207 protein-coding genes and 3 tRNA genes (1 of these 210 cut by a window edge) are annotated in these 229,201 nt (G+C 69.9%); 118 read left to right on the forward strand and 92 right to left on the reverse strand.

The genetic code is table 11. From position 1 onward, the window contains the following. Positions 1-237 precede the first annotated feature (237 nt). From dnaA to NF557_RS00045, 9 genes are all read left to right on the forward strand, one after another. Positions 238-1,767 carry a chromosomal replication initiator protein DnaA gene (dnaA, locus tag NF557_RS00005; RefSeq protein WP_252621050.1) on the forward strand — a complete coding sequence of 510 codons (1,530 nt, stop codon included), beginning with the start codon at positions 238-240 and terminating at the stop codon, positions 1,765-1,767. 616 nt (positions 1,768-2,383) lie between these two features. Beyond that, positions 2,384-3,517, forward strand: a complete 1,134-nt coding sequence (dnaN, locus tag NF557_RS00010; protein WP_252621051.1) for a DNA polymerase III subunit beta — start codon at positions 2,384-2,386, stop codon at positions 3,515-3,517. Between the two features lie 27 nt (positions 3,518-3,544). After that, positions 3,545-4,666, forward strand: coding sequence for a phosphogluconate dehydrogenase (NAD(+)-dependent, decarboxylating) (gene gnd / locus NF557_RS00015; RefSeq protein ID WP_252621052.1), 1,122 nt, complete (start codon positions 3,545-3,547; stop codon positions 4,664-4,666). Positions 4,667-4,690: 24 nt separating this feature from the next. After that, positions 4,691-5,965, forward strand: a complete 1,275-nt coding sequence (recF, locus tag NF557_RS00020; RefSeq protein ID WP_252621053.1) for a DNA replication/repair protein RecF — start codon at positions 4,691-4,693, stop codon at positions 5,963-5,965. After that, positions 5,962-6,513: a DciA family protein gene (locus NF557_RS00025; RefSeq protein ID WP_252621054.1), complete on the forward strand. Its 552-nt coding sequence runs from the start codon at positions 5,962-5,964 to the stop codon at positions 6,511-6,513. The genes recF and NF557_RS00025 overlap by 4 nt, the downstream gene beginning before the upstream one ends. 227 nt (positions 6,514-6,740) lie before the next feature. Then, positions 6,741-8,837, forward strand: a complete 2,097-nt coding sequence (gene gyrB, locus NF557_RS00030; protein WP_252624269.1) for a DNA topoisomerase (ATP-hydrolyzing) subunit B — start codon at positions 6,741-6,743, stop codon at positions 8,835-8,837. Positions 8,838-8,997: 160 nt separating this feature from the next. Further along, positions 8,998-11,589 (forward strand): DNA gyrase subunit A, encoded by a 2,592-nt coding sequence (gene gyrA, locus NF557_RS00035; RefSeq protein WP_252624271.1) that lies wholly within the window; start codon positions 8,998-9,000, stop codon positions 11,587-11,589. Continuing rightward, positions 11,586-12,230 carry a DUF3566 domain-containing protein gene (locus NF557_RS00040; RefSeq protein WP_252621055.1) on the forward strand — a complete coding sequence of 215 codons (645 nt, stop codon included), beginning with the start codon at positions 11,586-11,588 and terminating at the stop codon, positions 12,228-12,230. The genes gyrA and NF557_RS00040 overlap by 4 nt, the downstream gene beginning before the upstream one ends. A 174-nt stretch (positions 12,231-12,404) precedes the next feature. Continuing rightward, positions 12,405-13,655, forward strand: coding sequence for a ScyD/ScyE family protein (locus NF557_RS00045; RefSeq protein WP_252621056.1), 1,251 nt, complete (start codon positions 12,405-12,407; stop codon positions 13,653-13,655). Positions 13,656-13,696: 41 nt separating this feature from the next. Here NF557_RS00045 and NF557_RS00050 read toward each other — a convergent pair whose 3' ends face one another. Continuing rightward, positions 13,697-14,536, reverse strand: coding sequence for an ABC transporter permease (locus NF557_RS00050; protein WP_252621057.1), 840 nt, complete (start codon positions 14,534-14,536; stop codon positions 13,697-13,699). A 2-nt stretch (positions 14,537-14,538) separates the two neighbouring features. Then, entirely contained in the window at positions 14,539-15,510 is a 972-nt protein-coding gene (locus NF557_RS00055; protein WP_252621058.1) for an ABC transporter ATP-binding protein, read from the reverse strand. A 143-nt stretch (positions 15,511-15,653) separates the two neighbouring features. Between NF557_RS00055 and NF557_RS00060 the strand changes: the two genes are divergently transcribed. The 8 genes from NF557_RS00060 (at position 15,654) to NF557_RS00095 (ending at position 20,801) form a co-directional block, all read left to right on the forward strand. After that, a tRNA-Ile gene (locus NF557_RS00060) sits at positions 15,654-15,730 on the forward strand. Positions 15,731-15,813: 83 nt separating this feature from the next. After that, a complete protein-coding gene (locus tag NF557_RS00065; RefSeq protein WP_252621059.1) occupies positions 15,814-16,776 on the forward strand; it encodes a hypothetical protein in 963 nt (320 codons plus the stop codon). Positions 16,777-16,877: 101 nt separating this feature from the next. Next, positions 16,878-17,015 (forward strand): DLW-39 family protein, encoded by a 138-nt coding sequence (locus NF557_RS00070; protein ID WP_252621060.1) that lies wholly within the window; start codon positions 16,878-16,880, stop codon positions 17,013-17,015. A 14-nt stretch (positions 17,016-17,029) separates the two neighbouring features. Further along, positions 17,030-17,102 (forward strand) — tRNA-Ala (locus NF557_RS00075). Positions 17,103-17,286: 184 nt separating this feature from the next. Beyond that, positions 17,287-18,240, forward strand: coding sequence for an ABC transporter ATP-binding protein (locus NF557_RS00080; RefSeq protein WP_252621061.1), 954 nt, complete (start codon positions 17,287-17,289; stop codon positions 18,238-18,240). A gap of 20 nt (positions 18,241-18,260) precedes the next feature. Then, positions 18,261-19,052: an ABC transporter permease gene (locus NF557_RS00085; RefSeq protein WP_252621062.1), complete on the forward strand. Its 792-nt coding sequence runs from the start codon at positions 18,261-18,263 to the stop codon at positions 19,050-19,052. Positions 19,053-19,059: 7 nt separating this feature from the next. Continuing rightward, positions 19,060-20,199, forward strand: a complete 1,140-nt coding sequence (locus tag NF557_RS00090; RefSeq protein WP_252621063.1) for a sensor histidine kinase — start codon at positions 19,060-19,062, stop codon at positions 20,197-20,199. Continuing rightward, positions 20,196-20,801 (forward strand): response regulator transcription factor, encoded by a 606-nt coding sequence (locus NF557_RS00095; RefSeq protein WP_252621064.1) that lies wholly within the window; start codon positions 20,196-20,198, stop codon positions 20,799-20,801. Before NF557_RS00090 ends, NF557_RS00095 begins: the two co-directional genes overlap by 4 nt. A 6-nt stretch (positions 20,802-20,807) precedes the next feature. On the opposite strand, the gene NF557_RS00100 is transcribed toward NF557_RS00095, so the two are convergent. From NF557_RS00100 to NF557_RS00125, 6 genes are all read right to left on the reverse strand, one after another. After that, positions 20,808-21,374: an NYN domain-containing protein gene (locus NF557_RS00100; protein WP_252621065.1), complete on the reverse strand. Its 567-nt coding sequence runs from the start codon at positions 21,372-21,374 to the stop codon at positions 20,808-20,810. 27 nt (positions 21,375-21,401) lie between these two features. Then, a complete protein-coding gene (locus NF557_RS00105) occupies positions 21,402-22,586 on the reverse strand; it encodes an alpha/beta hydrolase (RefSeq protein WP_252621066.1) in 1,185 nt (394 codons plus the stop codon). Next, entirely contained in the window at positions 22,583-23,530 is a 948-nt protein-coding gene (locus tag NF557_RS00110; protein WP_252621067.1) for a hypothetical protein, read from the reverse strand. Before NF557_RS00110 ends, NF557_RS00105 begins: the two co-directional genes overlap by 4 nt. After that, positions 23,520-24,740 carry an ATP-grasp domain-containing protein gene (locus NF557_RS00115; RefSeq protein WP_252621068.1) on the reverse strand — a complete coding sequence of 407 codons (1,221 nt, stop codon included), beginning with the start codon at positions 24,738-24,740 and terminating at the stop codon, positions 23,520-23,522. Before NF557_RS00115 ends, NF557_RS00110 begins: the two co-directional genes overlap by 11 nt. Before the next feature lie 75 nt (positions 24,741-24,815). Beyond that, complete coding sequence (locus NF557_RS00120) at positions 24,816-27,131, reverse strand: acyltransferase family protein (protein WP_252621069.1); 2,316 nt, start codon at positions 27,129-27,131, stop codon at positions 24,816-24,818. A gap of 305 nt (positions 27,132-27,436) precedes the next feature. Next, entirely contained in the window at positions 27,437-28,549 is a 1,113-nt protein-coding gene (locus NF557_RS00125) for a hypothetical protein (RefSeq protein ID WP_252621070.1), read from the reverse strand. 171 nt (positions 28,550-28,720) lie between these two features. Between NF557_RS00125 and NF557_RS00130 the strand changes: the two genes are divergently transcribed. Beyond that, complete coding sequence (locus NF557_RS00130; protein ID WP_252621071.1) at positions 28,721-29,236, forward strand: peptidylprolyl isomerase; 516 nt, start codon at positions 28,721-28,723, stop codon at positions 29,234-29,236. A gap of 14 nt (positions 29,237-29,250) precedes the next feature. Further along, entirely contained in the window at positions 29,251-30,150 is a 900-nt protein-coding gene (locus NF557_RS00135; RefSeq protein ID WP_252621072.1) for a rhomboid family intramembrane serine protease, read from the forward strand. Positions 30,151-30,435: 285 nt separating this feature from the next. Here the strand turns inward: NF557_RS00135 and NF557_RS00140 are convergent, their stop codons facing one another. Then, complete coding sequence (locus NF557_RS00140) at positions 30,436-30,687, reverse strand: cell division protein CrgA (RefSeq protein ID WP_252621073.1); 252 nt, start codon at positions 30,685-30,687, stop codon at positions 30,436-30,438. 142 nt (positions 30,688-30,829) lie between these two features. On the opposite strand from NF557_RS00140, the gene NF557_RS00145 reads away from it, so the two are divergent. After that, positions 30,830-31,603 carry a DUF881 domain-containing protein gene (locus tag NF557_RS00145; RefSeq protein WP_252621074.1) on the forward strand — a complete coding sequence of 258 codons (774 nt, stop codon included), beginning with the start codon at positions 30,830-30,832 and terminating at the stop codon, positions 31,601-31,603. Between the two features lie 65 nt (positions 31,604-31,668). Here NF557_RS00145 and pknB read toward each other — a convergent pair whose 3' ends face one another. The 6 genes from pknB to NF557_RS00175 are packed head-to-tail and all read right to left on the reverse strand — an operon-like array spanning position 31,669 to position 39,409. Further along, the gene (gene pknB, locus NF557_RS00150; RefSeq protein WP_252621075.1) at positions 31,669-33,654 is read right to left on the reverse strand and encodes a Stk1 family PASTA domain-containing Ser/Thr kinase; all 1,986 of its coding nucleotides are present in this window, start codon (positions 33,652-33,654) and stop codon (positions 31,669-31,671) included. Beyond that, complete coding sequence (locus NF557_RS00155; RefSeq protein WP_252621076.1) at positions 33,651-35,108, reverse strand: peptidoglycan D,D-transpeptidase FtsI family protein; 1,458 nt, start codon at positions 35,106-35,108, stop codon at positions 33,651-33,653. The genes pknB and NF557_RS00155 overlap by 4 nt, the downstream gene beginning before the upstream one ends. Next, positions 35,105-36,478: an FtsW/RodA/SpoVE family cell cycle protein gene (locus NF557_RS00160; RefSeq protein ID WP_252621077.1), complete on the reverse strand. Its 1,374-nt coding sequence runs from the start codon at positions 36,476-36,478 to the stop codon at positions 35,105-35,107. The genes NF557_RS00155 and NF557_RS00160 overlap by 4 nt, the downstream gene beginning before the upstream one ends. Further along, on the reverse strand, positions 36,475-37,884 hold the full coding sequence (locus NF557_RS00165) for a PP2C family protein-serine/threonine phosphatase (protein WP_252621078.1): 1,410 nt from the start codon (positions 37,882-37,884) through the stop codon (positions 36,475-36,477). Before NF557_RS00165 ends, NF557_RS00160 begins: the two co-directional genes overlap by 4 nt. 6 nt (positions 37,885-37,890) lie before the next feature. Beyond that, on the reverse strand, positions 37,891-38,361 hold the full coding sequence (locus NF557_RS00170; protein ID WP_252621079.1) for an FHA domain-containing protein FhaB/FipA: 471 nt from the start codon (positions 38,359-38,361) through the stop codon (positions 37,891-37,893). A 28-nt stretch (positions 38,362-38,389) separates the two neighbouring features. Further along, on the reverse strand, positions 38,390-39,409 hold the full coding sequence (locus NF557_RS00175; RefSeq protein WP_252621080.1) for an FHA domain-containing protein: 1,020 nt from the start codon (positions 39,407-39,409) through the stop codon (positions 38,390-38,392). 228 nt (positions 39,410-39,637) lie between these two features. On the opposite strand from NF557_RS00175, the gene NF557_RS00180 reads away from it, so the two are divergent. From NF557_RS00180 to purU (NF557_RS00200), 5 genes are all read left to right on the forward strand, one after another. Continuing rightward, positions 39,638-39,724 (forward strand) — tRNA-Leu (locus NF557_RS00180). A 132-nt stretch (positions 39,725-39,856) separates the two neighbouring features. After that, positions 39,857-40,084, forward strand: coding sequence for a FitA-like ribbon-helix-helix domain-containing protein (locus tag NF557_RS00185; RefSeq protein WP_252621081.1), 228 nt, complete (start codon positions 39,857-39,859; stop codon positions 40,082-40,084). A gap of 8 nt (positions 40,085-40,092) precedes the next feature. Next, positions 40,093-40,503, forward strand: a complete 411-nt coding sequence (locus tag NF557_RS00190; RefSeq protein ID WP_252621082.1) for a type II toxin-antitoxin system VapC family toxin — start codon at positions 40,093-40,095, stop codon at positions 40,501-40,503. A 235-nt stretch (positions 40,504-40,738) separates the two neighbouring features. Beyond that, complete coding sequence (locus tag NF557_RS00195) at positions 40,739-41,128, forward strand: DUF2237 family protein (protein WP_252621083.1); 390 nt, start codon at positions 40,739-40,741, stop codon at positions 41,126-41,128. Positions 41,129-41,250: 122 nt separating this feature from the next. Then, entirely contained in the window at positions 41,251-42,195 is a 945-nt protein-coding gene (purU, locus tag NF557_RS00200) for a formyltetrahydrofolate deformylase (RefSeq protein WP_252621084.1), read from the forward strand. A 6-nt stretch (positions 42,196-42,201) separates the two neighbouring features. Here purU (NF557_RS00200) and NF557_RS00205 read toward each other — a convergent pair whose 3' ends face one another. Continuing rightward, positions 42,202-42,765, reverse strand: a complete 564-nt coding sequence (locus NF557_RS00205) for an RDD family protein (RefSeq protein WP_252621085.1) — start codon at positions 42,763-42,765, stop codon at positions 42,202-42,204. An 84-nt stretch (positions 42,766-42,849) separates the two neighbouring features. On the opposite strand from NF557_RS00205, the gene NF557_RS00210 reads away from it, so the two are divergent. From NF557_RS00210 to NF557_RS00230, 5 genes are all read left to right on the forward strand, one after another. After that, positions 42,850-43,611: a helical backbone metal receptor gene (locus NF557_RS00210; RefSeq protein ID WP_252621086.1), complete on the forward strand. Its 762-nt coding sequence runs from the start codon at positions 42,850-42,852 to the stop codon at positions 43,609-43,611. 80 nt (positions 43,612-43,691) lie between these two features. Further along, positions 43,692-44,897, forward strand: a complete 1,206-nt coding sequence (locus tag NF557_RS00215) for a cysteine desulfurase-like protein (protein WP_252621087.1) — start codon at positions 43,692-43,694, stop codon at positions 44,895-44,897. A 180-nt stretch (positions 44,898-45,077) separates the two neighbouring features. Continuing rightward, positions 45,078-46,046, forward strand: a complete 969-nt coding sequence (locus tag NF557_RS00220; RefSeq protein WP_252621088.1) for a hypothetical protein — start codon at positions 45,078-45,080, stop codon at positions 46,044-46,046. A gap of 42 nt (positions 46,047-46,088) precedes the next feature. Next, the gene (locus NF557_RS00225; RefSeq protein WP_252621089.1) at positions 46,089-46,607 is read left to right on the forward strand and encodes a low molecular weight protein-tyrosine-phosphatase; all 519 of its coding nucleotides are present in this window, start codon (positions 46,089-46,091) and stop codon (positions 46,605-46,607) included. A gap of 101 nt (positions 46,608-46,708) precedes the next feature. After that, complete coding sequence (locus NF557_RS00230; RefSeq protein ID WP_252621090.1) at positions 46,709-48,385, forward strand: BCCT family transporter; 1,677 nt, start codon at positions 46,709-46,711, stop codon at positions 48,383-48,385. 80 nt (positions 48,386-48,465) lie between these two features. Here the strand turns inward: NF557_RS00230 and NF557_RS00235 are convergent, their stop codons facing one another. The 7 genes from NF557_RS00235 to NF557_RS00265 form a co-directional block, all read right to left on the reverse strand. Further along, the gene (locus NF557_RS00235) at positions 48,466-50,508 is read right to left on the reverse strand and encodes a M3 family metallopeptidase (protein ID WP_252621091.1); all 2,043 of its coding nucleotides are present in this window, start codon (positions 50,506-50,508) and stop codon (positions 48,466-48,468) included. 162 nt (positions 50,509-50,670) lie between these two features. Further along, complete coding sequence (locus tag NF557_RS00240) at positions 50,671-52,110, reverse strand: ABC transporter substrate-binding protein (protein WP_252621092.1); 1,440 nt, start codon at positions 52,108-52,110, stop codon at positions 50,671-50,673. A 52-nt stretch (positions 52,111-52,162) separates the two neighbouring features. After that, on the reverse strand, positions 52,163-53,431 hold the full coding sequence (locus NF557_RS00245) for a branched-chain amino acid ABC transporter permease (RefSeq protein ID WP_252621093.1): 1,269 nt from the start codon (positions 53,429-53,431) through the stop codon (positions 52,163-52,165). Beyond that, positions 53,428-54,342 carry a branched-chain amino acid ABC transporter permease gene (locus NF557_RS00250; protein ID WP_252621094.1) on the reverse strand — a complete coding sequence of 305 codons (915 nt, stop codon included), beginning with the start codon at positions 54,340-54,342 and terminating at the stop codon, positions 53,428-53,430. The genes NF557_RS00245 and NF557_RS00250 overlap by 4 nt, the downstream gene beginning before the upstream one ends. Continuing rightward, positions 54,342-56,210 carry an AMP-dependent synthetase/ligase gene (locus NF557_RS00255; RefSeq protein WP_252621095.1) on the reverse strand — a complete coding sequence of 623 codons (1,869 nt, stop codon included), beginning with the start codon at positions 56,208-56,210 and terminating at the stop codon, positions 54,342-54,344. Before NF557_RS00255 ends, NF557_RS00250 begins: the two co-directional genes overlap by 1 nt. Beyond that, positions 56,207-57,013 carry an ABC transporter ATP-binding protein gene (locus tag NF557_RS00260; protein ID WP_252621096.1) on the reverse strand — a complete coding sequence of 269 codons (807 nt, stop codon included), beginning with the start codon at positions 57,011-57,013 and terminating at the stop codon, positions 56,207-56,209. The genes NF557_RS00255 and NF557_RS00260 overlap by 4 nt, the downstream gene beginning before the upstream one ends. Further along, on the reverse strand, positions 57,010-57,792 hold the full coding sequence (locus tag NF557_RS00265; RefSeq protein ID WP_252621097.1) for an ABC transporter ATP-binding protein: 783 nt from the start codon (positions 57,790-57,792) through the stop codon (positions 57,010-57,012). Before NF557_RS00265 ends, NF557_RS00260 begins: the two co-directional genes overlap by 4 nt. Before the next feature lie 216 nt (positions 57,793-58,008). Here NF557_RS00265 and NF557_RS00270 point away from each other — a divergent pair, with 216 nt between their 5' ends. The 7 genes from NF557_RS00270 (at position 58,009) to NF557_RS00300 (ending at position 67,163) form a co-directional block, all read left to right on the forward strand. Further along, a complete protein-coding gene (locus tag NF557_RS00270; RefSeq protein ID WP_252621098.1) occupies positions 58,009-58,947 on the forward strand; it encodes a phosphotransferase in 939 nt (312 codons plus the stop codon). Positions 58,948-59,006: 59 nt separating this feature from the next. Further along, on the forward strand, positions 59,007-59,984 hold the full coding sequence (locus NF557_RS00275) for a TIGR03885 family FMN-dependent LLM class oxidoreductase (protein WP_252621099.1): 978 nt from the start codon (positions 59,007-59,009) through the stop codon (positions 59,982-59,984). After that, positions 59,971-61,647: an alpha-amylase family protein gene (locus tag NF557_RS00280; RefSeq protein WP_252621100.1), complete on the forward strand. Its 1,677-nt coding sequence runs from the start codon at positions 59,971-59,973 to the stop codon at positions 61,645-61,647. Before NF557_RS00275 ends, NF557_RS00280 begins: the two co-directional genes overlap by 14 nt. A 32-nt stretch (positions 61,648-61,679) precedes the next feature. Beyond that, positions 61,680-61,937: a DUF7218 family protein gene (locus tag NF557_RS00285; protein ID WP_252621101.1), complete on the forward strand. Its 258-nt coding sequence runs from the start codon at positions 61,680-61,682 to the stop codon at positions 61,935-61,937. Next, complete coding sequence (locus tag NF557_RS00290; protein WP_252621102.1) at positions 61,934-62,458, forward strand: DUF6328 family protein; 525 nt, start codon at positions 61,934-61,936, stop codon at positions 62,456-62,458. Before NF557_RS00285 ends, NF557_RS00290 begins: the two co-directional genes overlap by 4 nt. 241 nt (positions 62,459-62,699) lie before the next feature. Further along, positions 62,700-64,220 (forward strand): DEAD/DEAH box helicase, encoded by a 1,521-nt coding sequence (locus tag NF557_RS00295; RefSeq protein WP_252621103.1) that lies wholly within the window; start codon positions 62,700-62,702, stop codon positions 64,218-64,220. 216 nt (positions 64,221-64,436) lie between these two features. Then, entirely contained in the window at positions 64,437-67,163 is a 2,727-nt protein-coding gene (locus tag NF557_RS00300; RefSeq protein WP_252621104.1) for a cell wall-binding repeat-containing protein, read from the forward strand. Between the two features lie 112 nt (positions 67,164-67,275). Here the strand turns inward: NF557_RS00300 and NF557_RS00305 are convergent, their stop codons facing one another. Continuing rightward, positions 67,276-68,442: a dipeptidase gene (locus tag NF557_RS00305; protein ID WP_252621105.1), complete on the reverse strand. Its 1,167-nt coding sequence runs from the start codon at positions 68,440-68,442 to the stop codon at positions 67,276-67,278. Positions 68,443-68,586: 144 nt separating this feature from the next. Here NF557_RS00305 and NF557_RS00310 point away from each other — a divergent pair, with 144 nt between their 5' ends. Continuing rightward, a complete protein-coding gene (locus tag NF557_RS00310; protein WP_252621106.1) occupies positions 68,587-70,398 on the forward strand; it encodes a cell wall-binding repeat-containing protein in 1,812 nt (603 codons plus the stop codon). A gap of 121 nt (positions 70,399-70,519) precedes the next feature. Further along, a complete protein-coding gene (locus NF557_RS00315) occupies positions 70,520-72,040 on the forward strand; it encodes an ATP-dependent DNA ligase (protein WP_252621107.1) in 1,521 nt (506 codons plus the stop codon). A 21-nt stretch (positions 72,041-72,061) separates the two neighbouring features. Here NF557_RS00315 and pgfA read toward each other — a convergent pair whose 3' ends face one another. Then, entirely contained in the window at positions 72,062-73,177 is a 1,116-nt protein-coding gene (pgfA, locus tag NF557_RS00320) for a cell envelope lipid trafficking protein PgfA (protein ID WP_252621108.1), read from the reverse strand. 75 nt (positions 73,178-73,252) lie between these two features. On the opposite strand from pgfA, the gene NF557_RS00325 reads away from it, so the two are divergent. Then, on the forward strand, positions 73,253-74,473 hold the full coding sequence (locus NF557_RS00325; RefSeq protein ID WP_252621109.1) for an acyltransferase family protein: 1,221 nt from the start codon (positions 73,253-73,255) through the stop codon (positions 74,471-74,473). Here the strand turns inward: NF557_RS00325 and NF557_RS00330 are convergent. Further along, positions 74,436-78,659 carry an alpha-(1->3)-arabinofuranosyltransferase domain-containing protein gene (locus NF557_RS00330; RefSeq protein WP_252621110.1) on the reverse strand — a complete coding sequence of 1,408 codons (4,224 nt, stop codon included), beginning with the start codon at positions 78,657-78,659 and terminating at the stop codon, positions 74,436-74,438. The two genes, NF557_RS00325 and NF557_RS00330, sit on opposite strands and share 38 nt — an antisense overlap. Then, on the reverse strand, positions 78,656-79,432 hold the full coding sequence (locus NF557_RS00335) for a class I SAM-dependent methyltransferase (protein WP_252621111.1): 777 nt from the start codon (positions 79,430-79,432) through the stop codon (positions 78,656-78,658). Before NF557_RS00335 ends, NF557_RS00330 begins: the two co-directional genes overlap by 4 nt. 58 nt (positions 79,433-79,490) lie before the next feature. On the opposite strand from NF557_RS00335, the gene NF557_RS00340 reads away from it, so the two are divergent. Beyond that, positions 79,491-80,687: a glycosyltransferase family 4 protein gene (locus NF557_RS00340; protein WP_252621112.1), complete on the forward strand. Its 1,197-nt coding sequence runs from the start codon at positions 79,491-79,493 to the stop codon at positions 80,685-80,687. 55 nt (positions 80,688-80,742) lie between these two features. Then, entirely contained in the window at positions 80,743-82,623 is a 1,881-nt protein-coding gene (gene nhaA / locus NF557_RS00345) for a Na+/H+ antiporter NhaA (RefSeq protein WP_256855721.1), read from the forward strand. 72 nt (positions 82,624-82,695) lie between these two features. On the opposite strand, the gene NF557_RS00350 is transcribed toward nhaA, so the two are convergent. After that, entirely contained in the window at positions 82,696-84,291 is a 1,596-nt protein-coding gene (locus tag NF557_RS00350) for an acyl-CoA dehydrogenase family protein (RefSeq protein WP_252621113.1), read from the reverse strand. A 110-nt stretch (positions 84,292-84,401) separates the two neighbouring features. Here NF557_RS00350 and NF557_RS00355 point away from each other — a divergent pair, with 110 nt between their 5' ends. Then, positions 84,402-84,599: a hypothetical protein gene (locus NF557_RS00355; RefSeq protein WP_252621114.1), complete on the forward strand. Its 198-nt coding sequence runs from the start codon at positions 84,402-84,404 to the stop codon at positions 84,597-84,599. Here NF557_RS00355 and NF557_RS00360 read toward each other — a convergent pair. From NF557_RS00360 to rfbA, 3 genes are read right to left on the reverse strand one after another with little or no spacing between them, the layout of a single operon-like run. Next, on the reverse strand, positions 84,587-86,305 hold the full coding sequence (locus NF557_RS00360; protein WP_252621115.1) for an MmpA family trehalose lipid delivery protein: 1,719 nt from the start codon (positions 86,303-86,305) through the stop codon (positions 84,587-84,589). The two genes, NF557_RS00355 and NF557_RS00360, sit on opposite strands and share 13 nt — an antisense overlap. Positions 86,306-86,343: 38 nt before the next feature. Then, on the reverse strand, positions 86,344-87,165 hold the full coding sequence (gene nadE, locus NF557_RS00365) for an ammonia-dependent NAD(+) synthetase (protein ID WP_252621116.1): 822 nt from the start codon (positions 87,163-87,165) through the stop codon (positions 86,344-86,346). Positions 87,166-87,195: 30 nt separating this feature from the next. Beyond that, on the reverse strand, positions 87,196-88,059 hold the full coding sequence (gene rfbA, locus NF557_RS00370; RefSeq protein ID WP_252621117.1) for a glucose-1-phosphate thymidylyltransferase RfbA: 864 nt from the start codon (positions 88,057-88,059) through the stop codon (positions 87,196-87,198). Between the two features lie 54 nt (positions 88,060-88,113). On the opposite strand from rfbA, the gene rfbB reads away from it, so the two are divergent. The 5 genes from rfbB (at position 88,114) to NF557_RS00395 (ending at position 94,131) form a co-directional block, all read left to right on the forward strand. Further along, on the forward strand, positions 88,114-89,124 hold the full coding sequence (gene rfbB / locus NF557_RS00375; protein WP_252621118.1) for a dTDP-glucose 4,6-dehydratase: 1,011 nt from the start codon (positions 88,114-88,116) through the stop codon (positions 89,122-89,124). Next, positions 89,121-90,518 carry a sugar nucleotide-binding protein gene (locus NF557_RS00380; protein ID WP_252621119.1) on the forward strand — a complete coding sequence of 466 codons (1,398 nt, stop codon included), beginning with the start codon at positions 89,121-89,123 and terminating at the stop codon, positions 90,516-90,518. Before rfbB ends, NF557_RS00380 begins: the two co-directional genes overlap by 4 nt. A gap of 117 nt (positions 90,519-90,635) precedes the next feature. Then, entirely contained in the window at positions 90,636-91,301 is a 666-nt protein-coding gene (locus NF557_RS00385) for a hypothetical protein (RefSeq protein ID WP_252621120.1), read from the forward strand. A gap of 185 nt (positions 91,302-91,486) precedes the next feature. Continuing rightward, positions 91,487-93,274 carry a peptidoglycan-binding domain-containing protein gene (locus NF557_RS00390; RefSeq protein WP_252621121.1) on the forward strand — a complete coding sequence of 596 codons (1,788 nt, stop codon included), beginning with the start codon at positions 91,487-91,489 and terminating at the stop codon, positions 93,272-93,274. A gap of 59 nt (positions 93,275-93,333) precedes the next feature. Beyond that, positions 93,334-94,131, forward strand: a complete 798-nt coding sequence (locus tag NF557_RS00395) for a dimethylarginine dimethylaminohydrolase family protein (RefSeq protein WP_342454496.1) — start codon at positions 93,334-93,336, stop codon at positions 94,129-94,131. A 16-nt stretch (positions 94,132-94,147) separates the two neighbouring features. Here the strand turns inward: NF557_RS00395 and NF557_RS00400 are convergent, their stop codons facing one another. Continuing rightward, positions 94,148-95,308, reverse strand: coding sequence for an NAD(P)-binding domain-containing protein (locus NF557_RS00400; protein WP_252621123.1), 1,161 nt, complete (start codon positions 95,306-95,308; stop codon positions 94,148-94,150). A gap of 76 nt (positions 95,309-95,384) precedes the next feature. Here NF557_RS00400 and NF557_RS00405 point away from each other — a divergent pair, with 76 nt between their 5' ends. The 4 genes from NF557_RS00405 to NF557_RS00420 are packed head-to-tail and all read left to right on the forward strand — an operon-like array spanning position 95,385 to position 98,101. Beyond that, a complete protein-coding gene (locus NF557_RS00405) occupies positions 95,385-95,732 on the forward strand; it encodes a UBP-type zinc finger domain-containing protein (RefSeq protein WP_252621124.1) in 348 nt (115 codons plus the stop codon). A 26-nt stretch (positions 95,733-95,758) separates the two neighbouring features. Next, positions 95,759-96,862 carry an App1 family protein phosphatidate phosphatase gene (locus NF557_RS00410; protein ID WP_252621125.1) on the forward strand — a complete coding sequence of 368 codons (1,104 nt, stop codon included), beginning with the start codon at positions 95,759-95,761 and terminating at the stop codon, positions 96,860-96,862. Continuing rightward, positions 96,855-97,715, forward strand: a complete 861-nt coding sequence (locus NF557_RS00415) for an Fpg/Nei family DNA glycosylase (RefSeq protein ID WP_252621126.1) — start codon at positions 96,855-96,857, stop codon at positions 97,713-97,715. The genes NF557_RS00410 and NF557_RS00415 overlap by 8 nt, the downstream gene beginning before the upstream one ends. Before the next feature lie 56 nt (positions 97,716-97,771). Next, a complete protein-coding gene (locus NF557_RS00420) occupies positions 97,772-98,101 on the forward strand; it encodes a rhodanese-like domain-containing protein (protein ID WP_252621127.1) in 330 nt (109 codons plus the stop codon). Between the two features lie 349 nt (positions 98,102-98,450). Here the strand turns inward: NF557_RS00420 and NF557_RS00425 are convergent, their stop codons facing one another. After that, positions 98,451-99,011 carry a hypothetical protein gene (locus NF557_RS00425; protein WP_252621128.1) on the reverse strand — a complete coding sequence of 187 codons (561 nt, stop codon included), beginning with the start codon at positions 99,009-99,011 and terminating at the stop codon, positions 98,451-98,453. A 195-nt stretch (positions 99,012-99,206) separates the two neighbouring features. Between NF557_RS00425 and NF557_RS00430 the strand changes: the two genes are divergently transcribed. Then, the gene (locus NF557_RS00430) at positions 99,207-100,418 is read left to right on the forward strand and encodes an ATP-binding protein (protein WP_252621129.1); all 1,212 of its coding nucleotides are present in this window, start codon (positions 99,207-99,209) and stop codon (positions 100,416-100,418) included. A gap of 232 nt (positions 100,419-100,650) precedes the next feature. Here NF557_RS00430 and NF557_RS00435 read toward each other — a convergent pair whose 3' ends face one another. Continuing rightward, positions 100,651-101,034 carry a pyridoxamine 5'-phosphate oxidase family protein gene (locus NF557_RS00435; protein WP_252621130.1) on the reverse strand — a complete coding sequence of 128 codons (384 nt, stop codon included), beginning with the start codon at positions 101,032-101,034 and terminating at the stop codon, positions 100,651-100,653. Between the two features lies 1 nt (position 101,035). After that, positions 101,036-101,494 carry a DUF6069 family protein gene (locus NF557_RS00440; protein ID WP_252621131.1) on the reverse strand — a complete coding sequence of 153 codons (459 nt, stop codon included), beginning with the start codon at positions 101,492-101,494 and terminating at the stop codon, positions 101,036-101,038. A gap of 97 nt (positions 101,495-101,591) precedes the next feature. Here NF557_RS00440 and NF557_RS00445 point away from each other — a divergent pair, with 97 nt between their 5' ends. Next, positions 101,592-102,017: a MarR family winged helix-turn-helix transcriptional regulator gene (locus tag NF557_RS00445; RefSeq protein WP_252621132.1), complete on the forward strand. Its 426-nt coding sequence runs from the start codon at positions 101,592-101,594 to the stop codon at positions 102,015-102,017. 432 nt (positions 102,018-102,449) lie between these two features. Here NF557_RS00445 and NF557_RS00450 read toward each other — a convergent pair whose 3' ends face one another. After that, on the reverse strand, positions 102,450-103,439 hold the full coding sequence (locus tag NF557_RS00450; protein WP_252621134.1) for a helix-turn-helix transcriptional regulator: 990 nt from the start codon (positions 103,437-103,439) through the stop codon (positions 102,450-102,452). Positions 103,440-103,531: 92 nt separating this feature from the next. Here NF557_RS00450 and NF557_RS00455 point away from each other — a divergent pair, with 92 nt between their 5' ends. The 4 genes from NF557_RS00455 to NF557_RS00470 all read left to right on the forward strand — a co-directional run bounded on the left by NF557_RS00455 (position 103,532) and on the right by NF557_RS00470 (position 106,430). After that, positions 103,532-104,527, forward strand: coding sequence for an ATP-binding cassette domain-containing protein (locus NF557_RS00455; RefSeq protein WP_252621135.1), 996 nt, complete (start codon positions 103,532-103,534; stop codon positions 104,525-104,527). Beyond that, positions 104,524-105,345, forward strand: coding sequence for an ABC transporter permease (locus NF557_RS00460; protein WP_252621136.1), 822 nt, complete (start codon positions 104,524-104,526; stop codon positions 105,343-105,345). The genes NF557_RS00455 and NF557_RS00460 overlap by 4 nt, the downstream gene beginning before the upstream one ends. 114 nt (positions 105,346-105,459) lie before the next feature. Further along, entirely contained in the window at positions 105,460-105,906 is a 447-nt protein-coding gene (locus NF557_RS00465; RefSeq protein WP_252621137.1) for a MarR family winged helix-turn-helix transcriptional regulator, read from the forward strand. 14 nt (positions 105,907-105,920) lie between these two features. After that, positions 105,921-106,430, forward strand: coding sequence for a luciferase domain-containing protein (locus NF557_RS00470; RefSeq protein ID WP_252621139.1), 510 nt, complete (start codon positions 105,921-105,923; stop codon positions 106,428-106,430). Between the two features lie 170 nt (positions 106,431-106,600). Here NF557_RS00470 and NF557_RS00475 read toward each other — a convergent pair whose 3' ends face one another. Next, on the reverse strand, positions 106,601-106,972 hold the full coding sequence (locus tag NF557_RS00475) for a DUF4260 family protein (RefSeq protein WP_252621140.1): 372 nt from the start codon (positions 106,970-106,972) through the stop codon (positions 106,601-106,603). 95 nt (positions 106,973-107,067) lie between these two features. Here NF557_RS00475 and NF557_RS00480 point away from each other — a divergent pair, with 95 nt between their 5' ends. Then, positions 107,068-107,820: a DUF3626 domain-containing protein gene (locus NF557_RS00480; RefSeq protein ID WP_370584426.1), complete on the forward strand. Its 753-nt coding sequence runs from the start codon at positions 107,068-107,070 to the stop codon at positions 107,818-107,820. Between the two features lie 13 nt (positions 107,821-107,833). Here the strand turns inward: NF557_RS00480 and NF557_RS00485 are convergent, their stop codons facing one another. Further along, positions 107,834-108,193 carry a type II toxin-antitoxin system death-on-curing family toxin gene (locus NF557_RS00485; protein WP_252621143.1) on the reverse strand — a complete coding sequence of 120 codons (360 nt, stop codon included), beginning with the start codon at positions 108,191-108,193 and terminating at the stop codon, positions 107,834-107,836. Between the two features lie 3 nt (positions 108,194-108,196). Next, positions 108,197-108,331 (reverse strand): hypothetical protein, encoded by a 135-nt coding sequence (locus tag NF557_RS17495; RefSeq protein ID WP_256855723.1) that lies wholly within the window; start codon positions 108,329-108,331, stop codon positions 108,197-108,199. A 149-nt stretch (positions 108,332-108,480) separates the two neighbouring features. Here NF557_RS17495 and NF557_RS00490 point away from each other — a divergent pair, with 149 nt between their 5' ends. Continuing rightward, the gene (locus NF557_RS00490) at positions 108,481-109,260 is read left to right on the forward strand and encodes an endonuclease/exonuclease/phosphatase family protein (RefSeq protein WP_252621144.1); all 780 of its coding nucleotides are present in this window, start codon (positions 108,481-108,483) and stop codon (positions 109,258-109,260) included. 42 nt (positions 109,261-109,302) lie between these two features. On the opposite strand, the gene NF557_RS00495 is transcribed toward NF557_RS00490, so the two are convergent. Next, entirely contained in the window at positions 109,303-109,863 is a 561-nt protein-coding gene (locus NF557_RS00495) for a hypothetical protein (protein ID WP_252621145.1), read from the reverse strand. A gap of 336 nt (positions 109,864-110,199) precedes the next feature. Between NF557_RS00495 and NF557_RS00500 the strand changes: the two genes are divergently transcribed. Both NF557_RS00500 and NF557_RS00505 read left to right on the forward strand, forming a co-directional pair. Continuing rightward, positions 110,200-110,889 (forward strand): response regulator transcription factor, encoded by a 690-nt coding sequence (locus tag NF557_RS00500; RefSeq protein WP_252621147.1) that lies wholly within the window; start codon positions 110,200-110,202, stop codon positions 110,887-110,889. A gap of 4 nt (positions 110,890-110,893) precedes the next feature. Beyond that, positions 110,894-112,357, forward strand: a complete 1,464-nt coding sequence (locus NF557_RS00505) for a sensor histidine kinase (RefSeq protein ID WP_252621148.1) — start codon at positions 110,894-110,896, stop codon at positions 112,355-112,357. On the opposite strand, the gene NF557_RS00510 is transcribed toward NF557_RS00505, so the two are convergent. Beyond that, entirely contained in the window at positions 112,304-112,804 is a 501-nt protein-coding gene (locus tag NF557_RS00510; protein WP_252621149.1) for a response regulator transcription factor, read from the reverse strand. The genes NF557_RS00505 and NF557_RS00510 overlap by 54 nt on opposite strands. Positions 112,805-113,247: 443 nt before the next feature. On the opposite strand from NF557_RS00510, the gene NF557_RS00515 reads away from it, so the two are divergent. Further along, positions 113,248-118,746, forward strand: a complete 5,499-nt coding sequence (locus tag NF557_RS00515) for a peroxidase family protein (protein ID WP_252621150.1) — start codon at positions 113,248-113,250, stop codon at positions 118,744-118,746. Between the two features lie 165 nt (positions 118,747-118,911). After that, entirely contained in the window at positions 118,912-119,079 is a 168-nt protein-coding gene (locus NF557_RS00520; RefSeq protein WP_252621151.1) for a hypothetical protein, read from the forward strand. Here NF557_RS00520 and NF557_RS00525 read toward each other — a convergent pair. Beyond that, positions 119,046-119,750: a FixH family protein gene (locus tag NF557_RS00525; protein WP_252621153.1), complete on the reverse strand. Its 705-nt coding sequence runs from the start codon at positions 119,748-119,750 to the stop codon at positions 119,046-119,048. The genes NF557_RS00520 and NF557_RS00525 overlap by 34 nt on opposite strands. 454 nt (positions 119,751-120,204) lie before the next feature. Between NF557_RS00525 and NF557_RS00530 the strand changes: the two genes are divergently transcribed. Genes NF557_RS00530 through NF557_RS00540 form a run of 3 tightly spaced genes read left to right on the forward strand, consistent with a single transcriptional unit; the run spans position 120,205 to position 129,771 of the window. Next, complete coding sequence (locus NF557_RS00530) at positions 120,205-127,560, forward strand: cell wall-binding repeat-containing protein (protein ID WP_252621154.1); 7,356 nt, start codon at positions 120,205-120,207, stop codon at positions 127,558-127,560. Next, positions 127,557-128,144 carry a hypothetical protein gene (locus tag NF557_RS00535; protein WP_252621155.1) on the forward strand — a complete coding sequence of 196 codons (588 nt, stop codon included), beginning with the start codon at positions 127,557-127,559 and terminating at the stop codon, positions 128,142-128,144. The genes NF557_RS00530 and NF557_RS00535 overlap by 4 nt, the downstream gene beginning before the upstream one ends. 10 nt (positions 128,145-128,154) lie before the next feature. Beyond that, positions 128,155-129,771, forward strand: a complete 1,617-nt coding sequence (locus tag NF557_RS00540) for a copper resistance CopC/CopD family protein (protein WP_252621156.1) — start codon at positions 128,155-128,157, stop codon at positions 129,769-129,771. A 100-nt stretch (positions 129,772-129,871) separates the two neighbouring features. Here NF557_RS00540 and NF557_RS00545 read toward each other — a convergent pair whose 3' ends face one another. From NF557_RS00545 to NF557_RS00555, 3 genes are all read right to left on the reverse strand, one after another. Continuing rightward, complete coding sequence (locus NF557_RS00545; RefSeq protein ID WP_252621157.1) at positions 129,872-130,777, reverse strand: NADP-dependent oxidoreductase; 906 nt, start codon at positions 130,775-130,777, stop codon at positions 129,872-129,874. Positions 130,778-130,856: 79 nt separating this feature from the next. Further along, positions 130,857-132,809: a heavy metal translocating P-type ATPase gene (locus tag NF557_RS00550; RefSeq protein WP_252621158.1), complete on the reverse strand. Its 1,953-nt coding sequence runs from the start codon at positions 132,807-132,809 to the stop codon at positions 130,857-130,859. A gap of 168 nt (positions 132,810-132,977) precedes the next feature. Beyond that, on the reverse strand, positions 132,978-133,214 hold the full coding sequence (locus NF557_RS00555) for a heavy-metal-associated domain-containing protein (protein ID WP_252621159.1): 237 nt from the start codon (positions 133,212-133,214) through the stop codon (positions 132,978-132,980). Positions 133,215-133,389: 175 nt separating this feature from the next. On the opposite strand from NF557_RS00555, the gene NF557_RS00560 reads away from it, so the two are divergent. From NF557_RS00560 to NF557_RS00570, 3 genes are all read left to right on the forward strand, one after another. Then, positions 133,390-134,091 carry a lysoplasmalogenase family protein gene (locus NF557_RS00560; RefSeq protein WP_252621160.1) on the forward strand — a complete coding sequence of 234 codons (702 nt, stop codon included), beginning with the start codon at positions 133,390-133,392 and terminating at the stop codon, positions 134,089-134,091. Between the two features lie 30 nt (positions 134,092-134,121). Continuing rightward, complete coding sequence (locus tag NF557_RS00565; RefSeq protein ID WP_252621161.1) at positions 134,122-135,267, forward strand: aminoglycoside phosphotransferase family protein; 1,146 nt, start codon at positions 134,122-134,124, stop codon at positions 135,265-135,267. 116 nt (positions 135,268-135,383) lie between these two features. Then, entirely contained in the window at positions 135,384-135,560 is a 177-nt protein-coding gene (locus NF557_RS00570; protein ID WP_252621162.1) for a hypothetical protein, read from the forward strand. A 30-nt stretch (positions 135,561-135,590) separates the two neighbouring features. Here NF557_RS00570 and NF557_RS00575 read toward each other — a convergent pair whose 3' ends face one another. Continuing rightward, positions 135,591-136,385 carry an enoyl-CoA hydratase gene (locus NF557_RS00575; RefSeq protein ID WP_252621163.1) on the reverse strand — a complete coding sequence of 265 codons (795 nt, stop codon included), beginning with the start codon at positions 136,383-136,385 and terminating at the stop codon, positions 135,591-135,593. A gap of 93 nt (positions 136,386-136,478) precedes the next feature. On the opposite strand from NF557_RS00575, the gene NF557_RS00580 reads away from it, so the two are divergent. Beyond that, positions 136,479-136,826, forward strand: coding sequence for a PadR family transcriptional regulator (locus NF557_RS00580; RefSeq protein WP_252621164.1), 348 nt, complete (start codon positions 136,479-136,481; stop codon positions 136,824-136,826). Next, positions 136,823-137,464, forward strand: a complete 642-nt coding sequence (locus NF557_RS00585) for an HAAS signaling domain-containing protein (protein ID WP_252621165.1) — start codon at positions 136,823-136,825, stop codon at positions 137,462-137,464. The genes NF557_RS00580 and NF557_RS00585 overlap by 4 nt, the downstream gene beginning before the upstream one ends. Here NF557_RS00585 and NF557_RS00590 read toward each other — a convergent pair. From NF557_RS00590 to NF557_RS00605, 4 genes are read right to left on the reverse strand one after another with little or no spacing between them, the layout of a single operon-like run. Continuing rightward, on the reverse strand, positions 137,454-137,864 hold the full coding sequence (locus tag NF557_RS00590) for a YchJ family protein (RefSeq protein ID WP_252621166.1): 411 nt from the start codon (positions 137,862-137,864) through the stop codon (positions 137,454-137,456). The genes NF557_RS00585 and NF557_RS00590 overlap by 11 nt on opposite strands. 33 nt (positions 137,865-137,897) lie before the next feature. Further along, positions 137,898-138,320, reverse strand: coding sequence for a type II toxin-antitoxin system VapC family toxin (locus tag NF557_RS00595; protein ID WP_252621167.1), 423 nt, complete (start codon positions 138,318-138,320; stop codon positions 137,898-137,900). A gap of 2 nt (positions 138,321-138,322) precedes the next feature. Next, positions 138,323-138,580, reverse strand: coding sequence for an antitoxin (locus NF557_RS00600; protein WP_252621168.1), 258 nt, complete (start codon positions 138,578-138,580; stop codon positions 138,323-138,325). Positions 138,581-138,626: 46 nt separating this feature from the next. Beyond that, a complete protein-coding gene (locus NF557_RS00605) occupies positions 138,627-139,208 on the reverse strand; it encodes a DUF4262 domain-containing protein (RefSeq protein ID WP_252621169.1) in 582 nt (193 codons plus the stop codon). Positions 139,209-139,316: 108 nt separating this feature from the next. On the opposite strand from NF557_RS00605, the gene NF557_RS00610 reads away from it, so the two are divergent. After that, a complete protein-coding gene (locus tag NF557_RS00610; RefSeq protein ID WP_252621171.1) occupies positions 139,317-140,813 on the forward strand; it encodes a UDP-N-acetylmuramoyl-L-alanyl-D-glutamate--2,6-diaminopimelate ligase in 1,497 nt (498 codons plus the stop codon). Between the two features lie 130 nt (positions 140,814-140,943). Here the strand turns inward: NF557_RS00610 and NF557_RS00615 are convergent, their stop codons facing one another. Beyond that, positions 140,944-141,099, reverse strand: a complete 156-nt coding sequence (locus tag NF557_RS00615) for a hypothetical protein (RefSeq protein ID WP_252621173.1) — start codon at positions 141,097-141,099, stop codon at positions 140,944-140,946. A gap of 84 nt (positions 141,100-141,183) precedes the next feature. Then, complete coding sequence (locus NF557_RS00620; RefSeq protein ID WP_252621174.1) at positions 141,184-142,332, reverse strand: enoyl-CoA hydratase/isomerase family protein; 1,149 nt, start codon at positions 142,330-142,332, stop codon at positions 141,184-141,186. 32 nt (positions 142,333-142,364) lie between these two features. Between NF557_RS00620 and NF557_RS00625 the strand changes: the two genes are divergently transcribed. Further along, complete coding sequence (locus NF557_RS00625) at positions 142,365-143,234, forward strand: DUF5926 family protein (RefSeq protein ID WP_252621175.1); 870 nt, start codon at positions 142,365-142,367, stop codon at positions 143,232-143,234. Positions 143,235-143,236: 2 nt separating this feature from the next. Continuing rightward, entirely contained in the window at positions 143,237-144,004 is a 768-nt protein-coding gene (locus NF557_RS00630; protein ID WP_252621176.1) for a glycosyltransferase family 2 protein, read from the forward strand. Between the two features lie 86 nt (positions 144,005-144,090). Here NF557_RS00630 and NF557_RS00635 read toward each other — a convergent pair whose 3' ends face one another. Beyond that, positions 144,091-146,151, reverse strand: a complete 2,061-nt coding sequence (locus tag NF557_RS00635) for an alkaline phosphatase family protein (RefSeq protein WP_252621177.1) — start codon at positions 146,149-146,151, stop codon at positions 144,091-144,093. 117 nt (positions 146,152-146,268) lie between these two features. Between NF557_RS00635 and NF557_RS00640 the strand changes: the two genes are divergently transcribed. Further along, complete coding sequence (locus tag NF557_RS00640; protein WP_252621178.1) at positions 146,269-146,709, forward strand: RpiB/LacA/LacB family sugar-phosphate isomerase; 441 nt, start codon at positions 146,269-146,271, stop codon at positions 146,707-146,709. Between the two features lie 74 nt (positions 146,710-146,783). Here NF557_RS00640 and NF557_RS00645 read toward each other — a convergent pair whose 3' ends face one another. Both NF557_RS00645 and NF557_RS00650 read right to left on the reverse strand, forming a co-directional pair. Beyond that, complete coding sequence (locus NF557_RS00645; RefSeq protein ID WP_252621180.1) at positions 146,784-147,038, reverse strand: hypothetical protein; 255 nt, start codon at positions 147,036-147,038, stop codon at positions 146,784-146,786. Then, a complete protein-coding gene (locus NF557_RS00650) occupies positions 147,038-148,609 on the reverse strand; it encodes a molybdopterin-dependent oxidoreductase (RefSeq protein ID WP_252621181.1) in 1,572 nt (523 codons plus the stop codon). Before NF557_RS00650 ends, NF557_RS00645 begins: the two co-directional genes overlap by 1 nt. A 132-nt stretch (positions 148,610-148,741) precedes the next feature. Between NF557_RS00650 and NF557_RS00655 the strand changes: the two genes are divergently transcribed. Continuing rightward, a complete protein-coding gene (locus NF557_RS00655) occupies positions 148,742-149,236 on the forward strand; it encodes a DUF4446 family protein (protein WP_252621182.1) in 495 nt (164 codons plus the stop codon). Positions 149,237-149,261: 25 nt separating this feature from the next. Here the strand turns inward: NF557_RS00655 and NF557_RS00660 are convergent, their stop codons facing one another. Beyond that, the gene (locus NF557_RS00660; protein WP_252621183.1) at positions 149,262-150,455 is read right to left on the reverse strand and encodes a diacylglycerol/lipid kinase family protein; all 1,194 of its coding nucleotides are present in this window, start codon (positions 150,453-150,455) and stop codon (positions 149,262-149,264) included. 86 nt (positions 150,456-150,541) lie between these two features. Here NF557_RS00660 and serS point away from each other — a divergent pair, with 86 nt between their 5' ends. The 3 genes from serS to NF557_RS00675 all read left to right on the forward strand — a co-directional run bounded on the left by serS (position 150,542) and on the right by NF557_RS00675 (position 153,928). Further along, complete coding sequence (serS, locus tag NF557_RS00665; RefSeq protein WP_252621185.1) at positions 150,542-151,810, forward strand: serine--tRNA ligase; 1,269 nt, start codon at positions 150,542-150,544, stop codon at positions 151,808-151,810. 85 nt (positions 151,811-151,895) lie between these two features. Beyond that, the gene (locus NF557_RS00670) at positions 151,896-153,281 is read left to right on the forward strand and encodes a sensor histidine kinase (RefSeq protein WP_252621186.1); all 1,386 of its coding nucleotides are present in this window, start codon (positions 151,896-151,898) and stop codon (positions 153,279-153,281) included. Further along, positions 153,278-153,928, forward strand: a complete 651-nt coding sequence (locus tag NF557_RS00675; protein WP_252621187.1) for a response regulator — start codon at positions 153,278-153,280, stop codon at positions 153,926-153,928. Before NF557_RS00670 ends, NF557_RS00675 begins: the two co-directional genes overlap by 4 nt. Before the next feature lie 10 nt (positions 153,929-153,938). On the opposite strand, the gene NF557_RS00680 is transcribed toward NF557_RS00675, so the two are convergent. After that, positions 153,939-154,370 carry a pyridoxamine 5'-phosphate oxidase family protein gene (locus NF557_RS00680; RefSeq protein ID WP_252621188.1) on the reverse strand — a complete coding sequence of 144 codons (432 nt, stop codon included), beginning with the start codon at positions 154,368-154,370 and terminating at the stop codon, positions 153,939-153,941. A 222-nt stretch (positions 154,371-154,592) separates the two neighbouring features. Between NF557_RS00680 and NF557_RS00685 the strand changes: the two genes are divergently transcribed. The 3 genes from NF557_RS00685 to NF557_RS00695 all read left to right on the forward strand — a co-directional run bounded on the left by NF557_RS00685 (position 154,593) and on the right by NF557_RS00695 (position 157,159). Beyond that, on the forward strand, positions 154,593-155,477 hold the full coding sequence (locus NF557_RS00685) for an ABC transporter ATP-binding protein (RefSeq protein WP_252624276.1): 885 nt from the start codon (positions 154,593-154,595) through the stop codon (positions 155,475-155,477). After that, positions 155,474-156,700: an ABC transporter permease gene (locus tag NF557_RS00690; protein ID WP_252621189.1), complete on the forward strand. Its 1,227-nt coding sequence runs from the start codon at positions 155,474-155,476 to the stop codon at positions 156,698-156,700. Before NF557_RS00685 ends, NF557_RS00690 begins: the two co-directional genes overlap by 4 nt. Before the next feature lie 189 nt (positions 156,701-156,889). After that, the gene (locus tag NF557_RS00695; RefSeq protein ID WP_252621190.1) at positions 156,890-157,159 is read left to right on the forward strand and encodes a hypothetical protein; all 270 of its coding nucleotides are present in this window, start codon (positions 156,890-156,892) and stop codon (positions 157,157-157,159) included. 39 nt (positions 157,160-157,198) lie between these two features. Here the strand turns inward: NF557_RS00695 and NF557_RS00700 are convergent, their stop codons facing one another. Then, entirely contained in the window at positions 157,199-157,447 is a 249-nt protein-coding gene (locus NF557_RS00700; RefSeq protein WP_252621191.1) for a ribosomal protein L7/L12, read from the reverse strand. Between the two features lies 1 nt (position 157,448). Then, positions 157,449-158,300 carry an HAD family hydrolase gene (locus NF557_RS00705; protein ID WP_252621192.1) on the reverse strand — a complete coding sequence of 284 codons (852 nt, stop codon included), beginning with the start codon at positions 158,298-158,300 and terminating at the stop codon, positions 157,449-157,451. A gap of 64 nt (positions 158,301-158,364) precedes the next feature. Between NF557_RS00705 and NF557_RS00710 the strand changes: the two genes are divergently transcribed. Further along, complete coding sequence (locus NF557_RS00710) at positions 158,365-159,186, forward strand: TrmH family RNA methyltransferase (protein WP_252621193.1); 822 nt, start codon at positions 158,365-158,367, stop codon at positions 159,184-159,186. A gap of 48 nt (positions 159,187-159,234) precedes the next feature. Next, positions 159,235-159,858, forward strand: coding sequence for a VOC family protein (locus NF557_RS00715; RefSeq protein WP_370584427.1), 624 nt, complete (start codon positions 159,235-159,237; stop codon positions 159,856-159,858). A gap of 333 nt (positions 159,859-160,191) precedes the next feature. Here the strand turns inward: NF557_RS00715 and NF557_RS00720 are convergent, their stop codons facing one another. From NF557_RS00720 to NF557_RS00760, 9 genes are all read right to left on the reverse strand, one after another. After that, positions 160,192-162,405: a heavy metal translocating P-type ATPase gene (locus tag NF557_RS00720; RefSeq protein ID WP_252621195.1), complete on the reverse strand. Its 2,214-nt coding sequence runs from the start codon at positions 162,403-162,405 to the stop codon at positions 160,192-160,194. Between the two features lie 86 nt (positions 162,406-162,491). Beyond that, positions 162,492-162,719 (reverse strand): heavy-metal-associated domain-containing protein, encoded by a 228-nt coding sequence (locus NF557_RS00725; RefSeq protein ID WP_252621196.1) that lies wholly within the window; start codon positions 162,717-162,719, stop codon positions 162,492-162,494. A 23-nt stretch (positions 162,720-162,742) separates the two neighbouring features. Further along, positions 162,743-163,024 (reverse strand): metal-sensitive transcriptional regulator, encoded by a 282-nt coding sequence (locus NF557_RS00730; RefSeq protein WP_269762037.1) that lies wholly within the window; start codon positions 163,022-163,024, stop codon positions 162,743-162,745. Positions 163,025-163,166: 142 nt separating this feature from the next. Next, positions 163,167-163,754: a guanyl-specific ribonuclease gene (locus NF557_RS00735; protein WP_252621198.1), complete on the reverse strand. Its 588-nt coding sequence runs from the start codon at positions 163,752-163,754 to the stop codon at positions 163,167-163,169. Further along, complete coding sequence (locus NF557_RS00740) at positions 163,751-164,299, reverse strand: barstar family protein (RefSeq protein ID WP_252621199.1); 549 nt, start codon at positions 164,297-164,299, stop codon at positions 163,751-163,753. Before NF557_RS00740 ends, NF557_RS00735 begins: the two co-directional genes overlap by 4 nt. Next, positions 164,296-165,030 carry a purine-nucleoside phosphorylase gene (gene deoD / locus NF557_RS00745; protein ID WP_252621200.1) on the reverse strand — a complete coding sequence of 245 codons (735 nt, stop codon included), beginning with the start codon at positions 165,028-165,030 and terminating at the stop codon, positions 164,296-164,298. The genes NF557_RS00740 and deoD overlap by 4 nt, the downstream gene beginning before the upstream one ends. Before the next feature lie 156 nt (positions 165,031-165,186). Then, positions 165,187-166,278, reverse strand: a complete 1,092-nt coding sequence (locus NF557_RS00750) for a tartrate dehydrogenase (protein ID WP_252621201.1) — start codon at positions 166,276-166,278, stop codon at positions 165,187-165,189. 377 nt (positions 166,279-166,655) lie between these two features. Then, positions 166,656-168,062 (reverse strand): adenylosuccinate lyase, encoded by a 1,407-nt coding sequence (purB, locus tag NF557_RS00755; protein ID WP_252621202.1) that lies wholly within the window; start codon positions 168,060-168,062, stop codon positions 166,656-166,658. Between the two features lie 56 nt (positions 168,063-168,118). Further along, entirely contained in the window at positions 168,119-168,469 is a 351-nt protein-coding gene (locus NF557_RS00760) for a hypothetical protein (RefSeq protein WP_252621203.1), read from the reverse strand. 106 nt (positions 168,470-168,575) lie between these two features. Between NF557_RS00760 and NF557_RS00765 the strand changes: the two genes are divergently transcribed. Then, positions 168,576-169,046, forward strand: a complete 471-nt coding sequence (locus NF557_RS00765) for a GyrI-like domain-containing protein (protein ID WP_252621204.1) — start codon at positions 168,576-168,578, stop codon at positions 169,044-169,046. 17 nt (positions 169,047-169,063) lie between these two features. Here NF557_RS00765 and NF557_RS00770 read toward each other — a convergent pair whose 3' ends face one another. The 10 genes from NF557_RS00770 to NF557_RS00815 form a co-directional block, all read right to left on the reverse strand. Continuing rightward, complete coding sequence (locus NF557_RS00770) at positions 169,064-169,960, reverse strand: M56 family metallopeptidase (protein WP_252621205.1); 897 nt, start codon at positions 169,958-169,960, stop codon at positions 169,064-169,066. 15 nt (positions 169,961-169,975) lie between these two features. Next, positions 169,976-170,362, reverse strand: a complete 387-nt coding sequence (locus NF557_RS00775; RefSeq protein ID WP_252621206.1) for a BlaI/MecI/CopY family transcriptional regulator — start codon at positions 170,360-170,362, stop codon at positions 169,976-169,978. 111 nt (positions 170,363-170,473) lie between these two features. Next, entirely contained in the window at positions 170,474-171,493 is a 1,020-nt protein-coding gene (gene galE, locus NF557_RS00780; protein WP_252621207.1) for a UDP-glucose 4-epimerase GalE, read from the reverse strand. Between the two features lie 31 nt (positions 171,494-171,524). Continuing rightward, positions 171,525-172,229: an ABC transporter ATP-binding protein gene (locus tag NF557_RS00785; RefSeq protein WP_252621208.1), complete on the reverse strand. Its 705-nt coding sequence runs from the start codon at positions 172,227-172,229 to the stop codon at positions 171,525-171,527. Further along, entirely contained in the window at positions 172,226-173,233 is a 1,008-nt protein-coding gene (locus NF557_RS00790; protein WP_252621209.1) for an ABC transporter ATP-binding protein, read from the reverse strand. Before NF557_RS00790 ends, NF557_RS00785 begins: the two co-directional genes overlap by 4 nt. A gap of 69 nt (positions 173,234-173,302) precedes the next feature. Then, positions 173,303-176,149, reverse strand: a complete 2,847-nt coding sequence (locus tag NF557_RS00795; protein ID WP_252621210.1) for an ABC transporter permease — start codon at positions 176,147-176,149, stop codon at positions 173,303-173,305. A 70-nt stretch (positions 176,150-176,219) separates the two neighbouring features. Further along, entirely contained in the window at positions 176,220-179,654 is a 3,435-nt protein-coding gene (locus tag NF557_RS00800) for an ABC transporter permease (protein WP_252621211.1), read from the reverse strand. Between the two features lie 128 nt (positions 179,655-179,782). Continuing rightward, positions 179,783-180,223, reverse strand: a complete 441-nt coding sequence (paaI, locus tag NF557_RS00805; protein WP_252621212.1) for a hydroxyphenylacetyl-CoA thioesterase PaaI — start codon at positions 180,221-180,223, stop codon at positions 179,783-179,785. Then, a complete protein-coding gene (locus NF557_RS00810) occupies positions 180,220-181,413 on the reverse strand; it encodes a 3-hydroxyacyl-CoA dehydrogenase NAD-binding domain-containing protein (protein WP_252621213.1) in 1,194 nt (397 codons plus the stop codon). The genes paaI and NF557_RS00810 overlap by 4 nt, the downstream gene beginning before the upstream one ends. Positions 181,414-181,434: 21 nt before the next feature. Then, positions 181,435-182,364 (reverse strand): deoxyribonuclease IV, encoded by a 930-nt coding sequence (locus tag NF557_RS00815; RefSeq protein ID WP_252621214.1) that lies wholly within the window; start codon positions 182,362-182,364, stop codon positions 181,435-181,437. Positions 182,365-182,420: 56 nt separating this feature from the next. On the opposite strand from NF557_RS00815, the gene paaN reads away from it, so the two are divergent. From paaN to NF557_RS17745, 5 genes are all read left to right on the forward strand, one after another. Continuing rightward, positions 182,421-184,136 (forward strand): phenylacetic acid degradation protein PaaN, encoded by a 1,716-nt coding sequence (gene paaN / locus NF557_RS00820; protein WP_252621215.1) that lies wholly within the window; start codon positions 182,421-182,423, stop codon positions 184,134-184,136. Further along, on the forward strand, positions 184,129-184,614 hold the full coding sequence (locus NF557_RS00825; protein WP_306239357.1) for a DUF3817 domain-containing protein: 486 nt from the start codon (positions 184,129-184,131) through the stop codon (positions 184,612-184,614). The genes paaN and NF557_RS00825 overlap by 8 nt, the downstream gene beginning before the upstream one ends. 22 nt (positions 184,615-184,636) lie before the next feature. Beyond that, positions 184,637-185,437 (forward strand): NUDIX hydrolase, encoded by an 801-nt coding sequence (locus NF557_RS00830; RefSeq protein ID WP_252621216.1) that lies wholly within the window; start codon positions 184,637-184,639, stop codon positions 185,435-185,437. An 11-nt stretch (positions 185,438-185,448) separates the two neighbouring features. Further along, positions 185,449-187,107, forward strand: coding sequence for a substrate-binding domain-containing protein (locus NF557_RS00835; protein ID WP_252621217.1), 1,659 nt, complete (start codon positions 185,449-185,451; stop codon positions 187,105-187,107). 155 nt (positions 187,108-187,262) lie between these two features. After that, positions 187,263-188,759 (forward strand): IS30 family transposase, encoded by a 1,497-nt coding sequence (locus tag NF557_RS17745; RefSeq protein ID WP_425342940.1) that lies wholly within the window; start codon positions 187,263-187,265, stop codon positions 188,757-188,759. Between the two features lie 131 nt (positions 188,760-188,890). On the opposite strand, the gene NF557_RS00845 is transcribed toward NF557_RS17745, so the two are convergent. From NF557_RS00845 to NF557_RS00855, 3 genes are all read right to left on the reverse strand, one after another. Further along, positions 188,891-189,136: a DUF6458 family protein gene (locus NF557_RS00845; protein ID WP_252621218.1), complete on the reverse strand. Its 246-nt coding sequence runs from the start codon at positions 189,134-189,136 to the stop codon at positions 188,891-188,893. A 111-nt stretch (positions 189,137-189,247) separates the two neighbouring features. Next, on the reverse strand, positions 189,248-189,970 hold the full coding sequence (locus NF557_RS00850) for a dienelactone hydrolase family protein (RefSeq protein WP_252621219.1): 723 nt from the start codon (positions 189,968-189,970) through the stop codon (positions 189,248-189,250). Position 189,971: 1 nt separating this feature from the next. Then, positions 189,972-190,355, reverse strand: a complete 384-nt coding sequence (locus NF557_RS00855) for a phage holin family protein (protein ID WP_252621220.1) — start codon at positions 190,353-190,355, stop codon at positions 189,972-189,974. A 33-nt stretch (positions 190,356-190,388) separates the two neighbouring features. Between NF557_RS00855 and hisC the strand changes: the two genes are divergently transcribed. Next, positions 190,389-191,480 carry a histidinol-phosphate transaminase gene (gene hisC, locus NF557_RS00860; protein WP_252621221.1) on the forward strand — a complete coding sequence of 364 codons (1,092 nt, stop codon included), beginning with the start codon at positions 190,389-190,391 and terminating at the stop codon, positions 191,478-191,480. Here the strand turns inward: hisC and NF557_RS00865 are convergent. After that, positions 191,456-193,003: a gluconokinase gene (locus NF557_RS00865; RefSeq protein ID WP_252621222.1), complete on the reverse strand. Its 1,548-nt coding sequence runs from the start codon at positions 193,001-193,003 to the stop codon at positions 191,456-191,458. The genes hisC and NF557_RS00865 overlap by 25 nt on opposite strands. Before the next feature lie 176 nt (positions 193,004-193,179). Here NF557_RS00865 and NF557_RS00870 point away from each other — a divergent pair, with 176 nt between their 5' ends. The 6 genes from NF557_RS00870 (at position 193,180) to NF557_RS00895 (ending at position 198,940) form a co-directional block, all read left to right on the forward strand. Further along, positions 193,180-194,052 carry a carboxypeptidase-like regulatory domain-containing protein gene (locus NF557_RS00870; protein WP_252621223.1) on the forward strand — a complete coding sequence of 291 codons (873 nt, stop codon included), beginning with the start codon at positions 193,180-193,182 and terminating at the stop codon, positions 194,050-194,052. 151 nt (positions 194,053-194,203) lie between these two features. After that, on the forward strand, positions 194,204-195,394 hold the full coding sequence (gene pdhA, locus NF557_RS00875; RefSeq protein ID WP_252621224.1) for a pyruvate dehydrogenase (acetyl-transferring) E1 component subunit alpha: 1,191 nt from the start codon (positions 194,204-194,206) through the stop codon (positions 195,392-195,394). Beyond that, on the forward strand, positions 195,394-196,395 hold the full coding sequence (locus tag NF557_RS00880; RefSeq protein ID WP_252621225.1) for an alpha-ketoacid dehydrogenase subunit beta: 1,002 nt from the start codon (positions 195,394-195,396) through the stop codon (positions 196,393-196,395). Before pdhA ends, NF557_RS00880 begins: the two co-directional genes overlap by 1 nt. Positions 196,396-196,407: 12 nt before the next feature. Beyond that, complete coding sequence (locus NF557_RS00885; protein WP_252621226.1) at positions 196,408-197,877, forward strand: dihydrolipoamide acetyltransferase family protein; 1,470 nt, start codon at positions 196,408-196,410, stop codon at positions 197,875-197,877. 3 nt (positions 197,878-197,880) lie between these two features. After that, on the forward strand, positions 197,881-198,408 hold the full coding sequence (locus NF557_RS00890) for a hypothetical protein (RefSeq protein ID WP_252621227.1): 528 nt from the start codon (positions 197,881-197,883) through the stop codon (positions 198,406-198,408). Between the two features lie 10 nt (positions 198,409-198,418). Further along, positions 198,419-198,940, forward strand: a complete 522-nt coding sequence (locus NF557_RS00895; RefSeq protein ID WP_252621228.1) for a VOC family protein — start codon at positions 198,419-198,421, stop codon at positions 198,938-198,940. Between the two features lie 68 nt (positions 198,941-199,008). On the opposite strand, the gene NF557_RS00900 is transcribed toward NF557_RS00895, so the two are convergent. Together NF557_RS00900 and NF557_RS00905 are read right to left on the reverse strand one after the other, a co-directional pair. Then, positions 199,009-199,569 (reverse strand): hypothetical protein, encoded by a 561-nt coding sequence (locus NF557_RS00900; protein ID WP_252621229.1) that lies wholly within the window; start codon positions 199,567-199,569, stop codon positions 199,009-199,011. Between the two features lie 265 nt (positions 199,570-199,834). Further along, the gene (locus NF557_RS00905) at positions 199,835-200,707 is read right to left on the reverse strand and encodes a maleylpyruvate isomerase family mycothiol-dependent enzyme (RefSeq protein WP_252621230.1); all 873 of its coding nucleotides are present in this window, start codon (positions 200,705-200,707) and stop codon (positions 199,835-199,837) included. A gap of 26 nt (positions 200,708-200,733) precedes the next feature. On the opposite strand from NF557_RS00905, the gene NF557_RS00910 reads away from it, so the two are divergent. Both NF557_RS00910 and NF557_RS00915 read left to right on the forward strand, forming a co-directional pair. Further along, the gene (locus NF557_RS00910; protein WP_252621231.1) at positions 200,734-202,746 is read left to right on the forward strand and encodes a bifunctional copper resistance protein CopD/cytochrome c oxidase assembly protein; all 2,013 of its coding nucleotides are present in this window, start codon (positions 200,734-200,736) and stop codon (positions 202,744-202,746) included. 9 nt (positions 202,747-202,755) lie between these two features. Next, the gene (locus NF557_RS00915; protein WP_252621232.1) at positions 202,756-203,589 is read left to right on the forward strand and encodes a carbon-nitrogen family hydrolase; all 834 of its coding nucleotides are present in this window, start codon (positions 202,756-202,758) and stop codon (positions 203,587-203,589) included. On the opposite strand, the gene NF557_RS00920 is transcribed toward NF557_RS00915, so the two are convergent. From NF557_RS00920 to NF557_RS00930, 3 genes are all read right to left on the reverse strand, one after another. Continuing rightward, positions 203,586-205,436 (reverse strand): acyl-CoA dehydrogenase, encoded by a 1,851-nt coding sequence (locus NF557_RS00920; RefSeq protein WP_252621233.1) that lies wholly within the window; start codon positions 205,434-205,436, stop codon positions 203,586-203,588. The two genes, NF557_RS00915 and NF557_RS00920, sit on opposite strands and share 4 nt — an antisense overlap. A gap of 251 nt (positions 205,437-205,687) precedes the next feature. After that, complete coding sequence (locus tag NF557_RS00925) at positions 205,688-206,389, reverse strand: response regulator (protein WP_252621234.1); 702 nt, start codon at positions 206,387-206,389, stop codon at positions 205,688-205,690. A gap of 37 nt (positions 206,390-206,426) precedes the next feature. Next, positions 206,427-207,653, reverse strand: coding sequence for a sensor histidine kinase (locus tag NF557_RS00930; RefSeq protein ID WP_252621235.1), 1,227 nt, complete (start codon positions 207,651-207,653; stop codon positions 206,427-206,429). A gap of 105 nt (positions 207,654-207,758) precedes the next feature. On the opposite strand from NF557_RS00930, the gene NF557_RS00935 reads away from it, so the two are divergent. The 14 genes from NF557_RS00935 (at position 207,759) to purU (NF557_RS01000) (ending at position 223,088) form a co-directional block, all read left to right on the forward strand. Further along, on the forward strand, positions 207,759-208,658 hold the full coding sequence (locus NF557_RS00935; protein ID WP_252621236.1) for an ABC transporter ATP-binding protein: 900 nt from the start codon (positions 207,759-207,761) through the stop codon (positions 208,656-208,658). Then, positions 208,655-209,476 (forward strand): ABC transporter permease, encoded by an 822-nt coding sequence (locus NF557_RS00940; protein ID WP_252621237.1) that lies wholly within the window; start codon positions 208,655-208,657, stop codon positions 209,474-209,476. Before NF557_RS00935 ends, NF557_RS00940 begins: the two co-directional genes overlap by 4 nt. A 240-nt stretch (positions 209,477-209,716) precedes the next feature. Further along, the gene (locus NF557_RS00945) at positions 209,717-211,261 is read left to right on the forward strand and encodes an ABC transporter substrate-binding protein (RefSeq protein ID WP_252621238.1); all 1,545 of its coding nucleotides are present in this window, start codon (positions 209,717-209,719) and stop codon (positions 211,259-211,261) included. A 15-nt stretch (positions 211,262-211,276) separates the two neighbouring features. After that, entirely contained in the window at positions 211,277-212,227 is a 951-nt protein-coding gene (locus NF557_RS00950; RefSeq protein ID WP_252621239.1) for an ABC transporter permease, read from the forward strand. After that, complete coding sequence (locus NF557_RS00955; protein ID WP_252621240.1) at positions 212,227-213,045, forward strand: ABC transporter permease; 819 nt, start codon at positions 212,227-212,229, stop codon at positions 213,043-213,045. The genes NF557_RS00950 and NF557_RS00955 overlap by 1 nt, the downstream gene beginning before the upstream one ends. Further along, positions 213,042-214,181 carry an ABC transporter ATP-binding protein gene (locus tag NF557_RS00960; protein ID WP_306254789.1) on the forward strand — a complete coding sequence of 380 codons (1,140 nt, stop codon included), beginning with the start codon at positions 213,042-213,044 and terminating at the stop codon, positions 214,179-214,181. Before NF557_RS00955 ends, NF557_RS00960 begins: the two co-directional genes overlap by 4 nt. Then, positions 214,174-215,118 carry an ATP-binding cassette domain-containing protein gene (locus tag NF557_RS00965; RefSeq protein ID WP_252621241.1) on the forward strand — a complete coding sequence of 315 codons (945 nt, stop codon included), beginning with the start codon at positions 214,174-214,176 and terminating at the stop codon, positions 215,116-215,118. Before NF557_RS00960 ends, NF557_RS00965 begins: the two co-directional genes overlap by 8 nt. Positions 215,119-215,147: 29 nt before the next feature. Further along, positions 215,148-216,377, forward strand: coding sequence for a M20 family metallopeptidase (locus NF557_RS00970; RefSeq protein ID WP_252621242.1), 1,230 nt, complete (start codon positions 215,148-215,150; stop codon positions 216,375-216,377). A 37-nt stretch (positions 216,378-216,414) separates the two neighbouring features. Then, a complete protein-coding gene (locus tag NF557_RS00975; protein WP_252621243.1) occupies positions 216,415-217,362 on the forward strand; it encodes a DsbA family protein in 948 nt (315 codons plus the stop codon). Between the two features lie 71 nt (positions 217,363-217,433). Beyond that, positions 217,434-218,519 (forward strand): P1 family peptidase, encoded by a 1,086-nt coding sequence (locus NF557_RS00980; RefSeq protein WP_252624285.1) that lies wholly within the window; start codon positions 217,434-217,436, stop codon positions 218,517-218,519. Between the two features lie 224 nt (positions 218,520-218,743). Then, a complete protein-coding gene (locus NF557_RS00985) occupies positions 218,744-220,030 on the forward strand; it encodes a quaternary amine ABC transporter ATP-binding protein (RefSeq protein WP_252621244.1) in 1,287 nt (428 codons plus the stop codon). Further along, on the forward strand, positions 220,027-220,980 hold the full coding sequence (locus NF557_RS00990; protein ID WP_306254790.1) for an ABC transporter permease: 954 nt from the start codon (positions 220,027-220,029) through the stop codon (positions 220,978-220,980). The genes NF557_RS00985 and NF557_RS00990 overlap by 4 nt, the downstream gene beginning before the upstream one ends. 85 nt (positions 220,981-221,065) lie before the next feature. Further along, entirely contained in the window at positions 221,066-222,061 is a 996-nt protein-coding gene (locus tag NF557_RS00995; protein WP_252621245.1) for a glycine betaine ABC transporter substrate-binding protein, read from the forward strand. 142 nt (positions 222,062-222,203) lie between these two features. Beyond that, positions 222,204-223,088 carry a formyltetrahydrofolate deformylase gene (purU, locus tag NF557_RS01000; protein WP_252621246.1) on the forward strand — a complete coding sequence of 295 codons (885 nt, stop codon included), beginning with the start codon at positions 222,204-222,206 and terminating at the stop codon, positions 223,086-223,088. A gap of 59 nt (positions 223,089-223,147) precedes the next feature. Here the strand turns inward: purU (NF557_RS01000) and NF557_RS01005 are convergent, their stop codons facing one another. Then, positions 223,148-224,188: an alcohol dehydrogenase catalytic domain-containing protein gene (locus tag NF557_RS01005; protein WP_252621247.1), complete on the reverse strand. Its 1,041-nt coding sequence runs from the start codon at positions 224,186-224,188 to the stop codon at positions 223,148-223,150. 74 nt (positions 224,189-224,262) lie between these two features. Between NF557_RS01005 and NF557_RS01010 the strand changes: the two genes are divergently transcribed. The 4 genes from NF557_RS01010 to NF557_RS01025 all read left to right on the forward strand — a co-directional run bounded on the left by NF557_RS01010 (position 224,263) and on the right by NF557_RS01025 (position 226,858). Beyond that, on the forward strand, positions 224,263-225,039 hold the full coding sequence (locus NF557_RS01010; RefSeq protein WP_252621248.1) for an SDR family NAD(P)-dependent oxidoreductase: 777 nt from the start codon (positions 224,263-224,265) through the stop codon (positions 225,037-225,039). A gap of 71 nt (positions 225,040-225,110) precedes the next feature. Beyond that, positions 225,111-225,380 (forward strand): type II toxin-antitoxin system VapB family antitoxin, encoded by a 270-nt coding sequence (locus tag NF557_RS01015; protein WP_252621249.1) that lies wholly within the window; start codon positions 225,111-225,113, stop codon positions 225,378-225,380. A gap of 20 nt (positions 225,381-225,400) precedes the next feature. Beyond that, positions 225,401-225,772, forward strand: a complete 372-nt coding sequence (locus NF557_RS01020; protein WP_252621250.1) for a type II toxin-antitoxin system VapC family toxin — start codon at positions 225,401-225,403, stop codon at positions 225,770-225,772. Positions 225,773-225,817: 45 nt separating this feature from the next. After that, positions 225,818-226,858 (forward strand): S66 family peptidase, encoded by a 1,041-nt coding sequence (locus NF557_RS01025; protein WP_252621251.1) that lies wholly within the window; start codon positions 225,818-225,820, stop codon positions 226,856-226,858. Here NF557_RS01025 and NF557_RS01030 read toward each other — a convergent pair. The 4 genes in view from NF557_RS01030 to NF557_RS01045 are tightly spaced (at most 12 nt apart) and all read right to left on the reverse strand, a layout consistent with a single transcriptional unit that may run on beyond the window. Further along, positions 226,845-227,705, reverse strand: coding sequence for a 5-oxoprolinase subunit C family protein (locus NF557_RS01030; protein WP_252621252.1), 861 nt, complete (start codon positions 227,703-227,705; stop codon positions 226,845-226,847). The two genes, NF557_RS01025 and NF557_RS01030, sit on opposite strands and share 14 nt — an antisense overlap. After that, the gene (locus NF557_RS01035; RefSeq protein ID WP_252621253.1) at positions 227,702-228,307 is read right to left on the reverse strand and encodes a 5-oxoprolinase subunit B family protein; all 606 of its coding nucleotides are present in this window, start codon (positions 228,305-228,307) and stop codon (positions 227,702-227,704) included. The genes NF557_RS01030 and NF557_RS01035 overlap by 4 nt, the downstream gene beginning before the upstream one ends. 4 nt (positions 228,308-228,311) lie before the next feature. Then, positions 228,312-229,097 carry a LamB/YcsF family protein gene (locus tag NF557_RS01040; protein WP_252621254.1) on the reverse strand — a complete coding sequence of 262 codons (786 nt, stop codon included), beginning with the start codon at positions 229,095-229,097 and terminating at the stop codon, positions 228,312-228,314. 12 nt (positions 229,098-229,109) lie between these two features. Further along, positions 229,110-229,201, reverse strand: partial view of an NRAMP family divalent metal transporter gene (locus NF557_RS01045; RefSeq protein ID WP_370584128.1) — the 3' end only. 1,144 nt of this gene lie beyond the right edge of the window; only the last 92 of its 1,236 coding nucleotides appear in the window; the start codon falls outside the window, past its right edge — the gene reads right to left on this strand; its stop codon occupies positions 229,110-229,112.

Here is a 229,201-nt window from a genome sequence, read left to right on the forward strand (position 1 = left end):
ATCTTGACCATACCCGGGCCGTGCGGGCAGCGCGACACGCCGACGATGACAGGCTTCCGCAGAAGAAAAGTTGTCGTGGCACTTGCCCCGAGCCCTCAGTTCTTGTTAGGTTCCGAAGTCGGTTGTCCGTCCACGATGTTATGCACACCTGTGGATAACACTGTGGATACTCGGGGTACGGTAGACGGCACCGAGCACACCGCGAGGCACACCGCGAGCGAAGGACGCCTGTTACCGATGACGCAGCCAGAGGTCGACTACACGCAGGTCTGGCGCGACACGGTGGGCAAGCTCGATGCGAGCACCTCCCCGCGAGACCGCGCCTATCTGGCGATGGTGCGCCTGGTCGGGCTCATCGACTCCACCGCGCTGCTGGCCGTGCCCTATGAGCACACCAAGGAGACGCTGGAGACCTCTCTGCGCGATCCCGTGCAGCAGGCTCTCTCCACCCTGCTCGAGCTCGACGTCCGGCTGGCCGTCACGGTGGACGACATGCTCCGCCGCGAGGTCGAGGGTGAGGCCGACCGTCCGACGCCCCCGAGAGAGAGCGAGGATGACGGGGAGCAACGCCCCTTTGCCGCCTCGGCCACGGTGACCGAGCAGACCGACGGCCAGCCACTCGACAACGGCAGCGGCCCCTCAGCCGGTCACTCCTCCCTCAACAGCGCGACGAACGTCAGCCCGCGCGTCGGAGACCGCGCAGGCTCCAGCCGCCCGACCGGGGCAGACATGGACCCTCGACTGAACCCGAAGTACACCTTCGACACGTTCGTCTCCGGCTCGTCCAACCGGTTCGCCCACGCTGCCTCGCTGGCCGTCGCCGAGTCGCCGGCCCGGGCCTACAACCCCTTGTTCATCTATGGCGAGTCCGGCTTGGGCAAGACCCACCTGCTGCACGCGATCGGGCACTACGCGCGCAGCCTCTATCCCGGGGTCCGGGTGCGCTACGTGAACTCCGAGGAGTTCACCAACGACTTCATCAACAGCATCCGGGACGACAAGGCCGGCGCGTTCCAGCGGCGCTACCGCAACGTCGACTTCCTCCTCATCGACGACATCCAGTTCCTGCAGGGCAAGGAGCAGACCGTCGAGGAGTTCTTCCACACCTTCAACACGCTGCACAACAGCGAGAAGCAGGTCGTGATCACCTCCGACCAGCCGCCCAAGAAGCTCTCCGGCTTCGCGGAGCGCATGCGCAGCCGCTTCGAGTGGGGACTGCTGACCGACGTCCAGCCCCCAGACCTGGAGACGCGGATCGCGATCCTGCAGAAGAAGGCCGCCCAGGAGGGCATGGACATCCCCAGCGACGTGCTGGAGCTGATCGCCAGCAAGATCACCACCAACATCCGCGAGCTCGAGGGTGCCCTCATCCGGGTCACCGCCTTCGCCTCCCTCAGTGGGATGCCGGTCAGCGTCGAGCTGGCCGCGCACGTGCTCAAGGACATCATCCCCAGCGGCGACGCGGGCACCATCTCCGCCGGCACGATCATGACCGAGACGGCCGACTACTTCCGGATCAGCGTCGACGACCTCTGTGGCGCCTCTCGCTCTCGCACCCTGGTCAACGCACGCCAGATCGCGATGTACCTGTGTCGCGAGCTGACCGACCTCTCGCTGCCCAAGATCGGCCAGGAGTTCGGCGGCCGCGACCACACGACAGTCATGCACGCCGAGCGCAAGATCCGCCAACTGATCGGGGAGCGCCGCGCGCTCTATGACCAGATCACCGAGCTGACCGGACAGATCCGCAAGGCATCTTCGCGCTGATCTCGCCCGCTCGTGACCGCTCTGCACCCGCCGTCCTGCACAAGCTCGTCCACTGGGGTTACCCGCCGGTCACCTGCACATCCACCAGTTTATCCCCAGCCTGTGGATAACTCTGTGGGCAACATCCTGCCGTTCATCTGCCCTTCATCCGGTCCCGTCGGTGCTCGTCCGGCGCCGGTCCGTCCCCACCTGTGGACGGACCGGGGAAACCTTGTGCTCAGAGGGTGCTCGGCCTGGGCATGGCATGGGTATGACGCGGCACCGGTCTGTGCACGACGCCAGCTCGTCCCCAGGTGCGGTCGGTACTCCACAGAGGTGTCCACGCGGCATACACAGGATGACATCCGCGGCGACCAGCGACGTTGCAAGCTGTCCACAGGATCCACAACACCTATGACGACTACGAACTATTCTCTGGGAGGGCCTCGCCCCGCGTCCCTGGTGGACAACCCTGCCGACCCTGACACTCCAGCCGGGAAGTCGGCCCAGGTGTTGGCGCAACGGACGTGGGCGGCTAATGTCGTCATTCCATGCGCCGACGCCAGTGTCGGCCCGGGGCACCACTGTTCTCACCGCATCCGTACGTTCTATCCGCATCCGTGAAGGGCTGACCATCGTGAAGTTCCGCGTCGAGCGCGATGTCCTGTCCGAAGCCGTCGCGTGGGTCGTGCGCGGGCTCAGCAGCCGGCCACCCGTCCCGGTGCTCGCCGGCGTGCTGCTCCAGGCCGACGAACAGGGCACGCTGACCCTCTCCGCCTTCGACTACGAGATCTCCGCCACCGTCACCGTCGAGGCCGACGTGACCGAGTCCGGTGAGGTGCTCGTGCTCGGGCGTCTCCTGGCCGACATCTCCCGCAACCTGCCGACCAAGCCGGTGGAGTTCTCCACCGACGGCAACAAGGTGCAGCTGGTCTGTGGCTCCAGTCGCTTCTCGCTGATCCAGATGCCGGTGGGCGACTACCCGGCCCTGCCCACCTCCAGCGAGTCGAGCGGCAGCGTCGCCGGCGACGTCTTCACCAACGCCGTGGCCCAGGTCTCCATCGCGGCCGATCGCGGGGACACCCTGCCGATCCTGACCGGCGTGCGGGTGGAGATCGACGGCGAGAAGATGACCCTGCTGGCCACCGACCGCTATCGGCTGGCCATGCGCGAGCTGACCTGGCACCCGCAGGACCCCAGCGTTGCCCACGTCGCGCTCATCCCGGCACGGACCCTGTCCGAGACGTCCAAGGCTCTCGGTGCTGCCGGCTCCATCGAGGTCGCCCTCGGTGACGCGGCGCGTGGGGAAGGTCTGATCGGCTTCGAGGCCGGCTCCCGCAGGGCGACCACACGGCTGCTCGACGGCGAGTACCCCAAGGTCACCTCGATCTTCCCGAACAGCGTCGACACTGTCTCTGTCGTGGACACCCACACCATCCTCGAGGCGGTGCGCCGGGTGGCCCTGGTCGCCGAGCGCAACACCCCGGTGCGGCTGCGGTTCACCGACGGCCAGGTGGCGATCGAGGCCGGCACCGGCGACGACGCCCAGGGCAGTGAGGCCATCGAGGCCTCGCTCACCGGCCCCGAGCTGGAGATCGCCTTCAACCCACAGTTCCTGATCGAGGGGCTGTCGGCACTGGGCACCGCGTTTGCCCGGATCAGCTTCACCCAGCCCTCCAAGCCGGCTGTCCTCTCCGGTCAGTCCGAGATGGACGGTGAGTCTGACGAGTCCTACCGTTATGTGTTGATGCCTGTGCGTTTTGCGGGCTGAGCACGCAACCGACGAAGGAGCACGACCATGCAGCTGGGAATGATCGGCCTGGGCAAGATGGGCGCCAACATGCGCGAGCGTCTGCGCAAGGCCGGCCACGAGGTCGTGGGCTTCGACCTCAACCCAGACGTCCGTGACGTCGACAGCCTGGAGGTCATGGTCGAGGCGCTGGACGCCCCGCGCGTGGTCTGGGTCATGGTGCCGCACGGCGAGCCCACCCAGCAGACGGTGGACCACCTCGGCGAGCTGCTCGATGAGGGCGATCTGGTCATCGAGGGTGGCAACAGCCACTTCACCGACGACATCAAGCACCATGCCGAGCTGGCCGGCAAGGGGATCGGCTATGTCGACTGCGGCGTCTCCGGAGGCATCTGGGGCATCACGGAGGGCTATGGCCTGATGTGCGGCGGGGAGACGGAGTGGGTCGAGAAGGCGATGCCGATCTTCGACGCGCTCCGGCCTGAGGGACCGCGCGAGGAGGGCTGGGTGCACGCCGGCGACGTCGGCTCCGGGCACTACGCCAAGATGGTCCACAACGGCATCGAGTACGGCCTGATGCACGCCTATGCCGAGGGCTTTGAGCTGCTCACGGCCAAGGACGAGGTCAAGGACGTCAAGGGCGTCTTCCAGGCCTGGACCCGCGGCACGGTGGTCCGCTCCTGGCTGCTCGACCTGATGGTCAAGGCGCTGGACGAGACGCCGGGTCTGGAGGGGATCAGCGAATACACCACCGACTCCGGTGAGGGCCGCTGGACGCTGATCGAGGGCATCGAGAACGCCGTCCCGATGCCGGTGCTGAGCGCTGCGCTGTTTGCCCGCTTCGCCTCCCGCCAGGAGAACTCTCCCGCCATGCAGGCCGTCGCCGCGCTGCGTGGCGAGTTCGGGGGCCACGCCGTGCAGATGCTCGACGAGGAGGCACCCCAGGTCCACCACGGGGCCGAGCCCAAGCACGACGAGGGCGCCGCACGCCCCGGTGCCGGTGCGGACTCCGCCGGCGACGCGGCCGACGCAGGTCCCACCTCCGGCTCGGGCGACACCGACGGGTCCGGTGGTGACTCCGCCGCCGATGCCGGCCCCTCCTCGGGCTCGGGCGACACCGACGGCTCCGACGGGTCCAATGGTGACTCCAACGCCGGTCCGCAGGGCTAGCTGGCGGCATACCGCCGACTGACTGTGCACCTGCGCCACCTGAGCCTGATCGACTTCCGGAGCTATCACAGCGCCGAGGTGGCCCTGGCCCCGGGCATCACCACGCTGCTGGGGCGCAACGGGCAGGGCAAGACCAACCTGGTGGAGGCCGCGGGGTTTGTCGCCACGCTGGGCAGTCACCGGGTGGCGACCGATGCTCCACTGGTCCGCCACGGTGCGGAGTCGGCGATCGTGCGCGCAGCAGTGGTCCGCGACGGGCGTGAGACCACCGTCGAGCTGGAGATCGTCCCCGGTCGCGCCAACCGTGCACGCCTGAACAAGTCACCGCTGACCCGTCCGCGGGATGTCCTCGGGACCCTGCGCACCGTGCTCTTCGCGCCCGAGGACCTGGCGCTGGTCAAGGGGGACCCGGCCGAGCGACGCCGCTTCCTCGACGACCTGCTGGTCGCCCGGCAACCGCGCTGGGTGGGCGTGCGCGGTGACTATGACAAGGCGCTGCGCCAGCGCAACGCCCTGCTGCGCTCGAGCCAGCACCTGTGGCGGGCGGGCCGCCGTGGGGTCGCCGAGCACCGGCTCGCTCCCGGTGAGACCGTTGAGCAGGCGCGGGCGTCGGCCGAGGAGACGCTGGGCGTCTGGGACGCACAGGTGGCCCAGGTCGGCGCCTCGCTGACCTATGCGAGGTTGCGTCTCCTGCGCGACCTGACCCCCTATGTCGCCGAGGCCTACGCCACCATCAGCGATGACACCACCCCGGCCACGGCGACCTATCGGTCCAGTGCCGAGGGGTCGGTCGCCGAGGCGATCGCCGCTGGTGAGGTGCCGGACCAGGAGCAGCTGTATGCCGCCACCCTGGAAGTCATGCAGGCGCGCCGCCGCGAGGAGCAGGAGCGCGGGGTCACCCTGGTGGGACCGCACCGCGACGAGCTGGTCCTCGCCCTCGGTGAGCTGCCGGCCAAGGGCTACGCGAGCCATGGTGAGTCGTGGTCGATCGCGCTCGCGCTGCGGCTCGCGGCGTTCCGGCTGCTGCAGCACGACGTCGGGACCGATCCAGTGCTCGTGCTCGACGACGTCTTTGCCGAGCTGGACACGGGCCGACGCGAGCGGCTGGCGCAGCTGATCTCGACCTGCGAACAGGTGCTGATCACCGCCGCGGTCCCGGACGACGTCCCCACCTGGCTGTCCGGGCGCGGGGTCATCCTGGACGTGGTCGACGGCACGGTGACCCCCCGCGGGCAGGAGCGCGGCGCCGGAGAGGTGAGTGACCCCGAGCCTGATGCGGGGGACACTGAGACGTCATGAGCGACGAGAGCACGAGCGGCGACAGCACGAGCGGGGGCACCGGGCCCGAGCCCGTCAGCGCGGCCGCCGACGCGTTGGCGCGGGCTCGCGCCAACGCTCGCGCCAAGGGTCTGCGCCCGGGCCCGGCCGACCGTCGGCGCACTGCGGGGGACGCTCTGGCGGAGCGCCGCTCGGGCACCGGCGACGGTGCCGGCCGGGACCCACGGCTCGTGGGGGCCGAAGTCGAGCGCCTCGTCAGCTCCCGCGGTTGGGACTCCGAGGTGCAGGTCGGTGCGGTCATCGGCCGTTGGGCCACAATCGTGGGACCCGAGGTGGCCCAGCACGTGCAGCCGCTCGGGTTCGACGCCAGCGTGCTCACCGTCCAAGCCGACTCGACAGCCTGGGCCACCCAGGTGCGCCTGCTGACCCACTCCATCCTGACCCGGATCGAGGTCGAGGTCGGCGAGGGGCTGGTCACCGAGATCGTCGTGCGTGGACCGGCCGCCCCGAGCTGGCGCAAGGGCCGGCTGCGGGCCGAGGGGCGAGGGCCGCGCGACACCTACGGCTGAGCTGCGGACGGCACCTGGGAGAGAGCCTCCAGGACCGTCTGGAGGTCCGTTCTCCATGGCCCACCTCGGGGAAGGGGGGTTTCCGCGGCAGAAAAGGCCGTTCTGGGCTGTGGATGGCCTCTTCCGGAGCCGTGGACAGGTAGACTGAGGCGGTTCACCCACCCACTCTTCCTAGGAGCCCCGTGGCCACTGTCGGACCAGACAATCCCCAGGACGTCGAGCCGGAGATGCCGGAGCTCCCCGAGGTGACAGCCCAGGACGGGGACCCGGCATCGTTGGCGACCGAGTCCTCCTATGACGCCAACGCCATCCAGGTGCTCGAGGGCCTGGAGGCCGTGCGCAAGCGGCCGGGTATGTATATCGGCTCCACCGGTGAGCGCGGTCTGCACCACCTGGTCTGGGAGATCATCGACAACTCCGTCGACGAGGCGATGGCCGGGCACGCCGACCACATCGACGTCACGATCCTCAAGGGCGCCGGGATCCGGGTCGTGGACAACGGCCGAGGCATCCCCACCGACATCCACCCGATCGAGAAGAAGCCGGCGGTCGAGCTGGTCCTGACCCAGCTGCACGCCGGCGGCAAGTTCGGTGGCTCGGGTTACAAGGTCTCTGGTGGCCTGCACGGTGTCGGCTCCTCCGTCGTCAACGCGCTCTCCGAGAAGTTCGAGGTCGAGGTCCGCCAGCGCGGGCACGTGTGGCGCCAGACCTACAAGCTGGGCGTCCCGCAGGCACCCCTGTCCCAGGACGAGCAGATCCCTGCCGACGAGACCGGCACGACGATCACCTACTGGCCCTCCACCGACATCTTCGAGACGGTCAGCCACGACTTCGAGACGATCCGCGCCCGCGTCCAGCAGACGGCCTTCCTCAACAAGGGCCTGACGATCACGCTGACCGACGAGCGACCGATCGAGGTCGTGCGTGACATCGACGCCATCGAGGACGACCCGATCGACGGGGTCGGCCTGGAAGACGTCGACGCCACACCCGATGCCTCCCCCACGGGCGAGGCGCTCCGCAAGCCGCTGAACTACCGCTATGACAACGGCCTGGTCGACTATGTCCTGCACCTCAACAAGTCCAAGAAGACCGAGACCGTCCACGACGAGGTCATCGCCTTCGAGACCGAGGACAAGGAGCGGATGCTGGCGATCGAGGTGGCGATGCAGTGGACGAGCTCCTACAGCGAGTCGGTCCACACCTATGCCAACGCGGTCAACACCCATGAGGGAGGCACGCACGAGGAGGGTTTCCGGGCGGCGCTGACCCGGTTGATCAACGACTTCGCACGCACCAACAAGCTGCTGCGCGAAAAGGACGCCAACCTCACCGGTGAGGACATCCGGGAGGGGCTGACGGCTGTCATCTCGGTCAAGCTCGGCGAGCCGCAGTTCGAGGGGCAGACCAAGACCAAGCTTGGCAACTCCGAGGTGAGGGGCTTTGTCCAGTCGGCGATGACCGACGAGCTCGGCCACTGGCTCGAGGCGCACCCCCGAGAGGCCAAGGAGATCGTCACCAAGTCGGTCCATGCCGCCGCGGCCCGCATGGCCGCACGCAAGGCCCGTGAGGCGACTCGCCGCAAGGGGCTGCTGGAGTCCGGCGGCCTGCCGGGCAAGCTGCGTGACTGCCAGAGCAACGACCCGACGATCTCCGAGGTGTTCATCGTCGAGGGCGACTCGGCCGGCGGCTCGGCCGTGCGCGGGCGCAACCCGTTCAATCAGGCGATCCTGCCGATCCGCGGCAAGATCCTCAACGTCGAGAAGGCCCGCATCGACCGGGTGCTGAACAACCAGGAGGTCAAGGCCCTGATCTCCGGCTTCGGCACCGGCATCGGTGAGGACTTCGACATCACCAGGGCGCGCTATCACAAGATCGTGCTGATGGCTGATGCCGACGTCGACGGCATGCACATCCGCACGCTGCTGCTGACCCTGCTGTTCCGGTTCATGCGCCCACTGATCGAGCACGGTTACGTCTATCTCGCGCAACCGCCACTCTTCCGGCTCAAGTGGTCCAACGCGGAGCACCAGTTCGCCTACACCGACCGTGAGCGCGACGCGCTGCTCGCCGAGGGCCAGACCAAGGGCTGGAGGCTGCCCAAGGACTCTGGCATCCAGCGTTACAAGGGTCTGGGCGAGATGGACTACTCCGAGCTGTGGGAGACCACGATGGACCCCGACCACCGGGTGCTACTCCAGGTGACCCTCGACGATGCCGCCAAGGCCGATGAGGTCTTCTCGGTGCTGATGGGTGAGGACGTCGAGGCACGGCGTGGCTTCATCCAGCGCAACGCCCGCGACGTGCGCTTCCTCGACATCTAGACGTCCGGGGGCCCGGCCCCCCGGAGACCCCCCGCGGGGGCTTCGCCCCCTGGCCCGCGGCAACGCAGACTGAGCCACACGACATACGAGAAGGACAGGCGTGACCGACATCAACCCGCCGGAGACGGACCGCACCGAGGAAATCGACCTCAACACGGAGATGCAGCGCAGCTACATCGAGTATGCGATGAGCGTCATCGTGTCTCGCGCGCTGCCCGACGTGCGCGACGGTCTCAAGCCCGTCCACCGCCGCGTCATCTATGCGATGTATGACGGTGGCTACCGACCCGAGCGCGGCTTCAACAAGAGCGCGCGCGTGGTCGGCGACGTCATGGGTCACTACCACCCGCACGGCGACAGTGCGATCTATGACGCGCTGGTGCGCCTGGTCCAGGACTGGTCGCTGCGCTACCCCCTCGTGCTCGGGCAGGGCAACTTCGGCACCCCCGGGGACGACCCGGCCGCGGCTGCGCGCTACACCGAGGTCAAGATGGCACCGCTGGCCATGGAGATGGTCCGCGACATCAACGAGGACACCGTCGACTTCACCGACAACTATGACGGCAAGACCCAGGAACCGTCCGTCCTGCCTGCGCGCTTCCCGAACCTGCTGGTCAACGGCTCTGCCGGCATCGCGGTCGGGATGGCCACCCAGATCCCGCCGCACAACCTCGGTGAGGTGGCCGAGGGGGTGCAGTGGCTGCTCAGCAACCCCGAGGCCACCCGGGAGGAGCTGCTCGAGGCGTTGATCCGGATCATCCCGGGGCCAGACTTCCCCACCGGCGCCCAGATCATGGGTCGCCGTGGCATCGAGGAGGCCTACCGCACCGGCCGCGGCTCGATCATGATGCGGGCCAACGTCGAGGTCGAGGAGATCCAGGGCCGGACCTGCCTGGTGGTGCGCGACCTGCCCTACCAGGTCAACCCGGACACGCTGGCCAAGAAGATCGCGGACCTCGTCAACGACGGCAAGCTCAAGGGCATCGCCGACATGCGAGACGAGACCTCCGGTCGCACCGGGCAGCGCCTGGTCATCGTGCTCAAGCGCGACGCCGTGGCCAAGGTCGTGCTCAACAACCTCTACAAGCACACCCAGCTGCAGCAGAACTTCGGCGCCAACATGCTGGCGATCGTCGACGGCGTGCCGCGGACCCTGCCGATCTCAGCCTTCATCCGGCACTGGGTCGAGCACCAGATCGAGGTTATTGTCCGGCGCACGAAGTTCCGGCTCAAGCGCGCCGAGGAGCAGATCCACATCCTGCGCGGCTATCTCAAGGCGCTCGACGCCCTTGACGAGGTCATCGCGCTGATCCGCGCCAGCTCCACGGTGGAGAACGCCCGTGAGGGCCTGATGGAGCTGTTGGAGATCGACGAGACCCAGGCCCGCGCCATCCTGGAGATGCAGCTGCGCCGGCTCGCGGCCCTGGAGCGCCAGCGGATCATCGACGAGCACGACAAGCTGGAGGCGCAGATCGTGGAGTTCCAGGAGATCCTGGACCGGCCCGAGCGGCAGCGCCAGATCATCAGCGACGATCTGACCGAGATCGTCGAGAAGTATGGCGACGAGCGCCGCACGCAGATCGTCGGCTTCGATGGTGACGTGTCCATGGAGGACCTGATCCCTCAGGACGACGTCGTGGTCACCATCACGCGTGGCGGCTATGCCAAGCGCACCAAGGTCACCGAGTACCGCCCCCAGAACCGTGGCGGGAAGGGCCGTCGTGGCGCGGCGCTGCGGGCCGACGACGTGGTCTCGCACTTCTTCACCACCAACACCCACCACTGGTTGCTGTTCTTCACCAACCTCGGGCGGGTCTATCGCGCCAAGGGCTACGAGATCCCCGAGGGCGGGCCGACCGGCAAGGGCCAGCACGTGGCCAACCTGATGGCCTTCCAGCCCGGAGAGCAGATCGCGTCGGTCCTGGCGGTGGAGGACTACGAGCAGGCGGACTATCTGGTCCTGGCGACGAAGAACGGCCTGGTCAAGAAGACCCGGCTGGCGGACTACGACTCGCCACGCTCCGGTGGCCTCATCGCTGTCAACCTGCGCGACGGGGACGAGCTGGTCGGCGCGGGCCTGGCCGGTGCCGCCGACGACATCCTCCTGGTCTCGGTCAAGGGTCAGTCGGTCCGGTTCACCGCCACCGACACCGCGCTGCGCCCGATGGGGCGCGCGACCTCCGGTGTCACCGGCATGAAGTTCCGTGGCGCGGACCGGTTGCTGTCCATGTCCGTCGTCCCGGACGGCAGCGAGCCCTTTGTCTTCGTCGTGTTCGAGAACGGCATGGCCAAGCGGACGTCGGTCTCGGCCTATCGGGTCCAGGGCCGCGGCGGTCTCGGCATCAAGGTGGCCAAGGCGACCGAGAAGGGTGGCGACCTGGTCGGTGCCCTCACCGTCGAGGAGGGCAACGAGGTCCTCGTGGTGATGGAGCGCGGCAACGTGGTGCGCTCCTCGATCGACCAGGTCCGGGTCACCGGCCGGGACACCGCCGGAGTCAAGTTCGCGACCCCGGGCAAGGGCGACTCGATCGTGGCCGTCGCGGTCAACGCCGAGACAGCTCTGCCCGAAGAGGTGGAGTCCATCCTCGGTGCGGATGCAGAAGTCACCGGCGCTGATGAGGCTTCCACCCCCGTCGATGCACTACCGTCTGATGAGTCGGCGGACGTTGCCGAGGTGAGTGACGCGACGGAGGAGCTCTCGAGCGAGACCACCGCGGACGCCGATGAACCGGACACGGGAGGCGAGCAGTGAGCACGACTGGGCAGGGCACCTCGGCGGGTGCACCCCGGGCGTCAACGCGCCCGGCCGGTGCAGGCGATGAGACCCAGAAGATCCGCCGCCCCGGCACCCAGACCGGACAGGGCACGGGGATGCGGGACGGCGCGATGGCGCGGACGGCACCCCGGCGTGACCTGAGCGCCGCAGCGGCCAGGGCGCGCGGGGGCAGTGGCTCCCCGGGCTCGTCCCAGGCGCGCGGCCCGGCCCCGCGCAGCGCCCCCGGGCGACCAGTGCGGCGCACCGGTCCGCGTCGGGTCCGCTTGACCCTGCAGCGGGTCGACCCGTGGTCGGTCATGAAGATCAGCTTCCTGGTCTCCGTCGCGCTGGGCGTGGCCACGGTGATCATGGTCTCCGTCCTCTGGACGGTCCTGAACGGCATGAACGTCTTCTCCACCGTCAACGACCTGATCGTGGAGATCACCACCGGTGAGAACTCCGCGAGCGACTTCAACCTGATGGACTACATCGGGTTCGGCCGGGTGGTGTCGCTGTCGGTGGTCATCGGCGTGATCAACGTGATCCTGCTGACGGCGCTCTCGACGCTCACGGCGTTCCTCTACAACGTCTGCACGGCGTTGGTCGGTGGGGCACAGCTGACCCTGTCGGACGAGTAGGCCTCCGCTCTTCCACGCGGTCCGCTCTACCAGCTCCTCGCAATATTGGGCCAAAGAGTGTAGCCCTCTTGACCCGCTTTGCACATCCCTCTTGGGGTATATTGCCAGCGCCTCCTCCCCCGCAATAGCGTGAGTTGTTTGCCGTTTCTGTGACAACCACGTTCAGGAGGAGCCATGCGCTCAGCATCACGTCGCGCCCTCGCGGGGGCAGTCGCTGTCGGTCTCACGATGACCGCGTTCACGTCTATCGCCACGGCTGGCGGGCGCGATCACCGCCCGGACCCTGGCGACGGCGGCAAGGGAAAAGTGGTCGCGAGCGAGCTGAACAGCCCGAGGCACCTGACGGCTGCTCCCAATGGTGACCTGTATGTCGCCGAGGCGGGCACCGGTGGCGAGGACTGTGTCGTGCTCAGTGAGGCGGGACCGATCTTCGGAGATGACGAGAACCTCCTGCTGTGCGGCAGCTACGATCCTCTAGAGCACCCGGAGTGGTTTGAGATCCGGCTGGGTGAGACCGGATCGGTGACCAAGATCTCCCGCAAGGGCGGCCAGCATCGGGTCGTCACTGGCCTGCCCTCGGTCGACCTCGGTGGTGGCGAGAGCACCGGCCCCAGCGACGTCGCGATCAAGGGCAACAAGCTGATGGTCACCATTGGTCTGGGGGCTGACCCTGCCTCCCGGGACCTGATGGTGGAGCTCTTCGACAACGAGACCTACGCCGACCTCGCCACGGTCCAGGAGGTCAGGTTCAAGGGCAAGAACAGGGTCAAGATCCGGGAGTTTGCCGACCTCGCCCAGTTCGAGACGGAATCCAACCCGCACCCGGACAACCTCGACACCAACCCCAACGCGATCGTCGCGGACAAGAAGGGCGGTTGGCTGGTCACCGACGCGGGAGGAAACGCCGTCCTGAAGCTCAGCAAGCGGGGCAACGTGTCCCTGGTGGGCGTGCCTCCGGGCGGGATGGCCGAGGCACCGCCGTTCCTGGGGCTGCCTCCGGGCACGCCGATCCCGTTCGAGCCGGTGCCCACCGCCGCTGAGCGAGGTCCTGACGGCGCCATCTATGTCAGCCTCCTGACCGGCTTCCCCTTCCCGGTGGACGGCTCGATCATCTGGCGGATCGATCGGCACGGCAACATGACCGAGTGGGCCACCGGCCTGACCAACGTGACCGACCTGACCTGGGCCAAGGGCAAGCTGTATGCCGTGCAGCTGTCGAACAATGGCCTGCTGTCCGAAGACCTCACCGGTTCCCTGGTCCAGGTGCGCAAGGGCAAGAGCACTCACAAGGTCATCGCCGACGACCTGTTCGCTCCCTATGGCGTCACAGTCCACAAGGACTATGCCTATGTCACGACGGGCGCGGTCGTGCCCGGCGGTGGTGAGGTCGTGCGGTTCGACCTGGACAGGCACAAGCGTCGGTGAGCCGGACCGCCCGCACGTGAGCGGTGCTGGCGCGGGGCTGATCAGTAGCCGCGCGTCAGCACCCGTTCGCGCGCGGAGGCGAGCGCAGAGCCGGACTGGCGCCGCGACATACGACGCAGTGCGATCGGCGCGAGGAGCAGACCGATGACGACCCAGATCCCCAGCACGCCGAACGTCTCCCAGGTGCGCCAGGACTCCCCGATCTCCAGGGCGACCGCCTCGGCCGGCAGGATCACGGAGCGGAACCCGAGGCCGAGCCAGTAGACCGGGAAGACTTGCACGACCCACTGCAGCCATCCGGGCATGGCCGTCATCGGATAGAACAGCCCCGACACCGCGCAGAGACCATAGATGGCCATCGTGGTGAAGAGCAGCGCCAACGGCCCCTTGAAGATCGAGCCCAGCACCGCACCCAGCGGGAGCATCGCCGCGATGGTGAGGATGGACAGCAGCAGCAGCCGGATCCACCCCCAGGCGGTCGTCGGCGTGACGCCGTCCACGATGAACGAGGCGCCGATCAGGATGACGGCGATCGGCAGCAGGGTGGTGACGATGCTGGCGAAGAACTTGGCGAGCAGGTGGCCCGTCATCGCGTGCGGCACGGTCTTGGCGCGCAGCAGGGTGCCGTCGTCGCGCTCGGTGGTGATCTCGCCGGAGACGCCGAGCACGCCGCCGCTGATGATGCCGAACGCGAGATAGGCCGGCACCAGGAACTGGCCGAGCGACAGCGCACTCTCCATCAGCTGCGAGTCCCGCAACCAGAACAGCACGGCGAGCATGACGACCGGTCCGAGCAGCGCGAGGAGCACCAGCGGGGACATGATCTGCAGCCGCAGCTCGATCGTGGCCCGGCGCAGGGCAGCGCGCAGGACGGTCGCCATATTTAGGCTCCCTCTCGTGCGCGGGTTGGGTCGGTCTCGTCCCCAGTCTCGGTCGCCTCGTCGGGCAGTATGCCGAAGCTCGCCGCCTGCGTGTCGGCGCCGGTCTCGACCTGATGGACGAGGGCGAGGTAGGCCTCCTCCAGGGAGGCTCGGCGCACCTCCAGGTCCTCGATCTCGCCCGGCTCGGCGAGGACTGAGCGAAGGTAGCTGACCGGGTCGTCCGTGGACTCGGTGTGCAGGTGCCCGTCGCGCCGGAATCTCACCGAGGCGGTGGCCGACATCCGGTGGCGCAGGTCGTCGGGGCTGCCGTCAGCGACGATCGTGCCGCCGGCCAGCACCAGGATGCGGCTGGCGAGGATCTCCGCTTCCGTCAGGTCGTGGGTGGTCAGCAGGATCGTGGTGTCCAGGTCGGACAGGGACCGGATGAGCTTGTGGAAGTCACGGCGTGCCTGAGGGTCGAAGCCGGCGGTCGGCTCGTCGAGGAAGAGGACCTCGGGGCGGCCGAGCAGCCCGACTGCCACGTCCAGGCGACGGCGCTCACCACCGGAGAGCCGGTCGAGGCGGCGCAGCGTCTTGCCGGCCAGACCCACCCGCTCGATCAGGTCGGTGGTCGGCCACGGGCGCTCGACAGCAGCCGTCGCGTAGTCGGTGTAGTACATCCCGAGATAGTCCAGGAACTCGCCGACGCGCCACTTGCCGTGGTCACGCCAGGACTGCAGCACGACACCCACGCGGGCCCGCCAGGCCTCGCCAGCCGTATGCGGTGTCTCACCCAGGACCTGCACCTCACCACCGGACGGGACCCGGAAGCCCTCGAGGATCTCGATCGTGGTGGTCTTGCCGGCGCCGTTGGGACCCAGGAGAGCCACGACCTCACCGGTGCCGATGCTCAGCGTGACGTCGTCGAGGACCCGCGTGTCGCCATACTGCATGGCAAGGCGGTGGGTCTGGATCGCCGGCCCGCGATCGGACATCTGGTGCTGCTCCTGTCGTCACGGTGTCGGGTCGGTCCAATGTAGTGGACGCGAGCCCTCGGGTCGGGCAGCCCCCGCTTTGGAGCATGAGCCCGCGATGGGGTAATCTCGGGCGGCGCGTGTCCGTCGGGCACAGCACTCACGGGCCTATAGCTCAGACGGTTAGAGCGCTTCCCTGATAAGGAAGAGGTCACAGGTTCAAGTCCTGTTAGGCCCACCACCACCGCAGACCACCTGGTCTGCGGTTTTGTGTTTGTCGAGAACGCACCACGCGCCGACAGGTCTCGTCGTAGGCTCGTGCCGATGTCAGTGCACGCGAGCCAGCCTGGGGACCAGCACGCCGACGAGGAGAGAGCCGCCGGCGGATCGGGCCTGGCCGCTAGCGCGGTCATCGGCCTCGTGGTGGGCGGCCTGCTGTGGCTGGCGTGGGAGCCCACGACGCGTGAGTGCAACGGCATCAGCGAGTGCTTCGGCCCGCCGGTGTCGGCCGCGGTGCTGACGCTGGGCGCGTTCGTCGCGGTCCTGGTGGTGCGCCGGATCCTGAGGCTGCGACCGGTCTTCCTGCCGTCGTTGCTCGGCTTTGTCGGCGGCGGTGGGCTGCTGTTGATGGCAGAGAGCCTGACCAACATCTGGCCGCGTGAGATCCATGATCCCCTGGCGCCGTGGTGGAGCTGGCTGCTCGTCGGCGGCGTGATCGGCGGACTGGCGCACTGGATGCACCAGCCCGGGCGGCGCTGGGTGGAGCGCATCGTGCCGGTCGCGGTGGTCCTGGGACTCATCATCGCGGGTGTCACCTGGGTGTCCGTGGAGCGGGACCGCAGGCAGCTCGCCGAGCTGGAGTCGGTGGGGGTGGACACGGTGATGGCACCGACGTTCGATGACTTCTCGGTGTCCTTTGCGCGGCGCGGACAGAGTGCGGGCGCCGGCGACTTCGTGCGCATCCACCTGTCCCCGCACGAGGGCAGGGCCCCCGCCTGGCCGCACACCTATCTGGTCCCGGTCCACGACCGTGACCTGTGTGAGCTGGCGGTTGCGCTCACGCGCGAGAGTGTGACCTGCGTCGAGACGGCTGCTGGGGTCGAGCTCACCGACGACTTCCTCGAGGGGGCCGGGGTCGTCGAGGGCGACACCTTGCTCCTGGTCACCGCTCGGGTGTCGCCGGAGCGCGACGAGCCCGACGAGTGGACCCAGCAGGCGCTGCGCACCGGCGTGGACCAGCGGGTGCTGACCACGCTGGAGGAGCTGCGTGACGGCGACGTCGACTGAGCTGGTCGGGTCCGGGTGCCCACCGGCGGTGGTGTGACGGTTATGAGCCACCGCCTCGCGGCAGGTATCCTTGCCGGGCACGATCGACGCAAGGAGATCTTATGAAGCGCCTGATGGCATTTGCCGCACTCGCCGCCGGGGCACTCGCCCTGGTCAAGAAGCTGCAGGACGAGCAGGCCGAGCGTGACCTGTGGGCCGAGGCGACCGACGGGGTCTCCGAGACGCCGCCGAGCAGCTGACCACAGCTCAACACGGGGACTTAGCTCAGCTGGTAGAGCACCGCCTTTGCAAGGCGGGGGTCAGGGGTTCGAGCCCCCTAGTCTCCACACTTCGTGTGTCCAGAGGCCCCTCCCCCGGGAGGGGCCTCTGCTTGTGGTCGCCAGGCGAGGAGGGCCGGGAGCACCCGGTGTGCGGAGCCTGATGATGGACCGCAAGAGCATGACGACTGTCATGTCGAGGTCGTGACGGCGGGCACTACTGCCGCAGCGCTCGCTCCGGAAGCCTTGGGGCATGACAACCACGCAACTCACAGACCACAGCGCGCGCTCCAGCCACGACACCCCGCTCCTGGCAGAGCTGCTCGGGGTGTCGAAGCAGTTCGGGAAGGGCGAGAGCGCAGTCCAGGCGGTGAGTGGACTCGACCTGGACGTGCGTCCAGGGGAGCTCCTGGCCGTCTTGGGACCCAACGGTGCGGGCAAGTCCACCGCGATAGGGATGCTGACCGGCCTGACCTCACCTACGTCCGGAAGGGCTCGTCTGTTCGGGCGCGCGCCGCGCGACGTGCGGGCGCGGCGGCGGCTGGGCGTGATGCTGCAGGCCTCGGGCGTCCCGGACACGCTGCGGGTGCGCGAGCTGCTCACTGAGTTCCGCGGCTACTACCCCGCCCCCCTGTCGATGGCGCAGGTCGTCTCCGCGGCGGGCCTCGACGGGCTCGAGGGGCGCATGTTCGGCGAGCTCTCCGGCGGCCAGCAGCGACGAGTGCTGTTCGGGATCGCCCTGGCCGGCGACCCTGATCTGCTGGTCTTCGACGAACCGACCACCGGCCTGGACGTGGAGGCTCGCCACCGCCTCTGGGACACGTTGCGCGAACTGGCCGGCTCGGGTCGCGGAGTGGTGCTGACAACGCACTACCTCGAAGAGGCCGACGCTCTGGCTGACCGCATCGTGGTGATCGACCACGGGGTGGTGATCGCCCAGGGAACGCCCACCGAGATCAAGGCCCTGGTGCCGGGGCGCCGGGTGCGAGCACAGAGCTCCGTCAGTGTCTCGGTGGCCCAACAGTGGCCCGGCGTGGCTGGCGCCTCGCGCGAGGGTCCCTGGCTGGTGCTGCTCGTCGCCTCCGCCGAGCCCGTCCTCCGAGCCCTGCTCGACCTGGACGCTGCGGCCACGGGCGTGACCGTCACCGAACCAAGCCTCGAGGAGGCCTTCCTCGCCCTCACCCACCACATGGAGGAAACACGATGAACAACCTCACAGCAGCACCGATGACGACAAACCCTCGCCCGCCGCGAGCCAATCCGGTGCGCCTCTATGTCACCGAGGCCCAGCACGAGTTCCTCAAGCTGATCCGGATCCCCATCTTCGCGGTGAGCACCATCGCCCTGCCGGTGTTGTTCTACGCGCTCTTCGGGTTGGCCTTCGGCGGGGGCGGCGACTCCGGCCCGGTCGGCGCGACGACCTACCTGCTGGCGACCTACGGCACCTTCGGAGTCATCGGCGCCGCACTCTTCGGCTTCGGGGTCTCGGTCGCCACCGAACGCGGGCAGGGCTGGATGCGACTGAAGCACGTGTCACCGATGCCCCCACAGGCCTACTTCGTGGCCAAGGTCGCCATGAGCACGACGGTTGCCGCCATGATCGTCGCCGCGCTGTTCACCCTCGGCGCCTCCCTGGGGGGTGTGCGCATGTCCCCCACGCAGTGGATCAGCCTCGGTCTGGTGCTCATCATCGGGGCCCTGCCGTTCTCGGCCATGGGACTGGCCTTCGGCTATCTCGTCGGCCCCAACTCGGCACCGGCCATGGTGAACCTCATGTATCTGCCGATGGCTTTCGCCTCCGGCCTCTTCATCCCGATCCACCAACTGCCCACCGTCGTGCAGGACTTCGCTCCCGCACTACCGCCCTATCACTTCGCTCAGCTCGCCCTGGGCACGGTCTCCGCTTCTGAGGGCGGATCCCCTGCCGTGCACGCCCTGGTGCTGCTAGCGTTTACCGCAGTCTTTCTGACCGTGGCCGCGTGGGGTTTCCGGCGCGACGAGGGCCGGACCTACGGATGAGGCGCCCTTGAGCCAGAGCCCACAGCACCCCGCCAACTTCACGCGCTACGTCTGGCTGGTCTATCTCGGTGCCCTGTTCTTCCCGCCCGCCTTCGACCCGACGGCCGATGCCCTGGACTGGCTGGTTGCGGCGGCGCTCATCGCAGGGTTCCTGCCGATCTATGCTGCGACGTTCCGGACCCGCAACGACCGGCAGACGTTGATCCTCATCGCCTCGCTCGCCGTCCTCGCCCTGGCCGGTTCGCTGGTCAACAGCGGGGCCAGCGTGTTCGTGATCTATGCGGCGGCCGCAGCCGGGGGCCTCTATCCCACCCGCAGGGCCGTGGCGGTGCTGACCGCCCTCGTCGGTGTGGTCGCGGTGATGATCCTGATCTCCCCGGACCCCACGTCGTGGCGGCTGGGCACGTTCGTCTCCGCCCTGGTCTTCACGATGGTCGTCGGTGCGACAAGCATCTTTGACGCCGAGCGGGGCAGGGCCAGCAAGCGTCTGTTGCGCGCCGATGAGGAGATCGAGCGGCTAGCGACGATCGCTGAGCGGGAGCGGATCGCCCGGGACCTGCACGATCTGCTCGGACACACCCTCTCGGTCGTGGTGCTGAAGTCCGAGCTGGCGGCGCGGCTGGTCCGCGCAGACCCTGAACAGGCAGCGGCCGAGATCACGGACATCGAACGCATCGGCCGCAAGGCGCTGGGTGAGGTGCGGGCCGCGGTCGCCGGCTACCGAGCCCGCGGTCTCGGCGCCGAGCTCGACGGAGCCTGCGTGGCGCTGCGGGCGGCCGGTCTCGACGTCGAGGTGCACGCCGACCCGACCGATCTGCGCCCCGAGCAGGAGTCAGCCCTGGCCATGGCGCTGCGCGAGGCCGTGACCAACGTGGTCCGGCACGCCCGGGCCGAGCGGGCCGCGATCAGCATCACGACCGCCGGGAGCCAGGTGCGCCTGCGGGTCACCGACGACGGCCGCGGTCCGTCCGGGCAGACGGGATTCGGGATCACGGGCATGCACGAGCGGATCGCTGCCCTCGGGGGACTGGTGGAGGTCGGTGGCGCGAAGGGACTCGACGACCACGGGACCGTCGTCGAGGTGACCCTGCCGGTGGCGCAACCGGGCGGCCATCGGGTCCGAGCACGGACGGTGGGTGGCCGATGACGGTCACCGTCGTCCTGGCCGAGGACCAGCTCATGGTGCTCGGCGCCCTGAGCACCCTCCTGGCACTGGAAACCGACATCACCGTCGCGGGCACCGCCTCCGACGGCGAGGAAGCAGTCCGCCTGGTGGACGCGCTGCGTCCCGACGTCCTGCTGGCGGATATCGAGATGCCCGGGCTTACCGGCCTCGAGGTGGCCGCGGAGCTCCGCAGACGGGGCCTGCCGACCAAGGTGGTCATTTTGACGACGTTCGCCCGCAGCGGATACCTCCGCCGCGCGCTGGACGTCGGCGCTGCCGGCTACCTGCTCAAGGACGCGCCCGCCAGCACCCTGGCCCAAGCCGTCCGCGACGTGCACGCCGGGGGCCGAGCCATCGACCCCCAGCTCGCCGCCGACGCCTGGGGTGAGTCGGACCCGCTCACCGCCCGGGAGCGCCAGGTCCTGCGGCTGGCCGGTGATGGGCTGGCCAACGGCGAGATCGCCGGGCAGCTGCACCTGTCCGAGGGCACGGTGCGCAACTACCTGTCCGAGGCGATGCACAAGCTCGGAGCCGCCAACCGGGTCGCGGCTGCCCGCCAGGCGCGGGACCGGGGATGGCTGTGAAGCGGCCTAGAGGAACCCGGTCGGGTCGAACTCCTCGATCGGGATGACCCGCAGACGGGGCAGCATCGAGGTGAACGCGTGCACGTCATACTCCAGGTCAAAGGGCTCGAGGCCCTGCTCGATCAGGGGTGTGAAGCCGTGGTTGCGGAACTCGGCGAAGGCGATCACGCCCACGCGGCGCTCGGTGCCCAGCAGCGGCTCGAGGTCCTCCAGGAAGTCGCCGTCGTGGCTGACCAGCATGACGTCGCCGTCGCGCTCGGCCAGCGACTGCAGGGTGCGCTGGATCGCGATGTCGACGATCTTCTCGTCGGGCGGTCCGGACAGCGGCACGGGGACATAGCCGATGGCCCGCAGCGCCTGGACGAACGACATCGGCATGCCGCTCGAGGCGTTGAGGAAGAACAGGCCGCGCGGCGAGCCACCCCACTTCTCGCGGGTGAAGGCCAGCAACCGGTCCCAGCGGGGCCGCTCCTGCGGCTCGGGCCGCCGGCCCAGGATGGAGGTGCCGAGGGTCGCGTCGATGTTCTCACCATCGACCAGCAGGTATGACGTGGGCTGGGTGTTGTCGTCCACCGCGGCCACCTTCTTTCTTAGGAGGAACTATTCATAGACAAACTTCTGCGGCCCGGGATAGATCCAGGACAGGCCGTCGCGCAGGCGGTCGCGCCAGTTCTCCCAGGAGTGCCCGTCCCGCGCCTCGACATAGCGGACGCTACTCCCCGTCGACTCCCACACGGGGACCATCGAGCGGTTGGGCACGATGAGCGGCTCATAGATGCCGCACGAGACGAAGAGCCGGTCGGCCACCTTGCGCGGGCGGGCGCGATAGCGGTTCATGAACTTCACGACCGGGTCGAACACCGGTCCGCCGCCGTGCTCGCTGCCGATGTCGGTGAAGACGAACGACCCCGACTGCAGCAGCAGCGAGCCGAAGACGTCGGGGTTGCGGAAGGCAACCGACATGGACGCGACCGCACCGAAGCTGGCGCCCATCAGGGCCCGTCCCTCCGGCCGCCGCATCACCGGGTAGTGCTCCTCCAGGTGCGGGATGAGCTCGTGGATCAGGTGCCGGGCGTGCGGGGCATAGTTGGGGTACTCCCGGTTGCGGTCCCCCGGGTTGGTGAAGACCACGATCGTCTCGGCCATGTCCAGGCTGTGGATCAGGTTGTCGAGCACGATCTTCATCGAGGAGAAGTTGAGGTAGTCGTCACCGTCGTGCACGATCAGCAGGGGATAGATCGTGCTCGGGCGGAAGCGGGCCGGCAGATAGACGCGGCTGTGCGTCTCTCGCCGCAGAGCCTTGGAGTGCAGCACCAGGTCGTGCAGCTCCCCCGGACGGGCATCGGGGTCGAACTGGGTCCACTCCGGCGTCTGGTAGCCGATCGCCTGGCACACCGACGAGGAGCCGACGGGGCTGTGGGCGACGAGCGGGTTGAGCGGGTCGTTGCCCTGCACCACCTGCTCGCCGTGGCGCACCTCCAGCTGATACTCCACCCGTGAGCCGTAGGGGAGCTCGATGACGCAGAACCAGAGGCTGGTGCCCTCGATGCGGTGCAGGGGCACCCGCTGGGGCTGGTTGACGATGCGGTGCAGCAGGTGCACCTCGTCGGCCTCGCCCCGGAAGAGGAAGGTGCAGTTGGCTCCCTCGACGATCGGCACGGCCCGGTCCTGCAGGAAGCCGTCGACGGACTCCTCGGAGCGGTGCTCCAGCGCCCGGAACGCGTTGATCGCCAGCTTGACCCTGGTCGTGTCCCGCATCGGCTGGGGCGGCAGCGAGATGCTCATCGCAGGTTCCCCCTCACGGTCGCGCGGCCGTCGATGCCGAGCACCGGGGCGGTGTCGGGCAAGCCTCCGTCGGGCAGTATGTCGACCCGGGCCCGTTCGTCGAGCAGCAGACAGTGTGCGGGGGCGAACCGCCGGGCGAGCACGCCCATGCGGCCTGCGTTGGACAGCTCGAGCCGCTCCCGGGCCGCCGGCAGCGCGACGGTCTCTCTGACGAGGCCGAGCCCCTGGGTGAACACCTCGCTGACCGAGGGTCCGTGGGCCGCCCGGTCGTGGAAGAGCACCACCTGGTCGGTCAGGGCCATCGCCCCCGCCCCCCAGGCGATGACCGGCACCTGCAGATGGGGGCCGATGTTGAACAGGTGCAGCGCCCCCACGAGGACCCCCACATGCCCACCGGGGATGAGGATCACCTCTGCGTCCGCGAGCTCCCTGCTGATCAGCTCGCGCAGCAGGGCCACGGCAGCCCGCTCGTGCGGTGGCCACCTGCTCCAGAACTCGGCGTGCACCTCGCTGACCCGCTCCAGGTGGCGCGTGTCGATCTCGCGCATGATCTGCTCGGCGTCGGCCTGGGCCATCTCCTGGACATGCGCTGATCGGGGCGCCCGGTCAGCTATGGCCCGCAGGGCAGCGACAACGTGGTCCAGCGCCACGACATACAGATCCTGCATCTCCTCCAGGACCAGCCGGCGCGCGCGGTCGGCTGCGGCGAACTCGGGGTCGGCCTCCCAGACCTCCTGCATCCGGTGCCAGAGCCGCAGGTTGACGGCGTTGCCCTCCGCGAACTGGACCAGCAACCCGTCCTCCGGCTCGCGCTCGCGCCAGCCGGCGTTGATGATGGCCGCCCGCGCACCCGTGAGCTGCAGGGATGCCAGCACGCCCTCGATCCGCGGCGTGCGCTGGGGTCCCAGGAGAGTGATCGAGGCCGGCTGGTCCTCAGCTGGCATGGACCTGCACAGCCTGGCCCACGTTGTCCATCATGGAGCGCAGCACGTCGTAGTCGGGGTGCCGCATCCGGATGTAGGCGTTGGCCATGTAGCCCGCCTCGATGGGCTGGGTGGGGGTGCCGGCGCCGGGCAGGTGCGCGTCGATGATCCACCGCCCGAGCCGGTTCTCGACATCCTCCAGGCCGCTGTAGCCGGTGATGACGCCGTCGCGGTCCGGGCGCAGGGCGATGATGCCGGCCGAGTGGCTGCGCGTGGGCCGCGTCCGCACCTCGCCGTGCACGATGGCGTCGGCCCAGGCGCGATAGGTGTCCAGGTCGTTGCCGGCGGAGTAGAGGTCGTAGCAGCCGACACCGGGCGGTCGGGCGCCGATCTCGCTGAACTTCAGGCCCTTGGGGCCGTGGAACCACTCCATGTGGGTCGCGGAGGTCCCGATGCCGAGGGCGGTGATGACCTTCTGGCCCAGCTCGCGGATCTCGTCGTAGAGCCCGCCCCCGTCGATCCGGTTGGTGGAGATGTAGACCGGTGAGATCCAACGGGTGCGCATCGCCTCCAGCACACCGGGGAAGTAGTGGCAGGCGAAGTCCACCTGCGGGCGCCCGTCGACGCAGATCGTGTCATAGAAGCCCTCGTGCCCCTCGATGAACTCCTCGACCGCGATCGAGGTCGTGCCGGGGCCAAACGTGGCCAGTGCCGCCTCGAGCTGACTGTCGTCCTCGACCTTGCTGGTGCCGGCCGCCCCCGCGCCGTCGCGAGGCTTGAGGATCAGCGGGTAGCCGACGCGCTCGGCAAACTCGCGCACCTCCGCCAGGCTGGAGGCAGCCGTCGAGGCCGCGGTGGGCACCCCGACCTGGCGCAGCGCCTCCTTCATCGAGGGCTTGTCGCGGCAGAGCCAGGTGGTGTGCACGGAGGTGCCGGGGATGCCAGTCGCCTCACGGACCTGAGCGGCCGGCATGGTGTGCGACTCGATGGTCGACTCCAGTGCGTCCACCCAGACCAGGCCCTGCAGCTTGCGGACCACGTGGGTCATCGCGCCGACGTCGGTGACGGACCCGACCTGCTCGTAGTGCTGCATCCACGACTTGAGCTCGTCGTCGAGGTAGTCCACCGGTGTCTCGCCCACTCCCAGCACGTTGGCGCCGGCCTCGGCCAGCGCCCGCACGAACTCGCGCTGGTTGCGAGGGAAGTGCGGCTCGACGAAGACGATGTTCACGAGACGAGCCTGCCACACAACAGGCCCACGCGGCAGTATGCCGAGGGTCGGGTCCCGGTGTTCAGGTGCCGGTGGTCAGCCGCCGGTGCGCGCCAGCTCGTCGAAGGCCCTGGCGACGACGGCGGCATAGACGTGCATGCCCTCGATGTCGGGGTGCACCCGGTCGGACTGCAGCACGCCCGGCTGCTCAGCGATGGTGGCCTGCCAGTCGCCGACGACTGCGTTGGGGTAGTCAGCGACAACCTTCTCGATGGTCTCGTTGGAGTCGGGGATGAAGGTGCTCGAGCCGTAGAGGTTCATCACCACGACCTGGCGGTCCGGGCCGAGGGTGTCGAGGAAGGTGCGCAGCGCCTCCCCGTCGACGCCGGCGTTGGTGCCGAAGTGGACGATGACGTTGTCCCGGACCTCGCCCTGGGCCAGCGCGGAGGCCAGCACCGGGTTGGCGTCCTTCCACTGCCGGTTGGACTTGGCCGCGAAGTTCATCTCGGGGAAGCGCCATTTCAGGCCGTCGGCGCTGGTCACGACCAGGGAGTCGCCGATCGCGGTGAGCCGCCCGCTGTCGGGGACCAGCAGTCCCTCGTCGTCCTCGTGCCAGCCGTCGGGGATCGCGCCGGGCGCGTGGGGTGCGTCGGCCTCGGGCTGCCCGCCCGCCTCGTGCCCGTCCTGGTCAGCGTCCTTGCTGTCGCTGTCGGCCTGCTCCTGCGCGGCGGCCGTCCCGGCGTCGACCAGTCCGCCCATGGCCTGGGCGAAACCGTCGGCGGCCGAGTCACCCGTGACCTCGCCCGCCGCGCCGGCCTCCCCCGCGGTGTCCCCGTCCGTCTGGGCTCCGTCGGTGGTCTGGCCGTCGGTGGTGTCTCCGTCTGCTGCCGCTGGCGCGGCCTGGGGTGTCGGCATCCCCAGCGAGACCCCGCCGAGCAGGCCCGCGCGGGCACTGACGTCCGGCGCGGATCCGTTGAGCTGGGCCTCGGCGGTCTCGATGGCCTGCTGCGTCTGCGACTTCTCGGGGGCGGTGGCGATCGCCACCGCCGCGAGCAGGAGCAGTGTCGCCGTGGACCCGGCCACGACGCGGGAGGTGAGCGTGCCGGCGCCGACCATTCGCTGGCGCACCGCGCCGAAGGAGGCGCGGAAGCCGTCGCGCCGCACGGGCGTCTCGATGAACCGGAAGGAGAGCTCGCTGAGCACCAGGGTCAGGACCAGCGCCCCGGTGAGGGTGAGCGCCCCGCGCACGGTGCCCTCGGCATACGGGAAGAGGGTCGCGACGATCATCAGCACGGCCCAGTGCCACAGGTAGATGCCATAGGACCGCTCGCCGATCCACCGCAGCGGTGCCAGCGACATCATCGTCCGCCAGGGGCTGCCTGACTCCAGCAGCCCGGCGATGAGCACGACCGTGGCCAGGCAGGCCAGCAGGAGGCCGCCGCGGAAGGTCCAGGGGTTGCCCTCGCTGAGCAGGGCCATCAGCCCGACCAGGACCAGCAGGGCCACCCCGACGGCCGGCATGCGCCAACGCCTCCAGGCGGCCGTGCGCAGGCCGGCCCGGTGCGGGGCGGCCCAGGCGAAGGCGAGCGCCACGCCGAGCATCAGCCCGAACAGGTGGGTGTCGGTGCCGTAGTAGATGCGCGTCGAGTCCTCGTCGGGCGAGAACAGCACAGCCATGGCCATCGCGGAGGCGAGGGCGAGCGCCAGGACGAAGCCGATGCGCTGCTTCGCAGTGCGGGTGACCGCCAGCAGGACCACCAGCCCGATCGGCCAGAGGAGATAGAACTGCTCCTCGACGGCGAGCGACCAGAAGTTGATGAAGAGCAGTGGCGAGGTGCTGTGGAAATAGCTGGCGCCAGCTGCCACCTCGAGCCAGTTGGTGCTGAAGGTCATCGCGCCGAGCGCCTGGCGGCCGATGTTGACCAGCAGGTCGCCGCCGACGAGTCTGGCTGCGGCCACGCTGAGGACCACCACCGTGACGAGGGCGGGCAGGAGGCGGCGCGCGCGCCGCAACCAGAACTGCGGCAGGTCGATGCGACCCTGTCGGCTGATCTCGCGCAGCAGCAGGGTCGTGATCAGAAAGCCGGAGAGCACAAAGAAGACGTCGACGCCGATGAAGCCGGCCGGCAGCGTGTTGGGAGTGAAGTGGAAGACCAGGACGCCGATGATGGCGATGGCCCGCAGGCCGTCCAGACCGTGGATGTGTCCCGGTCGCGGGTCGACGTCCGTGGGACCGCGCCCCCGCCGACGCTGCTCAGAGACGGTCGTGGTGGGCGCGATCACGGGGCGTTCGAGGAGGGCGGTGTCGGCGGAGGAGCTGCGCGACGCCGGGCTGGAGCGAGCCTGCGTGGCTCGCGGGTCGTGGGCAGGCGTGGAGGATCGCCGACGTGACTCCTCGGCCTGAGCGGACACGGAACCTCCTCCCCGCAGCGCGACACCTGGCACTCAGGTTAGGGCGACCGCACGGGTTGAGTGCCGACGCCACGCGGACGAAGACCTGAATCTTCTGTGACTCCTGGTGCACGTGTGGCTCACGCTGTGCTCCTCCACGGTGTGCCACAGCGGTCTGCGACGCCCGCACACCACAGACGCCCGCACACCACAGACGCCCGCACACCACAGACACCCGCACACCACAGTGGGCGCGCGCCACACTCTCTGTGACGCGCGCCCATCGTGGATGGTTGGTGCCCGAGGGCACCGCGGGGTTTAGTGGGTCAGGGCAGGTCGGTCTTTCGGTCGGTGGCGTCCTCGACGGACTCCCCTGCGTCCTCGGCGTTGTCCGTGGCCGTGTCCATCTCACCGAAGTCGGTGCCGAAGCCGGCGTGGCCGCCGCTGCCGGTGCCGCCCTTGACGTCCGGGGTCTCCTTGGCGAGGTCGTCGATCTCCTCGCTGGAGAGCAGGTGGCTCGCCTCGGCACCTGCGTGGTCTGGGGTGTCGGTGGACCTGGCGCTGGCTGCGCGGTCAGCAGCCTCCCTGGTCAGGCTGTCCGCGATCGGGGTGTCCGAGGCGGTGCCGCTCGTCGAGCCGGTGCTGCCGACGCCCGCGCCGGTGCCGCGCAAGCCAGCTGCGGCAGTTCCACCTGCTCCAGCGCCAGCCGCAGCGGTGGTGCCGGTGCCGGTGGTGGCGGTGCCGGAGGTGGCGGTGCCGCGGTCGGCGAGCGATGCGCGCACCTGGGTGTCCACACCGGGGGCACCGCCGACGTGGTGCTCGGTCCCCCACGGGTCGGTGGCGGGCTTCTTCTGCGAGTTCAGGTAGTAAGCCACGGCAGCACCGATGGCAGCGGCGACACCGAAGACGATGAGGGCCCCGCCCTTGCGCTTCTGCTTCTTGGGAGCGCCGGTCACAGTCGCGATCGGCCCGTTCTGGCGGCTCAGCAGCTCGTCCTTGCTCTGCTGCAGGTTGCCGAGCAGCTCAGAGAGCTTGGGGAGGACCTCGTCGACGATCACGTCACGTGCGTGGTCCACCTTCGGTGCCATTGAGGCGACTGCCTCCTGGCCCTTGGGGACGGCGGAGTCGATGCCGTGGTCGAGGCCCGACACGGCACGGTCGCGGGCGTGGCTGGCCTTGTCGCGGGCCTGGTGGCGCAGGTCGCTCGTCGCGTCCATGGCCTGGTGGCGCAGGTCGCTCGACCTCTCCTTGGCCGCGTCGGCGGCCCCGGCGGCCCTGACGCTCGCGGCCTCTGCTGCGGCACTTGCCTTGGGAGCGACCTTCCCGTCGAACGCCTCCTTGACGGCGGTCAGCACGCTGCCTGCCCCGGCCACGGCCTTGTCCTTGACGGCGGACGCCGACTCCTGGACCTGCTCGGGCTTGCTCTTGCGCTGGAACACAAAGTCCTCCTCAGTAGTCGTGCACTACATCCATCCTGCACTGCATCTATCCTGCACTGTGTTCCTGACATGATCCACCCGGGGCGCGGTGCGGGGGACCACCCTCGGCGCACAGCACCTCAGGCCCCCCACGCGCACCATTCGAGATGGCGTGCGTGCGAGGATGGGCACATGAACGTGACGCTGCAGACCAACAAGGGTGACATCAACCTGGTCCTCTTCCCGGACCACGCCCCCAAGACCGTCCAGAACTTCGTGGGCCTGGCCAAGGGCGAGCAGGACTACAAGGACGACGCCGGCCGCACCAACCCGCAGCCGTTCTTCGACGGCTTGATCTTCCACCGGATCATCGACGGCTTCATGATCCAGGGCGGCTGCCCGCTGGGTGAGGGCTTCGGCGGCCCCGGCTACACCTTCGACGACGAGATCCACCCGGACAAGAACTTCAACCAGCCCTACACGCTGGCCATGGCCAACGCCGGCAAGCAGATGGGCAAGGGCACCAACGGGTCCCAGTTCTTCATCACGCTCGGCCCGACCCCGCACCTGATGGGCAAGCACACCATCTTCGGTGAGGTCGCCGACGAGGAGAGCAAGGCCGTCGTCGACGCGATCGGCAAGGTCCGCACCGGCCGCGGCGACAAGCCGGTTGACCCGGTCGTGATCGACAAGGTCATCGTCTCCTAAGTGAGACCGACCCGATGACGGCCCCCGCCCCACCGGTCTGTCCCCGCCATCCCGACCGCACGTCATACGTCAGCTGTCAGCGCTGCGAGCGGCCCACCTGTCCCGAGTGCCAGCGTCCGGCGGCCGTGGGCATCCAGTGCGTCGACTGCGTCAAGGAGCAGGCGCGCACGGTGCGGCAGCCGACCTCACGGTTCGGAGCGCCGGTCCGGGGCGGGCGACCGCTCGTCACCATGACGCTGATCGCGATCTGCGTGGTGGTCTATCTCGGCCAGCGGGTGGATGACAGAGTCACCACCGAGCTGATGTTCATCCCGTTGCTGGCCGAGACCGAGCCGTGGCGCTTCCTGACCGCGGCCTTCGCGCACTCGCCGAGCGGCTTCATGCACATCGCGTTCAACATGTTCGCGCTGTGGATCACCGGGCAGTACCTCGAGCCCCTGCTCGGGCGGCTGAAGTTCCTGGCTCTCTTCCTCGTGAGCGCGGTCGGCGGTTCCGTCGGATTCCTGCTGCTGGCCCAACTGCCCGAGCGGATCGGTCAGCCCTCCGGCTGGACCACCCCGACGGTAGGTGCCTCCGGTGCCGTCTTCGGGCTGTTCGCCGCGGTGCTCGTGCTCAACCGGCACCTCGGCCGGGAGACCGGCAGCATCGTCGCCGTGCTGGGGATCAACGCGGTGCTCGGCTTCGTCCTGCCCAACATCGCCTGGCAGGCCCACCTGGGCGGTGCGGTCACCGGTGCGGTCCTCGCGGTGGTGCTGGCGCTGACCGCCCCGAAGGATCGGACCGCCGTGGCCTCGGCCTCGCGGCGGCGGTGGTTCTGGCCCGCGGCTCTCGGGGTGCTCGCGCTCCTGGCGATCGCGTCGTTCTGGCGGATCATGTCCGTCGAGAACGCGCTCCTGCTCCAGCTCTATTCGTGAGCGCCTTCGCTCCCCGGCACCCCTGCGCCACTGAACCCGAGAAGGTGTTCCTCAACCCGGGAAAACTCCTCGGGTTGTGGGACACCTTCTCGGGCTGAGGGACACTCTCTCGGGCTGAGCGCAGGATGGTGACGCGCTGGTGGTGGGGGCGGGGGTGGTCGTGGGTGCGGCGCCGAGCGGCCGGGGCCACGCGGCCGCTGAGTCAGACGCGCGAGACGCTCCGGCCTGTGAATAACACCCGTGTAGTTATCCCCATCCTGTGGATAACCTGGGGATAACGCTGGGTTAGCGCCAGCGGGTCGCCATCATGAAGCCGGCCATGATCGCGCCCATCCCGATGACCAGGTTCCAGTAGCCGATGGGCGCCGGCCAGTTGCCGCTGGTGACATAGAAGGTCGTCACCCACAGCACCCCGAAGATCATCAGTCCGCACATCACCGGCACGAACCACGACGGGTTGACCTGGGGCGCCGCGGCGACGTCGACGGGTCGGTCCTGGCGGGTCTTCTTCTTGGCTCGGCCCTTGGACTTCGGCACGACTACTCCTTGGTGTGGGGGACCAGCGCGACCTCACTGCCGCCTGGCTCCGCGACCGGGGCAGTATGCCGGCCGCTCGCCCCCACAGGATACGTGGCCGGAGCACTAGACTGGCACCGCACACACGACACGGGGATGAGCGATGACCGAGCAGCACGACCGGACCACCTCGCACAGCCGGGCCTGGCAGGTCCTGGTGCCCGTCCTCGCGCTGGGGGCCGGCCTGCTGTTCGGCACGTCTGCGGCGCTGGCCGACCTCGACTCGTCGCCGAGCCACCCCGAGACGCTGGTCGGTCTGATCCAGGAGCGCAACGCCGCGGTCGAGCAGCTCGCCGATCAGGCGACCGTGCTCCAGGAGCAGATCAACGCCGCCAGCGACGCGGGCCCGCGGGCCGAGGTGGTGACCGCCAACGGGCTGGCCCCCGTCGTGGGCACGACCGCGGTCGAGGGTCCAGCGGTGCAGGTCGTGCTTGACGACGCCGGCTACACCCTCGAGACGCTGCCCGAGGGCTACACCGTCGATGATGTGGTGGTCCACCAGCAGGACGTGCAGGGGGTGATCAACGCGCTGTGGGCCGGCGGCGCGGAGGCCATGATGGTGCAGGACCAGCGCATCATCTCCTCGAGTGCGGTGCGCTGCGTCGGCAACACCCTCTATCTCCAGGGCCGGGTCTACTCCCCGCCCTACACGATCACCGCCATCGGCGATCCCGGCTCCCTGATGCGATCGCTGCAGGATGACCCGACGGTCAGCAACTATCGCGCCTGGGCCGACATCCTCGGACTCGGCTACGAGGTGAGCGACCTGGGTGAGACCGAGCTGCCGGCCTTCACCGGCACCGTCCGGCCGCAGTTCGCGAGCCTCGTGGAGCCGAGCGACCGGCCCACCGAGGAGGAGGGCCCGATCCAGCGCTGACGTCAACCCGGCGCTGACGTCACCGCCACGGGTGCCCGGCTGCCGGTGCGCACACCGCGGCAGGCTCAGTCGTCGGGGGGCGGCGTCGTCTCGGTGGGGCCGGTCTCGGTGGGATCAGGCGGGTCGGTCGGCCCCGTCGTGGGCCCGGTCGTGGGCTCGGACGGATCCGGTTCGGTCTCCGTGGGCTCCGGCTCGGTCTCGGTCGGCTCCGGTGGTCCCACCGTGACGGTCTCTCGCGGAGGCTCCACCGTGACGACATCCGGCGGTGCGATCGCGACCACGAGGGTGACCTCGGTGTCGTAGACGACGATCTCGCCTGCCTCCACCGACTGAGACAGGACCGTCCCGGGCTCCACGTCGCCGCGCGCCTCCTCCTCGCGGATCGTCACCAACCGCGCCTCGCGCAGCTCCACGGAGGCATCGACGATGTCCTTGCCCTCCACGTCGGGCACCTCGGTCTGGCCACTGGCCACCACCAGCGTCACCGGGTCGTCTGGCGCCACCGGCGTGCCCTCAGCAGGCTCGGTGCGGATCACGATGCCCTCGTCATACGCCGGGTTGTCCTCCTCGATGACCTCGGCCGCCACGGTAAGCTCCCGGGCCTCCAGGATGCTGCGCGCGGAGGCCTCGTCGTTGCCCTCGACGTCGGGGATCACGATCGAGTCGGGTCCGCTGGAGACGGTCAGCACGATCTCCGTGCCCTCCGGCACCTGCTGGTTGGCGGGTGGGTCCTGGTCGAGGACCGTGCCCGCAGAACTGTCGTCCGCCTGCGGGATCGCCTCCCCAACCCCAAGGTTGCGGGCGCGGATCGCGGTCTCGGCATCAGCCTCGGTGTCACCGATGACGTGCGGCACGGCGACCATCACGACGTCATCTGCCTGGGGCCCCAGCGCCTGATAGGTGACCCAGCCGATCCCGGCGAGCGCCAGCAGGGCCAGCACGGAGAGCACCAGCCAACCGCCCGAGTGGCGCTGTTCACGCACCGGGATCTCGTCGGTCCGCTCATAGCCGTCGTCGTATGCCGCAGCGGCCGAGGTCTGCGCGCGCCGGTCACCCTGGGGTCGGCGGGGTGCCTCACCGCGGGCGGGATAGACCGCCTCGGTGGGGAAGCCGCTGGGCGGGACCGCGCCGCCGGAGAGGACGTCCGGGGCGCCGGCGGCGGCGCCGAGGGAGGCGAGGGCGGTGGCGCTGACCTGGTGTCCCGCCCGGGCGGCGTTCAGGTCCTCGCGGAACTCGTCCGCGGTCTGGTAGCGCTCGTCCGGGGACTTGCGCAGGGCGTGCAGCGTGATCGCGTCAAGGGACTCGGACAAGTCTCCCTGGAACGACGAGGGAGCCTTGGCCTGCTCGCCGAGGTGCTGATAGACGAGCGAGACCGGGTCGCCGACGAAGGGGGTGCGTCCGGTGAGCAGCTCAAAGAGCAGGCAGCCGGTGGAATAGAGGTCGGAGCGGGCGTCGACGTCCTCGCCCTGGGCCTGCTCGGGCGACAGATAGCGCGCGGTGCCCAGCACGGACTGCGTCTGGGTCATCGTCGCCGCGGTGTCGGCCAGGGCTCGGGCGATGCCGAAGTCCATCACCTTGACAGCACCGCCGCGGGTGATCATCACGTTGGCCGGCTTGATGTCCCGGTGCACGATCCCGCGCTCGTGGGAGTAGGCCAGCGCGGACAGCACGGCGGCCGTGACGCGGGCCGCCTCGTCCGGGTCGAGCACCTTCTCGTGGTTGAGGATGTCGCGCAGCGTCTGACCCTCGACCAGCTCCATGACGATGTAGGGCACCGACACGGGTGCGCCCCCGGACTCACGCATCTCCTGCTCACCGGAGTCGTAGACCGCCACGATGGAGGGGTGGTTCAGCCCCGCCGCGGACTGCGCCTCACGGCGGAAGCGGGCCAGGAAGGAGGTGTCGCGCGCCAGGTCGGAGCGCAGGATCTTGATCGCCACGGTCCGGCCGAGCCGCAGGTCATGACCGCGGTGCACCTCGGCCATGCCTCCACGACCGACCAGCTCCCCGACCTCGTAGCGACCGCCGAGGACCAACGTCTCCTCGCTCATGGGTTGACTCCTGCCTCAAGGACCGCGCGGGCGATCGGCGCCGCCACCACGCCACCGGTCTCTCCGGTCCAGTCCGCGGTCGCGCTCTCGACGAGGACGGCCACGGCGATCGTCGGGTTGTCTGCCGGGGCGAACCCAGTGAACCATGCGTGCGCGGCCCCCGTCGTGCCGAACTCTGCGGTGCCGGTCTTGCCGGCGACCTGGATCCCGGGCAGTGCGGCAGCCCCGCCCGAGCCGGCGTCGACGACGGCGACCATCATGTCGGTCAGCTCCTGGGCGGTGGTGACGCTGATCGGAGTGCTGAGCTCCTGGGCGCTGGTCGTGTCGATGGGGTCGAGGTCCTTGTCGCGCACGGTGTCCACGAGGTGGGGCTGCATCAGCACTCCGTCGTTGGCGATGCTGGCCGCGATCATGGCGACCTGCAGGGGGGTGACACGCACGTCATACTGCCCGATGCCGGTCAGCCCGACCTGCGCGTCGTCGGCGTCGACCGGATAACGGCTGGGGGTCACCGGCAGGGGCACCTGCAGCGGCTGTCCGAAGCCGAACGCCTCCGCCTGCGCGTTGAGCTGGTCTGCGCCGAGCTCCCCTGCCAGCCACGCGAAGGAGGTGTTGCACGAGACCCGCACCGAGTCGAACAGGCTGGTGGTCTCGCCACCACTGCACGAGGAGCCGCCGAAGTTGGGGATCGACGTGCTCGTGCCGGGCAGGGTGTAACGCAGCGGCGAGGGCAGCTCGCTGTCCGGGTTGAACTCGTTGGACTCCAGTGCGGCCGCGGCCACGACGAGCTTGAACACGGACCCGGGCGGATAGAGGTCACCGGCGATCGCGCGGTTGACCAGCGGGCGGGACGCGTCCTCGTTGAGGGTCTCGTAGGACTGCTGCACGGCCGACAGGTTGTGGGAGGAGAGCGTGTTGGGGTCGTATGTCGGATGGCTGACCATCGCCAGGATCGCGCCGGTGCGCGGGTCGAGCGCGACGACGGCGCCCCTGCGGTCACCCAGGGCCTGCGCCGCGGCGCGTTGGACCCGGGGGTCGATCGTGATCTCGAGGGTGGCGCCCGTGGGCTCGCGGCCCGTGACGAGGTCCGGCAGCCGGCGATAGAAGAGCGAGTCGGCCGACCCAGAGAGCAGGGCGTTCTCCGAGCGCTCCAGGCCCAGACCCGCCCCATAGGTGAAGGAGTAGTAGCCGGTGACGTGGGCATAGAGCTGCCCCTGGCTGTAGGTGCGGATCCAGCGCAGGTCGTCATCGGTCGGCTCGGACTCGGCGATCGGCGTGCCGTCGACGAGGATCGCTCCCCGGTCGCGGCCGTATTGGTCGAGCAGGGTGCGCCGGTTGCCGGCCATCTCACGCAGGGTGTCGGCCTGGAAGAACTGGATGTAGGTGGTGCTGATCAGCAGCGCCGCGAACATCGCCGCCACGACGACGGCCAGGCGCCGGATGGGGGCGTTCACCGGGCCTCCCCGACGACGGCGCTCGCACCCTGACCCTCGAGCTCGACCCGCTCGCCGACCGGGCGCCGCGCGTGGTCACTGATCCGCAGGAGCAGCGCCACGATGATCCAGTTGGCGATCAGCGAGGAGCCGCCGGCGGACAGGAACGGGGTGGTCAGGCCGGTCAGCGGGATGACGCGGGTCAGGCCGCCGACGACGACAAACACCTGCAGGCCGATGGAGAAGGCCAGGCCGGTGGCGAGCAGCTTGCCGAAGCCCTCCCGGGCGCCGATGGCGGTGCGCAGTCCGCGCTCGACGAGCAGGGCATAGAGCAGCAGCATCGCGAAGACGCCGACCAGGCCGAGCTCCTCGGCGAAGCTGGCAAAGATGTAGTCGCTGTTGGCGAAGTAGGTCAGGTGCGGGTAGCCCTCCCCGAGCCCGGTGCCGAAGAGTCCGCCGTGGCCCATCCCCATCAGTCCCTTGGCGACCTGGTCCGAGGAGGCGGACGGGTCGAAGGGGTCCAGCCACAGGTTGACCCGGGTCTGCACGTGCCCGAAGAGCCGCCAGGCGAGCACCGCTCCGGCGCTGAAGAGGAGCAGCCCGATGATGATCCAGCTGACCCGCTCGGTCGCGACATAGAGCATGGCGACGAACAGGCCGAAGAAGAGCAGTGAGGAGCCGAGGTCACGCTGGGCGACCAGGATGAGCACTGACAGGCCCCACGCGGCCAGCAGCGGGCCCAGGTCCCGGCCCCGCGGCAGCTGCAGGCCCAGGAACCGGCGCCCGACGAGGGACAGCGCGTCGCGCGTCGCGACGAGGTAGCCGGCGAAGAAGACGGTGAGCGCGATCTTGGCGACCTCACCGGGCTGGAAGCTGAAGCCGCCGAGCCGGATCCACAGCCGTGAGCCGTTCTCCTCGTGCCCGATCAGCGGCAGCATCGGCAGCAGCAGCAGGACAAAACCGGCGACCATCGCGATGTAGGTGTAGCGCCGCAGGACCCGGTGGTCGCGCACCACGAAGAGCACGACCGCCGCCAGGGTGATCCCGAGGGCGCTCCACATCAGCTGCCGGCTGGCGACCAGGCTGCCCACGTCGCGCCCGGCGGCATAGTCCAGCCGGAGGATCATCACCAGACCCAACCCGTTGAGCAGGGTGGTGATGGGCAGGAGGAGGGGGTCGGCATACCTCGCCTTCCAGCGCAGCACCAGGTGGAAGCCGACGGTGAAGGCAAGCAGCAGACCGCCGTGCAGCATCAGGTTGGGCGGGACCTCACCCTGGATCGCCAGCGCGACGTTGACATAGGCGAGCAGCACGATCGCGATCGCGAATAGGACCAGGACCAGCTCGGTCGTCCGCCCCGTGCGCGGCCGGAACGTGGTGATGGTGCTCACGGCACGCAGTCCACGGGGCGGGGCAGCACCTGACTCGGTGGTGAGGTCGTGGTGGCGCTGTCCGGCCCGGTGGTGCCGGCTGCGTCGTCCGGCCCTCTCGTCGCCCGCGCGCCATCGGGACCGTTCGTGGCGGTCGCGGTGTCCGGGCCGCTCGTGGTGGCCTCGGCGTCGCCCGGCAGCGGGAGCTGGACGACGTCGCTGCACCGGGGCAGCGCCAGGCTGCGCAGCTCGGTGACGATCCGCTCGGCGTCGGGGCGGTCGTCTGCGGTCAGGGTGTTGACGACACGGGTGCGGTAGTGGCTCGGCAGCGTCTCCAGCGCGATGTCGGTCTCCTCGTCGGGCTCGGAGAGGACGAACGGACCGAGGTCCTGGCTGACGCCGCGGAAGATGGTGACGTTGCCGTTGGCCTCGCCGACGTAGTACTGCCGCTGAGACCAGTCATAGGTCGCCCACGCGCCGAAGGCGACGACGGCCAGGATGGCCAGCCCCACCAGGGAGCGCCGCAGCCAGGTGGCGATCGCGCCGCGGCCGGTCTCCTCAGCCAGTTCCGGCGCTGCGTCGACACCGTGCACGCTGTGGTCGAGCGCGGCGGCCTTCTCCGCGGGCGTCTGCGGGGTGAGCAGGTGGGTGCCCCGGCGCTCGCTGGCCGCCCCCACGACCTGGGGATCGGTGCTGCCGTCGCCGGAGGAGACGACGTCGACCACGATGACCGTGACGTTGTCGCGGGTCGAGGCCCGCAGGGAGATGGCGATCAGCTGGTCGGCGACCGGGCCGGCGGACTCCTCGCTGCGCAGCAGGTCCGCGACCGTGGACTCGGCGACATAGTCGGTCAGGCCGTCCGACGCCAGCAGGAGGCGGTCGCCGACCCGCAGCTCGCGCATGCTCAGGTCGGGGCGGTCGTCGGGCCGTCCGGTGAAGACACGGGTGACCAGGGAGCGCTGGGGGTGGTGCAGCGCCTCGTCCTCGGAGATCCGCCCCTCGTCGAGGAGCTGCTGGACAAAGCTGTGGTCCTTGGTGATCTGCGTGACTCGGGTGCCGCGGCGCAGATAGGCGCGCGAGTCGCCGATGTTGGCGACGGCGAGCTTGGTGCCCGAGCGCATCATCGCGATGCAGGTGGTGCCCATGCCCTCGGTCGACTCGGACTCGTCGGCCACCTCGGCCAGGCGCGCGTTGGCGGCCACCATCGCCTGCTCGAGGACGCTGCTCATGTCGTCGCCGCCGTGGCTCTCACCGTCTAGGTGGACGAGCTCGCCCACGACGAGTGAGCTGGCGACGTCGCCCGCGGCGTGACCGCCCATCCCGTCGCAGAGGACGAGCAGCTCAGGACCGGCATACGCCGAGTCCTCGTTGCGGCTCTTCGTGCCCAGCCCCAGGTGGGAGCGGGCGGCATAGCGCAGCGCGACCATCCGGGGTTACCGCTGCAGCTCGAGGATCGTCTGGCCGATTCTGACCTGGGTGCCGACCCCGAGCGGGTGGCCGGTGCCGATCCTCTGGTTGTTGATGAAGGTGCCGTTGGTCGAGTTCAGGTCATCGGCATACCAGACGCCGTCCGGCCCGAGATAGATCCGGAGGTGCCGGCCGGAGGCGTAGTCGTCGGTCAGGACCAGGGAGCACTCGGGGTTGCGGCCGATCAGCAGACCGCCCTCGTGGAGCGGCAGGGTCGTGCCGCGCAGGCTGCCGGCCACGACCGCCAGGCTGGTCGGCCCTTTTCGGGCCGCCCTCGGGGCCCGGGGGACGCCGCGCTCGCGTCCGCCGCCGCCCGCGCGGGTGAGCACCCGGGTGCCATAGAGGTCGCCGCGCAGGGCCCCGACGACGCTGAAGACGAACGCCCACAGCAGGGCGAGGATCCCCAGCCGGATGATGTTGAGGGTTAACTCACTCATCGCGTGTCCTCCTCGCAGATCGGCTCGCTCATCGGCCGCCTTCCGCATGGAAGATGAGCGTCGTGCTGCCGATCGTCACGCGGTCGCCCTCGGAGAGCTGCTCGGTGCCCACCTGGTCGCCGTTGAGATAGGTGCCGTTGGTCGACCCCAGGTCACGCAGCAGCACCTGCTGGTGCGGGCCGTCGTGGGTGATCCTGACCTCGACGTGCCGACGTGAGACACCGGGGTCGTCGATCACCAGGTCCGCCGAGGCGTCGCGCCCGATCACGGTGACCGCCGCGGACAGCGCGTGGGCGCGGCCGTGCAGGTCGAGCCAGGGACGCGGTCCGCGACCACTCACCGGGCGCTGCGAGCGAGGGGGCGAGGCGGGGAACTCGCGGGTGCTGGGTCCCCGGTCACCCGGTGGTGCGTATGCCGGGGCACCGGCCCCGCCCTGACCGTGCCGGGCGGCGATGGCCGCGGCGGCCCCCACTCCGGGTGGGGCCTGCCGTGCTGCACCCGGGCGCGCTGGCGGGCGGCCCTCGGCCGGCTGACCAGACTGTGGGGGCCGTCGGAACACCGCATCGGGATCGCCGCCACCGGACTGGCCGGGGCCGCGCGACTGGGCTGGCGGCATACTCCTGCGGTCCCCGTGGCGCGGACCCTGGCCGGCTGGTGGGCGCTGGCCCTGTCGCCGACTGTTCTTGCTGGCAGGGCGCACGCGGAAGATGCCGGTCTCGAGCTCGTCGTCGGACAGGAGCCGGACCTCGACGGTGCCGGCGGGGGTGTAGCGCTGGGCGTCCGCGTGGTCCTCCGCGGCCGCGACGAGCTCGTCGGTCAGCGCCGTGTCATAGGAGGAGAGCCGCTCGTAGTCGCTGGAGGCCAGCTCGACCGTGAAGACGTTGGGCACCATGGTCCGACCCGGCCCGAGCACGGCAGCGCGCTCGTCCATCGCACCCCGCATCGCCGAGGCGATCTCGACTGGTTGGACCTCGGCCTTGAACACCTTGGCGAACGGCGCCTTGATCGCGCGCTCCAAGCCGCGCTCGACGCGGTCAACGATCCCCACGACGCTCCCTTCGCTGGTCGGTGCCCTCCCGCATGGGGCGGGAACGGCCGGTGGCCCCATTGATCGTACTTCGACGACCTCGCTCCGGACGGGATCTGGGTCGACCGGGCGCTGCTGGGGGAACGCGCATGTCGCCCACAGCGTTCCGCGAGGTCCACCCGCGGCCGCGTAGCACCGACGCCGGATGCGGGAACAGGCTGAGGTGCGTGCTAATCTTGCTCGGCACTCGCGCGAGTGGCGGAATAGGCAGACGCGCACGGTTCAGGTCCGTGTGCCCGAAAGGGCGTGGGGGTTCAACTCCCCCCTCGCGCACCAGACGTTACGCAGCGTTCACCGTTCGTTACGTGAACGCTAAACTCCCGGCCGGATCTGATCCGGCCGGGAGTTTCGTCGTTGTGGGCGTCCCCCGGCAGTGATATCATCGAGGTGATATCGGAGGCGGTCGTCATGGAACAGATCCTGATCCGGAACCTGCCCGCGGGGACTAAGGCCGCGCTTCGCGCGCGTGCCAAGCAACGTCACCGGTCGGTCGAGGCGGAGGCGCGCGACATCCTCACGAGGGCCCTGGAGGGCGAGCCCCTCACGATCGTTGACCTCCTGGCCACCGACGAGGGTGCCGATATCGAGTTCGAACCTGAGCGTCTCGGCCTGACGGCTCGCTCAGCGGAACTGTGAGGTACGTCTTGGACACCAACGTGGTGTCGGCGCTGCGGGTGCGAGGGCGCCACCGGTCCGTCGAGGCGTGGGCAGCGTCGGTCCCCGTCGGTGATCAGTTCGTCTCGGCATTCACCATCGCGGAGCTCGAGCGAGGGGTGATTGCCAAGGAGCGGTCGGACGCTCAGCAGGGAGCGGTCCTGCGTCGCTGGTTCGACGACCACGTCTTGCCCACGTTCGCCGACCGACTGCTGCCGTTCGACCTGTCGGCGGCCCGGATCCTCGCGGCCTATCGGGTTCCCGAGCACGCACCGTTCGATGACGCCCTGATTGCCGCTGTGGCGGAGTCTGCAGAGATGGCCGTCGTGTCGCGGAACACCAAGCACTTTGAACCCCTCGGCGTCCCTTGTCTCAACCCGTGGGCTTCAACCGCGTCCTGACTGCCGTGCAGCACCTCACGCTGCGGCCCGGGGTAGCGCCATGGGTGTGCCTGGACGGCACGCCGTTGTGTGCCTGGCCCACTTCTCGCGTCAGTTTCGGAGCAGGTGAGCGTCTTTCAGGAACTACCCACCAGACGAAAGTCCCGGTCAGAGACATCTGGCCGGGACTTTCTCCGTGTTGAGCCGCTCGAGCCGGTGGTGGATCAACGTCGTGGACCTCTGACAGGATCGACCTATGACCGCACGCAACGTCCTCGGCGGCGAGTTGCAGGTGTGTGGAACCGACCCCGTGACGGGGTTCACCCGGTCCGGCAGCTGTGAGGTCACCGCGGAGGACATCGGCAACCACGGCGTCTGCGCCGTCATGACCCAGGAGTTTCTGGCGCACCAGGCCGAGCTCGGCAACGACCTGGTGACACCGCACCCGGAGTGGCAGTTTGCCGGGCTGACGCCGGGAGATCGCTGGTGTGTCGTCGCGATCCGCTGGTTGCAGTCCGCGCACGCCGGCCGCGCTGCGCCAGTCGTCCTGGCCAGCACCCACGAGGCGGTCCTGCAGGTCGTCCCACTCGAGCTGTTGCGGCTCCATGCGAGCGATGTGCCGGACGACCCGTCATCGCTGCTCTGACGGCTCGGGGACCGAGGCGCTGCGGTGAGCCAGGGATGGCCGGGGCGCGGCCGCGGTGGTTAGGTGGGGGAACCGGCGACCCACGCCGCGACCGATCGAGTATTGATCCGGAGGAACTGCTGATGACCGAGCCCGCAGCGTCCAGCGCCACGACGGGCGCGGTGCCCATCCCGACGGCGGGACACATCGCCGAGGCGGAGGTGCCGGTGGGGGCGGAGTATGTCCTGACCCTCGACTGCGCCGAACGAGCCGGGCTGGTCCACGTCGTGACCGGCTTTCTGCGGCAGCACGAGGGGGACATCCTGGAGCTGAAGGTGTTTGACGACTTCCGCGCCGGCCACTTCTTCCTCCGGGTCCACTTCGTCATCGCCACCCCCCACCCGGACCCCGGGGCTGAGGGGCTGCGCAGCTCCTTCGCCGGGGTGGCCGAGGGACTGGATGCGCAGTTCGAGATCCGGGAGGCCGCCTCCGCGCGGCGGGTGCTCGTCATGGTCTCCAAGTTTGCGCACGGTCTGAACGACCTGCTGTTCCGCGCTCGCACCGGCGACCTGCGGGCCGAGATCGTCGCCGTGGTGTCGAACCACCCGGACCACCGCGCCCTGGTCGAGTGGCACGGCATCCCGTTCTTCCACGTGCCGCTGACCCGGGACACCAAGCCGGAGGCTGAGGCCAGGCTGCTGGACCTGGTCGAGCGCTTCGAGGTGGAGCTGGTCGTCCTCGCCCGCTACATGCAGATCCTCAGCGACGACCTCACCCGGAAGCTGGCCGGACGGGCGATCAACATCCACCACTCCTTCCTGCCCAGTTTCAAGGGGGCCCGGCCCTACCACCAGGCGTATGAGCGTGGGGTCAAGACCGTGGGTGCCACCGCTCACTATGTCTCCAGCGACCTCGACGAGGGGCCGATCATCTCCCAGACGGTGCAGGAGGTGGACCATGCCTTCGGCCCCGAGGAGCTGGTGGCGGCAGGACGGGACACCGAGTGCAAGGCGCTGTCCAACGCGGTCCGCTGGCACTGCGAGGGACGGGTCTTCCTGCACGGCAACCGGACCGTCGTCCTGCGCTGACCGCCCTCAGGCTGGGGGCACGCCCTGCACTCTGGTGCCCGCCAGCCGGTCATGGATCCCGCGACCGCCCAGCAGTGAGGGGACCGCGCAGGCAGCCAGCAGGATCAGGGAGCCCAGCGTCAGCGACATGGCCCACGGGGTCTGGACCTCAAGGATCGCCCGGCTCACCCCGAGGTGCGCCAACTGCCACGGCAGTGCCTTGACCACGTTGCGCAGCCACACCGCTCCGGTCGACGGCGCGCCACCATCGGCGGTCGTGACGACGAGCCCGGCCCACCGCTTGCCCAGCGTGGCGTGTCGGGCAGAGGTCTCGGTCAGCGCCAGATAGGCGACGTAGGGCAGCACGGTGGCCACCGTGATCAGCAGGTCGGACCGCAGCAGGTCACCAGACGACGGGGTGGCCGCCATCGGTGGCAGGTCGATCACCGCGCGCACGACGAGGCCGACCAGGGTGAGGACCGCCAGCCACAGACAGACCACGGCCCAGTCACCCAGCCACGACCGCACCCTCGCGACCGGAGACGTGCGCCCCGCGCGGGCGACGGAGGATGACGTGGCGGCGATCGGCATACGCCTCAGGGTGGCATCCCCGCACCGGTCGCGCGGCAGGCTCACCGGGTGACCGGCAATCTGCGCGGAGGGGAGGATGGGGCGATGAGCTCTCTCATGGACGACACCGGCGAGCAGGTCGTGCCACGTGCGCGTCCCGTCTCCCGGGTGGTCTCTCTCGTGCCGTCCCTGACTGAGGCGATCGCAGCGTCCCGACCCGGAGCACTGTGTGGTGCGACCGACTGGTGCACCCACCCGGCCGACCTGGACGTGGTCCGGGTGCGCGGCACCAAGAACGTCAACTGGCGCCGGGTCGTCGACCTGCAACCCGACCTCGTGGTGGCCAACAAGGAGGAGAACCGCGAGATCGACGTGCGGCGGCTGCGGGAGGCCGGCGTGCCGGTGTGGGTGACGGTGATCGAGGACGTCCCACAGGCACTGACCTCGATGGACCGGCTCTTCGGTGAGGCGCTGGACTGGGGCGAGCCGGACTGGTTGACTCAGGTCCGGCGGCGGTGGGACCGACCCGTGCCGCCGCCGCGGATCCGCGTCGCGGTCCCGATCTGGCGCGATCCGTGGATGGTGGTCGGCTCCTCGACCTACACCGGTGACCTGCTCGCTCGGGCCGGCTATAAGAATGCCTTCGGCGATCACGAGGGACGCTATCCCCAGGTGGAACTGGCCGACCTCGACCGGGCTGACCTGGACGAGGTGCTGCTGCCGGACGAGCCCTACGAGTTCACGGCAGAGGACGGTCCTGAGGCCTTCACGCTGGCACCGACCCGGCTGGTGTCCGGCCGGCTGCTGACCTGGTATGGCCCCGCCATGCTGGAGGCCGCTGACGTCCTGCTCGGTGCGGAGGGCTGAGGCACCGACGCCTGACCTGCAGCCCGTCGACAGCCCCGCCCCCGCACACGGGCCGGTCCCGCGTGGGGCAGGATCAGCCCATGGGCTATGACGTCACACGGATCAGGTCGCACTTCCCGGCACTGCTGGAGGGGGCGGCGCACTTCGACGGACCCGGTGGCACCCAGACGCCCGACGTCGTCGCGCAGGCTGTCGCGGGCACCCTCACGTCCGCCGTCGCCAACCGCGGCACGGTCACGGCTGCGGAGCGGCGTGCCGAGGCGATCGTGCTGGAGGCGCGCACCGCCGTGGCGGACCTGCTCGGCGCCGACCCGGTCGGTGTCGTCTTCGGCCGGTCAGCGACCGACCTCACCTTCCACTTCTCCCGGACCCTCTCCCAGGACTGGGGCGAGGGTGATGAGGTCGTCGTGACCCGCCTTGACCACGACGCCAACGTCCGCCCTTGGGTTATCGCTGCCGAGGCTCGCGGCGCCACGGTGCGCTTCGCCGACTTCGATCCTGCGACCGGCGAGCTGACGCCCGACGACATCGCGACCGTCGTCACCGAGCGGACGCGCGTGGTGGCCGTGACCGCAGCCTCCAACCTGATCGGAACCCGGCCCGACCTGCCGGCGATCGCCGAGGTCGTCCACGCGGTCGGCGCGCTGCTCTATGTCGACGGGGTGCACGCCACCGCCCACGTCCTGACCGACCTGCCAGAGTCCGGCGCAGACTTCTGGGTCTGCTCGCCATACAAGTTCCTCGGCCCCCACCACGGTGTGCTCGCCGCCCGTCCGGACCTGCTGGAGACGCTGCGGCCGGACAAGCTGCTCCCCTCGCCGGACGACGTCCCTGAGCGCTTCGAGCTCGGGACCCTGCCCTACGAGATGCTGGCCGGGACGACCGCCGCGGTCGACTTCCTGGCCGGTCTCGACGACAGGGCGACAGGGTCGCGTCGCGCACGACTGACTGCCTCGTATGCCGCGCTCGAGGGTCACGAGGACGCCCTCCTGGCGACGTTGGAGCCGGGTCTGCGGGAGCTTCCGGGCGTGACGGTCTATGCCAATGCGGGGCGCCGGACCCCCACCACGCTGTTCACCCTCGAGGGCCACGACCCGCAGGAGATCCGCCGCGCGCTCGCGGACGTGGGAGTGAACGCGCCGGCCAGTCACTTCTATGCGTGGGAGTGCAGCCAGCACCTGGGCCTCGGCGACAGTGGGGGCGTCCGAGTCGGACTGGCGCCCTACACGAGCGAGGACGACGTCGTGCGGCTGCTGGACGGTCTGCGAGCCCTCACGGGGTCGTAACTTCCTCGGGCTGCCCGTTCGCCCTCGCGGGCCCCCGTTCGCCTACGCCGCAAGTGTCATGCGTTCTCGGTCTTGCAAGGCCGGGGTTCTAGCACCGGAACTGCAAGACCGGAAGCGCATGACGCAAACCTTGTCCACAGGGCGGACGCGAGGGGAGCAGGATTCAGGCAGGGTGGCCCGATGTCAGCCGAGTCGTCAACGCCGTTTGGAGACCACCTGCGCCACCGGCGTGAGCGTGGCCTGGTGCGTCGACAGCGGGTCCATGAGGAGCTGGCGGACCATCAGGACAACCTGGTCAGTCCGGCGCAGTTGGCGCAGCTCGGGCTGACCTATGACGAGGTGCGTGCTGAGCTCGACGCAGGGCGTTGGCACCGGGTGGGACGCAAGACGATCAGCACAGGAGGGCCTTCGCTGGTCGGTCAGGACGCGGCGTTCCGCCGAGCGGTCTGGGACGTGGGGGGCGCGGCGTGCCTGGATGGTGTCTCGTCCCTGCTGGCCTGGGGACTGCAGAAGTGGGACGAGGAGACGGTGCACGTCAGCGTCGAAGCGGGTGCGCGCTATCACCACACGGGTGGTGTGCGGGTGCACGTCCTGCGTCGTCGTGGCGCCGTGGTCAGTGCAGGCATCCCGCGCACCCCACCGGACGTGGCGAGCCTCCGCGCTGCCATGTGGGCTCGGAGCGACCGTGCGGCCGCGACGCTGCTGGCCATGGCGGTGCAACAGCGTCTGGTCGAGCCGGGACGTCTGCTCCGGGCCTGGAGAGATGTCGGCCGGTGTCACCGCAGGGCTGTCCTTGACAAGGTCGTGCCGCTGGTCGCGGACGGGGCACAGGCCCTCTCCGAGATCGACTTCGCCGAACTCGGCCGGTCCCGCGGTTGGCCCGAGCCGGACCGTCAGGTGGTCGTGCGGACCGTGCGAGGCCGGCCCTACCTTGACGTGCGCTTCACGGCCTACGGCGTCATCGTCGAGGTCAACGGTGTCCAGCACTACGAGTCGCTCGCGACGATGGACGATGCGCTGCGGCGCAACAACCACGCGGCCGGTGCCGGCACCGCGCTGGAGATCCCGGCCGTGGCGCTTACCCTCGCACCCCAAAGTTTCCTCGACCAGGTCGAGGCGGCCCTGCATCGCGGAGGCTGGCACAGGTGAGGGTGGCGCCGCTGCGGAACGGCTGACTGAGAGACTGAGGACATGCACATCATGACTGTCTGCCTGGGCAACATCTGCCGCTCACCTGCTGCCGAGTCGGTGCTGGTGCACAAGCTCAAGGAGGCTGGTCTGGACGACGTGACCGTCTCCTCGGCCGGCACCGCGGACTATCACATCGGCAAGCGCCCGCACGAGCTGTCGATCGCTGAGGGTGAGAGCCGTGGCTACGCCTTCTCCTCCACGGCCCTGCAGTTCACTGCAGACCACTTCGAGGAGGCCGACCTGGTCCTGGTGATGGACGGCTCCAACGCGGACAACGTCCGGGCGCTGGCGCGCCGGCCCGAGGACGAGGCCAAGGTGGTGCGCCTCGGTGCCTTCGCCCCTGACGCCGCCGACGGGGTGCGTGATGTCGCCGACCCCTGGGGTCACTCACGGGAGGCCTATCTGACGATGTATGACCAGGTCGAGGAAGCCGTCGACGGGCTGGTGGCCGCCCTGGCCGACGGCACCGTCAGCCAGGTGATCGCGGCGACCGACAATCGTCGCGGTGGACAACGGTGAGAGTGTCGACAATAGTGGTCCGCAATCTAGCGACGGGTCACCCGGTGGCAGAGGAGTCTTCGGGGCTGTCGTGAGCTGACCGAGACCGAAAGGCGCCCGCCATGCTGGAGGACCTGGCCGCGAGACTCAGACTCCGAACCAACACCACCATCTTCTTCACCTCAGCCGGGCTGATGATCACCTTCCTCGTGCTGCTCCTGCTCTTCCCAGAGTGGACCGGTGAGACGTTCACCACCGGACGTGGCTGGGTGGTGACCAACCTCGGGTGGTTCTTCATCTTCGGCGTCACGATCTGGTTGCTGTTCCTGATCTTCATGGCGCTCAGCAGGTTCGGCAACATCCGGCTCGGGCCTGATGACTCCAAGCCCGCCTACAGCAACGTGTCCTGGTTCGCGATGCTGTTTGCCGGCGGCATCGGCACGGTCCTGATGTTCTGGGGTGTCGCCGAGCCGATCTCGCACTTCATGGAGCCCCCGCGGGACAACGTGGAGGCCTTCTCGGTGGAGGCGTCGCAAGATGCGATGTCCTTCTCGCTCTATCACCTGGGCCTGCACACGTGGACCATCTTCACGCTGCCGGGTCTCGCGTTCGGCTATTTCATCTATCGCAAGGGCCTGCCGATGCGGGTCAGCTCGGTGTTCTATCCGTTCCTGAAGGAGCGGATCCATGGCCCCATCGGTCGGACGATCGACATCTTTGCCATCCTCGGCACCCTCTTTGGCCTGGCCGTGTCCATCGGCTTGGGCACCCAGCAGATCAATGCCGGTGCCGCGCACCTGGGCTGGGTGCCCGACGCAGTCTGGCCCAAGGTGGCGATCATCGTCTTCATCACCGGCGTCGCGATCTATTCGATCGCCTCCGGCCTGGACAAGGGCGTGAAGCGGCTCTCGAACATCAACATCGGTATGGCGATCGGCCTGATGCTCTTTGTCTTCTTCACCGGGTCCACGGTCTTCCTGGCCCGACAGATCATCGAGTCAATCGGTCTGTATGGCCAGAACCTGGTGCCGCTGGCGTTCTGGAACGACGCGATGGCTCGCTACACCGATGAGCAGGGCTGGGGCTGGCAGGGCACCTGGACCGTCTTCTACTGGGCCTGGACGGTGACCTGGTCGCCCTTCATGGGCATCTTCCTGGCCAAGATCTCCCGCGGGCGCACGATCCGTGAGTTCGTCGTGGGGGTGCTGGTCGCGCCGACCGCTTTCACGCTGATCTGGTTCAGCATCTTCGGCTGGTCCGCCATGGACATTGACGGCATCGGCGGCGACGGTGGCGAGATCTCAGCGGCGGTCGCCGAGAGCGTGCCGGTGGCGATGTTTGAGTTCTTCGAGCACTTCCCGCTCACCCTGTTCGTCCAGGGCTTCGCACTGCTGATCGTGGCGGTCTTCCTGATCACCTCGACAGACTCGGCGGCGCTCGTCGTCGACATGCTGTGCACCGGCGACGGCGATCCCGGGCCCGTCCACCAGCGGGTCTTCTGGGGTGCCTCCATCGGCTTCCTCGCGGCATCGTTGATCGTGCTGGCCGGGGACGAGGGTCTGGTCGCGCTGCAACAGGTGATCACGGTGGTCGGCCTGCCCATCTTTATCCTCGTCTTCGCCATGATGTTCGCGCTGATCAAGGGGGTGTTCCGCGAGGTGCCACCGTTGCCCAGGGGGACGATGCGCGCCCTTCGCCGCTCCGGGATGCAGGCCGTCCCGGTCGGACCGGAGCGCGAGCAGATCGCTGACGACGAGGACGTCGAGGTGGAGGGAAAGGAGGCGACGCCCGCCGACTGATCGGCTCTGCGACTGATCGGCTCTGCGACTGATCGGCTCTGCGACTGCTCAGCTCTGCGACTGCTCAGCTCTGCGACTGCTCAGCCGCCCAGGCCGAGGCGGTGCAGCAGGTGCGAGACGTCCGGATCGGCGCCACGGAAGTTGCGGTAGGTGTCCATCGCCTCGACGGACCCACCCGGAGCCAGCAGACCACGCCGGAAGGTCTCGCCGGCGGCGCGTGAGAGGCCCCCGTTGTCGCGGAACCAGGCGACGGTGTCGGCGTCCATGACCTCGGACCACAGATAGGAGTAGTAGCCGGCCGAGTAGCCACCGGCAAAGATGTGCGCGAAGTAGGTCGACCGGTAGCGCGGCGGGACCAGCGGGAAGGCCACGCCCGCCCGCTCCAGGGCGGCGGCCTCGAACTGTTCGACGCCGGCGCCGTCCTCGGGCAGCCCCGCCAGCGGACTCTGGTGCCAGGCCTGGTCCAACAGCATCGCCTTGAGCAGCTCCAGGGTGTGATAGCCACTCTCCTGGCGGGAGGCCACCAGCGCCTCGATCCACTCCGCAGGCACTGGGTCGCCGGACTCGTGGTGGCGCGCGAACTGCGCGATGAGCTCCGGCTCCCACGCCCAGATCTCGTTGACCTGGCTGGGGAACTCGACGAAGTCGCGCGGGACCGCGGTGCCGGAGCGGGACGGGTAGCGCACGTCGGACAGCAGGCCGTGCAGGTCGTGCCCGAACTCGTGGAACAGCGTGATCACGTTGGTCCACGTCATCAAGCTCGGTGAGCCGGGCGCGGGGGCCGGCACGTTGCACGTGTTGGTCACCACCGGCAGGTCACCAGTGAGCCCGGACTGCTTGACGAGTGAGGTCATCCAGGCACCGCCCTTCTTGGACGGCCGCGTCCAGGGGTCGATGACGACGGCTCCGAGGACACTGCCATCCTCCTCGCGGACCTCGAAGACGCGCGCCTGCTGGGTGTAGCCGACGAGCTCGGGCCGCTCGTGGAAGGTGATGCCATAGAGCGCGGTGGCTGCCGCGAAGACGCCGTCGTGCAGCACCCGCTCGAACTCGAGGTAGGGCTTGAGCTGGTCGGTGTCGAAGCTGGTCTCTGCCGCCTCACGGCTGGCCAGGAACTGCCAGTCCCACGGCTCCAGGGTCGCGCCCGGCTCCAGCTGCTCCAGCCGCTGCCGCAGGGTCTGCGCCTCCTGCTCGGCGATCGCCACGACGCCCGGAGCCAGGCGGCCCAGGAGGTCGTTGACGGCATCGGTCGTGCGGGCGCACGAGAGCTCTTGTGAGTATGCCGCGTGGTGCGGGTAGCCGAGCAGCCTCGCGCGCTCGTCGCGCAACCTGGCCAGCTGCACCAGCAGGTCGCGGGTGTCGTGCTCCCCGCCCAGCCCCCTGGTGGTGGAAGCTCGGTAGATGCGCTCGCGCAGCCCGCGGTGCTCCAGCACGTCGAGCAGCGGCTGGCCGGAGGTGTTGACGATCGGCACGAGCCAGCCGTCCAGATCCCGGTCCTGGGCTGCCTGCTCGAGGCCGGCCTTATCCTCGTCGGAGAGTCCGGCCAGCTCGGCGGCATCGGTCACGTGCACGGCCGCCGCGTTGCGTCCCGCGCTGACGACGGTCTCGAACTGCGTGGACAGCGTGGCCAGCTCGGCGTTGAGCTCGCGCAGCCGCTGCTGGTCCTGGTCGCCCAGGGCGATGCCGCCGCGCTCGTAGTCCTTGAGACGACGCTCCAGCGAGAAGGAGTCCTGCTCGTCCAGGGTCAGCTCACCGCGCTCGGCACGGTCGGCCAGGGACCGCAGCCGGTCATAGAGGCCGCGGTGGAGCAGGATCGCGTCGGTGTGGGCCGCGAGCCTGGGCGCGAACTCGGCCATGATCGCGTCCCGTTCGGGCGTGGTGTCCGCCGAGCGCGCCACCCAGAAGGCGGCCAGTGTGCGGTCGAGCGTGGCGCCGCTGAGCTCCCAGGCGTGCAGCACGTTCTCCACCGTGGCGGGCTCGTCCTCGGCAGCGATGGCCGCGAGGTTCGCCAGCTGTTCGGCCATGCCTGCCTCGGCGGCCTCGCGGACGTGGGCGTCGGTGAGGTTCGCGTAGTCGGGCAGGGCGAACGGCAGGGTGGATCCACGCAGCAACGGGTTCGGCATGCGGCTATTGCAACACCTGCCGCCGACTCCGACCACCGCAGGGGCGGCCGGGCAGCACACAGGACGTCCGCCGCAGCCGGGGCCGCGACGGACGTCCTGGGGTGGCTCACACGTGGTGCGTCACCACCTGGTCAGGCAGGCGCTGCGCGCGCCCGCTGTGGGTCAGCTGCTCGCCGAGCAGGCCTGGGTGTAGTCGAGACCCTCGAAGGTCGAGCCGTGGAAGAACTCGTTGGTGGTCTCGATGCCGAGCGGCGCCTCGGCGTTGGGCGTGCCGATGATCAGACCGCTGGAGGCCACCTCGGCGCCGTTGCCGCCGTAGGTGATCGGCTCGGCCATGCCGTCGAAGTCCACCTCCAGTCCGTCCACCGCGGCACGCAGACCGGCCCGGGTCAGGTCACCGCTGTCGGCGGCCTTCTGGAGCAGGGCGTGCATCGAGTAGTTCATCGCCCACCCGATGACGTAGCCGCCGTTCGCGGGCTCCTCGCCGTCCAGCGATGCCTGCATCGCCTCGACTGCTGCACTGGTGCCGTCCCACTGCTCGGTCGGCACCATGTGGTTGTAGAGAGCGGTGAGCGCCGGAGCCGCGGCACTCTCCAGCAGCGCCGGGTTCCAGGTCGGCAGGGAGCCGAGGAAGCGACCGGTGAACCCGCCGGCCGCGAGCTTGCCGACGATCTCGGCGTTCTCGGCCGGACCGACCGCGAGGATGACCACGTCCGGCTGGGCAGCCATGACCGCCGCGACCACCGAGTCCTGGCCACCGGTGACCTGGTTGGGTCCGGTGGGCACCACCGTGACGTCAGCGACGCCGTTGGCCTCCGCCCAGAGCTGGGCACCGGCCGCGGAGTCGCCTCCGTAGTCACCGGGGTAACCGACGGCGGCCACGGAGCTGATCTCACCGTGGTTCTCGGCGAACCAGTCCAGCCCGACCATCGACTCGACGCAGTAGGAGTAGCCGAACTCCATGATCAGGCCCATGTCGTTCTCCTCGAACGAGTAGCCCGACCACCAGGAGGCCGGCACTGCGACGATGTCGTTGGCATCCATGTCGGCCAGGACCGACTCGGTGTTGACCGTGCCCAGCGAGTGGGCCAGCGCCAGGATGTTGGGCTCGATCTGCTGGTATGCCGCGGCGTGCTCAGCAGGCTGGTACTTGGTGTCGCGGGTGTAGGTGTCGATGTCGACGTCGAACCCGGCGATGCCACCGTCGGCGTTGACCTGCGCCCAGTAGGCACGCTGAGCGTCGACAATGGGCACGGCGAGCGCCGCGAACGGGCCCTCGGTGAGGTCGGAGAGGACCCCGAGATAGATGCACCCGTTGTCCGGGTTCACGCCCTCGGGACAGGCCTCCTCGGTGACGCCGTCACCGATGGCGATCTCACCGCCGGCGTCGGGGTCCTCAGACTCCGCCGCGGGGTCCGACTCGGACGAGGCGTCCGTGTCCGGCTCGGGAGTGTCCTCGGCGGCATCCGCCTCGGAAGGCGTCGTCTCGGGCTCGTCCTCGACCGCGGTGCACGCGGACAGGACCAACCCGGTTGCAGCAGCCAGGGCGAGCAGCCGCCGCGCGGGAGAGGTGCGCGGCGAGCGCACTGTGGTGGTGGACATGAGTGCTCCTTCGTGAGGGTGATGCATGGACGGGGCTAGTAGCTACGCATTTTCAGTAACTGAAGGGCCAGGCGGTGAAGTAGGTCCGGACCCGGTGCCAGAGGCCGAACAGGCCGCGCGGCTCCAGGATCAGGAAGAGCACGATGAGAGCGCCGAACAACATGGACTGCAGCTGGAAGATCGTGATCAGACCTCCGCTGCCGGTGGAGACGAAGGGCAGCCACGGGGCGACCCACTCCAGCACCCGCGGGAGGAGCACCACGAAGGCGGCGCCGATCAGCGTGCCCGTGATGGTGGACACGCCACCGATGACCACGATGGCCAGCAGGCTGATCGCCATCAGGATGTTCCACTGCTCGGGGGCGACCCTGCCGATGAGGATGGCGTAGAGACAGCCGGCGACCCCGGCGTAGGCGCTGGAGAGCACGAACGCCAGCGTCTTGGTGCGCAGGAGGTTGACGCCCATGATCTCGGCCGCGATGTCGCGGTCACGCACGGCGGCGAAGGCACGGCCGGACCGCGACCGGGCCAGGTTGCGGGCGGCCACCGCCAGCACGACCAGCAGCACGAGACAGACGAGATAGAGCGAGACGTGGGGGGCGATGAGGAGCGGACCCACGGCATACGTGCCGGTCAGATCGTTGCCGAAGAGGACCGGCACGGCGCCGGCGCGACCGACCCCTGACCCACCGGTCACGGCCGCCCACTGCTTGAAGACCTGCTCACCCAGCATGAGCAGGCCCAGCGTGAGCACGGCGAGGTAGAGGCCGCGCACGCGGGTGGCCAGGGGTGCGACGACCAGACCGATGATCCCCGGCACGATCGCCGACAGGAGCAGCGCGAGCGACAGGTCCAGCTCCCAGCCGATGACGATGGAGCCGGGGACGCCCGAGACCACGGCGCCGGTGTAGGCACCGACCGCCATGAAGAACGGGTGCCCCAGCGAGATCTGCCCGGCATAACCGGTGAGCAGGTTCAGGCCGATGCCGGAGATTGCCATCACGAGAGTCACCGACAGCAGGTGGGTCAGGTCGCGGGTCAGCCAGAACGGCACGATGAGCGCCAGCAGGACCACGGCCAGGGTCCACCACCGTTTGGCGGGGGTGTCGAGCAGGGCCGAGTCGGCGGCATAGCTGGTGAAGAGCCTGGGCCGGCCACGACCTGCGCCGCGCCTGACCCGTCCGCCGACAGCACCGGTGCGCAGCGAGCGCGACTGGCCGGTGAGACGAGCGGTGTCCCACGACGTGGCATCGGGGGTCGGGTTGTCGCCCGACGGTGTGTCCTGCGTCGAGGTGGTCCGGGGAGAGGTCGCGGACGTCATACGCGCTGCACCTCCTTGGTCCCGAACAGCCCGTAGGGCCGGATGAGCAGCACCAGGATCATGACGAGATAGGGCGCCACATTTTCAAAGTTGGGTCCCAGCCAGGGCGCGTGGATGGGTTGGTAGGCACGCACGAGACCCGAGAGCAGCCCGATGGCCAGACCGCCGATGACGGCACCGCGGAAGGAGTCGATGCCGCCGAGGATGAGGGCGGGCAGGGCGACGAGGGCAAACAGTGCGTCGTTGGCCTGGACGACAGACCCGTTCGCGGCGAGCAGCACCCCACCCAGCGCGGCCAGACCGCCACCCACGGCCCACGCCAGTGAGAACATCCGCCCCACGTTGATGCCCTGGGCCATCGCCGCCTCCTGGTCCAGCGCGGTCGCGCGCATCGCCAGCCCGACCCGGGACCGGCTGAGCCACAGGCCGAGCGCGGTGAGGACGACCGCGGTGACCGCGATCTTGCCGGCATCGCTGTGCGAGAGGACCACGCTGCACACCGGGTCGCCCTGGATCAGGCACGTCTGGTCCAGCTGCCACGGGTCGTTGATGGTGCGGGCCCGTGCGGCAAAGAGGCGGAAGGCGAGCACGAGCAGGATGGTGAAAAGCCCGACGGTGACGAGGGCGGTGGCAAAGATCGGGCGGCCGACCATCGGGCGGATCGCGACGCGCTCGATGCCCACCGAGATCACGGCCACGACCAGCACCGCCAGCACGACGGCCACCCAGAAGGGCAATCCACGGTCGACCGCCAGCACCGAGGTGAAGTAGGTGCCCAGGATCAGCAGCCCCGGCTGGGCGAAGTTGAGGACACCGGTCGCCCGGAAGATGACGACGAAGCTCACCGCGATCAGCGCATAGACCGCGCCGTCGCCGAGACCGGAGATCAGAGCCGTGGCCACGGTGCCCATCAGCCGCTCCGCCCCAGGTCGGCGCCGGCGTGCTCGGTGCTGCCGGCATACATGTCCTCCACCAGGTGGGGGACCGTGGCGGCGAACGCCCCACGCTTGAGCTTCTGGGTCGCGGTGAGCTCACCGTCCTCGTGGTCGAGCTCCTTGTGGAGCATCCGGAACTTGCGGACGGACTCCACGCGGGCGACCCGGGTGTTGGCGTCGCGGATGATGTCAGAGATGAGCTCCACCGTCTCCGGCTTGGTCGACAGGTCCTTGTAGGTCGTGTATTCGATGCGGTTGCGCGATGCCCAGTCGGCGACGGTGTCGAACTCGATGCCGATGAGGGCGGTCAGATAGGGACGCTGGTCGCCGATGACCACGGCCTCACGCACGAAGGTCGAGGCCTTGATCGCGTTCTCCAGCTCGCTCGGGGTGATGTTCTTGCCCCCGGCGGTGATGATGATGTCCTTGATGCGGTCGATGATCTTGAGGAAGTCGCCGTCGACCCACGTGCCGACGTCGCCGGTGTGCAGCCAGCCGTCGGCGTCCAGCACCTCGGCCGTCGCCTCCGGCTGGTGCCAGTAGCCCACGAAGTTGCCGGGGTGGCGGGTGAGCACCTCGCCGGTCTCCTCGTCGAGCCGCAGCTCGATGTCGGGCTGGGTCTGGCCCACGGTCCCGAAGCGCACGTGCCCGGGCCGGGTCGCGGTGGCCACCGCGGTGTTCTCGGTCATGCCGTAGGCCTCGTGGATCAGCACTCCCATGCTGAGGAAGAACTCCAGGACCTCGGGGGCGATCGGCGCGGCACCGGACAGGGCATGACGCACCTTGGCCAGCCCCAGGTGACGTCGCAGCTTGCGGTTCACCAGCAGCCAGGCCACGAAGAACAGCACGCGGGAGGACAGGTTGGGAGCCCCGTCGGCCAGCTGCTGCCTGGCCGCGCGGGTGCCCAGACGGTGACCCAGGCCGTATGCCGCGCGCTTGAGTCGCGAGGCGTTGGCCATCCGGATCGCCACGGTCGCCTGGATCTTCTCCCAGATCCTGGGGACGGCGAAGAGCACGGTCGGCTGCACCTCGGCCAGGTCGCTGACGACCGTCTCGATCGACTCGGCGAAGTGCACGAGCGGGCGGTTGCGCACCCCGCCCCAGGTGCTGATCGCGCGCTCGACGACGTGCGACAGGGGCAGGTAGGAGACGAGCACGTCGTCCGCGTGCAGACCCTGGGTGCCGAACATCCCTGGGGCCCGGGCGAAGATGGCGGCCCCGAAGTCGACGTTGCGCGCGCTGAGCATCGCGCCCTTGGGCGGCCCGGTGGTGCCGGAGGTGTAGATCAGGGTGACCAGGTCGTCCGGCGTGCGCTCGGCGTCGACGCGGCTCAGCAGGTCGGGGTCGCCGGCGCGGTGCGCCTCGCCCCGGCGCACGAGCTCGTCCACCGACAGCAGGCGCTCATGCCCGTAGTCGGTCATGCCGCGTCCGTCGAGATAGACCACCCACTCCAGGTGCGGCACCTGCTCGACCAGCTCCAGCGCCTTGTCGACCTGCTCCTGGTCCTCGGCCACCAGGACGCGCGCCCCGGAGTCGGTCAGCAGGTGGCGCACCTCGGCGACCGGGTTGGTGGGATAGATGCCGACGATGGGCGCTCGCAGCATGTTGGCGGCCAGGTCGGTGTAGAGCCACTCGGGACGGTTCTCCGACTGGATCGCCACCCGGTCGCCGGCCCCCACGCCCAGGGCCGCGAGGCCGAAGGCGATCGCCTCGACGTTGTGGAGGTAGTCGGCCCAGGTGATGTCGCGCCACAGGCCGTAGCGCTTCTCACGCAGCGCCACGTGGTCCGGGATCTCTGCTGCGGCCCTGCGCAGGAGCTGGGACAAGTGCTGGACCTCGCTCACGGCGCCTCCTCGCCCAGGCCCTGGAGGACCTCGTCGGCCGCTCCGCCCAGGTAGGCCGCGATGACGGCGGGGTCGTGCTGGACCTCCTGCGGGGTGCCGAGCGCGATGGGGCGGCCGAAGTCGATGACCAGCACCCGGTCGGCCAGGTCCATCACCAGGCGCATGTCGTGCTCGACCATGACGATCGCCATCCCGAGCTCGGTGCGGATGTCCAGGATGAACCTGGCCATGTCCTCGGTCTCCTCGGCGTTCATCCCGGCGACCGGCTCGTCCAGCAGCAGGAGCTCGGGCTTCATTGCCAGGGCGCGGCCGAGCTCGATGCGCTTCTTGATGCCGTAGGGCAGGATGCCGACGGGGTGACGGCGCACCGCGGTCAGACCGAGGAACTCGATCAGGTGCTCGATCTCCAGCCGGGCGGCGCGCTCCTCGCGCTGCGCCGCGGGCAGCCACGCCATCGCCTGCCACCACGGCACGCGCATCAAGTGGTGGCGCCCGAGCAGCAGGTTCTCGAGCACGGAGAGGTTGTCGAACAGCTCGATGTTCTGGAAGGTGCGGGCGATGCCGCGCGCGGCGATCTTGTGCGGGCGCTTCCCGAGCAGGGACTCACCCTGGAAGCGCACGTCCCCGGCCTGGGGCCGATAGACGCCGGAGATGCAGTTGAAGGTTGAGGTCTTGCCGGCGCCGTTGGGTCCGATGATCGCCAGCAGCTCGCCCTGGTGGACGTCGAAGCTCACGCCGTCGAGAGCGATGTTGCCGCCGAAGCGCAGCGTCAGGTCGGTGGCCCGCAGGAGCGGCTCGGTCATGACAGCCACCGCTTGCGGCGCTTGTAGTGCTTGACGTCTCGCAGCGAGGTGCCCTCTGCCCCGATGCCGAGATAGAACTCCTGGATGTCGGCGTCCTCCCGCAGGCGCCTCGCCGGGGCATCCATCACCGTGATCCCGTTCTCCATGACGTAGCCATGGTGGGCGATCGACAGGGCCATGGCCGCGTTCTGCTCGATGAGGAGGATGCCGGTGCCGGTGCTGTTGATCTCGACGACAAGGTCGCGGATCCGCTCGACCATCATGGGTGCCAGGCCGAGGCTGGGCTCGTCCAGGAGGAGATAGGACGGCTCGGCCATCATCGCGCGACCGATCGCCAGCATCTGCTGCTCGCCGCCGGACAGGTAGCCGGCCAGCGAGGTGCGGCGGTCGGCCAGGACCGGGAACATGCCATAGATGCGGTCGAACTTCTCCTGCATCCCCCGGGTCGAGGCGGTGTGACCGCCCACGCGCAGGTTCTCCTCGACGGTGAACTCGACGAAGACGCGGCGTCCCTCCATAACCTGGCCGACCCCGGCCCGGACCACGGCGGCCGCGCTGCGAGTGTCGAGCGGGGCACCGTCGATCGTGGCGTTGCCCCGGGTGATCTTGCCGCGGTGCACGTTGAGCAGTCCGGTGATCGCTCGCAGGAGGGTGGTCTTGCCCGCTCCGTTGGCCCCGAGGAGTGCGACGATCTGGCCGCGGTCGACGGACAGACTGGCACCCCGGACTGCCAACATGACGTCCTCATAGACAACCTCGAGGTTGTGCACCGCCAGCATGGAGGCTCCCTGGGTCGGTTTCACGAAAATCGGCCGGGTGCGCTGACGGTACTGGGTGAGGCGACGTGCTGGTGCTCTTGTTACTCAAACGTAACCAAGTGACCCTCAGCCCGGCGTGCGTCTGGGCTCGTGTGCAGGTCAGCAGGACTCGCCACAGGAGCGGGGCCGGCAGCCTTCTGCTGCTGCGGAGCGGGCGGTCTGCTGGGATGATGACGTATGCCCGACGCACCGTTGACTCCCGAGGAACTCACCGCCCGGACCGGGCTGGCCACCGAGGCGGCCTTCAACGCGGCGACCAACCTCGACCTGCGGGTGGAGGAGACCCGGGTGCTGCACGACGTCTTCTCGCTCGTGCTCCATCTGCATCCCTCGCCGGTGGTCGTGCGGATCCCGCTGGTGCTGGCTCCCGGGACGACGCCTGAGGACCTGGCGCTTCGGCAACGCCGTGAGCTCGACGTGACGGACTGGCTGTGGCGGGAGGGTGTGCCGGTCGTGCGCCCGTCGCCGCTGGTGCCGCTCGAACCGGTCCGCGAGGACGACTTCTCGATGACGTTCTGGGAGCTGGTCGACGTCGCGGACGACCACCAGGCCTATGCCCAGGCCGATCACGCGGTGTGCGCCGCACTGCACGCTGCCCTGGCGGCATACCCCGGGGTGCTGCCCTTCCTCGCCCCCTTCAACGAAGGACTGCCCGCGATGATGGAGGCACTCGAGGGCTCCCCGCACCTGACGGACGACGACCTCGACCGGGCGCACGCCGAGTGGCGGGCGCTGCGACCCGTCCTGGCGAGTGCCAGCGCGTTCCACGAGCGGTTCCCCCAGCCGGACGTGCAGCCCATCCAGGGTGACACCCCGTCCAACAACGTCATCCGTTCGACCCGTGGCCTGGTCTTCAGTGACTTCGAGGATGTCTGCCTGGGGCCGGTCGAGTGGGACCTTGCCGGTCACGGCCCGGAGGCTGTGGCGGCCTATGACGCAGCTGCCGGTCCGTTGGACATGCGCACCATCGATCCCGAGCTGCAGCAGGTGATGGACACGGCTCGTAGCCTGCAGATGGTGGCGAGCTTCTCCCTGGTGCCGCAGCTGCCGATCCTGAAGCAGGGCCTGCAGGCTCCGTTGGAGGCGTGGCGCGCCTCGCCGTCGCTGGTGCTCTAGCAGACGCCGGGCCGACGGGCCGGGTTGCGCGGTTCACATCCACGCGGTGTGGTGGGGTGGTGACCCGCTTCGGATTCCACGCCAGCCACGAGCAGATCGACCCCGCGCAGCTGCTCGTGGACGTCCGTCACGCCGAGTCCGTGGGGTTCGACATGGCGATGTGCTCGGACCACATCGCTCCGTGGAGCAGCCGCCAAGGTCACTCGGGCAACAACTGGACCTGGTTGGGCGCCGTCCTTGCCACCACGGCGTTCCCGATCGGCACGCTCGCGATCCCCGGGCACCGCTATCACCCGGTGGTGCTCGCACACCAGCTCGCGACGCTGGCACAGATGTTCCCCGACCGGGTCTGGGCGGCGCTGGGCAGCGGGGAGGCCATGAACGAGCACGTCACCGGTGCCCGCTGGCCGCAGAAGGAGGAGCGGGTCAGCCACCTCGAGGAGTCCGTCGACGTCATCAGGAGGCTGCTGACGGGCGAGGAGGTCAGTCACCACGGCAGCTTCACGGTCGACCGCGCCCGGCTCTGGGACGTGCCGGAGGCACCCCCGCTCCTGCTCGGGCCGGCCATCTCACCGCCGTCCGCCGCCCGCGTCGCAACCTGGGCGGACGGGTTGGTGACCGTCTCCCAACCGGCGGAGGTGCTGCGCGACGTCGTGACGGCATACTCCGATGCCGGAGGCACCGGCCGCCTGGCGGTGCAGGTGCACCTCAGCTGGGCACCGACCCTGCAGGAGGCCGAGGCGCTCGCACACGACCAGTGGAGGAGCAACGTCTTTGCGCCACCGGTGCCGGCCGACACCATGACCACGCAGGCGTTCGACGCCATGGCCGAGCACGTGCCAGAAGGGGTGGTCACCAAGACCGTGCGCGTCTCCGAGGATCTCGGACGGCACCGCGAGTGGCTCGCGGAGTTCGCCGAGCTCGGCTTCGACGACATCTATCTGCACCACGTCGGCCAGGACCAGGCCGCCTTTATCGAGATCTTCGGCGAGCAGGTGCTGCCCGCCGTGAGAGGTGTGAACGATGCGAGCAACTGACACGAGCGATCTCTGGTGGAAGAGTGCGGTCACCTACTGCCTGGACGTCCAGACCTACCTCGACAGCGACGGCGACGGGGTCGGCGACCTGCAGGGCCTGGCGGACCGGATCGACTACCTGGCCAAGCTGGGCGTCAACTGCCTGTGGCTGATGCCGTTCTATCCGAGCCCGCACCACGACGACGGCTACGACGTCGCCGACTTCTATGGCGTCGACCCTCGCGTGGGCACGCACGGTGAGCTGGTCGAGGTGATCCGGACCGCGCAGGACCGGGGCATCAAGGTCATCGCGGACCTGCTGATCAACCACACCTCGGACCAGCACCCCTGGTTCCGCGAGGCGCGACGCAGCAAGAACAGCCGCTACCGCGACTTCTATGTCTGGCGGGACACCGAGCCGCCGGACACCAGCGACCAGGTCGTCTTCCCCGACGAGGAGGACTCGATCTGGACGTATGACGAGCGGACCGGTGAGTGGTACCTGCACCACTTCTACGCCCACCAGCCGGACCTCAACGTCGCCAACCCGGCCGTCCGTGACGAGGTCATGCGGATCGCGGGCTTCTGGCTCCAGCTGGGCGTGGACGGGTTCCGGGTCGATGCCGTCCCGTTCTTCATCGAGGACGTCGAGACGTCCGGAGACCCGCAGGGCGCACCGGCCGACCCGCACGACATCCTCAAGGAGCTGCGGGCGTTCCTGTGGCGGCGCAAGGGCTCCAGCATGCTGCTGGGCGAGGTGAACCTGCCGTTCACGCAGCAGCTGGAGTATTTCGGTGGGGACGCCGGCGACGAGCTGACGATGATGTTCGACTTCGTCGGCATGCAGGCGATGTATCTGTCCCTGGTCCGCGAGGATGCCCGTCCCATGGCCAAGGCCCTCAAGGACCGCCCGGCCATCCACCCGAGCTGTCAGTGGGCCAACTTCCTGCGCAACCACGACGAGCTGACCCTCGACAAGCTGACCGAGTCCGAGCGGCAGGAGGTCTTCGACGCGTTCGGGCCGGACCCGGACATGCAGCTCTTTGACCGCGGTCTGCGGCGCCGCCTGCCCCCGATGCTGGACGGTGACCCCCGACGGATCCGGATGGCCTACAGCCTGATGTTCTCGCTGCCGGGCAGCCCCAGCATCTTCTATGGGGAGGAGATCGGGATGGGCGAGAACCTGGACATCCCGGGGCGACTGTCGGTGCGCAGCCCGATGCAGTGGGACGGCGACCGCAACGGGGGCTTCTCCACGGCGCGTCCGTCACGCTTGACGCGGGCGGTCACCCAGGACGGTTATGCGCCCGAGCACGTCAACGTGGCGGACCAGCAGCAGAGCCCTGACTCGCTGTGGCGCTTCTTCCGCGAGCTGATCAGCGTGCGGCGCGAGTGCCACGAGTTGGGCTGGGGCGACTTCTCGATCATCGAGCAGGACACGACAGCGGTGCTCGCGCACCGGTGTGACCTGGAGGGCAGTTCGGTGATCGCCGTGCACAACCTCGGGGCCGACCCGGTCACGGTGGCTCTGACCATCGACGGCCCGGACGACGACGCCGTCCTGGTCGACCTCTTCGAGGACTCACGGGTGCCGCTCGACCGTGGCGCCGTGACGCTCCCCCTGGACGGCTATGGCTATCACTGGCTGCGGCTCCAGCCCGCCCCGCAGCGCGATCGGGCGTAGCGTGAGGAGTCCGACCACCTGAAGGAGGAACCATGAGTGAGAACTCCATCAAGGACCCGGAGATGTATGAGTCTCTGCGCGACGAGGGCAACTCCAAGGAGAAGGCCGCCCGCATCAGCAACGCGGCAGCCGCCGAGGGACGCTCTGAGGTCGGCCACCGCGGCGGTGAGGCCGAGGACTACGAGGACCGCACCGTCGACGAGCTGCAGGACCGGGCCAAGGAGCTCGGGATCGAGGGCTACAGCGACCTGACAAAGGACGAGCTCATCGACAAGCTGAGAAATCATTGACCGAACCCGAGCCCGAGCCGCCCCAGCCGGATGACTCCCGGCGACATGAGACCGAGCTGGAGCGCTATGACCGCAACTGGGCGGAGATCCTGCAGGAGCTGCGGGTCACCCAGATGGGCACCCAGATCCTCACCGGCTTCCTGCTGGCCGCGGCCTTCCAGGCCAAGATCGATGAGCTGACCCCGTTCCAGCAGACCACCTATCTGGTCCTGGTCGTGCTCGGGGTCACCACCACCGCGCTCGGCCTGGTGCCGGTCAGCCTGCACCGCACGCTGTTCCGCCACGGCATGAAGAAGGCGGTGGTCGACATGGGCCACCGGATCCTGTGGCTGGTGATGGTCGGCGTCGGGCTGATGCTCAGCGGCACCGCGATCCTGATCTTCGACCTGGTGCTCGGGACACCCTGGTCGCTGGTCGCTGGAGCGTATGTCCTGATCGCACTGGTGGCCTTCGTGCTGGTCCCGAGGGCCATCTCCCGCCGCCCCGAGCCGGACAGCCAGGCCAGGTCAGACCAGGCGTGAGCTCGCGCTCTGCTCTCCCGGTGTCGTGGGCGAGCTCCCTCCCGGCACGGGCTGCACCTTTTCTGGCGCCCGGTGCCGTACACTGGTGACAGCACCCCGATCCGTCTTGCCGCGGGGCTGCCTGCAGTGCACCCGCTCTCATGTGGCGATTTCAGTGCCGCTGCGCCTCCCACTTCTGCAACGATGCAGTCCCTGGCGCGCGATGGGTGAGACACCATTTTGAGAAACCCGGAGTCTCCCTGTGTCCCAGGACTTTGCACGCCTCGGCGTGCCCGCCCCGCTGTGCGACCACCTCGCGAGCAACGGCATCACCACCCCCACCCCGATCCAGGCAGCCACCCTGCCGGACAGTCTGGCCGGCCGTGACGTGCTCGGCCGTGGCCGCACCGGCTCGGGCAAGAGCTATGCCTTCCTGCTGCCGATGGTCACCCGCCTGATGGGCTCGGGCCGTCGCCGCACCCCCAAGCGCCCCCGCGCGCTCATCCTGGCGCCGACCCGCGAGCTCGTCGGTCAGCTCGAGACGGCCCTGGCGCCGCTGGCGCAGATCGCCGGCCTGCGCACCATGACCATCTTCGGTGGCGTCGGCCAGAACCCCCAGGTCCGCGCGCTCGCCGCGGGCGTCGACATCGTCGTCGCCTGCCCCGGACGCCTGGAGGACCTGATGGGTCAGGGTCACGTCATCCTCGACCACATCGAGATCACCGTCCTCGACGAGGCCGACCACATGGCCGACCTGGGCTTCCTGCCCGGCGTCAAGCGGATCATGGACAAGACCCCCCGCGAGGGCCAGCGCATGCTGTTCTCCGCCACGCTGGATGCTGGCGTCAACGTCATCGTCAAGCGCTTCCTGACCAACCCGGTCACGCACGAGGCGGACTCCGAGCAGTCGCCGGTCGACGCCATGAGCCACCACGTGCTGCACGTCGGTCACGACACCCACCTGCCGGTGCTGCTGGACCTGACTGCGGCCCCTGGCCGCACGGTCGTCTTCACCCGCACCAAGCACCGCGCCAAGAAGCTGGCCCGCCAGCTCAACGCCTCCGGTGTCCCGGCGGTGGAGCTGCACGGCAACCTGAGCCAGAACGCCCGCACCCGCACGATGGATGCCTTCCACAGCGGTGCGGCCGCGACCCTGGTCGCCACCGACATCGCCGCGCGCGGGATCCACGTCGACGACGTTGCTCTGGTCATCCACGCCGACCCGCCGGTCGAGCACAAGGCCTATCTGCACCGCTCGGGCCGCACCGCGCGCGCCGGCAACTCCGGCACCGTGATCACCCTGATGACCGATGACCAGGTGCGCGACGTGCGTGACCTGACCCGCAAGGCCGGCATCAAGCCGACCACCACCCGCGTCGACACCACGCACCCGCTGCTGCGGGAGCTGGCACCGGGCGAGCGGGAGTATGCCGGCGCTTTCGTCCACGCGGTTCCTGCCGGTGGGCAGCAGGCCGGTGGCCGCAACGGTGGTGGGCAGGGCAACGGCGGAGGGCGCTCGCACGGTGGCGGTGGCCAGCGCGGTGGCCGTCCCCAGGGCGGTGGCAGCCGTGGCGGGTCGTCCCGTGGACGCAGTGGCGGGCAGGGTTCTGGTCGCTCCGGCGGTCAGGGCGGCCAGCGCACGGGTGCGGGCCGTTCCGGCTCGGGCCGGTCGGGCGCCGCGGCCTCCGGTGGTCGAGGCTCCGGATCCACCGTTCGCTACTCCAGCAGCTCCGGAGGCGCGGCGGCCTTCTCCGCAGGATCGCGCGGCGGTCGCAGCCGCTGACCAACCGGGGCTGCAGCCCCCGCACCCTTCTCAGACGGCCCCCAGCCCGCGGCATACGCAGGCTGGGGGTCGCTCGTGTTCATGTGTTGGTCAAGTGAAGGGCTAGTCAATGTCACCGATTCCGACTACCGTCACCTCAGGCACGTGGTCGCTGGCAGCGGCTGCCGTGTCGCCCCGTGAGCGCCGCTCAGGCGTCCATCTCAAAGGAGCGAATCGATGACCCAACCCCACCGCCGGCGGCGGCGCGGCCCGCTTGCCGCGCTCGCCGCCGCGTCGTTGGTAGCCAGTGGCGCGGCCACGGCAACCACTGTTGCGCAGGCCGACACCGAGGACGCGTCGGCTACTGCTGTCCCCCAAGCCGTTGCGGCTGAACGCATCAGCGGTGCTGACCGCTATGGCACCGCCGCCGCGGTGGCCGCCGAGTACGAAGGCGGAGCGGACGTGGTCTACATCGCGTCAGGCACCAACTATGCCGACGCCCTGAGCGCGCGCGACCACGCGCACGCCGCCGCTGGCAGTGCCCCGCTGGGGGACAACCTGTGGCACGAGGGGGACGACGGCGGCAACGCCGCCCCCGTGCTTCTGGTCACTCGGACCCAGATCCCTGGCGCCACCATCGCCGCGCTGAAGAGTCTCAACCCGTCCCAGATCATCGTGGTCGGCGGCACGGACAGCGTCAGCAGCAAGGTGTATGACGGGCTGAGCGCCTATGCGGGCAACGTCGAGCGACTTGCTGGTGACGACCGCTACGAGACCGCTGCCGCGGTGGCCGAGCGCTGGCCGGCCGGCTCGCCGGTCGTCTTCCTGGCCTCTGGCGAGACCTATCCCGACGCCCTCACGGGCGGGGCCGTCGCCAGCCGTGCCAACGCTCCCATCCTGCTGACCCGCGCCGGCAAGCTCCCCGCCGCCACGGCAGCCACCCTGGCCGACCTAGCGCCCTCGTCCGTGGTCATCGTCGGTGGCACCACCACCATCAACTCCGCGGTCGAGGCGGCCGTGGCCAGCATCGTGCCGGACACCCGTCGCGTCGGCGGCGCCGACCGTTATGCGACGGCCCAGCTCCTGGCCGAGCGCTACGAGAAGGACGTCGACCGGGCCTTCGTGGCAACCGGAGAGAACTATCCCGACGCGCTGACCGGGTCCAGCCTCGCCGGCTTTGAGGCCGCGCCGTTGCTGCTGACCCGTGCCAACTCGCTGCCCGCCGCCACCCGCGCCGGACTCGACACCGTGTCCCCGCAGGGTGTGGCCGTCGTCGGTGGCCCCCAGACCGTGAGCAACGGCGTGCTGGGCACCCTGAGCGCCGAGCTGCAGTCGTGGGCCACCAGCGTGCACCTGCAGCTGCTGTCGTTCAACGACTACCACGGCCACCTCGAGGCGGAAGCGGACCAGACGCTCACCGAGCAGCAGGACCCCGACCAGCACATTGTCGGCGGTGTCGAGTTCCTCTCGACCAAGCTGAGCGAGCTGCGGGTCGGTTCCCAGGATGACCAGACGCTGACCGTCGCGGCCGGTGACCTGATCGGTGGCTCGACCTTCCTGTCGGGCATGTTCCACGACGAGCCTGCTGTGGAGAGCCTCAACGTCCTCGACCTGGACATCTCCTCCGTGGGCAACCACGAGTTCGACGAGGGCACCGAGGAGCTGCTGCGCATGCAGAACGGCGGCTGCCACCCGGTCGACGGCTGCTACTTCCCGGATGAGCCCTATGCCGGCGCGGACTTCCAGTGGCTCTCCGCCAACGTCGTCAAGAAGGACGGATCCGGCACGCTGCTGCCGGGGACCGATGTCCAGGAGATCGACGGTGTCAAGGTCGGCTTCATCGGGATGACCCTTGAGGCGACCCCGTCCCTGGTCAGCCCCGGTGGCATCAGCACGGTCAACTTCCTCGACGAGGTCGAGACCGCCAACGAGGCCGCGGCGGCGCTGCAGGCCCAGGGTGTGGAGAGCATCGTGGTGCTGCTGCACGAGGGTGGCTACCCGACCGGCACCTACAACGGTTGTGAGGGCATCTCCGGCCCGATCGTGGACATCCAGAACGGTCTGGACCCGGCGATCGACGCGCTCGTCACCGGCCACACCCACCAGCCCTATGTCTGCACGCTGGAGGACCCGGCCGGCAACCCGCGCCTGATGACCTCCGCCGCGCAGTATGGCGGCGTGGTGACCGCGGCCGACCTGCCGATCGACCGCACGACCGGTGACGTGATCCGGGAGGACCTGGCCGCGGCCAACCACCTGGTGATCCGCGATGAACTGGTGCCCGACGCGGCCGAGACGGCTGTGCTCGACAAGTGGGGCGTGCTGGCGGACGAGATGGCCGCCGAGGTCGTCGGTTCCGTCGCCGAGGACATCACTGGTGACTCCAGCACCTGCCGGTGCGAAGAGACTCCGATGGCCGACCTGATCGCTGACGCGATCCTGTTTGGCACGCAGGCCCCCGAGGACGGAGGCGCGCAAATCTCCTTCATGAACGTCGGTGGAGTCCGCAGCGAGCTCCTGGTCGCGCCGACGTATGCCGAGGGTCCGGGTGAGATCACCTACGCCGAGGCCTACGACGTCGCGCCGTTCGGCAACCTGCTGGTCAGCATCGACCTGACCGGTGCCGACATCAAGGCGGTGCTGGAGCAGCAGACCCAGCCGGCCGGCACCAGCCGACCGGTCCTGGCGCTGGGTGTCTCCGAGGGCTTTAGCTACACCTGGGACGGCACCGCTGCGGCGGGAGACCGGGTCAGCGACATGGCTCTCAACGGGGTGCCGCTGGAGATGGGCGAGACCTACCGGGTCTCGACCCTGTCCTTCCTGCAGGAGGGCGGCGACAACTTCACCGCCTTCACCAACGGCACCAACCTGCAGGGTGGTCCGGAGGATCTGGCCAACCTGGTGGCGTACTTCGGTGCCCACCCGGGTCTCACAGCTCCGGGTGACCGCGTCGCCGGGCTATGAGCAGCACCTGAGCTGACCTCGGTCGGTTCAGGATGACCACCAGTTGGGGCCGCACCGCTTGGTGCGGCCCCAACTGCGTCAGGTCCTGGTTCTCGGTGCCGGTGCCAGTGGCTCAGCTGGTGAACCGCACCAAACTCGGACCGCGCTGGGTCTGCAGGTCCCGGGCCACTGCCTCGGCGTCACGCAGGGTGCGCAGGACATTGCCGCCGGCCAGCTTGATGAGGTCGTCGTCGGACCAGCCCCGCTCGGACAGCGCCGCCAGCAGGCGCGGGTAGCCTGACACGTCCTCCAGCCCGACCGGGAGGCTCGCAACTCCGTCGTAGTCCCCGCCGAGCCCGATGTGGTCCACGCCGACCACCGCACGCAGGTGCTCGAGGTGGGTGACCACCTGCTCCAGGGTCGCCTGCGGCTGGGGGTGCGTGGCGGCATACTGCTCCACCCAGGGCTCAAAGGCGACCAGGTCGGTCGCGGCGACGCCGTCCTGCGCCGCGGCGTCAGAGGCCACCTGCTTCCAGTCCCACACCTCCTGCGAGACGAACTGCGGCGCAAAGACCGCCATGCAGGTCCCGCCGTTGGCGGCGAGGGTCCGCAGCACGTCGTCGGGGACGTTGCGCGGCGACGAGCAGATCGCGCGCGCCGAGCTGTGCGAGAAGATCACCGGTGACTCGGTCACGGCCAGGGCGTCGCGCATCGTGTCGGCTGAGACGTGCGAGAGGTCGACGAGCATCCCGAGCCGGTTCATCTCCCGCACCACCTCGCGGCCGAAGTCGGACAGACCACCGAGCACCGGCTCATCGGTCGCCGAGTCCGCCCACGGCGTGTTGTCGTTGTGGGTGAGCGTCAGATAGCGCACGCCGAGCCGGTAGAGCGCGCGCAGAGCGCCGAGCGAGCACCCGATCGAGTGACCACCCTCGGCGCCCATGAGCGAGGCGATCCGACCGGAGGCGAAGACCTCGTCGACCTCGTCGGCGGTCGTCGCCAGGCCGAGCCGGTCGCCATAGCGGTCGATCATCGTGTGGACGGCGTCGACCTGCTCCAGCGTCTGGATCACCGCCTGGTCCGGCGGCAGGGTCGACGGGACGAAGACCGACCAGAACTGTGCGCCGACGCCACCGGCAGCCAGCCGAGGGAGGTCAGTGTGGTTGGGCGTGCTCGCGGCGATGTCGAGCGCGTCCCAGTCATAGTCGACGAGTGCCCGGGCCCGCCACGGCAGGTCGTTGTGCCCGTCGACGAGCGGGTGGGTGCGCAGCAGTTCGCGAAGGCGTTCCGTGGTCTCCATCTGATGAGTTCTATCACTGGTCGCCGGCGACCCCCGCACGGCGCGTCGGGCGCCTCGCCCACGCGCCGACGCCCCCGACCGGTGGCTGAGAAATACTTCTGCAGAGGGATTCCCCCAGGTAAAGAACAGGTCTAGTCTGCGTAAATGAAGCGCAAAGGGGCACTCATCGCAGGTTTCGCCTCCCTCGCCATCGCGTGTGCTCCGGCAGCGACGGCTTTGGGGAGTCCGCCCGGTGGATCGGGCGCGGTTGAGCAGATCACGGCGGCGGAGAGCGCAGGCGAGCTCGACGCGTCGCCCGACGCTGGCGCCGAGGCAAGCGCCGAACCCACCGCCACCACTAGCCGGCTGGCCGGCAGCAACCGCTATGGGACGGCGGCCAGCATCTCGAAGTGGACCTTCAAGAACCCGGGCGACGCCCACTCGGTCTATCTCGCTCGCGGTGACGTGTTCGCCGATGCTCTGGCGGCCGGCGTGCTGACCGACGGTCCGGTGCTCCTGGTGCTGCCCGGCTGTGGGGCTCCGCCGACGGCGACGGTCAACGAGATCAACCGGCTGGACCCGGTCAACGTCATTGCCCTCGGGGGCGCCGCTTCTGTCTGTGAGGACACCCTGCAGGCTGCCGCGGGAGGGCGCCCGACAGACCGACTTGCTGGTGAGCAACGCTCCGGGACGGCCGCAGCGATCGCGCAGCACGAGTTCGATCCGGGGGTCGCCACCGTCTATCTGGCCAAGGGCGCGGACTCTCCCGACGCCGTGGCCGGTGGTGTCCTGACCGACGGCCCGATCCTGCTGGTCTCCAACGATGGCACGAGCGTGCCGGCGGTGACGGCAGCAGCCATCGATGCGCTGGACCCAGGGCGCGTGGTCGCCCTGGGCGGCCAGACCTCGCTGACTACCGCGGTGCTGCAGGGTGCTGCGGACGGACGGCCCGCAGCCCGGGTGCACGGTCCCAACCGCTGGGCCACCTCTGTCGCCATCGCCAAGCGTGCCTTCCCCAGCGGGAGCAACCGCGTCTACCTGGCTCGCGGCGACAACAACCAGTTCGCTGACGCTGTGGTCTCCGGTGTGCTGACCGACGGGCCCGTTCTCCTGGTCGACGGCCCGTGCGACTCGATCGCTGCGTCGGTCCGGAACTACCTCGCCGATGTGCAGCCCAGCTCGGTCATCGCTCTCGGCGGGACAGCGACGATCTGTGGCAGCCTGCTCACCCAGGCCGCCGCGGCGGCGAGCCCACCCCCGCCACCCCCGCCGCCTCCACCCGTCCCGGACTGCGCGGTCGTCAAGTGTGTGGCGCTGACCTTCGATGACGGCCCCTCGGCATACACCTCGCAGCTGGTGGACACCCTGGACAACCTCGACGTGCCCGCCACCTTCTTCGTGGTCGGCCAGGCCGCGAGCGCGCGCCCCGGCACGGTCAAGCGCACCTACGACCACGGATATCCGGTGCAGAACCACTCCTGGAGCCACCCGGAGATGAACACGCTGACCCGGACCCAGCAGCTGTCGCAATACAACTCGACGAAGAACTACCTGACCGGTCTGGGCATCGCGCCGACCGACATGCTGCGCCCGCCCTACGGCGCCTGGAACGCCAACACGCGCACCCTCGGGGTGCCGCTGATCCTGTGGAGCATCGACACCCGGGACTGGGAGAACAGGAACACCGCGACCATCCGGGCCAACGTGCGCAACAACATCCACCCCGGCGCGATCGTGCTCCAGCACGACTCGATCTCGCAGAGCGTCGCCGCGGTGCCCGGGATCGTCGCGGATCTGCGGGCGAGGGACTATCACTTCGTCACGGTCGAGGACCTGGTGCCCTGGGCGGGCCCGGGGGACCTCGTCTACAGCCGCGGCAAAGTGATCGACGCAGCCACCGAGGCGGAGCCCACGGTCGTCGACGGCGCCGAGTTCCTGACCCCCGAGGGTGCCCTGGACCAGCCCCCGCTCGACTGACCCATTCTTGAGGCAGCTCGGACCGCGGCGCGCCCACGTCGGGCGTGGGTCGGAACGCGGCTGACCCTTTCTTGGGGAGATTCGGATCGCCACTGTCAGCGCTCGGGTGGATGCTGGGACCATGCAGCTTGCCCGGGTCATCGAGACGTCCGCCCTGGTCACTGCGACCAGGTCTCGCACGGCGAAGGTCGCGGCCCTCGCGCAGACCCTGCAGGAGGCAGCCAGCTCGGGCGAGGTCGCGGTGGTCACGGACTACCTGGCGGGTCGGCTGCCGCAGCGCACGGTCGGAGTCTCGTGGCGTGGGCTGCGAGCACTGCCAGCGCCGGCTGACACACCCGGCCTGACGGTCGCACAGGTGGACGCCGCGCTGAGTGCCCTCGCGTCGATCGCCGGCTCTGGCTCCGGGGCGACCCGCAGTGCGGCGGTGACCAACCTGTTCTCCCGGGCGACTGAGGTCGAACAGCGCTGGCTGGTGGGGCTGATCACCGGTGAGCTGCGTCAGGGCGCCGGCGACGGGGTCATCCTCAAGGCGATCTCAGAGGCGGCGCAGGTGCCTGAGAGCGACGTGCGTCGAGCGGTGATGCTCGCTGGCTTCGCCGGGCCGGTCGCCGCAGCGGCGCTGGGGGCAGGTGGTGGCGACGCCGCTGCCCGTGCCCTCGCCGAGATCCAGCTCGAGGTGGGCCGACCGCTGAGGCCGATGCTGGCAGCCTCAGCTCCCGACATCCCGGGCGTGGTCGACGGGCAGACCGTCGTCGGCGTGGAGACCAAGGTGGACGGCATCCGGCTCCAGGTGCACCTGCGCGACGGCGAGGTGCGGCTCTTCACCCGCACCCTGGAGGAGGTGACCGACCGGATGCCTGAGGTGGTCGAGGCGGTCGCTGAGCTCCCGACTCGCCGGGCAGTGCTCGACGGCGAGGTGATCGCGCTGACTCGGGAGGGCCGACCAGAGCCGTTCCAGGTGACCGGTGCCCGCACCGCGAGCACCGCCGACCCGGCGGCACTGCGCGAGCAGGTGCCCCTGACCACGTTCCTGTTCGACCTGCTGCACCTGGACGGACGCGACCTGGTGGACGAGCCCGCCGCGGACCGTTGGGCGGCGCTGGCCGAGCTGGCACCGCACCTGCTGGTCTCCCGCGTGGTGACTGACGACCCGGTCGAGGCGCAGACGTTCTTCAGGGACCAGGTGTCAGCGGGCCACGAGGGAGTGGTGGTCAAGGCACTGTCCGCGCCCTACGCCGCCGGACGGAGGGGAGCCGGGTGGGTCAAGGTCAAGCCGCGCCACACCCTGGACCTGGTCGTGCTGGCTGTCGAGTGGGGCAGCGGGCGGCGTCACGGTTGGCTGTCCAACATCCATCTTGGCGCTCGCGATCCGCAGACCGGCGAGCTGGTGATGCTCGGCAAGACGTTCAAGGGCATGACCGACGAGATGCTCGAGTGGCAGACCGCCCGGTTCCTGGAGCTGGAGACGCACCGTGAGGGGCACGTGGTCCTTGTCCGCCCCGAGCAGGTGGTCGAGATCGCCTATGACGGGGTGCAGCGTTCCCCGCGCTATCCGGGTGGGGTTGCGCTCCGCTTCGCGCGGGTGCTGCGTTATCGCGACGACAAGCCGGTGAGCGAGATCGACCCGGTGCCGGTGCTGTAGGCCGCCCGGGGCGCCGCCGCTCTAGCCGTTGCGGTCCCGGTGCATCCGACGGGTGAGCAGCTCGGCGTCGGACTCTCCCTCGGCGTAGTCCGCGTCGTAGTCCTCAACGTAACCCTCGTCGTAACCCTCGACGTAGTCCCGGTTGTCATCCTGGTCCGGGTTGTAGTGGGCACCATAGGCATCCTCGCGCCGCCCGTTGCCCAGCGTCAGGAAGACGCCCAGTGCCAGCAGCAGCAGACCAGTGATGACACCCACCAGGGTCAGCGGGCCGTGGATGAAGCCCAGCAGCGCACCCTTGGAGCCGTACTCGTCGGCGTTGGCCTTCACCGTGTCGTCCGTGTAGCCGATCGCGCCCTGCGTGATCGGCACCGTCGGCAGGCTCGCGTCGACCGGTTCGAAGCGGACGTTCTGCTCCTCCAGGCCGCGCAGGATCACGCCGGTGTTCGGCTCGACCCACAGCGTGCGGGTGTTCTCATAGACGCGGGCGGCGTCGACCGGCTCGTCAGTCCCGAACAGTTCGCCCGGCAGTCCCGCGCTCTGCGCGACCTCCTGTGGGCCGATCTCCATGACGAACTTGTATGCCGTGACGCCCTCGAGCTTCTCCTCACCCGAGTAGACCGCTGTCACTGCCTCGCCGACGGCACCGTCCCAGTAGGGGTAGTCCTCCTGCTGGGTGTTGAAGGGGAACTTGAAGAAGAGGCCGTCGTGCTGGATCGGCTCGCGCACGGCGACATCGTCGGGCTGGCTCGCGTCGCCGACCGCGATGTAGTCCCCGCAGCAGTTCGTCGACATGGCCGTGGTGCGGTCGAAGGAGACACCCTCATCGGAGTAGCTGAGGACGGGGCCGTCCTCGACGCTCGACTCGACGGTGGTCTGCCAGAAGGCGTTGTTGTCGGTCGCGAGTCCGGGCACACCGACCACGTTGCGGGTCGAGAGCAGCGTGACGTTCTCGAGCTTCTCGATGCCGTCGGCCGAGACGCGGAGGGCGCTCATCCCCTCACCGCGAGACACCGACACGGTCTCCTGGTCGAGCTCGACCTTGGCGAGGCTGTCATAGATCACCGGCTTGGCCAGCACCCCGAGGAGCAGGGCGAACGCACCGACAACAAGGCTGATTAGTCCGAGGATTCGGCGCATCACTGTCTCCTTCGACCAGTTGGCTGTGGCGGAGCCTACCAGCGGGTAACGATTCGTCGTAGAGTCAGCGCCGAGATGACCGCAATCGACCCTCGGCAAGAGTCCACCGTTGCTCCGGCCGCCACCCGTCCGGCCGCCGCCGGTCCCGCTGCCGTGGATGTCTCGCGGCTGCGCCGCAGGTTCGCGCCGCTGGACGGACTGCGGGCCGTCGGTGCGCTGATGGTGGTGGTCACGCACGTCTCGGCACACACCGCGACCAGCGTGACCGAGCCCTTCGGGGGCCTGCTGGCACGGTTCGATGCGGGCGTCGCCCTGTTCTTCGTGATCTCCGGGTTCCTGCTCTATCGGCCGTATGTCGCCGCGCGCCTGACCGGGGCACCGGCCCCCGATGTCCGCGGCTATCTCTGGCGACGGGCGCTGCGGATCCTGCCCGTCCTGTGGATCGCGGTCGCCGGCGTGTGGCTTCTCTTTGACCACGGGACCCCGGCGAGCCAGTATCTGCGCCACGCTCTGCTGGTCCACATCTACTGGCCGTCCAACTGGGTGCTCGGGCTGACCCAGATGTGGAGCCTGGCGGTGGAGGCGGCCTTCTATGTGGCGCTGCCGTTGCTGGCCTGGCTGCTGGTGTGCTCAGCCCGCGACCCCCTGACGTTCATCCGGCGCAGCCTGGCAGTCCTCGGTCTCCTGGTGCTGCTCAGCCCCGTGTGGGTCTATGTCGCGACAGCTCTCGAGCACCCGACCGCCCCGCAGTGGCTGCCGGCCTATCTCGGCTGGTTCGCGATCGGCATGGCCCTGGTGACCTGGCAGCAGGCCCGGGGCCTCGGCCTGCTTCGCGCCTCCCGGATCGATGACCTGGCGCGCCACCCGGGCACCCTGTGGCTGATCGCCCTGGCCATCCTCGTGATCGTCGCGACGCCGATCGCCGGTTCCCGTGGGTTGGCACCGGCGGTCGCGGGGGAGGCGGCGTTCAAGAACCTGGCGTATGCCGTGTTCGCGGCGTTGTTGGTCCTGCCCTGCATCGCGGCACTCCGGGACGGCGACGACGCGCGGGTCGCGCGGGCGCTGGGCGGCCGGGTGGGCCGCTGGTTGGGCGACATCTCCTACGGGATCTTCGCCTATCACCTGCTGATCCTGGAGCTCATCGGTCCGGTCGCCGGTCACGAGAACTTCACCGGCGGCTTCTGGCGGCTGCTGGTGCCGACGCTCCTGGTCACCGTCCCGGTCGCGGCGATCAGCTATCGCTTCCTGGAGCGGCCGATCATGGACTGGGGTCGGCGGGTCTACTCCCGTCGCTGACCGGCCCGGCAGATCGGGGTCCGACGTGTGGAGTGCGCAGCCTGGGCGGGTCCGTCACCGCAGCAGCGACGAGGACCAGCACGATCGTCAGCACCAGCAGGACCTGCGGCAGCACCGCGGTGAGGTCGCTGCCCTGAGGGCGTGGTCCGGCCCAGGCGAGCAGCGCGGCGCCGACCACTCCGGTCAGCGCCGGCACGGCCAGCGCGACAGCTGACCTGGACCCTTCAGCCGTGCGACGTGCCACGAGAGTCAGCACGACACCGGCCAGCACCCCGAGCAGCAGGCCCCACACACCGGCGAGGGCGAGAGCGAACAGCCCGACGAGGGCAGCCCGAGCGGGCAGGGTGAGGGTCGCGGCCCGCTGCGGGAGCGCCGGGCGAGTCCCGTCCTGCCGCCCCGGGCGCCAGAGCCCGGCGCCCACGAGGAGCAGCAGCGCGCCGAAGCCGAGTCCAAGGCCTGCGCGATAGGCCCCGTCCGGCCCGAACCGCGCCTCCAGGGTCCCGGCAACCCCCGCCGGCACGACGAAGCCCTGCTGCCACCCGTCAACGACGAGCGGCTCGAGGGGGGTGGGAGCACCCTCCTCACCGGCGAGCGCGGCCGACCAGCCGGAGCCGAAGTTCTGGGCCAGCACCACGAGCGAGTCCTCCGTGCGGGCCGGCAGGTCCACCCGGACCTCGGCAGGTGTCGGCCGCGTCAGCTCGAGCGGTGTCGCGGGTGCCAGCTCGGCGTCGAAGCCGTCACGGGTCAGGGTCAGCTCCACCGGCACCCACCGGTCGGTCGCCACCGCGGTGATCTGGTTGGCCGCCGCGTCGAGTGACACGGACCCCGCGTCGCCGCACGGGCGCCAGTCCAGGCGGTCGCGCTCCAGCACCTCACGGGCAGTCCCGGTCACCTGCGTGCGCACCGTCGTGCCGTTGACCGTCACGTCCGGCCCGGAGCCACACGGCAGGGACAGTGCCCGGTCCGGGTCCGGCACCGGGAAGTCGGCATCGCCGAGCAGGGTCAGCTCGGAGACACCCACCGGCAGTCCGCGGGCCGGGCCGGGCAGCAGCGGGTCCGAGGTGGTCACGGTGAACGAGCGTCCGAAGGTGACCGCCACCTCGGAGACCTCGACCGGGTCCCAGCTGACCTCGCCGCCATCGCCGATGACCAGGTCCATCGGCTCGCCGCCGTCGAGGCTCACCGACAGCTCCGACGGTCGGCTGGCCGGCAGGAAGTAGTCGCTCGACACGCGCAGTCCGGTCAGCTCCCGCTCCTGCGGCAGCTCCAGCGTCAGCGTGGGTGCACTGTCGAGCACACCCGCGACCCAGCCCGTGCCCTCATCGCCGTCCACCACCGTGTCCGGCCTGCCATAGGTGGCGAACACATCGCGTGATGAGGCGCTCACCTCGACCTGGCCCGGCTCTCGCAGCAGCTCCTCGATCGCCTCCCCGTCGACGGGCATGACCTGGCCGTGCACGGCATACGACCCGGCGGTGTCCAGAGTGACCGTGCGGTGCAGACCGGCCGGCTCCTCCATCGGCTGCGCCTGCAACCCGGCACACAGCGGCCGTTGGCCCAGCATCAGGCAGGCCGAGCGTCCGAGCTGCTGGGCGCGCAGGGACACCACGTCGACCGGCCCGCTCGCGGACCGGACCTGCAGGTCCGGGGCTATGGGGCTGATCCCGGGCAGGTCCACCTCGGCGAGCGCGGCGCCCGTCACCGTCCCGGCTGGCACCGACGCCGCCACGATGCGCAGGGTCGTGGTCGGCCCCTCGGGCACCGTCAGCTCCTGGTCCAGCGAGTCCGCGTCGACCACGGTCGTCTCGCTCCCGGCGTCGGTCACCACCCGCCATGACTGCACAGGGGCGAAGAAGGCGGAGGCGCTGAGCCGCACCGTCAGGTGGGTGCCGAGATCCTGGGGCTGCGTGAAGTCCACCTGCCACCACTGGCCCTGCGGCGAGCCCAGGTCACCACTGAGCCAGGCCGTGCCGGGGTCGCCGTCCAGCGCGGCCCACGGGTCATAGCCCGGACCGGCCCGTCCCAGCACGTCGACGTCCGACGCGGATGACGAGGCCGTGACCGCGGCGACCGGCGCCGGCCACGTGATCGGTGCCCGGTCGCCCAGCCCGGGGACCAGGTAGTCGTTGACGCGACGGTCCGGCATCGCCTGGTCGGGGGTCATCATCCCGGAGAGGTTGTCCACAGCCCGGCCGAAGTCGACCGCCCGCCGACGGTAGCCGTCGCTGAGCACCGTGCCGCCGAGCTCGTCGAGGTCCACTCCGTCGAGGTCCGCCCCATCGAGGTCGGCTGAGTCCGTGGCACTGCTGCCCTCCAGCAGGTATGCCGGGGAGAGCCCGGCCAGGCCCGGCACGTCCTCGGGTCCACCGGTCAGGCGCAGTGTGTCGGCCAGCGGGACCAGGCGAGCGGTCATCGGGTCCGGCACGGCATAGATCTGCACCGACGGCGTCGGCACGACGGTGCGCTGCCGGACGGTGTGGCTGTCCGACTCGCCAGCGGGACCGACAGGGGGACCGAAGTCGGCGACCCGCTCCAGACCCGCACCGACCAGTGCCTGGTGTGGGGCGACCTGGGGCGTGCGGTGGGCGGTCAGGGCCAGGTCGTTGCGGACCACGACCCAGCCGACTCCGCCGCGGCCCAGCGCCTGTGCAAGGTCTGGCCCTCCGTCGCCGGAGCCCAGGCGCCGCTGGATCTCATCGAGCCAGCGGGTGGACCCGGCACCGCCCAGCGGCACGGCGTCGCGGACCGCGAAGGGACGCTCCATCAGCGACTGCAGGGGTTCGTCGCGGGTCGAGCCCCAGGTGAAGTCGGCGAACGAGGCCGCCGGCACGACGAGCACCGTCCCGTCGCCGGGTTGGGCGTCCAACCAGTCCGCGGCCTGCTGCCAGTGCGGCGCGATCTGCTCGTGGCCGCCGACGCGCGGCAGGGTGGAGGCCAGTCCCGGTGCCGCCACAAGCACCACGGCGCACGCTGTGACAAAGGGCAGCAGCGCCCGGTGCAGCTGCGCCTGCCGGCTCCACCGGGCCAGCTGGGTCAGGGCGCTGGCCAGCAGCAGCACCAACGGCAGCCGCACGACGAGCTCGAACTTGTGGGTGTTGCGCAGCGCTGCGAGCGGCCCATCGAGCAGGTCCTGCACCGGCGCGGCCAGGACCCCGGACACGGCCCCGGTGTGACCGGCGGTGACCAGGACCAGACCGGTGCCGACCCCCACCGCGAGGAAGAGCCGGTGCGGCGTGCGCGAGCGGGTGAGCGCGAGCAGACCCACGATGGCGATGACCAGGCTGCCGGCGACGAGCAGCCCGCTGTCGACATACTGCCGACCGCCGGGCCAGGCCGGACCGCTGGACGTGATCAGATAGCCCAGCCAGTGGCTCGTGCCGCGCAGTGCCTCGCTCGGTGCCGCGACCAGGGTGGAGACCACGGCGGACTCGATCCAGTCCAGGAAGGGCGGGCTGTGCGCCCCCATCACCAGCAGCGGCACCAGCCACCAGGCCATCGCGACCACGACCGCGGCGAGCCAGCCCAGGAGCGCCAGCAGCGTCTCGCGGGTCCGGCGTCGGGTGAGGAACCACAGGGTCGGCAGCACCAGCACCGCGCCGGTCGCGACTGCGTTGACGCCACCGACCAGCGCCACGGCCAGGGCCGAGCGCCAGATCCGTCCCCACCAGGTCAGCGGCGCCCGGCTGACCAGCGGCAGCAGCACCCAGGGAGCCATCGCCATCGGCCACACCTCGACGGAGGTGATGGTGACCTCGCTGAGCATCCGCGGGGACAGGGCATAGGCGAACGCGGCGACGTAGGTCGTCCACGGCGTCCCCATGCCGAGGGCGCGGGCCAGCTTCCAGGTGCCGAGGAAAGCGACGCACAGGATCACCGACCACCACAGCCGTTGCACCACCCAGGCGGGCAGCCCGAGCTCGATCAGGAACGCGTGGAACGGTCCGACCGGCAACAGATAGCCGTAGGCCTGGTTCTGGAGCTGTCCGAGGAAGCCGTGCGGGTCCCACAGGTGCAGCGAGCGGCCGAGGAACGCCAGCGGGTCGGCGGTCAGGTCGAGCTTGGTGTCGGGCACCACCAGCCCCGGTGCCTGCCGGAACATCAGCGCGGTCAGGGCCAGGCACCCGAGGACCAGGCGGGCGCCCCACGGGGAGGAGGCGGTGCCAGGACGCTCCGGCTCGGCAGTCACAACCGCTCCAGCACGATCACGGCGTTCCAGGCCACGACCTCACGCAGGCCCGGCACGCGGATCAGCCACCGCGCCCAGGCCGGGTGATAGCGCGGCTCGACCGCCACGATGCGCGCCTCACCGGCCGCCTCGACGGACCGGGCCCAGCGCATCATCCGGGCCACGGAGCAGACAAACAGCGAGGTCCCGAAGTCGTTCTTGGGTCGGTGTCCGCGCCGCCGGGCATAACGGTCGGCGGCCCGGCGCCCGCCGAGGTAGTGCCACATCCCCGTCTCGTGGCCCCCGTGCGGTGACAGCCACGGCGTCCAGGACAGATAGGTGGTGCCCCCGGGCCGGGTCACGCGCAGCATCTCGTGCGCCATCTGCTCGGGGTCGGGGACGTGCTCCAGCACGTTGGAGGAGAAGCAGAGGTCCACGCTCGCGTCGGCCAGCGGCAGCGCCAGGCCGGACGCGCGCAGCGTGTTGGCGGCGGCGTGGCCGCGGGCGGTCAGCTCACCGGCATCGGGCTCGATGCCGAGGTAGCGCGCTCCGGCGGCGAGGAAGGCGTCGGCGAAGTAGCCGGGTCCGCCACCGACATCGACCACGTCCGCGCCGGCCAGCTCGGCGAAGCGGGCGACCTCGCGCGTCGAGTCGGCCGCGAGCACGCTGTAGAACCGGTCGGGGTCGCTCTGCTCGACCAGGAAGGCCCGGAAGAGGTGGACCGAGCGTGCGAGGGTGCCGGTCGGCGGCAGCTCGACATCGTCCACGACAACGAACCATAATGCGGCTACCATTCGGTAACTCATTTGGTGGCCCCCGCGCCGCCGCACCATGACGACGGAGTCTGACCCGATGCGGATCGCCCTGTGCAACTGGCGCGATCTCGCGCACCCCGAGGGCGGCGGCGCCGAGGTCTATGCGCGGATGGTCGCCGAGGGGCTGGCCGCCGCAGGTCATGACGTCACCTTCCTGTGCGCCACGCACGACAATGCCCCGCGCCAGGAGACGATCAACGGCGTGCACTACCTGCGGGCCGGGTCGCGCACCGGGGTGTATGCCGCAGCGCGCCGGGCGATCCGCCGGCTGGAGCCCGTGCAGGGCAGGTTCGACGTGGTCATCGACGTGCAGAACGGCCTGCCGTTCTTTGCTGGCTGGGCCACCCACGCGCCGGTGGTTGTCCTGGTCCACCACGTGCATCGCGAGCAGTGGCCAGTCGTCTTCAGCAAGCCCGTCGCGACCCTCGGCTGGGGCATCGAGTCGCAGGTCGCACCGCGGCTCAACCGTGGTCGGCAGTATGTCGCGGTGTCCCGCTCCACCAAGGACGAGCTGGTGGAGATGGGGGTCGAGCGCGACCACGTGGCGATCATCCACAACGGCACCAAGGCACCCCTGCCGGTGCCGGCACAGGAGGTCGACGGGCCGCGCCTGCTGGTGCTGGGTCGGGTGGTGAAGCACAAGCGGATCGAGCAGGCGATCGACGTGGCGACCCGGCTGCGCTCGCGCCACCCCGGTCTGCGGCTGCGCGTCGTCGGCGAGGGCTGGTGGAGCCCGCAGATCCGCGACCACGTGCAGGCTGTGGGGGCGCAGGACTACGTCGATCTGCTGGGTTTTGTCGACGAGGAGACCAAGCACCGGGAGCTGGCCTCGGCCTCGCTCCTGCTGGTGCCCAGCGTGAAGGAGGGCTGGGGGCTGTCCGTCGTCGAGGCCGCCAGCCACGGCGTGCCGGCCATCGGCTACCGCGACGCCGGTGGTGTCTCGGAGTCGATCGAGGACGGGGCGACCGGGCTGCTGGTCGACAACTTCGACCAGCTGGTCGCCTCGGCCGACGCACTGCTGCGCGACCCTGACCGGTTGGGCGAGCTCGGCGCCAACGCGCTGGCGCACTCGGCCCGGTTCACGTGGGACGAGACGGTGCGCGCGTGGGAGCAGCTGCTGCTGCGCACGGCCTGGGGGCACACCCCGACGGCCATGGGCGACCATGCCCACCCGGTGCCGCCGGTGCGCTCGCACACCGAGGCCGAGCTGCCGGTGGAGCGCGGCACCGCCTGACCCTTGGCTGGGCTGAGGGCTGCCGCTGCCAGGCTGTCGCCGCTACGCTGCGAGAGTGGCTGCGGACGCCGGGACGTCAACGGGGGAGACGAGGGCGAGCCGGCGCCACCTGTCCGGTGGAACCTCCCCCTCGCTCCGGTCCTTCCTGGGGACGGAGGCCGGCAGCGCGGGCCTGATGCTTCTGGCTGCGGTCGTGGCGCTGCTGTGGGCCAACTCCCCGTGGTCGGCCGGCTACGAGGCGCTGTGGAAGACCTCCGCTTCGGTGCGGCTGGGGGGTGCCGAGCTCGAGATGGACCTGGGTCACTGGGTCAACGACGGCCTGATGGCGCTGTTCTTCTTCGTGATCGGGCTTGAGGTCCGGCGTGAGCTCTCCGTCGGCGAGCTGACGCGCCGCCGCCGCCTCGTGGTCCCGCTGGTGGCCGGCGTCGGGGGCATGCTCGTCCCCGCGCTCCTCTATCTGGCGCTGAACCCCTCGGGTGACGCGGCGCGTGGGTGGGGCATCGTCATCGGGACCGACACCGCCTTCCTCCTGGGCGCTCTGGCCATCGTCGGCCCCGCCGTCTCCACGCAGCTGCGCATCTTCCTGCTGACGCTGACCGTCATCGACGACATCGTCGCGGTGACCGTGATCGGCGTGGTCTATTCGGACTCGATCCAGCTCGGACCGCTGCTGCTGGCAGTGGCCGCCCTGCTGGTCCTCGTCGTGGCGAGCCGGCTGAGAGTGGGGCGCGCCTCGCCATACGTACTGGTGGTCGTGGTGCTCTGGCTCGCCACGGTGCAGTCGGGGGTGCATGCCTCCATCGCCGGGATGCTCGCTGGGCTGTTGGTGCCGGCCTGGGCGCCGCGTCGGGACGAGGTCGAACGGGCGGCCTCCCTGTTCCAGGCGTTCCGCCAGTCGCCGATGGCGAGCGTCGGCCGCTCCGCGGGCCGGGGGCTGGCCCGGGCGGTGTCCGTCAACGAGCGCCTGCAGTCGGCGCTCCACCCGTGGACCAGCTATCTGGTGGTGCCGATCTTTGCCCTGGCCAACGCCGGCGTGGACCTGCGTGGCGGGTTGCTCGCGGAGGCGCTGCGCTCACCGGTCACCTGGGGCGTGGTCATCGGGCTGGTCGGCGGCAAGTTCATCGGCATCGGTGGCGGCGCCCTGCTGGCGGCCCGCCTGCGGCTGGGGGAGCCGCCCCAGGGGGTGGGACCGGGCCAGATCCTGGGTGGGGCCGCGCTGTCCGGGATCGGCTTCACCGTCTCACTGCTGATCATCAGGCTGGCCTTCGAGGACACCCCCCACCTGCTCAACGAGGCCACGGTCGGCGTCCTGCTGGCCGCGGTGCTCGCGACCGCCCTCGGCTGGGTCAGCTTCCAGGCTGCTGCGGCCTTCCACGGGGAGCGGTCGGCGGGCCTGCCGACGGCGCTCAGTCTGCCGGTCGACCCGGAGCGGGACCACGTCCGTGGGCCGGTCGGCGCGCCGCTGACCCTGGTGGAGTATGTCGACTTCGAGTGCACCTTCTGCGCCGTCACCACCGGGGTCGCCCGGGAGCTGCAGGAGCACTTCGGCGACGACCTGCGCTATGTGATCCGGCACCTGCCCCTGCCGGACGTGCACCCGCACGCCGAGCGGGCCGCGCTCGCGGCGGAGGCAGCCGGTGCCCAGGGCCAGTTCTGGGCGATGCATGACCTGCTGTTCACCCGGCAGGACCGGCTCGAGATCGAGGACCTCGTGGGCTATGCGTCCGAGCTGGGCCTCGACGTCGAGCGCTTCCTCCAGGACCTGGACCGGGAGGACCTCGCCGGCCGGGTGCGGGAGGACTCCCTCAGCGCGGAGGAGAGCGGGGCGCGGGGCACCCCCACCTTCTTCGTCGGCACCGAGCGGCACGTGGGTCCCCATGATGCCCAGACCCTGATTCGCGAGCTGCAGGCGAGGCGTCCCGGAGCTCCTGGCTGACGTCCGCCTGACGTCTCGCCTGACGCCCGCCTAATGCCCCGTCTGACGCCTGACATCCCTCCTGACGCCGGGTCAGGCGCGGTCCAGGATCGCGGCCAGGTCGGTGCCCGCGGGCAGCACGCCATAGAGCTGGCCGCCCTGCCCGTCCAGCCGGGTAGCCACGAACGCGTCGGCCACCGCCGCGGGAGCGTGGCGCACCATGAGTGAGGCCTGCAGCGCCAGGGCCAGGGCCTCGACGAGCTGTCGCGCACTGGCCTGGTCAGCCCGCGCCAGCAACGTCCGCGTCCTGGCCAGGTGGGCGTCGAGAGCGTCCGAACCACCCACCGACACCTCGGCCAGGAACGCCTCGACCGACTCAGGGTCCTTGGTGATGGCCCGCAGCACGTCCAGCGCGATGACGTTGCCTGACCCCTCCCAGATGGCCATGACCGGCTGCTCCCGATAGCGCATCGCCAGCGGGAAGTCCTCGACATAGCCGTTGCCACCCAGGCACTCCATCGCCTCGTAGGAGTGGCCGGGGCCGCGCTTGCAGACCCAGAACTTCGCCACGGCCGTCGCGAGGCGGCGGAAGGCAAGCTCCGCGTCGTCGGCGTCCGCGTCGTGGGCCCGGGCCAGGCGCAGCGCGGTCCAGGTGGCCGCCTCCGACTCCAGAGCCAGGTCGGCGAGGACGGCCGTCATCGCGGGCTGGTCCACGAGCAGCGCGCCGAAGGCGTGCCGGTGCCGCGCGTGCCACACCGCCTCGGCCACCGCCTGACGCATCCCGGCGGCGGAGCCCAGGACGCAGTCGAGCCGGGTGTGGGCGACCATCTCGATGATGGCGCGCACCCCGCGACCGGCCTCGCCGACCCGGTAGCCCACCGTCTGGTCCAGCTCGATCTCGCTGGACGCGTTGGAGCGGTTGCCGAGCTTGTCCTTCAGCCGCTGGATGGCAAACACGTTGCGGGTCCCGTCATCCAGCACCCGCGGCACCAGGAAGCAGCTCAGCCCGACGGGCTCCTGCGCGAGCACCAGGAAGGCGTCCGACATCGGTGCGCTGCAGAACCACTTGTGTCCGGTCAGCAGGTGGGACCCGTCACCGGCGTCCACCGCCGAGGTGGTGTTGGCGCGCACGTCCGAGCCACCCTGCTTCTCGGTCATCGCCATGCCCATGATCGCCGATCGTTTCCCGGGGACCAGGCGCTCGTCATACGCACGGGAGAACAGGCGCGGGAGCCACCGGTCGGCCAGCTCGGGGGTGAGCATGAGGCTGGGGACGGCGGCGTGGGTCATCGAGACCGGGCAGGCGTGACCGGGCTCGACCTGGGCATAGAGCATGAAGGTCGCGGCCCGGGCCACGGCGGCACCGGGAGCGGGTTCGGCCCAGGCCGCGGTGTGCGCCCCGTCGGCTACGGCTGCGCCGATGATGCGGTGGTATGCCGGGTCGTAGGCGACCTCGTCGACGCGCCGGACCCACCGGTCATGGGTGTGCAGCACCGGCGGCTGGCGGTGGACGGTCGCGGCATCCCCCTGGAACTGCGCGGTGCCGACCCGGGTGCCCACGTGGCGCAGGTGCTCGCTCGCCCACCCGGCCTCGAAGGCCTGCACCGCCTCGGTGAGCGCGAGGTTGGTGGTGAACTCGTCCACGTCCACGCGCGGCGGTGGCTGGTTGGTGACCTCGTGGGTGGACATGGCTCACCGTATCGCCACGGGCAACCCGTGCTCCCGGCCGCCGCCGAGCTGCTCGCGACCCGGGATACCTTGCGGTAACCTGGCGTCGACACACTTCCCAGGGAGGCCCCGTGAGTCAGTCCACGAACGCCGGCGGCGTCGGTCGACGCATCCTGCCTGCCGCGCTCGCCCTCGTGGTCGGCCTGGGCGCGGCCGGAGCGGCTACCGCTGCCGTGGTCAACAGCTTCAGCCCCGCCGACTCGCAGGCGCGCAGCACCGGTCTGACCGACCTGAAGCCGGCCGAGGAGATCCTCGGCTACGGCGACTGACCGACCCGCAGCACCTGCCACTCCCTCCCGTCGTGCACGACGGACACCCCCTGACCAGGCGTCGGTGACGCTCCGGGCGTCTGTCGCCAGATGATGACCTGGCTGATGCCGGCCTCGCGCAGGGCCTCCGCCTCCAGAGACGTCCCGGTCGCGAGCGCCCTCACCTGCGGGTCCTCCTCACCGCCCACCTCCCACGCGACCCCGTCGCGGCGCACGGTGAGGGTGCGCGCGTGGAGGACCTCGGCCTCCAGCGCGCGGGGGAACGGGTCGAGGAACTGCACCGGCCCCACCCGGTCCACCTGACGGAACGGCTGCCAGGGCAGCAGCAGCACGGAGCCTTCCGGCCCCTCGTGGACCAGATCGACCACGGTGGTCCACTCGGCCGGCACCGCCACCGGCCCGGCGTCCCGGGCCAGTCGTGCGGGCACGTCCGGGACGGTGAGTATGCCGAGGGCCAGGACCACCGCACAGGCACCCAACACATAGCCTCTCCCGCATTTTGATAGGGGTTTCGCTGGGCTCCCCCCCATTTTGGTAGTGGTTTCGTAGGGCGCCAAGGGCACGGTGCGCGCAGCGAAGACCTTGACCAGGTGCGCCAGGCCGAGGGCCACCAGCGCCGCGACCGCCAGGGTCGACCACCCCAGCCAGCGGTGGGTGTCCCGCGCGAGGGCGAGGCCAGGCACCTGCTGCAGCTCTCGCCAGACCGGCAGGAGCGGGCCGGCCAGTAGCAGGACCCCGACCACGCCTGCGACATAGGCAGCCGCGGCCAGGTCAAGGGCCGAGCGCGACGGGCGCCCTGGTCTGTGCGCGCGCCGAAGCCACCACCACGCGCTCGCCGCGCCCAGCACCAGCACCAGCTGCGCGGCGAGGACCGCGGCGTTGCCCCGTGAGTCCGGCCACGCCCCACCTGCCCACACCCCGCCGAGGGTGACGACCGAGCCGATCGTGCCCCAAGGTCCGTCGGCCGCCACCGCAAAGGCGTCTGCCCCGTCGCGCACCGCGCCGGCGCTGGGGTGCGCAAGAGCGGGGACGAGCCACGGCAGCGACAGCAGCCCGACCGGCACCATCAGGGCGACAGCCTGCCCCACCTGGCTCGCCCACCGACCGGCCCGGGAGTGCACGTGCACGGTGGCCACCACGAGCACCGTCACGCCAGCCATGACGGTACCGACCGGAGTGATCGCCGCGGGTGCCGCCGCCAGGAGGACCAGCAGCAACCGGACCCGCAGGGGACGCTGGGCCCGCACGGCCAGCACCAGCCACGGGATCATGGCGAAACCGAGGAGCGACGGTGCCTGGCCGAGCAGAAGCCGCTCGGCGACATACGGGTTGGTGATGGCCAGTCCGGCCCCCACGGCGGTGGCCACCGGTCCGTGTCGGCGCAGCAGCGTGGTCATCCCGCAGCCCACCAGCAGCAGCGGGGAGACGAGCAAGATCCGCGCGACCAACCCGGACGGCAGCAGCACGCTCAGCGCCGCGACCACGGCATCCAGCGGGACCGCCCGGGGGGCTGCGTCACCGCCACCGGTGTTGGCCCCCAGCACCGGGTCGGGCACGGTCACGAAGTCGCGGAAGAGGAACACCCCGTCCCAGGGGCCGACAGCGACGACACCCCCGAGCAGCAGCGCGGTCGCCGCGAGGGTCACGGTCAGGCCGCTCGCCCAGGCCCAGGAGGTCTGGCGCGAAGCTGGCACTGGCACTGGCACTGGCACGAAGGCTCGGGGCCCGGCGGCGGTCGGGAGGTTCAGACGTCGTCCGGGGTCACCGGCAGGGCGCGCTTGTGAGCGGTCCTGGTGTGCCAACCCTCGATGGTGGCCCGGTCCTGGTCCGAGACCTCTTTGCCCTCGAGATAGTCGTCGATCGCGTCATAAGTGACGCCGAGCGACTCCTCGTCTGGGCTGAGCGGTTTGCCGGCCTCGAGGTCGGCTGTCGGGACCTTGCTCACCAGGTGCTCGGGCGCGCCGAGGTGGGCAGCGATCGCGCGGACCCGGCGCTTGGTCAGGCCCGCCAGCGGGGTCAGGTCGCAGGCGCCGTCGCCAAACTTGGTGTAGAAGCCGACCACCGCCTCGGCCGCCTGGTCGGTGCCCAGCACCAACAGGGAGCGGGCGCCGGCGGCGAGATACTGCGCGACCATCCGCTCGCGCGCCTTGACGTTGCCCTTGACGAAGTCGGCGTGGCCGATGCTGGTGAAGTCGACCCCCGCGGCATCCACCTCGGAGAACATGGCGTCCGTCGACGCCTGGATGTTGACGGTGATGGTCTCGTCGGCACCGACGAAGGCCACGGCAGCAGCAGCGTCCGCCTCATCGGCCTGCACGCCGTAGGGCAGCCGCATGGCCAGGAAGGCCGCCTCACCGCCGGCCTCACGGACTCGCTCGCACGCCAGCTGGGCCAGCCGACCGCACGTGGTCGAGTCCACCCCGCCGCTGATGCCGAGGACGAACCCCTTGGTGCCGGACCCGCGCAGATAGTCGGTCAGGAATGTGATCCGGCGCTCGGTCTCGCTCGCGGCGTCGAAATCCGGCCGCACTCCCAGCTCGGCGATGATCTCCTGCTGCTTGCTCATGGCTACGAACCTACCGCTCACACCAGGGCTTCAGCCGTCAAGGAGTGACAATAGATAGCTGCCGTAACCCGATTTCAGGAGCGGTCCGGCACGCTCGCTCAGCTCCTCGTTACTGAGCAGGCCCATCCGCCAGGCGACCTCCTCGGGGCAGCCGACCTTCAGCCCTTGCCGGCCCTCGAGGGTGCGCACGTAGTTGCCTGCGTCGTTGAGGTCGTCGAAGGTGCCGGTGTCCAACCACGCGGTGCCCCGGGGGAGGACCTCGACCTGGAGCGACCCCTCCTGCAGGTAGGACCGGTTGAGGTCGGTGATCTCCAGCTCTCCCCGGGCGCTCGGGCTCAGGGCGCGGGTGCGCTCGACCACGGTCTGGTCGTAGAAGTAGAGGCCGGGCACGGCATACGGGCTGCGGGGGTGGCGCGGCTTCTCCTCCAGCGACAGCGCCCGGCCCTCCTCGTCGAACTCCACCACGCCGTAGGCCGTGGGGTCAGCCACCCGGTAGGCGAACAGCGCCGCGCCGGCCAGGGTCTCGAAGCGGCGCAGCTGGTTGCCCAGGCCGGAGCCATAGAAGATGTTGTCGCCGAGCACCAGGGCGCTGGTCTCGCCGGCGACGTGGTCGGCCCCGATCAGGAAGGCCTGCGCGATGCCGTCCGGGCTGGCCTGCTGGGCATAGGTGATCGAGATGCCGAAACGGGAGCCGTCACCCAGCAGCCGCTCGAAGGCCGGGGCGTCCTGGGGCGTGGTGATCACCAGGACGTCACGCACCCCTGCCAGCATCAACGTCGACAGGGGGTAGTAGACCATCGGCTTGTCAAAGACCGGGACCAGCTGCTTGCTGACCCCGAGAGTGATCGGGTGCAGCCTGGACCCGGTGCCGCCTGCCAACAGGATTCCTCGCATGCCGAGTCATCGTAGGCGCACCCGCTGACGGTGGCGGTGGTTAGGGTTGGCGGCATGCAACATGTGGTGGTGACCGGGGGTGCCGGCTTTATCGGGTCCAACTTCGTGCGTTACGTCCTGACGCACACCGCGGCTCGGGTCACCGTCCTGGACAAGATGACGTATGCCGCGAGCCCGGAGGCGCTCCAAGGGTTGCCGGCCGACCGGCTCGAGGTGGTCGTGGGTGACGTTGCGGACGCGTCGGTCGTCGACCCGCTGGTGGCCCGGTTGACCGGCCCGTCGGACGCGGTGGTCCACTTCGCCGCCGAGTCGCACAACGACAACTCCCTGCGTGACCCCAGCCCCTTCGTGCAGACCAATATCGTCGGCACGTTCGTGCTCCTCGAGGCGGTCCGTGCCCACGACGTGCGGCTGCACCACGTCAGCACCGACGAGGTCTACGGCGACCTGGCGCTGGACGACCCGCAGCGGTTCACCGAGCAGACGCCCTACCGGCCCTCCAGCCCCTACTCCGCGTCCAAGGCCGGAGCCGACCACCTGGTGGCGGCGTGGGTGCGCTCGTTCGGGGTGCGCGCCACCGTGAGCAACTGCTCCAACAACTACGGACCATGGCAGCACATCGAGAAGTTCATCCCCCGGCAGATCACCAACGTGTTGTCCGGCAGCAGACCGCGCCTGTATGGCTCCGGCCAGAACGTGCGGGACTGGATCCACACCGAGGACCACTCCTCGGCCGTCTGGGCGATCCTGCAGGACGGCGTGATCGGGCAGACCTATCTGATCGGCGCCGACGGCGAGCGCTCCAACCTCGAGGTCGTCCAGCTGGTCCTGGAGCAGCTGGGCCGTGACCCCGACGACTTCGACCACGTCGCCGACCGGCCGGGCCACGACCTGCGCTACGCGATCGACTCGACCCTGCTGCGCACCGAGCTCGGCTGGAACCCGCGCTACACCGACTTCGAGGCCGGTCTGAAGGACACCATCGAGTGGTACTCCGCGCACCGCTCCTGGTGGGAGCCGCACAAGCAGGACGTCGAGGCCGGCTACGCGACCAAGGGGCAGTGACGGTGGACCTGGCGATCCGGCATACCGCCATCCCTGGTCTGCTCGTCGTCGACCTGCCGGTCCACGGCGACTCCCGCGGGTGGTTCAAGGAGAACTGGCAGCGAGCCAAGATGACCGCACTCGGACTGCCCGACTTCGGTCCGGTCCAGCACAGCGTCGCGCACAACGGTCCGGCCGGGGTGACCCGGGGCATCCACGCCGAGCCGTGGGACAAGTTCGTCTCGGTCGTCCACGGACGGGCCTTCGGTGCCTGGGTGGACCTGCGGGAGGGGCCGACGTTCGGGACCGTGCACACCGAGGAGCTCGACGAGCGCACCGCCGTCTTCGTGCCCCGCGGAGTGGGCAACAGCTATCAGACCCTGGCCCCGGACACCGTCTACTCCTACCTCGTCAACGCGCACTGGAGCCCTGACGCGCACTACACGATGCTCAACCTGGCCGACGAGACCGCGGCCGTGCCCTGGCCGATCCCGTGGGCGGACGCGACGGTCTCCGACAAGGACCGGGCGCACCCCCGGCTCGGTGAGGTCAGCCCGGTGCCCGCGGCGCGGACCCTGGTCCTGGGCAGCGCCGGTCAGCTGGGACGCGCCCTCCTGGCGCAGCTTCCCGGGGCGGTCGGCCTGACCCGTGCCGAGCTCGACCTCGGCGATCCCGCCGCGATCGCGGGGCTCGACCTCTCCGGCGTCGACACCGTGGTCAACGCCGCCGCCTTCACCCAGGTCGACCGTGCCGAGACCGATGACGGGCGCCGACAGGCCTGGGCGGCCAACGCGACCGGGGTGGCGGCGCTCGCGGCTGTCGCGGCCCGGCACGGGTGCACGCTGGTCCACTACTCCAGCGACTATGTCTTCGACGGCACGGCGCGCGAGGCCGACGAGGGGGAGCCGCTGGCGCCGCTGGGGGTCTATGGCCAGGCCAAGGCGGCAGGGGACCTGGCGGTGTCGGTGACCCCGAGGCACTACCTGCTGCGCACCTCCTGGGTGGTCGGTGACGGAGGCAACTTCGTGCGGACCATGCAGCGCCTCGCCGGCGGGGGGGTCGAGCCGCGGGTGGTGGACGACCAGGTCGGCCGGCTCACCTTCACCAGCGAGCTCGCCCGCGCGACAGCCCATCTGCTGACCAGCGCCGCGCCCTACGGGACCTATCACGTGACCAACGGCGGCGAGCCCGGCAGCTGGGCCCAGATCGCCCGGCGAGTCTTCGCCCACGAGGGCCGTCCCCAGTCGGCCGTCCACGCGGTGACCACGCAGGACTATGCCGCGGACACTCCTGACCCGACCGCGCCGCGGCCTCCGCGCAGCGTGCTCGACCTGAGCCGGCTGCGGGCAACCGGCTTCGAGCCGACCGACCAGTGGCAGGCGCTGGAGGACTACCTGGGCACCGACCCGGCCTGATGGTCGTCGCACCGGCAGCGCCAGGAGGCGCCGATGTGGCGCGGCCGGTCGGCCCGCCCGACTAGAGTGGGCCTGGCTGGAGGGGGTCCCCGGCTGGCCGATCGCCATACACGACACATGAGGAAGAGGTGCGCCATGCGCCGCACGATGACCATTGCTCTGACCGCCACCGCGCTGCTCGGTCTGTCTGCCTGCGGGGGCTCCGAGCCGCTGACCCAGGAGCAGAGCCGCGAGGCACTCCTGACCCAGGAGGACTTCCCGCTGGACGGTTTCACCGCTGGGACCGTCGAGGAGGGCGCCTCGGACTCCGAGGCCACCGACGCGTTGGCGGACTTCCCTGGGGCCGACCAGTTCAGCGACGAGTGCACGGACGCGCTGGAGTCGGTGGAGAACGTCGGCAGCAAGTTCACCACCCAGTCGAGCGTCGACTTCACCGGCGACGACCCGTCGGCCACCCTGATCGGGCCGGCTGAGGTGACCGTGGTCGTCGCGTCCCTCGAGGAGGGTGACAACCCGCTCGAGGCGGTCAACGCGCTCAGCTCGGCCTGTGACGAGGTCAAGATCGAGGAGCAGGGCATGGAGCTGACGATCAACTTCAACGAGGTCGACGGCGACGCGCAGGGGGCCAAGATCTCACTGTCCATGGGGGGTCAGGCGATGGAGATGGTCATCGCTGGTCGCGAGGACGGCGGCAACTATGCCGTGGTCACCGGGACCGGTGTCAGCGACGAGGAGCTCATGGAGGTCCTGGACGCACAGGAGGAGAAGATCGCCGACCTCTGAGTCGCGCCAAGCTCAACAGTCACACTGGCCCCACCTGTCACTCCACTCCGCCAGTGAGTCAAGAAACGGCCCCGAGTCGCCAAAAGATCCTCCTCGAGGTGTAGTCAGGAGGGGGTCGGTGGCTCTAGAGTCATGACCAGGTTCCGTGACGCAGTGCAGGGCGAGTGTGGGCAGGAGAACGACGCGTGCAAGACATAGGGGGCACCACCCGGCCAACGGGTGGTCGGCGAGCAGCGGGCCGAGGGAGGCACCGCGAGCTCCACATCACGCTGCAGCGCAGGTCGATCGCGGTGCTGGGGGCCGCGCTGGTCATCTCGATGGTGCAGTTCCCTGCCTCTGGTGACGGCAAGGACGGGGGCGACTCCGGCGCCTCGTCCACCGAAGGGTCAGGTCAGGGCTCCACACCGGCGCTGCCAGGGACCAGCTCCTCGGGTGGATTGCAGTATGGCGGCCGCTCGATGGGTCCCTCCCCACTGCTGACGCTGCCGGAGGACCCGAGCTACCCGGTGCCGGAAGCCCCGGTCAACGAGAGCCTGCCCGACGGCGTGGAGCTGCCCGAGGACGTGGACCAGGCGGCCGTCTTCCAGCGCAACGTGATCTGCGACCCGGTCGCCAAGCCGGGCGTGATCGCCGTGGCCAACCTGCTCGGCCAGGCCTACGACCGCCCGGGCTACACCCTGGCCCGCTCCTGCATCGACCTGCGTTCTGAGCATTACGACGGCCGCGCGGTCGACTGGCAGCTCAACGCCTATGACCCGATGGACCGTCGCATTGGCGATGCCGCAGCCACCTGGCTGACCGACAACGACGGCGAGGTCGCCCGCCGGCTCGGCATCCAGTCGGTCATCTGGAACAACCGCTCCTGGCACGCCAGCGACGGCACCTGGAGGGCCTATGCCGGACAGAGCCCGCACACCGACCACATCCACATCTCGCTCACCTGGGACGGCGCCAACATGCGCACCTCCTGGTGGACCGGGGTCGCGCTGACGGCCGAGGAGGTCGACCAGGGCCCGTGCGCGGTCGTGGGCGGTGCCTATGCCGCCGTGCCGCAGGCGGCGCGCACCGAGCCGTGTGACCTGACGCAGTTCTGGCCGGCCGACACTGGCTATGCCTCGATCCGTCCCGGCGGACAGGGCGCTGGCCTCGGCCTGGTCCAACCGTTGTTGGACGTCCCGCAGACCAACCAGTTCGACCTGCAGACCCGCGAGGCGCTGCTGGTGTGGCAGGACGAGCAGGGGATCCCGCAGACGGGCGTGCTCGACCAGCTGACGTATGCCGCGGCGCTGGGTTGGGAGCTCCCTGAGCTGCCCGAGGCGGCGCTTGCTGTCGCGCAACCGGACCATGCCGTCACCGAGTTCACCGCGCACAAGCGGGCCGTCCTCACCGAGGGTGACACCGGTGAGGTCGTCAAGGTCCTGCAGGGGGCGCTCGGCGTCGACGACGACGGCGTCTTCGGGCCGTTGACCGCTGAGGCGCTCACGGAGTTTGCCGGGGAGCACCCGCTGCTGCTCGATGACCTGACCGCCACCGACACGCTGGTCTGGGAGCTGCTCGAGCAGCGTGCCCATCCGCACCTCGCGCTGCGCCAGGTCGAGCTCGAGATCGGTGACGAGGGCTACCCAGTCCAGGTGCTGCAGCGTCTCCTCGAGCTCGAGGACGACGGCATCTTCGGACCGATGACCCAGCAGGGAGTGCTTGACGCCCAGGGCGCGGCCGAGCTTGAGGAGACCGGCCTCGTCGACGGCGCGACGTGGCAGGCGATCGACGAGGCAGCCGTGGCCCGTGCCAATGCAGACGCTGAGGCGGAGAAGCAGGCCGAGGCTGATGCGAAGGCCAAGGCGCAGGCCGAGGCTGATGCGAAGGCCAAGGCGCAGGCCAAGGGGGAGGCAGCGGCCAAGGTCGCGACCGACGCCAAGGCAGAGCTCGACCGGTTCGCTCGCGAGGTGGCCGACAACGGCGCTGTGAAGTGACGCGGCGGGCGCGACGCGCGCTCGTCCGCGCCCCCAGCCCCCGGCTCGCCGATGGTCTGGTGACGCACATCGCCCGATCCGACTCGGTCGATCCCGACAGGGCACTGGCCCAGTGGCGCGACTACTGCTCTGCGCTGTCCGCGGCCGGCTTCGAGCTGGTCGAGGTGGATCCCGCGCCAGAACACCCGGACAGCGTCTTCATCGAGGACGCACTGGTGGTCGTGGGCGACCTGGCGGTGGTGACGGCTCCCGGCGCCCCTGAGCGCCGCGACGAGGTGATCGGTGCCCGCGCCGCCGCGCGAGCCCTCGGGCTCGAGGTGGTCGAGCTGGCTGCACAGGATGGGTCCGCGAAGGGTGAGCCTGCGCGAGATGAGCCTGCGCGAGATGAGCCTGCGGGTGGTGAGCCCGGCGAGCCGGTCCACCTCGATGGCGGTGACGTCCTCAAGGTGGGCTCCGCGGTCTATGTCGGCGTGGGTGGCCGGACGACCCAGGCAGGGGTGCAGGCTCTGGCCCGAGCCGTGGCGGGGACCGATCACACGGTCGAGCCCGTGCCGATCAGCTCGACCCTGCACCTCAAGAGCCAGGTGACTGCCCTGCCCGACGGCACGGTGGTCGGCTTCCCCGACCTGGTCGACCAGGTCAGCGCCTGGCCACGCTTCCTGGCGGTGCCCGAGCCGGAGGGGGCCCACGTGGTCGTCCTCGCCGACGACACCGTCCTGATGTCGGACGCCGCACCGCGCTCGGCCGACCTGTTCCGGTCGCGGGGCCTGTCGGTGATCGAGGTCGACGTGAGCGAGTTCGTCAAGCTCGAGGGCTGCGTCACCTGCCTGTCGGTGCGTCAACATCCCTTTGACTGACCGGTGAGGCAGGTGGTCAGGGCTCGGTGAGGAGGGCGACCAGGTCGTTGACCGCCGCCCGACCGGCGCGGTTGGCGCCGATCGTGGAGGAGGATGGGCCATAACCGACCAGGTGGACCCGCGGCTCGTCAGCCACGCGCGTGCCCTCCATCGCGATGCCACCACCGTGCCCCCGCAGCCTCAGCGGAGCCAGGTGGTCGAGCGCCGCACGGAAGCCGGTCGCCCACAGGATCACGTCCACGGGCAGGACGCTGCCGTCGACCAGACGCACCCCGTCGGGCACCATCTCGAGGAACATCGGGCGACGCTCAAGGGCTCCGCGGGCGGCGGCCTCCCGCAGGGCGGGAGTCCACAACAGTCCGGTGACCGACACCACGCTGAGCGGCGGCAGCCCCCGGGCCACCCGCTCCTCGACCATGGCCACCGCGTCCCGTCCCGCACCGGCGTCGAACGCGCTGTCCCGCCAGACCGGCTCGCGCCGGGTGAACCAGCTGGTTGACGTGACCTGCGAGATCTCGTCGAGCAGCTGGACCGCCGAAATCCCTCCGCCGACCACCGCCACGTGCTGGTTAGCGAACTCCTGCGCCGAGACGAAGTCGGCCACGTGCAGCTGGCGTCCCTCGAAGGTCTGCTGGCCCGGATAGAGCGGCCAGAATGGTTTGGTCCAGGTGCCCGTGGCGTTGATGAGGGCACGGGTCGACCACGACCCGGCCGACGACTCGACACGCAGCCTGCCGTGCGGGTCGTCATCCTCGCGGGAGACCCGACGGACGTGCACGGGCCGTCTGATCGCCAGCTCGAGCTGCTGCTCGTAGTCGTCGAAGTAGCGGGTGATGAACTCCGAGCTGGGCTCGGCCGGATCGACCTCGGGGGTCTGGACGCCGGGCAGGGAGCTGATGCCGTTGACGGTGGCCATCCGCAACGAGCGCCACCGGTGCTGCCACGCACCGCCGGGACCTTCCTCCGCGTCCAGCACCAGATAGCTCAGCCGGTCTCCCCGAGGCAGCCCTCCCCGGTCGGACTGGGGGTCGGCCGACTCTGCTCCTGCTCGCACTCCGACTCTCTCTCCCGCGGCGGGCACCAGGCCGCGCCGTTGCAGGTGGAACGCGGCCGACAGCCCGGCCTGGCCGGCACCGATGACCAGGACGTCCACGAGCTGCGGCTGAGAGTCAGTCACGCTCACTGAACACCGCTGCTCAGGTGACTTCTTCCCACAAGGCGCGGCGCACGGCATACCGGCGTAGTTTGGTGCCATGAGTGAGCAGGCGATCGATCCCAGCGTGCCGCCGAGCGGCGACGGATGCGTCGAGTGCCTGGCCGCTGACGGCTGGTGGATCCACCTGCGCCGCTGCGCGACCTGCGGTCAGGTCGGCTGCTGCAACAGCTCGCCGGGACAGCACGCGACGGCACACTTCCAGCAGACCGGGCACCCGATGGTGCAGAGCTTTGAGCCCGGTGAGGACTGGTTCTGGGACTACCGCACCGAGGACTATGTGGAGGGTCCGACGCTGGCGGAGCCGACGGCACGCCCGGCCGACCATCCGGTGCCCGGACCAGCTGGCGCCGTGCCCGACGACTGGAGGAGCAAGATCCACCGTTAGGCAGCTCGCCGACTAGGCTTGCCGCCATGGCGAGACCGCACATTGCTGCAGTCCTCGAGGACAAGGTCTTCGGGAGGGTCGAGAAGGTGCTCCGGCGCCGCGGATGGCAGGAGCGGCTGCACGGATACACCGGCTATGGCACAGCTGAACAGGCGCGGATCCTGGCGCGGGTGCTGCTGAGCCGGTCCGAGCCCAGGCAGGCCGGCACCCTCCGTGACGAGGAGGAGCCGGACGACGACGACGCCCAGCCCGCCGAGGCGATCTATCAGGCGCTGCGGGGGTGGCGCCACTTCGTGACCGCTCCCGCTCTCAACGCACCGGTCTCGGTCACTCTGGGGGAGGCCAGGCTCGAGTGTCGGGTGGACCGCGGTGGCTACCTGGACCTCGACGTGAGCGGGCACGGCCTGGAGCCCGGCTGGCACACCGCCGAGATCCGGGCGGGCAACGGCGACACTGTCGAGGCGCCCGTGCGGATCATGGAGCCGGCGGTCGAGGTCGGCCTGGTCAGCGACATCGACGACACCGTGATGGTCACCCACCTGCCACGTCTGTTCATCGCGGCATGGAACACCTTCTTCCGCCAGGAGTTCGCCCGCGAGGTCGTCCCCGGCATGGCCGCGCTCTTCCGCTCTCTCGTGGCAGAGCGTCCCGGCATGCCGGTCTTCTATCTGTCGACCGGGGCGTGGAACACCGCGCCGACACTGACCCGGTTCCTCCGGCGCAACAACTATCCCGAGGGCCCTCTCCTGCTGACCGACTGGGGGGCGACCAACACCGGCTGGTTCCGCAGCGGACAGCAGCACAAGAGCCACGAGCTGCACCGCCTGCTGCGCGACTTCCCCGGGATGCGCTGGATCCTGGTGGGTGACGACGGGCAGCACGACCCGACGATCTATGGCGAGTTCAGCCAGCAGCACCCCGAGGCGGTCGAGGCCGTCCTGATCCGGCAGCTGACAACCGCCCAGCAGATGCTGAGCCACGGTCTGCCGATCGCCAACGACGAGCTGCTCGGCAAGGACTACTTCGGGGTGCCCATGCTGCGCGCTCCCGATGGCTTCTCGCTGCACCGGATCCTGGCCGTCAGCCGGCAACGGTTGGCCGACCTGCGTCCCAGGACCAGCCATGCCTGAGCTGCCCGAGGTGCAGGGTCTGGTCGACTTCCTCGCCGGTCGTGTGGTGGGCAGGGTGATCACGGATGTCGAGCTGGGGTCGATCGCGGTGCTCAAGACGTTCAACCCGCCGCCGGACGCCCTCGTCGGGCGGCCGGTCGACGGCGTCGCCCGGCACGGCAAGTTCGTCGATCTGGACGTCGACGGCACGCACCTGGTGTTCCATCTCGCGCGGGCCGGGTGGCTGCGCTTCTCGGAGAAGTTGCCGACCACGCGGGTGCGTCCCGGCAAGTCGCCGATCGCGCTGCGCGTGCGGCTGGACGACGAGTCCGGCTTCGACCTGACCGAGGCCGGGACCAAGAAGGGGCTGGCGGCCTATGTCGTCGAGGATCCGCAGTCGGTGCCGGCCATCGGCAGCCTCGGTCCCGATCCGCTGAGCGAGGGCTTCACCCGCGAGGTCTTCGGGCAGATCCTGGCGGGACAGCGCAGTCAGATCAAGGGGCTGCTGCGCAGCCAGGGGACCATCGCGGGGGTCGGCAACGCCTATTCGGACGAGGTGCTGCACGCCGCGAAGCTCTCTCCGTTTGCCATCGCCAACACGCTGACAGCAGAGCAGGTCGACACGTTGTATGCCGCGCTGCGCGAGACCCTGCAGGCTGCGGTCGCGCAGAGCTCGGGCAAGCCGGCCGCCGAGCTCAAGGATGCCAAGCGCCGCGGGATGGCCGTGCACGGACGGGCCGGCCAGGAGTGCCCGGTCTGCGGCGACACCGTGCGCGAGGTCAGCTTCGCTGACTCGGCGCTGCAGTATTGCCCGACGTGCCAGACCGGTGGGAAGCTGCTGGCTGACCGCCGCATGTCGCGGTTGCTGAAGTAGGCGGGTGACCGGCCGCTGCCACACCTGCGGATGCACGGACGTGTCAGGATGGATGGATGAGTGAGACACCGTTGATCTCCGTGGCCGACCTGCCCGACGACGCCGTCCTCGTGGATGTCCGCGAGGACGACGAGTGGGTGGCCGGCCACGCTCCCCACGCGATCCACGTCCCGATGGGCACCGTCCCGGACAACCTCGACGCCCTGCCCGACGCGGACGAGCCGGTCCCGGTGATCTGCCGCAGCGGGGGGCGGTCGCACCGCGTCGTGCAGTGGTTGGTCCACCAGGGCTTTGATGTCGTGAACGTCGATGGCGGCATGCGTGCCTGGGCCGGTGCCGGCAAGGAGATGACGAGCGAGAACGGCAGCGAGCCCACCGTCATCTAGACAGCGGGTGCCCAGTCAGACCCCGCACTCGTGGCTCAAGGCAGCCGCGACCCACACACCCACCATCTCGTCGGGCAGCGTGGAGCCGGCCTCAAAGGACTCCAGGCCCTTGCCGTTGGCGCCGTTCGGGTTCATCTTGCCCTCGCCCTTGGGGTCGCCGATCGTCTTGCTGACCTTGATCTTGATCCCGACGGGGAGGACCCTCGGCCCGCAGAGCGTCGTAGCCAGCCTCGACCTGCTCCTCGCAGGCCGCTTCGAACAGTCCGAGGCCCTTCTGCCACATCACCCGCAGGATTGATTGCCCCTACCCCTGGGGATGACGCGTCGTCACCTCAGGTCGTGCATCCGCCTAGTCAGGGGGCGTAAACACCCGTGCCTGCCAGCCCCACTCGCGAGCGGTCTCCACGCTAGGCGGTCGCTCGTCGGTGAAGTGGACCAGTCCTGGTCCCACGACGCGGGCCAGTCGGGCCTCGATCTCGGCGTGGGCCGCCGGGCAGTCCCCGTCCAGGAGGTGCTGGGCGAAGACGCCGAGACCGGCTTCCGCCAGACTCGTCGCCGCTCCTTCGCCGGTGGCGGTCAGCAGGAAGAGGGGGGTCCCCGCCCGCTCCAGCTCCACCAGCAGCGGTGTCGTGACGTCCGCGTGGCGGAGCACGGTGCCGAGGTCGAGCACCGCGACCTCGGCACGGCCCAGGAAGCACGCGATCCGCCAGGGCACCGCCTGGACAACGCGGTGGACGAGCACCGCGTCGAGTGGGATGTGCACTTCGCCCCTCCGTGTGTGCAAGGTCAAGGCATCGCGGTCGCGCGCGGTGATCCTCCCGACCGCGTCGCTGGCGCGGCCGTCGGCCAGGCGGTGCCGGACCGTCACGCGCTCGCCCAGGGGGATGTCGCTGAGACTCTCTGGAGGCATATTGCCGACTCTAACGCCCTGGCTAGACGTTGCTTCCCTGGGCGAGAGGAGACGTAGGTGATTGGTGACTATCCGGGCATCTAAGAGAAAAGCAAGAGCACGTCATACGAGCCGATCGTCCGCGTTTCCGACACGCCGATCAGGCTCTATCTGGAGATATCCGCCACACGCTAGAGAACGGCATACAGTGCCATCGTGGACCCGATACGCAACCCTTATGCCCCCGGCGCCGGGCAGCGCCCGCCCGAGCTCGCCGGCCGTGATGAGCAGCTCGACCGCTTCCAGGTGGTCCTCGAGCGGATCCAGCGGGGCCGTCCGGAGCGGTCGATGATTTTGACCGGGCTGCGCGGGGTCGGCAAAACGGTGCTGCTCAACGCGCTCCGCTCGACGGCGGTGCGCTCGCGGTGGGGGACCGGCAAGTTTGAGGCGCGCCCCGACCAGGCGCTGCGGCGCCCGCTGGCTGCGGCACTGCACGTCGCTGTCCGCGAGCTGGGCCATCCTCGCGGAGAGGAGCTGGACCACGTGCTCGGCGTCATCAAGGCGTTCGCCCAGAAGGACCAGCCGGGCGCCAAGCTGCGCGACCGCTGGAACCCGGGCATCGACGTGCCGGCCATCTCCGGACGGGCGGACTCGGGCGATATCGAGATCGACCTGGTGGAGCTGTTCACCGACGTGGGTGGTCTGGCTGCTGACGTCGGCAAGGGTGCCGCGGTGTTTATCGATGAGATGCAGGACCTTGGCCCGGACGACATCTCTGCGATCTGTGCCGCCTGTCATGAGCTCAGCCAGACCGCTCTGCCGGTGATCGTGGTTGGCGCCGGGTTGCCGCACCTGCCCGCGGTGCTGTCGGCGAGCAAGTCCTACTCGGAGCGGCTGTTCCGTTACAACCGCATCGATCGGCTCGATCGGTCCAACGCTGATCAGGCGCTGCGGGCTCCCGCCCAGCACGAGGACGCCGACTTCACCCCCGAGGCGCTGGATGCGCTGTATGCCGCGACCGGCGGTTATCCCTATTTCATCCAGGCCTATGGCAAGGCGGTGTGGGACCACGCCCCCCAGACGCCGATCACCGCGGAGGACGTGCGCGTCGCCTCTCCCGAGGCCGAGTCGGAGCTGGCCGTCGGCTTTTTCGGGTCGCGCTATGAGCGCGCGACGCCGGGGGAGCGGGAGTATCTGCGGGCCATGGCCGACCTCGGTGCCCAGGTCGCGGCCGACGATCCCGACGCGGTCGATGCGATCGAGTCCGTGCCGACCGCCGACGTCGCGGCCCATCTGGAGCGCAAGCCCCAGTCGTTGTCCCCTGCGCGCGATGCCCTGTTGAAGAAGGGGCTGATCTATTCGGGCGAGCGCGGGCGGATCGCCTTCACGGTGCCGCACTTCGGCAGATACCTGCGGGCCCAGGCCTGAGCACAGTTGTCTAGTTCGAGCGAAAGACGCGGGCGAGCTAAACGAGACTCGTGAGACGAGGCAGCGCGAGGAGCATGTCGTCGCAGTGAGACGCAGACCATGTCGCCACGTGACGTAAGTGCGGAACGTGTCGCCATGCATACGTATGCAGTGAAGCGAGGCGCTGACCGTGGTCCGCTGATCTGATCCGTCGATTCCAGGCGTGGCTTCTCCGTGTCCGGAGAGGAATCGGTCAGTGGGACGAGGGGCCGTCCGGCATGATCGCGGTCAGGCCCCACGACGTCACGTCATCGAGGGTCAGGCGCAGGGTGGCGCTGTCGTCGTCGATTCTGGCGCGGCCACGGACCATGAACGCCCAGGGCGACCAGCCCGGGCCCGACGCGAGGCCGTCGATGACAACGGCGGCGCGCCCGGTGGCGCGGACGTGGGCGGCTCGCACCGTCCGGGGGACGTCCCGGCCGCCGAGGACAAGTTCCTGGGTGGCCGGGTCGTACGACCAGCCACCAGGAACGACGTGCGGCATACCATCGGCGTCGACGGTGGCGATCCGGGCCAAGGACCGGGGTGGGTCGAGCAGAAAGCGCCGCTCTGCCTCGCTCAGTTGCGACCTGGCCACGTCACTGCGCCTTGCTGCTCGTGGCCCGGCGGACCGCGATGAACCAGGCGGCGCCAGCCGCGAGGTGCATGCAGGCCAACGCCACCTGCGTATCTGTCCCCGCGATCATGGTGAACGGTGCAGGCACGGTCACGACAGCGACCATCAGGCCGATCACCGCAAGGACGCGCCAGGCACGAGTCCCCGACCGGCGCAGTCGCAGCAGCAGCAACGTGGCTAAGAGCATCGGCGCGATGGTCATCAGTGCGATCATCCCGACTCCGATGGCCATCGGGGGCTCAGTCTCGGCACGCCGGAGGAGCATGTCGGCCCCCAGCCCACGGGCCAGGACCAGGACGGTGATGTTGACGGTCAGCGCTGTCGCAACGGACCACAGCCCTGTGCGCCATGCAAGGGCGGCCGAGAGAGAAGACCCGGCACCAGTAGCGGAGCGAGTCGGTGCAACTGGGTGAGCGAACATGGTGGTAGACCTCCATGGTTGAGGAAATCAAGGGATTTCAGAGTGACACCGACTGTTGAGGTTGTCAACAGATTGGGTGGTCAACTATTGTGGCGAGGTGTCCTCCGCGACCGAAGTCGACGTCTTGGCCGAGGCCCACGGCCTCAGTGCCCAGCTTCTGCGCGTGGCCGAGCGCGCTCGCAACGACTTCGCAGACGTCGTCGGCGAGCTGGGGCTGACACCACAGCAGGCCCGCGCCGTGCTCTGGCTGGATAACCCCAGCGCCATGCGAACTCTGGCCGAGCACCTGGCTTGCGACGCCTCCAACGTCACCGGAATCGCAGACCGGCTGGAGGAGTCCGGGCTCGTCGAGCGGGTCCCTGGTCAGGACCGCCGCGTCAAGTTGCTCCGACTCACCACCAAAGGTGTGGCACTGCGCGCCGACCTCGCCGACCGCGTCGCCGCCGGCTCCACCGTCACCGCCAAGCTGACCAGCCAAGAACGCACCCAACTCGCAGCACTGCTCGACAAGCTCCTCGCCTGACGAACCGCGCCACCCGCAGCCGGTGGTCTACCGGGCTGGGGGCGGCCTGGGGACGCTTCGTAGCCGTCCTCATGACCTGGACACCTCGGGTCGACGAGGCTAACAATGCCGTGGCAGTGACCGAGAGGATCATCCACGTATCAAGCATTCGAGTGCTGTCACGACCAAGCTCGTCCTGCCGCCGTGGGCCCCCGCCCTGGGCGGAGGGACCACCGCTGCCTAACGGCTCCCTTGTCAACGCTCTGTCTCAAAGTCCGCAGCGGAGCGCGTCTCAGAATCAGCCCCTGCAGGGGGCCACAGTCTCAAATCGGTCGCAGCTGACACAGTGGGCGGCATCAGTGTCAGCCGTCTGCGGGGGAGCAACCTCAGCGGGTGGCTTCTCGAACTTCCACCCGGTGTCACCGGCCTCGCCGTCGGCGTCCGGCACCTTCGTCAGCTCGGTGAAGAGCGGGTGCCGGTTCCGTCCCCCGACGCCCTCACCGCTCGCCCAACCCTTCCACTGATCTCCTCCAGCGCGGCGACCAGCTCCGGCGGATCAAGCACCTCGAACTCCTCCTCAAAAAGCAGCAGCCACGCCGCCAGTGACGGCCACGACCACGAGCCGACCTCGAGCTCGCAAGAAGTGTCGTCGCGCGAGATGACCGTGCCCTGCTCCGGGCGGACCCACCGTGAGACGTCTCCCGCCGGTGCATGCAGGACGACCCGCCCAAGCACCGGCCACGTCGACTCGCCCGGCGGGCGGACCAGGTCGGCGACCATCTCGTCCGTCAGCTCTCGAGGACTGAAGCGGGGGCCGACCGGCGTCCGTGGCCGCACCCGGTCGACGCGGAACGTGCGCCAGTCGGCGCGGTCGAGGTCCCAGGCCACGGCATACCACCGACCGCGGCGGCTCACCAGCCGGTGCGGCTCGACCCGGCGCAGGGAGCCCGCGCCCTCCTTGTCGACGTAGTCGAAGCGCAGCACCTGGTGGTCCCGGTTGCAGGCACCGAACTGGAGCAGCACCTCGGGGTCGACCGCGGTGGCGGGGGAGGAGGTGGGCGGCACGGCGAGCACTTGCAGCGCGTCGACCCGGTGCCGCAGCCGCGAGGGCATGACCTGGCGGATCGTCGCGAGCGCGCGGACCGCGGCCTCCTGGACACCGGTCACGCCCAGCGTCGCCGTCTGCAGCGCCACGGCGACGGCGACCGCCTGCTCGTCGTCGAAGAGCAGCGGCGGCAGGTCGCTGCCGGGCGCCAGCCGGTAGCCACCAGCCGGCCCCTTGGTCGTCTGCACCGGGTAGCCCAGCTCCCGCAGCCGGTCCACGTCGCGCCGGACCGTGCGCCTGCTCACGCCCAGCCGGTCCGCGAGCGACTCGCCCGGCCAGTCACGTCGGGCCTGGAGCAGCGACAGCAGCGAGAGCAGCCGTCCAGAGGGAGTCGTCATACCCCGAGTATGCCGTGCAGAAGCGGCCAGGATCTGACCTCTACTCCTCCTAGCGTGGCTTAAGCACGACCAACCGAGAGGAGACGATGAGCATGATCGAGACCAGAGGCCTGACGAAGGACTTCGCCGGGCGCAAGGAGACGGTGCACGCGGTGCGCGGCATCGACCTGCACGTGGAGCGTGGCGAGACCGTCGCCGTCCTGGGGCCGAACGGCGCCGGCAAGACGACGACGATGCGGATGCTGACCACCCTGACAGCGCCGACCGCGGGCACCGCCCGGGTGGCGGGGTATGACGTGGTGCGGGCCCCCGCGCAGGTGCGGCAGCGCCTGGGATACGTCGGGCAGGGCAACGGCGCCGGCCACGGCCAGCGCGCGCTCGACGAGCTGGCCATGCAGGGCCTCACCTTCGGGATGAGCCGACGGACCGCCCGGGTGAGGGCGCAGGAGCTGATGGCTGGGCTGGACCTGGCAGGCAAGGAGCGCGCCAAGGTCTCCGAGCTGTCCGGCGGCCAGCGTCGTCGCCTCGACGTGGCCATGGGGCTGATGCACGCGCCGGAGCTGCTCGTCCTGGACGAGCCCTCCACGGGTCTGGACCCGCACAACCGGGCCAACCTGTGGGAGCACATCGCGGCACTGCGCGACGAGCACGACATCACGCTGCCGCTCACCACCCACTACCTCGACGAGGCGGACACGATGGCCAAGCGCGTGGTGATCGTCGACCACGGCAGGGTCATCGCCGACGACGCCCCCGAGGTGCTCAAGAGCAGGCACGCCGGCGACCGGCTCACGGTCACCACGGCGAGCGCGGAGCAGACCGCCCGCCTGGCCGCCCGGCTGGAGTCGTGGGAGGCGACGAGCGAGGTCCGGCTCGCCGGCGCAACGCTCACCGCGGACATCGCGGCCGGGTCCACCCGGGTGAGCGAGCTGGTCCGCACGGCCGACGCCGACGGCATACCGATCACCGACCTGCAGATGAGGCGCCCGACGCTCGACGACGTCTTCCTCAACCTGACCGGCCGCAGCCTGCGCGAGGCCGCCGCCCCGACCGACCTGACCGACCCGACCGAGGAGAGCGCAGCATGAGCACCACGACCCTGACCCAGGTGGGCACGCCCGTCGAGATGCCCTCGGCACCTCCCCGCCGCAGCGTGGTGGGGGACACGCTCATCGTGCTGACCCGCGAGCTGCGGCCCACGCTGCACGACCCGTTCTCGGTGGTCTTCTCGCTGATCCAGCCGATCTTCTTCCTGGCGCTCTTCGGTCCGCTGCTGGCCGGCAACCTCGGCGGGGGCCTATCCGACGGCGAGGTCTGGCAGTGGTTCGTCCCGGCGATCCTGGTGATGATCTCGCTCTTCGGCTCGACCACGGTGGGCTCCAACCTGCTCTTCGAGATGCAGACCGGTGCGCACGAGCGGATGCTCGTCACGCCGCTGGCGCGCTCCTCGCTGCTCGTCGGGCGGGCCCTGAAGGAGATCGTCACCCTCGTGGCGCAGGCCGTGGTCATCGTGCTGGTGATGCTGCCATTCGGCTTCCGGCTGCACCCCGGCGGTGCCCTGCTGGGGCTGGTCCTGCTGGCCATCCTCGGCGTTGGGATCAGCGCGGTGAGCTATGCGCTGGCCCTCGCGGTGCGCAACCAAGACTGGATGTTCTGGGTGGTGCAGCAGACCGTGCTCTTCCCACTGATGATCCTCTCGGGGATGCTGCTGCCGCTCGACGGCGGGCCGGGGTGGATGCGGGCCCTGGCCCGGGCCAACCCTCTGTCGTATGTCGTGGAGGCCGAGCGGGCGCTCTTCGCCGGGGACCTGACGGCGGCGCCGGTGCTGTGGGGGTTCGTGGCGGCGGCGCTCACCGCGGCCGTCGGGCTTGCGGTCGGGATCCGGTCGATGAGGCGCGGCGACTGAGTTCATCCGGCCTTGTTCTGCGAGTCACGACCGGCGGGCTTCGTAAAGTAGTACGTATACCGTACTATTGGACGGGAACCATCCCGCTGGCAGAAGGGACTCAAGATGGGTGCGGTGAGCGCGACCACAGGGCTAGACGTCACGGCTGGGTTGATCCGCAGCGCGGCGCTGATCCATGACGTTCATGCGGCCGTCAGTGGCGAGCACGGACTCACCCCCCAGCAGGCGCAGCTGATGTGTGTGGTGGGCGACCAGCCCTCGAGCATGGTGCAGCTCGGCGCGCTGCTGCGGATCGGCAAGTCCAGCATGACCGGCCTGATCGACCGGGCCCAACGCGCGGGGCTCGTCCAGCGGGTGCCTGCGCCGGACGACGGTCGCTCGTTCCTGATCGAACCGACACCGCTCGGCCGCCGCACGAACGAGGGGTTCCGCCGTGCCGTGGGGCAGCGACTCGATGAGGTCCTGGCGACCCTGACGACGCAGGAGCGGGACACCCTCGCCGCGGTCCTGTCGAAAATCGTCCTGAACAATCAGGCCCCTGAGACGTGGCCAGAACAGTGAGTGAGGAAAAGACCATGACAACACCTGACCAGACGGCGCTGCCGGTCCGGCCTGGATCGCCTCCGGCGACCACCCCGACCAACCCGCACACCCAGCTCGGCCAGATCGCCCCGGTCCACCTGCAGGACCGGCTGCGCGACCACGCCCTGTCATTGCCTGGGGTCCGGCGCGGGATCAGCCGCGTCTCGGTCCCGGGCGCCGTGGCCTTCTACCTCGACGAGCCCCTGAACCCCCCGACGATGCCCGACCTCTTCGGGGGCGAGTGGGGACACATCCACCCGCCCTCCGACGGCAGCCTGCACCTGAACGTGCCGACGGAGCTGGCCGAGCGGCTGATCCAGGCCGGCTGGGCGGAGTACCACTCCCTTGTCGGACGTGGCCACATCCCGCCGCTGGTCGTGATGCTCTACGGGCCACGCGACGAGGCCGAACTCACCGTCTGCGCCTCCGCCGTCGAGGAGGCCTACCTGGCCAACGGCGGAGCGCGCCACGACCCGACTGGGCGCGCCCTGGGCTTCTCCTGACAACCTCCTAGGGGTGGCGTAGCAGGCCCGCCCCGATCACGTGCATAATGCCGCGCCGCGGACTGCTGGTGCAAACGTCCTGGCCCGAATCCGTTCCGGTAGGTCTACCCGCGGGGACACCGCAGCTCCCCGCAGAACCACCCCGACCCTGACTTGCCCTAACCGCGGAGTCAGTGTTTCTTGCCCACTTCCCCGAGGTGGGTGTGGGTGAAGCGGTCTGTGAACTTGAGCCCGTATCCGAGTAGACGATCGACGGCGATGTGGAAGGCCCACGTCAGGGCGACGAATATCGGCCACCGAGCGTCGCCCGCCGCCAGCCAGGTGAGAGCGAGGAGCGCGGCTGGGCCAAGATAGCTGTGGCCGACGTTGTAACTGATCGCGCCGACCCTTGGTGAGGCAAGGTAGCCAACCATCGATACATCCCACAGCAGGAAGACCGCGATGAGCCACCACCAAGCGAAGTCCAACCGAACGAAGGCGACGACAACAAGCACCGCGATGGCGGCGCTCTCGATCCGCTGGAACCACACTGGCAGGGCCATGCGCTCAGTATCCACCTGTCGGGTCCGCGAGATCCCCCTCCTGCCGCTGGTCGGCGGCCATCCTCGGGCGTCCGAAGATCGCCGGGGATGGCAGCATGTGCGACGTGCATGTCACCCTGCAGTTTCATCCCGACTGGCCTTTCGGTGACGGGTTGGTCATCGAGGCGATCGCCCGCGACGGGCGCTACCGCAGTCAGTTCGAGACGGGCACATCCAATGGTGGCCTCACGGCCTACGAGGGTGGGGACCGCTGGCTCTGGGAGAACCGCCTCTTCGACGGGCGCTACGACGGTGCCGTCCACAGCCAGCGTCCGGTGTACGGGGGCTTGAACTTCGACCATGACCCCTACGGTGGCTCCGTCCGGTTCGGATCAACGCATCTCCGGCTTCGCGAGGAGGTCATGGATCGATGCACGTTCTGTTTTCCAGACTCCGTCTTCGAGCCCGCAGCGGTCTGCGGGCCGGGCGAAGTTGAAGAACTGATCCGACTGTCATGCTCGAGTGACCTGGATCCGCTGGATCGGTATGTCGAGGCGCATGTCCACGGTCAGGTGTCCATCGCACGCGATGTCGAGGCTGTCGTGCTCGATCCCTGCTATCGGGGCACAGACGTCGAAGGAGCAGCGGCCGCATTGGGCTGCCGGGTGGAGTGGCACCCCGGCTTCACTACGTCCACTGCATCACTGGACGCGACCTATCGGGGTGTCGAATACGTGAAGCTGGCCCAGGCGATGGGAACGGTGCTCACTCCCGACGTGATTGGGCGGGCCGCGCGTTCAGGACACCACGACGGCCAAGCCCTGAAGAGGGTCTGGCACTATCTAGCCCGCTTTGGTCAGCGGGCCTAGCCGTTAGTTCGAGCTAGTGCCACTGAGCCAAGTGGCGAGCTGCCACATGGTGGTCGGCCGTGCCGCCGGCGACGGCGATGACCAGGTCGTACGCGTCGTCGTCCGGTGCATGAAGATCGATGTCGTTGAGTCCGTAGAACACGACTACCGCGAGCCAGCCCAGGGGGTTGTTGCCATCCACGAGCGGGTGGTTGACGACGATCGACTCCAGCAGCGCGCTAGCCTTCGCGTCGATGTCCGGGTAGGCGTCACGTGCGAAGACGCTGGCGCTGGGGCGGTGGGCCGCGGAGTCCAGCAGGCCAAGGTCCTGGATCGGACCTACGCCCAGGTCCGCTGCCACGGCAAGCAGATCCTCGGTGGTCAGGTACTCCAACGGTCAGCGTCCGAGACGCTCGAGCAGGTCGGCGTACCGCTCTCGCCCACGTGTGGACAGCTCGCGCACACGCTCCTCGTGCCCGCGCCGGGCGGCCGCCTCCCGGATCGCCCGCACCGTCGCCTCCTGCTTGCTCACACCCTCAGCCTCGGCCAAAGCCGCCAAGGCACGATCGTCCTCGGGAGAAAGTCGCAAAGTCATCGCCATCCAGTTCTGGTATCACTCTGGTATCTCACGCTCGGGCCGGTTCTCCCCCGCTGCCCTCCAGCCCTAGTACCGTGCCAGGAATGCGATTGGCGACGTGGAACGTCTATCACGGCAGGAGCCCTGCCGACGGAACTGTCGACGCCTCGCGGCTCGCGCAGGCGGTGTCGGATCTGGACGCCGACGTGCTGGCCCTGCAGGAGGTCGATCGTGGGCAGCCACGCTCCGGGCTCCTCGACGTGACCGCCGTGGCGGCGCGGGCGATGAGCGCGGCGCAGTCGCGTTTCGTCCCCACTGTGATCGGGGATCCGGCCCGCAGCTGGCGCCCGGCGGGCGATCAGGACCTCGACGTCACCGCCAGGGGGTATGGCGTGGCGCTGGTGACCCGGTACCCGGTGCGCGCGTGGCACCTGCTCCGCCTCGCGCCGGCCCCGCTGCTCCGCGCGCCCGTGCTGGTGCCTGGCACCAGACGCTTGCTGTGGCTGCGCGATGAGCCGCGAGCGGTCCTGGCCGCGACGCTCAGCACTCCCGCCGGCGTCATGACGGTCGCGAGCACCCACCTGTCCTACGTGCCGGGCGTCAACGTGCTGCAGCTGCGGCGGACCATGAGCTGGCTCAGGCAGTTGCCGGGGCCGCACATCCTGATGGGCGACCTGAACCTGCCCGCCGCACTGGTGCCTCGCCTCACCGGCGCACAACTCCTGGCGCGCGCCACGACATACCCCCTGTCCCGACCGATGGTGCAGGTCGACCACGTCATCGCAACTGGCGCGGTGCCCCCGGTGCTCGGGGTCTTTACCCCCCGGCCGCCCCTGTCCGATCATGCACCCGTGGTCGTGGACCTAGACGTGCGACCGGGCTGAGAGTCAGTCAGACACCAGGGTCAGGGAACTTGGCCTAGCCGTTCAGCCTCGGACAGTCACCTTCAGGTGGTTGAATCCGCCGATGCCTCCGATTTCGACGACCATCGCCCCCACGGTGTAAGTGTTGAGCCAGTCAGGGATGTCTGCCCCACGTGTGGGCAGCTTCTCGATGGCATCTCGGATGGCCTCGGCCGGGTCGTAGGACCGGGAATAGCCGAAAGCCTCGGCGGGCTGCTCGTCGAAGACGCCGCCCGGGAAGGGGAACGAGGGGTCAAGAGAAGTGCGACGCTCCACCTGAAGCTGGGTCACGGCAACTCTCAACTCGCCGCCCGAGTGGTGAACCACTACCTCGGGTCGGGGACCACCGATGCGGAACGCCTGCACCGCTTCGTAGTCAGCCACCTGCTGCATGCAGCGTGCCAGGGGGTTGATCCTCATGCGGACAGCAAAAGCTGGCGGTTCGACGTCCGTGAGGGCCTGTTCGATGGAGACGATATGGCACGCCGTAGGCTTCTCGCCCGACAACCGCACGATCAGCAGGTCGTCACTCTGGTAGGCGTCAGCCTGCTCGACAGTGGCCAACTCCTGCTCGACAATGTCCATGACGACCTCCCTTGATCGGCCCCGTCAAGCGATGTTGGCACGGGGGAGCGGATGGGTCAAGGGGTCAGTGCTCGGTGGCTGCAAGGTCGCGGTGGGGTTCGGGCCCGTCAAACACCGAGTATGACGTGGGGCGGGTCCGACTCATCCGGCCAGACGCCAGGCCAGCATGCCGAAGAGGCCTGCCAGGCCGAACGCCCCCTCACGCAGTTTCGCGCCGCCCGGGTTTACCCCTCGTTGACTTGGGACACCAAGTGGTTAGCCTGTCCTCATGTTCAGGGGTCACGGGAAAGCCCCGCGGCCCGACCGTCGTACGGTCCATGACGGGCGGTGGGGCCGATGACCCGTGTCCTCATCGTCGAGGACGACCCGATGGTCTTCTCGTTCCTGCGCAAGGGTCTGGCGGCCCAGGGGTTTGAGAGCGTCGTCGAGACGAGTGCGGCCGCGGCGGTCCGGTCGGGTCTGGTTCTGGACATCGACGTCGTCCTGCTCGACATCCGGCTCGAGGACGGGGACGGGCTCCAGGTGCTGCGGGCGCTACGGAGCAAGGGCAGCACCGTGCCGGTCATCGTGCTGACCGGCACCGGGGACCAGGACGTCGTGACGTGCCTGGAGAACGGGGCGGACGACTTCATGCGAAAGCCCTTCGAGTTCTCCGAGCTGCTCGCCCGGATCCGCACCAGGCTGCGCACCGAGCGGCGGGTGGGGGAGCTCGTCGTCGGGCCGCTCAGCCTCGACCTGCACACCCGGACCGTCCTGTCCGGCCAGCGCCGCATAGAGCTGACCAGCCGCGAGTTCGCCGTCCTGGAGCTGCTCATGCGCAACCCCGGCGAGGCCGTCAGCCGGACGCGTCTGCTCGACGAGGTGTGGGGTCTGACCTTCGACCCCGGGACCAACCTGGTCAACGTCTATATCAACACACTCCGCAAGAAGCTCGGAGCAGATGTCGTGGAGACCGTGCGCGGAGTCGGCTACCGGCTCCCCGCACCCGCGGCTCGGGCGCCGGGCGCCGCCACCGCGAGCGGGTGAGGCGGTGCGCACCTGGTTCAGCCGTGTGCTGGGCAACATGCGCCTGCGGATCCTGGCGACCACGGCGGTGCTGCTCGCGTGTTTCTTCGCCCTCTCACTGCTGCAGCAGCGCGGAACTCTCCTGGAGCGACTGGACGACGACATCAGCACCCAGCTGGCCGGCGAGACCGAGGAGCTGCTGCTGCTCTCCGACGGCCGCCATCCCCAGAGCGGACTTCCGCTGTTCGAGGACGTGGCATCCCTGTTCGAGTTCTACTTCCGGGGCGAGGTCCCCGATGAGGGGCAGACGCTGATGGGCTTCGTCGACGGCCGGCTCGTTCATGAGGAGTTGCACGTTGATGCCGTCTCAGCGACCGAGCTGCCCGAGATGACAGCCTTCTGGCTGAGCCAGGAAGTCCCCGTGCACGGGGGCCGGGTGACCCCGCACGGCGAGGCCCGCTACGCGGTGCACCCGATCTCCGTCGGTGGGCAGGAAGGACACTTCGTCGTCGCGAGCTTCCCGCGTGCCGAGCAGGCTGCCATCGACGCCGCGATCGGCAGGGACGCCTTGTTCCAGCTGTCGATCATCGCCCTCGCCTCGGCTCTCGGCTACGGGCTGGCCGGCCGGGTGCTGCGCCCCCTGCGCTCGTTGGCGGAGATGGCCCGGACGATCTCGGAGACCGACCTGACGCGCAGAATCCCGGTGCGCGGCCAGGACGAGGCGTCTCAGATCGCGGGGGCCTTCAACGACATGCTCGGCCGGATCGAGCGGGCCTTCAGCGCCCAGCGCGAGTTCCTCGACGACGTCAGCCACGAGCTCCGGGCGCCGCTCACGGTGATCCGTGGCCACCTCGAGCTGCTCGACCTTGAGGACGACCCGCTCGAGCGCGCGGCGACGACAGTGCTGCTCACCGACGAGATCGACCGCATGAACCGGATGGTGGAGGACCTGCTGACCCTGGCCCGCGCCCAGCATCCGGACTTCCTGAAGGTGGGCGACGTCGACGTCGCGGTGTGGACCGAGGAGGTCTTCCGCAAGGCGTCCGTGCTCTGTGCCCGCGAGTGGGAGCTGGTCCCGGGCGCCGAGGTGGTCATCCAGGCCGACGCCCAGCGCCTCACGCAGGCCGTGATGCAGTTCGCGGTCAACGCCTGCCAGCACTCCGGCGCCGACGCCCGGGTGCGGCTGGGGTCTGTGGTTGACGGCCAGGATCTGGTGATGTGGCTCGAGGACGACGGCAGGGGAGTGGCTGCCGATGACGCCGAGCGCGTCTTCGAACGGTTCCAGCGTGGCGCCACCGAGCGGCGCAGCAGCGGGCTCGGTCTGTCGATCGTCGCGGTCATCGCCCGGTCCCACGGGGGCACGGCCAGGGTGGTTCCGGCCCACCCCCGGGGGGCTCGGTTCGAGATCGTCCTGCCGTTGACGGCCCCGGACGGATCAACGGTGCCGGTCGAGGAGGCCAGGCCCGAGTCGCGGGTCCCCGCCGCCTGATCGACCTCTCCCGTCCGCGGGGGCGGACGGATTGTCAGCGCCGGCACGTGGAAGTGCGTCCCCGCAGGTCCGGGACGAGCTGTCGACGACGACTCTGCAGAGATCGGCCAGCGCGATCGGCTTGACCAGGTAGTCGCGGACTCCCAGAGCTTCGGCGACCGCCCGGTCGGCAGGATCGCTGCGCGCGGTCAGGACGACGACCGGCACGTCGTGACGCTCGGCACGCAGGGTCCGGAGGACCTCCAGACCGTCAATGTCCGGCAGGCTGAGATCCAGCAGGACCACGTCGACGTGCTCACGGCGCACCCGGTCGAGGGCAGCTGTGCCCGTGGTTGCGCTCCGGACCCGGTGCCCCGCCTTGGTGAGCGCGGTGCGGATGAAGGCCACGATCAGCGCGTCGTCCTCGACCACAAGGACGTCACGGGCCTCCGGGGCTACGGCAATCATGGGGCACTCCCCTCCGGTGTTCGGCTCTCGACAGCGTAGTCCACGAGGCGGGGGCAGTGGTCCGTGGGGATGTGAGCCTGAAGAAATGGAATTCAAAAGTAAAAGAGAATTAACATATGACGATAAAATGCCCACCGCGCACGGTTTGACCTGCGTGTTTATCGTCGGGAAAGGACTGAATCAGGGCCATCGGGGATTTACGACCCTTGTGTCCGACGACATTCTTCGACGAGACTGCTCGCGATTAACCGAGGCCTGCAGTGGGCCAAACTCAAAGGGGTTGCGCTGTGGATATTTCGACGGCAGGTGCTGGTGTCCTCGCGCTCGTGGGGGCGCTCGCAGCGATCGCTGCGCTGACTCTCCAGCGCCGGTCCGGGCGAGGGGACGCTGCACGGACCGGTCGCCTCTCTCGCCGGGTTCTCGGACTGACCGTTGTGGGAGCCATGGTGTCGACCACCCCGGCGATGCTGAGCGCGCCGGCAGCCGCGGCACCTCCGCCGGGGCAGGACTTCGAGATCACCCGCAGCGACCTTGAGTTCATCCTCAAGCAGATCGACATCTCGGAGGCCCACGGCTGGCGGGTGACCCAACCGGGTGCGGCGGACAACGCCGCCAACAACCCGCTGTGCCCCGCATCGGCCACGTTCAGCTACGCGGACCAGGTGTGGGCCGATCTGCACGGCGACCCCTGCGTCAGTGCGCCCACGCTCCCGTTCGGGCTCCGCACCGTGGACGGCCGGTGGAACAACCTGCACCCCGACCGCGACATGTGGGGAGCCGCCAACCAGGTCTTCCCGCGGCTGCTCGAGCAGGAGTTCGTGGACGCCGACCCCGTCCCCCCAGGTTTCCCCATGGGCACCCCGGGGACGGCCACCAGCTACGCGCAGCTGGACGACGGCTTCGTCTTCGACGCCCAGCCCCGCCTCATCTCCAACCTGATCGTGGACCAGACCACGGCGAACCCGGCGGCGGTCGAGGTCAGGGACCGGGTCGAGGGTGCGCACACCCTCGACGGCGAGGTGCTCCGCGTGGGCGGGTCGGACCGGTTCGCGACCGCGGCCGAGGTCAGCATGAGGAACTTCGCCCCCGGGGTCCCGGTGGTCTTCATCGCCAGCGGCGCGAACTTCCCGGACGCGCTGGCGGCCAGCTCCGCGGCGGCACGCAACCTGAGCCCCATCCTGCTCGTGCGGCCCGACGGCATACCGCAGGCGACCATCGCCGAGCTGCAGCGCCTGGCACCCCAGCGGATCGTGGTGCTGGGTGGGTCCACTGTCATCAACGACCCCGTCGTCACCGCGCTGCAGGCTTACACCGACGGTGACGTCGACCGCGTCGCCGGGTCCAACCGGTACGCGACGGCCGCGGCCATCAGCGCCGAGTTCTTCCAGGACACGGCACCGACCCCGGTGGTCTACCTGGCCACCGGAGCCGACTTCGCCGATGCCCTGGCTGTCGGCGCCCTGGCGGCCAGCGCGTCGGCTGGCGTCAACGGGTCCCCGCTGCTGCTGACACTTCCGACCTCCTTGCCGGCCGTGACCGTCGCCGAGCTCGAACGGCTGCGGCCGAGCAGGATCGTCATCGCCGGCGGCGCGGGGACGATCTCAGCCGGGGTGGCGGAGCAGCTGGCGGGCTACACGGACGAGGTGGTGCGGCTCTCCGGCGCCGACCGCTACGAGACCGCCGTGGAGATCTCCCGCTACGCCCACCCGACGGCGGTGCCTCACATCTACCTCTCCACCGGCGCGAACTTCCCCGATGCCCTCGCCGGCGGTGTCGTCGCAGGGATCACCAACGCACCCGTCCTCCTGGTGCCGCCGAACCCGCCGCTCCCGCAGTCGGTCGTCGCCGAGATCCTGCGGCTCGATCCGCACCAGGTGCACCTGCTCGGTGGCGAGGATGCCATCAGCAGGCCGCTCGCCGACGCGGTCGCGGAGCTGCTCGGGGGGCGTGACATCTTCATCCCGGACGTTGCCACCGACGAAGGTCTGTCCGCCTCGATGAGCACGTTCCTGCTCTTCTTCGGACAGTTCTTCGACCACGGCCTCGACCTGGTCAGTAAGGGGCAGAACGGCACCATCGTGGTGCCATTGCACGAGGACGACCCGATGTACGACCCCGCGGCCGACACCAACTTCCTCACCCTGAGCCGGGCGACGGTGTCCGGGGTCGACGACGCCGGCCAGCGCGACCACGAGAACCGCACGACCCCGTTCGTCGACCAGAGCCAGACCTACGCGAGCCACCCCTCCCACCATGTGTTCCTCCGGGAGTACGCCGCGGTGGGTGGGGTCCCGGTCCCCACCGGGAAGCTCCTGGACGGCTGGCACGGCGACGAGCGCGCCGGGCTGCCCACCTGGGGGGATGTCAAGGACCAGGCCCGGGACCTGCTCGGCATCGAGCTGGTCGACGCCGACGTGCTCGAGGTGCCCCTCCTGGTGACCGATCCCTACGGGCGTTTCGTGCCTGGCCCCAACGGCCTGCCGCAGATCGCCACCGGATCGTCCGGGATGCTCGAGGGTGACCTGGACGCCCCGGTCCGCGTGCCGGACGACGCGTTGCGGGCCGGTCACTCCTTCCTGGACGACATCGCGCACGGAGCCTCGCCCGACACCCCCGCCGGCTATGACAACGCCGCGTTGGAGGCGCACTTCGTCACCGGTGACGGCCGGGGCAACGAGAACATGGGCCTGACCGCGGTGCACCACGTCTTCCACGCCGAGCACAACCGAGTGCTCCAGCAGCTCGAGACGATCCTGCATGAGCCAGGGAACGAGGACCTGCTCGAGGGTTTCCGCAACGGTGGACACGACGGGCGCAGCGCCGGTTTCTGGGACTACAGCGAGCGGGTCTTCCAGGCCGCGCGGTTCGTGACCGAGATGGAGTACCAGCACCTGGTGTTCGAGGAGTTCGCCCGGCGGATCGCCCCGAGCATCGACGCGACGATCCTCAATGAGAACTCCTACATGCCGGACGTCAACCCGGCGATCGTGGCCGAGTTCGCGCACGTGGTCTACCGCTTCGGGCACTCCGCGCTCACGCAGACGGTCGACCGGGTGTTCGAGGAGGAGACCAGCGGCGTGCCGTCCGGGACCTACGAGATGCCGCTCCTCGAGGCCTTCCTCAACCCGAACGGCTACCTGCGTGGTCCCGGCGGTGAGGCACTGCACCCGGACGCGGCCGCCGGCGCTCTCATCCAGGGGACGACTCACCAGACGGCCAACGGGATCGACGAGTTCGTCACCGACACGCTGCGCAACGAGTTGTTGGGGCTGCCGCTCGACCTGGCCAGCATCAACCTGATGCGCGGCCGGGACACGGGTGTGCCCCCGCTCCAGACAGCCCGGGAGACCTTCTTCCAGGCCACCGGAGATCCGGAGCTCGCGCCCTACGCCAGCTGGCGCTCCTTCGAGTTGCAGATGAAGAACCCGGAGTCCCTGGGCAACTTCATCGCGGCCTACGGCACCCACGAGGACCTCGACCGCTCGACGATGACCGTGAGCGAGCTGCGCGATGTGGGCTTCTCCCTGGCTCAGGACGCCACCTTCAAGGACGCGCCGGCCGCCGAGACCGGTTTGGACGACGTGGACTTCTGGATGGGTGGTCTGGCCGAGAAGCCGGAGCCGTTCGGCAACATGCTCGGCAGCACCTTCAACTTCGTGTTCGAGAAGCAGCTGGAAGACCTGCAGAACGGCGACCGCTTCTACTACCTCACCCGCAACCACGGTCAGTCGTTCTTCTTCACCCTGGAGGCCAACTCCTTCTCCGAGCTGATCCAGCGCAACACCGACATCGGTCCGATCCCGTTCGACATCTTCTCGATGCCGAGCGAGGTCTTCGACCTCCGGGACGACCCGGACGACCTGCTCGCGGCAGGTCTGGAGCGGCGGCCGGACGGGACCTGGCACTTCACGGGCGAGGACCACGTGGTCATCCACGGGACCGACGGGGGCGACCGCATCACCGCGGGCCTGGGCGACGACACCATCTGGGGCGGCGCCGGTCCGGACGTCCTCCAGGGCGGCGCCGGTGTGGACGTGCTCGCCGGTGGTGACGGTGACGACATCCTCACCGACATCCACGGCGACGAGGACCGCATGCTCGGCCAGGCCGGCAACGACGCGATCAACGGCGGTCCGGGCTTCGGTGACCTGCTCATGGGCGGCAGCGGCACGGACTGGATCCTGGGCGGTGCTGACCGGGCCCAGGTGTTCGCCGGTCTCGACGACGACTTCATCCAGGGGTCCCCAGGCCCGGATCTGCTCTGGGGCAACGAGGGCGACGACTGGATCGAGGGCAGCTTCGGGCACGACCTGCTCCAGGGTGACAACGGGAACGGCTTCTTCAACGACCCGTGGGGCGGCCACGACATCATGATCGGCGGCCCGGGCAACAGCGACTACGACGCCGAGGGCGGCGACGACATCATGGTCGGTGGGGAGGGGACGGAACGGTTCCACGGCATGCTCGGCTTCGACTGGGTGACCTACAAGGACCTGCGCGTCCCGATCCAGGCAGACCTGGCGTTCACCCCCCAGATGCCGGACGACCTGAACAACGTCAGGGACCGCTACTGGCTGGTCGAGGCTCTGTCGGGCAGCCCGCAGAACGACATCCTGCGTGGTCAGCACCGGCAGGACGACGCCTACGACCCGACCCGCGGCCTCCTCGGCTACGGCCACCGGCTCACCCAGGAGCACCTGGACCGGATCCTGGGCCTGCGTGAGCTGCTGGGGGGTGGCGAGAAGCCGGTGTACGCGGATCCCTTCCTCCACGGCGAGCCGATGCTCGAGTCCGACCAGACGAACAACATCATCCTGGGCGGTCCGGGCAGCGACATCATCGAGCCGAGGGAAGGCAGGAACTTCGTCGACGGAGACGCCTACCTCGACGTCTACATCGAGCACCGCCCCTCCGGTCCGGACGGCGAGGCCGTCGAGCGTGGCGACCGGATGTCGGTGTTCAACAGCCGGGTGTTCGCCGGGACGATCAACCCGGGCGATCTGCACATGGTGCGCGAGATCGTGCACCCGACCGCCATGGACGAGGCCGAGCTGGACACGGTCGTGCTCCCGGGCCGTCTCGAGCACTACACCATCGACGAGCTCGATGACGGCAACGTCCTGGTGACCTTCGAGGAGGCGCCCACCGCGTGGAGCCACGTCCTGCGCAACATCGAGCGCCTCTCGTTCAACGACCGGATGCTCTGCCTGCTCGAGGATGACGACGACGCCAACCTGTGCGGTATGCCGAGCGGCGCGGTCACCATCGGCTACGAAGCCCCCGAGGGGGGCGCCGACGACTGGACCGAGGGCGGCACGGTCGTGACCACGGTGGAGGATCTGGCTGACCCGCAGGGCGTTCAGCAGTCCGAGCTGGTCTACGAGCTGCAGGTCCTCGGCGAGGTCGAACGCCTGGACATCGAGGACATCTGGGTCACCACCCAGGTCAACACCACCGGCGAGTTCCAGCTCACCAACGTCGAGGTCGACCTGGAGGTCCGAGTCGTCGTCAGCTTCGAGGACGACGCCGGCACGCAGGAGTTCCTCGCCTCCGACGGCTACGGTCCGGTCATCAACGTCAACGACGCGCCGGTGCCCCCGGTGATCGCCCCAGCCGTGCCGGGGGTCGGATCGCAGATGTTCGTCGCGCAGATGCTGACCGACGCCGACGGGACCGAGGTCGCCCTCGAGGAGGACGCCTTCGACCATCGTTGGCAGTCCTCGGCCGACGGTGAGTCCTGGAACGACATCCCGGACGCGAGGGCCAACCGGTTCACCGTGACCGAGACGCAGCTGGGTCAGCAGATCCGGCTGGTGATCGAATACACGGACGACCGGGGCACCGACGAGGTGGCGGTCTCAGAGGCGACCGCTCATGTCCTGCCTGGCGCGACAGGAAGCGCCAGCCTGCTCGGGGCGGGCGGGCTGATGACCGCTCGATAGACCACACCCGGACGCGAGGACCTGCCGTCTCACCCCTCGGCGGACCCGCGGGTCCAGGTGTCTCGCGCCAGCAACGGCAGCTGGCGCCGCTCGCCCGCTGGCCTGGGAGTACGACCCGGGCCAGCGGGGGACGCTGCACGACCGCCGCGATCGGGGGCTCCCGACGTGCCCTCGCCGACCTCGACCGTGCCGCGAGGCGTGACGCCCGCCGCGCTGGTGGTCGCCACCCATGACCGGAAGATGCTGCGCGACCTCGCCGGCTGGCCGCGGCTGCTGTCTGAGCTCGAGCGGCAGGGCCGTCAGGTGGTGCCGGAGCCAGGCTGCCCCTTCTGACGGCGACCCCAGAGAACGGCAAGCGTACCGAGAACGAGCAGGACGATCACGCCGCCTGCGACCAGCAGCGTCGTCGGCGTCCCGCCCGGCTCGGCCGTGTTCGTGCCTGCGGTGCTGGGGACCTGGGTCGTGGTGTCGTCCGGCAGTCCGGCAGGGGCCTCGGTCTCGGGGCCGGTCGCCGAGGGTTCCTCCGGGCCGGCGCCCGGAGACGGTGTGGGGGTCTCGGCGGTCTCGAGGGGCGGTGCGGTCGCGTCGGTGGCGTCGTCCGCCTCATCTGGTGCGCCGCGGTCGACGACCTCGGTGTGGGCCAGGGCAGCTATTGGGCCCAAGGAGCTGAACCGCAAAGTCCACTCGCCGGTGTCGGGCAGGTCCACCTCGGCGCCGTAGACACCTGGTACGTCGGTGGGTTCCAGCACCACGGGCTGCAGGACCGCGCCCGCGGGACCGTCGCCGGCCACCGTCACCGTGGCGTCGGTGGCCGGGTGCCCGTCGCCGCTGTAGCGCAGCTCGACCCGGAGCTCCACGGACCCGTCGGCCGAGCGGGCCTCGACCAGCTCCAGGACCCCCTCGTCGTCGTGCGCGAAAGCCACCCCGGTCGACATCGGCGCCAGCAGGAGCACCAGCAGCGCGGCCCACGCCCAGGCTGATGGCGAAAAAACGGCACCCTGCATCCGTGGATCATCCCCTTTATCTCGGTACTATTTCGTCCTAGTAAAGACGACGCCAAAAAAAAGTCAAGACCTCCGCGGACGTGGACACCACGCGAGAGCAGTGGGTGCAACACGCGGACTTGCAAGACACCCGTCCGCGAAGGCTTCAGGGCAGGGTGGCGGCAGCGTCGAAGTGGACGTTGAGTCAGGCGTGGCCCACGCCACGGCTGATCGGGAAAGACGGCACCTTGCCTCGTGAATCATCCCCTTCTATCTCGGTTCGATCTCGTCCTCGTAAAGACGATGCCAAGAAAAAGTCAAGAAAACCTTCCCAGGCAGGGCTTTTGATGGCAGGGTGGTTGCAGCGTCACAGTTGACGTCAGTCATAGCAGGGGAGTGCATGATGACTACAGGGAAACTTGGCGTGCCCGGTCGTGAGCGGAGCCGCCCGAGCGGGCGAAGAACGATCGGGGCCGTGATCGTGGCGGCGCTCGTCGCCGCACTGGTCGTGGCGAGTGTCGGGCTGATCCTCGACCCGCTGGCGAGAGTGACGCCCGGGGCCGTCGTCAGCGAGGCCGCTTGGGTCGTGCCGGCGACGCTCATCGGCTTTGCCCTGATGCTCGTCACCCGGCCGTGGCTGCGTCGTCAGCTGCCCGGAGTGCCGGGGGCACGCGTCCTGCTCGAGCTCGTCGTCCTCAGCGCCGCGGTCGTCGGCGCGACGACCCTGCTCGCCTTCCTGGGCGGTGTGCTGCGCACCGGCGCGCACGACCACGGGGCGCACGCGGGACATGCGGCCGTGGCCCAGCCGGGCCTGCTGGAGCCTGCTTTCCTCGAGGGCGCCAGCGTGGCGCTGCCCGTGGTCGTGGCCGCGGTCGTGCTGCGGCTCGGGGCCGCGGCGGGTGCAGGCCTGCACGAGGCTCACCGCGCGGCCCGCCGGGTCGGCGGGACCTCGCTGCGCCGACACTCCGTGGCCTGGGCCTCCGTCACCAGCCTGCTCACCGGTGGCCTGCTGGTCGCCCTCCCGGCGTTGCCCAGCACCGCCGCCATCGTGGCTCCCGCCGCCGCATGCACCGCCGAGAGCGCCGTGCGTTCCTACGACATCGCGGCCGTCAACACCTTCATCCCGTTCAGCCGCTGGAACAACGACCTGGGAGAAGCTGCCAACGACCCCGTCACCGGGGCGCCGCAGCTGACCGACGGCGATCCCTTCGGCATGATCTTCGCCCTGGAGCAGGATGTGGCAGCCCTGCAGCACTGGCACCTGCCGCTGGCGGAGGACCCCGCGGACGACCCAGCGAACAACCGTCGCCTGCGGCCCCGGCCCCTCGTGCTGCGCGCCAACGCCGGTGAGTGCCTCGAGATCAACCTGCGCAACGGGCTCGACCCGGCCGCGATGGCCCCCTGGCTGCCGCAGGTCGACCCGCACGTGTCGTTGCAGGCGTTCGGCATTTCCTACAACCCGCAGGCGAGCGAAGGCTCGCCCACCGGCTACAACACGGACAGCAGCGTGGCTCCAGGCGACACGTCCACCTACCACTGGGTGGCGCCGCAGTCGGAGGGTCTCTACCTGTTCCGCGACGGTGGCATGTCGGCCGGCGCGGAGAGCGACGGCGGAGGGGCCGAGCACGGGTTGTACGGCGGCCTCGCGGTCCAGCCGGCCGGTGCCCGCTGGTTTGACCCCATCAGCGGCAACGAGCTGTCCTCGACCGTCCCCGACCAGCAGTACGCCTCGGTGGCGCAGCAGAACGGCGACCTTTACATCGACGCCGTCATCACCGTGCCAGCCGGCAACTCGTTCCTGCGCTACCGCGAGAGCGTGCTCGTCAGCCAGGACCTCACCCCGAGCCTCACGCCCCCCGGGGAAGAGGACGAGCTCTTCGAGCGGTTCAGCATCAACTTCGGCTCGGAGCCGGAGTACAAGCGCACCGGGTGGAACGAGGAGGGGGACGTCTGGTGCGGTGAGTGCAAGGGGGAGGAGACTGTGCTCTCCTCGTGGGTCTACGGTGACCCGGGGATGGTCAAGCTGGCTTCCGGGAGCGGGCCGTGGCTGCCCACCGAGCCGGACTGGGGCGGGCAGGACCCCGCGGCGGTCGCGGGGGGAGTGCCCGCGGACAACATCGAGTCCTGCGGGCTGACCCTCACCACGGACAGCGACACTCCGATCTCGTGCTACGTGGCGAACGTCACCAGGGCCTATCAAGGTGACCCGATCAAGTTGCGCTTCGGACAGGCAGGGGTCTACGAGACGCACGTCTTCCACCTGCACGCGCACACCTGGCCGGCGGAGCCGGACGAGACGGGCCCCGCGGAGTCCATCCCGCCACGGCCGACCCCCGAGGTCCAGCCGCGCGCCACCACGATCGACTCCCAGACCTACTCACCGTGGAGCGGCTTCACCGCCGACCTGAACTACGGGGCGGGCGGCCGGGTTGGCACCGTGGGTGACTCCATCTACCACTGTCACCTCTACACACACTTCTCGTGGGGCTTCTGGGCCCTGATGCGGGTGCACGACACCTATGAGGACGGCTCGAGTGCGCTGCCCGACGGGATTCGGCTCAACCCCTGGCTCGCGCTGCGGGAGATCTCACCGGAGCAGGCGTCCCACACCAGGGTGCCGCCGGTGAAGAACGCACCGACGCTGGAGAACCCGGGTTACCCGCGCTTCATCCCCGGCGAGTTCGGGTCCCGGGCGCCGCAGCCGCCGATGGGCGTGTGGCAGCGCGAGTTCGACGCCGACGGCAACGTCATCCTGGACGACGACGGCAACCCGGTCGACGCGCCGGCGACGCGCAGCGTCGGCACCACGTCGCTGGACCCGGGGCTGCTCGACGCCACCCAGGAGGTGACCGTCACCGACGCCGGGCAGGACCTCACGCTGTCGTTCGCCGGCGCGGAGAGCGACCCGCTGCCGCCCGACGCGACCGCCGACCAGGTCGCAGCCGTCCTCGAGGGGCTGGCAGGCATCCAGGCCGTCGCCGTGACCGGTGACGCGGGAGGACCGTGGTCGGTCCAGCTCGGGCTGTGGAGATCGACGCCCGACCTGACGATCGGCGGGACGAACGTCACCGTCGTGCCCAGCGACGGCTTCGACCCGGCCGACGCAGGCGTCGCCCGGATCGCGCACGGTCTGGCGCTGGAGCAGCAGGTGACCCGCGCCTACCACGACCCGGACTACGTCTTCGGCCAGGAGCTCGATCCCGACAACCAGCCGTTGCCAGGTGCTCCGGTGGTCGATCCGTGCCTGCCCGGCTCCCGCGAGGTCACCTATCGGGCCTCGGTGATCCAGCTGCCGCTGACCTACGTGGAGGGCGACGTGGACAACCCGCAGGGCTGGCGCGACGTCCAGGGCCGGATCATCGTCCCGGACGAGGACGTAGACGCCGTCCTGGCCGGGGAGATGGACCCAGAACCGTTCTTCTTCCGGGTCAACGCCGGTGACTGCATCAACTTCGAGCTGACCAACCGCACGCCGAACTGGCTTGGCGATGACGCCTACCAGCAGCTTGTCATGACCAACATGGTCGGCGCCCACATCCACCTGGTGAACTTCGACGTCCTCGGCTCCGACGGCGCCTCCAACGGCTGGAACTACCAGCAGGCGGCCTTCACCCAGGAGCAGGCCGAGTTCACCCAGGGCCTGGTCGACGGTGACATCACCTGCGCGGACGGGGCGCCGTGCCTGCCCGCCGTCCCCGTCGACCGCGACCCGGTCGTGGAAGCGCAGGACGCGCGGGCGAACTGGTTGTCTGAGGGGCAGACGATCAAGGAACGGTGGTATGCCGACTACGAGCTGCGCACCGCCTTCATGCACGACCACCACCACGCCGGGACCCTGCAGAACCGCGGGATGTATGCGGCACTGGTGGTCGAAGGTACTGACTACGACTTCCGTGACCCCTACACCGGCGAGTTCTACCAGCCGGTCAACACTCCTGGACGCGACGCCCCGGTCTGCGAGGACGCCTGCCTCGGCACCGCGCACGGCAGCGTCATGGACCTCCTCGGCCCGGTCGGCCAGGACGACTTCCGCGAGTTCGGTCTCGCCATCGCCGACTTCGTGCCCGTCTTCCAGCGGTCCGCGACGCACGAGCAGATCCTGGACCGGAGGAACGGGATCGAGGCTCCCGAGGCGGCGCTGACCGCCCCCCAGAACGATCAGGGCGGGATGGGCATCAACTACCGCAGCGCTCCGATGAAGCTGCGCCAGTTCGCCGGCGCAGGCATCGACCCGATCACGGACCCGCACGCCCCACCACCGACGCGGGAGGAGCTGCTCGACGCCGGCTGGGTGGACCCCGCCTACGCGTTCAGCTCCCGCGTGTGGGGAGATCCCGACACACCGGTGTTCATGGCCAACCGTGGGGACAACGTGCGGTTCCGGCTGATCCAGGGCTCGCACGAGGAGATGCACAACTTCGCGGTGCACGGGGTGCGCACCAAACACGACCCCCTGGACTATGCCTCGCCCTACATCAACGCGCGCCACATCGGCGTCTCCGAGGCGTTCAACTTCGACGACGTCGGTGTGGACTGCGGGCTCGGCGGCAACGTGGTGTGCCCGACCCCGCCGTTGGGCAACCAGCCGCGCGTCGCCGACTTCATGTACGGCGGGGCCGGGCTCGAGGACCTGTGGTTCGGAGCCTGGGGTGTCATGCGTGTCTTCGACCAGACCACCGACAACCCGCTGATGCCCCTGCCAGACAACCAGAACACGCTGGTCACCGGCATCCCCCTGCCTGCGCCGGACCGCAACGCGGTCATCCCCCGGGCGCAGCAGCCCGTGCCGGCCGCCTGCCCGACCGGTGCACCGCACAAGTCCTTCGAGGTGTCGGCGATCGACCTCTCCATCATGTACAACCGCTACGGCGACCACGACCCGTACGGACTGGCCTACGTCCTCAACGAGGACGTGGCCGCGGTGCGGTCCGGCGAGAAGGAGCTGGAGCCGCTCGTCATGCGCGTCAACGAGGGTGACTGCGTGGTCGTCAGCCTCACTAACAGCGTGGACTGGGAGCACTTCGAGCAGCACGGCATGCTGGGCACGCTGGACGGCGACGCCCACATTGCCTTGGAGCCCGAGTTCCCGATCCCGCCGGACGACGAGGACGGCGAGGAGCCCGAGTTCGAGCCCGGTGTCCCGTGGTTCGCGGGCAACCGCGTGTCCCTCCACCCCTCGCTCGTCCGCTACGACGTGCGGACCAGCGACGGGGCCACGATCGGCTACAACTTCGACCAGACCGCCGGGCCGGGGGACACGGTCCAGTACGTCTGGTACGCCGACGAGGTCAGGTACCACGACCCGGACAGCGAGCCGGCGCTGACCGACGGTGAGCTGGGTGCGATCCCGCTGACCGAGTTCGGGGACGTGCGCGGGCACCGGCACCACGGACTGCTCGCCGCGCTCGTCGTCGGCCCGCGGGACGCGCGCTACCGCGACCCGATCACTGGCGAGTTCGTCAACACCGGGGCGCAGGTCGACGTGCTCCCCGGCCGGCAGGGCGCCGACTACCGGGACGCCGTGCTCATGCACCACAACGGGCTCAACCTGCGCAGCGCGGATGGCGCCGTCCTCTTCGACCCGATCCCGGACGACTGGCCCGACGGTGGTGAACGCGCGATCAGCTACACGAACGCTCCGCTGCACCACCGCCTGGGACTGGACGGGCCGATCACGGACTTCACGACGGATCCACCCCGCGACCGGGTCGGCTTCCCCTTCGACCGGGCCGGGTTCGGGGAGCAACTGGCCAACGTGTTCAGCACCACCTACCCGGTCGAAGGCGCGCCTATCGGCGATCCGGACACGCCGATCATCCGGGCCTACCAGGGTGACCCGGTCCGCGTGCACGTGGTGCACTCCGCAGACCGTGCCCGGACGGTCGCCTACTTCCTCGGCGGGCACAGCTGGCTCGAGCACGCCTTCGACGCCGGCTCGGTCCGCACGGGTGTGGCCGGCTCGCTGGCCACCGGGAGCACGGCGACTCTGCACCTGGAGGCCGCCGGCGGACAGCTGCAGGCGGTCGGCGACTACAGGTACGGCGTCGCCAACGGCACCATGGGGCTGTCGTCCGGCAGTTGGGGCATCACCCGGGTCTACCAGCAGCCCGCGCCGGGGACCGAGCGGTTCCCCGTCCCGCTGGAGAGGTGCCAGAACCCCTACCTGGGCTGCAACCCGCTGCGGGTGATCAACGAGGCGCTGACGCCCGAGCCGGGCACGCCCGTGCTCGAGGTCAAGGCCGACCCGACAGTTGTGGCGACGCTGCCCGGTGAGGTGGCCGTCACCGCCCGGCTGACCGTGGACGGGCAGCCGCTGACCGGCGGCTACGATGTGCGGTTCGCCGCCCCTGCCCCGAACGCCTTCGAGGAGACGGTGCGCACGGACGGGACGGGCACGGCGTCCACGACGGTGCCGGCCACGGCATACCCCGCGCCCGACGGTGTGCTCGAGATCACCGCCACCTCAACGGTCACCGTCACCACGGGCGACGGCGAGTCCGTGACGCGCGCCCTCGCCGGCGGCGTCCAGGTGCTCGTGCTCGACCCGGCCGATGCCACAGGCCCGACCGTCACGGAGGTGCTGCCTGCCGAGGGCGCCGAAGGTGTCGTGCGGGACGGCCTCGTCCAGCTCGCCTTCTCCGAGCGGATCGATCCACTCGGCCTCGCCGACGGGATCCGGCTGGTGGACACCGTGACCGGCGGGACGGTTCCCGCCGACGTGGTGGAGGACCACTCCGAGGATTTGACCGTCTCGCGGGTCACCCTCACACCCGACTCGCGGCTCTCCGCCAACCGGGCCTACCGCGTCGAGGTCGACGCGTCCGTCGCGGACCTGCTGGGCAACGCCATGGCCGAGCAGTTCACCAGCACGTTCACCACGACGACCGTCCTGGTCGACCGGTTGGCGGGCGACCGGCGCTTCGGCACGGCAGCCGCCGTGAGCCGCTCGCAGTTCGAGCCGGGCGTCGACACGGTGTTCGTCGCCAGCGGGGCGGCGTTCCCCGACGCCCTGTCCGGCGGCCCGGGTGCGGCGCTAGAGGGCGCTCCCCTGCTGCTCACCCATCAGAACAGCCTGCCGGCGGAGACGGCGGAGGAGCTGGCCCGCCTCAGCCCGCTCAACATCGTGGTGCTGGGAGGGGTCGCCGCGGTCGACTCGACCGTGCTGGAGGCACTGCTCGACTACGTGCCGGCGGCCGGGACCGTGAAGCGGGTCGCGGGACCCGACCGGTTCGGCACCGCGGCAGAGGTCAGCTCGACCTTCTTCGCACCTGATGCCGTGGACACGGTCTTCGTGGCCAGCGGCGCCAACTTCCCGGACGCGTTGGCCGGGAGCGCACCTGCTGCCAGGGACGGTTCACCGATGCTGCTGACCCGGCCGGGCACCCTCCCGGCAGCCACGGAGGCGGAGCTGGCGCGGCTCGATCCGCAGCGAATCGTGGTGCTGGGCGGCCAGTCGTCGATCGACGACGCCGTGCTCGACGATATCCAGGCAGCCACCGGAGTGACGCCGGAGCGGATCTTCGGCTCCAACCGGGACGAGACGGCCGTCGCGGTGAGCGAGGAGTTCTATGCGCCGGTGACCGACCGGATCTATGTCGCGACCGGCGTGACCTTCCCGGACGCCCTGTCCGCCGGACCGGTGGCCGGGCTGCAAGGATCGCCGATCCTGCTGTCTCGGACCGGCACGGTGGCGGCGGCGGTGCGCGACGAGCTGGTCCGGCTGGACCCGGTCCACGTCCGGTTGCTCGGCGGCACCAGCGCCGTCAGCCAGGCGGTCGAGGACGACATCCGGACCTGGCTCAACGGTGGAGAGGGACCGACAGCCGAATGACCCTGACGGTTCCTCCACAGGCCGCCCACACCTCCCCCGCCCGGCGGCGGGGGATGGCGTGGGCCGCCGTCGCGGTAGGTGTGGCCCTGCTCGCCGTGCTGAGCCTCTGGGGGCAGATGAGCGGCACGGGCCGGGCCCTCGTCGGCAGCGAGGTCCCCCACGACGGGGGCAGCTTCGTGGTGACCGAAGCCTGGACGACGGTCGACCCGATGATGCTCATGCACCCGGACGACGCCGACAACTTCGCGGCGCTGGGAATGCAGATGGGCGCGATGTCGGCAATGTTGCCCGATGCCATCCCGGGCGGCTCCAAGCGGGTCGCGATCGAGCTCGCAATGTCGGCAGGCGGGGAGGAGATGACCTTTCCTGCCGGCCAGACCTCGCTGACCGCGGACGGTGTTTCCTACGGCCCCTACCTGGCGCTGCTGGGCGACGAGAGCCTGCCACCCGGCACGCGCATCAACGCGGTCGTCATCTTCGAGGTTCCCATGGACACCGGGGCGGCGCAGTTCCGGCTCGGTCCGGACAGCGACCAGGTCCACGTGGACGTCGGCGCCGGCGGCGGCGGTGGACATCAGCACTAGGGGGTATGACGTGACAACTTTGCTTCGTGTCGGGACCAGGCTCGTGATCCTGCTCGCGCTCATCGTGATTCCGATGGCCGCGCTCGCCGGACCTGCGCAGGCGCACGCCTCGCTCGTCTCCTCCGACCCGGTGGCCGACACGCTCTACGACGTCGGCCCGGAGGCCGTCACCCTGGAGTTCAACGAGCCGGTCGAGGTCGATCTCGGTGGCGTCCGGGTCTTCGGGCCGTCGGGTGAGCGTGTCGACGACGCAACCGAGCGGGCGGGGGACAGCTTGGTCGTCAGGGCCGGCGTCGACACTGCCGCGACCGGCACCTACACGGTGGCGTGGACGGTCGTCTCCGCCGACTCGCACGTGCTGTCCGGCGCCTTCGTCTTCCACGTCGGCGCCCGCAGCGGTGCCGTCGACATCGACCGTTCCGACCCCGCGGCGCTCGTGGCGGCCCGGTGGCTCGCCCGGTGGGCGTTGCTCGCGGGCACGACGGTGCTCGGTGGTCTCGTCCTCTTCCGGGCCGCAGCACCCTGGGCGGGTTTGGACTCCGCCCGGGCTGGCCGGCTGGCGCAGCTGGCCGCCGGTGCCCTGCTGGTCGGAGCCGCGGCCAAGCTGTTCGTGCACGTCACCGACGCGTCCGCCCGTCCCCTTCTCGAGGTTGCCGCACTCCTCGGTGACGCTGTCCTCGGCACCCGCGCCGGCCTGCTCGACGGAGCCCGCGTGCTGGCGGGTGTGCTCGCCGTCATCGCGGTCGTGCGCTGGCGCTCGAGGTATGCGGTGCCGCTCGCGGGGGCGGCGGTGCTCACCACGATCGTGACGCTCGGTTTCTCCGGCCACGCGTGGACGTCGCCCGCGCCCGCTGTCTCGGTGGCGGCCGACATCGTGCACCACGGCGCGGCGGCCGTGTGGATCGGCGGCGTCGCCGCCCTGGCCCTGGTGCTCGCGCCGTCCGAGGGAGGTGCCCAGGAGGACGTCGCCCGAGCGGTGCGCCGGTTCTCGGTGCTGGCGCTCTGGTCGATCGTCGTGGTGACGGTGACCGGCATCGTCTCCGCCCTGCTGCAGAGCGGGCTGGCGCCGGGGACCCTGCTGTCGACCCGCTACGGGACCACGCTCATCGTCAAGCTGGTCCTGGTGGCCGCCGTCGTCGGGCTCGGCTGGTGGCAGCGGTCCCGACTGCTGGAGACGGTGACCAGGTCCGGCCGTCTCTTCCGCACGGCGCGCGGTGAGCTGGTCGTCGCGACGGTCATCCTCGCCACGACGGCACTGCTCGTCGACACGGTCCCGGCGCGGGAGTCGCTGGAGCCGCAGCCGTTCCAGTCGAGCGCGACCGACGAGGGCGGCACGGTCTCGGTGCTCGTCACCCCCAGTCGGAGTGGGGACAACGCGATCCACCTGACGTTCTTCGACCGGGTCGGGTCGCCGCGGGGCATCGACGCCGCCTCGGCCACGGTGGTCCAGGGTGACCTGCCGCCGCGTTCGATCGAGCTCGAGCCCCTGGCAGGGAGCCACTGGGTCGCACCGCTCGTCAGTCTCCCGGCGGGGGGCACGTGGACGCTCAACGTCGAGACGCTCGGCAGCTCGGAGCAGACCAGCTTCAGCGTCGAGATCGACGTGGCGGAGCGTGCCACCACCTGACACCCACGAACCACGGGCGGGCCTGGCGCCCGGCCCGAGCACCCACGGCCCGCCAGGCCTGTCCGCACCCTGCTGCGTGACGCTTCGCTGGTGCGGGGCGTCAGGGCACGATCACGACCTTGCCGAGCGTGTGACCGGACTCCACGGCCGCGAGCGCGTCGCGGGCCTGCTCGAGCGGATACTCCGCACTGATCAGCGGCGTGACCACCTCATAGCCGACCACCGACGTGATCTTTTCGAGGGACTCGGGGTTGTGGACCCGTCCCCTGCCGCCCAGCTCGGTCACCGTGGCGTCGTCGGCAGCCGAGATGACCAGTTCGGGCGACTTGGCCAGCGGTGTGACGTCGCGCAGCGGCTGGCCACCCACCAGGTCGATGACCAGGTCAACACCCTCCGGTGCGATCTCGCGCACTGCCGCGGCCGCCCCGTCACCAGAGGCGACGAACGTGGCACCGCTGGACTCCACCAGCTCGCGCTTGGACTCCGAGGCGATCCCGATGACGCTGAACTGGTGGACCTTGCCGATGCCGGCCACCAGGTGACCGACTCCGCCGCCGGCACCGAGGATGAGCAGGGTCTGGCCCGCCTCCAGCTCGATGTCGTGGGTGAGGTCGTATGCCGTGGTGCCGGCAACCGGGATCGTCGCCGCCACCGCGAAGGAGATGTCCTCGGGCTTGGGCTGGGTGTCGCCGACGCGCAGCACGGCGTGGTCGGCGAACCCGCCCTCACCCGGGGCGACGGAGCCGAGGACCTCGTCCCCCACGGCATACTCCTCGACGTCCGGTCCCACAGCGGTGACTATGCCGGAGACCTCAAAACCCAGCGCCCGGGGCAGCTCTCCCTCGCGACCGAACGCCCCCTCGCGCAGCTTCGCGTCGGCCGGGTTCACCCCGGCGGCGCGGACCTCGACCAGGATCTCGCCCGCTGCCGGTTGGGGGACGGGACGCTCGGTGAGCTCCTCTTCCTCCGGTCCGCCGAACTGGTTGAACACATAGATGCGTGACATCAGGACTCCTTCTCTTGTGGTGCAGGTATGCCGTGCGACGCCGGCCGACCTGTGGGGGTCGGCCGGCGTAGGGGTGGGGTCAGGCCGGCTGGGTGACCCGGGCCTCGTCGTGGGTGAGCGACGAGCCCGTGCCGTCCGTGGACCGGGTGCCGGTGCGCTCCTTGCGTCGGCGCAGCAGGCGCATCGCGTTGCCGATGACGACCAGGACCGAGATCTCGTGGACCAGCATCCCGATGGCCATCGTGACACCACCGAAGAGGACTCCGGCGAGCAGGACGGCGACGGTGCCGAGCGCGATCACGATGTTCTGGCGCATGTTGTTGACCGTGCGCCTGGCCAGCGACACTGCCTCCGGCAGCTTGAGCAGGTTGTCCCGCATCAGCGCGATGTCAGCAGTCTCGATCGCCACGCCGGTGCCTGCGGCGCCCATCGCCACACCGATGTCGGCGGTGGCCAGGGCCGGCGCATCGTTCACGCCGTCACCGACCATCGCGACGGTGTAGCCCTGACGCTGCAGGTCGGCCACGGCCTCCAGCTTGTCCTCCGGCAGGAGACCGGCGCGGACCTCGTCGACGCCGACCTGGGCGGCGACGGCCCGGGCCACGGGCTCGATGTCGCCGGTCAGCATGATGACCTTCTTGACACCGTGCTCGTGCAGGCGGGCCACCATCTCCTTGGCGTCCGTGCGGATCTGGTCAGCGACGGCAACCACTCCGAGGACCTGCCCATCGCGGGCCACCACCATCGGGGTGCGGCCAGCGGCAGCCAGCTCCTGGACCACCTGGGCGACGCGTGCGTCGTCCGCGGTGTCGTGACCCTGCTCGGACTCGATGAGGGCCAGGTTGCCGACGGCGACCCGGTGACCGTCGATGGTGGCCACAATGCCCTTGCCCGGCACCGGCTCAGTGTGCTCCGGCAGGCCCACGACCGGGAGTCCGGCCGCAGTGGCGGCCTCGATGATCGGCCTGGCCAGCGGGTGCTCCGACCCGGCCTCGGCGCGGGCGGCCGTCTGCAGCAGCTCGTCACGGTCGACGTCCGCGTGCAGCGGGACCACGTCGGTCAGCTGGGGGCGACCCTCCGTCAGGGTGCCGGTCTTGTCCAGCGCCACCGCGTCGATCTTGGCGGAGGTCTCCAGGAACTCGCCACCCTTGATCAGGATGCCGTCCTTGGCTCCACGGCCGATGCCGGCCACGATCGAGACGGGGATGGAGATGACCAGGGCGCCCGGGCAGGCGATGACCAGCAGCGTCAGGGCCAGGACGATGTCGCGGGTGACCAGACCGAAGATGATGGCCATCACGATGATGGCCGGGGTGTACCAGGCCGAGAAGCGGTCCATGAACGCAGCGGTCCTCGCCTTGGCGTCCTGGGCCTCCTCGACACGGTGGATGATGCGGGCCAGGGTGGTGTCCGCGCCCACACCGGTCGCGGTCACCTGCAGGAACCCACTGGTGGTGATGGTGCCGGCGAAGACCTTGTCGTCCGTGGCCTTCTCGACCGGGATGGACTCCCCGGTGATGGAGGCCTCGTCGATGGAGCCGGCCCCGCCGGAGACGACACCGTCGACCGGCACCTTGGTGCCGTTCTTGACCAGGACGGTCTCGCCGGTGATGACCTCGGCAGCCGGGACCTCGACCTGCTCACCGTCCCGCAGGACGACAGCGACGTCGGGGGCGACCGCGATGAGCTCGGCCAGGGCCGAGCGCGTCTTGTTGAGGGTCGCGGACTCCAGGGCGTGACCGATCGCGAACAGGAAGGTCACCGCGGCGGCCTCCCAGTACTCCCCGATGATGACCGCACCGATGGCGGCGATCGACACCAGCAGGTCGATGCCGATCACCTTGGCACTCAGGGCGTTCCACGCCTTGATGACGACCGGTGTGCCGGCGACGACAGCGGCGGCGACCATGAGGATGTCCCCCCAGGTGGCGGCGTCCAGGAGTCGGCTCGAGGCCAGCGATGCCAGGATCAGCAGCCCTGAGACGACAGGCACAGTCCAGCGGCCGTGCAGCCACTCGTGGACCTTGTTCATCTCGTTCTCTTCCTCTCAAGTCTCAGCAAGCTGGGCGGTCCGAACCACCCCAAGAATGGGTTCTCTGCGGTCCGAAGGACCCCCAAATCCGGGGTATGTCGGACCCTCACCGGCCAGGCCCCCTCCCGTGGGGAGGGGCCAGGCCCGCGCGTGGTGACCGAGGTTTCCTCAGAAGGCCGCGGCCTTAGCCGTGTAGCCAGCCTTGGCGATGGCGGCGACCAGGTCCTCCGTCGTGGCCAGTGCGGGGTCGTGCATCACCTCGACGCGAGCGGAGGCGAAGTGCACCTTCACCGACTCGACGCCCTTGAGGCGACCGACCTGCTTCTCGATCTTGGCCACACAGGAGGGGCAGGAGAAGCCTTCGGCCCGAAGGATGGTCTTGGTGGTGCTCGTCGTGGTGCTCATGATGTTCCTTTCCTCGTCTGCCCTTCTGCTGGGCACTAACTACAAACTACGGAGTTTGCCGAGGCTTCTCCTTGACCCAGGTCAAGCGGCCCTGCTCGACTCAGGGGACTGTTTGTGCAGGTCAGCCTGCGGTCTGGCCTCCGGAGCGGAACCACCCACGGCCTACGCTGTGCCGGTGACCATCAGGGACCTGGCCGCCGTGACCCGACACCGTGCTGTCGTCGGGGGCATCGTCATCAGTCTGCTCGCGTGCGCAGTCAACATCACAGGGGCGCTCCTCGAGGTGGGGTGGATGCAGGAGGCACGCTGGTTCTCTGTCCCACCGCTGGTGGTGGCGCTGATCGCCGCTGGCGGTCTGCGCGACGTCCGCGGCCGGTGGTGGGCGGCCGGGCTCGCCCTGTCCTGGGTCGGTGACACCCAGGGTGGTCGCGGCTTCCTGATCCTGCTCGGAGCCTTCCTGCTCGCGCATGTCTGCTACGTGGTCGCCCTGTGGCCGACGCGGGGTCAGAGCCTGCTGGGTCGGCGCGCGGCGGTGCCCTACGCACTGCTCGGGTTGGCCGGTGTGGTCGTCCTCGCGCCCGCCGCGGGGCTCGCGCTCGCCGCCCCGGTGACGGCGTATGCCGCGCTCCTCACCCTGATGGCCGTGCTCGCTGCGGCAGCCGGTCGCGTGGGAGTGATCGGCGGGCTGCTCTTCCTGGTCTCCGACCTGGTGCTGGGTCTGGGGATCTTTGCCGTGGACCTGCCGGAGGCGTTGCAGACCCTGGTCGTGATCGGCACCTACGTGCCCGCGCAGGTACTCCTGCTCCTCGGCGTCCTCCTGCTGATCAGGGCTCGTGCCGGTCTCTCACCCACCTCTCATCGTCAGCGGCTTGGCTAGGCTGACCGCGACGGGATCGGAGGCAGTCAGGTGCGCAACCGCACATCGGCGCTGGTGAAGCGTCTCGGCAAGAGAGTCATAGGTGACTGGCGTCCCGGTCGGGCCGCCCCACCACCGGCACCGAGGAGCCGGGCGGACCGGGTCGCCGAGGCGCTGGACGTCGTCCGCCGGATCGAGGAGGTGGAGCCCACCCTGCCTGCGCCCACCGACCTGGCGACGTTTCACACCATCGACCGCGTCGTGCGCCGCCCGCTGCTCGACCCCGCCCTGATGACCATGATGCCCAAGTCGCTGCGTGGGACCTGGGCTGAGGACAGGGGCTTTGAGCAGACGAGCGCCGCGATCGCCGCAGACGTCATCGTGCTGGCCAAGTTCGACCTCGGGGAGCAGGTCAAGCTGCGAGCTGGCTACGGTCAGGCCCGCCGGTCCCTGGCAGTCCAACCGGTGGGACCCGACGGGATCTGCGGCGTCACCAACTCCGTGCGGGCGCACGAGGTCGTCTCGCGCTACGCGCCAGAGCTGATGCCGACCATGCTGGGCCACGGAGAGCTGGACGACGGACTCCGCTATCTGGTTGAGGAGTGGGTCCACGGCGAGCCGCTGATGACCTCCGAGCGGTTGGCCGAGCACGCGACCTGGCTCCTCGAGGGGCTCGGCCGGGTCCATGAGGGCTATGGCGTGTCAGGCCGTCCGGTCACCGAGCTGTGGGGCGTGGGGTTCGGCGACCAGTGGCAGCGCGTGCGTGAGGCCGACCTCGTGCCTGACCATGTCGGCGCGGCGGTGGCCGAGCTCATCGCGGCAGACCGACGGGTGCGGATGTCCTGGGCCCACGGTGACCTGGTGGCCTCCAACGTCATGTCCACGCCCGATGGTCCCAAGGTCATCGACTGGGAGCACGCGGGCGAGCGACCGGTCATGCACGACGCGGCGAAGCTGCACCTCTTCGCGGCCGACAAGCACCGGTTGCTGCCGCTCCTGCTGGCCGAGTGGGGCCACCAGCCGGCCCACGACGGCTACACCGCGGCCGAGGAGCTGGCGCTGGTCCACGCGAAGTTCCTTGTGCGGGCACCGGTCCGGATGGCCGAGCTGGCCGGTCACCGGCGCAGCGGGGTCTATGCGAGCCAGGTCACCACCCAGGCCGGCCTGCTGGAGGACGTGCTCGAGAACGTCGGTTGACCCAGAGGCGGCCCAGCGGTGGTCCAGAGGTGACCGCACCGCGACAGACCTCCGCGCTTGCCCCGTCTCCGCGTGTCACCGGTTGCGGCCGGCGAGCAAACCGTCAGGGTGGAGGCATGGACCGACAGAAGCTGGCCTATATCGCGCTCGTCATCACCATCATCTACGGGGGACTGTTTGCCGTCATCGGGGAGAGCCAACGCACGACCTACGCCGCTGTCGGCGCCATCGTCGTGGCCATCGCGTGGGTGAGCGTGGGGATGCTCGGCCGGGACGACAACGCCCGGGAGTGAGCAGCTGCCCCACGTCAGGCGCGCTGGTGCCTAGCGGTCCGACCAGGTGGGCTGGCGCTTCTCCAGGAAGGCGCAGATGCCTTCCTGGGCGTCGGTGGCAAGGGCGTTCATCGTCATGACCGTCTTGGCGTACTCATACGCCGAGTGCTGGTCGCGTGAGATCTGGGCATAGAACGCCTCCTTGCCGATCCCGGTGACCACCGAGCTTGCGGTGGCGATCTGTGCGGCCAGCTCCGCTGTGCGGGAGGCGAGCTGGTCTGCCGGGACCACCTCGTTGACCAGTCCCCAGTCGGCCGCCGTTGGCGCGTCGACCAGCTGCCCGGTGAGCAGCATCTGCATCGCGCGCTTCTGGCCGATGACGCGGCTGATCGCCACCATGGGCGTGGAGCAGAACAGGCCGATCTTGACGCCGGGGGTGCCGAAGCGGGCGCCCTCCTCGGCGACGACGAGGTCACACGTGGCGGCGAGCTGGCAGCCAGCGGCGGTCGCGATGCCCTGGACCTGCGCGATCACCGGTTGCGGGATGGACTGCACCAGCTCCATCAGCTCGCAGCACCGGTCGAAGATCTCGCGATACTCCTCGACGGTCCGGCCCGTCATCTCGGAGAGGTCGTGGCCGGCGCTGAAGACGGGACCGGCGGCGGCGAGGACCACGACCGAGACGTCCTTGCGGGAGCCGACGTCGCGCAGCACCTCGATGAGCTCGCCCATCAGCGCGAGGGAAAGGGCGTTGCGCTTCTCGGGACGGTTCAGGGTCACGGTCACGATGCGCGAGTCCGTGTCGACCTCGGTGAGCACGATGGGGGCGGTAGTGGTGGTGGTCATCGACGTGGTCCTCTCGGGGTGGGTCCGTCCTGCCAGCCTACGCACGCTGCACTCTCTTGACAGGGCCGTTCCCAAACGACTACCTTGTGTCGCATGGTACCCGGCGACAGCGCGATCCTCTCCAACCTCAGGCGGGGTGCGCTGGAGTTCTGCGTGTTGGCCATGTTGCGCGACGGCCCCACCTACGGGTTCGACATCGCCCGCCACCTGACCCGGGACGGCATTCTGATGGCCAGCGAGGGCACGCTCTATCCGCTCCTGTCCCGGCTGCGCAAGGCGGGCCTGGTGGACACCACCTGGCAGGAGTCCACCAGCGGCCCACCGCGGCGCTACTACCAGCTCACCGAGTCCGGGGCAGGCGCCCTCGACTCGTTCATCGACACCTGGCCGCCGTTCCGCGACGCCGTGGACGCTGCACTGACTGAGGGAGAACACCCGTGAACAGCACCCAGCACCGCCTCGTGTCCACCTATCTCGACGACCTGACCAGGGCGCTAGCCGATCTGGCTCCGCCGGACCGCGCCGAGGTCCTGGCCGGTGTCCGCGAGCACATCGAGGCCGGCCTGGCCGCGCGAGGCGGCGCGAGCGACGCAGATGTCAGCGCCGTTCTCTCCGAGGTGGGCACGCCCGAGGAGGTCGCCCGAGAGGCCTACTCCACCGGGCAGTATGCCGAGCGCCCGGCTCCGCTACCTGCTGGCCCGCAGACTCAACCCCGGTTGTCCGACCGCTCCTGGGTGCCGGGGCTGGTCGCCATCCTGCAGGTGCTGGGTGTGCTACTCGTCGTGACCACGGTGGTCGTCAGCGCCGCCGTCATCACGGGCGTCCAGATCCTGCTGTGGATCGTAGTCGCCCTGCTCGTCGGGACCTCGAGGCTCTGGACCGCCCAAGGCACCTTGCTGCACATTCTCCTGCTTCCCATCGTGATCGTGCTGATGTGGGTCGGTGTGCTGGTCGGGCAGCACATGGTCGCGGCGATCATGGTGCCCAGTGCCATCGTGATCGGCAGTGTCTGGCTCATCATCAGGCTGACCGTGGCGGCGCAACGACGTGCGGCGACGGGACAACCGCTCAGTCGGTGATCTCGTGCCCGTCGAGATAGACCCACCTGGCGCCTCGTCGAGTGAAACGACTGCGCTCGCGCATCGTCCCGCGCTGCTTGCCGAGCTGATAGCTGGCCCGGAACTCGACCTCGCCCGTGTCATCGTCGGGGCCGCCCGCGCTGGTCCCTAACACCTCGAGGCCCTGCCAGACGAGATGGGCGTCAGCGGTCACGTCAGCGGGCCGGGTGCGTGGGTGCCAGGTGCGGAAGACATGATCAAACTCGCCGCGCGCATAGGCGGCGTAGCGCGACCGCATCAACTCCTCCGCTGTCTCGGCCAACCTCTCCTGCCGGTGCAGTGGGCCGCAGCACGCGGCATACGCCTCGCCGGTGCCGCAGGGACACGGCCCGCCCTCGGTCTGACCCAGCACTGCACCCATGGAGGAAACCGTAGCCGCTTGGCGAGCCAGTGGTCAGTCCGGCACGACGACCGTGACACCAAAGCGTGCGAGGTCCCGGTCAAAGGTGGCCACCGACGCGCCGTGCTCGATGGCTAGGGCGGCGATATGCGCGTCGGTCGTCAGATTGCCCGCCGTGCCGGCCTCGCGCAACAACCCGGAGAGCACCGACAGGTGGCGGGTCGTGGGCTGCGGCAGAGTCACGGCTGGGTGGGCGTGCCAGGCGTCCAGCACGGTCATCGCCTCATCGACGGTGAGCGGCTCAGGGAAGATGCGCGCGTTGGTGGTGATCCGGATGAAGCCGAGCGCCGCGACCCACGGCAGCCCGAGCACCTGTGGCTCCGCCAGCATCCGGTCGAGCCATCGAGCCGTGCGCTCGTGCTGCGACGCCCCCTTGTGCACTGAATAGATGAGGACGTTGGTGTCGAGGATGATCACGGTCAGCGGCCCTGCGCCATCTTGCGGAGAAGCTCTCCGTCCTCCAGGGCTGCGGCGAGCTGGTTGGCTTTGGTCAGGTCCACGGCTGCCACGCCGAGGTCGCGTCCGAAGTCGGTCAGGCTGGGCGGTGCACCTTGGCTTCCGCCGAGCTGTCGACGCAGGGCCTCGTTGACGACCTGCTTGAACCGGAGGTTGCGGGCAGCCATCTCACGCTCGATCAAAAGCGTGACGTCGGGGTCCAGCGTGATGGTCGTGCGCATGTATACATCATAACATCGGGAGATGTGATGCTATGATGCACGGCTGTCACGCACGGTAGGTTCCAGGCCGCGGTTGCCCCCATGCCCCGCTGACGTGGCCTTTCTCCCACGGGAACCGGCCGTCGGGGTCGGCCCACGTGAGCTGGTAGGCCGGCACTGAGTCGACCAGCGATCGGTCGTAGTAGTCGTTGGCCCGGAAGATCACCATCCCCGGGTTGGGGATCTCCTCCACCAGGATGCGCAGCCCGATCCGAGGGACCAATTGACCCGGCATCAGGTCCTGATGATGCCCGGTGACCTGTTGCGCGACCATGTTGAGGAGGTGGGTCGAGAGGTCCCTGGCCAGGCCCAGGACCAAGAGCTCAGGATGGCCGATGCCGTGCAGACCGGTCGTGTAGCAGAACGGCTGCTCGAGCCGAGGTGGCAGGCGTTCCGGTCCGCCGAGCACATCAGCCACGTGGTCGCCCCCGCCCGGGGACTCCTCACCGAGTTCGCGGCACTGGAGGCACTCGCCCTCCTCGAGATCGGGCGCGACATAGGTCAGGTGCACGCCATAGCTGCGGATGTTGTCGGTGATCAGGGCTCGCTCCCGGTCCTCGAAGGCCTGCAGCGCTGCTGAGTAGTCCATCGTTCCTCCCCCTCGCGCACCCGGTGTGCGCCTGTCCCGACACGCTATGGGTGCACACCGACACGCTGTCGCGCTTATCCACAGCCCCCACGATCTAGTCTTGCGGCCATGAGACTTGGTGACCTCGTGGCCGCACTCGACCTCACTCTCGACACGGGTGAGAGCGTCGAGGTCACCGGCGTCACCCACCAGGCCGACTGGGCACGACCCGGTGATGCGTTCGTCGCCATCCGCGGAGCACGGGTCGACGGCCACTCCTTCATCGGGCAGGCGGTGGAGCGAGGTGCGGTCGCGGTCCTGGGCGAGGGTCTGCCTGAGGGCATGGACTGCCCGGTGCCGTATGTCGTGGTGCCAGCCGCGCGGGCCGCGCTGGCTGATGCGGCGGCCGAGCTGGCCGGCCACCCCAGCAGGACGTTTCCGGTCCTGGGCATCACCGGCACGGACGGCAAGACCACCACGTCCTGCCTGGCCCGGCACCTGCTGCGGCACGCGGGCCGGCGGACGGGCCTGCTCTCGACCGTCGGTTATGAGCTGCCCGACGGCGTGCTGCGCCAGCCGCCGACCCACTTCACCACCCCCGAGGCGCCGCAGGTCCAGCAGATCCTCGCCGAGCAGGTCGCGGCCGGCGCCGAGGCAGTGGTTGTGGAGTCGTCCAGCCATGCCCTGGCGCTGGACCGCGTGCGGGCAGTCGACTTCGACGTCGCGGTGTGGACCAACCTGACCGGCGAGCACCTCGACTTCCACGGCTCGATGGAGGGCTACTTCGCCGACAAGGCCAAGCTGGTCCAGCGCGCGCCTTTTGCCGTGCTCAACGCGGATGACCCGTGGACTGAGCAGCTGGTGTCGATGGCCACCAGCCACACGACATACTCCGCGGACGGGGCGGACGCCGACTGGACGGCGAGCGACGTCGTGGAGGGGCCTGACGACCTGCGCTTCACCGTCGACACACCAGACGGTGCCGCCGAGGCGGTCCTGCCGATGATCGGCCGGTTCAACGTCGCCAACGCGCTCGCCGCCATGGCGGGCGTGCACGCGCTCGGGGTGGACGTGCCGACGTTGATCGCCGGGCTGGCGACGTTTGCCGGCGTGCCGGGACGGATGGAGATGGTGGAGCGTGCGGAGGGGGAGCCGCGGGTCATCGTCGACTTCGCGCACACCGCCCCGAGCCTGGACAAGGCGCTCGCCACGGTGCGCGTCACGACAGCGGGACGGCTCTGGGTCGTGCTCGGCTCGGCCGGCGGCCCGCGCGACCCCTCCAAGCGTGCGCCGCTGGGTGAGGTCGCGACGGCGATGGCTGACGTGGCGGTCTTCACCGAGGAGGACCACCGCGACACCCCGCTGCAGGAGATCCTCGACGAGATGGAGCGGGGGGCGCGCGAGGCAGGACGGGACAACTACGTCTCGATCGGCGACCGGCGCGAGGCGATCGCCTATGCCGTGGGTGGCGCCGACCCGGCCGACACGATCGTGCTCGCGGGCAAAGGCCCCGAGGAGACGCTGGAGCGTGACACCGAGACGATCCCGTGGGACGAGCTGAGCGAGGCTCGGCGTGCGCTGCAGGTGCGGCGCGAGGCGCTCGCGGCTGACTCCGCGGACTCCTGAGCGATCCACAGTCTCGTCAGCGCGTCACCCCACAGTGCGTCATGCGAATCGGGTCTTGCAGTCTCGGGGTTATCACCCGACTTCTGCAAGACCGAGACCGCATGACACTCGCGGCGCCCAAGGGGTGCGCTCAGCGCAGTGGGTTCAGGGCCTCGCCCCGGTGACTGCGTGGAAGCGCTGAGTCGTCACGGCGGCCGAGTCCGTCGCTGGTGACCATGGCGACCACCCGTTCGACGACCTCCATGGAGACCAGGACGATGAGGAGCATCATCAGTGCGGCAACCATGGGAGGAATTCTCCTCTTAATGGCGCGACTGCACCAGTGGCACGAAGGACTTTCCCTGCCTTCGGCCGCAACGTGCCCCCTGTGTCAGGCGGGCCCTCCGGTGTTTTGGCTAGCCGACCTTTCAGCCAGGGCCGCTAGGACCTGAGTGAGGTCGACGTCGGCGATCGAGGCATCCGCCCACTGAGGCGCGTTGTCCTTGTCGACCAGCAGCGCACGCACGCCCTCGTTGAAGTCGGGGTGCTCCACAAACACCCTGCTCAGCCGGGCGTCCTGTGCCAGGACACCGCGCACGTCGAGGTTGGCGGCTCGACGCAGGGCCGCCAGCGTGGCCGCAACGGAGTGCGGTGAGCGGCTGGCGATGGCCTCGCCGGCAGCACGCGCGGCGGTGTCGTCGTGTGCCAGCAGGCGGCGCAGGATCTCGGTGGCGTCGTCTCCGGCGTAGCACTCGTCGATCCACCCGCGCTGCGTCTCGAGCTCGGAGCGGGGGGCGACCTGCGCCTCCTCGGCGGCCACGTCGTCTGCATCAGCTGTTGCGTTGGCGTCGTCCTCATCAGCCGTCGCGGTGTCGTCGCTCCCGGGAGCCACCTCACCGAGCGCAGCGGCCAGGTCAGCGAGCACCTTCTCCTTGTCCGACACCGCGACCACGCCGTCAGCGAGACCCAGCACGACCGCGTCCGCGGGGCCGAAGGTGAACCCGGTCAGGGCCGCGTGCGTGCCCAGCTCTCCGGGGGCGTGCGCCAGGTGATAGAGACCGCCCACGTCGGGATAGAAGCCGATGATCGTCTCGGGCATGGCCACCTTGGCGCGCTCGGTCACCAGCCGCTGCGAGCCGTGGGCCGAGATGCCGACACCGCCGCCCATGACCACACCGTCCATCCACGCGACATACGGCTTCGGATAGTCGGCGATCAGGGCATTCAGGCGATACTCCGTGTCCCAGAAGCGGATGGCCTCTTCCGTCTCGCCACTTAGCACCGCCTCGCGCACGGCTCGCACGTCGCCGCCGGCACAGAGCCCCTTCTCGCCGGCCCCGTCGATGAACACGGCTCCCACCGCGTCGTCGGTGGCCCACGCGGTGAGTTGGGCGAGCATGGACTCCACCATCTTCCCGGTGAGCGAGTTCAGTGCCCGCGGCCGGTTGAGCCGCACCCGCCCGATCCGGTGCGTACCGGCATACTCCACGTCGGCCGTGCGGCCAGGGGCGGGGGCGAAGGTGGGCTCCGGGGCGGTCATGGGCGCCACCCTACGCACGTAGACTGCCGCGCATGGGAAAGGCATCACGACGCAAGCGCCAGGCCGAGGGCAGCAAGGCACCGGCCCGCGCACCGTTCGTCAACCGACCGTTCGAGGGACTGGCCAACGAGACCGACTGGGTCGCGATGCGCGAGATCATCCCGGCGGCCACGGCCATGGTCACGATGGAGCTCGACGGCTCGCCGCAGGAGGTCACCCTCGTCTCGGTGCTCCCCGGCGCGACTCCGGCGATCCACCGCGCCGACGGTGAGGTGCTCGTGGGGCTGCAGTCGCGCACCCACAGCGGCGACGCCAGCCGTGACATCGTGCTCGCCGCGCAGACTGCGCTCGCGACCGAGCCGGGTCAGGCGGTGCCCGCGATCCCGACCGCGACAGCCGCGAGTCCGCGCCTGCAGGACGTGCTGGCAGACGGCACCGAGCTGGTCGTCGAGGTGCAGGACAACTTCAACTTCTGGATCAACGAGGAGGACGCCACCCCCGAGGTGCTGGCCTCCCTCGAGCAGACCAACGAGGCCGCCGTGCCGACCGTCCCGGTGCCGGATCGCCCGTCGACCTACTGGTGCAAGATGAGCGACCGCACCTATGTCCGTTGGGTCCTCAGCGAGGACGAGGACGTGGCCACCACGGCGCTCGCCCGACTGCAGGCCGCTGGCGAGCACACCCTGGGCGAGGGCACCGCGCTGCTCGGGGCGTTCCGCGCCGCCGGGCTGCTTGTGCCCGTGCTCGAGGTCGACCCGTCGACCGACCCCGCCGACCTGACCGCACCGCTGCAGGCACTGGCCGATCGGTATGCCGCTGCCCTGACCCAGGATGCCTCCCTCACCCCGGAGGAGCGTCGGGCCCGCGACGGACTGATCAGCCGGCAGGTCACGCTGCGTTGAGTATGCCGCCAGGCACCGACAGCGGAGCGGCGCCGGATCGGCAGGGGCCAGGTCGGCCGCCCGCACGGGTGGCCGCGATCGTCCCGGCCAAGGACGAGGAAGATCGTCTCGGGGCCACGCTGGACGCGTTGGCGCAGATCGGCTCCATCGACCTGGTCGTCGTCGTGGACGACGGCAGCACCGACGGGACCCTGCGCATCGCCAACCTGGCGGGGGTTCAGACGGTCAAGCACCAGGTCAACCTGGGCAAGGCCCAGGCGATGACCAGCGGGGCCAAGGTCGTCGCCCTCCTGGAGGCCGAGGCTGGCGGCGCGTTCCAGACGGACAACCCGCGGGCCCTGCTCTTCGTCGATGCCGACCTCGAGGACAGCGCCCGCAACCTCGACGTCCTGTGCGGTCCGGTCGTGAGCGGCGAGGCAGACATGGCGATCGCCACCCTGCCGCCGCAGAAGACGACCGGAGGTGGCTTCGGGTTCGTAGTGCGCCTGGCCCGGGACGGGATCGCCCGTCTCACCGGCCGAGAGATGGGCCAGCCCCTGAGCGGCATGCGCTGCATCACGCGGGAGGCGTTTGAGTCGGCGCTGCCGCTGGCCAAGGGGTGGGGTGTCGAGGTCGGTCTGACCGTCGATGTGCTCCGCGGTGGGGGCCGGGTCGTCGAGGTCCCGGTCGAGCTGCACCACCGGGTGACCGGCCGCGACCTGCGCTCCCAGCTGCACCGGGCGCGGCAGTACCGCGACGTCCGGCGGGCGCTGCGCGCCCGCAGTCGCTGAGGCCGCGCGGGTGCAGTTCGACGGGCAGCGGATCACGAGTCAGCAACAGTGTGAGCACGACCTGGACGAAGGGGCCGGCGATCGGGCTATCGCCGAGGGACAGCGATTGCGGCCCCGATGGCGATGGCGGCAGCGATGGCGACAGCCAGGCCGATCCCCACGACCGCGATGCCCGAGTCGTTGAGCGCCCAGCCGATCGTCACGCAGGTGAGCACCGCGACCGCGGTCGCGCGCAGCAACGGCACCTGCCACAGCGGGGCGATCCGGCGCCCGGGCCAGGAGTCGGGTGAGGCCACCGCCCACACCAGGGCCACGAGCACGAGCACCGCCACCCAAGAGACGGGATAGCGGACCAGGATCCCCAAGCTCTGGTCCAGCTTGCGGAGCACGATGTCGAGCGCGCCACCGTCGATCACCGACTGCAGGAAGTCGCCGAGGTGGGTGCGTGCGCCGGGTGGCCTCAGCCAGTCGACAAACATCAGCACCCCAGCGACCGCGACAGCCGCGCCACCGATCAGCAGCGCACGGACCGGGGTCAACCGGATCTCGGCCGCCGCCAGACCGAGGATGCCGACCGCCACGACGAGCGCCGGGACCCCGCCGAAGTCGGCCCCCCACATCGGTGCCCCGTCGACGAGGACGAGCAGCAGTCCGAGGACGCCGATCACCAGCGCCGCAGCGGTGCGCCGCGCCATCGGCCGCGACCGCAGCAGCGAGGCGAGGAATCCGGCCAGCAGCAGCCCGGACACGGCGAAGATGCCATAGCCGACGTTGCCCATCCCGTGGAACCGGCCCGCGGTGAGCGGCTGCACGCCCAGGATCGAGATCAACCCCAACCTGCCGCCGAGGACCACGTCGACGCCCAGCACCACCACGGTCAGCGCGGCGATCACGGCCGGGGGGCCGAGCGGGTGCCGGCGCCACGGCCCGAGCAGAGCGAGCGCCACCTGCACCCCGGCCAGCACGAGGAGTGTCAGCCCCAACGGCAGCCAGGCCGGTGACCCCCTCCACCACGGCACCAGCCCGGCCAGGAAGGTCGCGGACGGGAAGGCCATCGCCCACAACCCCAGCACCCTCGTCGCCGTCCGCTGACCCGTCACGACCAGCTGCGCCAGGGCCACCAGGGCGAGCACGACGCCGATGCCGAGCACCGGGATCGCCAGAGCCTGCGCGCCGCCGATCGCTGCGGTCAGCCCCTGGAGGTCGTCGACCCGCTCCGTAGCGGCCTGCTCGGTGGGCACGACCTCCACCGCCTTGCCGCTGACCGCGGCAGGGATCTCCACCCCGGCCAGCAGGAGCACCGTGGCGGTCAGGTCGGTCGTCTGCACGAGATCCGTTTGCTGCGTCGTGCTCGAGTGCAGCGCGCCAGCCGGCACACCATTGCCCCAGATCAGGGCGGCGCGCACCCCTGCCTGCTCGCCCCGATCGGCAAGGCCCGCCACCACCAGCGTCGCGTCGGCCGGGAGCGAGTCCCGCAGCCCGGCGAGCTCGGCGTCCAGCACGGCCGCGTCGGCGGGGCCGGCGATCACTCCGCCGTCGACCAGGGAGACCGCACAGCCACCGGGTTCGTATGCCGTGAGCCCACCCTCGGCATACGGCGTCACCTCGCCGATGGTCGCCGCGGCACCCAGGGCCGCGAGGGGCCCGTAGGCAGCGACGCAGCCGCCCGCGTCCTCGATCGCGGTGGTTAGGGTGCCCAGCCGCGAGTCGAGGGGGCGACGGTCGGCAGCCTCCTGCCACGCCTCCCAGCCTGGAACCGTCGCTGCGTCGCCGGACACCTCGACCCCGGGGACTCCCGCGCAGTCCTGGGCGCCATCAGTGTCCGCCGAGGCGCGCTGGCCCGCCGAGAGCGTGAGCCACCCGTCGGCGGGGCAGGTCACCGGGTGCGTCCCGCGCACGACCAGCCCACCAGAGGCACCCGATTCGAGGAGTGCCCAGAGCGTGGGGGTCTCCTCCTGGCTGATGTCCGACCAGGTCAGCCCGGGAGCCCCGACCATGACGACCTCACCGCCCGTGCCCCCCAGCGGCTCCGCGCCGACACCCGAGGTGCGCGCGCCCAGGACGCTCGCCACCATGGTGCCGCCCAGCAGCAGCACGACCAGCCCGAAGAGCACCCACGCGAAGCGGCGCCCGGCAGACTCGGTCATGCGCTGACACTATCTGCGCCGCCTGCCGATCCCCTGATGGTCACGGATACGCTGAGCTGACACGCCGACCAGGCACGAGCCCGGTCAGGCACGCCGCGCGGACAAGGGGAGCACACCATGCGCATCGTCATCGGAGCACCGGGCAACGGGGCGGCCCTCAAGGACGCCATGGTGGCCCATCTCGAGGCGGACGAGCGGGTCAGCGAGGTCATCGACCTCTCGACGGCGGACATCACCTATCCGGACGTGTCCTTCCAGGCGGCCCGGGCGATCCTGGACGGCAAGGCTGACCGCGGCATCCTGGTCTGCGGCACCGGGGTCGGCACGGCGATCGCCGCGAGCAAGGTCTCCGGCATGCGCGCGGCCACGGCGCACGACGTGATCACGGCGCGCGGCGCGGTGGAGAACTACGACGCCCAGATCCTGTGCATGGGCCAGAACGTCATCGCCGCCCCTGCGGCGAACGCGCTGCTCGACGTCTGGCTGGACGCCCGTCACGACCCCGCCAGCGCCTACGGTGCAAAACTGCAGGAGATCGCCGCCTTCGAGTCCCGCTGACCAGTCGCGCTGCCGGCATGACAAAGGCCCACTCGTGTCGAGTGGGCCTGTGTCGTTGCCAGGTGAGTGAGCCGTCAGTCGACCAGCTGGAAGCTGCCTGCCTCGGTCAGTGCCGCCTCGATCGCGGCCCGGTCGGGCGTGACCGACTCCTTGTGCTTGACGATGAGTCGCGCCACGTCGGTGTCGGACACCTCAAACGTCGCCTGCCCGAGGCCGAGCTTGGTGAAGACGTCATACAGCCCTTGGAGCGCCTCACGCACGTCATCTTCGGAACGCACGCCCTTGACCCTGAAGGTGGTGGAGGCGACGTGGTCTTCTGTCCCGGTCATCAGATCCTTCCGTTGAACGCCTGGAGCGCGGAGTCCTCGCGGGTGCCACCGCGACCATCGCCGTAGTCGGCATAGTCGGCGATCCACCGGATCGAGCGCACCCACTTCACGTGCTTGTAGCCGTGGTTGGACTCTACGCGCATCCGAGCCGGGCCGCCGAGGTGTATGTCGACCGGCCGGCCGTTGCGCTCGTAGGCCAGGATCGTGTCCTGCTCCCCGACTGTGTCGATGTCGAACGTGGCGTAGAACGGCTCACGGGGTCGGTTGTCGATCATCTTCTGGGCCAGGCCGTAGGACTCGACGATCACATAGTTGGCCCCCTCGGGGCGCTCGCCGAGCAGGTCGACGAGCCGGACGCCGGTCCAGCGGCTGGTCGCCGACCATCCCTGCATGCAGGTGTGGGTGGCGATGTAGGAGACCTGAGGCATCTCGCGCAGCTCGTCGAGAGTGATCTCCCGGCTCGTGCCGTTGATGTCGTCGCCGATCGCGATCGTGTAGCCGTCCCAGTCGTTGTCGCGGGCAGCCACCCACTCCGGGGACTCCTCCTCGGTCGGTGGCAGCCCGTTGGTCCAGTGGAACTCCGAGATGTCCTCGTCGGTGTAGGAGGTCTGCACCGAGCTGCGGGGGCGCATCCAGTTGAGGAAGATCTTGCGGCCGAGCTCGGTGAAGCGCACCAGGATGCCGTGGGCGCGGACCCGGTTGGCGAGCGTCAGATAGCTCAGCGCGATCCAGAAGACGAGCACCGCCACGATCGTGGAGATGATGATGACGAACGCCTGCGCGTAGCGCGCGGTGTCGACGTCACCGAAGACCATGTGGACCAGGTTGTACTCACGGTGCACCAGGAAGACCAGACCGACGTGCATGATCACGAAGCCGGCCATCAGCACCATGCCGATGAAGTGCAGCGAGCGCGCTCCCTGGTGGCCACCCCAGAACTTGACATACCAGGGGTAGCGCGACCGGATGGCCGGTGACATCGCGACGCCGGTGAGCATCATGAACGGCGCCAGGATGAAGATCACGAACGTGTAGCCGAGCATCTGCAGCGGGTCGTAGGGCTGATAGTGCTCGATCCCGGGGACCGAGAAGGACAGATAGACCTTCAGCGACTCGAACGCCTGGGGGAAGACGTCCCAGGAGGTGGGGATGATGCGGCGCCAGAGCCCGGTGCCGAAGAGCAGCCCCACATAGACGATGCCGTTAAGCACCCAGAGCATCACCGACGCGCCGTGCCAGTGCCGGCCCAGGCCGACGTTCTCCCGGCCGGGGAGGCCGATGAGCGGTGACAGCGACTTCTCGTCCATGAGCGAGGTGTAGACGCCCTCCTCCTTGGGCAGCTCGCGCTTGGTGAACTTCAGCCACTCCGTCCCGGGGGCACTGTCCTTGCGCCACCACAGCCGCGGGAGGGAGGAGAGGATCTCCCAGCCCGAGCGCAGCAGCATGCCGATCAGGATGAAGTTGATGAGGTGCGAGGCACGGAGCCAGAAGGGGAAATCCGGGTTCATCTCTTGTCTCTTCCACGTGAACGGGCGGGGCGTGACCTGGCAGATGACCGCGTCAGCGGCCATCTCCTACGGAGTGTAGTGGATTTTTTCTACGTCGTGTCGTTAATTCGGCCGGAGGGAGGCAGAGGTCGCAGAACCAGGGACACTCGCCGGTGGAGATGACCCCTGCGGCGACCCTCGACATACGCTCTGGGGGTGAGCACCACCGCCCTGACCTTCGTCGCCGTGATCGCCCTGGCGCTCTCGTTGGCCGCGCTGGCCCTGGGTTGGGTGGCGCACCGGCGGCACCAGCTGGTCGAGCGGCGGTATGCCGTGCTCTGGGGTGAGGGGGAGGCCGACGTCTCCACGGTCCTGGCGCAGCAGGCCCGCCGCCTGGCGACCGAGCGCGCGCGGATCGACGCGCTCAGAGCCAGCCTCGACGGGCTCAGCGGTGACCTCGCCCAGACGCTGCAGCACGTCGCGGTCGTGCGCTATGACGCGTTCGGGGACATGGGCGGGCAGATGTCCTTCTCGGCTGCCGTGATCGACGACAACGGCGACGGCATGGTGATCAGCTCGGTCCATGCCCGCGGGGAGTCGCGCACCTATGCCAAGGGCATCGTCGGCGGTGGTAGCGACACTGTCCTCACGCCGGAGGAGCAGCAGGCGCTCGCGGCGGCCAGAGACGACTCGGGCACGGTCCGGGGGTAGGCGGTCTCGTTCTGGCCTGTGCAGGTCAGGCCGGCCGACGCAGGATCAGGCTGCCCGGGTTGACGCCGATGGTCATCGCGGTGGCCAGCCCCAGGGTGTCGCCGTCCAGCTGGATCTCCACCGGCTCGTCGGACGTCACCTCGATCGTGCGACCGGTGTAGTAGTCGACCCGCTGGTGCCCTCTGCTGCTGCGCGTCACCAGCCGCGTCACGACGGCACCCCACCCCACGAGCCCCTCCGGGGAGAGCAGCACCAGGTCCAGGATCCCGTCGTCGGCCTGCGCCTGTGGCACCAGGTTGAGACCGCCGGTCAGCTTGCCGACGTTGCCGATGATGACGCTGCGCACGCGACGACGCAGCCGCACACCGGCATCAGTGCGCACGTCCACCTTGAACTGTTTGCCCTTGAGTCGCTGGGCCCCTGACACGATGTAGGCAGCCCAGCCCACCTGCTTCTTGAGCTTCTCCGGGGCGTTGGCCATCACCTCCGCGTCGAAGCCGATCCCCGCCATCACCAGGAAGATGTGATCCTCGACCTCCCCCTCGCCCTGCCTGGGGACCGGCGGGAGGTCGTCAAGGTCCGAGGTGTCCACGGGCGGGGGAGCGTCCTCGTCGTCGGCGTCGCGCAGCGGGCGACGCAGCCGCAGCGTGGCGGTGTCGATCCGGTGGTCCGCCCCGGTCAGCGCGACCTTCATGCCCTGGGTGAGGCTGGTCACCGGCAGGGAGAGGTTGCGGGCGAGCAGGTTGCCCGTGCCGGCGCTGAGCAGCCCCATGGGGACCTCGCTGCCGACCATCGCCGACCCCACGATGCGCACGGTGCCGTCACCGCCGAGGGCGCAGACCAGGTCGACCCCCTCTGCCAGGGCCGCCTTGGTCTGTCCGTAGCCCGGGTCCTCCAGCGTCGTCTCCAGCCACAGCGGGTCCGCCCAGCCGTGCCCACGGCATACCTTGGAGATCTCGGCCCGCACCTTGTCCGTGCGGTCGAACTTGGTCGGGTTCACGACGACGGCGGCCCGGGGGAGAGCCGCCGTGCTCGTCTCGTCCGCGGTGGTCTCGGCCTGGGTGCCGCCCTGGGCGCCACGCCCAGAACTGCTGGAGTATGCCGTGCCGCTGCGGGCGCCGCGCTCCTTCGCCGTCGTCGTGGCGCGCCACAGGAGCCATCCTGCGATGACGACGAGGAGCAGCAGCACCACGAGCGCGAGGGGCCACCAGTCAGTCACAGGGTCAAGGTAACCCCCCGGGGGCCGCGCGAGAGAACGGACGGCTGGGCACCAGCCATGGGGGCAGCGGCACGTACCCTGTGAGGGTGATCGACATCCGGCAGCTTCGTGAGGACCCCGAGCGGGTGCGGGCATCGCAACGTGCCCGTGGTGAGGATGACGGCGTCGTGGACGCCGTCCTGGACGCCGACCGGAGGCACCGCTCCGGGCTGTCCGAGTTCGAGTCCCTGCGGGCGGCGCAGAAGTCGTTCGGCAAGAAGGTTGCCGCAGCCCAGGGCGAGGAGAAGCAGACGCTGCTCGCCGAGGTCAAGGAGACTGCTGCCCGGGTCAAGGAGCTGGACGCCGCCCAGCAGGAGGCCGCGCAGGAGCGCGACACCCTGATGCGCACGATCGGCAACGTCATCATCGACGGCGTGCCGACCGGCGGCGAGGACGACTTCGACCTCCTCGAGACCGTGGGCACCCCGCGCGACTTCGCGGCGGAGGGCTTCGAGCCCAAAGACCACCTGGCGCTCGGGGAGGCGCTGGGCGCCATCGACATGGCTCGTGGCGCCAAGGTGTCCGGGTCGCGCTTCTACTACTTGACCGGTCCTGGTGCGCGCCTGGAGCTGGGGCTGATGAACCTGGCGCTGGACCGCGCTCGCGACGCCGGCTTCGTCCAGCTGCAGGTGCCGACGCTGGTGAACGCCGAGACGATGGCTGGCGCCGGCTTCCTCGACGCGCACGCCGACGAGGTCTACCGCCTAGAGGCGGACGACCTCTATCTGACCGGCACGTCCGAGGTGGCGCTCGCTGGCTATCACACCGACGAGATCATCGACCTGTCCGCCGGTCCGCGGCGCTACACGGCGATGACGACCTGCTATCGCCGCGAGGCCGGCAGCTATGGCAAGGACACCCGCGGCATCATCCGGGTCCACCAGTTCCAGAAGGTCGAGATGTTCGTCTATGCCCGGCCCGAGGACGCGGAGGCCGAGCACGCCCGGCTCCTGGAGTGGGAGCGCGGGATCCTCGACGACTTGGGCCTGGCCTACCGGGTCATCGACGTCGCCGCCGGCGACCTCGGGGGCCCGGCCGCCCGCAAGTTTGACTGTGAGGCCTGGGTGCCCACGCAGGAGCGCTACCGCGAGCTGACTTCGACCTCGAACTGCACGACCTATCAGGCGCGCCGTCTGAACACCCGCGAGCGCGGCGAGTCCGGCACCCGCACGGTGGCCACGCTCAACGGCACGCTGGCCACGACCCGTTTCCTCGTGGCGATCCTGGAGACCCACCAGCAGGCCGACGGCTCGGTCACGGTGCCTGAGGTGCTGCGGCCCTACGTCGGGCTGGACATCATCACGCCTGTGGGCTGACGCGGCTGCTCCCCCGCGCGGGGGAGGCGGGTGCTCGCTCGCGGGACGGAGGCGGGGGAGGTGCGCCGCGCCATACCCTTGACGGATGGACCGCATCGCTCACCTGCTCGGCGCCGATGAGGGCTGGCAGCGTCCCGGCCCCACGGCGGCGCAGCGCCGCACCGACGTGCTGATCGCGCTCGTCGTCTTCGTGCTGGCCGCTGTCTCCATCGAGTTCCTGCGCAGTCTCGGGATGCTGGACGGCAAAAGCTCGCTGCTCGACGTCCTGGGCCAGCACGGGTCCGCCCTCTCCGCAGCGATCCTGCTGGTGTGGCGGCGCTCCCACCCACTCCTCATCGCCGTCCTGGCCAACGCGCACCTCTATGTCATCGGCACCATCCAGCCGGCCGTCGCCAGTGGCCTGGTGATGCAGGTCCTGTATTTCTTCGCGGTCTACTCGGGCGTGGCGTGGGCACGGGACCGGCGCGCGCTGTCCTATGTGCTGACAGGCCTCGTCGTCACGCTGTGCCTCTGGTTGGCCTGGGTGTTTGCCGTGAGCTCGGGCCTCGAGACCCTGATGCGCAATCTGGGGGCCGACGAGGTCGACGCGAGTGGGTTGTTCTCTCCTGCGGTGGCAACGATCGGCCTGGTCACCCTCAACAACGTGCTCTTCCTCGGTGGGGCGATCCTGCTCGGTCAGGTGGCGTGGCGCGGTGCCATGCACACCCGGCGCGAGCTGGAGCAGGCCGCCACGATCCGCTCACAGGCCGCCCGTCTGCGGGACCAGGCCGTGGTCGCCGAGCGGTTGCGGATCGCGCGCGAGCTGCACGACGTCGTGGCCCACCACGTGTCGGTCATGGGGGTCCAGGCCGCCGCCGCGCGCCGGGTCCTGGAGAAGAACCCCGACGCAGCACGCGAGGCCCTCGGTGCCATCGAGTCCTCCTCCCGCAACGCCGTCAGCCAGATGCGCGACCTGCTCGGCACGCTGCGCAGCGGGCAGCTGGCGGCGGACGGAGCATCCGAGGAGGACGGGTCGGACCCGGCGGCGGCCGGGGGCGGCTCGGGCACCCCCGACCGTGCGCCGCAGCCCGGCCTGGACGAGCTCGAGGAGCTGGTCGCGGTCTCGGCCGGACCGAGCCTGGAGGTGAGCTACGCGCTCGTCGAGGAGGTGCCCGGTGCCGCCGGTGAGGTGCCCGCCGCCCTGCAGCTGACGGCATACCGGATCGCCCAGGAGTCCCTGGCCAACGTGCGCCGGCACAGCACCGCCAGCCGGGCCTCGGTGGTGGTGCGGGTCGGCAGCGAGCTCGAGGTGGAGGTGCTCGACAACGGTGCGCCGCGCCACGGGACTGCAGGCACCGGCCTCGGTCAGCGGGGCATCCGGGAGCGCGCCGAGCTGCTGGGCGGCGATGTCGAGATCGGCCCCCGCCGCGGAGCGGGCTATCGGGTGCGCGCGGTCCTGCCGCTCGGCGTGCCGGCGGAGGTCGCCCGGTGATCCGGGTGCTGCTGGTCGACGACCAGCCGCTGCTGCTAAGTGGCTTCGCGATGATCCTGTCCACCGAGGACGACATCGAGGTGGTCGGGCAGGCGCGCGACGGCCGGGAGGGTGTGGCGGCGGTGGCAGAGCTGGAGCCGGACGTGGTCCTGATGGACGTGCAGATGCCGGTGCTCGACGGCATCGAGGCGACCAGGGCGATCGCCTGGCGGACCAAGGTGGTGATCCTGACGACCTTTGACCGCGACGACTACCTGTTTGACGCGCTCGCCGCCGGTGCCAGCGGCTTCCTGCTCAAGAATGCCGACCCCGACGACCTGGTCGACGCGGTGCGCACGGTGGCCTCCGGCCATGCCCTGCTCGCGCCGGAGGTCACCAGCCGGGTCATCTCGCGGATGGCCGAGGGCCGGGCAGGCGGATCGATCCGGCACGATGCGAGCCTGGAGCGGCTGACCGCGCGCGAGCGTGAGGTGCTCGAGCTGGTCGCGCGCGGGCTGTCCAACGCCGAGATCGCGGCCGAGATGTTTGTGGGCGACGCGACGGTCAAGACGCACGTGTCCAACGTGCTGGCCAAGCTGCACCTGCGCGACAGGGTGCAGGCGGTGGTCTTCGCCTATGAGGCGGGGCTGGTCCGACCCGCACCCTGAGGACCGCCCGTCATACGGACTCCTGCTTCTGCGGCTCGACCAGGTCGTATTCGCGCCCCGTCACGCTCTCGACATCGATCGCGACGAACTGGTGCTTGTCCTTGGCGCCGAGCCAGGACCGCAGCCCCAGCCCCTTCGCCGCACGGGCCTCGTCGCCCTCGAGGATCCGGGCGCGGCCACGAGCCACGACCGACCACGCGCGCTGCGCGTCGTCCTCGATCCCGTCGATCTCGAAGGCCACGTCCGAGTTCATCGCCACGCCGAGGAGCTTGCTGCCCTCGGCGGTGCGGAACACCAGTCGGGGTTCTTGTGCGCAGTAGTTGATCGGCACGATGTGCACCTCGTCCACCAGGTGAAAAGCCAGGCGCCCCAACCGTTCTCCGGCCAGACGCTCCCAGCTGGCGCGTTCATCCAGCCACGTGTCGTCGTCCCACATGTTCATCTCCTCCTCGTGTTACTACCCATCGTAGTAGACGTGCCGACTGCAGGCCATGCTTGGTGGTGGATCTCACGCGCGGACGCCGGTCTCCCCCGCAGTGGGGAGGACAGATCTCCGCCCTGCCGCCGATGTGCTGGCCCCAGCACGCCTGAGAGATTGGGACCATCAACGACAGAGCGGGATCAACCACCGGGCTGCGAGGCGGTCAGGATGAGGGGAGTGCAGATGCTAGGGGTGCACGGACTGACCCGGCAGTATGGCGAGGTGCGCGCCGTCGACGGCGTCACCTTCGAGGTGCCGGCGGGCAAGATGATCGGTTTCGTCGGGGGCAACGGTGCCGGCAAGACGACCACGATGCGGATGATCATGGGGGTGCTGGCGCCCAACGCGGGTGAGGTCACCTGGGGTGAGCGTCCCGTCACGCGCGCCGACCGCACTCGCTTCGGCTACATGCCTGAGGAGCGCGGCCTCTATCCCAAGCAGGGCGTGTTGGACCAGCTGACCTATCTGGGCCGGCTGCACGGCATGAGCCAGGGCGACGCCAACGGGCGCGCCAAGGAGCTGCTCGAGCGCTTCGGGCTCGGTCACCGACTGAAGGAGAAGGTCGAGAAGCTGTCGCTGGGCAACCAGCAGCGAGCCCAGATCATCGCGGCCGTCCTGGGCGAGCCGCTCGCGCTGATCATGGACGAGCCGTTCTCCGGCCTGGACCCTGCCGCCGTCGACCAGATGGCCGACCTGCTGCGCGAGCACACCTCGCGCGGTGTCCCGGTGCTCTTCAGCAGCCACCAGCTCGAGCTGGTCGACCGGCTCTGCGACGGCATCGTCGTGCTGCACAAGGGCAAGGTCGTGGCCCAGGGCACGTCAGATGAGCTGCGCGGCAACGCGCCCCTGCGTTTTGTGATGACCCTGACCGGTGACGCCGGCTGGGTGCGCGGCGAGCCGGGCATCAAGGTGCTCGACCTCGACGGCGCCACGGTCGAGCTGGAGCCGGAGTCCGAGGAGCTGGCCCAGCGTCTCCTGACCGAGGCCGTCTCCCGCGGCGGCGTGCGTGAGTTCAGCCGCGTCCGTCCGTCCCTGAGCGAGATCTACCGAGAGGTGGCAGCAGCATGAGCACCGACACCATCACCAGGCCCGACACCAGCGTCGACACGAGGATGGCCACCAGGTCGCCGTGGAAGCTCGTGGCACTGCGCGAGCTCCAGGTCCGACTCAGCGATCGCAACTTCCTCCTGGGCACCGGCGCCACCATCGTGTTGATCGCTGCCCTGTTCGCGCTCCAGGGCTTCCTGATGGGCGGCGGCGCCCCGTCCTACACGATGGCGGTCACCGGCTCCGAGGCCGGAGCCGTCGTCGCTGAGGCGGAGCAGGCACTGCAGGCGACTGAGGACGACGCCAGCATCTCCACGATCGAGGTGGCCGACGCCGCGGCTGCGGAGACCGCCCTCACCGAGGGGGACGCCGACGCCGCGCTGCTGCCGGCCGGTGACGGCTGGGAGTTCGTCACGGACGGCGAGCCTGACGCCCAGCTCCAGGGGGTGGTGTCCGAGTCGATCCGCAGCTCCATGCTGGCCGCGAACGCAGAGGCTGCCGGGACCTCCCTGTCGGAGCTGACCGCAGGCACGACCGTGGAGATGCGGGACATCTCCGGAGGCAATGACCAGTCGCGGTTCGTTGCCTGGATCGCCGGCTTTGCGATGGCCTTCCTCTTCTATATGGCGGCCATCATGTTTGGCATGATGATCGCCAACTCGGTGGTCGAGGAGAAGCAGTCCCGCATCGTGGAGATCCTCGCCGCAGCGATCCCGGTGCGCGCCCTCTTGACCGGCAAGGTCCTTGGCAACACCGTGATGGCGTTCGGGGTGATGGCGCTGATGGGGACGGTCGCTCTCGTGGGGCTCACCTTCACCGAGTACGACCAGTACCTGTCGATCGTCACCGAAGGCTTCCTCTGGTACATCCCGTTCTTCGTGCTCGGCTTCCTGGCCCTGGCCTGCGTCTGGGCAGCCGCGGGTGCGATGGCCTCGCGCACCGAGGATCTGCAGTCCACGACGATGCCGCTGACGATGGTCCTGGTCACCATCTTTATCGTCGGACTCAGCCTGGACGGGGCCGCCAAGGTCATCGGATCGTTCGTGCCGGTGCTCTCCACGATCCTGATGCCGATGCGCCTGCTCGAGGGCACGGCGCAGTGGTGGGAGGCCGTGCTGGCTCTGGGGCTGACCGCAGCGTTCTGCGCCCTGACGATCATCGTGGGCGCCCGCCTCTATCGGCGGGCGCTGCTGCAGACCTCCGGTCGGGTCTCGCTCAAGGCCGCCTGGGGTGGCGGCGAGTGAGCCTCTGACCAGGGGTGGTCTGACCTGGCGGCGACGCCGGAGTGACTCGCGGGAGGGTGACTGAGATCTCCCTCCGCGAGTCACTTTTCGTGACCCAAAAGAGATAGAATCGTGATGGTTGATGAACAGGCGGGGTCCGCACGTCGTCACCACATCTCACCCCTACTTCCTGAAAAGGACTGCAGTGCCATGACCGGCCCCTACGCCACCTCGCCCCGCACCTCTCCCACCTTCTGCCCGCGCTGTGGGCGCGGCGTGGAGCTCTCCTCCTCCGGCCTGCTGGCCCCGCACAACGTGCGCCCTGTCGGCGGGGACACCTGCGACGGCTCGGGTCTGATGCCCGCGTTCGTCCCGCCGTGGCCGGGCACCGTCAAGCTCAGCAAGCCCCGCACCCTGCGGCTGCGCACGCCGCGGTTTGCCCGTGGCGGTCGCAAGGCTGAGGACCTCACCACAATCTGAGCGACGATTGCCAGGCAAGCACGTGTGTGCCTCGGTGGCTCACATTGCGTCGACGAGCGCCTTCGCCTCGGCCAGGCCCAGGCCGGGCTGGAGCTCGCGCAGTGCCTTGATGGCCTCGATCTGCCGACCTGCTTGTGTGAGCCGGAGCACCTCATCCATCCGGGTGTCGCGCGGCGGTTCCGGCGCGTCGAGCAACTGAGCCAACTGCTCGACCCGCTCCTCGAGCTGGCTGACCCGCATGCGCAGGTCGGCGATCTCTGGAGCGCTGTCGTTGCCAAAGAGTCCCAAGTCAATCTCCCTGAGTCGTGATCGTAGATATGCAGTCGGCTGTGACCTGCTCGAGCAGGACCGCTAGGCCATCCTCCTCGACGGGGGCGGTCGTCTCGTCGGCCGCAGCGATCACCTCTGGTGGCGCCTGACCCATCGCGACTCCGCGAGCCGCCCAGCCCAACATCTCCAGATCGTTGCGCTGGTCGCCGACGGCCACGGTGCACCACGGCTCCACGCCGAGCTGTCTGCGGACCTGCTCCAGCGCGCTGCCCTTGGAGACGCCCTCGGGCGCCAGGTCAAGCCACGCGGTGAAGCCCACGGCATAGTTCACGCCGTGCAGACCGATGCGGTCGACGAGCTCGGAGAAGCTCTCGGCCGAGCCGTTGGGGTCTCGGAACGTCACACGGGTGGCGGGGTGGGCGACCAGCTCTTCGTCGTCGACGAGGCGCAGGTCGCCCTGGAGCTCACCCTCCGGGAAGGGAGCGCTGAGCTTGAAGCCGACGCCGACCTCCTCGACGGCGACGAGCGCGTCCGGGCGGGCCCGACGCAGCAGCTCCACCGCCGGGCGGGGGTCGAAGGTGACGGCTTCGATGATCTCGTAACCCTCGGCATACTCCGGATCGAGGGCGATGGTGATTGCGCCGTTTGAGCAGACGGCGAAGGAGCCCCGGCGCACGAGGCCGAGCTCTTCGATGATCGGCATCGTCGCGACCACCGAACGACCGGTCGCGATCACGATGTGTGCCCCGGCGTCGCGCAGAGCGGTGATGGAGTCCGCAACCCGGGAGGTGAGGTGGCCGTCGTGGTGCAGGATCGTGCCGTCGACGTCCAGCGCGACGAGGAGCTGGTCGGCGGAGAACTGTGGGATCACAGGCCTCACGCTACCGCTGCGAGCTGGTGGTCTTCGGCTTGGTGGTCTGCGATGCTGTCCCCCGATGGATGAGTTGCTGATCACCTCGCCGGCGAACCCACGGCTGAAGGCACTGGCCGGACTGCGCCGCCGCAGGGCCCGCGAGACCGAGGGCCGCACCCTGATCGAGGGCTTCGAGGAGCTGGAGCTGGCGCTGACCGCCGGAGTCGTGCCGCGGGCCGTCTACTACTGCCCCGACCTGATGGCCGACCCCGATAGCCAGGTGCGCGTCATCCAGGACGTGGCCCGCCGTGGGGCCGAGGTGATCCGGCTGGGCCGGGCCGCTTTCGAGAAGGCGGCCTACCGCCAGGGGCCGGACGGGTTCCTGGCTGTGGTCGACACGGTCACCCGTGACTGTGCGGACCTGATGGTGCCCGACAACGCACTCATCCTGTTCTGCGAGGCCGTCGAGAAGCCGGGCAACCTCGGCGCCATGCTGCGCACTGCGGACGCTGCCGGGGTCGACGCCGTCATCGCCGCGGACCCCGTCACGGACTGGGGCAACCCCAACCTGGTGCGGGCGAGCAAGGGCACCGTCTTTTCGGTGCCGGTCGTCAGCGACACCACGGAGCGTGCCCTGGGTTGGCTTGCTGCACACGACATCCCGCTCGTCGCAGCCACGCCGGACACGGAGCTGGAATACACCGACCCCGACTACACGGGCCCGGTCGCGATCGCGGTCGGCGCCGAGAAGGAGGGGCTCAGCGACCGGGTGCTGCAGGCCGCCACCCATCGGGTCCGGATCCCGATGGTCGGACGCGCCAACTCGCTGAATGTGTCGACGTCTGCGGCGGTCATCACCTATGAGGCGGTGCGGCAGCGTCGGACTGGCAACGGACCTGGTTAACAGTTGACCAAACCGTTGTGTCACGATGACGGAATGCGGATCGATCACGTGAGTTACGCGGCGAAGCCGGAGGGGCTGCAGGCCACAGCGATGGAGCTGGGGCAGAAACTGGGCATCACTCCGCACGACGGAGGGATCCACCCGCGGTTCGGCACGCGCAACGTGATCCTGCCCCTGGCGGGAGACCGCTATCTGGAGGTCGTCGAGGTGCTCGATCACCCCGCCTCCGACAAGGCACCGTTCGGCCAGGCGGTGCGGGCACGGTCCGCAGCCGGCGGCGGCTGGATGGCCTGGGTCATCGCGGTCGACGACCTGACCGATGTCGAGGAGCGCCTCGGCCGCCGAGCCGTGGAGGGACAGCGGCACACCCCTGAGGGCATCGAGCTGCAGTGGCGCCAGATCGGCATCCGCGGCCTGATCGCCGACCCGCAGCTGCCGTTCTTTGTGCAGTGGTCGACGATGGACCACCACCCCTCGCGGCTGGAGCAGTCGCCCGTGCGGCTGACCGGCCTGCAGATCTCCGGTGAGTCGGACCGGGTCCGCGACTGGTTGGGCCTCAGCGGCCAGCAGGGCACCTGGGAGACCGACATCGACTTCGCGTTCGAGCACGATGAGGCAGCCAGGCTGCAGACCGTGACCTTCGAGCTCCCGCAGGGCTCCGTCACCATCTGAGGTCCGCTCGCACCAGTCGCACCAGTCGCAGCAGCGGCGCCTGCCTGTCGGCCAGAGCGTGCAGGTGAACTCTGGGGCCGGGCGGCGTCGGCGTGTCAGCGGCCAGAGCGTGCAGGTGAACGCTGGGGCCGGGCGGCGTCGGCGTGTCAGCGGCCAGAGCGTGCGGGTGAACGCTGGGGCCGGGCGGCGTCGGCGTGTCAGCGGCCACAGCGTGCAGGTGAACCCTGGGGCCGGGCGGCGTCGGCGTGTCAGCGGCCAGAGCGTGCGGGTGAACGCTGGGGCCGACTGCGCTCGAGTCAGCCCAGGGGCGCCGCTCGCTTCAGCCGCGAAGACCTAGCGCCCAAAGCCCTTCAGGCGCAGGCTGTTCAGGACCACGAGCACGCTGGACATCGCCATCGCGCCGCCGGCGATCATCGGGGTCAGCATCCCGAAGGCAGCCAGCGGGATCGCGAGGGTGTTGTAACCAAAGGCCCACACCAGGTTTTCCTTGATGATCCGCAGCGTCTTGCGGGACAGGCCGATGGCGTCGGCGACCGTGTCGACGTCCGAGCGCATCAGCACGATGTCCGCGGACTCGGCGGCCACGTCGGTGCCGGAGCCCATCGCCATACCCAGGTCTGCCTGGGCCAGCGCTGCGGCGTCGTTGACGCCGTCCCCGACCATCGCCACGACCCTGCCCTGCTCCTGCAGAGCCTTGACGTGCGCAAACTTGTCCTGCGGCAGCACGCCGGCGTCGACGTTGGCCGCGTCGATGCCGACCTCCTGCGCGACGCGGCGGGCGGTGTGCTTGTTGTCACCGGTCAGCAGGTATGGCGTGAGGCCGAGCTCGCGCAGCCGCGCCACGGCGGCGGCACTGGACTCGCGGGGCGTGTCGGCGACGGTGATCGCCGCGCGAGCGACACCCTCCCAGCCGACCAGGACGGTGGTGCCGGTGCCGGCGTCGAGCGCGTCCTGCAGCACGGCGGGGACCTCGGCAAACAGGTCTGGTTTGCCGACTGTCACCTCCATGCCCTTGAGGCGCGCGCGCACGCCCCGGCCCGGCAGGTTGCTGAAGTCCGTGAACTCGCGCAGCTCGACGCCGCGCTCCCGGGCCCCCGTGACGATCGCCTGGGCGACGGGGTGCTCGCTGCCCGCCTCGACGCTGGCTGCTGCCGCGAGGGCGTGGTCCGGTGCGAGGGTGCCGTGCGTGACGACGTCGGTGAGCACCGGCTCACCCGTCGTGAGGGTGCCGGTCTTGTCGAGCACGACCGTGTCGACGCGCCGGGTCGACTCGAGGATCTGCGGACCCTTGATCAGGATGCCCAGCTGAGCGCCACGACCGGTGCCCGTCAGCAGTGCCGTCGGTGTCGCGAGGCCGAGCGCACACGGGCAGGCGATGATGAGCACCGCGACGGCCGGAGCCAGCGCCTGCGCCATCGAGTGGCCGGTGACCAACCAGAGCACGAACGTCACCAGAGCGATGACGAGCACGGTCGGGACGAAGACGGCCGAGATCCGGTCGGCGAGCCGCTGGACGGGTGCCTTGCCGGTCTGGGCCTGCTCGACGAGGCCGGTGATGTGCGCCAGCGTGGTCTCGCTGCCGACGCGGGTGGCCTCGACGACAAGGCGGCCGTGGCCGTTGACGGTGGCGCCGATGACGTCGTCACCACCGGTCACCTCGACCGGCATCGACTCACCGGTGACCATGCTCGCATCGATCGTGCTGTTGCCGTCGATGATCCGACCGTCGGTGGCGACCTTCTCGCCCGGGCGGACGATGAACCGCATCCCGTGGGTGAGCTCCTCGATCGGCACGCGCATCTCGGTCCACGCGCCGCTGCCGGCGTCGTGGCGCAGGATCGCGACGTCCTTGGCGCCCAGCTCCATCAGGGACTGAAGGGCCGAGCGGCCCTGTGCCTTGGCGCGCGCCTCGATGTAGCGGCCGATGAGCAGGAACGCGGTGACGACGGCGACGACCTCGAAGTACATGTCGTGGCTGAAGCCGGTGAACAGCGCGACCGCGGACCAGCCCATCGCCGCGGTCGTGCCGACAGAGACCAGCGTGTCCATCGTGGAGGACAGGTGCCGCGCGTTGATCAGGGCGGCTCGGTGGAACGGCCAGGCCGCCCAGAGATAGACCGGGAGAGTCAGTGCGAACTGAGCCCACATGCCGGCAGTCCCGACCGCGTCGGCGACGGGTGGCACCATGTGCAGCACCGCGACGATCGCCGCCAGCACGCTGGAGACGATCACCCGGACTCGCAGGGAGTTCTTGCTGACCACGTCGTGGGTCATGGCAGGCGCCCGAGCGGCGCGGTCCTGCTCCACGGGCGTCGCGCCATACCCAGTCTTCTCGACCGTCGCGACGATCTCGGCGACGGACAGCCCGGCGGGGAAGTTGACGCTGGCCTTCTCCGTCGCCAGGTTGACGCTCGCCTCGACGCCGTCCAGCTTGTTGAGCTTGCGCTCGATGCGCGCGGAGCACGACGCGCACGTCATGCCCGTGATCGCGAGATCGACATGCTCGACGTCGGTGCTGAGCTCGGGGGAGGTCTTCGTGGTGCTCATGACTCCTGGTCCTGCGTGGGTGTGGTGGGGCTGGGCAGCCCCAGGTTGACCGGACGACGGTCCGTCCGGGCGTGCGCTGGTCGTGCTCAGCGAATGACGGTGTAGCCGGCCTCGACGACAGCGGCCTCCGCTGCGTCGATGTTGAGGGGGCCGTTGCTGCTCACGAAGACCTCGGACTCGCCGCCCTCGTGGAGGTCGACCTTGACGTTGGTCACGCCGTCGACCTCGTTGAGCTCCTCGGTGACGCTGGACACGCAGTGCCCACAGGTCATGCCGGTGACGACGAGCTTGTAGGTCTGGGCCTGTGCGTTCATTGCTTGACTCCTGGTGTGTGGGTTCAGCTGCGGACGAGGCGGGCGATCGCGGCCGAGGCCTCCTGGACCTTGGCCGTCTTTGCCTCCTCGGACTCTCGCGCCGCGTCGACGACACAGTGCGAGATGTGGTCCTCCAGCAGGCCGAGACTGACCGCCTGGAGTGCCTTGGTGGCTGCGCTGACCTGGGTCAGCACGTCGATGCAGTAGGTGTCGTTCTCGACCATCTTCGCGAGGCCACGGACCTGTCCCTCGATGCGGGCCAGCCGCTTGAGGTAGTCGTCCTTGGTGCCTGCATATCCGTTCACAGCCATGCTCCAACTATACCCCCCTTGGGTATGCCGTGTCTAGCGCTGCCGGATGGCCCCTCAGTCGCCCATCGCGTGGGGTTCAGTCCCACTGGGGGAACAAATGCCACGCAATGGCTGGCCCGGTCCCAACTGGCGGGCATCAGTTCGGGGCGAACTCGCAGAAGCTCTCATAGTGATCGCCCGTGTAGTACCAGTGCTCCGGGTCGGTCTGCTCGAAGCCTCCGGTGACGATCCGTCGCGCGCCGCGGTGGTCGAGCCCCGGGGTCTCCACCGTGAACTCGCGATAATAGTCGCGGTCCTCGTCGGGCAGGATGCCCTCGCGGTTCTGGAAGCGCACGCCGTCGTTGCGCGGGTGGTCATAAGGGCCGCCCGCCTCGATGTCGTCGATCGTCTCCAGCGTGGTCGCAGGCAGGTCGAGGACATCACACTCCGGTATGCCGGAGCTCCCCAGCGATGGCAGCTCGCTCCGGTCGTCGTCCTGGGTGTCGTCGTCCTGGGTGTCGTCGGCTGAGGCGTCGTCGTCGTGCTCGCTGGCGCTGGTGGCGCTCGTGGCGCTGGCGCTGGGGAGGGTGTCGCCTGGCCCGTTCCCCTGCTGGGTGGGTGCGGGACCGGCCGACGACGCGGGGCCGGCGGTGTCAGTGGGCTCCACGAGTCCACACGCGGTCAGCAGGGCGGCCGCAGCCAGGGCGACGACGACGTTGGCCCGCTGGCGCACGGGACGACTCATGCGCCCGCCTCGCCGTCGGCGGACCCCTCCTGCAGGGCGAGCACGCCGTGCCCGTCCACCAAGGCAACCGTCTCGAAGGCGCGGTCTCCCGCCCCCCCGTCGCGCCACAGGTCGGTCGAGGCCTCGCGCAGGATCTCGGTCAGCGTGTGCCAGCCGGGCAGGTCAGCGTCCACGAGAGCCTGGGCTTCGTGCAGCACGAGGACGATCTTGTCCGACTCCGGCCACCAGAGCGCAAGGTCCCGCAGCGAGTCGACCAGTGCATCCAGGTTGCGGCCGGCCGTCTCGGGCAGCCGTAGTGCGGTGGCGATGGCAGCCTGAGCCCCGCGCATGGTCTCACCCATTTTCGTAGCGGTTTTGTCGGCCGGCTGCGCATTTTCAGAGTGGTTTTGTTGGCCCGCAAGGTCACCCAGGTCGGTCTCGGCGATCGCGAACCCGCTCGCGGCCAGTGACGCCCGGATGTGGGCGCCGTCGGCGGGCGCCGCGAGCAGCACGCCCCGCCCGCGTAGGGCTGGCAGGACGGTGCTGACCCGGGTCGGGGCAGTCACCGAACGTCTTCCTCGTGGCGCAGCGGTGTGGCCAGCATCGCGTCGAGGGCCATGGTGACCATGTCCCCGAAAGTCTGCTCCCGCTCCTGGGACGTGGTCTGCACACCGGTCACGATGTGGTCGGAGACGGTGCAGATCGCCAGTGCCGCGCGGTCGTGCTTGGCGGCGAGGGTGTAGAGCTCGGCCGCCTCCATCTCCACGGCCAGCACCCCGAAGTCGACCAGCGTGGCGGTCAGCTCGGGGCGGTCGTGATAGAAGCTGTCCGAGCTGAAGATCGTCCCGACCAGGTGCGTCGCGTCAGCCGCCTCCGCCGCCTCGACGGCCCGACGCAGCAGCTCGAAGTCGGCCGTCGCGGGGAACTGGAACCCCTGGAACCGGTGGACGTTCATCGACGAGTCGGTCGCGGCGGCCTGGGCGATCACGACGTCGCGCAGCCCCAGGCGCTCGGTGAGTGCCCCACAGCTGCCGACGCGGACCAGCTGCTGCACGGCATACTCGCTGATCAGCTCGTTGACATAGATCGACAGCGACGGCTGACCCATCCCCGTGCCCTGGACCGACACCCGCTCTCCGCGGTAGGTCCCGGTGAAGCCCAGCATCCCCCTGACCTCGTTGTAGCACTCTGCGTCCGCGAGAAAGTTCTCGGCAATCCACTTGGCGCGCAACGGATCTCCGGGCAAGAGGATGCGGGGGGCGATCTGGCCTGGCTCAGCGGCGATGTGGATGCTCACCGAACCAGAGTATGTCGCCCGCCCACCCCTACGTGCCCCGACCTCTTGCATCCTCCCGCGACTCTGGGCGGACCCCCGGTCAAACTTGGCGACCTACACCGGCCAGCTCGACCACGTCCGCGGCACCGTGGTCGCTGCCGGCCCCGGGAGCGCACCCTAGGCGGGTGCGGAGATGAGGCCGGCGATCAGGTCACCGAAGGACTGCGTGGTGCCGGTGCCGCCCAGGTCGGGGGTCGCTGTGCCGTCCGCGCTGCCCTGGGTCAGGCCCTCCTCGATGGCCCGCTCGGTGGCCTCTGCGGCCGACGTCTCGCCCAGGTGCGCCAGCATCATGGCGCCGCACCAGATCTGACCCACTGGGTTGGCGATGCCCTGACCGGCGATGTCCGGCGCCGACCCGTGGACCGGCTCGAACAGGCTCGGGTGCTCCCGCGTCGGGTTGATGTTGGCGCTCGGGGCGATCCCGATGGTGCCGGTGCAGGCCGGCCCCAGGTCGGAGAGGATGTCGCCGAACAGGTTGCTGGCGACGACCACGTCGAAGCGCTCCGGGCTGAGGACGAACCGGGCGGTGAGGATGTCGATGTGATAGCTGTCCACCTCGATCTCCGGATATTCCTGGTGCACCGCCTTCACCCGCTCGTCCCAGAACGGCATGGTGATCGCGATGCCGTTGCTCTTGGTGGCTGAGGTGAGCTTCTTGCGGGGTCGGGTCTGAGCCAGGTCGAAGGCATAGCGCAGCACCCGGTCGACGCCGTGCCGGGTCATCACCGTCTCCTGGATGACGACCTCGCGGTCGGTCCCGGGGAACATGTGCCCGCCGACGCTGGAGTACTCGCCCTCGGTGTTCTCCCGCACGATCATCATGTCGATATCGCCGGGCTGCTTGCCGGCCAGGGGTGAGCGGACACCGGGCATGAGCCTGACGGGGCGCAGGTTGACGAACTGGTCGAACTCGCGCCGGAACTGCAGCAGGCTGCCCCACAGCGACACGTGGTCGGGCACGACGTCCGGCCAGCCCACGGCGCCGAAATAGATCGCGTCGAAGCCAGCCAGCTGTGCCTTCCAGTCGTCGGGGAGCATCGCACCTGTGCGCTGGTAGTAGTCGGCGCTGGACCAGTCGAACTCCTCGAACTCCAGGCCGATGTCGAAGGTGTCGGCGACGCGGCGCAGCACCTTCAGACCCTCGGGCATCACCTCGGTCCCGATCCCGTCCCCGGCGATGACAGCGATGCGGTGACTCGTGGCTGGCATGGGTCCTCCTCGTGAAGTCTGCTGGTGCTCAGCCTCCCACGTGCCTCACCCGGGTCCGCAGGACCCTGCAGTTCCAGCTCCGCGCCGAGGAGCCAGTGACCGAACCAGGTGAGGTTCTGGTGCAGGACGGCGTGGTGCTCGCGCGGCCTGGGCGCCACCCTCGCAAGAGCGACGGTCCGTTGCCTCCCGTTTGTCTGGCATGGGCCGTCCTGGAGCAGGTGCGGCTTCTGGGAGCCTGCTATGACAGGCTCCAAGAACCAGGACCGGCTCTCAGTCGGCCCGCCGGCTCTCAGTCGGCCCGCCGGCTTACGTGGCGGGCGCAACCAGGGACCTACGAAACCTTTCCAAAAATACGGGGTCGACCGACAAAACCACTATTAATTTGGGAGGTGGGCGACCAGATCAGGTGCGATCCCGACATACGTCGTCGGGGTCATCGCGGCCAGCCGCTCCTCGACGTCGGCCGGCAGACCCAGCCCGCGGACGAACTCGACCAGCTCGGCCTGGCCGATCCGCCGGCCGCGGGTCAGCTCCTTGAGCCGCTCGTACGGGTTGTCCATCCCCGGGTGACCGGCGGCGGCCAGCGCGCGCATCGCCGACTGGATCGGCTCGGCGAGCACCTCCCAGTTGGTGTCGAGGTCGGCCGCCATCGCCGCCGGCGCGGCGTCGAGACCGGCCAGACCCCGAGACACGTTGTCCAGCGCCAGCAGCGAGTGGCCCAGCGCGGGGCCGATGTTGCGCTGCATCGAGGAGTCGGTCAGGTCCCGCTGCAGCCGGCTGGTCACCAGGGTCGAGGCGAGCACGTCGAGCAGCGCGTTGGACACCTCAAGGTTGGCCTCCGCGTTCTCGAAGCGGATCGGGTTGACCTTGTGCGGCATCGTGGAGGAGCCGACCGTGCCCTGCCCGCGGACCTGCGCGAAGTAGCCCATCGAGATGTAGGACCAGATGTCAGTGCACAGGTTGTGCAGCACCCGGTTGAACCGCGCGATGTCGGCATAGACCTCGGCCTGCCAGTCGTGACTCTCGATCTGCGTGGTCAGCGGGTTCCAGGTCAGGCCGAGGCCGGTCACGAAGTCGTGGCTGATCTGCTGCCAGTCGGCGCCGGGCACCGCGGCCAGGTGCGCGCCAAACGTGCCGGTGGCGCCGTTGAGCTTGCCGAGGTACTCCGCACCGGCGATATGTCGGAGCTGTCGCCCCAGGCGGAAGGCCAGCACCGCCAGCTCCTTGCCCATCGTGGTGGGGGTGGCTGGCTGACCGTGCGTGTGCGCCAGCAGAGGTATGTCGGCCAGCTCGCGAGCCATGCCGCTCACCTGCTCGACCAACTCGGTCGCGCAAGGGAGCCAGACGGACCGGACGGCACCCTGCACCATCAGGGCGTAGGACAGGTTGTTGATGTCCTCGGAGGTGCAGGCGAAGTGCACCAGCTCGGCCAGGTCCTCCCGGCCCTCGAGGCGGTCGCCGAGCCGGCGCTTGAGGAAGTACTCGATCGCCTTGACATCGTGCACTGTCTCGGCCTCGATCGCCGCCAGCTCGTCGATGGCGCTCTGGTCGAACTCCCCCACGAGCCCGCGCAGGCTCTCCACCTCGGCCGCACTCAGCGTGCCAGCGCCGGGCACGACGCCGTGCGACGTCAGGTGGATGAGCCACTCGATCTCGACGTGCAGGCGGGTGCGGTTGAGCGCTGGCTCGGAGAGATGGTCGACCAGCGGCGCCACCGCCTTGCGGTAGCGCCCGTCGAGGGCACCGAGCGCGATCGGGGGGGTGAGGTCGGCGAGGGAGGGCATGGGCAGATTCTCGCAGAGGGCGGCGTCGACCTCTGCGAGGTGTCGGAGGGCTTTGTCTAGCGCTTGACGTCGGGGTCGATGTCGTCGGCCTCGAGGTACTGGTCGGTGACCCGGTCGCGGTGCTCGCGAGCCTCCGCGGTGGTCCCACGGGCCTGCTCCTCGAGCTGTGCGGCCTCCGCCTCGGCGCGCTCGGCACGCTCGCGCGCCACGTCGGCCTGCTGCTGCGCGTCACGCGCGGCGCTTTCCCGGTCCTCGGCATAATGCTCGCCGCCCATGGCGCGCTCACGGATGTGCACGGCCTCGTCACGGGCACGCGCCTTGTTCTTGCTGTTGACGAAGGCCCACACGGCTCCCAGCACCAACAGCACCAGGACCGCCAGCAACAGCCACATCATCCAGTCATCCATGACACACCTCCAGGTGGTTTGACCCTCACGGTAGCCATAGCCTGGTGTGAGTTCCACCGGAACGGACCCCAGGTGCCCGCCACCACCGCCGATGAGAGGAGCGACGATGTCGCCACTGCAGGACCCACAGATCACCACCCGTGGGGCGGTCCCGACCGCGGTCGTGTCGGGCAGCACGTCCTTTGACGCCCTGGCCGGCTTCTATGACCGGTCGTTCGGAGCCGTGGCCGGGGCGATCGCCCGCCAGGGTCTGGCGCCTGCCGGACCAGCATTCGGCTTCTATCTCCGGCCACCGTCAGACACGGTTGACTTGGAGGTGGGCTTCCCCACCTCGAGCGGTGTCGCCGACGACGGAGAGGTGCGCGCCAGTCAGCTGCCGGCGGGTGAGGTCGCGACCGCGATCCACGCTGGGTCCTACGACGAGCTCTCGCAGTCCTGGCAGGCACTCGCGGACTGGATCGTCCAGCAGGGACGACAGCCCGGACAGCAGATGTGGGAGGTCTATCTCACCGAGCCGACCGCGGGCGGGGATGCTTCCGCCATGCGCACCGAGCTCTCCTGGCTGTTGGCCGACTGAGTCACCCGGTCCTGGGGTCAGGCCCAGAAGGCCCAGGCCAACAGCACCCACGGGGTCGCCCCGACGACGGCGACCGCCATGAGGACCGGCACGACGAGAGGGTGCGCGCGCCGCTCGTGGTGGGGGAGGGCCCGCACCCGGATCACCAGCTCGCTGGCGGTGCCTGAGCTGCCCAGGGCGGCCGGCGGGTGGCTGGACCCGGTCATCGCCACCAGGGCGCGCCCGAGCGGGTCGGCACCCACCCGGCGGACCGCGCGACGGTCGGCGAGCAGCTCGATGAGCAGCTGCACCTCCTGCATCGCGCCGGCGCTGCGCAACGACCGGGGCGCGGCGCGGTGCAGCACCGTGAAGAACTCCAGCATGAGGTCGTGGCGCGCCATCGCGTGCGCGCCCTCGTGCGCGAGGACCGCCTGCAGCTCGTCCGCGGACAGCGCGGTGATCGTCTCCTGGGTCAGCACCACGCGCGAGCGCAGCCCCGGGACGCAGTATGCCGAGCGTCCGGGATGGTCGACGACCCGCAGCGAGCCGTCCCGCCGGTTCGCGACCAGGTCGACCAGGTCGCGCTGGGAGCGTCGGTTGGCGCGCAGGTCAGAGCCGATCCGGTGTCCCGAGCGCAGCAGCAGCAGCGTCATCCCACCGGTCATCACGGTGGCCACGACAACGGCGATCGAGACTCGTGTGGTGCCGCTGAAGAAGGTGGGCACCGTCCCGCCGTCGGTGGCCAGCGCGATCGCCGCCGCAGGAGCGGTCATCAGTGCGGCGAGGACACCCGCGACGCTGACCACCTGCCACAGGGCCAGCGCGGGGCCGGGCGTGCGCCGCAGCCAGTGCCAGCGGGGAAGCAGGTGCGGCACGACCGCCACGCAGAGGAGGGCGGTGAGTGCGAGCGCGAGGACCGGCAGGGCGGAGGCCACTGGGTGCCCCTGGGGTCAGCCCGCGTGCTTGTCGGCGACCGTGTCCAGGGCGGCCTGCAGGTCGGCGATCTCGTCGGCGGAGGCCGTGCCGATGAAGTGCATCATGGCCGAGCGCCTGTCGGCGTTGTCCAGGCTTCGGAGGGTGGTGCGCATCGTGGCGGCCGTCATCTCTTCGCGCGAGCCTGCGGGAGAGTACTGCCAGGCCCGGCCGTCGCGCACGCGAGTGGCGACCTTCTTCTTGGCCAGCCGGTCCAGGACGGTCATCACGGTCGTGTAGGCGAGGTCACGGTCGGTGGCCAGCTGTTCGTGCACCTCACGCACTGACAGGGCACCGTCGGCGTCCCACAGGACGTCCATGACGGCGCGCTCAAGGTCTCCCAGACTCGCTCCAAAGGGCCACATACCTGCCATGATACTCGCTTTTCGGCGAGGAACTACATCGCGTAGGAGATGCGCCCGCTCCGGCCGCTCCGTGGGGGGAGGTGGACCAGCCGGCCCAGTCCAGGGCGACAGCTAGGTGCCGTAGCCCTGCGGGTTCTTCTGCTGCCAGCGCCAGGTGTCGGCGCACATCTCGTCGAGGTCCTTCTCGGCACGCCAGCCGAGCTCCTGCTCGGCGAGGGTGGGATCGGCATACGACTCGGCGATGTCGCCGGAGCGGCGCGCGACGACCTCGTAGGGCACCTCGCGCCCTGACGCCCGCTCAAAGGCCGCGACCAGCTCCAGGACGCTGGTGCCCTGACCGGTCCCGAGGTTCCACACCGACACCGGCCGGTCGTGCGCACTGACGTGGTCCAGCGCCGCCAGGTGACCACGGGCCAGGTCCACGACGTGGATGTAGTCGCGCACCCCGGTCCCGTCCGGCGTCGGGTAGTCGTCGCCGAAGACCTGCAGGCGGTCCCGCTGGCCCACGGCCACCTGCGCGACGAACGGCATCAGGTTGTTGGGGGTGCCGTGCGGCTGCTCCCCGATCCGGCCGGACGGGTGCGCGCCCACCGGGTTGAAGTAGCGCAGCATCGCGAACCGCCAGCGAGGGTCGGCTGCCGCCAGATCGCGCAGGATCTGCTCGATCATCACCTTGGTCCAGCCATAGGGGTTGGTCGCCGAGGTCGGCAGGTCCTCGGTCATCGGGACTGGCGGGGTGGCGCCATAGACCGTCGCGGAGGAGGAGAAGACGAGCCGGCGCACGTCATACGACTCCATGGCGCGCAGCAGGGACAGGGTGCCGGCGACGTTGTTGTCGTAGTAGTCCAACGGGTTGGTGACGCTCTCGCCGACCGCCTTGTGGCCCGCGAAGTGCACGACGGCGTCAAAGGCCCCCGCGTCAAAGACGCCGCGCACGGCCTGGTGGTCGCGCAGGTCGACGTTGTGGACCCGCACGGACCCGCCGGTGAGCTCCTTGATCCGGCCGATCACCGCGGGCACGGCGTTGCTGAAGTTGTCGAGGATGACCACCTCGTGCGCGGCGGCGAGCTCCACGACCGTGTGCGATCCGATGAAGCCGGCGCCGCCGGTGACCAGGATCCGCTGTCTCATGGGACCGATCGTGCCAGACGCCACGGCCAGCTCACGCGTCGGCCGTGGCCAGGGTGCCGTCCACCACGCGGCCGTCGTGCAGCTCGATGAGCCGATCGGCACGGGCCATCAGGATCGGGTCGTGCGTCGAGACGACGGCCGCGATGCCGCGCCGGTGGGTCAGTTCGGAGAGCAGGTCCATGATCGTCCCGGCCGTGTCGGAGTCCAGCTGGCCGGTCGGTTCGTCGGCGATCAGGATCTGCGGGTCGCCGACCAGAGCCCGCGCGATGCCGACCCGCTGCTGCTGGCCGCCGGAGAGCTCATAGGGGCGCTGGGTGCCGTGCTTGCCGAGCGACACGAGGTCGAGCGCCCGGCTGACCCGCTCGGCGCGCTCGGCCACCGGGGTGTTCTTCAGCCGCAGGACGACCTCGACGTTCTCCGCGGCGGAGAGCACCGGCACCAGCCCGAAGGACTGGAAGATGTGGCCGACCAGCTCGCGGCGCACGGCCAGCATGTCGTTCTCCTTGAGCTCGGAGAGCACCCGGCCGTCCCCGAGCAGCACGCGACCGGAGGTCGGTCGGTCGAGCCCGCCGAGGATGTTGAGCAGCGTCGTCTTGCCCGAGCCGGAGGGGCCACGCACGACCGTGAGCTCGCCGGGGTGCACCTCCACGTCGACGTCGACGAGCGCATGCACCTGCGCAGCGCCCTTGCCGAAGGTGCGCGAGACCTGCTCGGCCCTGATCAGATAGTCGCTCACTGGCCCTCCTCGGGACGGCGGAACGCGGCGTCGTCGGATGTCTCGGCACCGTCGCGGTGTGGGTGCTGGTGGGGCTCCGGGGCGACTGCCTTGTGGCGCTCCTGGTCCGGCCACACCCCGACATGGTCCGGCTCCAGTTCCAGTCGCACTCGGTCCCGCAGGCCCAGGTCGGTGACATAGCCGCTGGGCAGCTGCAGGCGACCGGCCCGGTCGATCACGGTGTATTCCTGCGCGACCAGGTGCTCCGCGCCGTGCTCGTCGACCTCGACGTGGCGCAGCACCTCGGTGGAGGTGTTGCCATCCCGGATCTGCACGGTGCGACGGACGTGGTCGGCGATCGTCGGGTCGTGGGTCACGATCAGCACGGTGACCCCGAGCCGCTCCGACGCATCACGCATGGACTCCAGGACGACCTCGGACATCGCGTCGTCCAGCTCGCCCGTCGGTTCGTCGGCCAGCAGCACCGAGGGGTTGTTGGCCACCGCCGTGGCGATCGCGACGCGCTGCTGCTGCCCACCGGACATCTCGGCGGGGCGACGGTTGGCGACGTCGGAGACGCCGAGCAGGTCGAGCAGCTCGCCGACCCGCTCGCGCCGCTCCCGGGCGCCGCTGATCAGCAGGGGGAGGGCGACGTTCTCGGCGGCGGTCAGGAAGGGCATCAGGTTGCGCGAGGTCTGCTGCCAGACGAAGCCGACCGTGTGCCGCTGATAACGCACCCGCTGCTGACGGGTCATCGAGTTCAGGTTGACGCCCGCGACGGTCGCCCGCCCACCGGTCGGCTTGTCGAGGCCGGACAGGATGTTGAGCAGGGTCGACTTGCCGGACCCGGACGCCCCGACGAGCGCGACGACGTCACCGGGCTCGACGCGCAGGTTGAGCCCCTGCAGGGCCTGGATCTCCACGCCCTCGGTCGAATAGATGCGCACCAGGTCCTCGCAGAGGATGTCGGGTCCCTCGTGCTCGCGGCCCGCGACCGGCGTGGTTGGGCTGTGCGTTGTGGTCATGACTCCTCCACCTGGGTGGTCGGGTGCGTCGGATCGAGTATGCCGTGGGTCGGGTTGGTCATCATCGGCCTACCTCTCCTCGCCGCGGCGGAGCTGGGTGGTCAGGTCGGCACGACCGGACATCGTCGCGGACACGGCGATGGCGAGGGCCACCGCCGTGAGGATGCCGAGCGCGACCGGGCCGAGCACGACCCAGTTGACAGCCAAGGTGGGCTGCTCGGTCCCGCCGGTGAGCCCGGTCAGGTCGATCGCGCGCAGGAGCAGCCAGGGCACGATGAGCCCGAGTGCTGCTCCCACGGCGCACGCCATCGCGACGAGTGGTCCGAGCTCCCAGGTGGTCAGGCCACGGGCCTGGCGCTGGCTCAGCCCCACAGTGCGCAGGACAGCAAAGAGCGAGGTGCGGGCGGCGGCTCCCATGAGCTGGACGAACAGCACGGCGAGCACGGTCAGCACGGTGGTGGCGATCACGGCCGCGATGAACAGCGACAGCATCGTCCCGGTGACCGGTGCCTCCTGGAAGACCTCGAGCTTGTCCCGCGGGGTCTCGGCCAGGGCGTTGGGCACGGCCCCCTGGAGCGCGGTCGCCAGGGCGTCGGTCTGCTCGGGGTCGTCGGCCCGCACGAGCACGACGTCCCCCCGGGGCGTGCTGCCGCCGGCCGCCTCCCACCGGGTGCGGTCCACCACTAGGAACTCACCACGGGTGCGCACCCCCGGGAGCGTGTCGACGTGACCCACGACCTCGACTGGGCCGAGCTGCTCGAGGGTGCCGGTCTCCGAACCGGGCTCGAGGCCCCCGCCGGTCAGCACCGGGGTCGCCCCAGAGCTGGTGAACAGCGCGTCGGGCAGCGGAGCGAGCGGGGTGTCCGCCCAGACCTGCGGCAGGTTGCTGTCGACGATATAGACGTTGAGCCCACGCGACACCGCGTCCTCGGTCGTCAGGTCCAGGTTGTTGGCGGCCGGTCGGGCGGAGGCCACGGCGGCCACGCCCTCGACCTCAAGCAGGGCGGCCACCTCGTCGTCGCTCCACTGCGGACCGGACAGCCGCACGTCCGCCCCGGTGCTGCGCCATACGCCAAGCTCGGTGCCGGTGCTGATGGTGGAGGCGAGCACGGTCGAGAGCACGGCCACCGACACCCCGAGGATCACCGCGAGGGCCGGGATCACCCCACCCGCGGGGTCGCGCACGGCCCGTGCCGCGCCGAGGAAGCTGGTCAGGCCGCGGCGGCCGCGGAAGAACGCCATCAGGGCGTGGACGGGTGCCGGATAGAGACGCAGCGTGATCACGCACGCCGCCAGCGCGAGCAGGATGGGGGTGGCCGCCATCAGCAGGTCGACGCCAGTGTCGACGGCGACGGCCGGGGACGCGGTGCCGCTGCTCTGCTCCTCGGTCGGCGTCTGGGTCACGCCGGTCAGCCCGCGGTCGAAGAGCCGCCACACTGCCACGCCGGCCAGGGCCAGGACGATGACCTCGACCAGGACGCGGAGACGGCTGACGGCGCGGCTGCGCAGGTCACGGCGCGAGGAGCGGCCGGCCGTGCTCGTGGTCGTCGCGAGGAGGACGGCGGGGGCGAGGCCGACGAGGGCCACCCAGACCCACTCGCCCCACCCACTGGCACCGGGGTTGATCAGGCCGGCTGCGTAGTGCCCGACGACGGCCGCGGGCACCCCGACGAGCAGGCCTTCGAGCGCCATCACGCCCCGGGTCTGTGCACGCGAGGCACCTCGGGCGGCCGCCAGCGCCAGCGTCGGCTGGCGGCGGGAGGTGATCAGGCGTGCGGCGAGCGCGAAGACCGCCAGCGCCACACCGGTCGGGCCGGCGGCGACCACCGCCAGGATGGAGGCAGTCGCGCGCTGCTGCTGGGACAGGGCCTCGAAGGTGCTGAGGACCTCGGTGGAGAACGTGGTCCGGACCGGGGGTTGCGACAGGTTGATGCCGGGGCTGTTGATCTGAGTGTCGAAGTCAGCCGGGTCCTCCGGCAGCCGGAGGTCCTGCTGCGTCGAGGAGAGCGCGATCAGCTGCGCGGTGACGGTGTCCACCTCGTTGCCCCGCACGGTCTCCGCGTCGAGCGGATAGAAGAGCTGCATCGAGTTGGTCGTCATCGGTCCGGTGGAGCCGGGACTGGCCGGCGGGAGGTATGCCGTCACCAGGCCTGTCAGACCCAGGTCGCCGGAGTAGAGCCGGCCCACCGAGATCGAGTTGGGCATGTGCTCCCACCGAGGGTCCTCGGGGTCCTTGGGCGTGAACGTGCCGGTGATGAGGTAGTCGGCGAACTCGTCCTCCTCGTCGAGGCCGAACTGCTCGCCCGCCTCGAGGTTGAGCTCGCGGGCCGCCTGGTCCAGCAGCAGCACCTGGACGGGTCCGCTCGCGGTGCCCTCGGGGATCGCCTCGGCGGGCAGCTGGGGGCTGGGGTTGAGGACGATCTCGGGCCACTCGCCCGAGACCAGGTCGACGTGCTCGGGCAGGAGCGGGTCGATCCGGTTCTCGATGGCGACCTGGGCGAACTCCGTGCCCTCGGGGGGCCTGCGGCTGACCTCGTCGCCGCCGAGGTTGATGAAGAACTGTCCGGGTTGCATCATCGAGCGCAGCGGCTCCGGCTGGGCCTGGCGGGTCTGCTCGAGACCGTCCAGCAGGCTGCCCCACGTCTCCTCGGCAGAGGAGTAGGTCTGGTCGGGGGCCGGCACGATGCTGGCAGCCCAGACGGCGCTGAGGTCTCGTTGCTGGGCTGACAGGGCGCTGACCTGGTAGGGCAGCTGTCGGCCGTTCATGTCCAGGATGTAGCGGGGCCACAGCGTGGTCGCACACGCCACCAGCGCGACCAGCAGGGCCAGCAGGAGCGAGGGCCACGGATCCGCCACGAGCCCGCGCAGCGCGATGCCGACGCGGCTGGGCAGGCGCGTCTGCGCGTGCCGACTCATCGGATCTCCTTGCTGAGCTCCGCGGAACGCTCCGGGCCTCGCAAGCTCGTGTCCTCGCGAGTCCTGTCGCTCATCGGATCTCCTCGCGGTACTCCCGGTCGAGGCCCTGGCGGTGCACGGTGAGATAGAGCACCGCGAGGAGCAGGAGCAGCGAGACGACGAGGGCGGCGAGCAGCCCGGCCCAGAGGGGAACCTCCAGCACCAGCGGCACGGAGATTGTGACCTGCCCGGCCAGCGTCGTGCTGCTGGACAGCTCGGGCACCACCAGCCACCCGACGAGCCAGCCGGCGAGCAGCCCCAGTCCGACCGAGGCGAGCACGACCCAGAGCAGCTCGGCCACGCGCGTGCGGGCCTGCCCGCCGGGTGTCATGCCGAGGGCGCGCAGCACCGATACCTCCGGGCGGCGCACGCTCAGCAAGTTGGCGGCCACCGCGCCGATGCCGGTCACGGCCAGCAGCACGGCACCGGCCGAGGCCACCCAGAAGACCAGCCGCACCGCGCCGGCGGCGTCGGTCACCGAAACCGAGCCCGGACCCGTGGCGGAGGCGATGCCCGTCAGGGCCCGCACTGCCTCGAGGGCCGCGTCCGGGTCGCTGCTGGAGGCCCACAGCTGGGTGGGCTGGTCCAAGGTCTCGTCAATCGTCGCGAGATAGGAGCTCAGGGTCGAGCTGTCCATGAGCGCGCTGTGCGGCGCGGTTGACCCCGGCACGGCGGTGACGATGGCGGCAACACGAGCGGGGATGTTGCGACTGAAGGCCTGCACCGTGATGGGCATGCCGACCTCGAAGTTGCCGGTGGCGGCCAGCGAGGCAGTCAGCGCGACCGGGACCGCGTCGGCGGAGGGCTCGGCCTGGTCACCGCCAGGCTCGTCGCCAGCAGCGTCGGTGGCTGCCCCAGCACCTCCCCCAAGGTCGGACGGGGCATCGGCGGAGCCGGTCAGCCCGGGGGCCTCCAGCGGCACGACCGTCTCCATGCCGGTGACGGCCGTCAGGTGCAGTCCGTCAGGGCCCGCCTGCAGCTGGCCCGAGGTGAGGGTGGTGCTGCCGTCCTCGATCTGCTGTGGCTTGCTCGGGATCGGGGTCGTCCAGCTCGACGCCGCCGGGTCGGCCAACAGGTTCGCCTCGCTGTCTCCCTCTCCGCTGGTGGTCAGCCCGGTGAGGGCCAGGTCCAGGTCATAGGGGACGGACGCTGGCAGGCCCAGGTCGATCCCGACCAGGGCTCGACCCGGGCTGGCGACGACAGGGATCTGCACGGTGCCCTGATGCGTGGCTGGGGTCACGGTGATCGTGGGCGCGTCTGGCGGGTCGCTCAAAGTCGCGTCGAACTGGAGCGGCACGGTAGGAGCCTCGACCCGCAGCAGGCTGGTGCTGGCCTCGTCCCAGAACCACAGGACGGGCGTGATCTCGCGCTCCCGGGCCACGTCCCGCGCGATCAGCTCCACCTGCTCGCGGGCCATTGCCTCGATCGCCTCCGGCGGCGGAGGCTCATCGGTGAAGTCCGGCCCGAACTGCTCGTGCATCCACTCGTAGGTCTGCTCGACGGACTCCTGCAGCGCCTCAGGGTCGCTGGGGACAGCGGTGAGTTCCACGGTCAGGTCGAGGGCGGTTGCGGTCTCCGGCAGGGCGATCGCGCCCTCGGGCAGGATCGCGCCGCGCAGCGCCTCGGTCACCGCGGGCACGTCGAGGACGCCCTCCGGGACGCTGACGGCCGCGCCGAGCTGGTCGACGGGCAGGGCGGTGTAGGACACGACGCTGTTGCCGAGCCGTCCGGAGGACAGCCAGACGGCGGTGCTGGCGTCGACGCCCTCGGCGCCGGCCAGGCTGGGCACGGCGGGCAGCGTGGTGCGGGCGACCGGGTCGGTGGCTGCCACGGCGCGGATATCGGCACCCCGACCCAGGGCCGCGAGGTCCTCGCGCAGCTGCGCGGAGGTGCCGGCATACAGCCCCGCGACCGTCGTGGCACCCACGGCGAGGACGGTGAGGACGACCGGGACGGCATACACGACGATGCGCCGGGAGACCTGCGCCGCGGTGAGGTGGGTGAGCAGGCCGCGCGAGCGGCGACTGATCGTCTCGACGAGCCGCGAGACCGGGCCGAGGACCATCGTCGAGAGCAGTGCCGCGGCCGCCAGCAGGAAGGCTGGCGCGGCGCCGGCGACCAGGTCTGTGCGCAGGGAGCCGTCCGCGTTGGTGACCAGGGGAGAGCCATAGCGGTTGAGCTGCCACCAGGTGAACGCGGCGGCGCCGAGGGTGAGGACGACGGTGCCGAACGCGGCGACCGTGCGGGTGCGTCCCGAGCGGTCCGCGGCCGTGCGCGCAGCGAGGAGGCGGACCTGCAGGACCGCGACCACGACCAGGGCCAGGAGGACGGCCAGACCCGCGAGCAGGCCGGTGCGCACCACCAGCTCGGTCTGCAGGTCACCGGCCGGGACCACCCGCATGACCCCGAGGGCGGCAAGGGTGCCGAGGGCGGCGGACACCACCGCGACCGCCACGGCCTCGATGACCGACCATCGGAGCACCTGCCCGCTGGAGGCGCCGCGGGCGATCAGCAGCTCCACCTCTGCGGCGCGGGCCTGGGCCTGGAGGCGGGCGATCTGCACGATGGCGATCAGGCTGACCAGCAGCAGGAGGGTCACCGGCACCAGGTTGAGCGCCTTGGCGGTGGCCAGGTTGCGGGCCGCGGCCTCCGCGGTCGGCGCCAGGTCGCCCTCGACGGTGACGCCGCGCACGTCCACCTCGGGGACCTGCAGGGTGCGGCCCAGCGTCCCGGCCACAGCGGCTAGGCGCGGCATGTCGGCCGGGAGGATCCGCTCCGGGTCGGGCTGCACGGTGAACTGCACGAAGGGGGTGGACCCGAACGAGGTGGTCGCCTCCGACGGCACCACGAGCGGACCGACCGTGCTGCCGTCGGAGCCTGCAGCAGCCAGCGGGTCGCCGAACCAGAAGGCCTCCTCGGGGTCGACCGGACGCCAGACCGCCGTGATCTGCACGACCGTGCCGCTGACGTCGAGCTGATCACCGACGCCGACGCCCCACTGCTCGGCGGCGCCCGCGTGCAGGGCGCCCTGGACCAGGGAGTCAGAGTGCTGCGGCCAGCTGCCCTCGACGATCTCGATGCGCTCGGCGAAGTCCGGGTCTGCAGGGGTCAGGGCGGGCCCGGCCATCACGATCACCCGACCGGACTGCCCGTCCGCCGAGCGCGGCTCGGAGCGGATCGTGCGCTGGACGTGCACCTCCGTTGGGGCGAACGCCTCGCGAATGATCTGCTCCGCCGCGGCGTCCTGCGCCTGCGGGTCGGCGGCCAACCGGGTCTGCACCCGGATGCCGGCCTCGGTCGGGTCCGCATCCTCCAGCGCCGCGCGTGCAGCGGTCGTCGCGGCCGCGCCGGAGTAGCCGAGCGTGCCGGCGATGATCGCCGTCGTCCCGGCAGCCAGCAGCAGGATCGTCAGGAGCAGCCCGATGCCATTGCGGGCGCGCTTGACGATCAGGCCTATGACGCCCATCCGTTCCCTTCTGCCAACCCTCCGAGTCCACCCGCGACCTTCGCACGCGCTTCCCTCCAGACGCAATGGGCCAGCCAAAGCGTTGCCCTTCTGTGATCATGCGTGCGTGATCGCGTGGGGGTTGTCGGTCAGTCGGGCCCTGCCGTGGTGGTGCGGGAGGGCAGTGACCGGGAGCGCCCGCGGAACTCCGCGATCAGGGCCCCGTCTGCCTCGCGGGTGACCGTCACGTCGGTGATGCCACTGCGCCCGTATGCCGTGCGCTCGCGGGCCGTCGCCACCAGCACGTCGTGCAGACGGGCGGGGGCGACGAAGGTGATGTCGCACGTGGCGGCGACCGTCGGCGGCCCGCCCACGTTGCAGGCCAGCGCGAAGGCGGAGTCGGCCAGGGTGAAGACCAGCCCGCCGTGGCAGATGTCGTGCCCGTTGACCATCGTCTCGGTCACCGCCATCCGCGCGGTGGCGGCGCCGAGCGTGCCGTCGTGGGAGACGGAGATGCACTCGATGCCCAGCGCACCTGAGGCGCGGTCCTGCGCCCACATCGCCCGCACGTGGCGCAGGTCGTCGGTCACAGCTGGTCCTCAAGGGCTGAGCTCACCCGGTAGCGCCCACCGGGGAAGGCGGCATCCAGCGCCCGCAGCTGCTCCACGATCGTGGCTGCTCCGATCTCGGCCAACCACTCGTGGGGACCCTTCGGATAGTTGGTGCCCAGCTTCATCGCGGTGTCCACGTCCTCGGCGGTGGCCTCGTCGCGGCGCACCAGGTCGACGCCCTCGTTGACGAGCATCGCGAGGGTGCGGGCGACCGGGTCGGTCTCGATCGGGCCTCCGACCAGCTCGGCGACCTGGCCCTCGTCCGGCGTGGCGTCGATCGGCTCCCCGCTGTCGTCATACTCAAACCAGCCACGTCCCGACTTGCGGCCGAGGCGACCCGCCTCGACCAGCCTGCGCTGCACGTCCGCCGGCTCGTAGCGCGGGTCGCGCCCGGTCTGCAGCCAGACGCTGCGGCCCACGGCGAAGTTGACGTCCTGCCCGATCAGGTCGGTCAGCTCGCACGGACCCATCCGGAAGCCACCGTGCTCGCGCAGTGCCAGGTCGATGGTGGCGGGGTCGGCGGTGCCGGCCTCGATCATCCGCTGCGCCTCGCCATAGAACGGTCGCGCGACCCGGTTGACGATGAAGCCGGGGGTCGAGGTGCACAGCACAGGAGTCTTGCCCCAGCGCTCCATCAGCGTGCTGGCCTGCTCGAGGATCTCAGGGTCGCTCTGTGTGGTGCGGACGACCTCGACGAGCCGCATCAGCGGTGGCGGGTTGAAGAAGTGCAGCCCGATGAGCCGCTCCGGCGTGGCCAGGTCGTGGGACAGGGCGCCGACGTCGAGGCTGGAGGTGTTGGTGGCCAGGACCGTCGACTCGTCCTGGTGGTCGGCGAGCGTCTCGAAGATCTCCTGCTTGACCGCGAGGTCCTCGATCACGGCTTCGATCGCCAGCCCGACCGGGGGCAGCTGCGCGAGATCACCGTCTGCCGCGGGGCCGATGACGATCCGCTCAAGGACGCCGGCGCGCTCGTCGGCGGTCATCTTGCCCTTGCCGACCAGGCGACTGAGGGAGTCGCCGAGCCGTTGGTGGGCCGCTGCGGCGCCTCCCGGTTCGGCGTCCACGAGGTGCACTTGGTGTCCGGCTTGGGCCGCGACCTGCGCGATGCCGGTGCCCATGGCTCCGGCGCCAACGACGGCCACCGTGGTCAGATCCTCAAGGAGTGCCATGTCCGCCATCGTGCCATCTGGTCAGTCGGACGCGCGGTGCCCCGACTCCCGAAGACTCTTGAGCAGGGGGATGTCCGGGTTGTCGAGGTCACGCGAGCCCGGCGTCTCCAGGATGAACGGGACCCCCTCGGTCGCCGGGTGGGCCAGGAGCTCCGTGAAGGCGCCGGTGCCGATGTGTCCCTGCCCGATCGGGGCGTGCCGGTCCTTGAAGGCTCCCCGCACGTCCAGCGAGTCGTTGGCGTGGATCAGCCGCAACCGGTCCGGCCCGCCGATCTCGACGATCCGGTCGAGGGTCGCGCTCGCGCCCCCCACCTCGTCCAGCGGCGCCCCCGCGGCGAAGACGTGGCAGGTGTCCAGGCAGATGCCGGCCTTGGGGTGGTGGTCCAGTGCCTGGAGATAGCCGGTGAGGTCCTCGACGCCGGCGCACAGCGAGCGGCCCTGTCCGGCGGTCGGCTCGAGCAACAGCCAGGGAGCGTCCTCGCCCTCGATCGCCTCCAGGATCGGCAGCAGCCCCTCGCGGACCTGCCTCATGGCGTCCTTGAAGCGCTGCGGGTCGCCGGTGCCGTCCACGAACGACCCCGTGTGCACAACCACGCCCTCCGCGCCGAGCTGCGCGGCGCGTGACAGGTTGTGCGCCACCGTCCGCACCGAGTTCTCGTAGGTCTTCGGCGTCGGGCTGCCCAGGTTGACCAGATAGGGCGAGTGGATGAACACCCGCATGCCGAGCTCGGCGGTCGCCGCCCGGAAGCGCGCGTCCTCCTCGGGTTTGCCGGCGCTCGGTGCCCAGCCCCGCGGGTTGCCGACAAAGATCTGCATGGTCTCGCAGCCGAGCTCCACCGCCGACGCCAGTGCCCCGGTCACCAGGCCCTTGCCGATCGTCGGGTGGGTGCCGATCGGGTTGCGCAGAGCTGTGTCGGGCGTGGCGGTGTCGCTTTGAGGGGAGGCTGGCACAGCGTGCAGGTTACGCGGCGCCCGGCGGGGTGAGGGACGGCGGTTACGCTGGAGAGGTGACTGCCACAGCCCCCGCCGCCGAACTCCTCGACACTCATCGCGAGCTCCTCGAGGCGGCCACCCATGCCCTGGCCACCCGCGAGTACTTCAGCCGCTACCCCGAGTCGCCGTCGCCCCGCGTGTATGGCGAGACGGCCGCCCAGGAGGGGCAGACCGCCTTCGAGCAGGCCCAGAACTCCGCCTTCCGCGCGCTGGCCGACCAGCCGGGCACCGGGACCGAGGTCGGTGCCGAGGTGTCGCCATACGGACCCACGCTGGGGGCCCGCTATCCCGAGCTCGACGTGGACGCCGGAATCGAGGCGGCCAGGGCCGCGATCCCGGCCTGGCGCGACGCCGGCGCTGCCACGCGCGCGGCCGTGTGCGTGGAAATCATCGACCGCATCAACGCACGCAGCCACGAGATGGCGCACGCCGTGATGCACACCTCGGGGCAGCCGTTCGTGATGTCCTTCCAGGCGGGTGGCCCGCACGCGCAGGACCGCGCGCTGGAGGCCGTGGTCGCCGCCCTCGTCGAGCAGAAGCGGGTGCCGGAGTCGGTCACCTGGGAGAAGCCGACCAAGGGCGACCCCATCCGCATGCAGAAGGACTACCGGCTCGTGCCGCGCGGGGTGGCCCTCGTCATCGGGTGCAACACGTTCCCGACCTGGAACGCCTATCCAGGGCTGTTCGCCTCGCTCGCGACCGGCAACCCGGTCATCGTCAAGCCCCACCCGCAGGCGGTGCTCCCGCTGGCGCTCACGGTCAGCATCGCCCGCGACGTCCTGGCCGAGGCCGGCTTCGACCGCGCGCTGGTGCAGCTGGCCGCCGAGGGCGAGCCGGTCGAGGGGGCCGACGGCCTGGCCAAGGTGCTGGCGTGCCACCCGGCTGTCTCGATCATCGACTACACCGGCGGACCCACCTTCGGTGCGTGGCTGGAGCGTGAGGGCGCGGCTGCGGGCAAGCTCGTCTACACCGAGAAGGCCGGCCTCAACACGGTCGTGGTCGACTCCACCGACGACCTCAAGGGGATGCTCGGCAACCTCGCGTTCTCCTTTTCGCTCTACTCCGGCCAGATGTGCACGGCTCCGCAGAACGTCTATGTGCCCAGCGAGGGGATCAGCACCGACGAGGGTGACCTGAGCTACGAGCAGTTCGCCGAAAAGCTGGCCGGGGCCATCACCAGGTTTAACTCTGACGATGCGAGGGCCGTGGAGATCCTGGGTGCCACCGTCAACCCCGACGTGCGCTCCCGTGCCACCGACGTGCCGGGCCTGGCGCAGCGACTCGGCGGTGACGTCCTGCTCGACTCACGTCCGATCACCCACCCCAACTATCCCGACGCCGTGGTGGCCGTCCCCGCCCTGATCGGGGTCGACGCCGGCAACCTCCCGGCATACTCGCAGGAGTGCTTCGGCCCGGTCGCCTTCCTGATCAGGACCGACGGCACGCCCGCCTCGCTCGACCTGCTCCGGCAGACGGTGCGCGAGCACGGCGCGATGACCGCGTCGGTCTACTCGACGAACGAGCAGGTGCTGGAGGACGCGCGCGACGCCGCGATGGACGCCGGGGTGGCGCTCTCGGAGAACCTGACCGGACAGATCTTCGTCAACCAGACCGCCGCGTTCAGCGACTTCCACGGCACCGGGGCCAACCCGGCCGCCAACTCGGCCTACACCGACGCGGCGTTCGTGGCCAACCGCTTCCGCGTGATCACCAGCCGGCGCCATGTCTGAGCCGGCGCAGCAGGTGAGCGAGCAGGCCAGCCCCGCCCGCGACGCGCAGCTGCGTCGGGCGGCCGAGAGCCTGTCGGAGCGCAAGCGGAGTCGCCGCACCGATGACTGGCGCAGCCGCAACCGCGACTCTGCGCTGACCTACTGGGCGCGGGACAGGGGCCTGACCCGCTCGATCTTCCGCACCGTCGCGGTCGCGGAGGCCTTCTCCTGGGCAGCGCTGCTGGTCGGGATGTATTTCAAGTGGATCGCGGACACCAGCGAGGTCGGGGTCCAGGTGTTCGGGCCGATCCACGGCACGATGTTCCTCATCTACTGCGTGGTCACCCTCGCCACGGCGAGTGTCTTCGAGTGGCACCCCAAGGTCACGCTGCTCGCGCTCGCGGCCGCCGTGCCACCGTTTGCGACCTGGTTCTTCGAGCGCTGGGCCCTGCGCCACGGACACCTCGCCGACCGGGCACCGGAGCCGGTGCGTCAGTAGGCCCCCGGGCTAGGGTTGCGGCGTGAGCACGCACGGTTCGGCCGGCCTGGGGCTGCGCGAGGTGGCCTCCGGCGTCCTCGCCCTGACCTGGCCGGATGGACGCGTGCCCGCGACCGCCGAGGTGCTCCCTCTCCTCGAGCAGGCCTTCGCGGGCGGTGCCCACCGCGTGGAGGCCGAGGTGCTGGTCGGTGACCGGGACAGTAGGGTGGCGCTGCAGCGCGCAGGTCTGCGGCCCGAGGGCACGGCCAGGGGACGCCGTATGTCGTCAGCTGGCCCACCAGCGGACGTCACCATGCTCGCCCGACTGGCCGGCGATCCAGAGCCCGGGACCAGGGAGTCGTTCCTGGCCATGCTCAACGCGACCCTGCCTCGCACCAGGGTGATCTCCCAGGGTCTGATCCGCGATGGGCGGGGGCGGATCCTGCTGTGCGAACTGACCTACAAGTCCGACTGGGACCTGCCCGGCGGCGTCGTGGACCCTCACGAGTCACCGCGCACCGCGCTGGCCCGCGAAGTGAGCGAGGAGCTCGGACTGGACCTGCAACCAGGCCCGCTGCTTGCCGTGAACTGGCTGCCGCCATACCGCCAGTGGGATGACGCCGTGCTGTTCGTCTTCGACCTCGGCGAGGTGCCGGACCTGCTCGACCGGGTCGTGCTCGAGACCAGTGAGCTGGCGTCGGTCCACTGGGTCAGGCAGGATGCGGTCGGCAGCCATGTCGCGCCCTACGCGGCCCGGCACCTGACCACGATCCTGGCCGCCGACCCCTCACACGGTCCGCTCGTGCTGGAGGACGGCATTCCTGTTCCGGGAGAACTCCCCTAACATGCTCTATTGTGTCCCGCCACCGCTCTGAGTCCCAGACCTCCCTGAAGCGCCCTCTGGCGATCCTGCTCGCCCTCGCAGTCGCCGCAATGGCGATCTTTGGCATCACGCGGGCCCTCGGCGGGGACGCAGACACTGCCGACCCGACGCCCAGCGCCGCACCCGGCGATGACGACGCGCAGACCGCCACCGCCGACCCGACGTCCACCGAGGATGCCGCGGACGAGACCGCGGCGCCGGAGTGCGAGGAGGACTACGCGGTGACGGTGCTGGCCTCGCCGGACATCGAGCCGGTGATCACCCAGATCGCCGACGGTCTGGCGTGCACCACCGTCACGGTCGAGGCGCAGCCCTCGCTGGAGGTGGCGGCGTTGATGGCGGGTGGCGAGGCCCCGGAGGCCCAGGTCTGGATCCCGAGCTCACCGGCCTTCGCGGCGGCACTGGCTGACGCTGGCGTCAGCGTCGAGGTCGGGCCTGTCGTGGCCACCTCACCAGTGGTGCTCGCCGCCGAGAGGTCAGTCTTTGAGGAAAGCACCGCCAACTTGGCGGAGGAGCCGACCTGGGCCGACCTGGTCACGGCTGAGCTGCCACTGGTGGTCGGCGACCCCCAGCAGGACCCTGCCACGATGGCCACCCTGCTGTCCGCCCACGTCGGGCTCGGTGACTCGGATGCTGCCCGGGCACTCACCTCGAGTCTCATGGTCAAGCTCGCGCAGAACGCGGTCGCTGACCCGCTCGCCGCGGTGCAGGGCGGTGGCCCCATCTTTGCTCCCACGACCGCCAGCCAGGTGGTGGCCTCGACCGGCAGCGACCATGAGCTGGTCGGCCTGACGCCGCGCGGCGGTGCGGGGTTGCTCTCCTATCCGTATGTCGTGCTGCCGGGCGCCGCGGAGGCTCCCGGAGTTGCGGAGCTGCGTGAGGCGTTGCTCGCCCCGGAGGCTGCCGCAGTCTTCGAGGCCGGGGGCCTGGCTGCCGGGGACGGCGCGGCGACCACGCCCGACGCCGAGGCCGTCCAGGCGCTGATCCAGGAGTGGACCACGCTGCAGCCGCCATCGCGCCTGCTCGCCGTCATTGACGTCTCGGGCTCGATGGACGAGAAGGCTGGCGAGGCCAGCCGCATCCAGATCACGAGCCAGGCCGCCGAGCGCGGGCTCGGGTTGTTCCCGGACGACAGCGCGGTCGGGCTGTGGGTGTTCTCGACCAACCGGGGCCCTGACGACGAGGACTTCGTCGAGGTCCTGCCGGTCCGGCAGCTGACCACGGATGTCGACGGGAAGACTCAGCGGGAGCTGCTGCAGGAGGCGTCCAGCAGCATGGACGAGGACATGACCACCGGTGACACCGGTCTGCACGACACGATCCTGGCGGCCTATCTGCACATGCAGGGGGACTGGCAGGACGGGTTCGTCAGCTCGATCGTGCTGCTCACCGACGGCGTGAACGACGACTCCACCGGTGGTCTCAGCGAGGACGAGCTGATCGCCGAGCTCGGGGACCTCGCTGACCCGGAGCGACCGGTCCGGTTGATCCTGATCGGCATGGGTCCGGACGTCGACTCCTCCGCGCTCGAGCGGGTGGCACAGGCTGCCGGCGGTGTGGCCTACACCGCTGAGGACCCGCGCGACATCGGCCAGGTCTTCGTGCAGGCGATCGCGGCCCGACAGGGCTGAGCCAGCGACGCCCCGCCAGGTGCGTGCAGACGCGCCCCCGTCAGACGCGCCCCGTGCGTGGAGACGCGCCGCCGACCATGGTGCAACTGCATGGATCCTTCACACGGTCTGGCCTTGGGTTCAGGGGTCAGCGCAACACCAATCTGCCGGGAGGCATGGTGCTGCGTTCGTATGGTCTGGGTTTGGTGGCTGCTGGGATGGCTCTGGAGGAGGTGGGCAGGGTCTTGGCCCGGGACCGGTCGTCGGTGCTTCGTTGGGTGCGGGCCACGGGTGTGGCCGCCGACCAGCTCGTCTTGCGACCGGAGCTGTTGCCGGCTGGCTTCCTTGAGGGCGGTTATGTCGATGCCCGGGGCTTGCTGACCCCGGCCGGGGAGGAGTTGATCGCTCCGGTGCGGGTGGCCGGTCAGGTGGGCCAGCCGAGCAGTGCACAGCGTCGCGCCGAAGCGTTCGGAATGCTTGCCGAGGGAAAGAGCCTGACAGCGGTCGCCCGCACGCTCGGCATCAACGAGTCGACCCTGTACCGGTGGATCGTCGCGCAGGGGTGGTCCGGGCAACCCGGTGGGATCGGGGGGTTGGACGGCGCGTCGCGGGCGGCGGCTCGCGCGAGCCTGGTACCTGCTGTACCTATGGATGAGGACTACCGCGATGAGCGGGGCCGGTTGACCCAGGCCGGGCGCGGGGTGCTCCAGCACCTGGCTGGCACCACCGCGACCAACGCCCATATCGCCAGGGTGCTGGGCGTGCACCGCTCCACGATCGGTCGGGAGCTGGCCCGGTTCGCTGACCGAGCCGGCTACCGCGCTCGGGCCGCGCAGGACCTTGCCACTGCCGCGGCGGCCCGTCCGCAGGCCCGCCGGTTGTCCTGCCCGCGGTTGCGAGCCGCGGTGATCGAGCGGCTGAACAAGAGGTGGTCGCCCGAGCAGGTCGCTGCTGACCTGCGTCTCAGCTACCCGGACGAGGAAGATATGTGGGTGTCCCACGAGACGATCTACCAAGCGCTGTACGTCCAGGGCAAAGGCTCCCTGCGTCACGAGGTGAAGGTGGCCAAGGCCACCCGCACCGGCCGCACGAGCCGCAAGCCCCGCTCCAAGCTGCCGCCCAAGGCCAGCAGCCGGTCCTGGATCGATGAGGACAACCACATCAGCGCCCGACCTGCCGAGGTGGCCGACCGGGCCGTGCCCGGCCACTGGGAAGGAGACCTCGTCATCGGTGCCAAGGGCGCCACCGCGTTGATCACCCTGGCCGAGCGGGCCACCCGCAACGTGCTGATCTACCGACTCCCGGACCGCCACGACGCCCCGACCGTGACCCAGGCCCTGATCCAGATGGTCGCCGACCTCCCGGGCGACCTGCGCCGAACCATCACCTGGGACCAAGGATCTGAGCTGGCTGAGCACGCTGATTTCACACTGGCCAGTGACTGCCAGGTCTACTTCTGTGACCCGCACTCACCCTGGCAACGCGGCACCAACGAGAACACCAACGGCCTGATCCGTGACTTCTTCCCCAAAGGCACCGACTTCGCCAAGGTCACCGACGAAGAAGTCCGTGACGCCCAGGACCTCCTGAACACCCGACCCCGCAAAACACTCGGCTTCGCGACTCCCGCCGCTAGACTCGCCGAACTACTCACCGTTGCGCAGACCCCTTGAATTCGCCGGCTTCGGAGCGTGAAGAATCCATGCAACTGCACGCGGGAGGCCGCCCTGTGGCGGGGCGCTGTCGGGGGTAGGCCTGTGGCGGGGCGCCGCCGGGTGCGGCTATGGCTGTGGTGTGAGCTGCCTCAGACGCGCGGGTCGTCGCGGCGCTCGATCACGTCAGGTCCGCCGCGGCGCTCCTCGATGACGGTGTGGCTGCTGTTGGAGCGCTGAGCGTTCTGGATGATGCCCATGATCAGTGCCAGCACGCCACCGCCCATCAGGATCCAGCCGACCACGTCGAGGTTGGTGTTGAGATAGCTCTCGTCGAGGTTCGTGAACGTCAGGATGGCTCCGACCACCAGCAGGGTGATGCCAAGTCCGATGCCCATTGAGTCTCCTTCTGATCGATGGCACGCGGGGTGCGTGCAGCACCATCATCACCCGAGTGCGGCCCACCTGTCCCGCCAGACACCGACCTAGCGCGAGCTCGGCTGACCGCGTCAGGTCACGGGCAGGCGCTTCCTCAGGAACTTCGCCGTCTGCCGCCAGGCGTCGCGTGAGGCGGCCTTGTGGCGGAACATCGGGTGCGGGTTGTCGAACGCGTGCCCCGCGCCCTCATGGAGCTTGAACCGGACGTCGTCGTGGCCCTGGCTGACCCAGTCGCGGATCTGCGCGACCTGCTCCATGGGGATGTAGGCGTCGGCCGTGCCGAAGTGATGCAGGCTCGGCAGGTTGACCTGCACCCCGGCCTGCACCAGCTGCGGCAGCGCTGAGCCGTAGTAGCTGACGAGCAGCGCCAGCGGTGTCGTGGCCCGCGCGCCCACGGCAAACGCCAGCCCGCCGCCGAGGCAGTAGCCCACGAGGCCGACCTTGCCGACGTGGGGCAGGGCAGCCAGGTGCTCGGTCGCCGCGACGCCGTCGCGGACGGCGGTGTCCCAGTCGAGCTGGGAGACCAGGGCCATCCCCTGGTCGAGCACGTCGTCGGCAGACTCATCGACACGCTGCCTGGGCAGACGCCAGTAGAACTCTGGTGCGAGCACGGCATACCCCAGGTCGGCGAGGTCCTCGCAGCGGCGCCGGATGTAGTCGCTGACGCCGAAGATCTCCTGGAAGACCACTAGTGCCGGTCGATCCTGGTCGTCGACGGTGGGCGGGAACCACAGCTGGGCCGGCATGGCTCCGTCCGGTGTCGGGATGGAGACCTCGGTGGGTTCGAGCGCCATGTCAGTCCCTACCGTCGGGCAGCACCGCGTTGAGGACCATCGACACGATCGTGATGATCAGGGCGCCCAGGACGGCGTCCCACCAGAAGCTCTGCACGTCGAAGCCGAGGTCGAACCATGCAGCCACCCACTGGGTCAGCCACAGCATGATCGCGTTGAGGATGAACGTGAACAGCCCGAGAGTCAGGATGAGCACCGGCAGCGACAGGATCGTCAGGATCGGTTTGATGACCGCGTTGAGCACACCGAAGATCAGGGCGACGGCCGCGATGGTGAGGACCTGGGCCGTGGTGCTGCTGGCTTCCTCGAAGACGATGCCGTCGACGAGGAGGGCAGCCACCCACAGGGCGACGCCGTTGACGAGGACCTTGATGAGGAAGGACATGGGCATATCGTCGCACCGTCTACGCTCAGATGCATGAACCACGGTGTCCGCCTCCGCAAGACGCTCGACGGCGTCCCCGCCTACAAGCCGGGCAAGCCGGCCGCGCCGGTCGAGGGACTGACGGCCTACAAGATCTCGTCCAACGAGAATCCCTACCCGCCGTTGCCCTCCGTGCTGCAGGTGGTGACCGAGGCGGCCGGCAGCATGAACCGCTATCCCGACATGGCTGTCACCGCGCTGACCGACGCGCTCGCGGAGCGCTGGGAGGTGCCGACCAGCAGCATCGCCACCGGCACCGGCAGCGTGGGCGTGCTCGCCCAGCTGATCAACATCACCTGCGACCCCGGCGACGAGGTCGTCTATGCCTGGCGCTCCTTCGAGGCCTACCCGATCGTGGTCGCGCTCGCCGGGGCCACGTCGGTGCAGGTCCCGCTGACCGAGACCGCCGAGCACGACCTGTCGGCGATGGCTGCCGCCGTGACCGACCGCACCCGGTTGATCCTGGTCTGCACCCCGAACAACCCGACCGGCCCCTCGGTCACGGGTGCGGCACTGCGCGAGTTCCTGGCTGCGGTGCCCAGCGACATCCTGGTGGTCATCGACGAGGCCTACCTGGAGTTCAACACCGCCGAGGACGCCCCGGACGCGCTGGCGATCTATCGCGAGTTCCCCAACGTCGCCGTGCTTCGCACCTTCTCCAAGGCCTATGGCCTGGCCGGGTTGCGCGTCGGCTATGCCGTCGCGCACGAGGACGTGGCGACCGCCCTGCGCAAGGCCGCGACGCCGTTTGGTGTCTCCATGCTCGCCGAGCGGGCCGCGATCGCCAGCCTGGCGGCCTACGACGAGCTCGAGCTGCGGGTCAAGGCCCTGGTGCAGGAGCGGGAGCGGGTCCTGGCGGCGCTGCGCGAGCAGGGCTGGGCGGTGCCGGACACCCAGGCCAACTTCGTCTGGCTCCCGCTCGGCGACGACTCGGTGGACTTCGCGAGCAGCTGCCAGGCGCAGGGACTGACGCTGCGACCCTTCCCCGGCGACGGGGTCCGGTGCACGATCGGCGAGACCGAGGCCAACGACCGCCTCATCGAGATCGCCCAGGAGTTCCGTCAGCTGCGGAAGAGCGCCTCATAGACCCGCTCGAAGCGGTCTAGCCGGTGGGCATAATGGCGCCGACGCTGCGGGTCCGGGGTCAGGGTCTCGCCGTGGGGAGGACGGGCCCGCTCCACGCCGGGCGCGAGCGTCTCGAGCGCCAGCAGGGCGCAGCCACGCAGGGTCGACCTCTTGATCGTCACCGGTGTGACCGGGGCCTGCATCGCATCGGCCATCATCTGCAGCAGCTCGGGACGGTCGGTGCTCACGCGACCGCCGCAGACGAGCTGTTGTGACTGCGGCGCGGCCACCCGCAGCTCAGACTCGATCCGGGCGTAGGCCAGCGCGATCCCCTCGGCCACGCCGCGATAGACCTCGACCGGTGAGGACCCCTCACCAAGGCCGGTGACGACCGCTCGAGCGTGCGAGGCCCACCCGGTGCTGCGCTCGCCGGTGAAGAACGGCAGGACCAGTGGGGTGCTCTCCTGCGGCTCGGACCTCAGGGCGTCGGTCAGCGCATCGGTGGCGACGTCGTATGCCGGCTGGCTCGCCGCGCCGGTCGCCGCGCCGGTCGCCGCGCCGGTCGCCAGGGCTGCGTCCGCCCAGGCCAGTGCGCGGCCGACGTCGTTGAGGGCACCGCCCAGCAGCGCGCGGTCATGGGAGACGCGGTAGCACCAGAGGCCGGCCGGGAGCTCGTCAGGCAGGTCCCGGATGAGCACCCGGAGCGCTCCCGAGGTGGCACAGGAGGCACCGATCGTCGTCTCGTCATGGGCCCCGAGCCCGACGTTGGCGGCGAACCCGTCCGCGACCGCCGCAAACCATCGCGCCTCGGCGAGCTCTGGCCAGGTGCGGGCCAGCTCGCCAGCGCGCTCCGCAGAGATCTCTAGCGGTTGGTCAAGGTGATGGACGGGCGGCAGCTGGTCTAGGCGGATCCCGGCGAGCGCGACCACCTCGGGTGACCAGTCGGCCGTGTGCCGGTCGACCATGCCGGTCCAGGCGGCGCTCGAGGTGCCCGTGGCGACGGCACCGGTGAGTGAGCGCAGGACGTAGTCGCCGAGCGAGAGATAGAGAGCGGCCGCGTCCACGACCTCGGGTCGTTCCGCGGCGAGCCAGCGCAGCCGGGCCGGCCAGTAGCTGGAGTGCACCCGGGTGCCGGTCCGCTGCTGGATCTCCTCCTCGCTCACCTCCTCGCGCAGGGAGTCGACGTGGTGACCGCAGCGACTATCGGCATAGGTGTAGCAGGGAGTCAGCGCCGCACCCTGCCTGTCGACGGCGACCAGCGACGAGGCAAACGTGTCCAGAGCAACGCCGGCCACGGGGCGGCCGTCGAGGGCCGTGGTGAGCGTGTCGATGATCTCGCGCAGCTCCTCGACGACCTGGTCCGGGTCGAGCTCCGAGGTGCCGTCGGGCGCCACCGTGAAGCCGTGCGCGACCTTGGCTCGCCTGCCCACGGGTCTGCCGTGGGCGTCAAAGACCATCCCCCGGCTCGCGGTGGACCCCACGTCCAGGGCGAGCACCAGCGGGGGGACCGCGTCCTGCCAGTCGATCTCGAACTCGGAGGCCATGCCCCACCATAGGTCGCACCACGCTCGCTGTCAGCGGACCCGCAGGCCTCGGTCGACCCGGCCCACGGCATACATCCGGGGAGCGATGTCCAACGGCGACGAGTCCTCCCCGAGGCTCCCGAACTCATCCTCTGGGCGGTATCCCCGGGGTGGGTCAGGCCGCTAGCCTCACCGACATGACCCAGAGAACCTGGCGATCTGGCGCTTCCCTCCTGCTCGCAGCGACCCTGCTCACGGCCTGCACCGGGGGGCCACCCGAGGTGTCCGAACCACCACGGCCCAGTGCCTCGGTCGACGGCACCGCGGGCGCGCCCTCAGCCGACCAGGGCGCCGGCGGTGAGGCTGGTGGGCAGGTCGGCGAGCCAGTCGCCGCCGAGGTCGCACTCGGCGAGGTCGAGCCGTATGTCGTCAAGGGGCGGGTCCTCGACCCCCAGGGCCGCCCGATGCCGGGGGTCTCGGTGCTGGCGGACAACACGATGCTCTATGACAGCAACGCGCAGGCCGTGACCGACGCCGACGGCGCCTACCGCCTGGATCTCTCGCTCATGGAGACGACCTGGCGGATGTATGGCCAGCACGAGGTCGACTACGACGGTCAGCGCTTCACGTTCCGGCTCGAGGTGGACGAGTCGCCGTTCGCCAGCAGCGAGGGTGCGATCCGGGACTTCGTCTGGCGGATCGGCGGCCCCATGGGCGACGGTGTGTTGTTCCACGGGGGCGGTGGCCACGTCTACCAGGACTACGGCACCTACGGGATCGAGGACATCACCCTGGTGACCCTGCACTTCACCCCGTCCGCCCCGCTGGTCGACGGGACGGCGGGGGAGCCGGTCGACGTGCCGGTGGATGTGATGGGAGCCTTCGGCGGGGTCCCGCTGGGGCGCTACACGATCACCGCGACCTACGGTCCGGTCGGTGCCGAGCAGGACCTGTTGATCCGGGAGGACACCTGGGACGACGACGTGCCCTACGCCCCGTCCGTCGAGGCCGGCTTCGAGCCCGACCTGTGGGGCGGCGACCTCGCCGTGCAGGTGCGGCTGCCCGACTGAGCGGTGACGAGCGGCTGCTGCGTGACCCCGCGGCATACTCCCTGTCCGGGTCTGCTCCGGTCGGTGACCGTCCCCTTGCTGCGGTAGCGTGGGGTCGACCCTGCGACTGGCCGGCGCCTCGCGCGCCGGCCGCATGAAGGAGCACGAACCAGTGAGCGACGACGTCGTCGCGCCGGTGGCCACCGCCGCGCCCGCGACCCACGAACCACCCGCCAGAGACATCACCGATGGCGGTCCGGACATGGTCCAGTTCCTCGATGCCGACGGCCAGCCGGTCGCGCTGAACGAGGTCAACAGCCCGTATGCCGAGTATGTCGACGCGATCGACGACGAGCAGTTGCGCAGCCTCTATCGCGACCTGGTGCTGGTGCGCCGCGTGGACGCCGAGGGTCACGCGCTGCAGAGGCAGGGCGAGCTCGGCCTGTGGCCGTCGCTGCTGGGGCAGGAGGCTGCCCAGGTCGGCGCCGGTCGCGCGATGCGACCGCAGGACTACGCCTTCCCCGGCTATCGCGAGCACGGTGTGGCGTGGTGCAAGGGGGTCGACCCGATCAACCTGCTCGGCATGTTCCGTGGGGTCAACCACGGTGGCTGGGACTCCAACGAGAACAACTTCCATCTCTACACGATCGTCATCGGCAACCAGATGCTGCACGCGTCGGGTTATGCGATGGGGGTGCAGAAGGACGGCATGGTCGGCACCGGTGACCCGGAGCGGGACACCGCCGTGATGGCCTTCACCGGTGATGGCGGGACGGCCCAGGGTGACTACAACGAGTCCCTGGTCTTTGCCTCGGTGGCGCACTCGCCGGTGGTCTTCTTCGTCCAGAACAACCACTGGGCGATCTCCGAGCCCAACGACCGCCAGTTCACGATCCCGCCCTACCAGCGTGCGCGTGGCTTTGGCATCCCGGGCGTGCGGGTCGACGGCAACGACGTGCTCGCCTCGCTGGCCGTCACCCAGGGTGCTCTGGACCGGGCCCGAAGCGGTGGTGGTCCGACGCTGATCGAGGCGTTCACCTATCGGATGGGAGCGCACACCACCTCGGACGACCCGACGAAGTATCGGATCGCGGCGGAGGTCGACATCTGGAAGAAGAAGGACCCGATCGACCGGCTGCGCAAGCACCTGGAGAGCAAGGGTCTGGCCGACCAGGAGTGGCTCGAGGCCCTCGACGCCGAGGCCGACGAGCTGGCCCTGCGCATCCGCACCGCGTGCCAGCAGATGCCGAACCCTCCGCACTCGGAGATGTTCGAGAAGGTCTATGCCGAGCCACACCCTCTCGTGGAGCGAGAGCGTGAGGAGTTCCTGGCCTACCAGGCGAGCTTTGAGGAGGAGGACTGATGAGTGCCAGCAGTGGGGCCGCGCCCCAGAAGATGACGATCGCCAAGGCGCTCAACGCCGGCATGCGTGCTGCCATGGAGGCCGACTCCAAGGTCGTGCTGCTGGGCGAGGACATCGGCAAGCTCGGCGGCGTCTTCCGCATCACGGAGGGCCTGCAGAAGGACTTTGGGGAGGACCGGGTCATCGACACCCCGCTGGCGGAGTCGGGGATCATGGGCACGGCGGTGGGTCTGGCCCTGCGCGGCTACCGTCCGGTGGTGGAGATCCAGTTCGACGGGTTCGTCTATCCGGCCTTCGACCAGATCATCAGCCAGGTCTCCAAGATGCACTACCGCTCGCAGGGGCACCTGAAGCTGCCGATGGTCATCCGCATCCCGTATGGCGGGGGCATCGGTGCCGTGGAGCACCACAGTGAGTCCAACGAGGCCTACTTCGCGCACACCGCGGGCCTGCGGGTGGTCACCTGCTCCTCGGCCGAGGACGGCTACTGGATGATGCAGCAGGCGATCGCCAGTGACGACCCGGTCGTCTTCTATGAGCCGAAGCGGCGCTACCACGAGCGTGGCGAGGTCGAGCTGGGTGAGAGCGCCCCGCACGGCCTGCACGACGCGGTGGTCCGCGCCGAGGGCAGCGACGTGACGCTGCTGGCCTATGGTCCGATGGTCAAGACGGCGATGATCGCAGCGCAGTCCGCCGAGGCGGAGGGGACGTCGATCGAGGTCATCGACCTGCGTTCGCTGTCGCCGCTGGACCTGCCGGTCATCCTGGAGTCGGTCAAAAAGACCGGTCGGGCGATCGTGGCGCACGAGGCCCAGACGTTCCTTGGCATGGGCGCCGAGCTGGCCGCGATGATCCAGCACGAGTCGTTCTATCACCTCGAGGCACCGGTGATCCGGGTCGGCGGCTACAACATCCCCTATCCGCCGAGTCGGCACGAGGAAGTCTTCCTGCCCGACCTGGACCGCGTCCTGGACGCCGTCGACCGCTCGCTCGCCTACTGACCTGCAAGGAGTATGCCGATGCCCCAGTTCAACCTGCCCGACCCCGGCGAGGGCCTCGTGGAGGCAGACATCGTCACCTGGAAGGTGAAGGTCGGCGACGAGGTCAAGGTCAACGACATCGTCGTGGAGATCGAGACGGCCAAGTCGCTCGTGGAGCTGCCGATCCCGTGGGCCGGCACGGTCAGTGAGATCCTGGCCCAAGAGGGCGAGACGGTGGAGGTCGGGTCTCCGATCGTGGTCATCGACACCGGTGAGGGCGAGCCGGCCGCCACAGGCCCGGGTGGTGCGGAGGCCGCGGACGGCGGGGACGCCGTTGCAGCGGCGGAGCCGGGCACGCTCGCAGCCCCCGGTGAGAGCACACCAGAGCCGGCTCGTGAGGCCAACCTGGTCGGCTATGGCCCTACCGCCGCGGCCACGACGCGTCGGGCCCGCAAGTCCGCCGCCGGAGAGCCCACTGCCGAGGCACCACCGGAGCCGCCGGCCGCTCCCACGAAGGTCAAGGCGCTGGCCAAGCCCCCGGTGCGAAAGTATGCCAAGGACCAGGGCGTCGACCTGGCCGCGGTCTCCCCCTCCCGCGAGGACGGGGTGATCAGCCGCGCAGACGTCGACGCCCACCTCGCCGGTGGCAGTGCGGCGGCCACCGCACAGCTCGAGGCGCCTGCCGCGACCTCCGACGCGGTTGCTGAGCCAGCGTCCGGGGGGGACACGGGGGGCGGAGCCCCCCGTGCGACGGCATACGCAGCACCTGCCTTCGACCGCTCGGGCGAGCGTGAGACGCGCACCCCGGTCAAGGGGGTGCGCAAGGTGACTGCGCAGGCGATGGTCTCCTCGGCGTTCACGGCCCCGCACGTCACGGAGTTCATCACCGTCGACGTCAGCGCCACGATGGAGCTGGTCGAGCGGCTCAAGAACGACCGCGAGTTCAAGGGTCTGAAGATCTCGCCGCTGCTGGTGCTGGCCAAGGCGCTGTGCCTGGCGGTCAAGCGCAACCCGGGCATCATCGCCGCCTGGGACGAGGACGCTCAGGAGATCGTCCAGAAGCACTACGTCAACCTGGGCATCGCCGCGGCAACCCCGCGCGGGCTGATGGTGCCCAACATCAAGGACGCGGACCTGATGGACCTGCGCCAGCTCGCGGAGGCCATGGCCCACCTGGTCGAGACCGCCCGGGCCGGTCGCACCCAGCCGGCCGAGATGTCCGGCGGGTCGATCACGATCACCAACGTCGGTGTCTTCGGCGTCGACACGGGCACCCCGATCATCAACCCCGGCGAGTCCGCGATCGTGGCCTTCGGCGCGGTCCGGCGTCAGCCGTGGGTCGTGACCGGCGCCGACGGCAGTGAGGAGATCGTGCCGCGCTGGGTCACCCAGCTCGCGGTCGCCTTCGACCACCGCCTGGTCGACGGTGAGCTCGGTTCGAAGTTCCTGGCCGACCTGGCCGCGATCCTGGAGGACCCGAGCCGCGCGCTGGTCTGGGGCTGAGCCGTGTCCCGGTCCGACGACTCGCGGCTGCCGGCGCGCACCGGTCGCCGGACCGCACCGGACGCCGCCGAGCGCGTCGGCGGTGTCGGACGCGACGGGCATGGCCATGGCCTCGGTGGCTCTCGTGCGCCGCGCCGTCCGCTGCGGTTGAAGGACCGCCTGTTCACCGTCCTGTGCGTGCTCGCCGCCGTCGCCGTGGTCTTCCTGGCCCTCTCGCGGGGCAACCCGCGGGCAGCGGTCATCGGGGGCGGACTCTTCCTCGGGTATGCCGTGCTGCACTCGGTGGCCCGCCGTCTCGAACCGGCTGCGCGACTGGTCACCGGTCATGAGGCCGACGCGGCCGACCGGCTTGCCCAGTTCCGTGCGACGAGGACGGCCGGCCAGGTGGCGGTGGCTGTCGCGCTGGTCGGCGTCGCCCTCGCGCTGTTCGGGGACTGGGGCACCGGCCTGTGGGTCGCCGGGACCGCGATCCTGGTCGTCGCCTCGTTCGTGCTGGGACTCTGGTGGTTCAGCCGCACGGGCGTGAGCTGAGGAGGAGCTGATGGCCCGACCCAGGATCGAAGTCACCTCGGTGTCGATCAGCACCAGCGCGCCGCGCGAGCTCGCCGACTTCTATGCCCGGCTGCTCGGGGTCGAGGTCGCCGACTCCGAGGGACCCCGCGCCGGCGAACCACCGACGGCAGGGTGGGCCCAGCTCAGGCGGGTCGAGGGACGCCTGCGGATGACGCTCAACTTCGAGTGGGACGAGCACTATGTGCCGCCCGTGTGGCCCACGCCGGTGCCGAGCCAGCTCGGCTGGCCGTCGGTCGCCACCGGTCCTGGGTCAGTGCCCGTGACGTCCGTGCCCGTGAGGTCGGTCCCGGTTCGCGAGGCCATCGTGGTCTCGGCCGGCCCGGACGCCCAGCAGGTGATGTCCCACCTTGACCTGTGGGTCGACGACCTCGAGGTCTCCGCGGCCTGGGCGATCGAGTGCGGCGCGACAGAGCACCCTCATCAGCCGCAGGAGACAGTGCAGGTGATGATCGATCCGCACGGTCACCCGTTCTGCTTGTTCACCAGCTGACCGACCCGAGGGAACAGCAACGGCGCCGACCCCGCAGGGATCGGCGCCGTTGCGACGTCAGGCTGGCGTCAGCCGGCGCAGGCGGTCTCCAGCTCGGCCTGGGCGTCGGCGGAGGCCTGGGTGTCGATCTCCGGGAGGGTGATCTCGCCGCTCTCCGGGTCCACGCCGCCGGCGTTCTTGGCGTCCACGACCTCGGCGAAGGGGGCGTTGACCTCGGTCAGCAGCGCCGAGATGTCATCCGGAGCGGCCTCAGCGGTCGCGGCGATGCGGCTCTTGAGCGTCGTCACCTCGCTGACAGCAACGGAGTCGGTGACCGTGCCGGCGTCAAGGGCAGCCCGGGCAGCCTCAGCGCGGTCGGCCAGCGTGCCGCCCTCGGTGAAGAACTCCTGGCAGGCAGGGTCGCTGTAGCTTGCGGCGTCCCCGGTCTGGCTCGAGGCGTCGCCGGTCTGGCTTGCGGCGTCGCCGGTCTCGGCGGCCATGTCGTCGCTGGTCGCGCCGGCGTTGTCGCCACCGGTGTCCTCGGAGGTCTGCTCCACGGCGGTGGGCTCGTCGGGCTCGTCCTCGGTGCTGCACGCACCCAGGGCGAGGGTGGCGGTCATCGCCAGGGCGATCACACTGAACTTCTTCACTTCATGCTCCTTCGACGTCTCACGGACCCAGGCGGTGCGCTGAGCGGATGCAGTTGCGGGAAAGCGGGTGCTGAGGCATCGCACTCGGCGGCTTCATTGACCCGGGCTGGCCCCCCTCGACGTCCCTCGTCGGGGTGGCTCTCCTGCTTAGTCTGCGGCAATTGCTTGCGCAAAGCAACTTGATTAGGTGGGGTCCGCGGTGGCGGTTCTGCAGCGGCGGTTCGGCGGTGGCGGTTGCGAGGCGACCCAGGCCAGCCCCAGGTCTTTAGGGAGTGAAGGTGATCGCGTCGAGCACCCGCTCCGCCAGCTCCTCGTCGCCGACGACGGAGTATGCCGTGTCGCTGGTCGCGCGTCGTCCAGCAGCGCGGCGCCCGAGCTCCTCGGTCGACAGGCTGATCGTGGTCGTCGGGTCGTCCTCGGAGTGGACCGCGGCGCCCATCCCACTCTCGCTCTCGCCGGTGAACAGCTGGTGATAGGTGACCGCACCGTCGTCGTCGTGGCTCACCCGCACGCCGGTGCGCGCGGTGACCGGCCCGGTGCTCTCCAGGATCACGGTCTGACCGTCCGCCATCGGCACGTCCTGCACCAGCTTTGCGAAGTGACGCACCACGCCGTTGACGAACGCCGCGGCAGCCGGCGTGTCCAGGTTGCCCATCCGACCGAGCGCCTCGCGCACGTCCTGCTCGTGAGTCCAGATGTCCTGCAGGCGCAGGAGCAGCAGGCCCCGCAGCGAGCTGCTCGAGCCCATCGGCCCGAGCACCTGCGTGGCTAGCGTCAGGGTGGGGTCGGCCAGCGAGGCCAGCCGGTTGTGCAACAGCGTCTCGAGCTCGGCCACGACCTCGGCCCCTGACCGGTCCCGCCGCAGCGCCACCCCGTGCTCCATCCAGGCGCCGAACTCGTGGCGCACGTGCTCCAGCCCCGTCAGGTCGAGCTCGGGATTTTCGCCACCGTCCAGGAAGTGCTCCACGGCAGCGATGTGCGAGAGATGGTCCTGCAGTGTCCATCCCGGGCAGGACGTCGCGCGCGCGAAGTCCTCATCCGAGCACGAGTGCCCCAGGTCGATCACTGCTTGCACGGTCTGGCGGAACGCCTCGACGAGACCGTCGAGGTCCTCTGGGGGAGCGGGGTGGATGGGCATGTGGTCAGCCTACCTAGCATGGGGGTGTGACGACCGAGACCACGACACCTGCCACCAGCGCTCCCGGCGCGGACCCGCGGCGGATCCTGGGCGCCCCGGTGGCCCTGGTCGTCGTGACCGCGGTGGTGGTGGCGCTGGTCGCGGCCGCCGCCTCCGGAGCAGTCACGCCCCTCATCCTCGGCGACACCGGGCCGGTCGTGCGCTACGGACAGGTCATCGCGCGGGTCCTGCACGACCTGTCGGCCGCACTGACCATCGGGCTGCTCCTCGTGGCGGCGTTCCTCGCCCCCGAGGGACGGCGCTCCTCGCGGCGGGCCACGGCAGCCGTCGCCGCGGCATACTGCGCCGCAGCCTGGGCGCTGACGGCCCTGCTCGCGCTCCTCTTCACCTTCTCCCAGTCCTCGGCCCTGCCGCTGACCGACCCGGCGTTCTGGGGCGAGTTCCGCGCGAACGCCTGGGGTCTCGAGATCACCCGTTTGATCGCGATCGAGCTCGGCATGGCGGTCCTGGTGGGTGTCGCGGCCGCCGTGGCCCGCACGCGCGGTCAGCTCGCCTGGGCCTTCACGCTGGCGATCGCCACGCTGTGGCCGATCAGCTTTGCCGGCCACGGCAGCAGCCTGGTCGGTCACGAGCAGGGCATGACGGCGCTGCTGATCCACCTGGTCGGCGTCAGCCTCTGGGTGGGCGCCCTGCTGGCGATCGTGGTCCTGCGCCCGGTGCTGGGCCAGGCGGTCCAGGTCACGCTGGAGCGCTTCTCCACGGTCGCGCTGGCCTGCTATGTCGCGGTCGGCGGCTCCGGCGTGCTCTTCGCGCTCCTGCAGTTCGACGATCTCGGCGACCTGACCTCGCCCTACTGGATGCTGTTGTGGCTGAAGGTGCTGGCGCTGGTGGTGCTCGGGATGTTCGGTCTCAACCAGCGCCGTCAGCTGCTCGAGCGGGACACCACCAGGCCAGGAGTCTTCGCCCGTCTGGCACTGACCGAGCTGGGGGTGATGGCGGTCGCCATCGGCCTCGGTGTCGCGCTGGGGCGCACCCCGCCACCGGTCGTGCAGGACATCACCGGCGATGACCACGTCCTGCCGCTGACCGGCTTCCCGATGCCCGAACCCTTCACCTGGGGGCGGTTGCTCACGGCCTGGGAACCGATGTGGCTCTTCCTGATCCCCGCCGCCCTGGCGATCGGCCTCTATGTCGCGGGCACGGTCCGCCTGCGCCGCCGCGGTGACGCCTGGCCCGTCGGTCGCACCATCGTCTGGGTGGTCGGGTGGCTGATCTTCATCTATGCCACCTCGGGTGCTCCCGGGATGTATGGCAAGGTCCAGTTCAGCCTGCACATGGTCATGCACATGATGCTGATGATGGCGGTCCCGATCTTCCTGGTGCCCGCGGCACCGGTCACCCTGGCTCTTCGCGCGCTCACGGCGCGCAGGGACAAGACGCTCGGCCCACGCGAGGTGATCCTGGCGATCGTGCACTCGAGGTGGGCCGGGTTCTTCGTGCACCCGCTCGTGGCCGCGGTCATCTTCTTCGGCTCGCTGATCGCGTTCTACTACACCGGCTGGTTCGAGTGGTCCCTGCGCACGCACTCCGGACACGTGGTGATGGTCGTCCACTTCGTCCTGACCGGCTACGCGTTCGTCTGGTCCCTGATCGGCACCGACCCCGGCCCGCGCAAGTGGCCGGCGCCGATGCGGCTGATGGTCCTCATCGGCACGTTGGCGGCCCACGCGTTCTTCGGGCTGGCGCTGATGACCGGCAACTGGCTGCTCGCGCCCGGCTTCTTCAAGGCGGTCGCCCTGCCCTGGGTGCCTGACCTGTTGGCTGACCAACAGCTGGCCGGCGGCATCGCCTGGGGCATCGGCGAGCTGCCGACCGTGGTGCTGGCCATGCTCGTGACGCGGGACTGGCTGCGCTCGGACAGTCGTGACGCCACCCGGTTCGACCGCCAGGCCGACCGTGACCACGACGCCGAGCTCACGGCATACAACGAGCGGTTGGCGCAGTTGTCCCGCCGGGGCGACGATCCCAGGCCGCACTAGGAGGAACCCATGCGCATCGCGCTGATCCAGGTGGAATATGCCGACGACGAGTCGGTCGAGGACCGCACCGACCGGGTGGTCGAGTTGGTGCGGGCCCAGAAGGGGCACGACCTCGTGGTCCTGCCCGAGATGTGGAGCGCGGGCGCGTTCGACTACCGCGCCTGGCCGGACCGCACCCAGACCGTGGACGGACCTGTCGTGTCACGGATGGCCGAGGTCGCCCGCGAGATCGGGGCGGTGGTCCACGCCGGATCGATCGCGGAGGCTCCTCCGGGCGAACCGGGGCCGCAGGGACGTGGTCTGTGGAACACCTCGGTGCTGCTCGACGCCCGCGGCGAGCGGATCGCTCGCTATCGCAAGATGCACCGGTTTGGCTTCGGCAACGGTGAGCCCCGGCTGATGGAGGCCGGTGAGGAGGTCGTCGTGCTCGACCTGCCGGCCCCTGCCCACGGGCTCGTGGCGGGGCTGTCGACCTGCTATGACCTGCGGTTCCCCGAGCTCTATCGCGCGCAGGTCGATCAGGGGGCGCAGCTGTTCGTGGTGCCGGCCGCCTGGCCCGCGGCACGGGTCGAGGCGTGGCGGCTGCTGCTGCGCGCCCGGGCGATCGAGGACCAGTGCTTCGTGCTCGGCTGCAACACGGCCGGCACCCACGCGCGCACGCCGATGGGTGGCCACAGCGCGGTCATCGACCCGCGTGGGGAGGTGCTGGCCGAGGCGGGCACCGGGCAGGAGGTGCTCTCGGTGACCATCGACCCGACTGCGGTGGCCGAGGTGCGCGAGTCGTTCCCGGTGCTGGCCGACCGCAGGCTGGGCCGCGACCCGGACGCACCAGGAACGGTCTAGAAGGCGGCCTCGGGAAGCTCCATGATCGAGTCGTCGACGTGCGTGATGATGCCGCGGTCGGAGTGCACGCGGGGGAGGACGTCGCGGGCAAAGAAGCGCGCGGCGGCGACCTTGCCGAGATAGAAGTCCTGGTCGGCCCCGGTCGCGCCGGCGTCGAGGGCGGCCTGGGCCACCTCGGCCTGGCGCAGCAGCAGCCAGGAGATCACGACGTCGCCGGCGGCCAGCAGGAAGCGGGTGGTCGACAGGCCGACCGCATAGATTGCCTCCGCTGACCCACCGCTGCGGGCGTCAGACGCCATGACCCGACCCACGAGGAACTCCACCATGCCCTGGATGTCCTCCAGCGCCCGGCCCAGCAGACCGCGCTCGGTGGCCAGGAAGTCATCCGCGCCGCCGCCCTTGACCAGCTCCATCATCTGCGCGGCCACGTGGCCCAGCGCCTGGCCCTGGTCCCGGACGATCTTGCGGAAGAAGAAGTCCTGGCCCTGGATCGCGGTCGTGCCCTCATAGAGGCTGTCGATCTTGGCGTCGCGGACATACTGCTCGATCGGGTAGTCCTGCAGGAAGCCGGAGCCGCCGAAGGTCTGCAGCGACTCGGTGCCGAGCAGCACCCACGCCCGCTCCGAACCGCACCCCTTGACCAGCGGCAGCAGCAGGTCGTTGACCTTCTCCGCCAGCTGGGACTCCTCGGTGGGGTTGTCGCCGGCGATCATCACCGTGTCCTGCTGGGCTGCAGTGAAGAGCATCAGCGCCCGCAGCCCCTCGGCATACGACTTCTGCAGCATCAGGCTGCGCCGCACGTCGGGGTGGTGGGTGATGGTGACGCGCGGGGCGCTCTTGTCGGTCATCTGGGTCATGTCCGCGCCCTGCACGCGCTCCTTGGCATACTCCAGCGCGTTGAGATAGCCCGTCGACAGGGTGGCGATGGCCTTCGTGCCGACCAGCATCCGGGCGTACTCGATGATGTGGAACATCTGGGCGATGCCGCTGTGCTCGTCACCGAGCAGGGTGCCGACGGCCGGGTTGGACTCGTCCTCGCCGAAGCGCAGCTCGCAGGTCGTGGAGACCTTCAGGCCCATCTTGTGCTCGATGTTGGCCACCTCGACGCCGTTGCGCTCGCCCAGCTCACCGTCCTCGCCGATGTGGAACTTGGGCACGATGAAGAGCGACAGGCCCTTGGTGCCCGGTCCGGCACCCTCGGGACGAGCCAGCACGAAGTGGATCACGTTGTCATAGAAGGGTGCCTCGCCGGAGGTGATGAAGCGCTTCACGCCGGTGATGTGCCAGGTGCCGTCCTCGGCCTGGACCGCACTGGCCCGTCCCGCGCCCACGTCGGAGCCGGCGTCCGGCTCAGTGAGCACCATCGTGGCGCCCCAGTGGTTGTCGATCATCTGCAGCGCGAGCTTCTGCTGGGCCTCGTTGCCGAGGGTGCGCAGCACCTCTGCGAAGGTGTAACCGGCGGAGAACATCTTCACGGCCGGGTTGGCTCCGAGCGCCATCTCCGAGACGGCCCAGGTCAGGGACGCAGGGGCGCGGGTGCCGCCGAGCTCCTCGCTGACCTCCATGCGCCACCACTCGGCGTCGCGCCAGGCCAGGAAGGACTTGACGAAGGCCTCCGACATGGTGACCTCGCCGGTCTCTGGGTCGAACGTCGGCGGGGTGCGGTCAGACTCAAGCAGGCTCTCTCCGAGCTCGTTCTCGGCCAGGGTGGAGACCTGGGCGAGGATGTCGCGCGCGGTCTCCTCGTCGAAGTCGCCGAAGGCGCCCTGCCCCAGGATGTCCTGCCGGCGAAGCACCTCGAAGAGGTTGAACTCCAGGTCGCGAAGGTTGCTCTTGTAGTGGCTCATGTCCTCAGTCCTCGTCCCGAGCTGCGTGATCGACGTCGATCGCGGCGCCTGTCAAAGTACCCGATACCAGCAGTACCTACTTGTCAGTAACAGTGTGCCCCTCCCCTGCGCGAAAAGCAAGAAGCCGAGCTCGTATGCCGTCCGGGAAGTCTCGCTGTGCTCGGCCCCTGAGCGGCTGATGTCCTGCAGTCCCAGGGTGAGAACCCGGTGAGCGCAGGACATAGCGGGGTGCAATCAACCGGTGCGGGTCCTCAGGTCGGGTCCGTGGGAGTCTCGCCGGTGAGCCCGGCGTCGTGCACGAGCAGGGCGATCTGGGTGCGGTTGCCCGCGCCGAGCTTGTCCAGCACACGGGAGACGTGGGCCTTGACGGTGGGCACGCCCATGTAGAGCCGCGCGGCGATCTGCGCGTTGGACCAGCCCTGGCCGATCGCCAGAGCCACCTCACGCTCTCGGTCGGTGAGGCTGTCGAGCCGCGCCAGCGCGTGCTCCCGCCGCTGCTCCGTCCCACCCTGGTCGGGGCGTGGTGCTCCGGCGACCTGGGCGATGAGCTGCTGGGTCACCGAGGGGGACAGCCGCGGCTCGCCGGCAGCGACCGCGCGCACGGACTCCACCAGCCGCTCCGGGTGAGTGCTCTTGAGCAGGAAGCCGTTGGCCCCGATGCGCAACGCCTCGACGACCATGTCGTCGGTGTCAAAAGTGGTCAGCACGATCACCTTGGGCGGTGCCTCCCTGGCGAGCAGCTCCGCGGTCGCCGCCAACCCGTCCAGCCGTGGCATCCGGATGTCCATCAGCACCACGTCCGGGGCGAGCTCTGTCACCAGGTCGACGCCGGCGCGGCCGTCGCCGGCCTCACCCACCACGTCGATGTCCGGTGCCCCGCCGAGGATCAGCCGCAGCCCGGTGCGCACCAGCGCGTCGTCGTCCACCAGGACGACGGTGATGGACGCGCTCACGCCGCCCTCCGCTGGTCACTGGTCTGGCAGGTGGTGGTCATAGGGACCACGGTAGCCAGGCGCGCACCACGAACCGGCCCGACCGGTCGGTGCCATAGGTCAGCTGCCCACCGCTGAGCCCGGCGCGCTCGGCCAGCCCGAGCAGACCCATGCCTGAGCCACTGTCCCGGGCCGCCTGCGTGTGCGGGGCTCCGCCATAGGCGCGCGGTTGGTTGACGACGGTCAGGTCCAGGCCCTGGCCGGGCTCGCCGGACAGCGACACGGTGACCGGCATGCCGGGCGCGTGCTTGCGGGCGTTGGTCAGTCCTTCCTGGATGATCCGGTAGGCGTGGCGGCTGATCGTCTCGGGCACGGCGGCAAGGTCGATGCGGACCGTGGTGACCACCGGGGTGTCGCCAAGACGCACCTCCTCCAGCAGCTCCTCGAGGCTGGTCAGGTCCGGCTGCGGTGCGCGCGGCTGATCGGGCTCGTCGCTGGCCCGGAGCACACCGAGCACGGCGCGCAGCTCCTGGACCGCCTGGTCGGCGTTCTCGCGCACCGTCCCGGCGATCTCACGCACCTGCTCGGGTGGCAGGTCCTCTCGGTAGCTCAGGATCCCCGCGTTCATGGCGATCAGGCTGATCCGGTGCGCCAGCACGTCGTGCATCTCGCGTGCGATCCGGGACCGCTCGGTGCTGCGAGCCTGCTCCACCCTCAGACCCTGCTCGCGCTCGGCGGTCTCGGCCCGCTCCCGGAGGGCGGCGATGTTGTCGCGCCGCACCCCGATCGAGTAGCCCACCGCGATGGCGGCCACCAGGGCGAGCACCTGGGCGATGATGTTGGTGACGGTCGTGGTCCAGGACTGGTCGGGAGCGGTGAACATCTCGTCCCAGACGAACGAGCTGGCCAGATAGAGCGGGGCGATCACGGCCAGCTCGCGCCAGTGCCGTCTGGTGGCCACCGAGATGATGGCGATGATGCACGCCCCGGCAGCAGACGTTGCCACGGCTGAGAGCACGATCAGCACGGCTGCGACGGGCACCGGCCAGCGCCGCCGGAGCCTCAGCAGCACCAGTGCGGAGAGTCCGAGCAGGGGGTCGGCGACGGCCAGCCACCACTCGGGGCCGGTCCGCCCCTCCACGTCGATGCTGAACCACGCGGACAACCACAGGAGTATGCCGACCAGCGCGGCCAGCAGGAGGCGCCACGTCTCCCCCCAGCGGGTCGTCGGTGGCAGGCCAGGTCGCACACCCTGACCATAGGCGCTGACGGTGACACCAAGCACCCGCCGATGGTCTGGGATCAGGTGCGGGACGGCATACCAAGGTAGGGGGTAGGTCCATGCTGTGGACTGATGCGCAAGGGGGTGCTGCTCCCGCAGGCTAGGAGCATGATTCAGGTACAGAACCTCGTGAAGACATATGGGGACTTCACCGCGGTCGGCGACGTGTCGTTCACCGCCGAGGCCGGACGGGTGACCGGGTTCCTCGGCCCCAACGGCGCGGGCAAGTCCACCACCATGCGCGTGATGACCGGGTTGACCCCGGCCACCTCGGGCACCGCCACGGTGCTCGGCACGCCCTACGAACAACTGATCAACCCCGGACGGCACGTGGGCGTGCTGCTCGATGCCTCCGCCCAGCACGCGGGCCGGACCGGCCGTGAGGTGCTGACCCTCGGGGCGCTCACCCTCGGCATCGACCAGCGACGGGTCGACCAGATGCTCGAGGTCGTCGGTCTGACGCCCAAGGAGGCCAAGCGGCGGGTGCGCAACTACTCCCTCGGCATGCGGCAGCGCCTCGGTCTGGCCAACGCGCTGCTGGGTGACCCCAGGGTGCTGATCCTGGACGAGCCCGCCAACGGGCTCGACCCCGCCGGCATCCGGTGGATGCGCGACCTGCTCGGCACCTTCGCCGACGAGGGCGGCACCGTGCTGCTCTCCAGCCACCTGCTCCACGAGATCGAGCGGATCGCCGACGACATCATCGTGATCGGGCGCGGCCGGATCGTGGCCTCGGGCACCAAGGAGGAGCTGTTGCGCCCCTCCGGGTGCCTGGTGCGCAGCGACGACGACGTCGCGCTGCGCACGCTCCTGACCGACCAGGGCCTGGACGTCACCGTCCTGCCTAACGGCGGCCTGCAGGTCGAGGCCGAGACCGCCGTCGTCGGCCAGATCGCGGCCGGCACGGGCATCGCGCTGGTGGAGCTGCGCGGGGCCGACAGCCAGGGGCTCGAGGACATGTTCCTCACCCTCACCTCCGACGACGCACGACAGGAGACCGCAGCATGAGCACGATGACCGTGAAGGACACGGCGGGGGCGCCCCGGGCAGCAGCCCCGGGCGGGTTCCACCTGCCCACCATCGACGCCCCGATCACCAAGGTCCCGTTCAGTCGGCTCGTCCGGGTTGAGGCCCGCAAGCTGGTCGACACCCTGGCCGGACGCTGGTTCCTGATCATCCTGGCGCTGGTGATCGTCATCGCCATGACGATCATGCTGTTCGTCGACCGGGGAGACCACAGCTACAGCACCTACCTGACTGCGGCCGGGGTCCCGCTCGGCATCTTCCTGCCGGTGCTGGGCATCCTGTCGGCGACCCAGGAGTGGAGCCAGCGCACCGCGATGACCACCTTCGCCCTGGAGCCGCGCCGCGGCCGGGTCGTCCTGGCCAAGGTCGTCAGCACCGTGCTGCTCGGTCTGGGGGCAGTGGTTCTCACGCTTCTGCTGGGTGCTGTTGGGCGCCTGCTCGGTGACCTGCGCGGGGCGGAGACGGCCTGGGCCGTGGACGGCTGGGCCATCGCCGGCATGACGCTGATGATGGTGCTCTTTGTGCTGCAGGGCCTGGCGTTCGGTCTGGCACTGCTCAACACGCCAGCCGCGATCGTGGCCTACTTCGCGATCCCGACGCTCTTGCCGCTGATGACGCTGGTCAGCTGGCTGCGCACGCCGCACGAGTGGATCGACCTGTCGATGACGACTGCGCCCCTCCCCATGGGGGCGGCAATGACTGGCGAGCAGTGGGCACAGCTCGCCGTATCGGTGGCACTGTGGGTTGGAGTCCCACTGGCCATCGGGGTATGGCGCGTGCTGCGTCGCGAGGTCAAGTGACCCGCACGTAGGTGCGCCGCCCCATCCGGGGAAATAGCGTCAGCGGGGTCCGGGGCGGACCCCGCTGACGTGTTCCTGGGCGGCGTGCTCGCACCACGCCCACCGTGCACCACGGATCACGAGACGGTATCGGTCTGGGTGCCGGTGTGGTTAGCGCGGCGCCGATGCGGCAAGGTTGGGGCAGATCATCGGCTGATCAGCGCCGCGCGCGGCGCAGGAACTTCAGGAAGGCACACCACCATGAGGTCACGCACCAGGCTGCTCGGGGCTGCGCTCGCGGCATCTTTCCTGATCGCCGGCTGCAACGCCGGCTCCTCCTCGGACGATCAGACCAGCGGGTCCGACTCGACCGACAGCAGCGCGGACACGGCGGCCCCGGCGGGCGAGGCGTCGGTCCGGGTCGGCCTGGTGGCCGAGCCGGCCAGTCTCGACTTCACCACTACCGACGGTGCCGCGATCCCGCAGGTGCTGCTCTACAACGTCTACGAGACCCTGGTCAAGATCGACCAGGACGGGCAGATGCAGCCCGCCCTCGCCTCGGAGTGGACGGTCAGCGACGACGGCCTGACCTACACCTTCACGCTCCAGGCGGGGGTGACCTTCAGCAACGGCGAGTCATTCACCGCCCAGGACGTGGTCGACTCCTTCACCATGGTCAAGGAGGACTGGACGGTCAGCCTGAAGAGCCAGTTCGACATCATCGAGTCGGTCGAGGCCCCCAGCGACACCGAGGTCGTCGTCACGCTGACCCACCCGAGCAACACCTTCCTCTACAGCCTGACCACGCGGGTCGGGGCGATCTTCGACTCCAACAGCGTCGACGAGCTGGCCACCCGCCCGATCGGCACCGGCCCCTACACCTTCGGGCAGTGGCAGCGCGGCACGTCGATCACGCTCCAGCGCAACGGTGACTACTGGGGTGAGCAGCCCTACTTCGAGCAGGTGGTGCTGGCCTACTTCACCGACGCCACGGCGCTGAACAACGCGATGCTCACCGACGGCATCGATGTGGTCGGCACCGTCCAGGCGCCCGAGGCGCTGGGGGAGTTCGAGGAAGGCGACTACCAGATCATCGAGGGCACCTCCAACGGCGAGGTCGTGCTGTCGTTCAACAACAGCACGGCGCCCTTCAACGACCTGCGGGTCCGGCAGGCAGCCCGGTCTGCGATCGACCACCAGGCGCTGCTCGACACGTGCTGGGACGGTCGCGGTGAGCTGATCGGCAGCATGGTCCCGCCGACCGACCCGTGGTTCGAGGACCGGACCGGCGACTACCCCTATGACGTGGAGAAGGCCAAGGAGCTGCTCGCCGACGCCGGTGCGGAGGGTGTCGAGGTCCGGCTGCGCATCCCCACGCTGCCCTATGCCATGAGCTGCGCCCCGATCGTGGAGAGCATGCTCGAGGAGGCCGGCTTCGTGGTCACGGTAGATGACCTAGAGTTCCCCGCCACCTGGGTGGAGGACGTCTTCACCAACGCCGACTACGAGATGTCGATCGTCGCGCACGTCGAGCCGCGGGACCTGGGCAACGTCTTCGGCAACCCGGACTACTACATCCGCTACGGCACCCCCGAGCTGCGCACGCTGCTCGAGGAGGCCGACGCCGGCACCGAGGAGGAGCAGGTCGAGAAGATGAAGGCGGCCGCCAAGCTGATCTCCGAGGACGCCGCCTCCGACTTCCTCTTCCTGCTGCCCAACCTCATCGTGGCCGACCCGGGCATCACCGGCCTGCCGCAGAACGCGATCACCGAGTCCTTCGACCTGGCCAACCTCGCGCGCGAGTGACCGGAGCCTGACTCGGTGCTGCTGCGTCTGGCGCAACGCTTCCTGGTGCTCCTGGCCAGCCTCGCGCTGGCCTCGTTGATCGTCTTTGCCTTCATGCAGGTGCTTCCCGGCGACCCTGCCCGGGTCGCACTGGGGATGAGCTCCTCGGAGGAGTCGGTCGCCTTGATGCGTGAGCAGTTCGGGCTGGACCGGGCACTGCCGGTGCAGTATGCCGACTGGATCCGGGGGATGGTCACGCTCGACCTGGGCGTGGAGTGGATCTCCCGGGCGCCGATCGCCCCGCAGCTGACCGACCGGATCGCGGTGACCGCGTGGCTGGTGCTGACGGCGATGGTGCTGGCGCTGCTGGTCGCGATCCCGGTGGGCACCTGGATGGCCGTGCGGCACCGCCACGCGGACGGGGTGGTCCTGTCGGCGATCTCGCAGGTCGGGGTTGCGGTGCCCGCGTTCCTTGCCGGCATCATCCTGATCACCTTCTTTGCCAAGCGATGGCAGTGGTTCCCCTCCGGTGGCTGGGTGCCGCCTGCGGACGACCCCGTCGAGTTCCTGCGCCGGCTCGCCCTGCCGGCGATCTCGCTCGCGCTCGTGCAGGCCTCGGTGCTGGCGCGCTATGTGCGCACGGCGATCCTCGACGTGCTGCGCGAGGACTACCTGCGGACCGCGCGGGCCAAGGGGCTGCGGCCGATGCAGGCGCTGCTGCGGCACGGGCTGCGCAACGCCGCGGTGCCGATCGTGACGGTCCTGGGCCTGCAGCTGGCCACGCTGCTAATCGGGGCCGTCGTCGTCGAGCGCGTCTTTGTCATCCCCGGCCTGGGCACCTTCCTGCTGGACTCGGTCGCCGCGCGCGAGCTGGTCACCGTGCAGACCGTCGTGATGGTCCTGGTGGCTGCCGTGCTGGTCATCAACTTCATCGTCGACGCGGTCTATCTGCTGATCGACCCACGACTGCGCACGGGGGCCCGCTGATGGGCGGCCGCCGGCTCAACGCCCCCCTGCTCATCGGCGGGGTCCTGGTGCTCATCGTCGTCGCGATGGCGCTGGTGTCCTATGTCTGGACGCCCTATGAGTTCAAGTTCCTGCCGGTCCCCAAGGAGCAGACACCCAACGCCGAGCACTGGCTCGGCACCGACCGCTCGGCGCGCGACGTCTTCACCCAGATCCTGCTGGGCTCGCGGACCACGCTGTTCGTCGGGCTCGTCGCGGTCGGGGTGGCGGCTCTGATCGGCGTGCCCCTCGGCATACTCGCCGCGATGTCTCCCGGCTGGTTCGGCCAGCTGGTGATGCGCGGCAACGACATCCTGCTGGCCTTCCCCGCGCTGCTGCTGGCGATCATGTTCTCCGCGCTCTATGGCGGCGGCACGTTCGTGGCCATGGTCGCCATCGGCATCGCGACCATCCCGGCCTTCGCGCGGATCGTCCGGTCGGGGGCGCTGCAGGTGGTCCACACCGAGTATGTCGCCGCGTCCCGGATCGCCGGCCACGGCCAGTTCGCGATCGCCTGGAAGCACGTGCTGCCCAACGTCATGGGGCTGGTGATCGTGCAGGCGTCGGTGTCGTTCGCCATCGCCATCCTCGCCGAGGCCGCCCTGTCCTATCTCGGGCTGGGCACCCCGACCGGTCAGCCGTCGTGGGGCCGGATGCTGCTGGAGTCGCAGCCGGTGCTGGCCCGCTCACCCCACCTGGCGGTCATCCCCGGCGCCGCCATCGCGCTCGCGGTCCTCGGGTTCAACCTGTTCGGCGACGGGCTGCGCGACTATCTGGACCCGAAGCTGGAGGGGCGATGACGAGCAACCCAGGTGCACCGGACGCCACACCGCGCGCCGCCACACCGGGCGGCGCCACACCGGACGCCGCCACACCGGGCGGCGACCAGACCGTGCTCCGGGTCGAGTCCCTCGAGGTGCACGCGGGCCAGCTCCAGCTGCTCCACGACGTGACGTTCTCGATCCAGCGAGGTGAGCGCGTCGGGCTGATCGGGGAGTCCGGCTCCGGCAAGTCGCTGACCGCGCTGGCCGTCATGGGGCTGCTCGCCGAGGGGCTCGAGGCCAGCGGCAGGGTCCACCTCGCCGGGCAGGGCCGGGAGCTGGTCAGCGCCTCGGAGGGAGCGATGAGCCACATCCGGGGCAACGACATGGCGATGGTCTTCCAGGAGCCGATGACGGCCCTGAACCCGACCATGCGGGTGGGCCGCCAGGTCGCCGAGGTGATGACCCACCACGGCACCGCAGACCGCAGGACCGCCCGGCGCCGGGCGGTGGAGCTGCTGGAGCACGTCGGCCTGCCCGACCCAGCGGCGGTGGCCCGGTCCTATCCGCACCAGCTCTCCGGTGGGCAGCGCCAGCGGGTGGTCGCCGCGATCGCCCTGGCCAACGACCCGTTGCTGCTGATCTGTGACGAGCCGACGACCGCGCTGGACGTCACGGTGCAGGCGTTGGTGCTCGACCTGATCGTCACCGGCGTGGAGGAGCGGGACGCTGCGCTGCTCTTCATCACCCATGACCTGGCCGTCGTCGCGACGGTCTGCGAGCGGGTGCTGGTGATGTATGGCGGGCGCATCGTCGAGGCCGGCCCCGTCACCGAGGTGCTCGGCAACCCGCAGCATCGCTACACCCAGGGGCTGGTCGCCGCGAGCGACCTGGAGGGCGTGCGGAAGGGGGAGGGCGTGCGGGAGGGGGAGGGCGTGCGGCAGGGGGAGGGCGTGCAGGACAGGGAGGCGCGCGCACCGCTGGCCACCATCCGCGGCAACGTGCCGCCGGCAGGACGCTTCCCCGAGGGCTGTGTCTTCCGCAACCGCTGCGACTTCGCCACCGCCGAGTGCGAGACGCTCCCGCCCTGGACCCCGCGGGGCACGCACGATGCGGGCGAGCGAGCCTCGGGATATGCCTGCTTCCACCCGGTCGGAGGTGAGTCCGATGGATGAGTCGCAGGACGGGGCGCCAGCCATCAGCCTGCGTGGCGTCAGTCGGGAGTTCCGGCGCCCGCGCACCTCGCTGACCGGCGCGCCCACGGTCGTGCACGCGGTGCGGGACGTGTCCCTGGACATCCAGCCCGGCCAGCGTTTCGGCCTGGTCGGCGAGTCCGGCTCCGGCAAGACGACCCTGCTCAAGCTGATCAGCGGCCTGGACCAGCCCACCTCGGGGCAGATCCTCATCGAGGGCCGGCCCATCCAGGACAGCTCAGCCCGCCAGCTGCGCTGGTTGCGCCGCCGGCTGCAGCTGGTCTTCCAGGACCCGATGAGCTCCCTGGACCCGCGGATGCGGATCCGGCGGATTATCGCCGAACCGCTCGTGGCCCAAGGGATCCCGCGCGGGGACAAGGTCGACGACCTGCTCCAGCGGGTCGGGATGAACCCTGATGTGGCACATCGCTTCCCGCACCAGTTCAGCGGTGGTCAACGCCAGCGCATCTCGGTGGCCCGCGCGCTCGCCCCGGGCCCGCACATCCTCATCGCCGATGAGCCGGTCAGCGCCCTCGACGTCTCGGTGCGTGCCCAGGTGCTCAACCTGATGGACGAGGTCGTCGAGGGCTTCGACCTGACCCTCGTCTTCGTCTCGCACGACCTGTCGGTGGTGCGGCACGTCTGCGACCGGATCGCGGTGATGCGAGCCGGGCAGATCGTCGAGGTGGCTCCGACCGAGCAGCTCTTCACGGACCCGCAGCACCCCTACACCCGTCAGTTGCTGGCGGCGGTGCCCCGCCTGCGGGACGCCCTGGCCGGCCGGTCGGCCGCCGAGCTGGCCGAGCAGACCAGGGCAGCGCTCGCCGCCGAGGGCGCGCGAGATAAGACCGGCATCGCGATGCTCACGGAACCGCCTGCACCCGAGCCACCTCCCGACTTCCCCCCGACTTCCCCTTGACCCCCCGACCCACGATCCTGGAGGACCTGATGGACCGCGCTGACCCACTCGCCGGCGACCCGCCCGCCATCGACGAGGAGGCTGTCGTCGCCTTCACCCAGGACCTGGTCCGGCTCAGGTCGGTCCACGACCCCGCGGCGGGGACCGCGGAGGCGCCCGTCGCCCAGCTCGTCGCGCAACGGATGCGGGAGTTCGGCTGGACCCCAGAGGTGACCGAGGTAGCCCCCGGACGGCCCAACGTCGTCGCGGTCATCGACGGCGGCGGAGGGCCCGGGCCGACGCTGATGTTTGAGGGCCACACCGACGTGGTCACCGAGGGTGAGCTCGACGCGTGGAGCTTCGATCCCTATGCGGCAGACATCGTCGACGGCCGGCTGCGCGGCCGCGGGAGCGCCGATATGAAGGCCGGCGTCGCGGCGATGATGTATGCCGCCAAGGCAGTGGTCGACCACGGCACCTTTCCCGGCCGGCTCGTCGTCGCAGCCCTGGTCGACGAGGAGGGGCTGATGCTCGGCGCCAAGGCCTTCGCGGCGACCCCGCTCGCGGCGGAGGTCGACGGGGCGATCTGCTGCGAGCCTGAGGCCGGCGAGATCTGCGCCGTCTCCAAGGGAGCCGTGCGACTGCAGGTCGAGTTCGAGGGAGCGATGGCGCACGGGGCGATGCCCCAGCACGCCCGCAACCCGCTGCCGGTCGCGGCCGAGTTCGTCCGGGCCGTGGCCCACCTCGAGACCGACCTGTTGGAGCGCCACGGCGTGCACGAGCACCTGGGCGAGAACTATCTGACGCCCACCGTGCTGCTCGCCGGCGACACCGACCAGATCAACGTGATCCCGGCGCGAGCCGTGGTGTGCCTGGACATCCGCACCGTGCCGGGGGTCAACCACCGCGACCTGGTGAACCGCCTGGACCGGCTGGCCTCCCGCTGTGGTGAGCCCACCGGGGTGACCGCCACCAGCGAGGTGGTCGACGACCGCCCGGCCGTCGAGACGCCCGTCAGCCACCCGATGATCGTGGCGCTCGCCGCCGCGCACCAGGCGGTGACCGGCCAGGTCGCGGTCTATGGAGGTGTGCCCGGCGCGACGGATGGGACGATCCTGACCCGGGATGCCGGCATACCGACCGTGGTCTATGGTCCCGGCGGCAAGTGGATCGCCCACCAGGCCGATGAGTTCGTCGAGGTGGCCGAGATCATCTCCGCCGCCCGGGTCTATGCCGAGGCGGCCCGGCGGTTCCTGACCTCGGGTGACCCGACCCCCTGACCCATGTCTCGCGCCGGCGCTGGCTAACCTGGTGGGCGTGAGCACCCCGTCAGGGCAGGTGCCGCCGGGGGACGAGCACCCGGCTGCCCCTATCGCCCCCTCGCCCTACGCGTCCTACCCTCCGTCGGGCCCCAGGAAGCAGACCGCCAGCATCATGTGGGCGATCGCGACGATCGTGGTCGCGCTCGTGGGTGGCTTCCTGATCTACACCGCCATGACGCAGGACGACACCGAGACAGCCGGCCCGGAGAGCGGGCAGGAGAGTGGGCAGGACGCGACGCCTGGGTCGACCGGCACCGCCCCGGCCACCGAGGGTGAGGGCGTGCCCGCCGTGCCGAGCGCCGACGCGCCGCAGGCCGAGACCGCTGCGCCGACGGGCGAGACCGCTGCGCCGACGGTCCGGGAGATGTCTGAGGAGCAGAAGCAGTTCCTGCTCGGGCTGGCGCGCCGCGATGCCGACGACCCGATGGCGATGGGCGAGGTCGATGCCCCTGTGGTCGTCATCGAGTACGCCGACTATCGCTGCCCGTTCTGCGCCGAGTGGGGACGTGAGGTCCAGCCTGAGCTGCGTGACCTGGTCGAGGACGGCACCCTGCGGATCGAGTTCCGCGACCGGGTGATCTTCGGTGCGGAGTCCGAGCTGGTGGCGATGGCCGCCCGGGCCGCCGGCGAGCAGGGCCTCTACTGGCAGTTCCACGACGCGGTGTATGCCGCGGCGCCCGACAGCGGCCATCCTGACCTGCCACGGGAGATGCTGATCGGCTTCGCCGAGGAGATCGGGGTGCCGGACCTGGCCCAGTTCGAGGAGGACCTGGACTCCGCCGAGCTCCGGGAGGGGATCGCGGCCGACCAGGCCGAGGCCACCTCGCTCGGGATCAACTCCACCCCGACCTTCCTGGTCAACAGCACCCCCGTGCAGGGCGCGCAGCCCGCCGAGGTGTTCCGCCAGATCATCGCGCTGGAGCTCGAAGCCGCGACGGGCTGACCACCCTGGCCCCGGCCGTCGGGGCCGCGGCCTACGCTCGGGGGGTGAGCACCCAGGCGCAGCCCGACCCGATGTGGCCCCTCGACCCCCAGGTCGGTCCGGGGCCGACCAACTCGATCGTCGACGTCGTGGGGCTGCGCGTGGGGCAGCACCAGCGCTCGGGCGACGGCTGGTTGACGGGCACGACCGTGGTGCTCCCGGGACCCGACGGTGCCGTCGGCGGGGTCGACGTGCGCGGCGGCGGCCCGGGCACGCGGGAGACGGACCTGCTCGACCCGATCCACCAGGTCGACCGGGTGCATGCCGTCGTGCTGACCGGCGGCAGCGCCTTCGGGCTGGCGTCGGCGGACGGCGTGATGCAGCACCTGTTGGCCGAAGGCACCGGCTTCCCCGCCGGTCAGGAGCCGGGCCAGGTGGTGCCGATTGTCCCGGCGGCGGTGATCTTCGATCTCGGCCGCGGCGGTGACTTCGCCAGCACGCCCGATGCCTCGTTCGGAGCGGCCGCCTGTGCGGCAGCGACCGCTGAGCCACCCGCCCTCGGGTGCGTCGGTGCCGGGACGGGCGCCGAGTGCGGCGGGCTCAAGGGAGGGGTCGGGTCGGCCAGCGCGGTGCTGCCCGACGGCACGAGCGTGGCCGCGCTCGTGGTCGTCAACTCCGGCGGGCACGTGGTGGACCTGCGCACCGGCGAGCTGGTCGGTGCGGGGGCACTGCTCGAGGGTGACCTGGACGTGCTGGGGGAGCGGTCGCCATACGCTCTGTCGCGGCCAGACCCCGCGGAGCTGCAGGCGGCGCGGGAGAGGGCCGGTGCCGTGTCCGGTGGACTGGTGCCCAAGGTGCTGGCGACGACGATCGGGGTGATCGCGACCGACGCCACGCTGACCAAGGCCCAGGCGAGCAAGGTCGCGGGGATCGGACACGACGGGATGGCCCGGGCGATTGACCCGGTGCACACCATGTTTGACGGGGACACGATCTTCACCCTGGCGACCGGTGCCCGGCCGGCGCCCGACCCCTACGCCTTCCACGGACTGCTCACGGTGGCGGCCCGGGTGATGACCCGCGCGATCGTGCGCGGCGTGTTGGCGGCTCGAGGATCGGCCGACGGTGTGCGGTCCTATGCAGAGGCGTTTCCCAGTGCATTTCATCAGCCCCAATGACTGGGCGACACGGGTTTATCGACGTCGGACAATGATTTCGCAACTTTCAAATGTTAACCGGAATGTTATAAGAATTTGGGAATCCCCCCTGCGCTAGCGGTACGTTTGAAGACGCGGCGCCACCTCCCTGTGAGTCACGGCTTCAGCCGTCCGGTGTGGCTTTGACGCTCCCGCCAGATGCCGCAGGGGCTTTAGGCGCTGCCCGAGATGTCAGCGCACGGTTGATGTCAGGACCTGAGGAGCTCATCACGGTGCCAGTCATCAAGGCGGAGCATGCCTATAAGGTGTTCGGTCGGCGACCAGAACGAGCCGTGGAACGGCTGCGTGCCGGGACGGCGCGGGAGGAGCTGCACCGCGAGGGCGTGACCGCGGCCGTGATCGACGCCTCGTTCGAGGTGGACGCGGGAGAGATCTTCGTCGTCATGGGCCTGTCCGGGTCGGGCAAGTCGACCCTGATCAGGATGGTCAACGGGCTGTTGACGCCGACGGCGGGCCACCTCGAGGTGGCTGGTCACAGTGTCCAGGACCTCGACGACAGGGGCCTGCGCAAGCTGCGCCGCGAGCAGATCAGCATGGTCTTCCAGCACTTCGCGCTCCTGCCGCACCGCACTGTCGGTGAGAACGCCGCCTATGGCCTGACGCTGCAGGGGATGAACCGATCCGATCGGCAGGCACAGGCCGAGAAGGCGCTGGAGATGGTCGGTCTGGGCGGGTGGGGCGGTTCGCTGCCCGGAGAGCTCTCCGGAGGCATGCGCCAGCGTGTCGGACTGGCACGGGCGCTGGCCGCTGGCACCGAGGTGCTCCTGATGGACGAGGCGTTCAGCGCGCTCGACCCCCTCATCCGTCGCGAGATGCAGGACCAGCTCATCGAGCTGCAGCAGCGGCTGGACAAGACGATCCTGTTCATCACCCACGACCTCAACGAGGCGATGCGCCTCGGCGACCGGATCGCGATGATGCGCGACGGACGGATCGTGCAGATCGGGACGGCGGAGCAGATCCTCAACGACCCGGCCAACGACTATGTCGCGCAGTTCGTCCAGGATGTCGACCGGACCAGGGTGCTGACCGCGTCGTCGGTGATGGAACCGCCCGTGGCGGTGCTCGGCTCCGAGCAGGGACCACGCACAGCGCACCGCCTGATGCGCGAGCACCAGGTCTCGCACCTGATGGTCGTGGACCGCAGCTACTCACTCCTGGGTGTCGTGCGCGAGGACGACGTGGCTCGCGCGGTGGAGCGGCAGCAGGATGACCTGACCGGCCTCGTCGAGCCGGTCGTCACGGTGGCGCCCGACGTGGCGCTCGCCGACCTGTTTGCCGCCTCGGCGGTGAGCCCAGACGCCCTGGCGGTCATGGAAGGCACCAGGCTGGTGGGAGTCATCCCGCGAGTCACCATGCTCAGTGCGCTTGCCAGTGTCGGCGGGCAGAAGGTCGCCGACGCCGACATCCAGGCGGTCGGTGGTGGCCAGGCGTTCGCCGCAGCCGCCCCGGCAGGAGGGGGGCACTCATGATGCTGCAGACCATGGACACCGTCGAGTCGGGCATCCCCCGCATCCCCGTCGGTCAGTGGATCGACACCGGCTTCGACTGGGTCAAGACCAACTTCCGCGAGTTCTTCCACCTTCTGGCGGACGGCATCGAGACCGCGGTGGAAGGCCTGGCAGACCTCCTGGCGTGGCCGCCGGCGCTCGCCGTGGTGATCGTGCTGTCGCTGCTCGCCTGGCTCGCGCGCGACTGGAAGCTGGGGCTGGGGTCGTTGCTGAGCCTCGGTGCCGTCATCGGCATGGACCAGTGGGACAACTCCATGGTCACGCTGGCGCTGGTCGTCGTGGCCACGGTCGTCGCACTGGTGCTGGCGATCCCGCTGGGCATCGCCGCCGCCCGGTGGGACCCGCTGAGTGCAGCCATCCGGCCGGTCATGGACCTGATGCAGACCATGCCTGCCTTTGTGTGGCTGGTCCCGGTGGTCACCCTCTTCAGCATCGGGGTGCCCGGGGCCCTGATCGCCACCGTCATCTTCGCGCTGCCCCCAGGGGTGCGACTGACCGAGCTGGGCATCCGCCAGGTCGACGCCGAGGTCGTGGAGGCTGGTCACGCCTTCGGCGGCACGCCGCGACAGATCCTGCGCGGCATCCAGTTCCCCCTCGCCATGCCCACGATCATGGCCGGCGTCAACCAGGTCATCATGCTCGCGCTGTCGATGGCCGTGATCGCCGGCCTGGTCGGAGCCGGTGGCCTCGGCGGTGCAGTGGTCTCGGCGATCATGACGCTCAACATCGGGCTCGGCTTCGAGGCCGGTCTGTCGGTGGTCGTGCTCGCGATCTATCTGGACCGCGTCACCGCCTCCGTGGGCGGAGGGGGCTTCTCGCTCCTGCGCAGACGCGGGCGCAACGCCGGCAGCGTGCCAGAGCCGGCCACGGACGAGGACGTTGATCTCGAGGGACGAAAGGCGATGGTCTGAGCTGGGCTGACACGAGGGCGGACCCAAGTCCGCAACACCCGCGGCCGAGAGGGCCGACAACACTCCCACAAGGAGGAACAACGTCATGAAGCACACTTCGATGATCATGCGCACCGGGGCCATCACCGGCCTGCTCGCGCTGACCCTGACCGCCTGCGGCTCCGACGGTGGCGACACCGAGGACGACGCCAACGCCGGCGACACCGCAGCAGAGGACACCGACGACTCGGCTGGTGACGACACGGACGAGTCCGCCGACGCGGGTGGCGAGGAGGCCGCCGGCGGCGGTGAGGGAGGGACCATCACGCTGGGCATCATCCCGTCGTGGACAGACGGTCTCAGCACGGCATACCTGTGGAAGAACGTCCTCGAGGGCGAGGGCTACGAGGTCGAGATCACCGAGATCGCCGATGCCGGCCTGCTCTACACCGGCGTCGCCAACGGTGACATCGACATCTATCCCTCCGCCTGGCCCGAGGTCACGCACGCGTCCTACATGGAGGAGTACGGCGACCAGCTCGAGGACCTCGGCGCCTACTACGAGAACGCGAAGCTCACCTTCGCCGTGCCGGAATACACCGAGATCAGCTCCATTGCCGATCTCGCGGACAACGTCGACATGTTTGGCGGCGAGATCATCGGGATCGAGCCCGGCGCCGGTCTGACCAAGGCCACCAAGGAGTCGGTGATGCCGACCTACGGCCTCGATGACTACACCCTGGTCGAGTCGTCGACGACAGCGATGCTGACCGAGCTGGGCTCCGCGATCGACAATCAGGAGGACATCGTCGTCACGCTGTGGCGTCCGTTCTGGGCCAACAGCGAGTTCCCGGTCAAGGACCTGGAGGACCCCGAGGGTGCTCTCGGCGAGCCGGAGACGCTCAATGCGATCGCCACCGCCGGCTTCAGCGAGGAGTTCCCCGAGGTCGCGGAGATGTTTGGCAACTTCACGCTGGACGACGACGCCTACGGGTCCTTGGAGGACACGGTCGTCAATGAGTATGGCGGGGGTCAGGAAGCCGAGGCCATCGAGGCGTGGCTCGAGGCCAACCCCGACTTCATCGGCACTCTGACGAGCTGATTGTCGAGTTCGCAAAGCGCAGGCGGCCCGTCCCGGAGGATGACCTCCGAGGCGGGCCGCGGCTCTGCCCGCGTTCTGTCCGCGCTCTGTCGCCGAGCACCACGGAGCTGGCCGCCCGCCGCCCGACGTAGACTCCCGCTCCGTGACTGAAGTGCAGCAACCGAGGGTGGAACCCGGCCGGGAGTTCGTGCTGACCGTGTCGTGCCAGGACCGGCGCGGCGTGGTCCATGCTGTGGCCGGCGTCATGATGCAGCAGCAGCTGACCATCATCGACAGCCAGCAGTTCGGCGACCCCAGCACCGGCGAGTTCCACCTGCGGATGCACCTGCGGCGGGAGGGCGAGCCTCTGGCGCGGGTCGAGCTGGAGGCCGCGCTGGCCCCGACCGTGCAGGAGTTCGGGATGCAGTGGGGGCTGAAGGACCGCTCGCAGCAGCACCGGATCCTGGTGATGGTCAGCCGGCAGGGCCACGTCCTCAACGACCTGCTCTTCCGCACCCGCACCGGCCTGATGAACGTCGAGATCCCGGTCATCGTCTCCAACCACGAGGACTTCCGCGCCCTGGCCGAGTGGCACGGCATCCCGTTCCACCACGTGCCGGTCACCTCGGAGAGCAAGCCGGGGGCGGAGGAGCGGTTGCGTGAGCTGGTCGCTGAGCACGCGATCGACACCATCGTGCTGGCCCGCTACATGCAGGTGCTGTCCACGGGTCTGTGCGCGCAGTTCCCCGGGCGCATCATCAACATCCACCACTCGCTGCTGCCGAGCTTCAAGGGTGCCAAGCCCTACACCCAGGCGCACGATCGCGGCGTGAAGGTCATCGGTGCGACCGCGCACTATGTGACGGCCGACCTGGACGAGGGCCCGATCATCGAGCAGGACTTCCGCCGCGTCGACCACCGGATGACGCCGGGCCAGCTGGCCTCCGTCGGGCAGGAGCTCGAGGCGATGGCGCTCGCGCGGGCGGTGCGCTGGCACGCCGAGCACCGCGTCGTCCTGCGGGGACGCCGCACGGTCGTCTTCGACTGAGGCTCAGAGCTCAGAGCTCAGAGCTCAGGGCCCAGGGCCCGATGCTCAGGGCTTGCGGCTCAGGGCTCGATGATCGTGACGCCTGCCGACGGCCGGGTGTCCATCGCGGCCAGTGCCGCGGGCGCGTCCTCCAGGCCGATCGTGCGCCCGAGCAGCTTCTCCGGAGCGAGCCGGCCGTCCGCGATCTCGGCCAGCAGCCGGGGATAGTCGGCCACCGGCATCCCGTGGCTGCCCAGGACCTGGAGCTCCCGGGCGATCACGGTGTGCATCGGCACCGTGGCCCGTCCGTCGACCACGACCGGAGGCAGCAGCCCGACCTGCACGTGCCGCCCGCGCACGGTCAGGGCCTGGGTCGCCGCCCGGGCGGTCCCCACACTGCCGAGAGCGTCGATGGCCACGTCCACACCGCCACCGCTCAGCCCGCGGATCTGCTCGGCAGCGTCTCCCGCGGAGGCGTCCAGCGTGGTCGCGCCGAGGTCGGCAGCCAGGGTGAGCGCGGCAGGGTCGATGTCGGTGGCGATCACCCGGGCGCCCCGCGACACGGCGACGAGCACGGCCGACAGCCCCACCCCGCCGCAGCCGAGCACCGCGACCGACTCTCCTGTCTGCACCCGACCCACGTCCACGACCGCGCGGTATGCCGTCGCGAACCGGCACCCCAGGCCCGCGGCGACGGCGAAGGTCACCGCATCCGGCAGCACCACTACGTTGAAGTCCGCCCTGGGCAGTGCCACGAACTGCGCGAAGGAGCCCGGGCCGTTGACCCCCGGCTGCCACTGGTGGGGGCACACGTGGGAGGCGCCGGCCCTGCAGGAAGCGCACTCCCCGCAGCCGAGGGCGAACGGGAAGGTCACCCGTTGCCCGACGGCCACCCGCTCGACCCCCGTGCCGACCGCCTGGACCAGGCCGGCGAACTCGTGCCCCGGCGTGTGCGGCAGCGAGGTGATGTCCGTGTCGTGCCCCGCCCAGCCGTGCCAGTCCGAGCGGCACAGTCCCGTCGCCTTCACCTCGACGACCACCCCGCCGTCCGGAACTTGCGGGAGCGGGACGTCTGCGACATACGGCAGCTCGCCGAAGGCGTCGAACCTCACTGCTCGCATCGGGTCCCTCTCCGTGGTTGCCCTTCCGCAGTATGGCGGTTGGTGCGTGAGGCCCGAACGCTAGGGTCGGCGGTGTGGACTACAGCACCATGTTCCGACTCGACGGCAAGCACGCGGTGGTGATCGGCTGCGGTGGGATCGGCGCCGAGATCGTGGAGGGCCTGGCCGCCCAGGGGGCGCGGCTGACCTGCCTGGACGCGAACGAGGAGGTGGCGCGGGCCGCGGCCGCCCGCGCCTCGGCATACTCCCCGGCGGACTCGGCCCGCGCGGACGTGCTGGACGCGGACGGTCTGGCCACCGTCGCGGCGGGCCTGGGCGAGGTGGACGTCCTGGTGCTCACGGCGGCCACCAACGTGCGCAAACCGGTCCTGGACTACACGGCAGACGAGTTTGAGCGGGTGGTCGGTCTGAACCTGCGCGGCACGTTCAACGCGGTCCGCGCCTTCGCGCCCGGGATGGTCGCGCGGGGGAGCGGCTCGATCATCGCGCTGAGCTCGATCCGGGCGCTGACCGTGGAGCCGGGCCAGGGGGTGTATGCCGCCACGAAGGCTGGCCTGGTCCAGCTCCTGCGCGCACTGGCGGCGGAGCTCGGGCCCCAGGGAGTGCGGGTCAACGCGGTCGCCCCCGGCGTCGTCGAGACGCCGCTGACCGAGCAGATCCGGGCGGACGAGGCGTGGGGGCGGGCGTATGCCGACAAGAGCGCCCTCGGTCGCTGGGCCCGGCCGGAGGAGCTGGTCGGAGCGGTGGTCTATCTGGCTGGGGATGCTGCGAGCTTCGTGACCGGCAGCCAGCTCCTGGTTGATGGTGGCTGGACCGCGATCGACGGGCGGTTCACGCCGCCGTTCGGGTGAGCGTGTTCGAACATTTCGTCGGCTGTCCACAAGGGTAGAAGGGTGCCTTCTGAAAAAGGTATAATCTACCCATGGGGCTCAACATCAAGAACCAACGGGTCCACGACCTGGCTCGTGAGGCCGCCCGGCTGACCGGCAAGAGCCAGACGGCGGTGATCGAGGAAGCTCTTGAGCGCCTGCTGCAGGAGCGAGGCGCTGACCCCGAGGCCGCCGCGGTGTCCAGGACCATTGATGCTGTGCGCGTCATCGCGGCGGAGTACTCCCACGATCCCGGGATCCGGGACCGTGTGATCCACCGCGTCGAGGACCTCTATGACGATCGCGCGGGGATGCCCCGGTGATCGTCGACTCGTCTGCACTGATGGCGATCCTCCAGGGTGAGCCGGGCGCCGAAGAACTGACCCGCGCGGTCGCCGCGGCGCCATGTCGCATGTCTGCTGCCACCTGGTTAGAGGTGGGGATCGTGGCAGACCAGCGATCCGCGGCGCACGGCGAGCGGCTCAACCAGTTGATCGAGCTTCTGGGCATCGAGATCGTCCCGGTGACCGCGCAGCATGGAGCCGTGGCCAGGCAGGCCTACCGGCGCTATGGCCGCGGCAACCACTCTGGTGCCGCACTGAACTTCGGGGACGTCTTCAGTTATGCCCTGTCGGTCGTCACCGGGGAACCGCTCCTCTTCGTGGGTGACGACTTCCCACACACGGACGTGGCAGCAGCCATTGCGCCCAGGTGATCCCGTAGGGTGGCGCGGAGGCACCGACTGGGTTTGGATGGCGCCATGATCCGCTTTCCCCAGCCCCTGAGCCCCGGTGACCGCATCGGCGTCACGAGCCCGTCGAGCGGTGTGCCGAAAGACCTCTGGCCCCGGCTGGAGTGTGCGACCCGGTGGCTGCACGAGCGCGGCTTCGAGGTTGTGGTGGGCGACTGCATGGACGGCGACGGCTCACACGTCAGTGCCCCAGCGGTCGAGCGCGCGGACGAGCTCCAACGGATGCTGACCGACCCGACGGTCCGGGCCGTCGTGCCACCGTGGGGCGGCGAGACCGCCATCGACGTGCTCGACCTGCTCGACTGGGACGCGATCGGGCAGGCCGAGCCCACGTGGCTGGTCGGTTACAGCGACCTGAGCACGCTGATGCTCCCGCTGACCCTGCGCACCGGCTGGGCCACGCTGCACGGCGCCAACCTGATGGACACGCCCTATGCCGCGGCTGACGGGCTGCTGCACTGGACCGAGGTCGCTGCGGCCCAGGGCCCGCTCGCCCAACGGCAGAGCGGGGTCTTCCGGACCGGCGCCTTCGACGACTGGGCAGCGGATCCCAGCCCCACGGCATACGTCCTGGAGGGCAGGGGGGCCTGGGAGGTGGCCGACGGCGACGAGCTCGAGCTCTCCGGCCGGTTGGTCGGTGGCTGCATCGAGGTCATCGGCGCCCTCACCGGCACCCCCTTTGGCGACGTGCCGCACTTTGGGAGGACGTATGCCGAGGACGGGTTGATCATCTATCTCGAGGCCGCGGAGGGTGCGGCTTTCGAGATCTGCCGGGCGCTGCACGGGATGCGGCTGGCGGGGTGGTTCGAGCATGCCAACGCGATCCTGATCGGGCGCACCAACGCGCCGGCGTCGGGGGCGTTCACCCAGCGCGACGCCGTGCTCGATGCCCTGGAGGACCTCGACATCCCGATCGTCTTCGACGTCGAGTGCGGTCATGTGCCACCGCACCTGCCGCTGGTCAACGGGGCCCTGGCGCACCTGACCGTCACGGACCACGAGCGGTCGATCGTGCAGGACCTGGGCGCAGGCGCCGTCAACGGGCGCTGAAGCGCAGCTCCTGGCCCGGACGCAGCTGCGCGCAGCGGTCCACGTCCTGGTCGTCGACGTAGGCGACCACCGGATAGCCGCCGGTCACCGGGTGGTCAGCGAGGAAGAGCACGGGCAGCCCGGAGGGCGGGACCTGGACGGCCCCGCGCAGCATGCCCTCGCTGACCAGCTCACCCTCGCGGGCCCGGTGGAGTGCCTCGCCCTCGAGGCGCACCCCGACCCGGTTGGACTGGCTGGTGACGGAGTAGGTCTGAGAGGTGAACAGGACCCAGGCATCATCGTCGAACCAGTCGCGCCGTGGGCCGGCAGCCACCCGCACGGTCATCCGCTCGTGGGCGGGCTCCGGCACGGGCGCAACATCGACGCCGGGCAGCGGCCGGGGGGTGGAGCCGACAGGGAGCACGTCCCCGCGCTCGAGCACTTTGGGGCCGAGGCCGGCAAGCAGGTCGGTCGCCCGCGAGCCGAGGACCGGGTCCACGTCGATGCCGCCGCGGACCGCGAGATAGGTGCGCAGCCCTGCAGCCGGGGTGCCCAGCTGCAGCTGCTCGCCCGCGGCCAGCCGGAACGGTGCCAGGTGGGGCGCTCCCGCACACCGGGCCCCGGACGTCGCCACCACGACGTCGCTGATCGCCTCGAGCGTCAGCCCGCCGAGGGTGACCTCGAGGGTGGCCAGAGTCGGGTGGTTGCCCACCAGTGCGTTGGCGAGCCGGTGCGCACCACGGTCGCAGGCGCCGGAGCGACCGATGCCCAGCGAGGCCTGCCCCGTGCGACCGAAGTCCTGCACCGTGGTCAGCGGGCCGGGCGCGAGCACCCGCAGGCCCCGCAGGGTGAACGGACCCGACGTCATGACTGCTCCACGAAGCGGACTGCTGCGCCGGGCACGAGCAGCGCCGGCGGGTCGCGGTCGAGGTCGAAGATGTTGACCAGGGCGTGGCCGATCAGCTGCCACCCGCCCGGCGACTCCCGCGGATAGACCCCGGTGAACTCACCCGCCAGCGCGAGGGCGCCGGCCGGCACCTTGGTGCGGGGGGTCGAGCGCCGGGGCACCTCCCACTCGAACCTGCTGCCCGCCAGATAACCGAAACCGGGCGCGAACCCGCAGAACGCCACCGTCCACTCCTCCTCCTGGTGCCGGCGCACCAGGTCCTGCGGTGAGCAGCCCAGCAGGTCCGCGGCGTCGGCCAGGTCCTCCCCGTCATAGCGCACCGGGACCTCGACCGCTGCGCCCTGGTGACCTGCGTGCTCACCGGGAGTCACGGCCGACAGCAGCCCGGCCAGTGTGGACAGGTCGGTCTGGCGGTCGGCGATGGCCAGGATCGTGCGCCCGGCCGGGACCAGGTCCAGGACAGGCAGCTCGGTCTCCTGCAGCGCGGCATACTGCGCCAGCACCTCCTCGAGGGAGTCGAACTCGAGGAGCAGGCCATAGGATCCGCTCGGCCGGATGCGCATGGGCCTAGGCGTCCCGTGCGGTGTCCGGCTTGGCCCGCGCGAACGGCGCCAGCTCGATGCCGGCCTGCTCCAGGGCGGAGCGCACCTGTCGGGCGATCTCGACGGCCCCGGGGGTGTCGCCGTGCACGCAGATCGAGTCCGGCGTCAGAGTCAGCGGGTCGCCGTTGATGTCCTTGATCGGCTCGCCCGTAGCCATCGCGATGCACCGCTGGGCGATCTGCGCGGCGTCGTGCAGCACCGCACCGGGCTCCTTGCGGGAGACGAGGGTGCCCTCGGGGGTGTAGGCCCGGTCGGCGAACGCCTCGTGGGCGACCTGCAGACCCTCCTTCTCGGCGAGGTGGAGGACCACCGAGCCCGGCAGTCCCATCAGCACCAACGACCGGTCGTAGGCCGCCACGGCAGCAACCACGGCCCTGGCCTGCTCCTCGTGGTGGACGATGGCGTTGTAGAGGCCGCCGTGCGGCTTGACGTAGGTCACCCGCCCGCCAGCCTGCCGGGTGATGGCATCCAGGGCGCCCATCTGGTAGGTCACCTCGTCCCGCAGCGTGGGGGCGTCGACGTCGATGAAGCGGCGGCCGAAACCGGTGAGGTCTCGGTAGGCCACGTGCGCCCCGATGGCCACGCCGTTGGCCACGGCCTGGGCCGTGACGTGTCGCATGATCGAGGGGTCTCCGGCGTGGAAGCCACAGGCGACGTTGGCGCTGGTGACGATGGACAGCAAGGTGTCGTCATCACCCATCGCCCAACTGCCGTGGCCCTCGCCGAGGTCGGAGTTCAGGTCAACAGTCATGGCTTCACCTCATCAACCGGTGATCAGGTCGATCGCGGGCTGGATCGAGTTGATCGCGAGATAGATCGTCAGCACCCAGGCCGCCGTGCCGAGCGCGGCGAGCC

Origin of the sequence: Ornithinimicrobium cryptoxanthini (genome assembly GCF_023923205.1) — a bacterium.
Classification (GTDB): Bacteria; Actinomycetota; Actinomycetes; order Actinomycetales; family Dermatophilaceae; genus Ornithinicoccus; species Ornithinicoccus cryptoxanthini.

What these genes read in the sequence shown, in the direction of transcription:
- NF557_RS00110 (WP_252621067.1), bottom strand. Translation starts at nt 23,530, where the DNA reads ATGCCAGCTGAGGACCAGCCGGCCTCGATCACTCTCCTGGGACCCCAG.
- NF557_RS00450 (WP_252621134.1), bottom strand. Translation starts at nt 103,439, where the DNA reads ATGACGACTCCCTCTGGACGGCTGCTCTCGCTGCTGTCGCTGCTCCAG.
- NF557_RS00080 (WP_252621061.1), top strand. Translation starts at nt 17,287, where the DNA reads ATGACAACCACGCAACTCACAGACCACAGCGCGCGCTCCAGCCACGAC.
- rfbA (WP_252621117.1), bottom strand. Translation starts at nt 88,059, where the DNA reads ATGCGAGGAATCCTGTTGGCAGGCGGCACCGGGTCCAGGCTGCACCCG.
- NF557_RS00285 (WP_252621101.1), top strand. Translation starts at nt 61,680, where the DNA reads ATGAGTGAGAACTCCATCAAGGACCCGGAGATGTATGAGTCTCTGCGC.
- NF557_RS00405 (WP_252621124.1), top strand. Translation starts at nt 95,385, where the DNA reads ATGAGTGAGCAGGCGATCGATCCCAGCGTGCCGCCGAGCGGCGACGGA.
- NF557_RS00280 (WP_252621100.1), top strand. Translation starts at nt 59,971, where the DNA reads ATGCGAGCAACTGACACGAGCGATCTCTGGTGGAAGAGTGCGGTCACC.
- NF557_RS00775 (WP_252621206.1), bottom strand. Translation starts at nt 170,362, where the DNA reads ATGTGGCCCTTTGGAGCGAGTCTGGGAGACCTTGAGCGCGCCGTCATG.
- NF557_RS01025 (WP_252621251.1), top strand. Translation starts at nt 225,818, where the DNA reads ATGATCCGCTTTCCCCAGCCCCTGAGCCCCGGTGACCGCATCGGCGTC.
- NF557_RS00105 (WP_252621066.1), bottom strand. Translation starts at nt 22,586, where the DNA reads ATGAGCATCTCGCTGCCGCCCCAGCCGATGCGGGACACGACCAGGGTC.
- NF557_RS00650 (WP_252621181.1), bottom strand. Translation starts at nt 148,609, where the DNA reads ATGGCCGCTGACGCGGTCATCTGCCAGGTCACGCCCCGCCCGTTCACG.
- NF557_RS00845 (WP_252621218.1), bottom strand. Translation starts at nt 189,136, where the DNA reads ATGGGCATCGGACTTGGCATCACCCTGCTGGTGGTCGGAGCCATCCTG.
- NF557_RS00300 (WP_252621104.1), top strand. Translation starts at nt 64,437, where the DNA reads ATGACCCAACCCCACCGCCGGCGGCGGCGCGGCCCGCTTGCCGCGCTC.
- NF557_RS00970 (WP_252621242.1), top strand. Translation starts at nt 215,148, where the DNA reads ATGGACCGCGCTGACCCACTCGCCGGCGACCCGCCCGCCATCGACGAG.
- NF557_RS00310 (WP_252621106.1), top strand. Translation starts at nt 68,587, where the DNA reads ATGAAGCGCAAAGGGGCACTCATCGCAGGTTTCGCCTCCCTCGCCATC.
- NF557_RS00680 (WP_252621188.1), bottom strand. Translation starts at nt 154,370, where the DNA reads ATGAACATGTGGGACGACGACACGTGGCTGGATGAACGCGCCAGCTGG.
- pgfA (WP_252621108.1), bottom strand. Translation starts at nt 73,177, where the DNA reads ATGCGCCGAATCCTCGGACTAATCAGCCTTGTTGTCGGTGCGTTCGCC.
- NF557_RS00475 (WP_252621140.1), bottom strand. Translation starts at nt 106,972, where the DNA reads ATGGCCCTGCCAGTGTGGTTCCAGCGGATCGAGAGCGCCGCCATCGCG.
- NF557_RS00795 (WP_252621210.1), bottom strand. Translation starts at nt 176,149, where the DNA reads ATGAGTCGGCACGCGCAGACGCGCCTGCCCAGCCGCGTCGGCATCGCG.
- NF557_RS00460 (WP_252621136.1), top strand. Translation starts at nt 104,524, where the DNA reads ATGAGCACCACGACCCTGACCCAGGTGGGCACGCCCGTCGAGATGCCC.
- rfbB (WP_252621118.1), top strand. Translation starts at nt 88,114, where the DNA reads ATGCAACATGTGGTGGTGACCGGGGGTGCCGGCTTTATCGGGTCCAAC.
- NF557_RS00350 (WP_252621113.1), bottom strand. Translation starts at nt 84,291, where the DNA reads ATGTCCACCCACGAGGTCACCAACCAGCCACCGCCGCGCGTGGACGTG.
- NF557_RS00645 (WP_252621180.1), bottom strand. Translation starts at nt 147,038, where the DNA reads ATGACCGGGACAGAAGACCACGTCGCCTCCACCACCTTCAGGGTCAAG.
- NF557_RS00205 (WP_252621085.1), bottom strand. Translation starts at nt 42,765, where the DNA reads ATGCCGATCGCCGCCACGTCATCCTCCGTCGCCCGCGCGGGGCGCACG.
- NF557_RS01035 (WP_252621253.1), bottom strand. Translation starts at nt 228,307, where the DNA reads ATGCGCATCCGGCCGAGCGGATCCTATGGCCTGCTCCTCGAGTTCGAC.
- NF557_RS17745 (WP_425342940.1), top strand. Translation starts at nt 187,263, where the DNA reads ATGGTGCTGCGTTCGTATGGTCTGGGTTTGGTGGCTGCTGGGATGGCT.
- NF557_RS01005 (WP_252621247.1), bottom strand. Translation starts at nt 224,188, where the DNA reads ATGCGAGCAGTGAGGTTCGACGCCTTCGGCGAGCTGCCGTATGTCGCA.
- NF557_RS00810 (WP_252621213.1), bottom strand. Translation starts at nt 181,413, where the DNA reads ATGGCACTCCTTGAGGATCTGACCACGGTGGCCGTCGTTGGCGCCGGA.
- galE (WP_252621207.1), bottom strand. Translation starts at nt 171,493, where the DNA reads ATGAGACAGCGGATCCTGGTCACCGGCGGCGCCGGCTTCATCGGATCG.
- purB (WP_252621202.1), bottom strand. Translation starts at nt 168,062, where the DNA reads ATGCCCTCCCTCGCCGACCTCACCCCCCCGATCGCGCTCGGTGCCCTC.
- NF557_RS00870 (WP_252621223.1), top strand. Translation starts at nt 193,180, where the DNA reads ATGACCCAGAGAACCTGGCGATCTGGCGCTTCCCTCCTGCTCGCAGCG.
- NF557_RS00235 (WP_252621091.1), bottom strand. Translation starts at nt 50,508, where the DNA reads ATGCCGAACCCGTTGCTGCGTGGATCCACCCTGCCGTTCGCCCTGCCC.
- hisC (WP_252621221.1), top strand. Translation starts at nt 190,389, where the DNA reads ATGAACCACGGTGTCCGCCTCCGCAAGACGCTCGACGGCGTCCCCGCC.
- NF557_RS00135 (WP_252621072.1), top strand. Translation starts at nt 29,251, where the DNA reads ATGACGGCCCCCGCCCCACCGGTCTGTCCCCGCCATCCCGACCGCACG.
- NF557_RS00895 (WP_252621228.1), top strand. Translation starts at nt 198,419, where the DNA reads ATGGCCCGACCCAGGATCGAAGTCACCTCGGTGTCGATCAGCACCAGC.
- NF557_RS00500 (WP_252621147.1), top strand. Translation starts at nt 110,200, where the DNA reads ATGACCCGTGTCCTCATCGTCGAGGACGACCCGATGGTCTTCTCGTTC.
- NF557_RS00610 (WP_252621171.1), top strand. Translation starts at nt 139,317, where the DNA reads ATGAGACTTGGTGACCTCGTGGCCGCACTCGACCTCACTCTCGACACG.
- NF557_RS00640 (WP_252621178.1), top strand. Translation starts at nt 146,269, where the DNA reads ATGCGCATCGTCATCGGAGCACCGGGCAACGGGGCGGCCCTCAAGGAC.
- NF557_RS01020 (WP_252621250.1), top strand. Translation starts at nt 225,401, where the DNA reads ATGGCGATCCTCCAGGGTGAGCCGGGCGCCGAAGAACTGACCCGCGCG.
- NF557_RS00130 (WP_252621071.1), top strand. Translation starts at nt 28,721, where the DNA reads ATGAACGTGACGCTGCAGACCAACAAGGGTGACATCAACCTGGTCCTC.
- NF557_RS00265 (WP_252621097.1), bottom strand. Translation starts at nt 57,792, where the DNA reads ATGCTGGCGGTGCACAACCTCGAGGTTGTCTATGAGGACGTCATGTTG.
- nadE (WP_252621116.1), bottom strand. Translation starts at nt 87,165, where the DNA reads ATGAGCAAGCAGCAGGAGATCATCGCCGAGCTGGGAGTGCGGCCGGAT.
- NF557_RS00315 (WP_252621107.1), top strand. Translation starts at nt 70,520, where the DNA reads ATGCAGCTTGCCCGGGTCATCGAGACGTCCGCCCTGGTCACTGCGACC.
- NF557_RS00850 (WP_252621219.1), bottom strand. Translation starts at nt 189,970, where the DNA reads ATGGCGCTCGAACCCACCGAGGTCTCCATCCCGACACCGGACGGAGCC.
- NF557_RS00885 (WP_252621226.1), top strand. Translation starts at nt 196,408, where the DNA reads ATGCCGATGCCCCAGTTCAACCTGCCCGACCCCGGCGAGGGCCTCGTG.
- purU (WP_252621084.1), top strand. Translation starts at nt 41,251, where the DNA reads ATGACCGAGCCCGCAGCGTCCAGCGCCACGACGGGCGCGGTGCCCATC.
- NF557_RS00935 (WP_252621236.1), top strand. Translation starts at nt 207,759, where the DNA reads ATGATTCAGGTACAGAACCTCGTGAAGACATATGGGGACTTCACCGCG.
- NF557_RS00945 (WP_252621238.1), top strand. Translation starts at nt 209,717, where the DNA reads ATGAGGTCACGCACCAGGCTGCTCGGGGCTGCGCTCGCGGCATCTTTC.
- NF557_RS00210 (WP_252621086.1), top strand. Translation starts at nt 42,850, where the DNA reads ATGAGCTCTCTCATGGACGACACCGGCGAGCAGGTCGTGCCACGTGCG.
- pknB (WP_252621075.1), bottom strand. Translation starts at nt 33,654, where the DNA reads ATGAGCGAGGAGACGTTGGTCCTCGGCGGTCGCTACGAGGTCGGGGAG.
- NF557_RS00685 (WP_252624276.1), top strand. Translation starts at nt 154,593, where the DNA reads ATGCTAGGGGTGCACGGACTGACCCGGCAGTATGGCGAGGTGCGCGCC.
- NF557_RS00995 (WP_252621245.1), top strand. Translation starts at nt 221,066, where the DNA reads ATGAAGCACACTTCGATGATCATGCGCACCGGGGCCATCACCGGCCTG.
- NF557_RS00580 (WP_252621164.1), top strand. Translation starts at nt 136,479, where the DNA reads ATGGTACCCGGCGACAGCGCGATCCTCTCCAACCTCAGGCGGGGTGCG.
- NF557_RS00735 (WP_252621198.1), bottom strand. Translation starts at nt 163,754, where the DNA reads ATGAGTCGTCCCGTGCGCCAGCGGGCCAACGTCGTCGTCGCCCTGGCT.
- NF557_RS00765 (WP_252621204.1), top strand. Translation starts at nt 168,576, where the DNA reads ATGTCGCCACTGCAGGACCCACAGATCACCACCCGTGGGGCGGTCCCG.
- NF557_RS00605 (WP_252621169.1), bottom strand. Translation starts at nt 139,208, where the DNA reads ATGGACTACTCAGCAGCGCTGCAGGCCTTCGAGGACCGGGAGCGAGCC.
- NF557_RS00490 (WP_252621144.1), top strand. Translation starts at nt 108,481, where the DNA reads ATGCGATTGGCGACGTGGAACGTCTATCACGGCAGGAGCCCTGCCGAC.
- NF557_RS00720 (WP_252621195.1), bottom strand. Translation starts at nt 162,405, where the DNA reads ATGAGCACCACGAAGACCTCCCCCGAGCTCAGCACCGACGTCGAGCAT.
- NF557_RS00750 (WP_252621201.1), bottom strand. Translation starts at nt 166,278, where the DNA reads ATGCCAGCCACGAGTCACCGCATCGCTGTCATCGCCGGGGACGGGATC.
- NF557_RS00240 (WP_252621092.1), bottom strand. Translation starts at nt 52,110, where the DNA reads ATGTCCACCACCACAGTGCGCTCGCCGCGCACCTCTCCCGCGCGGCGG.
- NF557_RS00915 (WP_252621232.1), top strand. Translation starts at nt 202,756, where the DNA reads ATGCGCATCGCGCTGATCCAGGTGGAATATGCCGACGACGAGTCGGTC.
- NF557_RS00555 (WP_252621159.1), bottom strand. Translation starts at nt 133,214, where the DNA reads ATGAGCACCACGACGAGCACCACCAAGACCATCCTTCGGGCCGAAGGC.
- NF557_RS00510 (WP_252621149.1), bottom strand. Translation starts at nt 112,804, where the DNA reads ATGATTGCCGTAGCCCCGGAGGCCCGTGACGTCCTTGTGGTCGAGGAC.
- NF557_RS00635 (WP_252621177.1), bottom strand. Translation starts at nt 146,151, where the DNA reads ATGACCGAGTCTGCCGGGCGCCGCTTCGCGTGGGTGCTCTTCGGGCTG.
- NF557_RS00620 (WP_252621174.1), bottom strand. Translation starts at nt 142,332, where the DNA reads ATGACCGCCCCGGAGCCCACCTTCGCCCCCGCCCCTGGCCGCACGGCC.
- NF557_RS00525 (WP_252621153.1), bottom strand. Translation starts at nt 119,750, where the DNA reads ATGCAGGGTGCCGTTTTTTCGCCATCAGCCTGGGCGTGGGCCGCGCTG.
- NF557_RS00260 (WP_252621096.1), bottom strand. Translation starts at nt 57,013, where the DNA reads ATGACCGAGCCGCTCCTGCGGGCCACCGACCTGACGCTGCGCTTCGGC.
- NF557_RS00305 (WP_252621105.1), bottom strand. Translation starts at nt 68,442, where the DNA reads ATGGAGACCACGGAACGCCTTCGCGAACTGCTGCGCACCCACCCGCTC.
- NF557_RS00230 (WP_252621090.1), top strand. Translation starts at nt 46,709, where the DNA reads ATGCTGGAGGACCTGGCCGCGAGACTCAGACTCCGAACCAACACCACC.
- NF557_RS00220 (WP_252621088.1), top strand. Translation starts at nt 45,078, where the DNA reads ATGTCAGCCGAGTCGTCAACGCCGTTTGGAGACCACCTGCGCCACCGG.
- NF557_RS00025 (WP_252621054.1), top strand. Translation starts at nt 5,962, where the DNA reads ATGAGCGACGAGAGCACGAGCGGCGACAGCACGAGCGGGGGCACCGGG.
- NF557_RS00455 (WP_252621135.1), top strand. Translation starts at nt 103,532, where the DNA reads ATGATCGAGACCAGAGGCCTGACGAAGGACTTCGCCGGGCGCAAGGAG.
- gyrB (WP_252624269.1), top strand. Translation starts at nt 6,741, where the DNA reads ATGCCGGAGCTCCCCGAGGTGACAGCCCAGGACGGGGACCCGGCATCG.
- NF557_RS00065 (WP_252621059.1), top strand. Translation starts at nt 15,814, where the DNA reads ATGTCAGTGCACGCGAGCCAGCCTGGGGACCAGCACGCCGACGAGGAG.
- NF557_RS00325 (WP_252621109.1), top strand. Translation starts at nt 73,253, where the DNA reads ATGACCGCAATCGACCCTCGGCAAGAGTCCACCGTTGCTCCGGCCGCC.
- NF557_RS00335 (WP_252621111.1), bottom strand. Translation starts at nt 79,432, where the DNA reads ATGGTAGCCGCATTATGGTTCGTTGTCGTGGACGATGTCGAGCTGCCG.
- NF557_RS00760 (WP_252621203.1), bottom strand. Translation starts at nt 168,469, where the DNA reads ATGGATGACTGGATGATGTGGCTGTTGCTGGCGGTCCTGGTGCTGTTG.
- gnd (WP_252621052.1), top strand. Translation starts at nt 3,545, where the DNA reads ATGCAGCTGGGAATGATCGGCCTGGGCAAGATGGGCGCCAACATGCGC.
- NF557_RS00250 (WP_252621094.1), bottom strand. Translation starts at nt 54,342, where the DNA reads ATGGGCACCGTGGCCACGGCTCTGATCTCCGGTCTCGGCGACGGCGCG.
- NF557_RS00990 (WP_306254790.1), top strand. Translation starts at nt 220,027, where the DNA reads ATGATGCTGCAGACCATGGACACCGTCGAGTCGGGCATCCCCCGCATC.
- NF557_RS00600 (WP_252621168.1), bottom strand. Translation starts at nt 138,580, where the DNA reads ATGCGCACGACCATCACGCTGGACCCCGACGTCACGCTTTTGATCGAG.
- NF557_RS00790 (WP_252621209.1), bottom strand. Translation starts at nt 173,233, where the DNA reads ATGACCACAACGCACAGCCCAACCACGCCGGTCGCGGGCCGCGAGCAC.
- NF557_RS00955 (WP_252621240.1), top strand. Translation starts at nt 212,227, where the DNA reads ATGGGCGGCCGCCGGCTCAACGCCCCCCTGCTCATCGGCGGGGTCCTG.
- NF557_RS00195 (WP_252621083.1), top strand. Translation starts at nt 40,739, where the DNA reads ATGACCGCACGCAACGTCCTCGGCGGCGAGTTGCAGGTGTGTGGAACC.
- NF557_RS00670 (WP_252621186.1), top strand. Translation starts at nt 151,896, where the DNA reads ATGGACCGCATCGCTCACCTGCTCGGCGCCGATGAGGGCTGGCAGCGT.
- NF557_RS00480 (WP_370584426.1), top strand. Translation starts at nt 107,068, where the DNA reads ATGTGCGACGTGCATGTCACCCTGCAGTTTCATCCCGACTGGCCTTTC.
- NF557_RS00225 (WP_252621089.1), top strand. Translation starts at nt 46,089, where the DNA reads ATGCACATCATGACTGTCTGCCTGGGCAACATCTGCCGCTCACCTGCT.
- NF557_RS00535 (WP_252621155.1), top strand. Translation starts at nt 127,557, where the DNA reads ATGACCCTGACGGTTCCTCCACAGGCCGCCCACACCTCCCCCGCCCGG.
- NF557_RS00270 (WP_252621098.1), top strand. Translation starts at nt 58,009, where the DNA reads ATGCCCGACGCACCGTTGACTCCCGAGGAACTCACCGCCCGGACCGGG.
- NF557_RS00410 (WP_252621125.1), top strand. Translation starts at nt 95,759, where the DNA reads ATGGCGAGACCGCACATTGCTGCAGTCCTCGAGGACAAGGTCTTCGGG.
- NF557_RS00245 (WP_252621093.1), bottom strand. Translation starts at nt 53,431, where the DNA reads ATGACGTCCGCGACCTCTCCCCGGACCACCTCGACGCAGGACACACCG.
- NF557_RS00495 (WP_252621145.1), bottom strand. Translation starts at nt 109,863, where the DNA reads ATGGACATTGTCGAGCAGGAGTTGGCCACTGTCGAGCAGGCTGACGCC.
- NF557_RS00145 (WP_252621074.1), top strand. Translation starts at nt 30,830, where the DNA reads ATGACCGAGCAGCACGACCGGACCACCTCGCACAGCCGGGCCTGGCAG.
- NF557_RS01015 (WP_252621249.1), top strand. Translation starts at nt 225,111, where the DNA reads ATGGGGCTCAACATCAAGAACCAACGGGTCCACGACCTGGCTCGTGAG.
- NF557_RS00985 (WP_252621244.1), top strand. Translation starts at nt 218,744, where the DNA reads ATGTCAGGACCTGAGGAGCTCATCACGGTGCCAGTCATCAAGGCGGAG.
- NF557_RS00865 (WP_252621222.1), bottom strand. Translation starts at nt 193,003, where the DNA reads ATGGCCTCCGAGTTCGAGATCGACTGGCAGGACGCGGTCCCCCCGCTG.
- NF557_RS00570 (WP_252621162.1), top strand. Translation starts at nt 135,384, where the DNA reads ATGGACCGACAGAAGCTGGCCTATATCGCGCTCGTCATCACCATCATC.
- gyrA (WP_252624271.1), top strand. Translation starts at nt 8,998, where the DNA reads ATGCAGCGCAGCTACATCGAGTATGCGATGAGCGTCATCGTGTCTCGC.
- NF557_RS00170 (WP_252621079.1), bottom strand. Translation starts at nt 38,361, where the DNA reads ATGAGTGAGTTAACCCTCAACATCATCCGGCTGGGGATCCTCGCCCTG.
- NF557_RS00710 (WP_252621193.1), top strand. Translation starts at nt 158,365, where the DNA reads ATGGATGAGTTGCTGATCACCTCGCCGGCGAACCCACGGCTGAAGGCA.
- NF557_RS00415 (WP_252621126.1), top strand. Translation starts at nt 96,855, where the DNA reads ATGCCTGAGCTGCCCGAGGTGCAGGGTCTGGTCGACTTCCTCGCCGGT.
- NF557_RS00470 (WP_252621139.1), top strand. Translation starts at nt 105,921, where the DNA reads ATGACAACACCTGACCAGACGGCGCTGCCGGTCCGGCCTGGATCGCCT.
- NF557_RS00725 (WP_252621196.1), bottom strand. Translation starts at nt 162,719, where the DNA reads ATGAACGCACAGGCCCAGACCTACAAGCTCGTCGTCACCGGCATGACC.
- NF557_RS00855 (WP_252621220.1), bottom strand. Translation starts at nt 190,355, where the DNA reads ATGTCCTTCCTCATCAAGGTCCTCGTCAACGGCGTCGCCCTGTGGGTG.
- dnaA (WP_252621050.1), top strand. Translation starts at nt 238, where the DNA reads ATGACGCAGCCAGAGGTCGACTACACGCAGGTCTGGCGCGACACGGTG.
- NF557_RS00625 (WP_252621175.1), top strand. Translation starts at nt 142,365, where the DNA reads ATGGGAAAGGCATCACGACGCAAGCGCCAGGCCGAGGGCAGCAAGGCA.
- NF557_RS00515 (WP_252621150.1), top strand. Translation starts at nt 113,248, where the DNA reads ATGGTGTCGACCACCCCGGCGATGCTGAGCGCGCCGGCAGCCGCGGCA.
- NF557_RS00695 (WP_252621190.1), top strand. Translation starts at nt 156,890, where the DNA reads ATGACCGGCCCCTACGCCACCTCGCCCCGCACCTCTCCCACCTTCTGC.
- NF557_RS00165 (WP_252621078.1), bottom strand. Translation starts at nt 37,884, where the DNA reads ATGGTCGCGCTGCGCTATGCCGCCCGCTCCCACCTGGGGCTGGGCACG.
- NF557_RS00800 (WP_252621211.1), bottom strand. Translation starts at nt 179,654, where the DNA reads ATGGGCGTCATAGGCCTGATCGTCAAGCGCGCCCGCAATGGCATCGGG.
- NF557_RS00050 (WP_252621057.1), bottom strand. Translation starts at nt 14,536, where the DNA reads ATGGCGACCGTCCTGCGCGCTGCCCTGCGCCGGGCCACGATCGAGCTG.
- NF557_RS00385 (WP_252621120.1), top strand. Translation starts at nt 90,636, where the DNA reads ATGAGGAAGAGGTGCGCCATGCGCCGCACGATGACCATTGCTCTGACC.
- NF557_RS00550 (WP_252621158.1), bottom strand. Translation starts at nt 132,809, where the DNA reads ATGAACAAGGTCCACGAGTGGCTGCACGGCCGCTGGACTGTGCCTGTC.
- NF557_RS00055 (WP_252621058.1), bottom strand. Translation starts at nt 15,510, where the DNA reads ATGTCCGATCGCGGGCCGGCGATCCAGACCCACCGCCTTGCCATGCAG.
- NF557_RS01040 (WP_252621254.1), bottom strand. Translation starts at nt 229,097, where the DNA reads ATGACTGTTGACCTGAACTCCGACCTCGGCGAGGGCCACGGCAGTTGG.
- NF557_RS00615 (WP_252621173.1), bottom strand. Translation starts at nt 141,099, where the DNA reads ATGGTTGCCGCACTGATGATGCTCCTCATCGTCCTGGTCTCCATGGAG.
- NF557_RS00045 (WP_252621056.1), top strand. Translation starts at nt 12,405, where the DNA reads ATGCGCTCAGCATCACGTCGCGCCCTCGCGGGGGCAGTCGCTGTCGGT.
- NF557_RS00880 (WP_252621225.1), top strand. Translation starts at nt 195,394, where the DNA reads ATGAGTGCCAGCAGTGGGGCCGCGCCCCAGAAGATGACGATCGCCAAG.
- NF557_RS00825 (WP_306239357.1), top strand. Translation starts at nt 184,129, where the DNA reads ATGTCTGAGCCGGCGCAGCAGGTGAGCGAGCAGGCCAGCCCCGCCCGC.
- NF557_RS00185 (WP_252621081.1), top strand. Translation starts at nt 39,857, where the DNA reads ATGGAACAGATCCTGATCCGGAACCTGCCCGCGGGGACTAAGGCCGCG.
- NF557_RS00420 (WP_252621127.1), top strand. Translation starts at nt 97,772, where the DNA reads ATGAGTGAGACACCGTTGATCTCCGTGGCCGACCTGCCCGACGACGCC.
- NF557_RS00690 (WP_252621189.1), top strand. Translation starts at nt 155,474, where the DNA reads ATGAGCACCGACACCATCACCAGGCCCGACACCAGCGTCGACACGAGG.
- NF557_RS00545 (WP_252621157.1), bottom strand. Translation starts at nt 130,777, where the DNA reads ATGTCACGCATCTATGTGTTCAACCAGTTCGGCGGACCGGAGGAAGAG.
- NF557_RS00920 (WP_252621233.1), bottom strand. Translation starts at nt 205,436, where the DNA reads ATGAGCCACTACAAGAGCAACCTTCGCGACCTGGAGTTCAACCTCTTC.
- NF557_RS00070 (WP_252621060.1), top strand. Translation starts at nt 16,878, where the DNA reads ATGAAGCGCCTGATGGCATTTGCCGCACTCGCCGCCGGGGCACTCGCC.
- NF557_RS00630 (WP_252621176.1), top strand. Translation starts at nt 143,237, where the DNA reads ATGCCGCCAGGCACCGACAGCGGAGCGGCGCCGGATCGGCAGGGGCCA.
- NF557_RS00965 (WP_252621241.1), top strand. Translation starts at nt 214,174, where the DNA reads ATGGATGAGTCGCAGGACGGGGCGCCAGCCATCAGCCTGCGTGGCGTC.
- NF557_RS00440 (WP_252621131.1), bottom strand. Translation starts at nt 101,494, where the DNA reads ATGTTCGCTCACCCAGTTGCACCGACTCGCTCCGCTACTGGTGCCGGG.
- NF557_RS00575 (WP_252621163.1), bottom strand. Translation starts at nt 136,385, where the DNA reads ATGACCACCACCACTACCGCCCCCATCGTGCTCACCGAGGTCGACACG.
- NF557_RS00095 (WP_252621064.1), top strand. Translation starts at nt 20,196, where the DNA reads ATGACGGTCACCGTCGTCCTGGCCGAGGACCAGCTCATGGTGCTCGGC.
- NF557_RS00425 (WP_252621128.1), bottom strand. Translation starts at nt 99,011, where the DNA reads ATGCCTCCAGAGAGTCTCAGCGACATCCCCCTGGGCGAGCGCGTGACG.
- NF557_RS00085 (WP_252621062.1), top strand. Translation starts at nt 18,261, where the DNA reads ATGACGACAAACCCTCGCCCGCCGCGAGCCAATCCGGTGCGCCTCTAT.
- NF557_RS00340 (WP_252621112.1), top strand. Translation starts at nt 79,491, where the DNA reads ATGCGGATCGCCCTGTGCAACTGGCGCGATCTCGCGCACCCCGAGGGC.
- NF557_RS01030 (WP_252621252.1), bottom strand. Translation starts at nt 227,705, where the DNA reads ATGACGTCGGGTCCGTTCACCCTGCGGGGCCTGCGGGTGCTCGCGCCC.
- NF557_RS00590 (WP_252621166.1), bottom strand. Translation starts at nt 137,864, where the DNA reads ATGGGTGCAGTGCTGGGTCAGACCGAGGGCGGGCCGTGTCCCTGCGGC.
- NF557_RS00940 (WP_252621237.1), top strand. Translation starts at nt 208,655, where the DNA reads ATGAGCACGATGACCGTGAAGGACACGGCGGGGGCGCCCCGGGCAGCA.
- NF557_RS00980 (WP_252624285.1), top strand. Translation starts at nt 217,434, where the DNA reads ATGTGGCCCCTCGACCCCCAGGTCGGTCCGGGGCCGACCAACTCGATC.
- NF557_RS00960 (WP_306254789.1), top strand. Translation starts at nt 213,042, where the DNA reads ATGACGAGCAACCCAGGTGCACCGGACGCCACACCGCGCGCCGCCACA.
- NF557_RS00905 (WP_252621230.1), bottom strand. Translation starts at nt 200,707, where the DNA reads ATGCCCATCCACCCCGCTCCCCCAGAGGACCTCGACGGTCTCGTCGAG.
- NF557_RS00215 (WP_252621087.1), top strand. Translation starts at nt 43,692, where the DNA reads ATGGGCTATGACGTCACACGGATCAGGTCGCACTTCCCGGCACTGCTG.